This window comes from Pseudomonas sp. DTU12.3, from assembly GCF_004124275.1.
Classification (GTDB): Bacteria; Pseudomonadota; Gammaproteobacteria; order Pseudomonadales; family Pseudomonadaceae; genus Aquipseudomonas; species Aquipseudomonas helmanticensis.
Genome location: NZ_CP027218.1, coordinates 1,288,187 through 1,515,090 on the forward strand (window position 1 = coordinate 1,288,187; position 226,904 = coordinate 1,515,090).

Below are 226,904 nucleotides of genomic sequence, written 5' to 3' on the forward strand. Positions count from 1 at the left end.
GCCGGCGCCTACTGGGCCAGCGGTGAACCCGGTGACAAGGCCGGCGGTTATGGCATTCAAGGGCTCGGCGCAGTGTTCGTCGCCGGCCTCAATGGCAGTTACTCGGCGGTGGTCGGGCTACCTGTTTGCGAAACCGCAGAACTGTTGGGCCATTTCGGCATACCCTGTTGGCAAAACCTGAACGCGCAATAAGCGTCGTACCCATCCAGATGCGGCCATTATCGTGAACATGCCTGAACGAGATCCTGCCATGAGTGAAGAGATTCTGATCAACATCACGCCGATGGAATCGCGCGTGGCGGTGGTCGAAAACGGTGTGCTGCAAGAAGTCCACGTCGAGCGCACGCAAAAACGCGGGATCGTCGGCAACATCTATAAAGGCAAGATCGTCCGCGTGTTGCCGGGTATGCAGGCCGCATTCGTCGACATCGGCCTCGATCGCGCCGCGTTCATTCATGCCGCTGAAATCTCGCAACGCGAAGGCCCGGCGGTGGAAAGCATCAGTGCGCTGGTGCACGAAGGCCAGAGCCTGGTGGTGCAAGTCACCAAGGATCCGATCGGCTCCAAAGGCGCGCGGCTGACCACGCAACTGTCGATTCCGTCGCGCTATCTGGTGTACATGCCGCGCACTGCCCACGTTGGCATTTCGCTGAAAATCGAAGACGAAGCCGAGCGCGAGCGCCTCAAGCAGGTGGTCAGCGATTGCGTGGCCAAGGAAGGTATCAAAGAGGCGGGCGGTTTCATCCTGCGCACCGCCGCTGAAGGTGCCGGTGCTGACGAGATCCTCATGGACATCCGCTATCTGCGCCGTCTGTGGGATCAGATCAACGACCAGATCAAGACCATTTCCGCGCCGAGCGTGATCTACGAAGACCTCGGCCTGGCATTGCGCACCCTGCGCGATCTGGTCAATCCGAAGATCGAGAAGATCCGCATCGATTCCCGGGAAACCTTCCAGAAAACCACGCAGTTTGTCGCCGAACTGATGCCGGAGATTGCCGATCGTCTGGAACACTACCCGGGCGAGCGACCGATCTTTGACCTCTATGGGGTCGAAGACGAAATTCAGAAAGCCCTCGAACGCAAAGTCCCGTTGAAATCCGGTGGTTATCTGGTGGTCGATCCGGCGGAAGCCATGACCACCATCGACGTCAATACCGGCGCGTTCGTCGGTCATCGCAACCTCGAAGAAACCATCTTCAAGACCAACCTCGAAGCGGCCACGGCGATTGCCCGGCAGCTGCGCCTGCGCAATCTCGGCGGGATCATCATCATCGACTTCATCGACATGGAAGATGAAGAGCACCAGCGTCAGGTCCTGCGGACCCTGGAAAAACAACTGGAACGCGATCACGCCAAGACCAACATCATCGGTATCACCGAGTTGGGCCTGGTGCAGATGACCCGCAAGCGCACCCGCGAAAGCCTTGAACAAGTGCTGTGCGAGCCGTGCAGCAGTTGCCAGGGGCGCGGCAAGCTGAAAACTCCGGAAACCATCTGTTACGAGATTTTCCGCGAGATTCTCCGCGAGGCCCGCGCCTATCAGGCCGAGGGTTATCGCGTACTGGCCAACCAGAAAGTGGTCGACCGTTTGCTAGATGAAGAATCCGGTAACGTCGCCGAGCTTGAAGGGTTTATCGGCCGCACCATACGCTTCCAGGTGGAAACCATGTATTCCCAGGAACAATATGACGTGGTGCTGCTCTGAACCCCTGCGTCACACCTTTTTCACCGCGGCTGGCCTCAGCTTTTCGCAGTATTTTTGCCATGGGAGCCAACTGACATGGAACGTCTGACACGCATTTTGGCCGCAATTACCCGCTGGGGGCTGGGCCTGTGCGCGTTGGTTCTGGTATTGATGGCGTTGTACGTCAGTCTCGGCCGCGAACTGACCCCGCTGGTGGCCGAGTATCGTGCGGATATCGAAGCCAAGGCGAGTGCCGCACTCGGCATGCCGTTGCAGATCGGTGAGCTGGAAGGCAACTGGAGCGGTTTTGCACCGATCCTGCTGGCCCACGACGTGATGGTCGGCGAGGGTGCCAATGCCTTGCGCCTGGACCGGGTGCGCGCAGTGCCGGATCTGTGGGCCAGTCTGCTGGCGCGCGAGGTGCGCATTGCGCATCTGGAACTCAATGGCCTGAAAATCAGCCTCAAGGAAGCGGAGGACGGCAGTTGGGCGCTGGAAGGCTTGCCGGTACAGAACGATCAGCCGCTCGATGCGCAGCAGTTGTTCAATCGTTCGCAAATGATTCAGCAACTGTCGGTACTCGACAGCCAAGTGACTCTGCAGCCGCAGGATCACGCGCCGCTGACCCTTACCTATGTCGGCCTTAACCTGAAAACCGGTGCCAGCCGGCAACGCCTCGATGCACGCCTGACATTACCTGATGGTCAACCCGTCGCCTTGAGCCTGCGCACGCGCATTCGCCCCGACCAATGGCAGAACAGCAGCGTCGACGGTTACGCCAGTTTGCCGCAAAGCGATTGGGCGAAATGGCTGCCCGAGCGTCTCACCCAGCAATGGAATTTTTCCCAGATCAAGGCCGGCGGCGAGCTTTGGGTGAACTGGGCCGAGGGCATTTTGCAAAGCGCTGCGCTGCGCTTGAATGCGCCACAACTGACTGGCGCTTATGCCGAGCGCAAGCCGATCCAGATCAACAATCTGGCACTTAACGCTTACTACCAGAACAGTGCCGAAGGTGCGACTCTCACCCTCGATTCGCTGGCGATGAATTTTGGCGAAACCCGCTGGGAGTCTCACGTCCAGTTGCAGCAGACCCGTGCCACCGACAAGGTTGAAGAGCTCTGGCATCTTCAGGCCGATCGTCTGGACCTGACCCCGATCACGCCGTTGCTCAATGCGCTTGGGCCGTTGCCGAAAGGTTTCGCCGAGGTGGTCGATCATTTGAAAGTCACCGGTGGCCTGCGCAATGTGCTGCTGGATTTCCGGCCTGCTGCCACCGATGGCTCGAAGTTCAGCTTCGCGGCCAATCTCGACCAGGTCGGCTTCGACGCCTACCACGGCGCTCCTGCGGCGCGAAACGTCAGCGGCAGCCTCACCGGTGATCTCGACGGTGGCGAGTTGCGTATGGACAGCAAGGATTTCGTCCTGCACCTCGATCCGATTTTCGCCAAGCCATGGCAATACCTGCAGGCCAATGCGCGGTTGACCTGGAAGCTCGATAAAAACGGTTTCACCCTGATCGCGCCGTACCTGAAGGTTCTGGGCGAAGAGGGCAAGATTGCCGGCGACTTCCTGATTCGCCTGCATTTCGACCATAGCCAGGAAGACTACATGGACCTGCGGGTCGGGCTGGTCGATGGCGACGGTCGCTACACCGCCAAGTATCTGCCTGAAGTCTTGAGCCCGGCACTCGATGAGTGGTTGCGCACGGCGATCCTCAAGGGCGCGGTCGATCAGGGTTTTTTCCAGTATCAGGGTTCGCTGAGCAAGAATGCCGGCGAGGCCGATCGCAGCATCAGCCTGTTCTTCAAAGTGCATGATGCCGAACTGGCTTTTCAGCCGGGCTGGCCGCACGTGAGCAAAGTCAGCGGCGATGTGTTTATCGAAGACAGCGGCGTGCGTATCTGGGCGAACAAGGGCCAGTTGCTCGATACCCAGGTCAAGGACGTTTTCGTCAATATTCCTCATGTGCCGACCGGGCAGGACAGCCACATGTTCCTCGACGGTGCCTTTGCCGGTGGCTTGGGCGACGGCTTGAAGATCCTCCAGGAGGCACCGATCGGTACAGCGGAAACCTTTGCCGGCTGGGAAGGCGCGGGAGATCTGCAAGGCAAACTGAAACTGGACGTGCCGCTGGCCAAGGGCGATCTGCCGAAGATCCTCGTCGATTTCAAGACCGCCAATGCGCGCTTGAAACTGGCCGAGCCGAAGCTCGAACTGACTCAGTTGAAGGGCGATTTCCGCTTCGACAGCGCCAAGGGCCTCAGCGGGCAGAACATCGCGGCACGGGCATTCGACAAACCGGTCACCGCGCAGATTTTTGCCGACGGCAGCCCGGGCAAGCTCAGGACCCGTGTTGCGGCATCGGGCCAGGTCGAGGTGAAGAAACTCACCGACTGGCTGGGTGTGACGCAGCCGCTGCCGGTCTCCGGGACGATTCCGTATCAGTTGCAGTTGAATCTCGACGGCGCGGACAGCCAATTGATGGTCAGCTCCAGCATGAAAGGCGTGGCGGTGGATCTGCCGGCGCCCTTCGGCATGACGGCGGAAACCGGCCGCGACACGGTGTTTCGCATGACCCTGCAAGGGCCGGAGCGGCGTTACTGGGTCAATTACGATCAACTGGCGAATTTCACCTTCGCCGCACCGCCGAGCAATTTTGCCGAGGGCCGGGGCGAATTGTTCCTCGGTGCCGGCGAGGCTGTGTTGCCGGGGGCCAAGGGCTTGCGGATTCGCGGCGTGCTGTCGGAGCTGGACGTGGCGCCGTGGCAGGATCTGGTCAGCAAGTACGCCGGACAGGATCCGGGCGGCAGCGCCAACAAGTTGCTCAGTAGCGCGGACTTCAAGGTCGGCAAACTGACGGCCTTCGGTACCACGCTGGATCAGGCTTCGGTGCAGCTGAATCGCAAACCGGGCGCGTGGAATCTGGCGCTCGACAGTCAGCAGGCCAAAGGCACGGCGAGTCTGCCGGATGCCAAAGGCACGCCGATTGTGGTGAATCTGCAATACGTGAAGCTGCCTGCGCCAGACCCGACGGTGCAGGCTGACGAAAACGCGCCCGATCCACTGGTGTCGGTCGACCCGACGAAAATCCCGGCGCTGGATATCACCATCAATCAGTTGTTCCAGGGCCAGGATCTGGTCGGTGGCTGGTCGCTCAAGGTGCGTCCGACAGCCAAGGGTATCGCGCTGAACAACCTTGATATGGGCCTCAAAGGCATCCTGCTACAAGGCAACGGTGGCTGGGAAGGTGCGCCGGGCTCGACCAATAGCTGGTTCAAGGGGCGGATCGGCGGCAAGAACCTCGCCGATGTCCTCAAGGGCTGGGGGTTTGCGCCGAGCGTGACCAGCGAAGAATTCCACATGGATGTCGACGGCCGCTGGCCGGGCTCGCCGGCATGGCTGGCGACCAAACGTTTCTCCGGCACCCTCGACGCGTCGCTGAACAAGGGCCAGTTTGTTGAAGTGGAGGGCGGCGCGCAGGCATTGCGCGTGTTCGGTCTGCTCAACTTCAACTCGATCGGTCGCCGCCTGCGCCTCGACTTTTCCGATCTGTTCGGCAAAGGCTTGAGCTACGACCGGGTCAAGGGCCTGCTGGTGGCGACCAACGGAGTTTACGATACGAAAGAGCCGATCCGCCTGACCGGGCCATCAAGCAACATCGAGCTCAACGGCAAACTGGATCTGGTCGCTGAACAGGTCGACGCCAAGTTGCTGGTGACGCTGCCGGTAACCAATAACCTGCCGATCGCTGCGCTACTGGTTGGCGCGCCGGCGGTTGGCGGGGCTCTGTTTCTGATCGACAAGCTGATCGGTGACCGCGTGGCACGCTTCGCCAGTGTGAAATACACCGTCAAAGGCCCGTGGAAAGAGCCGAAAATCACCTTCGACAAGCCTTTTTGAGTAGCATGACCCTATCCCCCGCGTAGGAGCTGCCGCAGGCTGCGATCTTTGGATTTTTTTAAAAACCAGATCAAAAGATCGCAGCCTGCGGCAGCTCCTACAAGGTTATGTGCAGATTCCGAGGAGTGGCCATGTCTTTAGCGGTGATTCAAATGGTCAGCCAGAGCGACGTGCTGGCCAATCTGGCCCAGGCCCGACGCCTGCTCGAACAGGCAGCGGCCGGCGGTGCGAAGCTTGCGGTTCTGCCGGAAAATTTCGCCGCCATGGGCCGTCGCGACGTTGCTGACATCGGCCGTGCTGAAGCGCAGGGCGAGGGGCCGATCCTGCCATGGTTGAAACAGACCGCCCGCGACCTCAAGTTATGGATAGTGGCCGGCACTTTGCCCTTGCCACCGGTGGATCAACCGACGGCGAAGGCCAATGCCTGCTCGTTGTTGGTCGATGAACACGGCGAAATCGTCGCGCGCTACGACAAATTGCATCTGTTCGATGTCGATGTGGCGGACAATCGTGGCCGTTACCGCGAATCCGATGACTATGCTTATGGCAATGGCGTGGTGGTGGCGGACACCCCGGTCGGTCGGCTCGGGCTGAGCGTGTGTTATGACCTGCGCTTTCCCGAGTTGTACAGCGAGTTGCGCGCCGCCGGTGCCGAATTGATTAGTGCACCGTCGGCGTTTACTGCAGTGACGGGCGCAGCGCACTGGGATGTATTGATCCGTGCGCGGGCCATCGAGACGCAGTGTTATGTGCTGGCCGCAGCGCAGGGCGGGACCCATCCAGGACCGCGGGAAACCTTCGGGCATGCGGCGATTGTCGACCCGTGGGGGGGCGTGCTGGCGCAGCAGGATCAAGGCGAAGCGGTGTTGTTGGCCGAACGCGATAGCGATGAACAAGCGTCCATCAGGGCGCGAATGCCGGTGACGCGTCATCGGCGGTTTTTCTCGCAGGGCGCACAGCGACCTGCTTCAGAACACGAATTTAAGGCGTAAACCTATGAGCGAGTTGTTGTCCTCAGTCAGTGATCATCTATTGGCGCCCGGTGGCGTGACGATCGAGAGCCTGCAAGGCGTGCTCGGCGATCTGGCCGGCCCCGGCATCGATGCCGCCGACCTGTATTTCCAGGGGCAGATTTCCGAGTCCTGGGCACTGGAAGACGGCATCGTCAAGGAAGGCAGCTTCAACCTCGACCAGGGTGTGGGTGTGCGTGCGCAATCCGGTGAGAAAACCGGTTTTGCCTACAGCAACGCAATCACCCTCGAAGCCCTCGGTGCCGCGGCGCGTGCCGCACGTTCGATCTCCCGCGCCGGACAAAACGGCACGGTGCAGGCGTTCACCACCCAGGACGTCGCGCAACTGTATGCGCCGGATAACCCGCTGGAAGTGCTGAGCCGCGCCGAGAAAGTCGAGTTGCTCAAGCGCATCGACGTCGCGACCCGCGCGCTCGACCCGCGTATCCAGCAAGTCAGCGTCAGTATGGCCGGGGTCTGGGAACGGATTCTGGTGGCCTCCACCGACGGCGGTCTGGCGGCGGATGTACGGCCGCTGGTGCGTTTCAACGTCAGTGTGATCGTCGAGCAGAATGGCCGCCGCGAGCGCGGTGGGCATGGCGGCGGCGGGCGTACCGACTACCGTTATTTCCTCGCCGAAGACCGTGCCATGGGCTATGCCCGTGAAGCGTTGCGTCAGGCGCTGGTCAATCTCGAAGCGATTCCGGCGCCGGCCGGTACTTTCCCGGTGGTGCTGGGGTCGGGCTGGTCGGGCGTGCTGCTGCACGAAGCGGTCGGCCACGGTCTCGAAGGCGATTTCAACCGCAAGGGCAGTTCGGCCTACAGCGAGCGCATGGGCGAAATGGTTGCATCGAAGCTCTGCACTATCGTCGATGACGGTACCTTGAGCGGCCGTCGCGGTTCGCTGAGTGTCGACGATGAAGGCACCCCGACCGAGTGCACCACGCTGATCGAAAACGGCGTACTCAAGGGCTATATGCAGGACAAGCTCAACGCGCGCCTGATGGGCGTGGCCCGCACCGGCAACGGCCGTCGAGAATCCTACGCGCATCTGCCGATGCCACGCATGACCAACACTTACATGCTCGGCGGCGAAAGCGATCCGGCGGAAATCATTGCTTCGGTGAAGAAGGGTATCTACTGCGCCAACCTTGGCGGCGGTCAGGTCGACATCACCAGTGGCAAGTTCGTGTTCTCGACCAGCGAGGCGTACTTGATCGAAGACGGCAAGATCACTGCACCGGTGAAAGGCGCGACGTTGATCGGCAACGGCCCCGAGGCGATGAGCCGGGTGTCGATGGTTGGTAACGATCTAGCGCTGGACAGTGGCGTGGGGACGTGTGGCAAGGACGGGCAATCGGTGCCGGTAGGCGTGGGTCAGCCGACATTGAAAATCGATGCGATCACCGTGGGTGGCACGGGCGCATAAGGATGGAAACATCCTGTGCAGGAGCTGCCGCAGGCTGCGATCTTTTGATCTTTAAAAGCAAAGATCGCAGCCTGCGGCAGCTCCTACAAGGGATGAGATCAACGCAGGCCGCGTTGGGTCTCGTCCAGCTCACGGATGTATTTGAAGATCTTGCGGCTGGAAGCAGGAGGTTTGTTTTGCGCAACCTCGTGCTGAGCCTGACGGATCAGGGAGCGCAATTGCTGGCGATCGGCGTCCGGGTACTCGACGACGAATTTCTCCAGCACGGCGTCATCGCCAGCGATCAGGCGATCGCGCCAGCGTTCGAGATTGTGGAAACGCTCGTTGTACTGGCGAGTCGAGGCATCAAGTTGATCGAGCAGCGTGAGAATCGCGTCAGTGTCCTGATCGCGCATCAGTTTGCCGATGAACTGCAAGTGCCGTTTACGCGCGATATTCGCGGTGTGCTTGGGCGCATCGGCCAGAGCCCGGCGCATGGCGTCGGTCAGCGGCAGTTTTGCGATCAAGTCAGGCTTGAGTGTTGTCAGGCGCTCGCCGAGGTCAACCAGAGCATGCAGCTCGCGTTTGACCTGAGATTTGCTTTTTTCTCCCGTATCGAGGGAGTCGTCGTAAGAATCAACCATGGTGGCAGTCCGCAAAGAAACGCCGCCATGATAACCAGTCGGGGGCCGCTTGTCCGGCCCGGTCGCTCGATGGCCCCAGCCGAAAGCAGAATTTGAGTGGAGATGAGCATGAGTGCAGTTGAAAGCGTCGGCCCGCAGGCTTTGCCGGCACTGCAGGAACAGGTCGAGCAGATCATCGCCGAAGCCAAGCGTCAGGGCGCCAGTGCCTGCGAAGTGGCGGTGTCGCTGGAGCAGGGCTTGTCCACTTCGGTGCGTCAGCGCGAGGTCGAAACAGTCGAGTTCAACCGCGATCAGGGGTTTGGCATCACGCTGTACGTCGGCCAGCGCAAAGGCTCGGCCAGCACGTCCGCCACCGGGCCGGAGGCGATTCGCGAAACCGTCGCGGCCGCATTGGCGATTGCCAAGCACACCTCTGAAGACGAAGCCTCGGGCCTGGCAGATGCCGCGCTGATGGCTCGCGAGCAGCAGGATTTCGACCTGTTCCACGAATGGGACATCACCCCGGAACAAGCCATCGAGAAGGCGCTGATTTGCGAAGCGGCGGCGTTTGATGCCGACGCGCGGATCAAGAACGCCGATGGCACCACGCTGAGCACGCATCAAGGCTGCCGCGTTTACGGCAACAGCCACGGTTTTATCGGTGGCTACGCCTCGACCCGGCACAGCCTCAGCTGCGTGATGATTGCCGAAGCCGATGGCCAGATGCAGCGCGATTATTGGTATGACGTCAGCCGTCAGGGCACCTTGCTGGCCGACCCGGTGAGCATCGGTCAGCGTGCGGCGCAGCGGGCGGCGAGCCGTCTGGGCGCACGTCCGGTACCGACCTGTGAAGTGCCGGTGCTGTTTTCGGCGGAACTGGCCGGTGGCTTGTTCGGCAGTTTTCTCTCGGCGGTGTCTGGCGGCAGCTTGTATCGCAAGTCGTCGTTCCTCGAAGGCACGCTGGGGCAGAAGCTGTTCCCGGAATGGCTGACCATTGATGAGCGTCCGCACCTGATGCGCGCGATGGGCAGCGCTTCGTACGATGGCGATGGTCTGGCGACATACGCCAAACCGTTCGTCGAAAAGGGCGAGTTGGTCTCATACATCCTCGGCACCTACTCCGGGCGCAAACTCGGCATGCCGAGTACGGCGAACGCCGGCGGCGTGCACAACCTGTTCGTCACCCACGGCGACGAAGATCAGGCTGCGCTGCTCAAGCGTATGGGCCGTGGCTTGTTGGTCACCGAATTGATGGGCCATGGCCTGAACATGGTCACCGGTGACTACTCGCGCGGGGCAGCAGGTTTTTGGGTCGAGAACGGCGAAATCCAGTTCGCGGTGCAGGAAGTCACCATCGCCGGCAACATGCGCGACATGTTCAAGCAGATTGTCGCGGTGGGTAATGACCTGGAATTGCGCAGCAACATTCGCACCGGTTCGGTGTTGATCGAACGGATGACCGTCGCGGGCAGCTAACACCCCAGCCGTCACACAAAAAGGCGCGCCATCCTCCCGGATGGCGCGCCTTTTTCATGCCTGCCGTGTAGGAGCTGCCGCAGGCTGCGATCTGTTGATCTTGTCTTTCAAAACAAAATCAAAAGATCGCAGCCTGGGGCAGCTCCTACACAGGTGCTCTTGTTTTGGTTCTCATTATCATCTAATAATAAATCTCATTATCGGATGAGCCCCGAATCATGAGTTCTGCCTTGCACGAGCAGCCGTACCTCGAAAGCTGGCGCTGGATGAGTCGTCAGATCCGTTGCGCGATGGATCCTGACGAACCGCGCCTGATCGAACATTACCTGGCCGAAGGCCGGTACCTGTCTTGTTGCACCGCGACCTCAGCCTGGACGATCGCCGAAACCTCTTTCCGTCTGCTGCTCGACACCGCCACCGACATTGCCTTGCCGTGGCACTGGCGCAGTCTCTGCCTCGATCAAGCCTGGCGCCCATTGCGTGAAATGGAGCGCCTGTCCCTGTGCAACTGCCGGCTCAAACGCTGGCAACGCTACACCTGGCAGCTCGCCACTTGTGAACTGCTTCCCTCGATTTCTCTCATTGAATTAGTCCAAGGATTTACCGATGACCAAGACACGTATTGAGCGCGACAGCATGGGCGAACTGCAGGTGCCGGTGGACGCTCTCTACGGCGCGCAGACCCAGCGCGCAGTGGATAACTTCCCGATCAGCGGCAAACCGATGCCGACGCAATTCATCCGCGCGCTGATCCTCGCCAAAGCCGCCGCCGCTCGGGCCAACGTCGAGCTCAACCAGATCACTGCCGCGCAGGGCAAAGCCATCAGCGACGCCGCGCAAGGTCTGCTCGAAGGCGATTTCATGCAGCATTTCCCGGTGGATATCTTCCAGACCGGCTCCGGCACCAGCTCCAACATGAACGCCAACGAAGTGATCGCCACCCTGGCCAGCCGCCTGCTCGACGAGCCGGTCAACGCCAACGATCACGTCAACTGCGGCCAGAGCAGTAACGACATCATCCCGACCACCATTCACGTCAGCGCGGCATTGGCCCTGCACGAGCAATTGCTGCCGGCGCTGCTGCACCTGGTGCAAGTGATCGAGCACAAGGCCGGGCAAGTGCATCACCACGTCAAAACCGGTCGCACGCATTTGATGGACGCCATGCCGGTGCGCATGAGCCAGGTGCTCAACGGCTGGGCGCAGCAGCTCAAGGCCAACATCGGACATCTGCAGGATTTGCTGCCGAGCCTGCAATCGCTGGCGCAGGGCGGCACGGCGGTCGGCACCGGGATCAATGCGCACCCTGAATTCGCCGCGCGCTTCAGCCGGCAACTCAGTCAACTGACCGACGTGCAGTTCACTCAAGGCAAGGATCTGTTTGCGCTGATTGGCTCGCAAGACACCGCCGTCGCTGTCTCCGGCCAGCTCAAGGCCACTGCCGTGTCGCTGATGAAAATCGCCAACGACCTGCGCTGGATGAACTCCGGCCCGCTCGCCGGCCTCGGCGAAATCGAACTCGAAGCCCTGCAGCCGGGTTCGTCGATCATGCCGGGCAAGGTCAATCCGGTGATCCCGGAAGCCACCGCCATGGTCGCCGCGCAGGTGATCGGCAACGATTCGGTGATCACCATTGCCGGGCAGTCGGGCAATTTCGAACTGAATGTGATGCTGCCGATCATCGCGCAGAACCTGTTGAGCAGCATCGAACTGCTGGCCAACTCCAGCCGTCTGCTCGCTGACAAGGCCATCGCCAGCTTCAAGGTCAACGAATCGCGCTTGAAAGAAGCGTTGTCGCGCAATCCGATTCTGGTCACCGCGCTCAACCCGATCATCGGTTACCAGAAGGCCGCCGAAATCGCCAAGCAGGCCTACAAGGAAGGCCGCGCGGTGATCGACGTCGCCCTGGAACACACCGACCTGTCGCGCAGCCAACTGGAAGAGTTACTCAATCCCGAGAAACTCACCGCCGGCGGCGTGTAAACCCCGCAACCGCTTTGGAGGCTCACCATGGAGCACTGGAAACGCACGATCGAACGGGCCAATCGCTGCTTCATGCTGGGCGAACTGATCGACGCCCGTGAGGCTTACCTGCAAGCCCTGGCCTTGGCGCAAGTGTTGTTCGAACGCTGGGCGGATGCCGACGAAGCGGTGGCGGCCTGCGTCATCTCCCATCACAACCTGGCTGACTTGCATTTGCGCTTGAATCAGCCGGAGGAGAGCGCCGAATACCTCTGCGCCATCCACCAACGGCTGTTGCAGACCATGCAGGACGAACGCCTGCGCCCGGCGCTGCGTGAAGCGGCGCTGCGCCAGAGCAGCAAGACCTACGTCGAACTGCTGAATTTCATCAGCGAACACGGCGAATACCCACGCACCCAGCGTCTGCTGCATCCGGATACCGGCAATGCGCGACGCGCGCCTGCCCCCCATCACCATGGAGTCCATTGAAATGGCTTTTACCTTGCCTGCCTTGCCTTACGCCTACGACGCCCTGGAACCGCACATTGATGCGCAGACCATGGAGATTCACTACACCAAGCATCACCAGACCTACATCAATAACCTCAACGCGGCGGTAGAGGGCACGGAATACGCCGAATGGCCGGTGGAAAAACTCGTCGCCGGCGTTAAGCAGCTACCGGAAAAACTTCGTGCGGCGGTGATCAATCAGGGCGGCGGTCACGCCAACCATTCGCTGTTCTGGGAAGTGATGGTGCCTGGCGGTGGCGGCAAGCCGGACGGCGCACTGGCCAAGGCCATTGATGAGCAATTGGGCGGTCTCGACAGCTTCAAGGACGCGTTCACCAAAGCCGCGCTGACCCGTTTCGGCAGCGGTTGGGCCTGGCTCAGCGTGACCCCGGAGAAAAAACTGATCGTGGAAAGCAGCGGCAACCAGGACAGCCCGTTGATGAACGGCAACACGCCGATTCTCGGTCTCGACGTCTGGGAACACGCCTATTACCTGCGCTACCAGAACCGTCGCCCGGAATACATCAACGCCTTTTACAACGTGATCAATTGGCCTGAAGTCGCTGCGCGCTATCAGGCGGCACTGGTTTAAGTCTTCTATAAAAACAATCCAAGGCTGACTATGGGCACTGAAACACTGGCGATCGGAAGTGGGCGTATGTTTCGTTACGCAGTGGGATCGCTATTGCTGTTGGCGGGCGTGACCTTGCTGGTCGCCCACGGACTGGCATGGCTGAATCTGGAACCGCGGCTGTCGCGGGCGTTGCAGGGTGGCGCGATCTGCGCCCTCGGCACGGCGCTTGGCGCTGTGCCGGTGCTGGTGATTCGGCGGATGCCGCAGGCGCTCAGCGATACGTTGCTGGGGTTTGGCGCCGGGGTGATGCTGGCGGCGACCGCATTTTCGCTGATCGTGCCGGGCATCGCCGCCGCCGAAAGCCTGGGTATGACGCCGTGGGGTGCCAGTGGCCTGATCTGCTTCGGCATCATGCTCGGTGCCTTCGGCCTGTATCTGGTTGATCGCAAGGTGTCCGGCGCTTCCCCGGAAATGCTCGTCGGCACCGTCGAGCACCCGGTGATTGCGCCGCGCATCTGGTTGTTCGTGTTCGCCATCATTGCCCATAACATCCCCGAAGGCATGGCTGTCGGCGTTTCTGCCGGCGGCGGTATGCCGGATGCCGACAGCCTGGCGATGGGCATCGCCTTGCAGGATGTGCCGGAAGGTCTGGTGATTGCGTTGGTATTGGCCGGAGCAGGGATGTCGCGGGTCAAGGCGTTCCTGATCGGCGCGGCATCAGGTCTGGTCGAACCGGTATTTGCGCTGTTATGCGCGTGGCTGGTCAGTCTGGCGCAGGTGTTGTTGCCGTTAGGGCTGGCATTGGCTGCCGGGGCGATGTTGCTGGTGGTGACTCACGAGGTGATCCCCGAGTCGCGACGCAATGGTCATGACAAACTGGCCAGTCTTGGCTTGTTGAGCGGGTTTTGTTTGATGATGGTGATGGATACGGCATTGGGTTGAAGCAGATCAAAAGATCGCAGCCTGCGGCAGCTGCGGGTTAACACCACACGCGCCCTTCCAATGTAGGAGCTGCCGAAGGCTGCGATCTTTTGACTTTGGTTATCAGCCACCCTCATCGAAGTAGTTGTTGATCAGCGCGACCAACGCATCGAGCGCTTCCTGATCCTTTTCACCTTCGGTGCTCAGATAAATCCTGGTGCCCTTGCCAGCCGCCAGCATCATCATCGCCATAATGCTTTTGCCATCGACCGTGGTCTCCGGCGTGCGCCCCACTCTGATCGTGCAATCCGGATACTGCCCGGCCACGCCAACGAACTTGGCCGACGCGCGGGCATGCAGGCCCAGTTTGTTGATGATTTCAATTTCCAGAGCAGGCATCGCGGTGTGAATCCTTTAAGTGAGGTCGCGGTGGCGAACCTGGACGTTCTTCAGGGTTTTCTGCAGGGCCTGACCCAGGCGTTCGGTCAGGTAGACGGAGCGGTGATGCCCGCCGGTGCAGCCTATGGCAATGGTGACGTAGGCACGGTTGCTCGCGGCAAATCGCGGGAGCCACTTGTGCAGGTATGCGAAGATGTCCTGAAACATCTCTTCGACCTCCGGCTGCGCTGCCAGGTAGTCTGCCACCGGTGCATCAAGACCGGATTGCTCGCGCAGTTCCGGCTTCCAGTAGGGGTTAGGCAGGCAGCGTACGTCAAACACCAGATCGGCATCGACCGGCATGCCGCGCTTGAAACCGAATGACTCGACCAGAAATGCGGTACCCGGCTCCGGCTGGTTCAGCAGGCGCAGCTTGAGGGTGTCGCGCAACTGGTACAGGTTCAGATTGGTGGTATTGATTTTCAGGTCGGCAAGATCGGCAATCGGGCCGAGCAGGGCGGTTTCGTCATGGATCGCTTCGGCCAGCGAGCGATTGGCATTGCTCAAGGGATGGCGGCGGCGAGTCTCGGAAAAACGCTTGAGCAGGGTTTCCTCGTCGGCATCCAGATACAGGACGTCGCACTGGATATGCTTGCTGCGGGCATCTTCAAGCAGTTCGGGAAAGCGCGACAGATGGCTTGGCAGGTTACGCGCATCGATCGACACGGCCACCAGCGGCTGCGCCAGTTCGGTGTGGATCAGGGCGCGTTCGGCCAGTTCCGGCAGCAATCCCGCCGGCAGGTTGTCGATGCAGTAGTAACCGTTGTCCTCGAGGACATCCAGTGCGGTGCTTTTACCCGAGCCGGAACGGCCACTGACGATGATCAAACGCATGATTACTGCCCGCTTTGCTCGTCCAGGACAACCTGATACAAGGCTTGGTTAGTCTGGGCGCTGCGCAGTCTGTCGCGCACTTCCTTGCGATCCAGCATGCTGGCGATCTGACGAAGCAACTCCAGATGCGCATCGGTCGCAGCTTCGGGGACCAGCAGCACAAACAGCAGGTCGACCGGAGCGCCATCGATGGCGTCGAAATCGATAGGGGCTTCAAGGTGCATCAGGGCGCTGACCGGCGCTTCGCAGCCCTTGAGGCGGCAGTGCGGAATGGCGATGCCGTTACCAAAACCGGTAGAGCCGAGTTTTTCACGGGCAATCAGTGCCTCGAAGACATCTTGCATCTCCAGATCCGGCACTTCGCGGGCGATCAGGTTGGCAATTTGTTCGAGGGCTTTCTTTTTACTGCCGCCCGGCACGTTCACGAGAGAACGGCCGGGGGTCAGGATACTTTCAAGTCGGATCATGGGTTAGGGGGGTTATCGACCGGTAGCGCCCTGGAGGAGGCTCTGGGTCTTTTCCTTATGCTTTTTGAGTTGGCGATCCAGCTTGTCGGTGAGTGAGTCGATCGCAGCGTACATGTCTGTATCTTCTGCGTTTGCGACCACTTCGCTGCCGGGAATATGCAAGGTGGCTTCGATTTTCTGCTTCAGCTTTTCGACACACATCGTGACTTGCACGTTGGTGATCTTGTCGAAATGTCGCTCCAGTCGTTGGAGTTTTTCCTCGATATAGGAACGCAGAGGTTGGGTCACTTCCAGTTGGTGTCCACTGATGTTGACTTGCATACAGCTTCTCCTTCGTTGCCAGTGCATAAAGCGGCAGGCCGAAAAGCCTGCCACTGGAACGCTGTAACGTGGCTTACATCAACCGCTTGCGTTCGCTCGAAGGCGCGATCCCGAGGGATTCGCGGTACTTGGCGACGGTGCGGCGAGCCACCTGAATGCCTTGTGCCTCCAGTAAACCAGCGATCTTGCTGTCACTCAACGGCTTTTTCTGATTTTCCGCAGCAACCAGTTTCTTGATGATCGCGCGGATCGCTGTGGACGAGCATTCGCCGCCTTCGGAGGTGCTGACGTGGCTGGAGAAAAAGTATTTCAGTTCATAAATACCGCGCGGGGTATGCATGAATTTCTGCGTGGTGACCCGCGAAATCGTCGATTCATGCATGCCGACTGCTTCGGCGATGTCATGCAGGACCAGCGGTTTCATCGCTTCGTCGCCGTATTCGAGGAAACCGCGCTGATGCTCGACGATCTGCGTGGCAACTTTCATCAGGGTTTCGTTGCGGCTTTGCAGGCTCTTGATGAACCAGCGGGCCTCCTGCAACTGATTGCGCATGAAGGTGTTGTCGGCGCTGGTGTCGGCGCGACGGACGAAACCGGCGTACTGCGCGTTGACGCGCAGGCGTGGCACCGACTCCTGATTCAGCTCGACCAGCCAGCGCTCGTTGTCCTTGCGCACGATGACGTCGGGGACGACGTATTCGGCTTCACTGGACTCGATCTGCGAGCCTGGACGCGGGTTGAGGCTCTGCACCAGTTCGATGACCTGGCGCAGCTCATCTTCCTTGAGCTTCATGCGGCGCATCAACTGGCTGTAGTCGCGGCTGCCGAGCAGGTCGATGTAGTCACTGACCAGACGTTTGGCTTCTGCCAGCCATGGGGTCTTGGCGGGCAATTGGCGCAATTGCAGCAACAGGCATTCGCCGAGGTTGCGTGCGCCGATACCGGCCGGTTCGAATTGCTGGATGCGGTGCAGGACGGCTTCGATTTCGTCCAGTTCGATGTCCAGTTCAGGATCGAATGCCTCGAGAATCTCTTCGAGGGTTTCGTCCAGGTAGCCCTGATTGTTGATGCAATCGATCAGAGTCACGGCGATCAGGCGATCGGTGTCGGACATCGGTGCGAGGTTCAATTGCCACAGCAGATGGCTTTGCAGGCTTTCGCCAGCGGAGGTGCGGGTGGTGAAGTCCCACTCGTCATCATCGCTGCTGGGCAGGCTGCTGGCGCTGGTCTGGTAGACGTCTTCCCAGGCGGTATCGACCGGGAGTTCGTTGGGGATGCGTTCGTTCCATTCGCCGTCTTCGAGGTTGTCGACCGTCGGCGCGGTTTCCTGGTAGGAAGGTTCCTGGATCTCGGTGTTGGGCTTCTGTTCGGCGTTGTCGGCCAGCGGATCGGAATTGTCGAAGTCTTCGCCTTCTTCCTGGCGTTCGAGCATCGGATTGGATTCCAGAGCCTCCTGGATTTCCTGTTGCAGATCCAGGGTCGACAATTGGAGCAGGCGGATGGCCTGTTGCAGCTGCGGTGTCATCGTCAGCTGCTGGCCCATTCTCAAGACTAGCGATGGTTTCATGGCAGGGGCTTAACACCTTATTCGCCGGCGCTATGCGCCATCCACTACAGGGCGCCGAAGCGCCAAACTTAAGCAAATTATATGCCTGAAACTGAAGTGTTTGCCTAGAGCGCTGTAACAATAAAAAGATAGAAAACTTTATTGACGCGTTGCTCAGGCGAGCGGTGAACACCTTTGAAGCGACGTGTTTGCCTGGAGCGCTGTAACAATCAAGCGTATTAAATCGCGCTTGAATCGATACTGCGCTCCGGCGGCACCGGGCACTGTCACGCTTACAGGCGGAATTCGTGGCCCAGATACACTTCCTTGACCAGATCGTTGGCCAGGATGGTTTCTGCGTCACCTTCGGCGATCAGTTGACCGTCGTTGACGATGTAGGCCGTTTCGCAGATATCCAGCGTCTCACGCACGTTGTGGTCGGTGATCAGTACGCCGATACCCTTGGCCTTGAGGTGGTGGATGATCTGCTTGATGTCGCCGACCGAGATCGGGTCGACACCGGCGAACGGTTCGTCGAGCAGGATGAATTTCGGCGCAGTCGCCAAGGCGCGGGCGATTTCCACCCGGCGGCGTTCACCACCCGACAGGCTCATGCCGAGGTTGTCGCGGATGTGGCTGATGTGGAATTCCTGCAGCAGGCTTTCCAGCTCTTTGCGACGTCCGGCCTTGTCGAGTTCCTGACGGGTCTCGAGGATCGCCATGATGTTGTCGGCGACCGACAGTTTGCGGAAGATCGACGCTTCTTGCGGCAGATAGCCGATACCGGCCTTTGCACGACCGTGCATTGGCTGGTGGCTGACGTCCAGGTCATCGATCAGCACGCGGCCCTGATCTGCCTGCACCAGGCCGACGATCATGTAGAAGCATGTGGTCTTGCCGGCGCCGTTGGGGCCGAGCAGGCCGACGATCTGACCGCTGTCGATCGACAGGCTGACGTCACGCACGACCTGGCGGCTTTTATAGGCCTTGGCCAGGTGCTGAGCTTTCAGAGTTGCCATTACTGGGTTTTCTCGTCGGTTTTCTTCTTCGGCTGGATCACCATGTCGATGCGCGGACGCGCCTCGGTGACCTTGCTGCCGGTAGCGCGGCCGGCGCTGGCCAGTTTCTTCACGGTGTCATAGACGATTTTCTCGCCCTGAGTCGTGTTGTTGTCCTTGTCGACAACCTTGGCCTTGTCGATCAGCACGACGCGATTTTGCGCAGCGTGGTACTGGATCGTCACGCCCCAGCCCTGCACGGGCTTGGTGTCACCTTGAGTCTGCAATTGCTCGAAGTAGGCAAGGTTGCCCACCGACGTCACCACGTCGATATCGCCGGCCGGGGTACGGGTGATGGTCACCGTGTTGCCCTTAACGATCATCGAACCCTGGGTGATGATCACATCACCTTTATAGGTAGCGATGCCGTTCTTGTCGTCCAGTTGGGCGTCGTCGGCTTGAATGCGGATAGGTTGCTGCTGATCGTTCGGCAGAGCCCAGGCGCTCACGCTTCCCAGTGCTGCGCCCAGACTGAGCAAAATAGGGAGGGTTTTAACGAGCCTCATACTGTCCTCTTACGTTCGATAGCAGGTGTATCCTGCTTTCCTTCAGGTACGCTTTCATTCCAACGCCAGTTGATACACCGCCAGCGCCGTCGATTCTAACGGGTTGCTCGGTCTGCGCATATTGCTGCTGCGGGAACACTGTCATGCGGGTGGAAGTGATCAGCGTGTCGCGGTTCTTTTCATCGGTGCGTTTGACGCGTACCGAGTCAATCAATTCGACTTCGGTACCGCCCGAGTTCACTTCGCCACGCTCACTGGTCACGTGCCACGGAAAATCAGTGCCGCGGTACATGTTCAGGTCGGGTTTGGTGACCAGGGTGATGTCGGTCGCCTTGACGTGCTCGGCCTTGTCGGACGTCATTTCGTATTGCACTTTGCCGTCCGGCAGGTATTGCAGGGTATGCGTGTTGGTCGCGTACCAGTCAATCGGGGTGTCCACGGACGAGACCGGAGGCTTGTCGAGGAAGCGTTCCGGGCTGATGTTCCAGTAGCCGACCGCGGCGAACAACGCAGCGATGCAGCCGAACAGCAGGAAGTTGCGAAATTTTTTGCTAAACATGATTTGGCTCACAGGTACGCGGCGTTGGCCGCATCGAGGCGGCCCTGGGCGCGCAGGATCAATTCGCAGAATTCGCGTGCAGCACCTTCGCCACCACGGGCGCGAGTAACGCCGTGAGCGTGTTCGCGGACGAAATCGGCAGCGTTGGCAACAGCCATGCCCAGGCCTACCCGGCGGATCACCGGCAGGTCGGGCAGGTCGTCACCGAGGTAGGCGACCTGTTCATAGCTTAGGCCCAGTTGCTCGAGAAGACCGTCGAGAACGACCAATTTGTCTTCGCGTCCCTGAAACAGGTGCGGGATGCCGAGGTTTTTCGCCCGACGTTCGACCACCGGGGTCTTGCGACCGCTGATGATGGCGGTTTGCACGCCGGCATTCATCAACATTTTGATGCCTTGGCCGTCGAGGGTGTTGAAGGTCTTGAATTCGCTGCCGTCTTCAAGGAAATACAGGCGCCCGTCGGTGAGGACGCCGTCGACGTCGAAAACCGCCAGTTTGATCGCTTTGCCGCGTTGCAGCAGATCGGTGCTCATTTACATGACTCCTGCGCGCAGCAGGTCGGAGAGGTTGAACGCGCCAATCGGGCGATCTTCCTCGTCGACGACTACCAGTGCGTTGATTCGATGGTCTTCCATGATTTTCAGGGCTTCGGCGGCGAGCATCTCGGGCCGGGCAGTCTTGCCGTGTGCGGTCATCACCTGGTCGATGGTGGCGCTGCGGATGTCGATGCTGCGATCCAGCGTGCGGCGCAAATCGCCGTCGGTGAAGATCCCGGCGAGTTTGCCATCGGCTTCGAGGATGGCGGTCATGCCCAGACCCTTGCGGGTCATTTCCATCAACGCGTCCTTGAGCAGTGTGCCGCGCTGCACCTGCGGCAGTTCCTGGCCGGCGTGCATGACGTTCTCGACTTTCAGCAACAAACGACGGCCCAGCGCGCCACCCGGATGGGAGAAGGCGAAATCTTCAGCGGTAAAACCGCGTGCTTCGAGCAGGGCGACAGCCAGGGCATCGCCCATGACCAATGCCGCAGTGGTCGAAGAGGTCGGCGCCAGGTTGAGCGGGCAGGCTTCGTGCTCGACGTGAACGTTGAGGTTGACTTCGGCAGCCTTGGCCAGCGGCGATTGCGGGTTGCCGGTAACGCTGATCAGCTGGATGCCCAGGCGTTTGATCAGCGGCAGCAGGGTGACGATTTCGTTGGTCGAGCCGGAGTTCGACAGGGCCAGAATCACATCGTCGCGGGTAATCATGCCCATGTCGCCATGGCTGGCTTCAGCCGGGTGCACGAAAAAAGCCGGAGTGCCGGTGCTGGCCAGCGTCGCGGCAATCTTGTTGCCGACGTGCCCGGATTTACCCATGCCGACCACGACTACACGGCCCTTGCTGGCCAGAATCATCTCGCAAGCGCGTACGAAATCGGCGTCGATATGGGGCAACAAGCCTTGTACGGCTTCCACTTCGAGGCGGATGGTGCGTTGTGCCGATTGAATCAGGTCGCTGGATTGGCTCATGTCAGAAATCGTATAGCCCGATGAAAAGGCGGCGATTATAGCGGTTAAGTTGAAAAGCCTCACGCAAGTTCGTCGTGCTTTGTCATTCCTCGTTACCAAAACCCCGAAAAAGCCACTCCAACCCTGTCAGATTGCCGAACACAGGCCGGCACAGACCTTGGGCGCTTGGCCTTTGCAGTGATATAGTTCGCCGCCAGTTCGGCCTGCCCGGAGGGTATGTGCTTTCCCAGGAAAGCCAGGCGTCCGAGTGAGAGGCTGCATCGCAAGGAGTTTAGATGAGTGCCGATAACGCCTACGCGGTCGAGCTGAAGGGAGTCTCCTTCAAGCGCGGTGCGCGCAGCATTTTCAATAACGTCGATATCCGCATCCCGCGCGGCAAGGTCACCGGCATCATGGGGCCTTCCGGGTGTGGCAAGACCACGCTGCTGCGGTTGATGGGCGCACAATTGCGCCCAACCAGCGGCGAAGTCTGGGTCAACGGCCAGAACCTGCCGAAGTTGTCGCGCAGCGATCTGTTCGATGCGCGCAAGCACATGGGCGTGCTGTTTCAGAGCGGCGCACTGTTCACCGACCTCGATGTTTTCGAGAACGTCGCGTTTCCCCTGCGCGTTCATACCGAGTTGCCGGAAGAAATGATCCGCGACATCGTCCTGCTCAAATTGCAGGCGGTCGGTCTGCGCGGTGCCATCGAGTTGATGCCCGATGAGCTGTCCGGTGGCATGAAACGTCGCGTTGCGCTGGCCCGGGCGATTGCGCTCGACCCGCAGATCCTCATGTACGACGAGCCGTTCGTCGGCCAGGACCCGATCGCCATGGGCGTGCTGGTACGCCTGATCCGTCTGCTCAACGATGCGCTGGGGATCACCAGTATCGTGGTTTCCCACGATCTGGCCGAAACCGCGAGCATTGCCGACTACATCTATGTAGTGGGCGATGGCCAGGTGCTGGGGCAGGGCACGCCGGACGAATTGATGAATTCGGACGAGCCGCGTATCCGTCAGTTCATGACCGGCGATCCCGATGGCCCGGTGCCGTACCATTTTCCAGCGACGGATTACCGCGCAGATCTTCTGGGGAAGCGCTGATGCGCAGATTTTCATTAATAGAACGCGTACGCCGGTTCGGCGAGTCGGCGATCGACGCCGTCGCGGTATTCGGCCGCGCGACACTGTTCCTGTTCCATGCCTTGCTCGGCCGTGGTGGAATCAGCGGCGGCTTCGGTCTGCTGGTCAAGCAGCTGCATTCGGTCGGCGTGATGTCGCTGGTGATCATCGTCGTTTCCGGCATTTTCATCGGCATGGTTCTGGCTCTGCAGGGTTTCAGCATTCTCTCCAGCTACGGTTCGGAGCAGGCAGTGGGGCAGATGGTGGCCTTGACCCTGCTGCGTGAACTCGGCCCGGTAGTGACGGCGCTGTTGTTCGCCGGACGTGCCGGCTCGGCATTGACCGCAGAAATCGGCAACATGAAATCCACCGAACAGCTTTCCAGCCTGGAAATGATCGGTGTCGACCCGCTCAAGTACATCATTGCTCCGCGGCTGTGGGCAGGCTTCATTTCCCTGCCGGTGCTGGCGATGATTTTCAGCGTGGTAGGCATCTGGGGCGGTTCGTGGGTAGCTGTCGACTGGCTGGGCGTGTATGAAGGTTCCTACTGGGCGAACATGCAGAACAGCGTCAACTTCACCAGTGACGTGCTTAACGGCGTCATCAAAAGTATCGTTTTCGCCTTTGTCGTGACCTGGATCGCCGTATTCCAAGGCTATGACTGTGAGCCCACTTCCGAGGGGATCAGTCGTGCCACTACCAAGACCGTGGTATTTGCCTCGCTGGCAGTGCTCGGCCTGGACTTTATTCTGACCGCTTTGATGTTTGGAGATTTCTGATGCAAAACCGCACCCTGGAAATCGGTGTCGGCCTGTTCCTGCTGGCAGGGATCCTGGCTTTGCTGCTGCTTGCTTTGCGGGTCAGTGGCCTGTCTCCGACGTCGACCACCGACTCCTATAAGCTGTATGCGTACTTCGACAATATCGCCGGTTTGACGGTCAGATCGAAAGTGACCATGGCCGGTGTGACCATCGGCAAGGTCACGGCAATCGATCTGGACCGCGACAGCTTCACCGGTCGGGTGACCCTGCAAGTGGATAAAAAGGTCGACAATCTGCCGACTGACTCCACAGCGTCTATCCTGACCGCTGGTCTGCTGGGCGAGAAGTACATCGGTATCAGCGTCGGCGGGGAAGACAAACCGCTGAAGGATGGCGGAACCATCCATGACACGCAGTCGTCTCTGGTACTGGAAGACCTGATCGGTAAATTCCTGCTCAATACCGTTAGCAAAGACGCCAAATGAGGAGCTTTTGAATGATCTCTACCTTGCGACGTGGCCTGTTGGTGTTGCTCGCGACATTGCCACTGATGGGTAACGCTGTGGCGGCACAATCGGCGCATGATCTGGTTCAGGACACCACGAACCGGATGCTTGCCAATCTGTCCGCCAATAAAGAGAAGTACAAGCAGGATCCAACTGATTTCTACGCGGCGCTCAACAGCATCGTCGGGCCAGTAGTGGATGCCGAAGGCATTTCCAAGAGCATCATGACGGTCAAGTATTCGCGCAAGGCCACGCCTGCGCAGATGCAGACCTTCCAGGAAAACTTCAAGCGCGGCCTGTTCCAGTTCTACGGTAACGCCTTGCTCGAGTACAACAACCAGGGCATTACCGTCGATCCTGCCAAGGATGAGTCGGGCGATCGCACCAGCGTCGGCATGACCGTCAAAGGCTCCAGCGGTGCGATCTATCCTGTGCAGTACACGCTGGAGAAGATCGACGGCGAGTGGAAACTGCGCAACGTGATCATCAACGGTATCAACATCGGCAAGCTGTTCCGTGATCAGTTCGCTGACGCGATGCAGCGCAATGGCAATGACCTGGACAAGACCATCAACAATTGGGCAGGTGAAGTGGCCAAAGCCAAAGAGTCCACCGAAAAGAACCAAGCGCAATGAATGAGGCCGCAGTTCGTATGAGTGATGTCGACGAGCTATTGCTCAGCGGAGTGCTGGATTACCGCACCGGGCCTGACCTGCGCAAGGAAGGTCAGGCACTGATCAAGTCCAGCAAAGCGGCGTCGCTGGTGATCGATTGTTCGGCGGTGAAGAAATCCAGCAGCGTCGGTTTGTCGTTGCTGCTGTGCTTCATGCGCGATGCCCACGCGGTCGGCAAGGCTGTGAGCATCCGCGCGATGCCCGAAGACATGCGCGAAATCGCCCAGGTCAGTGAGCTGACCGAGCTGTTGGCGCACCCCTGAACCCGCATCTGTAAAGAAGCCCCCCGTCAGAGTCCTGCCATGCGGGGTTCGCAGGCGCGGGGCTTTTTTGTATGATGTCCGACCCGTGCGCACAGGGCGCCGATTGAGGTTGAGCATGCAGGCCGTAGAAGTGAAGAGCTTCCTTGAAGGAAAGCTGCCCGGAACGTTGGTAGAAGTTGAGGGCGAAGGCTGCAATTTCCAGCTGAACGTGATTAGCGATGAACTGGCGGCGTTGAGCCCGGTGAAGCGTCAGCAGCAGATCTATGCCCATTTGAACCCATGGATCACCGATGGCAGCATCCATGCGGTCACTATGAAATTTTTCAGCAGCGCGGCCTGGGCCGAGCGCACCTGAGCCTAAGGGCGTCGAGATTCTTATGGATAAATTGATTATTACCGGTGGCGCTCGTCTTGATGGCGAGATCCGCATCTCCGGGGCAAAGAACTCTGCCCTGCCGATCCTGGCTGCCACGCTGCTGTGCGATGGCCCGGTGACCGTTGGCAACCTGCCGCACCTGCACGACATCACCACCATGATCGAGCTGTTCGGTCGCATGGGCATTGAGCCGGTGATCGACGAGAAACTCAGCGTCGAAATCGATCCGCGCACCATCAAGACCCTGATTGCGCCGTACGAACTGGTGAAAACCATGCGTGCCTCGATCCTGGTACTGGGCCCGATGGTTGCCCGTTTCGGTGAAGCCGAAGTCGCCCTGCCTGGCGGTTGCGCCATCGGTTCGCGTCCGGTCGACCTGCACATCCGTGGCCTTGAAGCCATGGGCGCGGTCATCGACGTCGAAGGCGGCTACATCAAGGCCAAGGCGCCTGAAGGTGGCCTGCGCGGTGCAAGCTTCTTCTTCGATACCGTCAGCGTGACCGGTACCGAGAACATCATGATGGCTGCTGCTCTGGCCAAGGGCCGTAGCGTGCTGCAGAACGCCGCCCGCGAGCCTGAAGTGGTTGACCTGGCGAACTTCCTCAACGCCATGGGCGCCAAAGTGTCCGGCGCCGGTACCGACACCATCACCATCGATGGCGTCGAGCGTCTGGGTTCGTGCTTCTACAAGGTCATGCCTGACCGTATCGAAACCGGCACCTACCTGGTCGCTGCTGCCGTCACCGGTGGTCGCGTCAAGGTCAAGGACACCGATCCGACCATCCTTGAAGCGGTCCTGGATAAACTCCGTGAAGCCGGCGCAGAAATCACCTGCGGTGAAGACTGGATCGAGCTGAACATGCACGGCAAGCGTCCGAAAGCAGTGAACGTGCGCACCGCACCGTACCCGGCTTTCCCGACTGACATGCAGGCACAGTTCATCTCGCTCAACGCCATTGCCGAAGGCACCGGTGCGGTGATCGAGACGATCTTCGAAAACCGTTTCATGCACGTGTACGAGCTGCACCGCATGGGCGCCAAGATCCAGGTCGAAGGCAACACTGCCATCGTTACCGGTACTGAAGTCCTGAAAGGCGCGCCAGTGATGGCCACCGACCTGCGTGCTTCGGCCAGCCTGGTGATCTCGGCACTGGTTGCCGAAGGCGACACGCTGATCGACCGCATCTACCACATCGACCGTGGTTACGAGTGCATCGAAGAAAAACTGCAGATGCTGGGCGCCAAGATCCGTCGCGTTCCGGGCTGATTGCTGGATTGGGACACAGGGACGTGTCCACTGAGTTTAAGAGTCGAGCCGGTTTCCGGCTCGACGTGTGTCCGGCGCCGATTGCGACCGGACATGAGTACCTTGATAAGGACTGACGTTTCCCATGTTGACCATCGCACTGTCCAAGGGCCGCATCCTTGACGACACCCTGCCGCTTCTCGCCGAAGCGGGCATCGTGCCGACCGAGAATCCGGACAAGAGCCGCAAGCTGATCATCCCCACGACGCAGGACGACGTTCGTCTGCTGATCGTGCGCGCCACCGATGTGCCGACCTATGTCGAGCATGGCGCGGCTGACCTCGGCGTGGCCGGTAAAGACGTGTTGATGGAATACACCGGTCAGGGCCTCTACGAGCCACTGGACCTGCAAATCGCCCAGTGCAAACTGATGACCGCCGGCAAGATCGGCGCGCCAGAGCCCAAGGGCCGTCTGCGTGTGGCGACCAAATTCGTCAACGTCGCCAAGCGTTACTACGCCGAGCAGGGCCGTCAGGTCGACATCATCAAGCTCTACGGCTCGATGGAACTGGCACCGCTGATCGGTCTCGCCGACAAGATCATCGACGTGGTCGACACCGGCAACACCCTGCGCGCCAACGGCCTGGAACCTCAGGAACTGATCGCCACGATCAGCTCGCGCCTGGTGGTCAACAAGGCTTCGATGAAAATGCAACACGCCCGAATCCAGGCGTTGATCGACACTCTGCGCAATGCAGTGGAGTCTCGACACCGCGGCTGATTTACCTGCGCGACCCCAGGTCGCGCCGTCTATCCGCCTCATAGCCAGAGTTCTCAGGTGCCTAAGCGGATCGAATGATAGTTTCGGGCGCCTGAGTTTTTGCCATTCCTATGAGGCTCTCGCTATGACCGCAACGACTGCAATTCGCCGACTCAACGCTGCTGCCCCGGATTTCGCGCATCATCTGGATCATCTGCTGAGCTGGGAAAGTGTGTCTGACGACTCGGTCAATCAGCGGGTGCTGGACATCATCAAGGCTGTGCGCGAACGCGGTGACGCGGCGCTGGTCGAGTTCACCGAGAAGTTCGACGGCCTCGAAGTCGCTTCGATGGCTGACCTGATCCTGCCGCGCGAGCGCCTGGAACTGGCGCTGACGCGGATTACCGTGGCACAGCGCGAAGCCCTGGAAAAAGCTGCGGCCCGCGTGCGCAGCTACCACGAGAAACAGAAACAGGACTCGTGGAGCTACACCGAAGCCGACGGCACTGTGCTCGGCCAGAAGGTCACGCCGCTGGATCGCGCCGGTCTGTACGTGCCGGGCGGCAAGGCGTCGTACCCGTCGTCGGTGTTGATGAACGCGATTCCGGCCAAGGTCGCCGGCGTGACCGAAGTGGTCATGGTCGTGCCGACCCCGCGCGGTGAAATCAACGAACTGGTGTTGGCGGCTGCGTGCATCGCCGGCGTTGACCGCGTGTTCACCATCGGTGGCGCACAAGCGGTTGCGGCTCTGGCCTACGGCACCGAAAGCGTTCCGAAAGTCGATAAGGTGGTGGGTCCGGGCAACATTTATGTCGCCACGGCCAAGCGCCACGTGTTCGGTCAGGTCGGCATCGACATGATCGCCGGCCCTTCGGAAATTCTCGTGGTGTGCGACGGCCAGACCGATCCGGACTGGATCGCCATGGACCTGTTCTCGCAAGCCGAGCACGACGAAGACGCCCAGGCGATTCTGGTCAGCCCGGACGCCGAGTTCCTCGACAAGGTTGCGGCGAGCATCGACAAACTGCTGCCGACCATGGACCGCGCGACCATCATCGAAACCTCGATCAATGGTCGCGGTGCGCTGATTCACGTGAAGGACATGGCGCAAGCCATCGAAGTCGCCAACCGCATCGCCCCGGAACACTTGGAGCTGTCGGTCGCTGACCCGCAAGCCTGGCTGCCGCAGATCCGCCACGCCGGCGCGATCTTCATGGGCCGTCACACCTCCGAAGCGCTGGGCGACTACTGCGCAGGCCCGAACCACGTGCTGCCGACTTCCGGCACCGCGCGATTCTCCTCGCCGCTGGGCGTGTACGACTTCCAGAAGCGTTCGTCGATCATCTTCTGCTCCGAGGCCGGTGCTTGCGAATTGGGTAAGACGGCATCGGTACTGGCCCGTGGCGAATCGCTGAGTGCGCACGCGCGCAGCGCTGAATACCGCATCAAAGACGCAGACTTTCTAAAAGGGCAGGGGAACTGAGCGATGAGTAAATTCTGGAGCCCGTTCGTCAAGGATCTGGTGCCGTACGTGCCGGGCGAACAGCCGAAGCTGACCAAACTGGTCAAGCTCAACACTAATGAAAACCCCTACGGCCCATCGCCAAAAGCCCTGGCGGCGATGCAGGTTGAGTTGAATGACAACCTGCGTCTGTACCCGGACCCGAACAGCGATCTGCTGAAAACTGCCGTCGCCCAGTATTACGGCGTACAGAGCAATCAGGTGTTCCTCGGTAACGGTTCGGACGAAGTGCTCGCGCACATTTTTCACGGTCTATTGCAACACGATCAGCCGCTGCTGTTCCCGGACATCAGCTACAGCTTCTATCCGGTTTATTGCGGTCTGTATGGCATCAAGTTCGACGCAGTGCCGCTGGACGCGCAGTTCCAGATCGACCCGGCCGACTACGCCAAGCCGAATGGCGGGATCATCTTCCCTAACCCGAACGCACCGACCGGTTGCCTGCTGGCGCTGGATGCAGTCGAGCAAATCCTCAAGGCCAACCCGGATTCAGTTGTGGTTGTTGATGAGGCGTACATCGACTTCGGCGGCGATACGGCGATCAGTCTGGTCGATCGTTATCCGAACCTGCTGGTGACGCAGACTTTGTCCAAGTCGCGCTCGTTGGCGGGCTTGCGGGTGGGACTGGCAGTCGGGCATCGGGACCTGATCGAGGCGCTGGAGCGGATCAAGAACAGCTTCAACTCGTATCCGCTGGATCGACTGGCGGTTGTTGGTGCAGCGGCGGCGTTCGAAGATCGCGAGTATTTCGACAAGACCTGCCGTCTGGTGATCGAGAGCCGCGAGTGGGTGATCGCGCAGTTGCAGGCCAAGGGTTTTGAGGTGTTGCCGTCGGCGGCGAACTTCATTTTTGCGCGGCACCCGCAGCATGATGCGGCGGGACTTGCGGCTAAATTGCGTGAGCAGGGCGTGATCGTGCGGCACTTCAAGCAGGAGCGGATCGCGCAGTTCCTGCGGATTTCGATTGGCACGCCGGAGCAGAATCAGGCGCTGATCGACGGCCTCGGCGAGCTTTAAAGGCAAGAGCCCCTCACCCTAACCCTCTCCCAAAGGGAGAGGGGACTGATTGGGGGATGCTGTTGAATTGCACCGACCTGATGCTGCTGTACCGAATCCATAATCGACTCGGTCTTTCAGGTCGATGTACCTCACAAGACAACTCGGTCGGCCCCCTCTCCCTCCGGGAGAGGGCTGGGCGGGCGGCGTTTCCGATGAGGGGCTGCTCTTATTCGTGATGCGGCTCGCCGAGGAATGTCAGTGAGCTGAACAAGCCGCGACTATTAACATCCGCACTGTCCCTCACCGGCACTTCAACCTGCGCCGCAATCACATTCAACCCTTCATTCCTGACCAACACCTGCGCCCGGCCATCCTTGTCAGTCTCGGTGCTCAGCGTGTTCGGCGCGCTGCGATAGTCGCCGATCAACTTCACCCCCGCCGCCGGTTTGCCGTCGAGCAACACCCGCACCGGCAATGACTTGCCAAGCCCCACGGTCAACGGATCAACCTCCGGCAGAATCAGCAATTTGAGTTGATCGAGCTTGGGCAACTTCGCTCCCGGCTGGTAAATCGCCAGGCTGTATTTGAACGTTTCGGTCGCCTCGACAGCGCCCGGCACTTTGCTGCGGCCCTGGTTGATCCACTTCTTGTCGGCGGTTTGCGACCACATGCCATTGTTCAGTGCCACGGCCATCACTGCGGGCGACTTCAGCGGCTTCAAACGGGCGTGATCCGCCAGACGCTCGACGCTGACCGGAATCATCTTGCCGCCCACATCGTAGGCCCAGGCACCGCTGATTTTCTGTGCCTTGAAGGCATTGTCTTCAGCGCCATGGCCGTAGATCACTTCGATATTGCCACGGCGTTGTTCGGTCCAGAGGCCATGGGCCGAGACCTGGCCGGCGAACAGCGCAGCGATGAGCACAAGGGTTTTGCCGTATTGCATGGGGGACTTCCTTTTACAGGTTGAGAGTCAGGCTGACGGTGAAATTGCGCGGCTCGCCGGGGTTGACCCAGTAGTTGCTGTAGGAGCGCTCGTAGTATTTTTCGTCGAAGAGATTGTTCAGATTCAGGCCGACGGTGACGTTGTCGCTGGCTTTGTAATGGGCCAGCAGGTCGACGGTGTGATAGGCCGGTAACTCGAAATCGCTGCCGGATTCACCTGAGCGATCCCCAACATAGGTGAACGCCGCGCCGACGTCCGAGCCGCGCAAACGGCCATCCTGAAATTCATAAACCCCGAGCAGACTGCCGCTGTGTTTGGCCACGCCGAGGATGCGGCTGCCGGTGGGAATCACCGCGTCACCCTGGGTGACTTCGGCGTCGATGTAGGCAAAGGCGCCGATGACGCGTACGGCATCGGTGACTTGCCCAGTGACCTGCCAATCGAAACCGCGACTGCGCGCCTTGCCCATCGCACGGCTGGTGTCGGTGGCCGGATCGAGGGCGAGGACGTTTTCCTTGTCGATGTGGAAGAAGGCGAGGGTGCTGCTCAGGCGCTCGTCGAACAGCGCGTTCTTGATGCCGATTTCGTAGCCGACACCTTCTTCCGGGTCGAAGGATTTGCCGGACGCGTCGAGGCCATTGTTCGGTTTGAACGAGGTCGAGGCATTGGCGAACAGCCCGGTTTCTGGCGTCAGTTGATAGAGCAGGCCGGCGCGTTGGGTGAGGGCGTCATGACGCTGGTTGCTCGGCGCGTTGCGACTGTGGTCGTCGATGTGTTGATCGAAATGCTCGAAGCGCGCACCGATCATCCCGCGCAGTTTGTCGGTGAAAATGATTTGATCCTGCAGGTTCAGCGCATGACTTTCGACGTGTTCGAACGTGTCAGTGCCCGAGCGTGCGCCGTTGGGTTTCGCCTGACCGTAGATCGGTTTGTAGATGTCGATGGCGTAAGGGCCGCCGGCGATGCTGGTGACACGCTCGTTCTTGCGGAAGTTTTCATACTCGGTGCCGATCAGCAGTTCGTGCTGCCACGTACCGAGGTCGAACAGACCGCGCAGCTCGAACTGGGTGATGCTGTCGTGCCAACGGGTATCGCGTTCGCGATAGCGACGGTTGTCGGTGCGGTCATCAGCGCTCAGCGGGCGGTTTTCCGAGGCGTAACCCCAGAGTTTGCCTTCCTTGTAATGACTGGCCAGGCGCAGTTTCCAGCTGTCGTTGAGGTGATGCTCCAACGTGGCCTGAAGCAGATTGTTGTGGTTGTCGATGTTGCCGTCGTTGGGTTCGCCAAGGAAGGTCGAGCGCGAAACGCCGCTCCACTTGTTGTTTGGCGCGACGATGCCGCGATCGAACGTGGAGCTGTGACGGACGATCTCGCTTTCCACCAGCAGCGAGGTGTCCGGGTTCAGTTGCCAACTGATCGAGGGCGCAACAAACATGCGGTGACTGTCGACGTGATCGCGAAAGCTGTGGTTGTCCTCGATCGCGAGGTTGATTCGCGAGAGCACATCACCTTGGTCATCCAGCGGCGTGTTGACGTCCAGCGCGCTGCGATAGCGATCCCAGCTGCCGGCACTGGTTTGCAAAGTGGTGAAGGCTTCGGGCTGCGGTTTGTTGGTGACGATATTCACCGTGCCGCCAGGATCGCCTCGACCATACAGACTGGCGGCCGGGCCTTTGAGCACCTCGATGCGCTCGATATTGGCCGCATCCGGTGTGCTCGGGTAGCCGCGATTAGCGCTGAAACCGTCCTTGTAGAACTCCGAAGTGGTGAAGCCGCGCACGCTGTATTCGTAAAGCGTCAGGCCGCCGAAGTTGTTTTGCTTCGACACGCCGCCAGCGAAATCCAGCGCGCGCTCGACGCTGCTGCTGCCCAGATCCTTGAGCACGCTGGCCGGCACCACGCTGATCGCCTGCGGAATATCGCGGATCGCGGTGTCGGTTTTGGTCGCGCTGGACGAGCGCGTGGCGCGATAGCCATTGACCGGGCCGGTCGGCGATTCGTAGTCGGAAATGACGCTGATGGCGTCGAGTTCGAGGGGTTCGGGTTCTTCGGCGAAAGCTGGATCGACCAGCAGGCCAAGGCTCAGGCCGAGCAGCGAGGCCTTTGTTCGAGACGACATGTTATGTTGTTCCAATTCTTAGAATTGAAACAATATAACATGCCTGTTGAGAATGTCTTTTATTCGCGCGTTTGGCGCGAAAAAAGTCTTACTCTTCTTTTTCCTGCACTGGCGCCGGTGGCGGACGCAAGCCGATTTCAGCGCTCAGCTTCAACTCTTTGCCGTTGCGCATCACCTGAATCGTCACCTTGTCGGTCGGTTTGATCCGCGCGACCTGGTTCATCGAACGGCGACCATCACCGGCCGGCTCGCCATCGATGCTCAGAATCACGTCACCCAATTGCAGGCCCGCCTTCTGCGCAGGGCCATCGCGGAAGATCCCCGCAACCACAATCCCCGGACGCCCGGACAAACCGAACGACTCGGCCAGTTCCTGTGTCAGCGGTTGTACTTCAATGCCCAGCCAGCCACGAATCACCTGGCCGTGCTCGATGATCGACTTCATGACTTCCATCGCCAGTTTCACCGGGATGGCAAAACCGATGCCCTGCGAGCCGCCGGACTTGGAGAAAATCGCCGTGTTGATGCCGGTCAGGTTGCCGTTGGCATCGACCAGCGCGCCGCCGGAGTTGCCCGGGTTGATCGCCGCGTCGGTCTGGATGAAGTCTTCGTAGTTGTTCAGGCCCAACTGATTGCGCCCGGTGGCGCTGATGATGCCCATGGTCACGGTCTGGCCGACGCCGAACGGGTTGCCGATGGCCAGCGCGACGTCGCCGATACGAATGTTGTCGGAGCGGCCGACGGTAATTGCCGGCAGGCTTTTCAGGTCAATCTTCAAGACCGCGAGATCGGTTTCCGGGTCGCTGCCGATGACGCGGGCGAGGGTTTCGCGACCGTCTTTCAGGGCGACCACAATCTGATCGGCACCGCTGGTCACGTGGTTGTTGGTGAGGATGTAGCCTTCCGGGCTCATGATTACGCCGGAACCAAGGCTCGACTCCATGCGTTTCTGCTTCGGCGAGTTGTCACCGAAGAAACGGCGGAACTGTGGATCTTCGAACAACGGATGCGCCGGTTTGTTGATGACTTTGGTGGTGTACAGGTTGACCACCGATGGCGCCGCGATGGTCACCGCGTCGGCATAGGACACCGGGCCCTGCTGCACGCTGGTGGTTTGCGGCGCCTGTTGCAGGTTGACGTCGAGGCTCGGCAGCCCGACCCACTGCGGGTAACGCTGAATAATCAACAGAGCGATAAGCACGCCGGCCAACAGCGGCCAGCCCATAAAACGCAGCGCCTTGAACATTAATCACGTCCTGGAAGAGTTGCAGGCGGGGTCAGACCGCCCATAATGTCGCGCATTATACGAGGCCGCGCGCGCCTCTGAACGGGATATTTAGGAGTCTTTCATGGCCGTTGCCCTCAGCACCCTCGTCGAAGAAGCCGACCGTTACCTTGGCAGTGCGAAAATTGCCGATTATTGCCCCAACGGCTTGCAGGTCGAAGGCCGTCCGCAGGTGATGCGCATTGTCAGCGGCGTCACCGCCAGTCAGGCTCTGCTGGATGCTGCCGTCGAGGCCGAGGCCGATCTGGTGCTGGTGCATCACGGCTACTTCTGGAAGGGCGAAAACCCGTGCATCACCGGCATGAAGCAGCGTCGACTGAAGACCCTGCTCAAGCACGACATCAGTCTGCTGGCCTATCACCTGCCGCTGGACCTGCACCCGGACGTTGGCAATAACGTCCAGCTGGCTCGCCAACTGGACATCACGGTGGAAGGGCCACTGGATCCGGACAATCTGAAAATCGTCGGTCTGGTCGGCTCGTTGAAAGACCCGATGACCGCGCGCGATTTTGCCCGCAAGGTCCAGGAAGCCATGGGCCGCGAGCCACTTTTGATCGAGGGCAACCCGATGATCCGCCGGGTCGGCTGGTGCACCGGTGGCGGTCAGGGCTATATCGATCAGGCCGTCGCGGCGGGCGTCGATCTGTATCTCAGTGGTGAAGCCTCCGAGCAGACCTTCCACAGCGCCCGCGAAAACGACATCAGCTTCATCGCCGCCGGCCACCACGCCACCGAACGCTACGGCGTTCAGGCGCTCGGTGACTACCTGGCGAAACGCTTCGCCCTCGAACACATCTTCATCGACATCCCCAACCCCATCTGACACCGCCCACATTCCCCCTGTAGGAGCTGCCGAAGGCTGCGATCTGTTGATCTTGTTGTAAAAGGCCAGATCAAAAGATCGCAGCCTGCGGCAGCTCCTACACGGGCGGATCGGCCGAACTGGCGGGCATATTCATATACCCTTTCGATCTAGTTGGCGTCCTGATTAGAAGAGGCCGCTGTGCTAGGATTTCCCGCTCGAACACGGCCCGCTGGCCGTTCATAAGAAAGTTTTCGTGAGTAGCCATGGTCGACAAACTGACGCATCTGAAACAGCTGGAGGCGGAAAGCATCCACATCATCCGCGAGGTCGCCGCCGAGTTCGATAACCCGGTGATGCTGTACTCCATCGGTAAAGACTCCGCCGTGATGCTGCACCTGGCACGCAAGGCGTTCTTCCCGGGCAAACTGCCGTTTCCGGTGATGCACGTCGACACTCGCTGGAAATTCCAGGAGATGTACAAGTTCCGCGACAAGATGGTCGAAGAACTGGGCCTGGACTTGATCACCCACATCAACCCCGATGGCGTGGCGCAGAACATCAACCCGTTCACCCACGGCAGCGCCAAACACACCGACATCATGAAGACCGAAGGCCTGAAACAGGCGCTCGACAAGCATGGTTTCGATGCAGCCTTCGGCGGCGCCCGTCGCGATGAAGAGAAATCCCGCGCCAAAGAGCGCGTGTACTCGTTCCGCGACAGCAAGCACCGCTGGGACCCGAAAAACCAGCGCCCAGAGCTGTGGAACGTCTACAACGGCAAGGTCAACAAGGGCGAATCCATCCGCGTATTCCCTCTGTCGAACTGGACCGAACTGGACATCTGGCAGTACATCTACCTCGAAGGCATCCCGATTGTGCCGCTGTACTTCGCCGCCGAACGCGAAGTGATCGAGAAGAACGGCACGCTGATCATGATCGACGACGAGCGCATCCTCGAGCACCTGTCCGACGAAGACAAAGCGCGCATCGTCAAAAAGAAAGTGCGTTTCCGCACCCTTGGCTGCTACCCGTTGACGGGCGCGGTGGAGTCCGAAGCCGAGACGCTGACGGACATCATCCAGGAAATGCTCCTGACGCGAACTTCCGAGCGCCAGGGCCGGGTCATCGACCACGATGGCGCAGGCTCGATGGAAGACAAAAAACGTCAGGGTTATTTCTAAGGGGTTGTCATGTCGCACGTATCTGATTTGATCAGCGAGGACATCCTCGCCTACCTGGGCCAGCACGAACGTAAAGAGCTGCTGCGCTTTTTGACCTGCGGTAACGTCGATGACGGCAAGAGCACCCTGATCGGGCGCTTGCTGCACGACTCGAAGATGATCTACGAAGATCACCTCGAAGCGATCACCCGCGACTCGAAGAAAGTCGGCACCACCGGTGACGACATCGACCTGGCCTTGCTGGTCGACGGCCTGCAGGCCGAGCGCGAGCAGGGCATCACCATCGATGTTGCTTACCGCTATTTCTCTACTGCCAAACGCAAATTCATCATCGCCGACACTCCCGGCCATGAGCAGTACACCCGCAACATGGCCACCGGTGCCTCCACCTGTGACCTGGCGATCATCCTCGTCGATGCGCGTTATGGCGTGCAGACCCAGACCCGTCGCCACAGCTTCATCGCGTCCCTGTTGGGGATCAAACACATCGTCGTCGCCATCAACAAGATGGACCTGAAAGACTTCGATGAAGGCGTGTTCGAGTCGATCAAGGCTGACTATCTGAAGTTCGCCGAAGGCTTGAAGATGAAGCCGACCAGCATGCACTTCGTGCCGATGTCTGCCCTCAACGGCGACAACGTGGTGAACAAGTCCGAGCGCTCGCCTTGGTACAAAGGCCAGTCGCTGATGGAAATCCTCGAAACCGTGGAAGTCGCCGGCGATCGCAACTTCACCGATCTGCGTTTCCCGGTGCAGTACGTCAACCGTCCGAACCTGAACTTCCGTGGTTTCGCCGGCACGCTGGCCAGCGGCATCGTCAAGAAAGGCGACGAAGTGGTGGTGCTGCCGTCGGGCAAGAGCAGCCGCGTGAAATCCATCGTCACCTTCGAAGGTGAACTGGAACACGCAGGTCCAGGTCAGGCCGTAACGCTGACCATGGAAGACGAAATCGACATCTCCCGTGGCGACCTGTTGGTGCATGCCGACAACGTGCCGCCGGTCACCGACAGCTTCGAAGCGATGCTGGTGTGGATGGCTGAAGAACCGATGCTGCCGGGCAAGAAATACGACATCAAACGCGCCACCAGTTACGTGCCGGGCTCGATTGCCAGCATCGTCAACAAGGTCGACGTCAACACTCTGGAAGAAGGCCCGGCGAGCGCGTTGCAGCTCAACGAAATCGGCAAGGTGAAGATCGCGCTGGACGCGCCGATCGCCCTCGACGGTTACGAGAGCAACCGCACCACCGGCGCGTTCATCATCATCGATCGCTTGACCAACGGCACGGTTGGCGCCGGCATGATCGTCGCACAGCCAGTGACGCACGGCACCGCCACGCACCACGGCAAACTCGCGCACGTTGCCACTGAAGAACGCGCTCAGCGTTTCGGCCAGCAACCGGCTACCGTGCTGTTCAGCGGCCTGTCGGGCGCGGGCAAGAGCACGCTGGCGTATGCGGTTGAACGCAAGTTGTTCGACATGGGCCGTGCGGTGTTTGTGCTGGATGGGCAGAACCTGCGTCACGACCTGAATAAAGGTCTGCCACAGGATCGCATCGGCCGTACCGAAAACTGGCGTCGTGCCGCGCACGTGGCGCGTCAGTTCAACGAAGCCGGCCTGGTGACCCTGGCCGCGTTCGTTGCACCGAGTGCCGAAGGGCGCGAGCAGGCCAAGGATCTGATCGGCAAGGATCGTCTGTTGACGGTCTACGTACAGGCCTCGCCGGCCGTGTGCGCCGAGCGTGATCCGCAAGGTCTGTACGCTGCTGGTGGCGACAACATCCCGGGCGAATCCTTCCCGTACGACGTGCCGCTGAATGCCGATCTGGTGATCGACACGCAGACGCTGAGTCTGGAAGAAAGCGTCAAGCAAGTGCTGGATCTGCTGCGTCAGCGTGGCGCGATCTAAGCAATAAAGCAGCGACAAGCTTCTAGCTTCAATCTGCAAGAAAAAGCCCGCCGATGAGCAATCATCGGCGGGCTTTTTTATTCGGGCACAAGGCGATCAAAACTGTGGGAGCGAGCCTGCTCGCGAAAGCGTTATCTCATTCAACATCTTTGCAAGCTGATCCACCGCTTTCGCGAGCAGGCTCGCTCCCACAGGGGTTAGTGGTGATCGGGATATTCGCGGTGCATCTGTTCGAGCAGCGCATCCTTGTCCAGCCACAGCTGATTGATCCAGCCCTGAAACTGCAAACGATACTCACCGTCCTGATCGTAGTTCTTGCCGATGAATTGCTGCGGGATCTTCAGCTCTGCAAAGTGCACCACCACATCGCGCACATTGCCGCACAGCAGGTCCCAAAACCCCGGACGCCCGGCCGGGTAGTGAATCGTCACATTGACGATCGACTCCAGCTGCTCACCCATCGCATCCAGCACAAAGGCAATCCCGCCAGCCTTCGGCTTGAGCAGATATTTGAACGGCGATTGCTGTTGCGCATGCTTGCTATCGGTAAACCGCGTGCCTTCGACAAAGTTGAAAATCCCCACCGGGTTATGACGAAACTTCGCACACGTCTTGCGCGTGGTTTCGAGGTCTTTGCCTTTCTTCTCCGGGTGCTTGGCCAGGTACGCTTTGGAGTAACGCTTCATGAACGGAAAGCCCAGCGCCCACCAGGCCAGACCAATCACCGGGACCCAGATCAGCTCCTGCTTGAGAAAGAATTTCAGCGGCTGAATCCGACGGTTGAGCACGTATTGCAGCACCAGAATATCGACCCAGCTCTGGTGGTTGCTGGTGATCAGGTACGAGTGCTGATAGTCGAGGCCTTGCAAGCCGCTGATGTGCCAGCGGGTGCGTCGAACCAGATTCATCCAGCCCTTGTTATTGCTGATCCACGCTTCATGGGTGTGGCTCATCAGCCAACCGGCGATGCGTTGGGTCAAGGCAAACGGCAAGGCCTTGACCAGCGCCACGCAGAACAGAAACGAGCAGAGCAGAATTGTGTTGAGTGCCAACAGCAGCGAGGCGATCACGCCGCGCACGGGTGCAGGTAGAAAATCCAGCATTTACACATCCATAGGTCGGTTGGCGGCTTGAATCGCGGTGAGGGCGATGGTGTAGACGATGTCGTCGACTTGCGCGCCGCGCGGCAAATCGTTCACTGGTTTGCGCAGGCCTTGCAGCATCGGCCCGAGGCTGACGCAATCGGCGCTGCGCTGTACGGCTTTGTGCGTGGTGTTGCCAGTGTTCAGATCCGGGAAGACAAACACCGTAGCGCGACCGGCGACCTGACTGTTCGGCGCCAGTTGCCGGGCTACTTCAGCGTTGGCGGCGGCGTCGTATTGCAGCGGGCCGTCGATCAGCAGCGAGTGCTGTTGTTCGTGAGCGAGCAGGGTGGCCTCACGCACTTTTTCGACTTCTTCGCCGGTGGCCGATTCGCCGCTGGAGTAACTGATCATCGCCACACGTGGGGTGATGCCGAACGCCGCTGCCGAATCCGCGCTTTGCAGGGCAATCTCGGCCAGTTCGGTGGCGCTTGGGTGCGGGTTCATCACGCAGTCGCCGTACACCAGCACTTCTTCCGGGAACAGCATGAAGAACACCGACGACACCAGCGTGCAACCCGGTGCGGTCTTGATCAACTGCAAGGCCGGGCGGATGGTGTTGGCGGTGGTGTTGATCACACCGGAAACCAATCCGTCGACTTCGTCCAGCGCCAGCATCATGGTGCCGATCACCACAGTGTCTTCCAGTTGCTGCTCGGCCATCGGCGCGTTGAGACTTTTGGTTTTGCGCAGGGCTACCATCGGTTCTACATAGCGCTCGCGGATCAGATCCGGATCAAGAATCTCCAGGCCCGGCGGCAACGTAATGCCTTGGGCGCGGGCGACGGCTTCGACGTCTTCCGGTTTGGCCAGCAACACGCAACGGGCAATCCCGCGCTCCTGACAGATCGCCGCCGCTTGCACGGTGAATGGCTCGCTGCCTTCAGGCAGAACGATACGTTTGTTCGCCGCCTGTGCACGTTGAATCAACTGATAGCGGAACACCGCCGGCGACAGGCGCATTTCCCGTGGCGTACCGCAGCGCTGGTGCAGCCATTTGGCGTCGAGATGGCTGGCGACGAAGTCAGTGATGATCTCCGCACGCTCGCGGTCATCGATCGGGATTTCCTTGTTCAAACCGTTGAGCAGGTTGGCGGTGTCATACGAGCCGGTGCTCACCGATAACACTGGCAAGCCGGCCTGCAACGCGCCTCGGCACAGATCCATGATGCGCGGATCGGGCAGGGTGTCGCTGGTCAGCAACAGGCCGGCCAGCGGCACGCCGTTAATCGCCGCGAGGCTGACGGCGAGGATGATGTCGTCGCGGTCCCCCGGCGTCACCACGAGCACACCGGGCTTGAGCAGCTCGACGGTGTTGCGCATGGTCCGCGCACAAATGATGATTTTGGTCATCCGCCGGGTTTCGTAGTCGCCGGCGTTGAGCACTTGTGCGCCCATCAAATCGGCGACGTCGCGGGTGCGTGGCGCGTTGAGTTCGGGCTGGAACGGAATGCAGCCGAGCAAGCGGAAATCGCCGCTGCGCAGCAACGGCGAATGCTCCTTCAGGCGCGTGGCAAAGGCTTCCATGCTCTCGTCGGTCTTGACCTTGTTGAGGATCACCCCGAGGACTTTCGGGTCCTTCGGGCCACCGAACAATTGCGCCTGCAGTTCAACCCGACCGGAGAGTTCGGCGAGCACTTCGTTTTCCGGCGCCGAGACCAGAATCACCTCGGCATCGAGGCTTTTGGCCAGGTGCAGGTTGACCCGCGCGGCGTAGCTGGCGCTGCGGGTCGGCACCATGCCTTCGACGACCAGCACGTCTTTGCCGATGGCGGCTTGCTGATACAGGGTGATGATTTCTTCGAGCAGCTCATCGAGTTGACCGTCGCCGAGCATTCTCTCTACGTGCGCGAGGCCCAATGGTTGCGGCGGTTTCAGGCCGTGGGTGCGTGCCACCAGTTCGGTGGAGCGCTCAGGGCCGGTGTCGCCCGGATGCGGCTGGGCGATCGGTTTGAAGAAGCCGACTTTCAAGCCGGCGCGCTCCAATGTACGCACCAGCCCGAGGCTGATGGAGGTCAAACCCACGCCAAAATCGGTGGGCGCGATAAAAAAAGTTTGCATGCGAATTCTCTAAGGGTGCATGGCAATGGTGTCAGCTTATATCTGGCTGACTACCGAAATTCAGTCGCCAAGGTTATCGCTAACCGGGGCTTGAGCGCACCAACCGCAGGCAAAGGGTTGGCCTATTTTTTCAATACGTTGCGCCGGGTCGAGCACCCACGCCCGCGATTGCCAGGGCGGCTGGTGACGCAAGTGTTGGGTGTGGCCACAGGAAAGCTCGGCCACCCAATGACCTTCTTCGTCCTGATGGAAGCCTGCGATCGTCGAAACCCGTTTGTCCGGGTTGTGTTCGCTTTCGCGCGATTGCTTCGCTAAACTTGGCCTTTCTATATTCTTCTGCAAAAGGTCTCGCCCCATGCTGATCGCCGCCAATAAGGCTGTCTCCATCGACTATACCCTGACCAACGACGCTGGTGAGGTCATCGACAGCTCCGCCGGCGGCGCTCCGCTGGTCTACCTGCAAGGCGCAGGCAACATCATCCCGGGCCTGGAAAAAGCTCTGGATGGCAAAGCTGTCGGCGACGAACTGGAAGTTTCCGTTGAGCCGGAAGATGCTTACGGCGAATACGCCGCTGAACTGGTCAGCACCCTGAGCCGCAGCATGTTCGAAGGCGTTGACGAGCTGGAAGTCGGCATGCAGTTCCACGCTTCGGCGCCGGACGGCCAGATGCAGATCGTCACCATCCGTGACCTCGACGGCGACGACGTGACTGTTGACGGCAACCACCCGTTGGCCGGTCAGCGCCTGAACTTCAAAGTGAAGATCGTTGACATCCGTGATGCCAGCCAGGAAGAAATCGCTCATGGCCACGTCCATGGCGAAGGTGGCCATCACCACTGATTTTCTGCGCTAAGCTTCGAGTACTGGAGAGGCGCCTGCGGGCGCCTTTTTAGTCCGCGGCTGTCCTTGGTGGCCTCGCCAAGTGGCTGTTTCGAGTAGAACATCGGAATCCTGGAGTTCGTCATGAGTGCTTTTCACGACCTTAAGTTGACAGCCCTGGATGGTCAGGAGCTACCGCTGGCGCCGTTCAAGGGCCAAGTCGTGCTGGTGGTCAACGTCGCCTCCAAGTGCGGCTTGACGCCTCAGTACGCGGCGCTGGAAAACCTCTATCAGCAATTCAAAGGCAAAGGCTTCAGTGTGCTGGGCCTGCCGTGCAACCAGTTTGCCGGCCAGGAACCCGGTTCTGAAAAGGACATTCAGGATTTTTGCAGCCTCAACTATGGCGTGACGTTCCCGTTGTCGAGCAAGCTCGAAGTCAACGGTCATGACCGTCATCAGTTGTACCGCTTGCTGGCGGGCGAGGGCGCGGAGTTTCCCGGTGACATCACCTGGAACTTCGAGAAATTCCTGCTCGGCAAGGACGGCCGGGTGCTGGCGCGGTTCTCGCCGCGCACGGCCCCGGATGATCCGACCATTGTGCATGCGATTGAAAAAGCGCTGGGCTGATAACGCTAGATCAAAAGATCGCAGCCTTCGGCAGCTCCTACAGGGAAACCTTATCCCCGTGTAGGAGCTGCCGAAGGCTGCGATCTTTTGCTTTTCGTCTTTTAATCCTTAATCACCAAAATCAATAATGCTGTTCAAAGGCCTCGGCTCTCCATATTATCGCCGTCATAAAGCCATCTCTGTGGAGCTTATCGATGCCCGTTCAAGCCTTGTTCAAACCGTTCCACCTCGGTGCCCTCGAACTGCCGACCCGCGTGGTCATGGCGCCGATGACCCGTTCTTTCTCCCCGGGTGGCGTGCCGAATTCGAAAGTCATCGAGTACTACCGCCGTCGCGCCGCCGCAGGGGTTGGCCTGATCATCACCGAAGGCACCACCGTCGGTCACGTGGCCTCCAACGGTTACCCGAACGTGCCGCAATTCTTTGGTGAAGCGCCGTTGGCCGGCTGGAAGAAAGTCGTCGACGCGGTGCACGCCGAAGGCGGCAAGATCGTTCCGCAACTGTGGCATGTCGGCAGCGTGCGTCGCATCGGCACCGAGCCGGACGCCAGCGTGCCGGGTTACGGCCCGTCGGAAAAGCTCAAGGACGGTCAGGTCGTGGTACACGGCATGAGCAAACAAGACATCCAGGACGTGATCGCAGCCTTCGCCCAAGCGGCTAAAGATGCGCAAAGCATCGGCATGGACGGCGTCGAGATCCACGGCGCGCACGGTTACCTGATCGACCAGTTTTTCTGGGAAGGCAGCAACCAGCGCAGCGACGAATACGGCGGCAGCCTTGCCAACCGCTCGCGTTTCGCCATCGAACTGATTCAAGCGGTGCGTGCTGCGGTCGGCGAAGGTTTCCCGATCATCTTCCGTTTCTCGCAGTGGAAGCAGCAGGATTACACCGCGCGTCTGGTGCAAACCCCGGAAGCCCTGGGCGAGTTCCTCAAGCCGTTGTCCGACGCTGGCGTGGATATTTTTCACTGCTCGACGCGGCGTTTCTGGGAGCCGGAGTTCGATGGCTCTGACCTGAACCTGGCGGGCTGGACCCGCAAGCTGACCGGTAAACCGACCATCACCGTTGGCAGCGTTGGCCTGGATGGCGAGTTCCTGCAGTTCATGGTCAATACCGACAAGGTCGCGCAACCGGCCAGTCTGGAGAACCTGCTGGAGCGTTTGAACAAAGAGGAATTTGATCTGGTGGCAGTGGGCCGCGCGCTGCTGGTCGATCCGGACTGGGCGCAGAAAGTCCGCGAAGGGCGTGAGCAGGACATTCTGCCATTCAGCCGTGAGGCGTTGATGACGCTGGTTTAACCAGCGCCTTCATTGGCCCCTTCGCGAGCAAGCCCGCTCCCACAGGTTCCTCTGGTGTTCACAAAATTTTATGTTCACTAAAGATCCCCTGTGGGAGCGAGCCTGCTCGCGATAGCGGTTGTCAGGTCAGCAAAGATTCAGGGCAGTGTTTGAGCCTCAGGCACCACCAACTCCCCCAAACAAGCCCCGCGCAAGTGTCTCTCAAACTGCTCGATAATCGCCGCCCACCCCTGGCGACTCGCATGCTGTCGCGCATTCAGGCGCACGCAACGCAACCGCTCATCCTCTTCCAATAACCACACAGCCGCCTCGCAAAACGCCTCTTCGTCCCCGGGCATCGCCAGCACGCCGCTGTAGCCATGACGAATATGCTGCGCCGCCGCAGCCTGATCGTAAGCCACCACCCCCAACCCTGATGCCAACGCCTCCAGCACCACATTGCCAAAGGTTTCGGTCAGGCTCGGAAACAAAAATACGTCGCCCGACGCGTAGTGCGCCGCCAACGCCTCACCGCGCTGTGCACCGCAAAAAATCGCCTCAGACAGTTCTTTTTCCAGCGCCAGCCGTTGCGGCCCGTCACCGACCACGATCAGTTTCAGATTGCGTTGTGGATAAGTGCTGCGCAGCGTTTCGAAACTGCGTTTGAGCAGACCGAGGTTTTTCTCCGGCGCGAGGCGTCCGACATGAATCACCGCAACATCGCGCTCGCCCAATCCCCATTGCTCACGCAACGCATTCAGGCGTTTGCTCGGATGAAACAACTGGCTGTCCACACCGCGCGACAACAACGCCAAACGCTCGAAATGCCGACGCTCCAGTTCCAGACGCTGACTGGGACTGGGCACCAAAGTCATGGCCGAGCGATTGTGAAACCAGCGCAGGTAATGCGTGAGCATCCGCGTCAGCAGACCGAGCCCGTATTGACTGGTGTATTGCTGAAAGTTGGTGTGAAACCCGCTGACCACCGATATCCCCAAACGCCGCGCCGCGCGCAGCGCCGACAATCCGAGCGGGCCTTCCGTGGCGATGTACAGCACATCCGGCCGCTGGCGCTTCCAGCGTCGCAGCAGTTTGTGCATCGACGACTGACCCCATTGCAGCCCCGGATACCCCGGCAGCGGCCAGCCTCGACACAACAACAGCGCACTATCTTCACTACGCTGCGGATCGCCGGCCTGACGCGGCCGCACCAGATCAACCTGATGCCCGCGCGCGCGCAGTCCCTCGCACAAGCGGCCAAGGGTATTGGCCACGCCGTTGATTTCCGGTGGGAAGGTTTCGCTGATCAGGGTGATGTGTAGAGCTGTCGTCATGACCTCAGTGTCGGCTGAGGCCATGTCGTGCCTGTGACGTTCGGATGATGGATTTGTGACGCGCCTAGCGCTGGCTCACAAGGTTTTCGGCGCCACGCTCACGCACCCAGAACAGTGTCGCCCCGGCGACAGCGGCCGGCATCATCAGGATGTTGACCACCGGAATCAGCAGCACCAGATAGACAATCCCGCCAAAACTCATGCTCTGCCAGCGCTTTTCGCGCAGCCAGGCGAGCATTTCGTTCCAGCCGAGTTTGTGGTTGTCCGCCGGGTAGTCGATGTACTGGATCGCCATCATCCACACGCCGAACAGCAGCCACAGCGGCGCGGCAACGATGTTGACCACCGGAATGAAGGAGAGGATGAACAGGCCAATAGCCCTGGGCAGGAAGTAACCGAGTTTGCGCATTTCCCGGGCGAGGGTGCGCGGGACCATGGCGATCAGTTCGCCCCAGCTGAACGCCGGGAAATCATCAGTGCCGCGCACCACCACTTCGACTTTCTCGGCAAGGAAGCCGTTGAACGGCGCGGCGATCACGTTGGCCAGCATGGTGAAGGTAAAGAACACCATCAACGCCACCAGCACCACGAACAAGGGCCAGAGGATGTAGCTGAGAAAACTCAGCCACTCGGGCAGCGACGGCATCAGCGTATCGACCCACAGGCTGAACTGGTGGCCGGCCAGATAGATCAATCCGACGAACAGCACCAGATTGATCGCCAGCGGCAGCAACACGAACAGGCGCAGGCCAGGACTCAAGACCAGTTTGAGGCCTTCGCGCAGGTATTGCGGGCCGGACAGAACAGGGGCGGGCATAAGGTGCTCCGAGCAAGGGAAAACGCGCCGACCTTACCGACTTTGCAACCGCTGCGAAAGCGCGGTAGAGCGATCGACATTCACTGTAACAAAGACGTCCATCTCGTCAGTGTGTCGGCATAGAGACCACCTATGAGCTGGATTGTTAAACCGTATTTCCTTAATCTTGCCCCCCTCGATACGCTGCACCCAACTTTTTACAGGACTGTCGAGCTCACGCCTTCCCCAAGGTTATCCACAGTCCTTTTTTATTCCCGCCGGCAGTCCGGCGATCCGTGCCCGTTTTTCGGCCCGGTCAACAGGAGCAGGTCATGTCTGAAGTCCGTCATTCGCGAGTGATTATTCTCGGTTCCGGCCCTGCCGGTTACAGCGCTGCGGTATACGCGGCCCGCGCCAACCTCAAGCCACTGCTGATCACCGGCATGCAGGCTGGCGGTCAACTGACCACCACTACCGAAGTCGACAACTGGCCGGGCGACGTCCACGGCTTGACCGGTCCAGTCCTGATGGAGCGCATGCGCGAGCACGCCGAGCGTTTTGAAACCGAGATCGTTTTCGATCACATCAACGCGGTCGACTTCGCTGCCAAGCCTTACACCCTGACCGGTGACAGCGCGACCTACACCTGCGACGCCCTGATCATCGCCACTGGCGCCAGCGCGCGTTACCTCGGCCTGCCATCGGAAGAAGCGTTCATGGGCAAAGGCGTTTCCGCCTGCGCGACCTGCGACGGTTTCTTCTACCGCAACAAGCCTGTTGCAGTGGTCGGCGGCGGCAACACTGCTGTTGAAGAAGCACTGTACCTGGCCAACATCGCCAGCACCGTGACCCTGATCCACCGTCGTGAAACCTTCCGCGCCGAGAAGATCCTGATTGACAAGCTCAACGCTCGCGTCGCTGAAGGCAAGATCATCCTCAAGTTGAACGCCACTCTCGACGAAGTCCTGGGCGACAACATGGGCGTGACCGGTGCGCGTCTGAAGAACAACGACGGCAGCTTCGACGAAATCACCGTCGACGGCGTGTTCATCGCCATCGGCCACACCCCGAACACCTCGCTGTTCGAAGGCCAGCTGACCTTGAAAGACGGTTATCTGGTGGTGCAGGGCGGCCGTGACGGCAACGCTACCGCGACCAGCGTCGAAGGCATCTTCGCTGCCGGTGACGTGGCTGACCACGTTTACCGCCAGGCCATCACCTCGGCCGGCGCCGGTTGCATGGCGGCACTGGACACCGAGCGTTACCTCGATGGACTGCAGAACGCTTCGTTCTAAATCGCAGACACAAAAAAACCGGCCAGATTGGCCGGTTTTTTTGTGCCCGTTATTCACAGCCATCACAAAGCAAAAGTGGGAGCGAGCCTGCTCGCGAAAGCGGTGCTTCAGTCGACATCAATGTTGAATGTCAGTCCGTATTCGCGAGCAGGCTCGCTCCCACAGGGATTTTGTGTGGATAGAGGAATCAGCGGCGAGTCAGGGGCTGGGCGGTGAATGTCACGCCGGCCAGACCGTGCTTGATCAACGCACGAATATTGCCGTGATCACTGCCCTCAGGCGTCGCCACCACCGAGCGATAATGCTCGCCAAACGCCAGCAGCGCTTCTTCATCGCTCAGCCCTTCCAGCAGCGCCAGACCCAAAGTCTTGCACGAACCTTCGTTCTGCCCGGCAGCGTTTTCCACGCCACCGTTGTTGAAGGCTTGCGGCTGGTAGTCGTAACCGGCGGCAACAAAAGCCAGGGTGTCGGCGAACGCGTGTTCGCCGCTGTTGAGGCTGACGCGCAAGGTGTTGAGGTCACTCATGGGTTTTTCCTTTGGCGAACGCCGCTTGCTGATCGGCGCTGGCTTCTTGCTGATATTGGGCTTTCCACTCGGCGTACGGCATGCCGTAAACCACTTCGCGGGCGTCATCGAGGCTGACGTCGATCTGGCGCTCGTCGGCTTCGGCCTTGTACCACTTCGACAGGCAGTTGCGGCAGAACCCGGCGAGGTTCATCAGGTCGATGTTCTGCACGTCCTTGCGGCTGTCCAGGTGAGCGACCAGCCGGCGGAAGGCGGCGGCTTCGAGTTCGAGGCGTTGTTGATCAGTCATGGGGGTCTCTGCGAGACAGCTTTAAGCGGCAAGCTTCAAGCTGCAAGATTGGATCGGGGTCGGCCGTTAGCTTACCGCTTGAAGCTTGAAGCTTGAAGCTTGAAGCTTGAAGCTCAGCGGCTTGCCGCGAGCGTTATCGATACCGACTCGGCAAAACGCAGCGCATGCGGCTTGTCGACTTCGACTTCGGCGTACAGAACCGAGCCATTACTCATCACCAGATCGAGCAACTCCTGAGTCAGGCGTTCGAGCAGCGCAAAACGGTTGCCCTCGACGTGGGCGATGATCGCCTTGGTGATCGTGCGGTAGTTCAATGCGTGATCGATGTCGTTGTCCCGCACCGCTTCTTGCGCGGCATACAGGATTGTCACGTTGATCAGTACATCCTGCTTGTTGAGGATTTCGTCCTCGTTGATCCCGATAAAGGTGCGCAAGCGCAGATCCTTGACCCGGATGCGCGCCATTCCCGGCTGAAGTTGTGGCATTTACTTGCTCCGTCCAATCAATTGCAGGAACTCCTGGCGGGTATTGCTCGACTCGCGGAAGGCGCCGAGCATGACCGAGGTGTTCATGGTCGAATTCTGTTTTTCAACACCGCGCATCATCATGCACATGTGTCTGGCCTCGATGACCACGGCAACGCCGGCAGCATCGGTGACCTGTTGCACCGCGTCGGCGATTTGCCGGGTGAGGTTTTCCTGAATCTGCAGACGCCGGGCGAACATGTCTACCAGTCGCGCGATCTTCGACAGACCCAGTACCTTGCCCGTCGGAATATAAGCCACATGGGCCTTGCCGATGAAGGGCAGCAGGTGATGTTCGCACAACGAGTACAGCTCGATGTCAGCGACGATGATCATCTCGTCGCTGTCCGAGGCAAACAGTGCGCCATTGACGATCTCGTCGACGCTCTGTTCATAACCGTGACACAGGTATTGCATGGCTTTGGCCGCGCGCGTCGGGGTGTCGAGCAGTCCTTCTCTATCGGGATCTTCACCGAGGCCGATGAGGATGTCGCGGTAATTCTCGGGCAGTGAGCGGGTCATGGAACATCCTCGCGAGGCGGCTTATTTGACGTGCCGTCCGCCGTTGACGGTCAGGGTCGTCCCGGTGACATAAGGGTTGTCGAGCAGATAGCGCAGGCTTTGGTAGATCACTTCGCTGCCGGGTTCGATGCCCAGCGCGGATTTCGCCAGGGCCTTGGCGCGGTAGGCCGCGTCGTCCTCGGGGTTGAACAATAGCAGGGCCGGGGCAATGCCGTTGACCTTGATGGCTGGCGCATAACGCGCGGCAAAAGACAGGGTCAGGCTGTCGAGCCCGGCCTTGGTGGCGCAATAACCGATGTGTTTGCTGCTGCCCTTGCGGGTGACGTCGTCGCTGATGTGAATGATGTCGGCAGGCGTCGAGCGTTGCAGCAGCTCGCCGCAGTGCAGGTTGAGCAGATAAGGCGCGAGCATGTGGATATTGAACATGCGCGTGAAGGCATCAGCTTCGTTGTCCGGCGATTCTGCCATCCATTCGGACGCATTGTGGACGATCGCCCGCAGGCTGTCGGTGTGGGTTTTCAGCTCGGTGATAAACGCGAGAATGGCCGCTTCGCTGGAAAAATCCGCGTACAAGCCGAGCGCGCCGTGGTCTCGTAGCGCCTGTACGCCGGGACGTTCAGTGCGGTAGGTGAAGATGACGCGATGACCATCCTCGAGCAAACGTTGCGCACAATGCAGACCGACTCGCTGGCCGGCGCCGGTGATGAGGATCGGGGCTGCGGAATCAGGCATGAACGGCTCGCATCGCGGTGGGAGCAAAAACTATAACAGCGACGCGCCTGAAAAGATCGCAGCCTGCGGCAGCTCCCGCACCGGCCAGCTCACATCCCTGTAGGAGCTGTCGAGTGCAACGAGGCTGCGATCTTCAATGTTTCTGAGGTACTGCCGACACCGGCAGTCGTACCGGCGTGCTGTTCAGCCAGTTCGCCAGCAAGCGCGTCGACAGTGGAATAAAGAAGTAGACCATCAGCGGTGTCAGGCACGCCGTGCTGATCAACACACGCGGCAACAAACTCATTTCAGCGAGCAACGGGCCGAGAGCGAAATTGAACAGCAGCGACACCGGAAAGAACGCCAGCCAGATCGCGACCGCCTGTTTCCAGCGTGGAGGACGCTGACCGGCCGCACCGAACCAGCCTTCGATGCCGCTGACTCGATGCTCCTTCGGATGTGCAAACAGATCGCTGCCACGATCCAGCCACGCAGTGCGCGACGCGGAGTACTCCCAGGCGTGCAGGGTCTGTTCATCGACAAAGCGGAAAATAATCTGGAATTCGTTATCGCCGGGCGGCGGAGCGAGCACGCCAGAACCGAGATAACCGGGAAAGTCGGTGGCCAGTTGTTCGCCTTCGCGAAGCCAGGCAATCAGATCCTGATAGCGGCCATCGGCGACGCGACGCGCGACCATCAGCGTGACGGGGGAAGTAGACATTGTGTATCTCCGTATTTCGGTTGCGTCGTTCCGGGTAGGAAGTTCGCTTGACGCAGGCCGGGGTAGAGGCCTGCGCTTTTCAACAAGCAAGGATTATTCCTGATTTTCGCGATTAAACCAGCGACTTTCGTCGTAGATAGCTACTTGAACGATGAAGGGGCATCAGGGGTAGAATGGGATCCAATTAACCAGCATGGAAGTTGACCGCACAATGCCTGTCATGTCGGACGTAAACCCTGTTGCGCAGGCATCTGTGGCCATCGAGCGTGAAGATCTGTTCCCTATCCGTGAAGTCTCGCGGCTGACTGGCGTCAACCCGGTCACCTTGCGCGCATGGGAGCGACGTTACGGATTGATCGAACCGACACGCACCGAAAGTGGGCATCGGCTGTATTCGATGACCGATATCGAGCGCGTTCGCAGCATTGTCGAATGGATCGACCGTGGTGTGGCGGTGAGCAAGATCGGCAGGATTCTCGCCAAGACCGAGCCCTTGAAAGCGCTGGCGCACATCATTTCCGACGATCTGGTGCAGGCTGACTATTTGCAATGGCAGCATCAGGTGCAGCGCGCGATCAGTTCGTTCGATGATCAGGAAATGGATCGGGTGTATGCGCAGATATTTTCTTCGTATTCATTGGCCGTGGTTTTTCAGGACATTCTGATGCCGCTCTGGCGGGCATTGCTGCAGCGTCAGGAGGCGTTCGGGCAGACCAGCGAATGGCTGTTTTTCGATGGTTTTCTGCGCGCGCGGGTGTTGCAGCGGATTGTCACGTTGCGTGCTGCTCAGCCGCGCAGGATTGTTGTCAGCGCTTTGGCCGGTCAGTGCCGCGAACTGGAATTGCTGGTGGCGGCGTTATTTCTCAGTACCAGCGAATCGGGTGTGCGGGTGCTGACCACTGGGCAGCCGTTCGACGAGCTGACGCTGATTTGCGAGAAGATCAAACCGGAAGCGCTGGTGCTGTTTTCCAATCATGCGCCCAGCGCGGAATTACCGCGGCGCTTGCAACGGCTGGCGTTGAGTCTCGACTGTCAGGTGTTGCTGGCGGGGGACGCAGCCGATCTGGCGCAAGACAGTCTGGCGGCAAGTTCGATCGGTTGCATTGGTAACGAAGGCGCAACCATGCGTCAGCGCCTGACGCAATTTCTCGCCGGTAAACTGGATACCTGAGAATCAGGTGTGCAGGGCAGGATGGGTCAAGCGATGCTGTTGCAGGATGAACTGACGCAGACGTTCGGTTTCATCGGCATCGGTCTGGCTCAGCTCGTAGGCGTAGAAACCCTGTTCGGTTTCGCGTTCGAAATTGCCGCGCAATGAAATCCGCTCATACCCCGAAGGGCTGAACCACAAGGCGAAATGCTTGGGTGGTTTGGTCTTGTTGCGCATTTCCAGCAACACGCCTTTATGCGAAACCTCGTGCACCCACATCATGCCTGGCTGGCCTTTGGCATTTTCCAGCGCGACCGGCTCTTCGAGCACCAGTCGCCATGGGCGCACCATCGGGCCGTCTTCGTAAATGCTCGGGACACCGAGGCGCAGGTGCAGCGCATGAAACTCGTCTTCCACCAGGTGCAGCGGAAAGGTCATTTGCTGGTTTTCGAAGTTGGCCTGAATGGTCACTTGCTCATGCGCCGCGAGGCGCGTGAGCAAGTCACGGATCTGCGAACCGCCATTAACCAGCAGACTCGACGTCGCATCCCGCACGTTCAGCTGCGGGTTGTGCTGCATGGTCTGGATGAAATCCAGCTCATCCTGAGTGAGAAGGGCGTCGCGTTGCATGGCTAGCTCGAAAGAAATAGTTACAAAGTCATTGGTGATTGTAGTTAATGACAATTAGTTCGCTGTTTTGTTTTAACCGTTTGTCGCTTTCAATGCTTCCAGCTCTGCTTGCAGCCCCGCAACCTGTGCTTCGAGCTGCACGACACGCTGTTGCGCCTTGACCTGGACAGTCACGTCTTTCTGCACGCCGACGAAATAAGTCTGCCCGTCCGCGGCGTTTTTCACCGTCGAAAGCGACAGCTCATTCCAGAACGGCGTACCGTCCTTGCGATAGTTGCGCAGGATTTCCCGGCACGATCCGTTGTCGCGCAGCACCTCGCGAATCAGCTGCAGGTTCTCTTGATCGCGGTCTCCCGCCTGCAGAAAGCGGCAGTCTTGATAGAGAATCTCTTCACTGGTGTAACCGGTCAGGCGTTCGAAAGCCGGGTTGACGTAGATCAGGATGTTGTCCTGCTCGCCTTCCTTTTCCGCTACCACGATTCCATCGTTCGATGCGTTGATCACCATTTGCAGCAGGTTGGCATTGATCATCTGTGAGTCCGTTCAGAGTGGTCGAAGGCTCGCATTCTAGAAGAACCGTCGTCGCTGTCTACTGGCCATTATCGCCAGTTGAGATCCAATCGCAGCTTTGCGTTGCGGGCTGTTACTATCGCCGCTCTTTTTTTCAGTTTCAGGATCAGATTGATGAAAGTCGCCATCCTCTCCGGTTCGGTCTACGGCACCGCCGAAGAAGTCGCTCGCCACGCCCAGAACCTGCTGAAAGCCGCTGGTTTTGAAACTTTCTATAACTCGCGCGCCAGCTTGGCGGACATTCAAGCGTTCGGCCCTGACGCGTTCCTCGCGGTGACTTCGACCACCGGCATGGGTGAGTTGCCGGACAACCTGCAACCGCTGTATTCGGCTATTCGCGATCAATTGCCAGCGGCCTGGCGCGGTTTGCCAGGCGCGGTGATTGCCCTGGGTGATGCCAGTTATGGCGACACGTTCTGCGGTGGCGGCGAGCAGATGCGCGAGCTGTTCGGCGAACTGGGCGTGCGGGAAGTGCAGGACATGCTGCGCATCGACGCCAGCGAAAGCGTGACGCCGGAAACCGACGCCGAGCCTTGGCTGGCGCAGTTGATCGACGCGCTCAAGGCTTGATCGCCCGTTCGCGCAGCAGGGCCAGCCACGCCTGGGCGGCTTTCGACAGATAGGCGCCCTGACGCCAGATGAAGGCGATGTCCCAGCGCAGATAGTCCGGCGCGCGCAAGGCCAGGCGCACCACGCCTGGCCGCACCAGTCCGCGCGCGACCACACTCGGCAACAACACCACGCCTTGCCCGGCGGCCACCAGCGCCGCGAGAAAGTCCGCCTGCCCGCTACGTCCGCCTTCTTTCGGCGTAAAGCCCATTTGCTGGCAAGCCTGCAGCAAGCGGTCGTTGAGCACGAAGCTGCGCTGATACAGCAGGAATGGCGTATCGGCCAACTCTTCCAGGCCAATTTCTCCGCGCGCCGCCAACGGATGATCGACCGGTAGCAGAGCATCAAGTTTCTCGTCGCAAAACGGCTGGAAGTCGAACTGCGGATCCTTCGGCAACAAGCTGCCACCCAACTCCAGTTCACCACTCAATACGGCCTGCTCGATATGGCGACTGCCGCCTTCGAGCAACTGCACGCTGATGTTCGGATAGCGCTGCCGGTATTCGGCAAACAGTCCGGCGAACAGGGCATCACTGCCCAATAGCGGCAGGCCCAGGCGCAGTTCGCCGCGCGCCAGATGGCTGAGGTCATCCAGTTCGACCAGCAACTCATTGCGCAGACGTAACATGCCTTCGGCGCGTTGCAACACCACACTGCCGGCGGCGGTCAGGCGCAGCTGTGAGCCCAATCGCTCGAGCAGTGGCGTGCCCAGACTCTGTTCCAGTTGCGCGACTTGCTTGCTGACCGCCGACTGGCTGATGTGCAAGGTTTTCGCCGCTTGGGTAAAACCGCCCTGATGCATGACTTCGACAAAACTGCGCAGCTGTTTGAATTCCATCGCTTGATTCCAGTTTGGAATGGCTTTGAGTCTAACAATTCGCTTCAGGGATGATAGTCCGCTTCGTAAAATAAGCCTCTGTCAGGAGCACCCTCATGAACATCGCCACCCTCAAGCACCTTTCTCGTTTAACTGTCGAACTCGCCGTACTGCTGGGTTTGTACCTGCTCGGCTGCCAACTCGCCGCCTGGCTGGCATGGCCGATTCCTGGCGGCGTGATCGGCATGGCGTTGCTGTTGCTGGCATTCGCGTTCGGCTGGGTCAAACCGGCAGCGCTGCAATTGGGCGCCGGTCTGCTGATGGCGGAGATGCTGCTGTTCTTTATTCCGGCACTGATGAGCCTGCTCGACTACGGCACGCTGCTGCGCAATGACGGCTGGCGAATTCTGCTGGTGATCGCCGCGAGCACGTTGATGGTGATGCTGGTCACAGCGTTCACCGTGGAGTTCGCTGTGCGCGTGAGGCGATCCCATGAAGCTTGAATGGATGCCGATGTTCTGGCTCGCCTTCACGTTGCTGGCGTACGTGTTCAGTCGCTGGATTTACCGCCGCACCGGGCGTTACCTGTTGTCGCCGTTGATTCTGGTGCCGGTGTTGTTGCTGGCGCTCGCCGTGCCGTTGCATACGGCTTACGCGGAATATTCGAGCAACACCCATTGGCTGATGCTGGTGCTCGGCCCGGTCACCGTGGCGTTTGCCGTGCCGATCTGGCAGCAGCGGCGCTTGTTGGTGCGGCACTGGTCAGCGTTGCTGCTGGGTATGGTTGCCGGCAGTGCCGCGTCGATCGCCACCTCGTTCGGCCTGGCCAAAGCCCTGGCGCTGGACAGTTCGGTAACGCTGTCGCTGGTGCCGCGTTCGATCACTACGCCATTCGCCATGCCGCTCGCGCAAAACCTCGGCGGCGTGCCGGAATTGACCGCCGTGTTCGTGATGTTCACCGGCGTGTTCGGCGCGATGCTCGGCGGGGTTCTGCTCAAGTGGCTGCCGCTGCGCAGTGCCTTGGCGCGTGGTGCGTTGTTTGGTGTAGGCGCGCACGGTGCCGGGGTCAGTCGCGCGCATGAAGTCGGCGGTGAGGAAGGCTCGGTGGCGGGTTTGGTGATGGTCCTCACCGGGCTGCTCAATCTGTTCGCCGCGCCTTTGTTGGCGTCGTTGCTTTGACATGGATCCAAGCCGTTTGCATTGCTGACTCGGTCAGTCATCAAGCTGGCTGCCAATGCAACTACGCGATCGCCTGCGCCTGACTAGACTGCTGACACGAGCAAAACAATAAGAACGCAGAGGTGCATACAGTGAGCGTAGCCCCCGTCCAATCGTCCCTTAATGTCAAAGATCAGGTCAGCGCCGCGGAGTGGCAGACCCGCGTCGATCTCGCCGCTTGTTATCGTCTGGTTGCGCTGCATGGCTGGGACGATCTGATCTTCACGCACATTTCTGCCAAGGTGCCTGGCACTGAAGATTTCCTCATCAACCCGTTCGGCCTGATGTTCCATGAGATCACCGCGTCGAGCCTGGTGAAAGTCGATCAGGCCGGCAACAAACTCATGGACAGCCCTTACGAGATCAACCCCGCCGGCTACACCATCCACAGCGCCGTGCACGAAGTGCGGCATGACGTGGTTTGCGTGCTGCATACGCACACCGCCTCCGGTGTCGCGGTGTCGGCGCAAAAGCAGGGCGTGTTGCCGATCAGTCAGCAGTCGCTGTTCGTCCTGTCGAGCCTGGCCTATCACGCCTACGAAGGTGTGGCGCTGAACCATGAAGAGAAGGCGCGCTTGCAGGCCGACCTCGGCGAAAACAATTTCCTGATGCTGCACAACCACGGTCTGCTGACCTGTGGCGGCACCATCGCCGACACCTTTCTGATGATGTTCACCTTCCAGCGTGCCTGCGACATCCAGGTAATGGCGCAAACCGGTGGTGCTGAACTCATCGCCATCGAACCGCAGATTCTCGCAGGCGCCAAAGCGATGATCGCCGGCGTCACCAAAAGTGCTCAAGGCATGGGTGGTGCGTTGGCCTGGCCAGCGTTGCTGCGCAAACTCGATAAACAAGACCCCGGGTATAAACTCTAATGCCTCTCGCCGAGATTCCTCTGTGTGTCTGGCGCAAACGCAGCCAGACGTTTGTCTTTCGTGGCCAGCCGATCCGTTACTGGACAACCGGACAGGGCGAGCCACTGTTGCTGATCCATGGCTTCCCGACGGCCAGTTGGGATTGGCACTACCTGTGGCAGCCACTGGCGCAGCGTTATCGGGTGATCGCCTGTGACATGCTCGGTTTTGGCGACTCGGCGAAACCGCTCAATCACACCTACAGCCTGCTGGAGCAGGCCGATCTGCAGCAGGCGTTGCTCGCGCATTTGCAGGTCGAGCAACCGGTGCATCTGTTGGCACACGATTACGGCGACAGCGTCGCGCAGGAATTGCTCGCCCGGCATTACGAAGACCGCATCGAAGTGGCCAGTTGCGTATTCCTCAATGGCGGCCTGTTCCCGGAAACCCATCGCCCGGTGCTGATGCAAAAACTGTTGTTGAGCCCGTTGGGCTGGATGATCGGCCGTGCGTTTACCCGTGATGCTCTGGTGAAAAGCTTCCGCCAGATCTTCGGCCCGCACACCCGGCCGAGCGAAAGCGAACTGGATGATTTCTGGAGTCTGGTCGACAGCAATCACGGCCCGCGCGTGATGCACAAACTGATCAGCTACATCCCTGAACGCCGGGTCCAGCGTGACCGTTGGGTAGCCGCGATGCAGCGCGGCGAAATTCCTCTGCGGGTGATCGATGGCGAAGTCGATCCGATCTCTGGTGCGCACATGGTGCAGCGTTATTGCGAGTTGATTCCTGATGCCGACGCTGTGCTGCTGCCGGGCATTGGTCACTACCCACAAACCGAGGCGCCGGTGCAGGTGCTTAAGCACTACCTGGAGTTTCGTGAACGCTTTGTCTTGCCGCCGCGCAGAGTGGCCTGCTCCTGAAGATCAAAAGATCGCAGCCTGCGGCAGCTCCTACATAAATCCAGAGAACGCTTTATCTTGCCGCCGCGCAGAGTGGCCTGCTCCTGAGGATCAAAAGATCGCAGCCTGCGGCAGCTCCTACATAAATCCAGGTAGGAGCTGCCGCAGGCTGCGATCTTTTGATCTTTTGATCTTTTGATCTTCACTATCCCCCAACCTTATCGCGCACCATTCAGCCTCTGCCGTATTCGTTGTGACCGAAAGCCGCGTGCCTGACACTCGGGGTCAATACTGGCCTGCTGGAGTTGCCGCGATGAATGAGTCTGTGCGTTTCGAAGATAAAGTCGTAATCGTCACCGGAGCCGGTGGTGGCCTCGGTCGCGCCCATGCGCTGCTGTTCGCCAAGCAGGGCGCCAAAGTGCTGGTCAACGACCTCGGCGGCTCGACGCAGGGCGAGGGCGCGAATGCTTCCGCTGCCGATCGCGTGGTCGCGGAAATCCGTCAGGCCGGCGGTATCGCCGAAGCCAACCACGACTCGGTCACCGACGGCGACAAACTCGTACAGAACGCTCTCGATGCCTTCGGCCGCGTCGACGTGGTGGTCAACAACGCCGGTATCCTGCGCGACAAGACCTTCCACAAAATGGACGACGCCGACTGGGATCTGGTGTATCGCGTCCACGTCGAAGGCGCCTACAAAGTCACCCGCGCCGCATGGCCGCATCTGCGCGAGCAAAACTACGGCCGCGTGATCTTCACGGCTTCGACCTCGGGTATCTACGGTAACTTCGGCCAGTCCAACTACGGCATGGCCAAACTCGGCCTCTATGGTCTGACCCGCACCCTGGCCATCGAAGGTCGCAAGAACAACATTCTGGTCAACGCCATCGCGCCAACCGGCGGCACGCGCATGACCGAAGGCCTGATCCCGCCACAAGTGTTCGAGCAACTCAAACCGGAGCTGGTCAGCCCGTTGGTGGTGTACCTGGCGAGCGAACAGTGCCAGGAGACTTCCGGATTGTTCGAAGTCGGTGGCGGCTGGATGGGCAAAGTGCGCTGGGAACGCAGCCTGGGCGCCGGGTTCGATCCGCGTGCGGGTTTCTCGCCTGAGGACGTTGCCGCGCATTGGCAGCAGATTTGCGATTTCGAAGGGGCGGCGCATCCGAAGGACAATATCGAGGCGCTGAAGGAAATGATGGCGAATTTGCAGAAGTACTCGTTGTAATCGAAGCGAAAGCGAGCAGGCGTTGAAGCCTGCTCGCTTTTTTTTCATTCCTCGGTTTTGAATCCGGGTTTTCCGTTGGCTGCGCGCCAGGCTTTAATGGCTCCTAATACGCCTTCTGGGCTGTCCTCTACACCCTCTTCCGGGTAGTAAAGAATGTTTGTGTTATTTGGATGTTCAGAGGTGTCAACGATGTTGTCGACGATTGCGTCGTGCTCTCTTTCTGACGAGTAATTGCCTTCAAATAGTCGGTTGATTAGCTCGATATATTCCGACTCTGTGTACTCTGATAACGCATTTTTAAACTTCAATTCGCAATGTGCCTTTTTTGTTGTTGTTTTGAATCCAGGTTTTCCGTAGGCCAGTCGCCAATCTTTAATGGCAGATAGAACTCCGGCAGGACTATCTTCAATACCTTCTTCGGGGTAGTAGAGCACTCCGGTTCCATTCGGGTGTTCGGAGGTTTTTTACGATGTGATCGACAAGCTCGTCATGCTGTTCTTCCGAAGGTAATTTCCCTTTAAATAAGCGCTGTATGATTTCTAGATATTCGACCTCTGTATAGTCTGTTAGCGCATTTTTTAGCTTCAATTAAAAATCTGCCTTTTTATTACTGTTGTGTTTTGAATCCAGGTTTTCCATTGACAGTGCGCCAGGATTTTATAGTTTCTAATACCCCAGCTGGACTGTCGTCCGTACCGTCCTCGGGATAGTAAAGAACGTCTGTTCCATTGGGGTGCTCAGACGATAGAATAATCTCGTTGACAATAGCGTCGTGTTCTTTCTCTGATGAGTAATCGCCCTCAACCAAACGATTGATGAGAGATATGTACTCTGCTTCTGTATATTCCTCAAATTTCTTATTAGGCTTCATTTTTTAATTTTCTCATTCTTGAATGGGTTTCAATGTGCTGCTTGGGTGTGAGTATGCGAAGATTGTCTACGTCATACACCGAGCCACCATCGAAAATAGGCTCAATATGATGAATATCTAGTTTGATTTTTCCTCCAATTCGTTCTGATCCAGAGGCAGTCGGTGAAAGCCCTCGTTTTATGTCGAATTTGTTAAATCGAGAAAACTGTTCAATCAGAAAAGCATCATTTGCAACCGCTTTCCAAAACGCCCTGCGAAACGCCCTGAAACTCGAAAACTCCCGCCCTCGAAACTTATGCGCAATCTGCGCCGGGATCGGGGCGCCTTCCGGGTTTTTTGCCGCTGCCAACCAATTGCTCGAAACCGCCTGTCCCATTCCGCTGACCACCCCGGAATCCTGCCTTCGATCTCGGAACATCGTGAAGATGGGCGGTAGCCCGGAGTCGATCGGGAAGACGGTGATCCAGCCACCGAATCCGTATTGATCCCATACCGGGTTGAGATCGATCCGACCGCTGTCGGCGGTTACCTCGGCGCCTTCGTAGATCGGCAAATCCATTTCGACCTGAGGGGATTCGGTCGAAGGATTCAGCGGCGCGACCAATGGCGTCCAAGTGACCGTGGGGCCCTTCGCTCCAACGTCAGCGGCGCTCGAAACGTAAAGGTTTTTCTGCGCATCAAAGCGCGCCAGTCTCACTGGCACTGTGTGCGGGACAACCACGCCATCAGTGCTGACGACGACAATGTCGACACGGTTGCCCAGCGACCTTGAGCCAAGCCGCACCGGCAGATCGACGGCACCGCCGGAGGCTGCCAATTGATACAGGTCGACTGCCAGGTCAGGCGCAAGCTCTGCAAGAGGAACGCTCGCGGAATAGAGATCGCCGTTGCCCAGATCGGAGGGGAGCAATAACGCGGCGAAACCCACCACAAACGGCGCGGCGAAGGTGGAAGCGGCTGCTACCGCAAGGGCTACACCCGTGCGCAGCGAGGTCTGCAGTGCCGCCGTCGTGGTTGCAGGGTTGGCAATAATGCCAAGTGTTCCGGCGAAGGTCGGGCCAAAAGCTGCGGCTGCGCCGGCATTGGCGAATGTCGGGCTTGTCCAGCGCGCTTCGGTTTGCTGCTGCCATTCGGCGTGCAGGCGTTTGCGCTCGGCATGCTCTTGAGCCTGCGCCCGGGCTTTGCGGCGTGCCTGTTTCTGGTTTTTTCTTTTCGCTGATCGATCGGCTTTTTGTTGCTGTTCGATACGGGCTTTTTCAGTCTTCTGCCGGGCTTCCTGCGCGGTACGGACTCTGTCGGCTTCAGTCTGGCGTTGCTGTTCGGCCAGCACTTCGAGTCGCCTCTTCTCAGCGACGATTTGTTGTGCGGCGGCTTCGGCAGCAACACGCGCCTGCTCGGCAGCCACACGCTGCGCCTCGGCCAATGCCGCCAGTCGAGCCTGCTCGCGTGCCTGTATTTCTGCCTGTTCCTGCTGGCGACGGACTTGTTCCTGCAGGTCTCGCTGACGCTGTTGCTCGACGGCGATTCGTGCCTGTTCTGCCGCCTGGCGCGTGGCTTCTGCTGCGAGGTTCTGCGTGTGGTCGTTGGCTTGTACCGCTGCGAGCCATTGGTGCACGCTGATCTGTTGCTGGTGCAGAACCGCCAGCGTCTGGGTCAGCAGGCGGGCTTCGAGTGCCGCGCGGTAGGACTGTTTCCACAGATTCATGCCCGGGCCGTCGGGCCGTAAGCGGTTGTCGATGACATTGGCGCGAGCAAGAAACTGATCGGCGCTTTTGTTAGTTGGGTCGCTGCCGTAAAACTGCTGTGACAGGGCTGTCTGGTGTTGCAGTTGCTGATTCTTGCGTTGAATCAGTTTGTTGCGTACGCCCAACTCGCGAATGATTGCGGCCGCCGGTGGCAACGGCTGTGTGGACTCTTCCAGACGCGTGGCGGCCAGTTCCACTTCAATGGTCTGGGGGATCTGTTCGGTTCTGCTTTTGAACTCGCGTTCTTGCGGGATGATAAAACTTTGCAGTATCGGTTGATAACGCGCCGGACTTCGCACAGTACCGAAAGTGCCGCCATGGCGGTAATGATCGACTGTGCCGGAAGTTGGCAGCATCGACGGCGGCAAAGTGCCTATTGTATGAACCGGTTCCGTTAATTCAAACGGTGGAGGCCTTTGCATATTCATATCCTTTTGAATGTGCATTTTTTGGAAGTTGAAACTTCACAGAAACTGGTTGCCTCTGCCATTTGAAGTTACAGCGAAAGTGCTTCGGAAGTGTCCGGGAGGGGTGTGGGTTTTTGCTGTGGATAAAGTATGAAGTTTCAGCGCGGCGGCTTTAAGCCAGGGAAGTTCTTACACGGAGTCGGACATTTCCTGCATGAAATCAGGAAAGGTATTTCATGCGCCCATAAAAAAGGCCGCTGCAAACGCAGCGGCCAAGGTAAGACGTTGGATCAAGGAGCTACAAATCAACGTCAGTGAACAGCGGGACGGTCAACCGAATGCTTCGATTCACCTGATATCTGTTGCCAATCGCTTCGCTGACTGAGCGTAGCTGGCATTGTGCTTTGCGACGTATTCCGTGAAAGCCCGTTCAGAATAAGGGCTTGGGGCTGTAGGAAAAATAGCGATTCCGGACATGCACTGTTGCGGGGCATGCAACAGTCCGGTGGCCGATTGCGCACCATGCATTGCGCTGATGATCGTCCATCCAGCCGGTCCATGGCGCGCGCAACGCCCCGTGCGGTGCGGGCATTCATCCTTTCGAGCGACAACGCGAATACCTCCTTGGTGCGCTTATCGACCTGCTCGCCCGGCAGTAGGGTGGGGCCTTCTGTCACTCACCGGGGAAGACGCATGACAAAAACAACAATGCGCGCCATCTTCACACCGCAGGCGCTGGCAGCCGCGGTGGCTCTGGGTTGCTGCGCTCAGGCGCACGCGGTTTCGTTCAACATCGGGGAAATCGAAGGCACGTTCGACTCGTCGCTGTCGGTGGGCGCGAGTTGGGGCCTGCGCGATGCCGACAAGTCGCTGGTCGGTACGGTCAACGGTGGCACGGGCCAATCTTCAACCGGTGATGACGGGCGCCTGAACTTCAAGAAGGGCGAGACGTTCTCGAAAATCTTCAAAGGCATCCACGACCTCGAACTGAAGTACGGCGACACCGGTGTGTTTGTGCGTGGCAAGTATTGGTACGACTTTGAATTGAAGGACGAAGACCGCGAGTTCAAGCCGATCAGTGACAGTGGCCGCAAGGAGGGCGCGAAGTCGTCCGGTGCGCAGATTCTCGATGCCTTCGTCTATCACAACTACACCATCGCCGACCTGCCAGGTACCGTGCGCGCGGGCAAGCAGGTGGTGAGCTGGGGTGAAAGTACCTTCATCGGCAACTCGATCAACAGCATCAACCCGATCGACGTCTCAGCCTTCCGCCGCCCGGGCGCAGAGATCAAGGAAGGCCTGATTCCGGTGAACATGCTGTTCGGCTCACAGAGCCTCACCGACAAACTTTCGGTCGAAGGCTTCTATCAACTGGAATGGGACCAGACGGTTCTCGACAACTGCGGCACGTTCTTTGGTGTCGACGTCGCGGCGGACGGCTGCAACAACGGCTACACCGTCGGCAGCCCGGCGATTGCGCCGCTGGCACCGCTGGCAGCGGCGTTCGGCCAACCCATCGAAGTGACCCGCGAGGGCGTAGTAGTTCCCCGTGGCGGCGACCGTGACGCGCGCGATTCCGGGCAGTGGGGCACGGCGCTGCGCTGGCTGGGCGACGACACTGAGTACGGCCTCTATTTCATGAATTACCACAGCCGCACACCGACAGTCGGTACCACCACGGCAGGCCTGTCGACGCTGGTGACATTGCCGGCGATGGTCGGCATCGCCAACGGCCTGGCGCCTGGCAGCGGTTCGGGCCTGGCGCAAAGCGTGATGCTCGGACGCGGTCAGTACTACCTCGAATACCCGGAAGACATTCGCCTGTATGGCGCGAGCTTTTCCACCACGCTGCCCACCGGTACTGCCTGGACCGGCGAGATCAGCTATCGGCCGAACGCACCGGTGCAGGTCAACACCAACGACCTGACGCTGGCGCTGCTTAACCCAATTGCCGCTGGCACAGCATCGCCACTGGTGACCACGCCGGGTGCAGACAACAAGGGCTATCGCCGCAAGGAAGTCACGCAGATCCAGAGCACCCTCACGCACTTTTTCGATCAAGTGCTGGGCGCTGAGCGTCTGACCGTGGTCGGTGAAGCGGCGGTCGTGCATGTCGGCGGTCTGGAGTCGCGCAGCCAGCTGCGTTATGGCCGCGACTCGGTCTACGGCCAGTACGGTTTTGGTGGCGACACCGACGGTTTTGTCACCTCGACGTCGTGGGGCTATCGCGCTAGGGCGATCCTCGATTACGCCAACGTGATCGGCGGGATCAACCTCAAACCCAACCTGTCGTGGTCGCATGACGTCGCCGGTTACGGCCCCAACGGCCTGTTCAACGAAGGCGCGAAAGCGATCAGCGTCGGCGTCGATGCCGACTACCGCAACACCTACACCGCGAGCCTCAGTTACACCGATTTTTTTGGTGGCGACTACAACGTCCTCGAAGACCGTGACTTCGTGGCCCTGAGCTTCGGCGTGAACTTCTGATCTGCCCGAGAAGGATGAAAGCAATGCGCAAAATGATTCTGCAATGTGGTGTCCTCGCCCTGAGTCTGCTGGCGGCCAACGTGATGGCGGCGGTGTCGGCGGATGAAGCGAACAAGCTTGGCACCAGCCTGACTCCGCTGGGTGCCGAGAAGGCCGGTAATGCTGACGGCTCGATTCCCGCATGGACCGGCGGCATTCCGAAGAACGCCGGGGCGGTGGACAGCAAAGGCTTCCTCGCCGATCCGTTCGCCAACGAAAAACCGTTGTTCATCATCACCCCGGCCAACGTCGACAAGTACAAGGACAAACTTTCCGAAGGCCAGGTGGCGATGTTCAAGCGCTACCCGGAAACCTACAAGATCCCGGTCTACCCAACGCATCGCACGGTCGCCGTGCCGGCGGACATCTACGAGTCGGCCAAGCGCAGTGCGCTGAACGTGACGACAATCAATGACGGTAACGGCCTGGCCAATTTCACCGGCAATCGCTATTACGCCTTCCCTATTCCGAAGAACGGCGTCGAGGTCTTGTGGAACCACATCACCCGCTATCACGGCGGCAACGTCAAACGCATCATCACTCAGGTGACGCCGCAGACCAACGGCAGCTACACGCCGATCCGCTTCGAAGAAGAAATCGCCGTGCCGCAGTTGATGAAGGATCTCGATCCGGACAAAGCCGCCAACGTGCTGACCTTCTTCAAGCAATCGGTGACGGCGCCGGCGCGTCTGGCCGGTAACGTGCTGCTGGTGCACGAAACCCTCGATCAGGTGAAGGAGCCGCGTCTGGCGTGGATCTACAACGCCGGCCAGCGTCGGGTTCGGCGTGCGCCGCAAGTGGCGTATGACGGCCCGGGCACTGCGGCGGACGGTCTGCGCACCTCGGACAACTTCGACATGTTCTCCGGCGCACCGGATCGCTATGACTGGAAACTGGTCGGCAAGAAGGAAATGTACATTCCGTACAACAGCTACAAGCTCGATTCGCCGACGCTCAAGTACGACGACATCGTCAAGGCCGGGCACATCAACCAGGACTTGACCCGCTATGAATTGCACCGCGTCTGGGAAGTCATCGGCACGGTGAAACCGAGCGAGCGGCACATTTATGCCAAGCGCCACATGTACATCGACGAGGACAGCTGGCAGGTGGCACTGGTCGATCACTACGATGGCCGCGGCCAACTGTGGCGTGTCGCCGAAGGGCATGCGCAGTATTACTACGATCACCAGGCCCAGGCTTACACCCTGGAAGCGCTCTACGACATCATTGCCGGCCGCTACATTGCCCTGGGCATGAAGAACGAAGAGAAACACAGCTTCGAGTTCGGCTTCGAAGCCAAGGCTGCCGACTTCACGCCATCGGCCCTGCGCGCAGAGGGCGTTCGGTAACGTTTCGGATACATCGGCTGTACAAAAGGCGACCGCACGGTCGCCTTTTTTATGGCTGGCAATCAGCGCGCTGAATACTCGTCAACAAGCTCACTGGACAGGGCTAGGGTGACTGCACAACGATAAAAAGGCTCACCTGATGACCGCCATGACGCCGTGCCTGGATCGCCCCGGATTTCTTCCCCGACTGTCCTCTCATCATCAGGCGCGCGCACGCTTGTGCGAACCATTACTGGCGTCAGCGGCACGGGTGCGGCTGATCTGCGCGCCGGCCGGTAGCGGCAAGAGTGCATTGCTCACCGAATGCCTGTTGCAGGCGCCGGCCCAGTGTTCGCTGCACTGGATAGCGTTGGCGGGGGCCACGATCAGTCGCGGCGAATTCTCTCAGCGGCTGACGCAAGCGCTGGGCCTGATCGCAACGGATGAGGCCGGCCTGCTTGCTGCACTGGCGCGCTGGTCGCAACCGACGTGGCTGTTTATCGACGATTATTGTCGTCAGCCGGATCCGGCGCTGGACGCCTGGCTCGATCGACTGTTGGCAATCAGCGGTCCGGCCTTGATCTGGTGGATCGGCACGCGGCGGCGGCCACAGTGCAACTGGCCGCGCTTGCTACTCGACGATGAGCTGTATGAATGTGAAGCCGCAACACTGGCTCTCACGCAAAGTGAAATCGCCCAGGTGCTGCACCATTTACCAGCCGAACAAGCGCTGAGCGTTGCCGGGCGAATTGGGCAACGTACCGGTGGCTGGTGCGCCGGCGTGCGCATGGCGCTGCTGCAAAAGTGCGACTGGGCGCAGAGCAATCAGCCGCAGCAACGGGTGGACACGCTGCTCGATTACTTGCAACACGAACTCTTCAGCAGCCTGTCGCCGGAGCTGGCCGAGGCCTGGCGCGTGTTGGCGCATTTACCGCGCTTCAATAATGAATTGTGTGAGCATCTGTTCGGTGCCGGGGACGGTGCACAGCTCTTGCGCGCGTTGCAGAGCCTCGGCTGTTTTATCGAACCCTGGCAGGACTCGGCCGAATGGCTGCAGGTTTTTCCGCCGCTGACCCGCGTGATCCAAGAGTCGCGCTGGCCACAGGGGCGCTCCTGGCATCGGCGCGCTTGCCAATGGTTTACCGTGCGAGAGGACTGGCGTTCGGCGTTCGAACAAGCCTTGCTGGCGGAAGAATCCGAAGTGGCGGTGAGCTTGTTGCAGCACTTCACTTTCGAGCATCTGTTCGATGATCAAACGGTGGTGCTGCTGTTGCGCTTGCATGAGCAGCAAGGTGAAGAATTGACGTTGGGCTCGCCGCAACTGGTCGGCTTGATCACGGCGGCGCTGCTGTTCGCCGGCCGTTTTGATCAGGCCGCTGCCAGCATCGAACACATGTCGCGATTCGTCCCGCAACCCTCGGCACAAAAACAGCGGCAATGGCTGGCGCGATGGCAGGCGCTGCAAGGCTGGTTGCTGCATTTGCAGGGGCGAATGGCGCCAGCGCGCGAGCATTTCCGCCAAGCGCTGGCCGAGTTGGCAAGCGACGCCTGGCCCGCACGGCTGTTGTGTCTGTCCGGGCAAACCCAGCAAGCCTTGCTCTGTGGCGAACTGGAACTGGCCCATGGCATAAACCGCGAGGCGTTGTGCCTGGCGCGCGCTCAGGGTTCATTGCTGTTCGAAGGTTTGCTCGAACTCGACCACGCGCAATTGCTGGAGCAGCGCGGTGCGCCGGCCCGCGCCGACGATCTGTTGGCCAGCACGCAGGAACTGCTGTGCCAGCGTGAACATCGCCCGGTGCCGTTGCTCGGCCGCATCGCGTTGCGGCGCGGCAGGCTGGCCCTGTGCATGGGCGACGAAGCGCGTGCTGCCGAGTGGTTCCAGCGCGGGCTGGAAGACTGCCTGCGCAGTCACGACAAACGCGTGCTCTATGGTTTTCTCGGTCTGGCGCAACTGGCGGCCAATCAGCAGGATTATGCGCAAGCGTTTGTGCGCCTGCGCGATGCGGAACGGTTGATGCAGCAACGGCAGATTCCGGACACGGTGTATCGCGGCGTGTTGCTGCAGGTCAGCAGTCAATTCTGGTTGCAACAGGGCCGGGCGGAACTGGCGCATGAAGCGCTGAGCCGAGTTTTACGCCACTTTCACGGGCCGCACGCGCGGCAAGCGCCACCGGCAACCCTCGAGCTGATTCCGCGCCTGGAGTATTTGTTGCTCACGGCCAGGGCGCAGATGCAGCCAGCGCTGATTGATCTGGCGGAAATCCAGCAGGCGTTGAGCGGCGCGCAACAAAAAGGCATGTTGAGCCTCGAAGCCGAGTTGCACTTGGTGCTGGCGCAACTTGCCTGGCACAAAGGTGAAGTGTCATTGGCACAACGGGCGCTGCAACAGGGCCAAGCGCTGGTGGTGCGGTGTCAGTTGCAGCAGTCGCTGCTCGAGTGGCGCTTGCGTCATCCCGATACAGCGCTGATCCGCGCCGCCGCCGAGCTCTGCGCTGAAGCGCCGGCGGTCGCTGCCGAAGCGCTGTTGAGCCGGCGTGAAGTTGAGGTGTTGAAGCTGATTGCCCAAGGCGAATCCAATCAGAAGATCGCCGAGCAACTGTACATTTCCCTGCACACGGTCAAGACCCATGCGCGCAGGATCAACGCCAAGTTAAGCGTGGAGCGCAGAACCCAAGCGGTGGCCAAGGCCAAAGTGCTCGGGCTGTGCTGATGAGCTTGGCGTCGAGGTCAATCAGCCTGCGTCATAGCCCATGCGCCAGCTCACCGCGCGCGTTGCCGCGAGCAAACGCTGGGCAGCAGGGCCATTTTCGTCAGCGTGAAACAACGAGGTCGGGCCGACAATTGTCAGTACCGCTGCGATCTGGCCGACGGCATTGAACACCGGCGCCGACAACGCATCGACCCCCGGCATCAGCAGGCCGTGGACATGATGCAGGCCGCGCGCGCGGATCTGTTCGCATTGCGTCGAATAGGCGTTGTCGTCCTTCAGCGGATGATCGGCGACGGCGACTTCGCGCTCGCGCAGTTCATCGGTTTCCCGTGGCGGCAGATACGCGCTGAACACCAGTCCCGTCGATGAACTGAGCAACGGCAGCACCGACCCCAATTGCGTCACCACCGTCACCGCGCGCACCGCCGGTTCGATGTGCACCACGGTTGCGCCCTGATTGCCCCACACCGCCAAAAAGCAGGTCTCGTTCAGTTCGTCGCGCAATTCGGCCAGCGGCAGGGCGGCGACTTTCAGCACGTCCATACTGTTCAGTGCAGCGAGGCCTACGCGCAACGCTTCACGGCCGAGACCGTAATGGTTGGTGGCGGCGTTCTGCTCGGCAAATCCCGAGGCGATCAACGCCTGCAGATAGCGATGGACCTTGCTCGCCGGCATCTGCACATGCTCGGCCAGACGCGACAACGACGTCGATGGCGACAACTCGGCCAGGGCCTTGAGGATGTCGGTGCCGACTTCGGCGGAGCGGACTTTCTGTTTGCCGTTGCTGTCGCTGGTTTTTTCCATGGTGCGGCCGGGTTCCGATACGAATGGGCGTCTTTATAGCTTGACGCTGGATAGCGAGCAAATTACGTTATGCGTAATCGAATTACGATAATAACAACCCCGGCGTGCCGAAACCTCTGAGCCAGAGCGATGGGCCACTGCCGACTCCCTGTTCAGGAGGCTCCATGAACCTTGATTCAACCGCTCAGGCGCTGGCGTATCAGTCCGGTTTCGGCAACGAATTCAGCACTGAAGCGTTGCCCGGCGCGCTGCCCGTCGGCCAGAACTCCCCGCAAAAAGCCCCGTACGGCCTCTACACCGAATTGTTCTCCGGCACTGCGTTCACCATGACCCGCAGCGAAGCGCGCCGCACCTGGATGTACCGCATTCAGCCGTCGGCCAATCACCCGGCCTTCGCCAAACTGGAACGTCAATTGGCGGGCGGTCCGTTGGGTGAAGTGACGCCCAATCGCCTGCGCTGGAATCCGCTGGAAATCCCGGCCGAGCCGACCGATTTTATTGACGGTCTGGTGAGCATGGCGGCTAACTCCGGCGCGGAAAAACCGTCCGGCATCAGCATCTACAACTACGCCGCCAACCGTTCGATGGAGCGCGTGTTTTTCAACGCTGACGGCGAACTGCTGTTGGTGCCGCAACTCGGCCGTCTGCGCATCGCCACCGAATTGGGTGTGCTGGAAGTGGCGCCGCTGGAAATCGTCGTGCTGCCGCGCGGCTTGAAATTCCGCGTTGAATTGCTCGACCCACAAGCGCGCGGTTACGTCGCCGAAAACCATGGCGCGCCGCTGCGTCTGCCGGATCTGGGGCCGATCGGCAGCAACGGCCTGGCCAATCCGCGCGACTTCCTGACCCCGGTCGCCGCTTACGAAAACCTCCAGCAACCGACCACACTGGTGCAGAAGTTTCTCGGCCAGTTGTGGGCCACCGAACTCAATCATTCGCCGCTGAACGTGGTCGCCTGGCACGGCAATAACGTGCCGTACAAATACGATCTGCGCCGTTTCAACACCATCGGTACGGTGAGTTTCGATCATCCGGATCCGTCGATCTTTACTGTATTGACCTCGCCGACCAGCGTGCATGGTCTGGCCAACCTCGACTTCGTGATCTTCCCGCCGCGCTGGATGGTTGCCGAGAATACCTTCCGGCCACCGTGGTTCCACCGCAACCTGATGAACGAATTCATGGGCCTGATCCAGGGCGAATACGACGCCAAGGCCGAAGGCTTCGTGCCCGGTGGCGCCTCGCTGCACAGCTGCATGAGCGCGCACGGCCCGGACGGTGAGACCTGCACCAAAGCGATCAACGCCGAGCTCAAACCGGCAAAGATCGACAACACCATGGCCTTCATGTTCGAGACCAGCCAAGTGCTGCGCCCAAGCCGCTTCGCCCTCGATTGTCCGCAACTGCAATCTACTTACGACGCCTGCTGGGCCACTTTGCCCGCCACGTTCGACCCGACCCGGAGATAACCCATGACGCAAAATTCCATCACCCGCAGCTGGGTCGCTTCAGCCAACGGCCACAGCGATTTCCCGTTGCAGAACCTGCCGTTGGGTGTGTTCAGCACCAACGGTTCGGCGCCGCGTGCAGGCGTGGCGATTGGCGAACACATCTTCGATCTGCAAGTGGCGCTGGAAGCCGGCCTGTTCGACGGTGCTGCGCGCAGTGCAGTGGAAGCCATGCACGGCGGCCAATTGAACGCGTTCTTCGATCTCGGTCGCGAGGCGCGTGTTGCCCTGCGTACGCGCCTGTTGGAACTGTTCAGCGAAGGCAGCACCCTGCGCGGCAACATCGAAGCCCAAGGCGCAAAACTGCTGCCATTGGCGACCGATTGCCAACTGCATATGCCAGCACGCATCAGCGATTACACCGACTTTTATGTCGGTATCGAACACGCGCAAAACGTTGGCAAGCTGTTCCGCCCGGATAACCCGCTGCTGCCGAACTACAAGCACGTGCCGATCGGTTATCACGGTCGCGCCTCTACCGTGCGCGCCTCCGGAACCGATGTGCGCCGTCCGAAAGGCCAGACGCTGCCGGCGGGTGCGAGCGAGCCGACCTTCGGCCCGTGCGCACGCCTGGATTACGAATTGGAACTGGGTATCTGGATCGGCCAAGGCAACGAGATGGGCGACTCGATCGCCATCGGTGATGCGGCGAATCACATCGCCGGTTTCTGTCTGCTCAACGACTGGTCGGCCCGCGATATCCAGGCCTGGGAATACCAGCCACTGGGGCCGTTCCTGTCGAAGAGTTTCATCACCAGCGTCTCGCCATGGGTCGTCACGGCAGAGGCGCTGGAGCCGTTTCGCACCGCGCAACCGGCGCGTCCTGAAGGTGATCCGCAGCCGCTGCCGTATCTGTTCGATAAACGCGATCAGGACGGCGGTGCCTTCGACATCGAACTGGAAGTGCTGCTGCTCACTGAAACCATGCGCGAGCAAAACCTGCCGGCCCATCGCCTGACGCTGAGCAACACCCGCTACATGTACTGGACCGTCGCGCAGATGGTTGCGCATCACAGCGTCAACGGCTGCCAGTTGCAGGCCGGTGACCTGTTTGGTTCGGGCACCTTGTCCGGCCCGGAAAACGGTCAGTTCGGCAGCTTGCTGGAAATCACCGAGGGCGGTAAAAAGCCGATCGAACTGGCGTCTGGCGAAGTGCGTAAATTCCTTGAAGACGGTGACGAAATCATCCTCCGTGCGCGTTGTGCCCGTGACGGTTTTGCCTCGATCGGTTTCGGCGAATGCCGCGGCAAAGTGCTCGCGGCGCGCTGACAGGAGCGGCTCATGGATCTCTATACCTACTACCGTTCGACCTCGTCGTACCGGGTGCGCATCGCGCTGGCGTTGAAGGGCCTCGACTATCAGGCCTTGCCGGTCAACCTGATCGCAGCGGCCGGTGGCGAGCATCGGCAAGCGGCGTATCTGGCGATCAATCCACAGGGACGGGTGCCAGCGCTGCGCACCGATAATGGCGAGTTGCTGATTCAGTCGCCGGCGATCATCGAGTATCTGGAGGAGCGTTATCCACAGGTGCCGTTGTTGCCGGAAGATCTGGTTGCCCGCGCCCATGTGCGCGGCGTCGCGGCGGTGATCGGCTGCGATGTGCATCCACTGCACAACGTCAGTGTGCTCAATCGTCTGCGCCAGTCGGGGCAGGAAGAGCCGCAGGTGGTGGAGTGGATCAGCCACTGGATCCACCAGGGGTTGGCGACGGTGGAGCAGTTGATTGGCGACGAGGGTTTCTGTTTCGGCGAGTGGCCGTGTGTGGCGGATGTGTATCTGATTCCGCAGTTGTATGCGGCTGAGCGGTTCAATGTGTCGTTGGAGGCTTATCCACGAATCTGCCGAGTGGCGGCGCTGGCCGCAGACCATCCGGCATTCATCAAAGCCCATCCCGCGAATCAGCCTGACACCCCGTAATCCCCCTGTGGGAGCGGGCTTGCTCGCGAAAGCGGTGGGTCAGCCAAGCAATTGTTGACTGACCCACCGCTTTCGCGAGCAAGCCCGCTCCCACAAGGGATCTCGGTTGACGCACCGAAAAATCATAAAAACAAAACAGGTACCTTGCGATGCATAACCAGATTGCCAGCTTCCGCGCGGCACTCGACGCCCGTCCTGTGTCCCGCTATCAGTGGTTACTGTTGATTCTGTTGGCCTTGCTGCTGGTCACCGACGGCTACGATGCGCAGGTACTCGGTTACGTGGTGCCCGCACTGGCGCAGGACTGGGGTCTGGAAAAGTCTGCGTTCGGACCTGTTTTCAGCGCCAACCTGTTGGGCCTGACCATTGGTTCGCTGGTGGTAACGCCATTGGCCGACCGTTTCGGCGTACGCCGGATTCTGCTCGCCTGCGTGCTGATCTACGCCACCCTCACAGTGCTGATGGTGTTCGCCGATTCGCTGAACACGTTGATGATTGCGCGCTTCATCTGCGGCATCGGCATGGGCGGTGCGATGCCCAGCGCGATGGCGTTGATGTCGGAATATTCGCCGCCGCGCCTGCGCACCTTGATGGTAACGCTTGCGGCCTGCGGCTTTTCTTTCGGCGGTGCGGCGGGTGGTTTTGTTGCGGCCGGGTTCATCGATCAGTTCGGCTGGCAGGCGGTGTTCCTCGCGGGCGGCGTGACGCCGTTGCTGCTGTTCCCGTTTCTCTGGTGGATGCTGCCGGAATCGCTGCCGCGCTTGCTGCGTGACGCGCCACCGTATGCGCGCCTGCGCAAAGTCACCGCGCGGATGCTGCCGGACTGGCAACCGCCGATTGCCTCCGTCGAGCAGAACGAGCGCGAGCAGGGCAGCAAACTGACCGTGGTCGAGTTGTTCCGCAACGGCTACGCGCGCCCGACCTTGCTGATCTGGGCGACGTTTTTCGTCAGCCTGATCCTGCTGTATTTCATGATCAGCTGGCTGCCGACGCTGCTGCTGGAAAGTGGCTTGAAGCTCAACGAAGCCAATCTGGTGACGTCGATGTTCCTGTTCGCCGGTACTCTGGGGGCGATTTGCATGGCCTGGTTCGCCGACCGTTTGAAGCGCAAGGTTCACCTGTTATCCGGCGTGCTTGCCGGAGCTGCGTTGTGCACGATTCTGCTCGGGCTCAATCACGACAATCCGCGTTATCTGGTGGCCTGCGTGTTTGCCGCCGGCTTCTGCATCATCGGCGGGCAACTGACGCTGAATGCGTTCGCCAGTAATTTCTACCCGGCGCATGTGCGCGCCACCGGTACCGGTTGGGCGCTGGGTGTGGGGCGTTTCGGTTCGATTCTCGGGCCGCTGTTCGGCAGCCTGCTCCTGGCGATGCACATTCCGGTGGCGCAGATTTTCTTCTTCTGTGCGATTCCGGCCGTCATTGCTGCACTGCTGATCATTCAGGTGCGCTCGCCCACCGACACAGCGCAATCTCCTGTGGGAGCTAGCCTGCTAGCGAAGAACGATAACGCGGTTTAACTGAAAGACCGAGCCGCCTGCTTCGCTAGCAGGCTAGCTCCCACAGGGTATTCAGTGGACGACGGAGTTGGGCGGGAGGTGGCCGAGGCGTTCGGTCAGGCGCAGTCGCTGGATCGGGTCGTCGCTCAGCAGCAGGGCATGCTCAAGGTCGAAACGTTCGGCATTCGGGCAATCCAGCCGCTGATACAGACTGGCCCGCGCCAGGTAATCGGCGGCAGCGCCGTTGCCCAGTTCGAGTACGCGTTCGGCGTCGATCAGCGCGGCAATAAAGTCGTCCTGCGTCAGGTGCAACTGGCGCAGGTTGCGCGACAGGCGCTGGAGCATCTGCTGGGGTGAGGCGGTCAGCAAGTGCTCGGCGGTGAGCTTCATGTTCGGCCCGTATTGGCGCTGTAACAGCTCGCGACAATCATTCGGGTACAGGCGTCGACCGCCGCAAGGATCGAGCAAATGATCCGCGCCGGGTACGCGCAATAAAAAGTGCCCGGGAAAATTGACCCCGACCAGCGGAATCTCCAGACCATGCGCCAGTTCCAGAGCAATCAGTGCCAGCGCCAAAGGCTGACCGCGTCGCGTCTGCAAGACTTTATGCAGTAACGCCGCCTGTGGGCGCAATGGCAGGAAGTCGTCCTGAGCGAATCCCACTTCAATCATGCGCCGCAGCAGCGGCTGCGCCAGTTCGCTGACCGGTAGCATGGGCAAGCCGTAACTGACCTTCTGTTGCAGCTCTTTGAAATCCAGCAGGAGTGCGGCGGGATCAACCTCTTTTTCATGCTCGGCCGCGATCCACAGCGCAGCTTCCAGCAGCGCGGGCGGTGAACGGTGCAGACACTCGAAAAAGCGTTGGCGCGGACTCATTGAAATCTCCGGGGAATGCCTCGTTTTAGCCCCGTGCGCAAGATTCGTCCAGTGGCTCGCGGCAAGGGCGGCGAGATATGCCGTAAAGCCACCGTTCGCAGCGCCGCTTATTCCGGCGCGCTCCAGCAATTTTCAGGCGCGAGCCTATACTGGCGTTCTACAAGAAGTGATTCGGGAGCCCAACGATGTTTGCTCTCATGCAAAGCACTCGCCTGGAATCGCTGCACCTTAGCGTTGACCCGGTGTCCGGGTTGAAGGCGGTCATTGCCATCCATAACAGTCGCCTCGGGCCAGCCCTCGGCGGATGTCGTTATCTTGCCTATCCCAACGACGAATCCGCTGTCGAGGATGCCATTCGCCTCGCGCAGGGCATGAGCTACAAAGCCGCTTTGGCGGGTCTGGAGCAGGGCGGCGGAGTTGCGGTGATCGTGCGCCCGGCGCATGTGGAAAACCGTGGCGCGCTGTTTGAAGCGTTCGGTCGCTGCATCGATCAGCTCGACGGCCGCTACATCACCGCCATCGACAGCGGCACTTCCGTGGCGGACATGGATTGCATTGCCCAGCAGACCCAGCATGTCACCAGCACCACTTCGGCGGGCGATCCTGCGCCGCATGCGGCGATGGGCGTGTTCACCGGTATTCGCGCGACGGCCATGGCGCGGCTGGGCAGCGATAACCTCGAAGGTTTGCGCGTGGCGATTCAGGGGTTGGGCAACGTCGGTTTTGCCCTGGCCGAACAACTGCACGCGGCGGGCGCCGATTTATTGGTCAGCGATATCGACCACGGCAAAGTGCAATTGGCAATGGAACAACTCAACGCACATCCGATTGCCAACGACGCGCTACTCAGTACGCCTTGCGACATTCTTGCGCCGTGCGGTCTGGGTGGGGTGTTGAACAGTCATACGGTTACGCAACTGCGCTGTTCAGCGGTGGCGGGATCAGCGAACAATCAACTGACGCACCTGGACGTGGCTGATCAACTGGAACGACGCGGGATTCTCTATGCGCCGGATTATGTGATCAATGCCGGTGGGCTGATTTATGTGTCGTTGAAACATCGTGGCGAGGAATTGACGACGATTACTGCGCATCTGTCGAAGATCAGTTCGCGGTTGACCGAGGTGTTTGCGCATGCGCAGGCGGAGAAGCGTTCGCCGGCGCGGGTGGCGGACGAGTTGGCAGAGCGGGTTTTGTATCGGTGACGGGGAAGATCAAAAGATCGCAGCCTTCGGCAGCTCCTACAGGGGCTGCGATCCTTTGTTGATTACTTCGCCGCTTTTGCTGCTTTGGCTGGCTTCGCCGGCGCTTCAGCAGATTCTGCAGCTTCAACATTCTCGACAGGCTCTGCCGGTGCATTGAGCAGCTCCGACAGCGCGTCAGGCTGGCTCTTGAACGCGCGGGCAAACACATCGCGGTTCTTCGCCATGTAGATCCCGGCTTCTTCCACTTGCTGTTCAGTCAGGGACGGAACGGCTTTTTGCAGGACATCGGCCAGATATTCGGCCAGCTCGAGCATTTTGTCATGACGGTCAGCTTCGGCTTTATCCATGAACAAGCGCTCCAGATCTCGGCTGCTGCGGTATACCACTTCGACGGCCATTCACCACCTCACATGCCTTCACATTAAGTTGTCTTGACGACTACTGTATCCATATACAGCGAAAAGGATAAGCGAATCCCTGCGCCATGGGTAGTGGCTTTTGAATGTAGACCGGATTTCGGGTTTGTCAGGGAGACCGTGGCGCTGCATTCGCGAGCAGGCTCGCTCCCACAAATGCACAGCGGTGCGACCAAACGCCACGGCGCGGGTTTGGCGGCGGCTCGCCATGATGGCGTGGCCTCTTTTCTGCATGACAAGCGTTACGTGCAGAAAACCGTCACGTCCAACACGCATCATCCGCTCGCATCGGGCTAAGGAACATCATCGTGAAAATAAACTGGGCCGAGAAACTGCGGCAAAACGTGCATCAACTGGCCGAGTCCCTGGGCAACCTGTTCGTCGAAACCTTCCACTACCTGGCGCTGTTTGCCATCGGTGCAGTGACGGCATGGGCCGCGGTGATGGAGTTTCTCGGCATGCTCGAGGAAGGCCACATCAAGATTGATGACATTCTGTTGCTGTTCATCTATCTGGAACTGGGGGCGATGGTCGGGATTTATTTCAAGACCAATCACATGCCCGTGCGCTTTCTGATCTACGTGGCGATCACCGCGCTGACACGATTGCTGATCTCCAACGTCTCGCACCACAACCCGCCGGACATGGGCATCATCTACCTGTGCGGCGGGATTCTGCTGCTGGCGTTCTCGATTCTGGTGGTGCGTTACGCCTCGTCACAATTTCCTTCGGTGAAGATCGAGAAACCGCAACGCAAACTCGGCGCCGGTTCCAGCGAGCATCCTGAAGTCGAGAAAGGCGAACTCTAAAGTCCCGCGACTTGCCGGGATTGGCCGTTAACACTTGGCGGCGGCGGAGTCAGCCCGTCGCCACTGGTCATCGCCTCGAGGATCGCCATGGCGCTGTGGCCCTGTTCGATGGCGATGCCGAATTGGATGCTTTGCACCAGACGCTTGAGGCGCGCCGGATCGTTGCGCTGCTCGGCACTGATCATGCGTTTGGCGACGATATGGCCGCTGTTGGACAGGGTCAGCATGATGCTGCCGTCCAGGCCCTGAATGCTGAGGTTGATCTGATAGTCCGGCGCAAAGGCATCGGTAATGATCTGAAAGGGATTGTCCATGATGCGTCACCGCCTGATTGAACGTGCAGTTGTTGACCGGCCATGATCGGGTTGGTTCGCCATACCAGACCATCGGCCATTCCGTGTCCTGTACTGGTTACTCATGTAGGAGCTGCCGCAGGCTGCGATCTTTTGCTCTTCAATGTTTTGATTTCGGTCATTGAGCTCATGAATGTCATGAAGATCAAAAGATCGCAGCCTGCGGCAGCTCCTGCAGGGGTGTAGCAAGGGCTGTGCCGGGAAATTTGTCGAACAATGAACATGGGGATAAAAAAGGCGAGCCACATGGCTCGCCTTTTTTTGTGGCGCGTTTTCAGGGCAGGAATGAATAGATGATCGCTGACAGTGCAATCAGGCCGATCAGCACCACGAACACGTTGGAAACCTGGCCCGAATACTGGCGCAAGGCTGGCACGCGGCGGATGGCGTACATCGGCATCAGGAACAACAGACAGGCAATCACCGGCCCGCCAAACGCTTCGATCATGCCGAGGATGCTCGGGTTGAACGTGGCCACGGCCCAGCACGCGAGAATCATGAACAGTGCAGTCACCCGGTTCAGCCAGCTCGCCGACATGACCCGGCCACGGCCGCGCAGGCTTTTCACGATCAGGCCCTGAAAGCCTTCGCTGGCGCCGATGTAGTGGCCGAGGAAGGATTTGGTGATCGCCACCAACGCAATCAGTGGCGCAGCGTAAGCGATCACCGGGGTCTGGAAGTGGTTGGCCAGGTACGACAGGATCGAAATGTTCTGCGCCTTCGCTGCCGCGAGATCAGCCGGCGACAACGCCAGCACACAGCTGAAGCAGAAGAACATCACCGTCACCACCATCATGCCGTGCGCCATGGCGAGGATGCCGCTGCTCTTGCGTTCGGCTTGGTCGCCGTAGCGCTGTTTCTGATCCACAGCGAACGCGGAGATGATCGGCGAATGGTTGAACGAAAACACCATCACCGGGATCGCCAGCCACAGCGTTTTGAAGAGCACCGACATCGGCATCGATTCTTGAGCGCTGGCGAAGAAGGCGCCGTTCCAGTTCGGGATCAGGCTGACCGCGAGCAACAGCAAGGCGGCGACGAACGGATAGACCAGCACGCTCATGGCTTTGACGATCACGCTCTGGCCGCAACGGACGATGGCCATCAGACCAAGGATCAGCGCCAGCGAGAGGATCGCCCGGGGTGGCGGGGCGATGTGCAATTGATGTTCGAGGAAACTGCTCAGGGTGTTGGTCAGCGCGACGCTGTACACCAGCAGGATCGGGAAGATCGCAAAGAAATACAGCAGCGTGATCAGCTTGCCGGCACCGATGCCGAAGTGTTCTTCAACCACCTCGGTGATGTCACCGGAGCGCCCGGACAAGACGAAACGGGTCAGCCCGCGGTGGGCAAAAAAGGTCATCGGGAAAGCCAGCAGCGCCAAAATCAGCAACGGCCAGAAACCACCGACACCGGCGTTGATCGGCAGGAACAAGGTGCCAGCACCGATCGCCGTGCCGTACAAGCCAAGCATCCAGGTGGTGTCGAATTTGCTCCAGCCCTTGTGGGCAGTTTCTGTATGGCGTGTGAGGTCTACAGCGGGATTTTCGGCAGCAGGTGTACGTACATCGGTCATCGTTATCGCCTCGTTATTATTCTTGCTCGGGCTCACGGTTGGCAGACCGTCGAATGCGGTCTGCCGGGGCGGTCAGGGAATGCGCCTCAGCATTCCACCCAGTTCACAGCCAGGCCGCCCCGTGAAGTCTCTTTGTATTTGTCGTGCATGTCGGCGCCGGTATCGCGCATGGTGCGGATCACCCGGTCGAGGGAAATGAAGTGGTTGCCGTCACCGCGCAAGGCCATTTGCGTGGCGTTGATGGCCTTTACCGCAGCGATGGCATTGCGCTCGATGCACGGCACCTGGACCAGACCGCCGACCGGGTCGCAGGTCAGGCCGAGGTTGTGCTCCAGGCCGATTTCAGCGGCGTTCTCCAATTGCTCCGGGGTGGCGCCGAGCACGTCGGCCAGGCCGGCAGCGGCCATCGCGCACGCGGAACCGACTTCGCCCTGACAGCCGACTTCAGCACCGGAGATCGAGGCATTTTTCTTACAGAGGATGCCGACGGCGGCTGCACCGAGGAAGAACGCGACGACATCATCGTCAGACGCGTCCGGATTGAATTTCATGTAGTAGTGCAGAACCGCCGGAATGATCCCGGCGGCACCGTTGGTCGGCGCGGTGACCATGCGCCCGCCGGCCGCGTTCTCTTCGTTGACGGCGAGAGCGAACAGGTTGACCCATTCCATCGCCGACAGCGTCGAGCTGATGACATTCGGCTTGCCGATTTCCAACAGGCTGCGATGCAACTTCGCCGCGCGACGCGGCACATTCAGACCTCCCGGCAGGATGCCTTCATGGCGCAAGCCCTGTTCGACGCATTCGCGCATCACCGACCAGATATGCAGCAGGCCCTGACGGATTTCCGCGTCGGAGCGCCACGCGCGCTCGTTGGCCATCATCAGCTCGGAGACGCGCAGGTTGTGCTGTTTGCACAGCGCCAGCAGTTGCGCGGCGCTGGAAAAATCGTACGGCAACACCACGTCACCGGCTGGCGCGACACCGGATTCGGCTTCTGCCGCTTCGATGATGAAACCGCCGCCGACTGAATAGTAGGTTTGCTCGAACAGCTCGGCGGTTTCGCCGAAGGCGGTCAGCGACATGGCGTTGGGGTGGTAGGGCAGGCTCTCGTCGAGCAGCAGGAGATCGCGCTGCCAGTCGAAGGCAATTTCTCTTTGCCCGGCGAGGCACAGTTGGCCTGTCTCGCGCAGTTGCTGGATGCGTGGATCGATGGTCGACGGATCGATGCTGTCTGGCCATTCGCCCATCAGGCCCATGACTGTTGCGCGGTCGGTGGCGTGACCGACACCGGTGGCTGACAACGAGCCGTACAAACGGATTTCGACACGACGCACATCGTTCAACAAATGCTGATCGATCAGCGCCTGGGCGAAGGTCGCGGCGGCACGCATCGGCCCGACGGTGTGGGAACTGGACGGACCGATGCCGACTTTGAATAGATCGAAAACACTGATAGCCATGCTAAACCCTTACAAGCAATGGAGTAGGAATCGCTGCCATTTTTTGTAGGACAAGCGCAATGTCGGCGATACTGCCTACCTCGGTCCTACGTGACTAACGAAACTTTCTAAGTAAGCCTTTAGCAGGACTAAACGATGAGTCGTCAATTGCATGCCCAGACTTACGTCTGGCTGCAGGTGTTTTCCTGTGCCGCGCGGCACCTGTCATTCACCCGTTGTGCAGAAGAGCTGCACATCACTCCCGGAGCGGTCAGCCAGCAGATCCGCCAACTGGAAGAGCGCCTCGGTTTTCGCCTGTTTCATCGGCGTGCCCGTGGCGTTGAACTGAGCGCAGAAGGCCAGCGGCTGGCGATCACGGTGAATGAGGCCTACGGCAGCATCGACGCTGAGTTGCGTCGCCTCGATGCGGGAATGATCAGCGGGATTTTGCGCGTGCGCTCGATTCCATCGTTCCTCAGCAAATGGCTGACGCCGCGCTTGCCACGCCTGCAACAGCGTTATCCGGACATTCAGTTGCGCCTGGTCGCCGAGGACAGCAGCGTGCCGTTGCACGAGGGCGACTTTGATCTGGCGATCGATCTGAACGACGGCAGTTACCCGGGATTGTTATCCACAGCCTTGCTCGACGAGCAGATTTTCCCGGTGTGCGCGCCAAGCCTGTTGCGCGGGCGGCCACCGCTGCATGGCCCGGCGGACCTGGTGCATTTTCCGTTGCTGCACGACATCACCGCCTGGCGTGGCAGTTACGAATATGCCGAGTGGGAGTTTTATTTGCATGCGATCGGCTTTGAAGGCGCCGACGTACGGCGCGGGCACACCTTCAACCGCAATCACCTGACCATCGAAGCGGCGATTGCCGGGATGGGCGTGGCGATTGCCCGGCGCACGTTGCTCAACGATGAGCTGGAGCGCGGCACCCTGATCGTGCCGTTCGGCCTGTCGGTGCCCAACCATAAACGTTACGTGTTGCTGTACGCACCAGGGGCGTTGAGCCATCCGGGCGTGCGTGCGGTGCATGATTGGCTGGTCGAAGAGGCGGGGATTTTTCGCGGTTTGCACCCGTTGAATGACGGGCAATTGTGAGCAGATTTTGCCGGGTTGCGAGGCGACCCAACTCCCGACCTTACCAGCGCTTTGCTCGGTTGTCCGACTTTTTTTGCGAATGAATATTTATCTTTTTCCAGGGGTTGAAATGTTCGCCGGTCGGGCCGATTGTTGTAACCAGGAGGTCAGGAAATTCAACTCAAGGCCTCTCACGAGCTAGCTGAAATAAGGGATGGAACTATGCAAATCCAAGTCAACAGCGATAACCATGTTCAAGGCAGTAAACGACTGGAGGAGTGGGTACGTACAACCATTGAGAGCACGCTCGACCGTTATGAAGAAGACCTGACCCGTGTCGAAGTCCACCTGAGCGACGAGAACGGCGAGAAACCAGGTCCCCATGACATGCGCTGCCAGCTGGAAGCGCGGCCAAAAGGCCATCAACCGATTTCCGTCACCCATAAAGCCGATTCGCTGGAACAGGCAATCGATGGCGCAGCCGAAAAACTCGAGCACGCGCTGGAGCATCTGTTCGGCAAACTGCGAGGTAAACCACGCGCCGCTGTGGTGCCATTCACGGGCAAAGCCAACGACAAGCTGCTCGCTGAAGAGTTTGATGAGAATGAGCAGGCAGCTATCAACAGTTGATGCGCTGATTATTTAATTCACCCAATGAGAACGGGCCTGCGAATGCAGGCCCGTTTTTGTTTCTGTGGCGGTTATTGCGCAGAGCATGAATGGGCTGCCCCTCACCCCAGCCCTCTCCCTGCGTGAGAGGGGGCCGACCAAGTCGTATTGCGAGGTACATCGACCTGAAAGACCGGGTCGATTATGGATTCGGTAAGGCATAATCAGGTCGGAAGACCGAGTCGATTATGGATTCGGTAAGGCAGAATCAGGTCGGAAGACCGAGTCGATTATGGATTCGGTAAGGCACTTTCAGGTCGATGTATTTCTCAAGCATCCCGCAATCAGTTCCCTCTCCCTGTGGGAGAGGGTTAGGGTGAGGGCAGCCTTCGAGTTGCCGCAATTTGTATGATCTGCTCCAGTACGTCATCCATCTGCTGAAGTATTTCCAGATTGCTGAAACGGAAGACCTGAATGCCTTGCTGATACAGGTGATTTGTTCGGCGCTGGTCGTATATCAATCCCGACGCTTCATAGTGCTGACCACCATCCAGTTCAATCGCCAATTTCAGCTCGGCACAGTAGAAATCCAGCACGTAGGGCGGACAGGGAAACTGCCGACGAAATTTCAGATTGGCGATCTGGCGGGCGCGAAGCTTTTGCCAGAGCAGGTATTCACAGTCGGTTTGCTGAACGCGTAACTGGCGGGCGAATTGGGCGAGGGTGGGGCGATTTTGCATGCTTCACGATCCTTGTGAAGTTGATTTGAAGTTTTACTGTAGACCATGACCTGCTGACCCTCACCCCAGCCCTCTCCCGTAGGGAGAGGGGGCCGACCGAGGTGTCTTGCGGGGTACATCGACCTGAAAAACCGTATCCATTATGTATTCGGCAAAGCAGCTACACGTCTAGTCGATTATGTATTCGGCAAAGCAGCTTCAGGTTCAAACGATTATGGATTGCGCACTGCACGTTCAGGTCTACGGAGATCATGAGCATCCCCCAATCAGTCCCCTCTCCCTCCGGGAGAGGGTTAGGGTGAGGGGCTTTTTAATCCTCAGAACGCTACCGATGTCTGCACATAAACCGTGCGCGGTTCACCGACATACTTGCCCTTGTTGTTGTCATCAAACGAGCGTGTGAAGTACTGCGTGTTGAAGATGTTCTTCACGCCCACCGCCACATTCAGATCCGACAATTGCGGGCCGAAGTCATAACCGGCGCGGCTGCTGAACAGCATGTAACCGGGGATCTTGCCGGTGCTGCCATCGGCGCTTTCTTTCGTGGTGTTGGCGTTGTCGGCGAACTGCTCGCTCTGGAAGCTGCTGTCCAGATTGAGTTTCCATGGCCCTTCGGTGTAACCCACGCCAACCGTGCCTTTGTGCTTCGACGAGAACGGTACGCGGTTGCCTTTGTTCGGGCCGTCTTCGCGAATGCTCGCATCGACGTACGCGTAAGTGGCGTAGACATCAAAACCGGCCAGCGCCGGGCTCAAGTCATCCAGCGCATAGTTGACGCTGGTCTCGATGCCCTGATGGCGGGTTTCGCCACGGGCGATCACCGAATCGTTGGTCTGATTGCTTTCGTACTGGTTGTCGAAGTTGATCAGGAACGCGCCGATCTCCGCGCGCAACGCGCCGTTGTCATAACGCGTGCCGAGTTCCCAGGTGCGGGCCTTCTCCGGTTTCACTTCGCCGCTGCTCACCCGGTTGGGCATCTGGCTGTACTGCACGCTGCCGAACGAGCCTTCGGTGTTGGCGTACAAATTCCAGCTGTCGGTCAGGTGGTAGAGCACGTTCAACGCCGGCAGCGCGGTGTTGTAGTCACCTTTGTATTTGACGTCGGTGAGGTTGTTGGTCTGCTGCGAGTCGATCATCTCGTAGCGCACGCCCGGGGTGATCGTCCATTTGCCGATGTCGATGCGGTCGTCGACGAAGAACGCATTGGCCTCGGTGCCGCCACGGGTGTCGCGGTCGTTGCGGCTGTTGGTGGTCGGGTATTCGTTGCTGTTGATCGGCGTGCGATAACGCAGTTCGTGGCCGGCCTCGTTGATGTAGCGGTAGCCGACGCCGACTTCATGGCTGGTCGGGCCGAGGTCGAAGCCTTGGGCGAAACGGGTTTCCAGACCGCGCACCCAATACTCGCGCGGCGACAGCGAAAGGAAGGTGCCCTGATCGAGATATCCGCTGCGCAGGGTCTTGGTGAAAAAGGTGTTGGCGGTGAATTCGCGGCGATCTTCCTGATAGCGATAGCCGAAGTTGAACATCGTCCGGCGACCCCAGAACTGATCTTTCGGGCGCGTTGACTGATACGGATCGGCATCGTAATCGGCGACGTTGAGGCCACCGGGCATGTCGGCCTTGCCCTCGTAATACTGGGCCATGGCGTTGAAGCTGTTGGCTTCGTCGAGCTGATATTTGCCCTTGACGATCAGGTCGTCGATCTCGGTGTCGCTGTGTTCACGCCAGTCACCGCCACGCGTGCCGGAGTAAAGCAGGGCGCCGCCGAGACCGTTGGCATTGGTGCCGCCGGCCAACAGGTTGGCGCTGGTCTTGAAGCCGTCATGGCTCGACGATGGGCTGGTTTCGGTCTGGAAGCCGCCCTTGACCGTTGGTTCGTCAGGAATCGCCCGGGTCACGAAGTTGACCACACCGCCGACGTTCTGCGGGCCGTAGCGCACCGCGCCGCCACCGCGTACGACGTCGACGGCGTCCATGTTGCCCATGCTGATCGGCGCGAATGACAACTGCGGCTGACCATACGGTGCGAACGGCACCGGGATGCCGTCCATCAATACCGTCGAGCGTGCAGCCAGACGCGGGTTCAAACCACGAATGCCGAAGTTCAGCGCCATGTCGTGGCTACCGGTGCCGTTGTTTTCCGGCGCGTTGACCCCGGGGATGCGGTTGAGCACATCGCGGGCCTGGGTCGCGCCCTGGCGTTCGAATTCTTCGCGGCGGATCACGTCACGGGCACCGGGATGTTCGAAGACATTGATCTGCGCCGCGTCGCCGAGCCAGTCACCGACGACTTTCGAGGTGTCCAGCTCCAGTGCGGCATCGCCCGCCGATTGCAGGCTGAAAGCGTTATTGCCCTCGGCGCGTGCTTGCAGGCCGGTGCCTTCGAGCAATGCATTCAAGCCCTGCTCGGGCGTGTAGCTGCCTTCCAGGCCACGGCTTTGCACACCGCTGGTGACTTGCGAGCCAAAAGAAATCAGCACGCCCGCTTCCCGGCCAAACTGGTTGAGGGCATTTTCCAGCGACGCTGGCGCGATGTGATAAGCCTTGGCGTCGGCGGCCAGTGCGACGGGCAGGGCGCTGAAACTCAGGCTGGCGCCGAGGACAAGATTGCGCAGGCTGCGGGCCAGCGGCGTGAGGCGGGTGGGGTGCATGTCGGATCCTGAGAAGGTTGAATCAAGGGGGCTTTCCTTCTCTGTCACGCCAGATCTGAAAAACGGCTCATTTATTTTTCAGGACCAAAAGATCGCAGCCTGCGGCAGCTCCGACATTTGGAATGCATATCTCCTGTAGGAGCTGCCGAAGGCTGTGATCCTTTGATCTTGCTCCTTAAACCCGCGCCTCAACGGTCACCCAATAACGGGTAAGCCGCTTCACCTTGACCGGCAAACTGATTTCCAGCAGATCGAGAATCCGCTCGCTGTCGTCCAGCGGATACGTCCCGGAGATCAACAGGTCGGCAACTTTGCTGTCGCACTTGAGCTGCCCGCGACGATAGCGGCCAAGCTCATCAAGGAAGTCGCCCAGACGCATATGCGCCGCCACCAGCATGCCGTCGGCCCAGGAGCCGCTGTTGGCGTCCAGAGGACTGGCTGCGCTGACCGAGGTGGTGCTGAAGCTCAATTGACGAGCGACCGGCAGCAGCATCGGCGTGCGACCGGCAATGCTCAGTTCGACCCGGCCTTCAAACAGCGCAACCTGCGTGCGATCAGCAAACTGACGCACATTGAGACGGGCGCCTTGGGTTTTCAGCAGGCCTTGTGCGGTACGTACTTCGAATGCTTGCGAGGCAGTCAGAAGAATTTCGCCTTCGAGCAAACGGATCAAACCCTGATCGACACGTACATCCGCCGCACTGGCGGTGTTCAGTTGCAACTGATTGCCCGCGCCCAAGGCCACTTTGCGCCGCTGACCGATCGGGCTGCGGTAATCGGCGAGCAACGACGGCAGTGGATTGTGCTCGCGCATGCCCCAGGTCGCCGCGCTGCCGGCCCCGAGAATCAGCAGCAGCTTGAGTGCCTGGCGGCGGCTGGCGGACTTCGGCCCGTTCAGCGCCGCATGCGCCAGCGGCGAAGACACACCGCGCAAACGCTGGTTGACCCGTTGAATGTGTTCCCACGCCCGACGATGTTCGCTGTGCGCATCCAGCCATTGTTGCCAGGCGTGTTGCTGACGCGGATTGAGCGCGCCTTGCTGCATTTCCATCAGCCAATGCACCGCCTGCTCGGCGACTTGTGCGCAGAAATCCGGCGCGCGGTTCATAGCGCGAAATAGCAGCGCATTGCCGCTTTGTTCAGATGACGTTTGACCGTGGCCACGGAGATGCCGATTTCGGCGGCGATCTGTGGATAGGTCAGGCCATCGATCTGTGCCAGCAGAAACGCGCGTTTGACCTGACGCGGCAAGCCGTCGAGCAATTGATCCAGCTCCATCAGGGTTTGCAGGATGATCGCTTTGTCTTCTTCGGACGGCGCGAGCATTTCCGGCATCTGCGCGAGGGTATCGAGGTAAGCGCGTTCGAGGTCCTGGCGGCGGTAATGGTTGAACAACACGCGTTTGGCCAACGTCGTGAGGAACGCCCGCGGCTCGATGATCAACGGCGCTTCGCGGGCCGTCAGCACTTTGATGAAGGTGTCCTGCGCCAGATCCGCCGCGCTGTGCGGGCAGCCGAGTTTGCGCCGCAGCCAGCCGGTGAGCCAGCTGTGGTGGGCTTGATAAAGCGCTTCGACGGGATGGGCGGACGGCAACGGTATTACTCCGGGCGCTTTCTTTAGCGGGTAAAGAGCATGCGTTAGAGAACAAGAACTGTTCGCATTGTAGGCGGCGATGATCCTCGCCGGCAATCAGATGCTTTTGCGTATGAGAATATTTATCATTAATATTGCTCGTCTGTTGGTTCGGCTTGTCGGCCGGACGATTCCGTTTCAGGGTCGAAACATGAAAGGCAAACTCGCGACACTTCCCATGTCCTATCGTCTGGCCGTCACCTCGCGGGTGCTGGCGGCAGTGTTTGGCGGCTATCTGGTCGCGGCGCTGGCCAGCGTCACCCTGACAATGTGGCTGCCACTGAGCCGCGCCGAAGCCGTGGTGACCGGCATGACCATTTCCTTTCTGGTCTATCTGGTGGCGGTGCTGTGGTGCTTCGCCTGCCGCACGGCGTGGTCGGCGTGGGTTGGCTTGCTGGTGCCGAGCGTGATTCTGGCGACCGTTTCCGGCGCTGCACGCGGGTTGGGTTTTGCATGAAAGAGGGTTTTCGCCAGGCGATGGCCTGGCTGCACACGTGGACCGGCCTGGTCTTCGGCTGGCTGCTGTTCGCGATTTTCCTGACCGGGACCCTGGCGTATTTCAAAGATGAAACCAGCCACTGGATGCAGCCGGAGATCCCCGCGCGGCCAATCAATGCACAGGCGAGCCTGACGCTGGCGCAGGATTATCTGCAACAACATGCGGCCGGCGCCTCGCGCTGGCTGATCGACTTGCCCGATGCCCGCGACCCTGCGCTGACGGTGCGCTGGCAGCAGGAACCGGGCAAACCCGGTGAGCGCGGGCGCTTCGAATCGACAACGCTCGACGCCCAAACCGGCGCCGAAGTGCAGGGCCGCGACACCATGGGCGGCGAGTTCTTCTATCGTTTCCACTTCCAGCTGCAAATGCCCTATCCGTGGGGGCGCTGGCTGGCGACCAGTGCGGCGATGCTGATGTTTGTCGCGCTGATCACCGGGATCATCACCCACAAGAAAATCTTCAAGGACTTCTTCACCTTCCGCCCGCGCAAAGGCCAGCGCTCGTGGCTCGACGGGCACAACGCCGTGGGGGTGCTGGTGCTGCCGTTTCACTTGATGATCACCTACAGCAGCCTGGTGATTTTCATGTCGATGGTCATGCCGGCGAGCATCGTGGCGTCGTACGGCAGCAACATCGATGCGTTTTACGATGAGGTTTTTCCAGAAACGGCGATTCCCGAACGCGCCGGACAAGCGCTGACATTACCCCCGCTGACAGCGTTTTTGACACGGGCGAGCGAGCATTGGGCGGGTGGGCATATCAAACGCGTGACGGTGAACAATCCCGGCGACGCCAATGCCTCTGTGCAAATGTCGCGTGCCACTTCCGACAAGATTGCCTACGAATACGGCAGCGATGTGACCTTCAACGCCATCACCGGCGAGCAGCTCGGCGCGACCCCGGACAAACCCGTGCCGATGACCATTGCCGGTGGTTTCTACGGTTTGCACATTGGCCACTTCGCCGGTCCGGTTTTGCGCTGGCTGTATTTCCTCTGCGGTCTGGCCGGTACGGCGATGATCGGCACCGGGCTGGTGATCTGGCTCGGCAAGCGTCAACTCAAACACGCCAAGAGCGGCGTGATGCCGTTCGAATTGCGCCTGGTCGAGGTGCTGAACATTGCCGGCATGGCCGGTCTGGTTTCGGCAGTGGCGGTGTTTTTCCTCGCCAATCGGCTGCTGCCATTGAGCCTGAGCGGGCGAGCGGATTGGGAAGTGAACGGGTTCTTTATCGCTTGGGGCCTGAGCGTGGTGCACGCCTCGTTGCGCAAAGGGCGCGCGGCGTGGATCGAACAGCTTGCGCTGGGGGCGCTGTTGTTTAGCGCGGTGCCGTTGATCAATGCGCTGACAACGCCGTGGAACCTCGTAACTAGTGTGGCGCAGGGTGACTGGGCCTTGGCCGGTTTCGACCTGACGTGTCTGGGCGCGGGCCTGTTCCTCGCCTGGGCTGCCTGGAAAATGCGTCGCGCCGCCAGCACCGTCGGCGCGAAAAAACCACGCCGTGAAGCGGCGCCGCCAATCACGCTTGAGCAAGGAAGCCACTGATGCTGCTGGCGCTGTTGCTGTGCTACGCCGGGTTTACCGCACTGTGTCTGTCGATGCCGCGCCATCACGATGAATTGCTCGGCAGCAAGCCCTCGGCGCGTCGCCGCCAAGGGCTGAATCTGGGTGGATGGCTGTTGCTGGGCTTGTCGTTGTCGGCAGCGGTTGCGGCCAATGGCTGGAGTTTCGGCCTGGTCGATTGGTTTGCCGTGCTGATGTTCAGTGCGCTGGCGCTGGTGTTGTTGCTGCCCTATCGGCCGCGTCTGGCCTTGGCGTTGGCGGGTGTCAGCCTGCTGGCTTGCCCGGTCGCCGCATGGGCGCAGTGCTGAGGTGCTGATCGGTCTGCCGCCGGAATCGCGCGACGACGAGCCGCGTGGCGCACGTGCGCATTTTCTTCAGGTGTTTCTGTCGCAGCGTTCGCAGATGGAAGCGCTGGTGAATCGGCGCGTCGGTTGCCGGGCGACTGCGGCGGATCTGGTGCAGGACCTGTTTCTGCGCTTCTGGCGACGGCCGCTGGTGCAGGTCGAAGAACTCAGCACCTACCTTTTGCGTTGCGCCGGCAACATCGCCATCGATCATTTGCGCAGCGAAGGCACGCGTGTGCGGGTCAACGAAGGTTGGCAGCCGGACGAGCCGGACAGCCACGGCAGTGAACCGCAAGCCGCGCTCGAAGCCGGCAATGATCTGCGCCATGTCGAAGCCGCGTTGCGTGCGTTGCCTGAGCGCACCCGACAGATCTTTTTGCTCAATCGCATCCACGGCCGCAAGTACGCAGAAATCGCCAAAGCCATGGGCCTGTCCCAAAGCGCCGTGGAAAAACATATGATGCGCGCCCTCGAAGCCTGCAAGGCCAGCCTGCGCGACCCCGCGCCACGTCCGCCAGGGAAAGCACCGTGAAGCACACCGATTGCATCCGTCCGACGCCTCTTCAGGAACAGGCCGCATTGGCCTGGCTGAGCCTGCTGCACGATCGGCCGAGTGCTGGCGATCAACTGACATTCAGCCAATGGCTGCGCGCGGATCCGGCGCATGCCGAGGCTTACGCGCAGGCCCAGGTGCTCTGGGAGCTGAGCGAAGGCCCGGCGCGTACCCTGGCCGATGAAGAGGCTGTGGCGCTGCAGGGTTATCTCGATGCAATGGATCGCCCACGACGCCCGCAGGTTTTGCGCTGGTCAGGTGCGCTGGCGATGGCGGCGTGTCTGGTGCTGATGGTCAGCCTCGGTACGGGCTGGCAGCCACAGCGCTGGATCGACGATCTCGGCGCCGATTATGTTTCGGCGCCGGGTGAGATCCGCACGGTGACCCTCGCCGATCAATCGCAGGTAACCCTGGATGCCGACAGCGCGATTGCCGTGGACTTCAGCCATGGCGAGCGACATGTGCAGTTGCGCCGTGGCGCCGGTTTTTTCAGCGTGACGCACACCGGTGATCCGTTTGTGGTGGCGGCGGAACAAGGTGAGGCGCGAGTGCTCGGCACGCAATTTGAAGTGCGTCTGCAGCCGCATGGTGCGCAGGTCACGGTGTTGTCCGGGCGCGTCGGCGTCACGGCGGATCGCCAAGGCGAACAGCAGATTCTCACGGCGGGGCAGCAAGTCGCTTACGGTCAGGGCGCAGCGCAAAAACTCCATGCCGTGGACAGCGAGGCGCAACTGGCCTGGCGGCAGGGCTGGCTGACTTACTACAAGTCGACGCTGGCCGAGGTGGTCGAAGATCTGCGGCGGTATTACCCGGGGCGGATCGTGCTGCTCAGCGATGAGCTGGCGGCGCGCAAGGTCAGTGGCAGTTTCCCGAGCAAGGATCCGCAGGCGGTGTTGAGTTCGCTGCAAGGGGTGTTGGGGTTTGAGCAGCATCAGGTGCTGGGGCATCTGATTATTTTGCGCTGAGGCAAAGTCAAAAGATCGCAGCCTGCGGCAGCTCCTACAGGGTATGCGTTCCCTGTAGGAGCTGCCGCAGGCTGCAATCTTTTGATCTCGAAAAAATATTTTCAAATAGTGATGAGGTAAACCCGAACCCCATCCGTGTAGTGACTGAAACTGCGAGTCATTCGCATCCGCTGCGGTTCTACACAGGTCATTGAGCAATGAAGTCCAGGGCAAAATCGGGTTCGGTCAAACAGTGGTTGAGCGTATCGGCGTTGAGTTTTTCGGCATTGGCGTTGTTGCCGATGAGCGTTGCGCTCGCGACCGAAGCGGTCAGCAGCCCGGCGCAAAAACAGTTCAACTTCGCACTGGCAGCCAAACCACTGCCACAAGCCCTCAATGACTTCAGCCGCGTCACCGGGCAAAGCGTGGTCTACACCGATGAGGCGCCTTACGGCCTCACCGCTCCGGCAGTCAACGGTCAGATGAGCGCCGAACAAGCGCTGCAACGCTTGCTCAGCGGTTCGGGCCTGAGCTTGCGCCGCATCGACAGCCACACCCTGGCGCTGGAGCCGCAACCGACCGAAGGCGCGCTGAACCTCGGCGCCACCACCATCACCTCGACGCGCGACGAGTCGATGAGTTATCAGCCGCCGGAAACCAGCTCGGTGATGCGCTCCTCGGCCTCGTTGCAGGAAGTCCCGCAGACCGTCAACGTCATCCCGGCGCAAGTCATCCGCGATCAGGCGCCGCGTAATCTTGACGACGCGCTGGCCAATGTCAGCGGTATCACCCAGGGCAACACCTTGGGCAGCACCCAGGATTCGGTGATGACCCGCGGTTTCGGCGACAACCGCAACGGCTCGATCATGCGCGACGGCATGCCGATCGTGCAGGGCCGCGGCATGAACGCCACGGTGGATCGCGTCGAAGTGCTCAAAGGTCCGGCGTCGTTGCTGTACGGCATTCAGGATCCGGGCGGCGTGGTCAACATGGTCAGCAAGAAACCTGAGCTGGCGCAGTACAACGCGCTGACCTTGCGCGGCTCGACCTACGGCGACGGCAAGAATGGCAGCGGCGGCACCTTCGACAGCACCGGCGCACTGGGCGATTCCGGGCTGGCTTACCGCATGGTGCTCGATCACGAAGATGAAGATTACTGGCGCAACTTTGGCACCCATCGCGAAACCCTGATCGCGCCGTCGCTCGCCTGGTATGGCGAAAGCACCAAGCTGCTGTTCGCCTACGAACACCGTGAATTTCTTACGCCGTTCGATCGTGGCACGCTGATCGATCCGCGCACCAACCATCCGCTGGACATCTCGCGCAACGAGCGTCTCGACGAGCCGTTCAACAACATGGAAGGGCGTTCCGATCTCTATCATTTCGAAGCCGATCATGAACTCAACGACGACTGGAAAGCCCACTTCGGCTACAGCTGGAACCGCGAGACCTACGACGCCAGCCAGGTGCGCGTCACCGCCATCGACACCAAAAAGGGCACGCTGACCCGGAGCATGGACGGCACCCAAGGCGCGATCAGCACCGACCGCTTCACCACCGTCAGCCTTGAGGGCAAGGTCAACGTACTGGGCATGCAACATGACCTGGTGTTTGGCGTCGACGACGAGTACCGCAAGATCTACCGCGCCGACCTGATCCGCCAGAAAAGCCTGAGCACCTTCAGCTACGTCAACCCGGTGTATGGCCGTGAAGTCGAAGGCACCACGGTCAGTGCCGCCGACAGCGCGCAGACCGATGAACTGCGCAGCGATTCGCTGTTCATGCAGGACTCGATTCACCTCACCGACCAGTGGATTCTGGTCGCCGGCGGACGCTTTCAGGAATACGACCAGTACGCCGGCAAAGGCGTGCCGTTCAAGGCCAACACCGACAGCAACGGGCAGAAGTGGGTGCCGCGCGCCGGTCTGGTGTATCGCTACACCGACGCTCTGTCGTTCTACGGCAGCTACACCGAATCGTTCAAACCCAACTCGACCATCGCGCCGTTGAGCGGCAGCAGCAGCGTGCTCGACGGCAGCATTGCGCCGGAAGAAGCCAAGTCATGGGAGCTGGGCGCGCGCCTCGATATGCCGGGGCAGCTCACCGGTAACATCGCACTGTTCGACATCAAGAAACGCAACGTGCTGGTGGCCAACGCCGAAGGTCCGACGACGATTTACAGCGCCGCCGGCGAAGTGCGTTCGCGCGGTCTGGAAATGGACCTGACCGGTCAACTGAGCGAGCACTGGAGCATGATCGGCAGCTACGCCTACACCGATGCCGAAGTCACCGAGGACCCGGACTACAAAGGCAAGCGTTTGCAGAACGTGGCGAAGAATTCCGGCTCATTGTCGGCGGTGTATGACTTCGGCAGCGTAATCGGTGGCGATCAGTTGCGCGTCGGCGCTGGCGCTCGTTACGTCGGCGAGCGTGCCGGTAACGCAGTGAATGATTTTGACTTGCCGAGCTACACCGTCGCCGATGCGTTTGCCACTTACGACACCAAAGTCGAAGGGCAGAAGGTCAAGTTCCAGCTCAACGTGAAGAACCTGTTTGATCGCACCTACTACACCTCGGCGGCGAGCCGGTTCTTTGTGTCGATGGGCGATTCGCGGCAGATCTCGCTGTCCAGCACCCTGGAATTTTGATTCGAAACCGCGTCATCGTTCTTCGCGAGCAAGCCCGCTCCCACAGGGGATTGCATTCCAAATGTAGGAGCGGGCTCCCACAGGGGATTGCATTCCAAATGTGGGAGCGGGCTTGCTCGCGAAGAGGTCCGAATGAAAGAAACAGGGGTTGGCTCTAACGCAAAAACGCCTGCCGATATTCGCCAGGAGTACCGCCCAGCACCTGCTTGAACCGATTGGTAAAGTGGCTCGCACTGGCAAATCCGCAAGCCAAGGCAATTTCCCCCAATGGCAGTACCGTGCCCGGCAACAACTCACGCGCCCGATCCAAGCGCCGCGCCAGCACGTACTGATGCGGTGGCAGCCCGAAGCTCACACGAAACATCCGCGCAAAGTGATATTCCGACAACGCACACAACCCGGCCAGTTGCCCCAGGCTGATCGGTTCAGCCATCTGGTTGTCGATGAATTCCACCAATTGCCGCCGCTGATGCGCGGCCAGTCCGCCCTTCAGGCGCAAACCCTGACGTGCACCGACCTGGCTGAGCAGGGTGTGGCTGATCAGTTCATGGGCAAGACTGCTGGTCAGCAAACGTTCGGCGGGTTCATCCCAGTTCAGCGTCAGCAGTTGACGAAAGCGCTGCGCCTGCTGCGGGTCCTCAAGAAAGGTCTGTTCACGCAGCTGCATTTCCCGTGGCTCGCGATCGAGCAGCGTGACGCAACCAAGGGCAAATTGTTCGGCGCTGAAATACAGGTGCGCGAGGCGAATATCGCCGTTGATCACCCAGCCGGACTGGTGATCCGCCGGCAGAATGCACAACTTGTCCGGCCCACCCTTGTGCCCCGGTTGCCCACGACGGAAGGTGCCAGTGCCACCGGCGATGTAGCAGGAGAGTGTGTGGTGGCTCGGCGCTTCGTACTCCTGAGCGTCGTGGTGATTGGTCCACAGGGCCGCAGACAAGCCGTCACCGAGCTCGGCGCTGTGCACAAGGCGTGCATTGGGCGAGCGGTTAAGCGCTTGAAAGACTTGCAGGGTATCGATGGCGGACATGATCGGCTCTCTCCAACGCCTTGCATCCTACTCTGTAGATTTCGCGCTGCCAGCCCACCGCCGGACAAAAGCGCAAGAATCTGCAAGCGCCCCGACGCCGCGTGCATCACGCTCAATCCCTATCCAACGCAAACCTGTGGCGAGGGAGCTTGCTCGCGCTTGAGTGCACAGCACTCACTAAACGGCATGGCAGCCCGGCGCGAGCAATCTCCCTCGCCACAGGGAGTGCTCGGTATTATTTCCAGGAGTGGGCGTCATGAATCTTTCGTTGTATCTGCTGACCGTGCTGATCTGGGGCACCACCTGGATTGCTCTGAAATGGCAACTGGGCGTGGTGGCGATTCCGGTGTCGATTGTCTATCGCTTCGGCCTCGCTGCGCTGGTGCTGTTCGTGTTGCTGCTGCTCAGTCGGCGCCTGCAACCGATGAACCGGCGCGGTCATCTGATCTGCATCGCGCAGGGGGTGTGCCTGTTCTGCGTGAATTTCATGTGCTTCCTGACGGCCAGTCAGTGGATTCCCAGTGGCCTGGTGGCGGTGGTGTTTTCTACCGCGACGCTGTGGAATGCGCTGAACGCGCGGGTGTTCTTCGGTCAGCGTATTGCGCGCAATGTGCTGATGGGCGGTACGCTTGGCCTGTTTGGCCTGGGCATGTTGTTCTGGCCAGAACTGGTCGGGCATCAGGCTACCCCGCAAACCTTGCTCGGCCTCGGTCTGGCGTTGTGCGGCACGCTGTGTTTCTCGGCGGGCAACATGCTTTCGAGCTTGCAACAGAAGGCCGGCCTCAAGCCGCTGACTACCAATGCCTGGGGCATGGCTTACGGCGCGGCGATGTTGTCGGTGTGGTGCCTGGTCAAAGGTATTCCGTTCGACATGGACTGGTCACCGCGTTATGTCGGGGCGCTGTTGTATCTGGTGATACCGGGTTCAGTCATCGGCTTCACCGCTTACCTGACGCTGGTCGGGCGCATGGGCCCGGAACGCGCGGCGTATTGCACGGTGCTGTTCCCGGTGGTGGCACTGAACGTTTCTGCGTTTGCCGAAGGTTATCAGTGGACAGCGCCGGCACTGGCCGGTCTGGTACTGGTGATGCTGGGTAACGTATTGGTCTTTCGCAAGCCTCGGCCAGTGCAACTTTCAGGGCAGGGAAAGTTAGCCTGATTGCTGTAAAGATCGAGTGCTGATTGATCACTGCTCGATCTTCAGAATGATGTAAATCATCAGCGGGAAGATAAAGTCGACAATGTGCCTTGCCCAGTCCTTGGCGTTCCATACTTCCGAGTTGTCCATGTCGAACCATTCGACACCAATGACTTGCAGGCAGAAGTAGTAGATGAATATTGCGATCAGCAATCCGATAATTGCGTACTTCTTGGCTTCATGAAAGTCCGCTGCCGATTGTTTGATCTTTCGGTAAAGTTGATAAGTGCCCACCAGGCAGAAGCTGGTATAGAGCGCTTCCAGCGTTATGACCAGCCAGTAGATCCGGTGGTGCAGCATGGGCGAAGTGATTGCCCGATAGCGTATGTTGGGGTTTTTCAGGCTGGTGTCCATGCTCAGGACATGGCCGACATACTCATAATTTGAAGCGTAGTCGGTGAAGTTGCTGAACATTACCAGAATGCCAAATAAACTGATGAGCGCCATCAGAATGACTTTGCTATATCGTACTATTTCGTCGGTGCTAAGGTTGTTCAAGATTAATGCTCTCCATAACTTCATACCGTGAATTCGATAGGTCGGGAGAGTTTATAACGGTTGTTTCGGGTTTTGGCTGGGGTTCAATTACAAGGTATGTGTAGCGTTATGTTTTTATAATGAAACGGGCAAGTACCCTGGAGTACTTGCCCGTTTTGTTATCCGCGCCAGACTTGCGGATTGACCAGATCCTGCGGGCGCTCACCGAGCAGGGCGCTACGCAGATTGGCAAGGGCGCGATTGGCCATCGCTTCACGGGTTTCGTCAGTGGCCGAGCCGATGTGCGGCAGGGTCACGGCGTTTTTCAGCTGGAACAGCGGCGATTCGGCCAGCGGTTCCTTTTCGTAAACGTCCAGACCAGCGCCGCGAATGCGCTTGTTTTGCAGGGCTTCGATCAATGCGGGTTCGTCGACTACCGGGCCGCGGGAGATGTTGACGAGGATTGCATTTGGCTTCATCAGCGCCAGTTCGCGGTGGCTGATCAGGTGGCGGGTCTTGTCGCTGAGTGGCACCACCAGACAGACGAAGTCGGCTTCGGCCAGCAACTGGTCAAGGCTGCGAAATTGCGCGCCGAGTTGCTGTTCGAGTTCGTTTTTGCGGCTGTTGCCGCTGTAGAGGATCGGCATGTTGAAACCGAAGTGACCACGGCGGGCGATGGCGGCGCCGATGTTGCCCATGCCGACGATGCCGAGGGTTTTGCCGTGCACGTCGCAGCCAAACAGCGGAGCGCCGACGCTGGCTTGCCATTGGCCGGCCTTGGTCCAGGCGTCGAGTTCGGCGACGCGGCGGGCGCTGCTCATGATCAGCGCGAAGGCGAGGTCGGCAGTGCTTTCGGTGAGAACGTCGGGGGTGTTGGTGAGCATGATCCCACGTTGGTTGAAGTAGTCGAGGTCGTAGTTGTCGTAGCCGACGGAGACGCTGGAAACGACTTCGAGTTTTGTCGCGGTTTCAAGTTGGGCCTGGCCGAGTTTGCGGCCGACGCCGATGAGACCGTGGGCGTGGGGCAGGGCTTCGTTGAATTGGGCGTTGATGTCGCCGTTCTTTGGGGTAGGGACGATGACGTCGAACTCTTGCTGCAGGCGTTCGATCATGGGCGGGGTGATGCGGCTGAAGGCCAGGACAGTTTTTTTCATCGTTTTTGGCTCTTGTTCGGGCTTGATACCAAGCACGCTAACATTTCTGGCTTGGGGTTGTCTTGGCGGCTTGTACGCCGAACAGCCTCTCGGGCTTTTGGGCCAATCATCAGTTTTTCGGGGGGCGGCTCCGTGTTCATCCAGAGTCTCTCCTAGTGTTGCTGTTCTAAACGTGCGCTGAACTTTTGATGACTTCACTTATAACAAAAAAGATCGTCGATAAAGGATTTTATTGCGAATAGGTTTCTAAGACTGTCAGTTCTGACAGGTGCGGGTAAATAATAATAATGGCAGTCTTTTATTTCGCATTTTCCGCGACAATCAACTTTGATAAAAGGACTTCTCATGAAAAATGAATTTTTTCTGTCTTCAAAACAACAAAAAGATGTGAGCGGTACGGCCAATGTTCTCATTGATAGTCTTGCACCATTCAACGGCGTGGTTGAAACCTTCGTAACGAATGGTGAGGAAGTTTACGTTATTGCACGTCAGCAATTTGATGCCACGCGATCAGGGTCTCTGATGTTCAATTTTAAGACTGATATCACTAATGGAAAGCATGATTATGAGACTGGTTCAGGGCTGTATATTTTTTATAATTTGATCGAAAAGACCGATGACTGGGAAAAACTCACGCCGTATCCGGCTGTTTATGGCAGTGGAACTGTAACTGTGAGTTTCGACTATGCTAAAGGTACATTGGCAGTAGAGTTTGATTTGGAAGTTCAAAACAATTCAACAGAGCCAAAGTTAAAAGCGATTGGTGCATTCAGAGATGTTTCAGGTCTTGAGCATGTTAAGAAATAACGCGGCTCTATTTTTATTCAATCAGTTTTTTGAGTGATCGCCGTCCATCGGGACGTCTACGTTTATCGATAGATGTGGACGTCCCGCGCTGTACTCAGGCTGCTCCTACGGATTAGCGATGCGTGGCGGGCAGTGTCACTTCCACAGAAAGTCCCTCGGTCACAGGCTGCGGCTGATCTGCGCGAATATGACGTTCTGTTTAAAGTCAGCCCCGATGGCCGCAGCCGAACTTACATCCTGCCCGCTGGATGGGAAGACACGCGCTCGGCTTTTGTTTTGCGGTGAATTTACCCTCATCGGAACGCCGCCCGCCCAGCCCTCTCACCTAGGAGAGGGAGCCGATTTATGGGCTTTTCAATATCTGAATTCGACCCGGTATCGCACGTCGGCGTACTTCTCGCAATCACCTCACCCTAACCCTCTCCCTTTGGGAGGGGGTTAGGGTGAGGGGCTTTTACTTTGTGAAGGGGACTGCGGGATTTCGTGGTTATCCAGCAACCGATTCACCGCCAGTTCGGCGAGCATGATGATCTGCTGGATCGCCAGAATCGTCCTCCGCTGCGGAAGGTCGATGTGGGTGGCGATGTCGCTGGTCATGAGGCTGCTTGTGCCAGTGATTCGCAGGCGTGCACCAGCAGCATTTTTTTGTCCTGATCCGGGGCGATCTGGAACATGGTGCTGGGTTTGTGGAAGCGCAGGGTGAGTGCGTTGGGTTTGAGGTAGTGGTCGAGGGCGCGCTCGGCGGCTTCGTGGAATTTCTTTGAACCGGGGAATTCGTAGGGGGGGGGTCTTCGGTTGCAGATGGATCTTGAGCAGGATTGAGCACGGTGAAACTCCTTGAAGTGCTCCATTCATCATTCGGACGACCAAGCCCGGTCGCTGATTCGTCAGCGACACCCAAATCCTAGCCACCACACTTCCGACGGACAACCGTCAAACCCTGTCGGAAAAATCCGCGAAATCCTCAATCTGTAGGAGCTGCCGCAGGCTGCGATCTTTTGATTTTTAAACGGCAAGATCAAAAAATCGCAGCCTGCGGCGGCTCCTACACGGGCGTGGTGTGTTTAATCAGTTGGCGACTCGGGCGCCGGCGAGGCTGCCGCTGAGTTCGTAGGCGGCCAGTTCGGCCTGATGGGCGGCGAGGATTTCCGGCAACGACCCACGCAGATACTCAACCCAGGTCTTGATCTTCGCATCCAGATACTGGCGCGATGGGTAGATCGCATACAGGTTCAGCTCTTGCGAACGGTAGTTCGGCATGACTCGCACCAGCGTGCCGTTGCGCAGTCCTTCAATCGCCGCATACACCGGCAGCACGCCCAGCCCCATGCCGCTGATGATCGCGGTTTTCATCGCGTCAGCGGAGTTCACCAAAAACGGTGAGCTGTTGATGGTGACCATTTCCTGGCCTTCCGGGCCGTCGAAGGCCCATTTCTCCAGCGGGATCACCGGACTGACCAGACGCAGGCAGGCGTGGTTCAGCAGGTCGCTCGGTTTCTGCGCGCAGCCGTTGGCTTTCACGTAGGCGGGGGAGGCGCAGACGATGCTGTAGGTGATGCCCAGGCGTTGCGAGACGAAGCCCGAGTCCGGCAGTTCGCTGGCGAGCACGATGGACACGTCATAGCCTTCGTCGAGCAGGTCCGGCACGCGGTTGGCCATGGTCAGGTCGAAGGTCACGTCGGGGTGGGTCTTGCGGTAGCGGGCAATGGCATCGATGACGAAGTGCTGGCCGATGCCGGTCATGGTGTGCACTTTCAATTGCCCGGCCGGGCGCGCGTGGGCGTCGCTGGCTTCGGCTTCGGCCTCTTCGACGTAGGCGAGGATCTGTTCGCAGCGCAGCAGGTAGCGTTTGCCCGCCTCGGTCAGGGCGATGCGCCGGGTGGTGCGGTTGAGCAGGCGGGTTTGCAGATGGGCTTCCAGATTGGAGACCGCGCGCGAGACGTTGGCCGTGGTGGTGTCGAGTTGCACGGCGGCGGCGGTGAAGCTGCCGGCTTCGGCGACGCAACTGAAGGCGCGCATGTTTTGCAAAGTGTCCATGGGGTGCTCTCAAGGGAGAAGGCAAATTGTGACACGAAGTTTCCGGGGCGAGACCCCCGACCAAGGGATTATCTCGTTAACCGTAACAAAGATTCACAGAAATCCCAGCTTATCGCCATTGAGGGCGCCCCCTAGAATTGCGCCGATCCCTGTAAGAGCTGCCGCAGGCTGCGATCTTTTGATTTTGTTTTTAGGGAATCAAGATCAACAGATTGCAGCCTGCGGCAGCTCCTACATGTCCCCTCTTCTCAGGAATTCGCAGCTGTGCCGCGTCGCATCAACAGAGCGCTTTTGCCGCTCAGTGTTCTGGCTTTTACCCTGGGTCTCGGCGGCTGCATCTCAACCGAAGGCATTGCTCCGCAAGGCAACGCGTTGGACGCCAATTCACTGGCCACCGACGACGCCATCGCCCACGCTGCCCGTGACGCCAATTGGCCCACCGCACAATGGTGGCAAGCCTACGGCGACCCGCAACTCAATCGCTGGATCGACCTCGCCGTGCACGGCAGCCCGAGCATGGCCATGGCCGCTGCGCGAGTGCGTCAGGCCAAAGCCATGGCCGGTGTCGCCGAAGCGGCCGAGTCGTTGCAGATCAATGGCGAGTCGACCCTCAAGCGCCACAACTGGCCGACCGATCAGTTCTACGGCCCGGGCGATCTGGCCAACACCACCACCTGGGACAACAACGCCGCGCTCGGTTTCAGCTACGCCCTCGACCTCTGGGGCCGCGAAAGCAATAGCAGCGAGCGCGCCGTGGATCTGGCGCACATGAGCGCGGCCGAAGCGCGATTGGCGCAGCTGGAATTGCAGAACAACATCGTCCGCGCCTACATCGAACTGTCGCTGCATTACGCTCAGCGCGACATCGTCGCGGCGACGCTCAAGCAGCAACAGCAGATTCTCGATCTGGCGCAGAAACGTTTGAACGGCGGGATCGGCACGCATTTCGAAGTCAGCCAGGCTGAAACGCCGCTGCCGGAAACCCACCGTCAGATCGATGCGCTGGACGAAGAAATCGCGCTCAGTCGCAATCAACTTGCCGCGCTGGCGGGTAAAGGGCCGGGGGAGGGCGCGCAGTTGCAGCGTCCGACCTTGTCCCTCGGTGCGGCGCTGAAACTGCCGTCGGCATTGCCCGCCGAACTGCTCGGCCAGCGTCCCGATGTGGTCGCCAGTCGCTGGCAAGTGGCGGCGCAGGCGCGCGGTATCGACGTCGCGCACGCCGGGTTTTACCCCAACGTCGATCTGGTCGGCAGCCTCGGCTACATGGCCACCGGCGGTGGCGCGCTGGAGTTTTTGACCGGCAAGAAACTCAACTACAACGTCGGCCCGGCGATCTCGCTGCCGATCTTTGACGGAGGGCGTTTGCGCTCCGAATTGGGCGAGGCTTCCGCCGGTTATGACATTGCCGTGGCGCATTACAACGAGACGCTGGTGAATGCGCTGAAGAACATCTCCGACCAGTTGATCCGCCGTGAGTCGATGGACAAGCAGCAAGGTTTTGCCGCCGAGTCGGTGGCCACGGCGCAGAAGACTTACGACATCGCGATGATCGCCTATCAACGCGGCCTCACCGATTACCTCAACGTGCTCAATGCGCAGACGTTGTTGTTCAAGCAGCAGCAAGTGCAGCAGCAGGTGCAGGCGGCGCGGTTGAGTGCGCATGCCGAACTGGTGACTGCGTTGGGTGGTGGTCTCGGTGCTGGCAATGACATACCGACCGCCGAGAAAACCCAGGCGCCGAAAACCCCGGTTCTCCTGCGTTGAACACACAACCCATTGTAGGAGTGAGCCTGCTCGCGAAAGCGGTGTATCAGTCAACATCAACGTTGAATATGAAAACGCATTCGCGAGCAGGCTCGCTCCCACAGGTTCTGCGACCAGACCGAATCTCATTGAGCACATCTGAATGACTCCCTTGCCCGCACCTCTGCGCTGGCTCTACTCCCTGGAATGGCGCCGTGGTTTTTTCGACTGGGCGCGCAGCGATGGCGTGACCTGGGTCTACATCTTCAAGGTGTTGATCGCCGCGTTCCTCACGCTGTGGCTGGCGATGCGCCTGGAATTGCCGCAACCGCGCACGGCGATGATCACCGTGTTCATCGTCATGCAGCCGCAAAGCGGTCAGGTATTTGCCAAGAGTTTCTATCGCTTCCTTGGTACCCTCGCGGGGTCGGCGATGATGGTCACGCTGATCGCATTGTTCGCGCAAAACACCGAACTGTTTCTCGGCTCGCTGGCGATCTGGGTTGGCATCTGCTCGGCCGGCGCCGCGCGTTGCCGCAACTTCCGCGCCTACGGTTTTGTCCTCGCCGGCTACACCGCCGCGATGGTCGGCTTACCGGCACTGGCGCACCCGGACGGCGCGTTCATGGCGGCGGTGTGGCGAGTGCTGGAGATCTCGTTGGGGATCCTTTGCTCGACCGTGATCAGCGCCGCGATCCTGCCGCAAACCGCCAGCGCCGCCATGCGCAACGCCTTGTACCAGCGCTTCGGCGTGTTCGCATTGTTTGTCACCGACGGCCTGCGCGGACGCAGCAAAGCCGAGTCTTTCGAAGCCAGCAACGTGCGCTTCATCGCCGAAGCCGTAGGCCTCGAAGGCCTGCGCAGCGTGACCGTGTTCGAAGACCCGCACATGCGTCGGCGCAACGGCCGGTTAAGCCGTTTGAACAGCGAGTTCATGGGCATCACCACACGCTTCAACGCTTTGCATCAGTTGCTCGAACGCCTGCGCGGCAACGGCGAAGAACATGTAGTCGCGGCGATCAGACCAGGCCTGCAGGATCTCGCCGAAGTGCTCGACGGCTTCAGCGGCCGCGCCCTGACCAGCCCCGATGCCGCCCGTTTGGCGACAGCGCTGGCCACCTACAAGGAAGGTTTGCCGGCACGTGTGCGCAGCTTGCGCGCGATCTTTCAGGAGAGTGATCCGAGCGAAGCCGAACAACTGGATTTCCACACTGCGTACGAACTGCTCTATCGCTTCGTCGACGACCTGCACAGTTATGCACAGACCCACGCCTCTCTGGCCGATCACCGTCACGAACGCGAGCGCTGGGACGAGCCGTTCACCCCGCAAACCAACTGGTGGGCGGCCGCTGCCTCGGGCATTCGCGCCTCGTTTATTCTGGTGGTGCTCGGCAGTTACTGGGTCGCCACCGCGTGGCCAAGCGGCGCGACGATGACGCTGATTGCTGCCGCCACCGTGGGCCTCTCCGCCGCCACGCCAAACCCGAAACGCATGGCTTTTCAGATGGCTTGCGGCACCTTCCTCGGCGCATTGATCGGCTTCGTCGAGATGTTTTTCATCTTCCCGTGGATCGACGGTTTTCCACTGCTGTGCGTGATGCTCGCGCCAGTGATCGTGCTCGGCTCGTTCCTCACCTCGCGGCCGCAATACGCCGGTGTCGGCCTGGGTTTGTTGATCTTCTTCAGCACCGGTTCCGTGCCGGACAACCTCACGATCTACAACCCCTACACCTTCATCAACGACTACATCGCCATGGTCATGGGTATGTTGGTCTGTGCCGCCGCCGGGGCAATTATTCTGCCGCCGAACAGCCGATGGTTATGGAAGCGTCTGGAGCAGGACCTGCGCGGCCAGGTAGTCTACGCGATCAGTGGCAAACTCAAAGGCCTCGCGTCGAGTTTCGAGAGCCGTACCCGTGACTTGCTGCATCAGGCCTACGGTCTTGCGGCTGGGGAGCCGAAGGTGCAAAAGCACCTGCTGCGCTGGATGTTCGTGGTCCTCGAAGTCGGCCACGCGATCATCGAGTTACGCAAGGAACAGGCGATACTGCCGGTGCACCCGGCCTACGCAGAATCGCAGCCGTGGCGGCAGGCGATCCGCGTGATGGGTCGCGCGCTGGTGCGGCTGTTTCTGCAACCGAACGCCAGCAATCTCGAACGCGCACTGGTCGCCGTCGATCACGCCATCAGCCGCGTCGCGGCCACCGACGAACCGTTCGCGCCGCACTTCGATACCTCCGCGTTGCGCCGGGTGAAGAGCTATCTGCATTTCATCCGCACCTCACTGCTTGACCCGCAATCACCGCTCGCTGCCTACGCCATCGCCAAGCCCGAAGGACTTGCCCATGCCTCGTGAAATCGCCTTCCACGGCGTGTACATGCCGACCATGACCCTGATGTTTTTCATCGCTGCAGCGCTGGCCTGGGCGGTGGATCGGTTCCTGTCCGGGTTCGATCTGTACCGCTTTTTCTGGCACCCGGCGCTGCTGCGTCTGAGTCTGTTTACCTGTCTGTTCGGCGCCATGGCGCTGACTGTCTACCGTTGAGAACGTCACGATGAAAAAGTTTTTCAGCCTGCTCGCGACCCTGCTGGTGCTCGCCTTGGCGCTGTGGATCGGCCGCACGTTGTGGGAGCACTACATGAACACGCCGTGGACCCGCGACGGTCGCGTACGTGCCGACATCATCAACGTTGCCGCCGACGTTACCGGCGAGGTGATCGATGTGCCGGTGCGTGACAACCAACTGGTGAAGAAGGGTGATTTGCTCATGCAGATCGACCCCGAGCATTACCGCATTGCAGTTAAACAGGCGCAGTCGCTGGTGGCTTCGCGCAAGTCGACGTGGGAGATGCGCAAGGTCAACGCCCACCGCCGCGCCGATCTCGACAACCTGGTGATCTCCAAGGAAAACCGCGACGACGCCAGCAATATCGCCGACGCCGCGCTCGCCGATTACCAGCACGCGCAAGCGCAACTGGAAGCCGCCGAACTCAACCTCAAACGTACCGAAGTACGCGCGGCGGTCGACGGTTATGTGACCAACCTCAATGTGCATCGCGGTGACTACGCACGCATCGGCGAGGCGAAAATGGCCGTGGTCGACATGAACTCCTTCTGGGTTTATGGCTTTTTCGAAGAAACCAAACTGCCCCACGTGAAAGTCGGCGATAAAGCCGACATGCAGTTGATGAGCGGCGAAGTGCTCAAGGGCCATGTGGAAAGCATTTCGCGCGGTATCTATGACCGCGACAACCCGGAAAGCCGCGAGCTGATCGCCGATGTGAACCCGACGTTCAACTGGGTGCGGCTGGCCCAGCGAGTACCGGTGCGCATTCATATTGATCAAGTGCCGGAAGGTGTTCTGTTGGCGGCGGGGATTACCTGTACGGTGGTGGTCAATCAGGGCCCTGTGGATAACTGACCGACCGCGTCGCGGCCATCGCGGGCAAGCCACGCTCCCACAGGTATCGCGGCGTTCATAGAGTCTGTGTACGCCCCAATACCTGTGGGAGCGGGCTTGCTCGCGAAGAGGGCGACGCGGTTTGTCATGGAAATACCGAACCATCATTCAGTGCAAAACGTCTCCTGCAAATGCCGCCAGACCATCCGCCCGGACGAGTCTTTTTCAAACACCACCGTCGAACGTCGATCCGTACTCAACCCGCTCGCATCCCTCTGCTGCTCGCGATAACTCACCGTCGCACCGCGCTCATGCAATGCAATTCCACGCATTTCACTGAGTTCGATCCTGAACCCGTTCTTCTTGCCGCCCGCCATTCGGAACAACGCTGCCAAGGCCTCGAAATCCAGTACTCGGCCCAGCGGTGAAACCATCGAAAACGCTGGCGCAAAACGCATCAACAGATGCTCCAGCGCAGCCTCATCCTGTTCCACGGAAAACCACTGTTCGATGGCTTCGTGTGCCTGTATCACTTCGGCAAAATATTCGTTGTAGTCAGTCATGTAGATTTTTCCTTGAGGGGATGGGGAGTCAGCAGGGCGAGCACTTTCGCCGAGTCAAACCGTAGAACGCTGACCATTGGCACGACCGTGAGCAGCGCCGCCGCGAGGAAGCAGTAGCGAAAACCATCGCCGCCCAATGCCCCCAGCAATGAGCTGAGCAACGCCGCGCCGAGGCAAAAACCAAGCTGGCGATTGATATTCCACAGCGCACTGGAGTGGCCCATTTTTTCTGCCGCGATGCCGACAAAGGCCAGGGTCTGCGCAGTGACGCTGCACAGACTGCCGCCCAGCCCCATCAGGGCGTAGGCGATGATCAGCGGGGCGCTCGCCGGTTGTTCGATGCGCATCAGCAGAACAATGCCGAGGCATTGCAAAAGCATGCCGGCGCCGAGCAACAGCTTGGGGCCTAGCCGGTTGAAGCTGCGTTTGCCGAGCATGATCGCGATGCCGGAACCCGCCGCCCATGGCAGCATCAGCGCACCGGTTTGCGCAGCGCCGACGCCGAGGTTGTGCAGGTACAACACGGCGATCATGTGAGTACCGGTGAACACGCCGGGGACGCACAGGTAAATCAACATCGCCAGACGTAATGACGGGTTCTTGATCAGTTGCAGATCGAGAATCGCCTCGGGTTTACGCCAGCCGTCGCGCAGATAAATGCACAGCGTCACAACGCTGAGCATCAATACGAAGAGGCCGAGCGTTCGGCTGTCGGTCTCGCTCACCAGACTGACGGCGATCAGCAACAAACTCAGTGCCGTTGCGGCTAGCAGCAAGCCGCGCGCATCCAGCGTCGGGCGTTCACTCGAAGGCTGATCGGGTTTCAACCAAAACAGGCCAAGGCCAAACGCGAGCAGCGCCACCGGCAAGTTCAAATAGAAAATCCATCGCCACGTCAACGCCTGAACAATCAACCCACCCGCCGCCGGCGACAATGCTGGCACCATCAGCGCCACCAACAACACCACGCCGGTGAAATGCGCACGCTGCGACGGCGGAAACTGTCGATACGCCAACGCCTGACCGACTGGCAGCAGCAATCCGCCACCCAGCCCTTGCAACAACCGCCAGCCAATCAAGCTTTCAATTGATCCAGCTTGCGCCACCAGCGCCGAGCCAATCCCGAACAACAGCAGTGAGGCGAGAATCAACCGCCGCTCACCCATCCGCGCCGCCAGCCACACGCTCAGCGGAATGATCAGCGTCAGGCCAAGCATGTAGGCGTTGCTGATCCACGCCAGTTGCGTGACAGACGCGTGCAATTGCTGAGCAATGTCGGGGTAGGCAATGCTGGCGACAAACATGTTCAGCAGGTCGAGGGCGAACCCTAGTAGATACACCAGCGCGACTTTCGAGCGATAAGCCATGGCAACTTCCCTGTGATGAGACGTGCAGGGTAGGGCGCTTTCAGTTATAGGAAAACGCTGGTTTGGCTGCTAGTTTGTCAAAATAATTTTGACAGGGAGTGCGCTGGATATGGTCAGCCTGGATCGTTTTGACACGTTCAAAGCCGTGGTGGAGGCCGGCTCATTGACGGCGGCCGCCGATACTTTGGGCCAGACCCGTGCCGTGGTGAGCTTCAACCTCAAGCGTCTGGAAGAGGAGTTGGGCGTCACGCTGCTCACGCGCAATACCCGGCAACTGGCGCTGACCGACGCTGGCGAACGTTTTTATCGACGCTGTCTACGCACCCTCGACGAAGCACGGCTGGCGATCGAGGAAGCGCGCTCCGAGCATTCACAGCTCAAGGGCACGTTGCGCATCACCACCACGGTGGAATTTGCCTTGGCTCAGGTGGTGCCGGCGCTGGAGGTGTTTCGCCAACAGCAGCCGCAGTTGAATATTCACCTGTCGACGTCTTCGACCCACGCCGATCTGATCTCCGAGCGCTTCGACATGGCGATTCGCCTGGGGCGCATGCACGACTCCAATCTGCGCGCGGTGCAGCTGTCGACGTTCGAAGTGTTTGCGGTGGCGGCGCCTGCGTTGATCGAGCGTTTTGCGCCGGTTGCCACACTGGCGACGCTGGAGTCGATGCCAACCTTGGGCCACGGACGAGTGCCCGAAATGACGGTCACCGACCCGGCAGGCGCGGAGCATGTCTACCAGCCAAAACCGGGGACCACCGCGATCGTTGCCGACAACTCGGCAACGCTCAGGGCGTTTGCATTGACCGGGCAGGGCGTGGCGATTCTGCCGCAATGGCTGATTCAGGATGATCTGGATGCCGGGCGGTTGCAGCGTTTGCTCCCCGACTACCGCTTTGCCCAGCAAGGGGTCTACGCGCTATACCCGGACACCCGACATCTACCGCTGAAAGTGCGAGCGTTCATCGACTTCATGAAAACCTGGAACTAATGACTCCCCTGTAGGAGCTGTCGAGTGAAACGAGGCTGCGATCTTTTGCTCTTCAAATCAACATCAAAATCAAAAGATCGCAGCGTGCCGCGGCTCCTACAGTTGCCCACCCAAACCGAACCGCTTCATCAATGTCGACTCCAGCAATCCCTTGGGCAGCAACAGCGCCAGCAATGGCAGCGCCCGGCAGCCATTGCCGATACGGATCAAGCGCGGTGGCTTGCGCTGCTGCACGGCTTTGAGCAACTCGTCTGCAAACTCATTGGCCGGCGTCGGCTTGTCCTGCGAAGCCCTGGCCCGGGCGCGAATGCCCTCGCGCAGGGGAAACCATGGCGATTGTTCATTGATCAACAATTCGGCTTCATGCCCGGCATTCCTGGCGAAGCTCGATTGAATCGCTCCCGGTTGCACTTCCATCACGCGAATGCCGAAGGGCGCCAGTTCCATGCGCAACGCGTCGGTCAGCGCATGCACCGCCGCTTTCGACGCGCAGTAAGCGCCGGCAAACGGCGTGACCAGCACCCCCGAGACACTGCCGATATTCACCACCAGGCCTTTGGCCCGGCGCAATACCGGGAACAGCGCCCGCGTCACGCCGACAATTGAAAACACGTTGGTTTCGAACTGGCGCTGCATCGCCGTGACACCGCCATCGAGCAGCGGCCCCATGGCGCCATAACCGGCGTTGTTGATCAATACATCGAGGCCGCCGTGTTGCTGGTTGATCCGCTCGCCGAGTTGTTCCAGCGCCCCACTGTCATTGACGTCCAGTTGCACCGCAGTGAATCCGGCACTGCCCAATGCAGCAACATCCTCAGCCTTGCGTGCACTGGCCCAGACTTCATAGCCCGCCGCTTTGAACGCATCGGCAAGGGCGCGGCCAATGCCGCTGGAACAACCGGTAATCAACGCAACGGGCATGGCGCATTCCTTGTGCAAAAAAAGCGAGGAGAGTGATCAGTCGGAGAAACTGCCTTGCAAGCGCTCGGCGCGGAACTCCAGGGTTTGCGGGCGATAACCGGGACGCAGCGGCGGCAGCGGCAAACAGTCTTGCCAATTGCCACCGGCCTGCAATTCACCGGGGCCGCGATAACGTGGGGCAGTGTACTGATTGTCGGCGAGATTGACCGTGTCACCCGGCGCGTAGGCGGCGATGCGCCAGCGCAGTTCGGTCAGCGGCACGCTGTTGCCATTGTTCATATTCAGTTGCAACGGACGATCAGCCGGGCATTGCTCGGGCGCGTAACTGATGCGCAGCTCAAGGCGCGCCAGTTGCTTGATCTCGCGGTTGTCCAGCCAGACGACCCACATCGCCACCAGACCGAGGCCAATCGCGGCGGCCACTGAAACCGGCAAGGCCTTGGCCGGGTAGCGCAGCAACAGGACCAGCCAGGTGATGACCAGCAGGATGCCGATGAACATGTTCGAGTCTCCGCAAGCACGTGAACTTCATCCTACCGAAGGGCAAGGCAAATGGACATGAAGGCGATCGGCTTTTGCCGCCGGTCGGCACTGTCATTTCTGTCAGTAGGCAAAGCCTTGCGTAACTGCTCAGATGCTCAGCAGGACCTGAAATCGCCTTTGCCCTGCGGAGTAGCGCAATGGATGTGCACTACAAAACGCCTCAACTCGTAGTCGTCGACCCCCGCGGGTTAACCGTTTGCAGCCTTGATTACTGGCGCGCAGACGCCAGCCTTGCGGCGCAATTGCGTACCAACCGAACGGCGTATGACGAGGCCGGGCGCACGACCCGGCAGTGGGATCCGCGATTGTCGGCGCAGCAAGTCAGCGACCCGCAAACACCGGCCAACCTGACAACGGTTTACGCCCTCAGCGGTCAGGCACTGCGCACGGACAGCGTCGATGCTGGGACGCAGATCGAATTGCCCGGGCTTGCGGCGCAAGTGCTGATGAGTCGGGACAGCCGCAGTACTGTCCGTGAAATCGAGTATGACGTAATGCTGCGTCCGCTGGCGGTGTTCGAAACAGCGCCTGCGCAGCCGCAGCTATGTGTCGAGCGTTTGGTCTATGGCGCGCCGGGGCAGGGCGAGCAAGCGCGAAACCAGTTCGGTCAGTTGATCCGTCACGACGATCCGGCCGGCAGCCTGCAGTTCAAGAGTTTTGCGCTCAGCGGCCAGAACCTCGAAAACACTCGGCACTTCACGCAGGAACTGGTCAGTACGAACTGGCCCGAACCGATCGACGAGCGTTCACAGTTGCTGGAGCCTGGCGACGGCGCGACCAGTCGTTGGCGTTTCGGTGCACAAGGGCAAGTACTTGAACAAATCGATGCGCGGGGCAATCGGCAACGCTTCGCCCAGACGGTCGATGGCCGGTTGCACGCTATCTGCTTGCAAACCAAGGGGCAGCCCGTCGAGAAACCTCTGGTCAGTGATATCCATTACAACGCCGACGGCCAGGTCGAGCAGGAAACGGCCGGCAACGGTGTGCGAACGAGTTTGAAGTATCGGCCACAGGACGGTCGTCTGATGAGCCGTCACGCGCGTAGCTATGGTGGTGCGTTAATACAGTATCTGATCTATGCCTACGACCGGATGGGCAACGTTGTCAGTATCAAGGATCAGGTAATGCCGATCCGCTATTTCGCCAACCAGCGAATCGAACCGCTTAACGAGTTTTTCTACGACAGCCTCTACCAGTTGATCGTGGCGACCGGCTGGGAGGCCGGTGCGGCAAGCCAGGGCACAGGTTCGCCCGGTCGTGTTGACCCGCGGGCGCTCAGCAACTATCGGCAGACTTATCATTACGATGCCGGCGGCAATCTGACGAAGCTGGATCATGTTGGTGTACAAGTCCACGGACGTGAGCTGCAAGTTGCCCGCTACAGCAATCGTGCCTTGCCTTATATCAACGGCGTGCCGCCCGGCGAAGCGCAGATCGCGGCGGCGTATGACACTCGCGGCAATCTGCTGGCGCTCGATCAAGGGCATGACGTGCAGTGGAATCTGCGCAATCAGCTGCAATCGGTCAGCCCGGTGGAGAGGGCAAGTGGACTCGACGACCGCGAAGTGTATATGTATGGCGCCAGTGGTCAGCGCGTACGCAAGATCCGTTCGCTGCAGACCGGCGCGCGCACCGTCATCAACGAAGTGCGCTATCTGCCGGGGCTGGAGTTGCGCATCGACAGTGCTGGCGAGGTATTGCAGGTCATTTCGGCACAGACCGGGCTCAACAGCGTCAACGTGTTGCACCGGGAAAGTCCGCTACCTGCGGACAGTAATGATCAGTACCGTTACCACTTCTGCGACCACCTCGGATCGGCCAGTCTTGAACTGGGCGAACACGGGCGAATCATCAGTCAGGAAACGTTCTATCCGTTCGGCGAGACGGCCTGGAGCCGGGAGTCCGAAGTCAGTTATCGAACGATTCGCTACTCCGGTAAAGAGCGCGATGCAACGGGACTGTATTACTACGGTTACCGGTATTACATCCCGTGGTTACAGCGCTGGATGAATCCGGATCCCAAAGGCTATATCGATGGCAGCAACTTATACAGAATGGCGTTGAACAACCCGATTACCTATATCGATAACGATGGGGCGGTTACTCGAAAACAGTTGACCAATGGCTTGTGGGAACCGGTCATTGCGTCAGCTTCCGATCGCCAGATTCCCGCCCTCGCATTCAGGGATAAAGGCGAGCCCAATCGGTTTGTACCTGCGATGGGCAACCCGACCAATATCGGCAAGGCATTGCAAGCACCTGAGTTCGGCAAGGTGGTGGTCGACACCAAGTTTTTAGATCCGACGCCCGGGCGTTATTCCAAAGCTGTCGTCAGCGGCCTCAGTAATACCGCCGGCGGCGCCGAATTCATCTTCACCATGGATAAACTGACTTACTCAGGCGCAAGCAGTGGTGCTTTCAACGCATTGAGAATTGTCGACATCGCTGCCGGCGAGATGCCTGATAAAGCCAACGCGGTTGCCGGCTATTGGGCACCTCAGGGGGGCTATGTCGATATCCCCGTCAATCCGTCCGGGGTCCAGCCAGATCATGTCTTCACCCCGGCCTTCAGTGGTTGTTCGTTGACGGTCGAGCAGTTGAACAAAAACGCTCTTCGAGTGCGCCATGTGGAAGGGGGCAAGGAGGATGCCCAGTTCAATAACCTGCCTCGCAGCGAGCGTGGTTTAGGCCTTGGTGCAGCGATGGAGTACCCCGATTACGGGTTTGCCACTAACGACAATGGACAAATGCAGGAGTTTAAAAACGCTTTCGCATTCATGAAGTTTGATCGAAAACAGCAGGCCTGGAATATCCATTATCAGACCGTTGAAGGAACAGCCAGTATCACGCGTTATCAACCGGGCAAGAGGGGCGTGTTTACCAAAACCAATGCCAGTGTATCCGCGCATGCCTTTATTAAAATCCGCCAGTCGATGAGCAAACGCGTGGCGATCGCGCGTTAACCGGCAAGGGCATGAAAAAAGCCCCCGCCCAACCCACTGCGGATAGGGGACGCAGCGGGCTGGACGGGGGCTTCCTGTGTTGCTGAACGTTATTGCGCGATGGTCTTCACCGACACGCCGCGTTCGATCGGGGTGGAGCGGCCATAGATATCTTCGAAGCGTTCGATATCGTCTTCACCCAAGTACGAACCCGACTGAACTTCGATGATTTCCAGCGGGATCTTGCCCGGGTTGCGCAGGCGATGCACCGAGGCGATCGGGATGTAGGTCGACTGGTTTTCGCAGAGCAGGAATACGTTTTCATCGCAGGTCACTTCGGCAGTGCCGCTGACCACGATCCAGTGTTCGGCGCGGTGGTGGTGCATCTGCAGCGACAGGCACGCGCCCGGTTTCACCGAGATGTGCTTGACCTGGAAACGCCCGCCCATGTCCACCGAGTCGTACGAGCCCCACGGACGATAGACTTCGCAATGGTTCTGGGTTTCGCTGCGGCCCTGCTCGTTGAGCGTGTTGACCATCTGTTTGACGCCCTGAACCTTGTCCTTGTGGGCAATCATCATCGCGTCTTTGGTTTCGACCACGACGATGTTTTCCAGACCGATCACCGACACCAGTTTGCCGTTGCCGTGGATCATGCAGTTCTTGCTGTCCTGGATCACCACGTCGCCTTTGGTGACGTTGCCGTTGGCGTCTTTCTCGTTGACTTCCCACAGCGACGACCAGCAGCCGACATCACTCCAGCCAGCGGTCAGCGGCACGACGCAGGCGCGCTGGGTTTTTTCCATGACGGAGTAGTCGATGGAATTGTCCGGGCAGCAGGCGAACGTGGCTTCGTCCAGCGTCACGGTGTCGGCATCCTGTTCGCTGCGCTCAAGGGTCAGCAGGCAGGTGTCGTAGATGTCCGGATCGTGCTTTTTCAGCTCTTCGAGGAAGCGGCTGGCGCGGAACAGGAACATGCCGCTGTTCCAGTAATAACCGCCGGATGCGACGTACTCGGTGGCACGTTTGACGTCAGGTTTTTCGACGAAGTGCGAGACGCGGCTGACGCCTTCGGGCAACAGCGAATCACCGGTGGACTTGATGTAGCCGTAACCGGTTTCCGGTTTGGTCGCCGGCACGCCGAACAACACCATTTCGCCGTTTTCAGCCGCGACGGTGGCGAGGGCGAGGGCGCGTTGCAGGGCTTTCTGGTCTTCCAGCACGTGGTCGGCCGGCAGCACCAGCATCAGTTCGTCGCGACCTTCATTGACCAGCATCATCGCAGTCAGCGCCACGGCTGGCGCGGTGTTGCGGCCAAACGGTTCCATCAGGATGCGCTGCACTTCCAGATTGCGGTTGCTCAGCTGCTCGTTGACGATGAAGCGGTGATCCTTGTTGCAGACCACGATCGGGGTGTCCATGCCTTCGAACACCAGACGTTCGAGGGTCTGCTGGAACAATGTGTGTTCGCCGGTCAGGGCGAGGAATTGCTTGGGAAACTGCTTACGCGAAAGCGGCCAAAGACGTGAACCGCTACCACCTGACAAGATCACCGGAATCATATTGTTTACTCCATAAAATCGATTGGTTAGAGGCACGAACGCTGTGTCGTTTCACTCTTGTTTTTGTCTCGTACCGAGAGGCGGTCTCATGTAGGTGCTGCCGAAGGCTGCGATCTGTTGATCTTGATCCTGAGAAAAATCAAAAGATCGCAGCCTCGTTGCACTCGACAGCTCCTACAGGGGGCAGCGTCTCATCGGGAATTTGTTAGCGAGTCGATACCGGGCGTTTTACCCAGACTGGCGACAGGCTGCTGCCGCTGCCGGTGACGTACAGCACCGCGGCTTCACCGCGTTCCAGGGCGACTGGTTTGACGTCGCCGACTTTCTTGTCACCTTCGTACAGCGCCAGGCTGACTTTCACCGGGTTGATTTCACGCTCGCCACGGCCCTTGGCGGCCACGTTCGGCACTACGTCGGTCTTGCCGTCGGCGGTCTTCAGGGTCAGCGGTTTGTCGCTGAGGTTCTGCACGCGCACCAGGGATTTCTGCTTGTTCTTGAACGGCGGCTCTTCGATCAGTTGCGGCGCGCCGGAAGCGTTGTTGACCAGGGTGTAGTAGTGGTCACCGGCGAGTTTCACCGGCAGGGTCTGGCTGCCGACCTTGGCGCTGTAATCACCGCCCGGCATGAAGCTGAAGTCGCTGCTGGCCAGTGGCGCAACGTCGCTCAGGTTGGTGCTGCCGACAGTCGCGCTGACTTCAGCGTTGCTGGCGTTGTACACACGCACAAAGGTCGAGCCTTTCGGTGCGGTCGGGCCGTACAGCGCGGCATCGCCACCGGCGAAGGCAGGGACGGAAAGCACGCTGAGGCCAGCAACCAATGCGAAGCTTTTAGCGAGACGACGAGGAGTAGTAGTGAAAGTCATGGTGTACCTCTCTTTCAGTTTTGCGCCCGATCGGGCGTCTCGGATTTAGTGTTGATTGCTACGTTTTGTTGGCGCGCGCCGGCTTGTTTAAGCTCTGCGACCCACTGCGGGTCGGCGTCGCCGATTTCGTTGTTCACAGGCAGATATCGTTCAGGAAACTCCCAGATCAGCACCTGTGGCGGGCTGTTCTTGAAGTCATCGCTTTTCAGGTAGCTGAGCATCGGCAGGATCGGGCCGTGGCCGTCTTCGGCGTAGCTCACCACGTCGCTGTGCAGCGCTTGTTTCAGGGCACCGACGAAGTTCCAGTTGGGGTTGGCGCTGTAGCTGGTGCCGACCAGCGCCACCGGCACTTCATTGCTGGCGAACAGCGCGTCGTCACCGGCAGGCTGATCGCCAGCCGCGACGGTGTTGCGCTTTTGCAGCGGCTCTTGCGCCGGCATCAGGTTTTCAAACAGCGGATCGAGCGGCAGGAACAGACGCAGGTCGCCCTTGTGCGTGACCTTCTCCGCTGGCGTGGTGACGAAGCGCTGTGGCTCGCCGCTGAGCGGGAACTTGTCGGCGATGGTTTTCGCCAGGGTGTTCGCCGCGATCTCCGCGCCCTCAGGCGTCCAGTGCGTATCGGTGCGCAGGAACACTTGCTGACCGCTCTGCTTGGCCTGCTGGAACGGCTTGAGCAGGTCAGGGGCGAGGATCTTGTCGGCGGCTACACGAGCATGGAAATCCTGATAGAGATTTTCGTGAATGCTCGCCGGTTTCACTTCACCCAGATGCTCTGGGTACAGACGAACCTTGGCCGGCACGATCGCCATCACCAGTTTCACGCCTTTCGCTTTCAGGGTCTGGCGCACGCCTTCAACCAGCGCGTAGTTGCCTTGCAGGTTCAGCTCTTCGTTGACGATCGGGTTGAATTCTTCATCGCTGTACAACCACTGATCGCGACCGAGCACCACGCCCGGACGACCTTCGTTGAACAGTTTGAAATCCAGCGCGGCCCAGAGATTGGTGCCCAGACGCTTGATCGGGAATTCATCGTCGTAGTGCGTTTCCACAGCCTTGGTCCAGCGACCGTTGAGCACCGTTGCCTCGGCATTGGTGCTGAAGCCGAAGAAGCTGCGAACCGACCACAGACCCAAGACCAACAGGGTCACCAGGAACAGGGCGATGTAGAAGATGCGTAATGAGCGGGTCATGTCAGATCCCTCAGAACTGGAAGTAAAGGAACGGCGAGAAGCTTTGCGCCGAGAGTTTGAGAATCGAGGCGATGAACAGCAGCAGGATCAGACCGCGCATCACGTAGCGCGACCAGTCCGCGCTCCAGTAGGCCGGTTGCACCTGGGCTTCGACGCCGACGGTGTAGCCAGGCTCATGGATGCTCGCCGGGTTTTCGCCAGGGGCTGCCTTGATCATTCCCGGAGTCGCCGTGGCAGGGCCGTTGGCCTCGACGTTGACTTCAGGTTTGGCCTTGGCCGGCGGCTGGTTGGTGTACAGATCACGCAGGCCGAAGAAGGCCAACGTCACGTACGCCACAACCAGAGTTGCCACTTGCAGACCGGTAAGGCTGGCCTGATTGAGTTCCGACAGCGACCAGTCGCCGAAGCTGAACATTGCGCCGTACATGCGGCCGGCAACGTGCAGGTTCTCGGCACGGAAGATCACCCAGCCCATGACCACCAGCAGGAAGGTCAGCGCCCAGCGGATCGGGTTGATGCTGCGCGGCGAGGTGTTCAGGCCCAGCGCTTTTTCAATCGCCAGCCACATGCCGTGCCAGGCGCCCCAGACGATGTACGTGATGTTCGCGCCGTGCCACAGACCACCGAGCAGCATGGTCAGGAACAGGTTGCGATAGGTCATCAGCGTGCCTTTACGATTACCGCCGAGGGTGATGTACAGGTAGTCGCGCAGCCAGGTCGACAGGCTGATGTGCCAGCGACGCCAGAACTCGGTGATCGACTGACTGATGTACGGCTGCTTGAAGTTTTCCATGAAACGGAAACCCATCATCAAGCCCAGACCGATGGCCATGTCGCTGTAACCGGAGAAGTCGAAATACAGCTGCGCGGTGTACGCCAGCGCGCCAAGCCAGGCATCGCCGGTGGTCGGGTTTTGCAGGGCGAAACAATGGTCAGCGACCACCGCGAGGGTGTCGGCGATGAAGACCTTCTTGATGAAACCCTGCATGAACCGCGTGCAGCCCTCGGAGAACTTGTCGAGGGTGTGCGTGCGGTTGTTGAACTGGTCGGCGAGGTCGCGGAAACGCAGGACCGGGCCGGCAATCAAGTGCGGGAAGATCGCCACGAAGGCGGCGAAGTCGATCAGGTTGCGCGTGGCCGGGGTGTCGCCGCGATACACGTCGATGATGTAGCTGATCGACTCGAAGATGTAGAACGAGATACCGATCGGCAGCAGTACGTGGGTGAGGATGAACGGCGACAGACCGACCGACGTCATCATCGCGTTGATGCTGTCGACGCCGAAGTTGGCGTACTTGAAGTAGCCGAGGATGCACAGGTCGACTGCGACACCGAGCAGCAGCCAGCGCTGCGCCGGTTTGGTCCGTACGCCGGCGGCACCGACTTTCAGGCCGATCCAGTAGTTCCACAACGTGACGGCGGCGAACAGCGCGAGGAAGTCCACACGCCACCAGGCGTAGAAGACGTAGCTGGCGATCAGCAGCAGCAAATTGCGATAGCGTTGCCCGCTCAAGTAGTACAAGCCGAGAAAGATCGGCAAGAACAGAAACAGGAACACGTTGGATGAAAATACCATCCCGATCTCTCCATGTTTGAACCAACAGTCAAGGGCCAAAGCCCCCCCAAACCCCCCGTGGTAGTGGAGGGGTGATGCGTGTTTGCTTGAGGTTTCGGGGAGGCCTTCAGACCGCGCCCCTCACCCCCCGCCCTCTCCCGGAGGGAGAGGGAGCCTGATCTCTGGTGATGCCAATATCGAGATCGACTCGGTATTTCATTTCGGCGTAACTCGCACAGCCACCTCGGTCAGCCCCCTCTCCCGGAGGGAGAGGGGGCCTGATCTCCATGGTTTTCAAAAATGGAGATCGCCCCGGTATTTCTGTGCAGCCTGATCTCGATTGTTTTTCAACACCTGAGATCGACTTGATGTATCAGGTCGGCGGATTTCTCAAAAACACCTCGGTCAGTCCCCTCTCCCTCCGGGAGAGGGTTAGGGTGAGGGGCTTTTGCTTCATGAACCTTTGTTGCCCTTTTCATGGGACGGGTCGTAGACCTTGGTCAGGTCGCCTCCGAGGCGGAAGGTTTTGAACGGCTGCATGCCATGCTTCTTCTCGATGACATCCGGCGCACAGGTGTAGAGCGTGCAGAACGGTTCGAGCCAGGCGAATTTCATGTCCTCTTTCAAGTCGGTCATGTCCTGCTCTTTGCCGTTCTTCTTCTCGAATTCATCCGGGTCTTTCACCCCCGACAACACCCGATCACCCAGGCGTTTCAGCGCACCATTGTTCTCCTGACGCAAATCAACACCGTTGACCTGGGCAAAACTGGCGATCATCGCCAGCGGCGGCAGCGCGTAGTTGTGATAGGCGAGGGCGCGTTGCTGGCGCTTGAGTTCGTTCGGCAGGAAACCGTCGGCATCGACTTGATTGGCGCCGACCTTGTATTCCTTCACCGCCCAGTCAAACAGGTCGCGGCGGTTGGTCGCGACCGAGGTCGCCATCACCGACCAGGCGGCCCAGTACGAGTGGTTGTTGGTTTTTTCCAGCGGCAGGTTGTCCCAATCGCTGACCACCTGGTCGGCCATTTTGCTGAACCACGCTTCGATCACCTGCGCTTCCTGCTGATGCTGCGCCAGCGGATGCGAGTCGGAGAACTTCAGGCGAATGTACGAAGAGGCCATGCTACCCAGCGCCCATTTGCGCATCGACTTGCCGGTGTGGTTGAAGTCTTTCGACATCAACGCATCGGCCTTTGCCCACGCGGTCAGCCAGTTCAGCGTGCAATCTAGCTGCTCCGGACGACCGTCGCGCATGAACTGCATCACCCGTTTGGCGGTGCCGCGTTCGAGCGTGGTGATGTCTTTGGTGGTGTCGCGGAAGGCTTTTTCCGACTGCACGTTCAGCGTCGAACGCGCCTTGTCCGATCCTTCGTATTTGCTGCGAAATTGCAGCGGCCCGGTGTACGGCGCCGGCATCGCATCGCAGCCTTCGCTGTTGTCCCCGGTCTTGAATTTATCCACAGGCGCAAAATAGCCCTGTGGTGGACGCAGTGGCGCGGCGGCCTGAGTCGCCCCGGCGAACATCGCCAGGCTCAGCAGCGTCGGTGCCAGAAAAGATTTCAATTTCGGATTTCGCATAGCAGACCTCATTGCCCGACCTGAGCGGTTTGTTGCCCAGCACCCGGGAATACGTTGCGTTTGCAGATTTTCGCTTCGACTTTCTGAGGCGCGGTGCCCGCTTCCGGACCCTGGACTTCGACCGCCAGCAGGTTTTGCGAGGCCCAGTCTTCGTCCGTGCGCAGCTCAAAGGCGAAACGACCGTCGGTGTCGGAGGTTTCCGGTTTCTCTATCTTGATGTCCTCGTGGCGACCGTTCATGTACCAGAGGGTGGCTTGCAGGGTTTTCACCGAAGGGTCGGCGAAGCGGATATCGACCTGATGGCTGCTGTTCTGCAGGTTCAGGTTCTTGCTGTTGACCAGCAGTTCTTGTTTGCCGCCAGGCTTGAGCGTGGTGCTCGCAGTCATCTGTGCGTCTTTGCCTTCGCAGCCGTTGTCGAGAAGAGACATCATCTGGCGATAGATGGTTTCCTGGTCGAGGCGGTACAGCGGCGAGAATTCCCAGATGAGGATTTTCGGCGGAGTCTTCTGGAATTCGTCGCTGCCCAGGTACTGCAACATCGAACCTTCCAGACCGCCGCCGGGGAAGGCGACGTTGAGAATGTCGGCGCCGATGGCTTCTTCGAGGAAGCCGGCGAAGTTGTAGTTCTTGCCGCTGTGCGAGGTGCCGACCAAGGTAATTTGTGGATTGCCGGAATCACCGAACAGATCGCCGTCACCCGCTTCACCCTTAGGCTCGGTGGTGAACTGGTCCATGTACTGAATCGCGTAACTGGTGCCGCACAGTTGCCCGGCCATGTTGTGCAGGGTGCCGGTTTTGCCCATGCGCCCGGAACGCTTGGTTTCGAATTCACGCTTGGGCACGTCGGCGAAGGCCGGGATCTGCTTGACCTTCTCGGCGACGATTTTCGCCGTGCGCTGTGCGCCGTATGGCGTCCAGTGTTGGTCGCCACGGAAGTAGAAATCGTGGGCGGGCAGGGTGTCCGGCAGCGATTCGTTGGTCAGCGGCGACAGGTCTGGCACGACGTAACCCATCTTGGCGAAACGGCCGAGCATGGTCTTGTAGTTGCCCAGCGCTTTCTCGTAATCGAACGCGGCTTTTTCCTGCGGGTTGAGCTTGTTGCGATTCACCAGGCCACGGGTCGGCTGGTAAACGATCACCAGCTCAACGCCTTTGGCCTTGAACGCATCGTGCAGTTGTTGCAGGCGTTTGTAGCCGGCCGGGCTGGTGTTGAACTCGGTGCGCAGATCTTCCTGAGTGCGGAACAACCAGTCGCCTTGCGCCTGCACCAGCGTGGTGAAGTTCTGCTGATAGCGCGTGGTGTAGTTCTTCGCGTCATGCGCAGCCGGGCACAGGTTGCAGCACGGTTCGGCGCTGAACTTCGGCGGTGTCGCAGCGGCGCCTTCATCGGCGCGGGCGACGTTGCTGGCCGCGAGAATGCCCACGGTCAGGGCCGACAGGCTGAGTAATCTGATCAAGTGTGGGTGCATAAAATTATCCTCAGTCCTGCATTTCGGTCTGGCGTTCGACAGGGTCGATCAGCACGGCTTTCTGCTGGCGCACCAGCAGATCGAGAATTTCATCCTGGCGCTCGCCGAGGATGCCGTTGAAGCTGATGCCGCTGGATTTGGTCGGCGCCAGCATCGACACGCGATACAGCTCGACACTCAACGGTGAATCGATCGACAGCGGGCCGCTGCCATTGGCCGCCAGCTCACCGCCAACGACGATCAGCGACACCTGCGCATCGAACGGATCGAGCTTGATGTCACGGTCGGTGTCGCTCAGGTCCTTGATGTGGCCGTAGACGCCGGTCAAGCCGTTGGCCATGGCGACGTTTTCGTAGAGGCGAATGTTCACGCTGTTACGAATGCGGATGCCGTGGCGCTTGTTGCTGATGACCTTGTTGCCCCACAGCAGGTTGTCGGCGGACTCGTAGAGGGTGATGCCGTCAGTGTGGTTCTTGTAGATCTCGTTGTAGGCAATGACGTTGTTGACGCTGTTACGGTCGATCACCAGGCCCGAGAGGTGGTTGTCGAAGCTCTTGTTGTTGAAGATGAAGCTGTCGTTGACCTCACGGGAAATAATGATCCCGTGCTTCTTCTTCGTACCGTGCACGGTGTTCTCGGCAATGATCAGGCCGTGGGAACGGTCGTGCGGGTCGATGCCGTAAACGATGTTGTCTTTGTAGGTGTTGCCCTTGACCACGAAGTCGCGGGTCTCGTAGCAGTAGAAGCCGTACCACATGTCGGAGAACTCGGAGCCGACGATCCAGCCAGTCGGTTCAGGACGCTTGAGCACCTTGGCCATGTTCGGCGTGTACTGGGAAATACTCACGCCGTACGACTTACTGTTGGCGTAGCCGAAGCTGGCCATTTTGCTGTTGACGATGTAGGTCTCGGTGCCGCCCCAGGCGAGCAGGAATGGACGGAATTCCTTCGGCGAACGGAAGGTCGCCGGGCCGTTGTCCTTCTCGCGCCAGCCAGTGATTTTGGTGTCACGCACAAACAGCTGACCGTCGTTGACCAGGAACGAACCGGCCTCTTGCGACAGGCGCAATTCCTGAGTCTGGCCGTCGATTTCGAGGATGCCTTTGCGGCCGACAACGATCGGCAGCTTCGACAAATACACGCCCGGCGAGGTCTCGCTGAAGTACTGCTTGGGCAGTTTCTTCGCCAGATCCTTGAGGTTCAGGTAGCCGTCGTCGACGAAGATCGCCTGCGGGATGCCGTGCTGACGCACCACCCATTCGGCCATCTTGTTGTCGCCGCCGATGAAGTCCTTCAGGGCGTCTTCCTGCATCATCCGGCGCACGCTGATCTTGCCTGGTTTGCTACGGACGATTTTCGCCGCAGCGGCTTCGGCAGTGAAGCCGGAAAGGTCAGGCAGTTTCGGCTTGGCCAGTTGCAGCGCCTCGGTCGGCGCGCTGCTGACGGTGTAGGTCTTGGCTTGCTGCAGCTCTTTGGCCACGGTGGCTTGCTTGGCCGGTTGTGGCGCCGTTGGCTCCACATTGGCGAAGGCGCCGGCGCTGGCCAGCAGCATCGCGCCGGCCAGCAGGCTGAGTGAGCCTGTCCTGGTGCTGATCATGTCGGGCACTCCCTTGGCGGTTTGCATCAGAAGCGCCAGATCACGTCGATGAACGCGCGGTGCATGTACGAATCAACCTGCTTGCCGTAGGCATCGCCCGGTTTGAACACACCGCCACGGAAGCGCACGAGGGCCGAAGGCTCATCGATCGACTGGCTCAACGCCGCCGGCAACAGGCCTTGCTTGAAGTACTTGGTGACGACCAGATCCATTTCCTGACCGAGGTCCTTGTTGCCGTCTTCAAGCGGCAGCGAGGTGCTGGACAGGATTGCGCCGGTGGCGTCGTCGGTGTTGTTTTCCACGGCGTTGATGCCGTTGCTGCCCACCGGTTTGTTGCCGTCGACACGCCAGAACTTGTGATAGATCAGGCTGGCGTCGTACTCGTCGTTGACCATCCACGAACCGAACAGGGTCGCGGTCTGCATGTTGTTCATTTCGCCACGGAAGGCTTCACCGAAACGGTGAACGCGCGAACGGGTACCGGTGTAGTTTGAGCGGTTGCTCTCCAGACCGTTCTGCTCGTAATCGGCGCTGGCGCGGGCATACGCACCGCCGACTTGCCATTGCGGATCAAGGCGCAGGCGCACACCAATGTCAGTGGCCCAACCGTTGACGTCATCGCTGCGCTTGGCTTGCGCCGGGCGCGAACCATCGGCGTTCAGCGCGTTGACCGAGTCGCGGTCGCCGCTCATGCCGGTGATGCTGCCCCAGTAGTTGACGGTGTTGGTGTTGCGCCAGTTGTAGGCGTCGCTGTCAGCGGTGAGGCCGAGCCAGCTGATGTCGCCGTTCTGGGTTTTATCCAGTGAGTCGCGCGGTACACCCGGTTCGGCGTAATCGAGTTTGCCGTCATCGTGGGTGTGGTGACCGCGAATCCCGACCCATTGCCCCGGCGTCCACTGGTAAGCGGCATCGGCGTAGGCGTGCAGGCGATCCTTGTCTTTCGGCGCCAGCTCTTTCAAGTCGGTGCGGTATTCGCTGAAGCGTTCGGCGACACCGGCGTTGGCGCGCAGCAGGGTGGTGTCGAAGGTCCAGTTCAGCGCTTCGATGTTGGTATCGCGCCATTGGCCGTCGTCATTGCGCAGACGTTGACGACCGAGCTTGAGGATCTCGCCGGGGTAGGGCGTGAAGCCGCTGTAGCCGACCCAGAACTCGCGCATTGCCAGGTAGTTTTTCTTGGTTTCACGATCACCGCTATCGGTGGTTTGTGCACCGTCGGATTGTTGCAGGGTGTCGGTTTCAATGATGTCGGTCGAGGTCACGGCCTGGCCCATGGCGTAGGCGCTCCACGCGCCGCTTTCGCCGTAGATCCACGGACGCAGGTCGAGGCCGACGCCGTTGACGTCGCCACCGCTGGCGGTGCCGAGGTCACGGTCGTCTTCGGACTGGCCGGTGACTTTCACTTCGAGGCCGAAGTTCTTGGTTTCAGTCATCGCGGCCAGTGTCGGGCAAGACCAGATCAGCGCGAAGGTGAGGCCAATACCGGCCTTCACGAATGGATTCAACTTCATAATTTTTCCTCGCCGTCTTCTTCTTGCAGGGCGTGCAGTTGCAGCGTGTTCTGGTTCAGAGCGCCACGGCTGGCTTGCTCCTGTTGCAGCAGACGCTGGGCTTCGGCCAGACGCTCGGGCGGCAGTTGCGCGGCGAGGGTGGTCGCCAGCTCATCGGCTTGCGGGGTGTTTTGCGCCTTGGCCAATTGGCTGAACACGTAGGCGTTGAGCGGATCGGGCTTGGTGCCCTTGCCTTGGGAGAACAGTTGGGCGATGGCGAAGTCGGCGCTGTTCTGGCCGTTGCGTGCAGCGGTCAGCAAGTGGTCGAGAGCCTTCTGCGGGTAGACCTTGCCGAGGTAGCCACGGCGATAGATCTGGCCGAGGTAGTAGTCGGCGGCGACTTCGCGGCCAACGGCTTTCTGGAAATGTTCTTCGGCGACTTTGGCGTCGGCCGGAACCATTTTTCCTTCGTAGTAGAGCTTGCCCAGCAACAGCTCGGCGCGCGGTTGATCGGCGGCGCGGCCGTTGTCGAGGTACTTCATCATCTGATCGACGTCGCCCAGTTCGGGATAGTCGTAGAGCAACTGCGCGAGGGTCACCCACGATGCCGGGTAGCCCGGAGCGATCGGCTCAAGCAACGACTGCGCGGTTTTCTCATCGGTCTTGCCCAGGGTCGAGTCGGCCAGTACGCGGGCCACGGAATCGACGCGCTGCGCGGTGACGGTGCCACGGGCGTGACCGGCCTGCAGTTGCTTGATCAGCTCGGCTTGTTGCTCAGGCTGGGCGCGTTTCTGGTAAACGGTGGCCAGTTCGACGTAGCAGATGTCGGTGGTGTTGAGCGCGGCTTTGCAGATTTTTTCCACGTCATCCAGATGCTGGTCGTAGGTGCCTTGGGTGCGATACAGCAGCACCTGGGCCAGACCCGCTTCCGGGTAACCGGATTTGCGCCACTGATCGATCTGCTGCTGCGCGTTGATGTTGGGGAAGCTGTGCGGGTATTGCAGGTAGAGCATCGCCAGCGGGATCAACGTGTTGCCTTCGCCATTGGCGGCGGCTTTTTTCAGCAGGCTTTCGGCTTCGTGGTGCTCGGCTTCGGTGGAACCCGGTTTGGCCACCAGCAAGCGACCGAGACGCGCCTGGGCACGCGGCGAAACACTGGCCGCTGCACGATAAGTCGCTTCGGCCTGTTTCATTTGCTCAGGGTCACGGCTGTCGACCTGGATATCGGCGAGGCCGACTTGCGCCTCGCTGTAACCGAGGTCGGCCAGTTGCTGATAGTTCTGCGCGGCGGTGGCGGTGTCGCCACGTTTCAGCGCTTCGTTGGCCAGACGCTGATCGGGCAGGCCGGCGCAACCGGCGAGACTGACTGCCAAAGCCAGCGAGCACACCACTAGTCCCATGTGGGAGCGAGCCTGCTCGCGAAGCAGTCGACTCGGTACATCAGACAAACCGTGCTGACCCTTTCGCGAGCAGGCTCGCTCCCACAGGGTCGGCGGAGTGTTCAAGATAGGAATAGTCACAGGCATGTCCTCGACTTAAAGACCGGCAGCCATGGCTTTGTCGATCAGCCAGTTCAGGTTCGGGCCACGGTCGCTGTTCACTTCCACCGGGCGGCCGGCGAAGCTGCTGTCGAGCGGCTCGTCTGGCTGGATCTGCACGCGGATGTCGGAGGACAGGTCGGCGCTTTTCAGGCTGGTGCTGCTGACGATCTTGCCGGTGCGGGTCTTGTCTTCGCCGGCGATCTGGAAGCTCACCGGGGTACCCGGACGCACGTCGCCGAACTGGCGATAAGAGAAGCGGGCATCAACGGTGGCCTGGGTGTTGCGCGGTACCAACTGGAAGATCACATCGCCCTTGCTCGCGTACTGACCGTCAGCCACCAGTTGCTGAGCCACGGTGCAATCGCACGGCGAAGTCAGGGTGCCGGTCATTTGCTTGCCAAAGAGTTCTTCAACCTTGGCCGGGGCCAGTTGGTCTTCGTCCAGATGCCCCTTGAGCACGTCGAGCATGCTGGTGCTGAAGGTCGCCAGTGGCGCGCCTTTCGCTGCGACGCCGTCGGACTTGATCAGGCTCTGCACGGTGCCGTCGCGCGGCATGGTGATGTTCATCCCCGGCACGCTGACGAGGCCAGCCTGCGCGTGGCTGACGAAGTACATGCCGTACACCGATTTGAAAATGAAGCCCGCCGCAACCAGACCGACGACAAACACGCCGGCGCTGAAGGTCACTGCCTTCAAACGACCGAACGGGGTCATGCCGGAGCCACCGTCCTTGACCTTGCGCGCCTTGGTGAAATTGTCGCGCTGCAGGGTCGCCAGCACTTCGCCGATGCTGACGATGTCGCCGGCCAGGTGCGAGGTGATCAGGTGGCGCAGGGTGGAAATGTCCTGCTGCTCGAGGTTCTGGAACTGGCAACCAACACGGCCGGTCTGGCGGTCGTAGGAACGCACTTGCAGTTCAACGTCCATGGCCAGGCCGAGGTTGTCGATGACGAATTGCAGACGCGCCTTGTACACCTCGCCAAGGGTCAGCGGCATTTGCCCGGCGTTGAACGCCAGACCACCGGCAGACAGGTCGATGACCCGCGCTTCGACCGGTGTCCGGTCAGGGCCGAAGAAGCGCAGTTTGGCCGGGATTTTCACGCGGGCGTGTTGGCGCTGGGCTTCGGATTCATGCACTACGTTGACGTTCACGGCGGTATTCATAGGGGCGATTTCCTTGTTAATTCAATAGGGGCGGGTCAGACCATCATCAGCAGCACGGCGACAAAAATGCTGCCGGCGGAGAAGGTCATGGTCCGAGACGACCAGGTGTTGAACCAACGTTGAAAGCTGGCGAGATCACGGGTCAGGGAAGTGGGTTGGCGCGTCCAGGATTGTTGGTCGAGGCGGAAGAACACGTAGATCTTCACCATCGCGCCGACGATCTGGTTGTAATAAAGAATCGCTGGATAAGCCGGGCCGATCCGGTGACCGGAGCATGACAACAGCAGGGTCAGAATCAGGCGGGTGATGCCGATCCACAGCAGGTAAACGAGGATGAACGCGGTGCCGTATTTGAAGCTGGCGATGATCGCCACGGTCAGACCGAGCAGCGAGGTCCACATCGAAACGCGCTGATCGAACAGCACCACCGAGGTGAAGGCGCCGAGGCGTTTCACACCCAGGCCCAGCGCTCGCGAGTTCTGGCGCAGGTTGTTGCCGTACCAGCGGAACATCAGTTTGCGGCTGGCCTTGATGAAGCTCTTCTCCGGCGGGTGTTCAACGGTGTTGATCGCCGCGTCAGGCACGTAGAAGGTGTCGTAGCCGAGGCGCATCAGGCTGAACCAGCTCGACTTGTCGTCGCCGGTCAAGAACTTGAAACGGCCCAGACGCCAGTGTTGCAGCGAGTCGCTTTCAACGTCGGCGATGAATTCCGGGTTGGTCACCACTGATGCTTTGAACACCGACATACGGCCGGTCATGGTCAGCACGCGCTTGGACAGGGCCATCGAGCACATGTTGATGTGGCGCTGGGCGAAACGCAGCTTGTGCCATTCGCTCATGATGTAGCCGCCGCGCACTTCGCAGAACTCGTTGGTGGTCAGGCCGCCGACGTTGCCGAACAGCTGGAACCACGGCACGGTTTTACGCACGGTGCCTTCGCCGAGCACGGTGTCGCCATCGATCACGGCCACCACGGCGCGGTCGTCCGGCAGGTGACGAGAGATCGCGCGGAAACCATAGGCGAGGCCATCACGTTTGCCGGTGCCGGGAATCCGCACGAAGTCGAGTTTGACGCGTTCTGGCGGATTCATCCGCGCCCACAGCGCCTTGACCAGCAGCTCATCGGACATTTCCACGATGGAGCAGACCACGGTGGTCGGCAGTTCGCAGTCGATGGCTTCGCGGATCACCGAGCTGTAGACCTGCGCCGTGGTCAGCGCGTCGATACGGAAACTGGTGACCATCAAAAACACATGCGACGGGTCTGCAGCCTTACCCAGCTTGCGCACTTTGCGGCGCAGGTGCGGGTAGACGATGTAGAGGAAAATCATGCCGCGCACAAAGTGCGTTGCACCCATCGAGTAGCGCCAGATACCCACGGCGCCAATCAGGAAAATGAAGTCCTTCGACTCGGAGTCGAATGTGGACGTGGGCAGCATCAAGGCCAGGCCCATCAACAAACTTAGGTAAAACAGCCAACCGGCGGCCTGAAGTAGGCCGTGTTTTAGCCTGTGCATAATCTGCATCCGTCTCTATCTCGGGGCGGGCCCGATGGGGTTAAGGCAGGCTTACAAAAACTTGCAAGGACATGTAGGAGCTGCCGAAGGCTGCGATCTTTTGATCTTTCGCTTGGGATTTTGGTGTTCCCGAAAAGATCGCAGCCTTCGGCAGCTCCTACATTTGGGGTCTGTTGCACGGCGTCGCGAGGGCGGCGCCGTGCAACGTCTGCCTTACCAGCAGATACCTTCGGTACGCGTACCGGTGTCGGTGGCTTTGGCCATGAAGCCGACCAGGTCGATGACCTGTTTGCCGTGCGGCGCTTGTTGGGCCAGCGCGCGGAATTTCTCGTCGCGGTTACCGAGGATGATCACGTCGGAGTTGTCGATCACCGAATCGAAGTCCGCGTTGAGCAGGGACGACACGTGCGGGATTTTCGACTCGATGTAGTCCTTGTTCGCGCCGTGAACACGGGCGTACTCGACGTTGCTGTCGTAGATGCTCAGGTCGTAACCCTTGCCGATCAGCATCTCGGCCAGTTCCACCAGCGGGCTTTCGCGCAGGTCATCGGTGCCGGCTTTGAAGCTCAGGCCGAGCAGAGCGACTTTGCGTTTGTCGTGGCTTTCAACGATGTCGAAGGCGTTTTGCACTTGCGATTCGTTACTGCGCATCAGCGAGTTGAGCAGCGGCGCTTCGACGTCCAGCGAACCGGCGCGGTAGGTCAGGGCGCGCACGTCTTTCGGCAGGCACGAACCGCCGAAGGCGAAGCCCGGGCGCATGTAGTACTGGGACAGGTTGAGGGTCTTGTCCTGGCAGACCACTTCCATCACTTCACGGCCATCGACGCCAACCGCTTTGGCGATGTTGCCGATCTCGTTGGCGAAGGTCACTTTGGTCGCGTGCCAGACGTTGCAGGTGTACTTGATCATCTCGGCAACGGCGATGTCCTTGCGGATGATCGGTGCGTCGAGTTCTTCGTACAGCGATTGCAGAACGTCGCCCGAAGCCTTGTCGAACTCGCCGATGACGGTCATCGGTGGCAGGTCGTAGTCGGCGATGGCGGTGGATTCACGCAGGAATTCGGGGTTGACCGCGACGCCGAAGTCGACACCGGCCTTCTTGCCCGAGCAATCTTCGAGAATCGGGATCACTACGTTGGCGACGGTGCCCGGCAACACAGTGCTGCGCACGACGATGGTGTGGCGGGTGGTTTTTTCACGCAGAACAAAACCGATCTCGCGGCACACGGCTTCGATGTAATTCAGTTCGAGGTCGCCGTTCTTTTTGCTTGGCGTGCCGACGCAGATCATCGACAGGTCAGTGTCACGAATCGCTTCGGCGAAGTTGGTCGTGCCACGCAGACGACCGGTCTGGATACCCTGTTGCAGAAGTTCGCCCAGGCCCGGTTCAACAATGGGGGATTTGCCAGCGTTGATCATGTCGATCTTGTCTTTGGCAACATCGACGCCAACCACGTCATGGCCCCGTGCAGACAGGCAACCGGCACATACTGCGCCAACGTAACCCAAACCAAATATGCTGATGCGCATCGCAATTACCTCTGTATATATCAGGCCTTAGAAGGCCGGAGTTAATGGTGTTCAGCGTTCACTAGTGCACTCGAAAGTGCGGCTTACAGGCGCCACAATGCCGTGTGCAGGCATACAAAGTTTCGAGTGTCTAAATAAGTGCACTCAAGATGTGCGCAACCAGGCCTTATAGTTATGACTTGCCCTGTTATGCAGCAGATCTTCTGTCGGGAAGACTCTCGTGCATTGGTCTTGCGCGCTCGATGTCAGGCGAGAAGCCCGTGGATCAAGCGGTCTGGTGCTCAGGCGAGCACGGTTATAGGGGCGCGGCCATGGCCTTGTAGGGGATATTAATGGTGCCTATCTCCTGTCCTTCGTTGTGTTTTGAGACTAGTTAGTCATCTAGGCAAGTTGCTGTGACAACTTGGTTACATGGCTATCTGCTCTGCGTAAGTTATCTCGTACAAACTCGGCGAGAATCGTTACCGGTGGTATGAGCTACGCATTTGGACATAGTTCCTGTCCACTCATCGTGCAATCTGAAATTTCTTGAAATATTGTTGAAGATGGCACTGGTCTCAATTTGATAGCACTTTCCATTTCGCCCTTTATAGATAGGGAGATAATCGCAGTAGATAGTTTTTTGCCACTACCGTGAAAAAATTTAGGTGCCACTACTGAAAAAAATGATCAGTGTCGAGTGAAACTAAAATTAGAAAGGACAGGGAATATTTTCTGGCGCCATAAAAATGGCGAAATAAGGCGAGGGTTTTTTGACATCGTGCGAGCTGCACGACTCTATATAAAAAGAGTCGTGCATTGAGCATGCTTTATTCGGGGGCGTGGTCACGCAAAAACACCAGATTGTCGGGTTTCGACTGCTCGGCGCTGTAGCGATAACCCTGCACGTCGAACTGCTTGAGCAGGGCTGGATCGTTGATTTTTTCCTGGATCACGAAACGGCTCATCAGGCCGCGAGCCTTTTTCGCGTAGAAGCTGATGATCTTGTACTGGCCGTTCTTCTGATCCTTGAACTCGGTGTTGATGATCCGCGCGTTCAACGCGGTGCGCTTGACCGCCGAGAAGTATTCGTTGGACGCCAGGTTGAGCAACACATCGTCGCCCTGATCGGCCAGCGCTTCGTTCAGCCATTCGCTGATACGCGTGCCCCAGAAGGCATAAAGGTCTTTGCCACGGGCGTTGGCCAGCTTGGTGCCCATTTCCAGGCGATACGGCTGCATCAGGTCGAGCGGGCGCAGCAGGCCGTAGAGGCCGGAGAGCATGCGCAGGTGTTTTTGCGCGTAGTCGAAGTTGGCTTCGCTGAACGATTGCGCGTCGAGACCGGTGTACACGTCGCCCTTGAACGCGAGCAGCGCCTGCTTGGCGTTTTCTGCGGTGAAGGCTGGCGTCCAGCTGCCGAAACGTGCGGCGTTGAGCCCGCCGATCTTGTCCGACACGTGCATCAACTCGCTGATCTGCGCCGGCGTCAGGTCGCGCAATTGCTGGATCAGTTCCTGCGAGTGATCGAGGTATTGCGGCTGGGTGAAGCGCTGGGTCGCCGGCGGTGTTTCGTAATCGAGGGTCTTGGCGGGGGAAATCACCATCAGCATGAAGTCGTCTCCTTTAATCGTGGGGGCGATTCTAGGGGGTTGTCGGTGTTGACTCCAGCTATGAGCGTGATAGGTGATCGGTGGTGTCATGGAACAAGATCGCAGCCTCGCTGGAGCTCGACAGCTCCTACAGGTTGCGGTTGACATGAAATCGCAATGAATTCAATGGAGGCACAGGTAGGAGCTGCCGAAGGCTGCGATCTTTTGATCTTTCTTTTGATCCACCCGCGATATAGTGCCGCGCGGGTTTTGTTATGGAGACGCCCCTTTGCGCATTGTTCTTTTATTCACCGCGTGGCTGTTGAGCTTCGGCGCCGTCGCGGCGCCGGGCGATATTGCGACGCTGGATCGCAGCACCTGGCCGGAACAGCTGACCAGCCCGACCCTGTTCGACGTCGCGTCGCGGGCGGAAATCCTCATGTTCGCCCGGGGCCTGCTTGGCACCGAGTCGATGGACGAAGCGGCATTGGCCCAGCGTCTGGGCCTGCGCACGGTCAATATCGATGCGATCGACAACCTGCGTCAGCGCCTCTGGCAGCGCTTGTTGGCCAACTACAACTACGCCCAGCAAAGCTGCGACCAGGACGCCTCGTTCTGCTTCCTCGTTGAAGACTTGCCGACCCTGCGCGAGCAGGCTGCCAAGTTCGTGGTCAGCGACGACAGCTATTACACCAAGTGGGCCGAACCGAGCCGGATCTTCCATTTGCAGTATCTCGACGAATTGATGCGCAAGGCTGCGCTGTCGCCGCAGACCAGCAACGAATTCGATCGTTTCGGCGACTACGAGCGTAACGGCGACGAGATGCACGACCGGCTGTTTCTGCTGACTTTCGACAGCGCCGCCAACCTGCAACCGGACAACACCGGCTGGTTAAGCGAGTATCTGCGCAAGTCGAATTTGAGCGGCACGTTCTTTGTGCTGGGCAAGGATATTCAGGCGCAGCTGGCCGAACGCTCGGTGAGCAGCCTGCAAACGGGCTTCTCGAAACAGTGCGTCGGCGTGCAGGGCTGGGAGTTCCGCTCCCACAGCCATTGGCAGGACTGGCAGGATTCGGTGCGCCGCAGCGCTGATCTGGTCAGGAACAAATTGCCGGAAAATTACGTGCCGCTGTTCCGCCCACCCGAAGGGCAACGGCGCAATGATGCCCAGGGATTCTTCAACACCCAGGGCCTGCAAGTGGCGCTGTGGGACATCGATGCCCAGGACGGTGCCGGTAAACTCAAGGGCGCGCCGAGTGCACAACGGGTGCTGACACTGATGCTGTTGTGGCGTCACGGGGTGATCAATTTCAACATGAAGCAGGACGCGGTGAAGACGTCGTTACCGTGGCTGATCACGCAAACCGCGCAAAGCGGAATCGGTTGGGAAGACTGTCAGGACGCGTTTCGCTGAGAAACGCTGAAAGCCCGGAAACATTGGGCTTGGGGCGGATTTTTTAAATAATTCGATGCAGGCGGACTTCCGACTTTAGCGGGGTCTGGGCAGTCCGCCAAGGGCTTTTCGTCACTCTGCAAAATAAACTTAAAAAAACCGTCAAAGTACTTTTTTATGTCATCGGTTTTGGAGTATTACGAAGACAGACCGCCGAAACCTGCAACACAGGTGGCGTCTTCCAAGACCCGTTTGTTTGCAGTCACTTGAATCTCCGCAGGTGAGATTTCGGCAGTCACTTCGAGGCGCAGCACCGCCCAGGTATTGCGTCTACTGGCTCTGACAAAGGTGACCGAGTATGGATGATCACGGACGTAGCCCTTCCTCCAACCAGCCAATCCTTTATGTACTCGATACCAACGTATTGATTCACGATCCAAACGCCCTGCTGAATTTCGAAGAACACCACGTCGCGATCCCGATGACCGTGCTTGAAGAGCTGGACAAGCTCAAGAGCGGGCATCACAGCGTGGCCGCAGAATGCCGTCAGGCCATCCGGCTGATCGACAAGACCCTGGGCGACGCTTCCCCGGAAGATGTCGAACTGGGTGTGCCGATCCAGCGCGGCAAGGGCGGTCCGAAGGGCTTGCTGTCAATTCTGATGAGCAAGCAGGCCGAATCGAACCTGATTCTGCCCGAGCACCTGAACGACAACAAAATCATCAACCAGTTGATTGATCTGCACACCCGCGACCCGAAAAAACCGGTAGTGCTGGTGACCAAAGACATCAACATGCGCCTCAAGGCCCGCGCCTGTGGCATCGACGCCGAGGACTACAGCACCGACCAACTGGTCGACGACGTATCGCTGCTGCCCAACGGCTACCACAACATGACCGGCTCCTTCTGGGACCGCGTGAGCAAGGTCGAAACCCGTCAGGACCATGGCCGCACCTGGCACCAGGTGCAACTGATCGACAACCTGCCGGCGGTGCACATCAACGAGTTCATCATTGATGAACAGGGCTTCGTCGGCTGGATCAAAGAGATCGAAGAAAACCGTTTGCTGATTCTCGACCTGCATCAGGAACCGTTGCTGCACCAGGAAGCGTGGGGGCTTAAACCGCGCGATATCTATCAGAGTCTGGCGCTGTATGCGCTGCTGGATCCGGACATCCACCTGGTCAATCTGTCGGGTGCTGCAGGTTCCGGTAAAACCATCCTGGCGCTGGCTGCTGCGATCGAGCAGACCATGGTCAGCAAACGTTATCGGCGCATCATTGCCACGCGTAGCGTGCAGGGCCTGGATCAGGAGATCGGTTTTCTGCCCGGCACCGAAGCGGAAAAAATGGAACCTTGGCTGGGCGCCATCACCGACAACCTCGAAGCCTTGCACATGGATGATGAAAACACCCATGGCAGCGTCGACTACATCCTCAGCAAAGTGCCGTTGCAGTTCAAATCGCTCAACTACATTCGCGGTCGCAGCTTCCAGCAGAGCCTGATCCTCATCGACGAATGCCAGAACCTCACGCCGCACCAGATGAAAACCATCATCACCCGTGCCGGCGCCGGTTCGAAAGTGGTGTGCCTGGGCAACCTCGCACAGATCGACACCCCTTACTTGTCCGCGACCAGCTCCGGGCTGACCTACCTGACCGAACGCTTCAAGGATTTCCCCAACGGTGTGCACATCACCCTGCAAGGGGTGCCTCGCTCGATCCTGGCCGAATACGCCGAAACCCATCTGTAACCCTTCACAACCAAACGGGCGGCCGCAAAGCCGCCCGTTTTTTTCTGGATAAATGCATAACCATTGTGGGAGCGGGCTTGCTCGCGAATGCGCTGTGTCAGCCACCAAATGTGTGCCTGATACACCGCATTCGCGAGCAAGCCCGCTCCCACAGGGATAGTGGTGATTTCATAATCTATGATGCGGAAATTTGACCCGCAGGTTTACAATCCCCGCTCCTGATCAGGAGTAATCCCGTGCTGACTCATCTCGATTCCCAAGGTCGCGCCAACATGGTCGACGTCACCGAAAAAGCCGTGACGTTCCGTGAGGCGACGGCCCAAGCGCTGGTGCGCATGCTCCCCGAAACCCTGCAGATGATCGTCAGCGGCGGCCACCCCAAGGGTGACGTGTTCGCCGTGGCGCGCATTGCCGGCATTCAGGCGGCGAAGAAAACCAGCGATCTGATTCCCCTGTGCCACCCGCTGATGCTCACTGGCGTCAAAGTCGAGCTCAGCGCTGATGGCGACGACACCGTGCGCATCGTTGCCCGCTGCAAACTGTCCGGGCAGACCGGCGTCGAAATGGAAGCGCTGACCGCTGCCAGCGTCGCCGCCCTGACCATCTATGACATGTGCAAAGCCGTCGATCGTGGCATGACCATCGAAAGCGTGCGCCTGCTGGAGAAGGTCGGCGGCAAGAGTGGGCATTTTCAAGCGGAGCAGCCATGAACCTGACCGTGAAGTTTTTTGCCCGTTACCGTGAAGCGCTGGGTATCGATTCGGTAAAGGTTGAAGGCGATTTCGCCACCGTCGACGATGTGCGTGCATTGCTCGCGCAACGTGACGGCGCCGAGGTGCTGAGCGAGCAGAACCTGATGTGTGCGCGCAACGAAGACCTCTGCCAGCTCGACGAGCCAGTGGTCGATGGCGACGAAGTGGCGTTCTTTCCTACCGTGACCGGAGGCTGAGCCATGGCGATTCGTGTGCAGGCCACGCCGTTCGATCCGGGCGCTGAAGTCAACGCGATGCACGCGGCCAATGTCGGCGTCGGTGCGGTGGTGAGTTTTGTCGGTTACGTGCGCGACTTCAACGATGGCCTGGATGTGGCGGGGATGTTCCTCGAACACTATCCGGGCATGACCGAAAGAGCCCTCGGCAAGATCGCCATCGAAGCCGAGCAGCGCTGGCCGCTGTTGAAGCTGGAGGTGTTGCACCGCATCGGCGCGCTCGAGCCGGGCGAGCCGATTGTGTTCGTCGGTGCCGCCAGCGCCCATCGTCAGGCCGCTTTCGATGCCTGCGCATTCGTCATGGATTACCTGAAAACCCGTGCGCCGTTCTGGAAGAAGGAAAACACCAGCGACGGACCGCGTTGGGTTGAGGGGCGGGACAGTGATCATGCAGCTGCGAGTCGCTGGAAGAAGTAAGTCCTGTAGCGCCTTTTAGTCAGCCTTCGCGAGCAAGCCCGCTCCTACATTGGATCTTCATGAACGCAGATATTGTGTTCGCTTCAGATCACCTGTGGGAGCGAGCCTGCTCGCGAAAGCTTCATCTGCAACACCAAAAACCTCTCTCTTTGCCCAATTGACGGGCTATACATATAAGTCCAATATGGATTTATAAGTACAAAAAAGCATCCCCCTCCGTTTCAGCTCTTTCTTGCCAAACCAACAACAACCCGCGAGAGAACGAACATGAAGAAACTCCCCCTCATCACCGGTCTGGCCCTCAGCCTGTTGTCCTGCGCCAGCGTTTTCGCCGCCGAGCAAACCCTGCGCATCGGTATCGAAGCCGCTTATCCACCGTTCGCCTCGAAAACCGACCAAGGTGAAATCGTCGGTTTCGACTACGACATCGGCAATGCCCTGTGCGCGCAGATGAAGGTCAAGTGCGTGTGGGTCGAAGGTGAGTTCGACGGGCTGATTCCTTCGCTGAAAGTGAAGAAGATCGACATGGCGCTTTCATCGATGACCATCAACGAAGACCGTAAGAAGTCGGTGGATTTCACCCACAAGTATTACTTCACTTCGTCGCGCCTGGTGATGAAGGATGGCGCCACGGTCGACGATCAATACGCCAGCCTCAAGGGCAAGAACGTCGGCGTGCAGCGCGCGACCACCACCGATCGTTACGCCACCGAGGTGTTTGAACCGAAGGGCATCAACGTCAAGCGCTACAGCAACAACGAAGAGATCTACATGGATCTGGCGGCGGGTCGGCTCGATGCGATTTTCGCCGACACCATTCCGCTGAATGACTTTCTGTCGATGCCACGCGGCAAGGGTTATGCGTTTGTCGGGCCTGAGTTGAAGGATCCGAAGTACGTGGGCGAGGGCGCGGGGATTGCGGTGCGCAAAGGCAATGGCGAATTGGTCAGCCAGTTGAACGGCGCCATTGATGGCATTCGCGCGAGTGGCGAGTACCAGAAGATTTCCGAGAAGTATTTCAAGTCCGATATCTACGGCGACTGATTGAAAAGATCGCAGCCTGCGGCAGCTCCTACAGGGGAATGCGTTTTCCTGTAGGAGCTGCCGCAGGCTGCGATCTGTTGATCTTCAGCCTTTCAATTCCTTCAGGTGTTTGTATACCGTCGCCCGCCCCATGTTCAGCACATTGGCCACATAGTTCGAAGCACTCTTGCCCTTGAACGCGCCCTCGGCGTGCAGCGCCAGCACCAGCTCACGTTTGTGATCGCGGGTCAGCAGGTTCAGGCTCAACTGACGTTCCCGCAGCCAGGCGTGCAGGAAGGTGTTGATACGTTCCTGCCAGTCATCGCGAAACAGTGAGTCCGGTTGCGGGATCAGTTTGCTCGGCGAGAGGAACAGGTCCAGCGCGGCCTTGGCATTCTCGAACAGCGAAATATTCAGATTGATGCACAGCACCGCCAGCGGCAGACCTTCGGCGTTACGCAGCACGGTGCTCAGGCTGCGAATCTTCTGACCGTCCCAATTGAGCTTTTCGTACGGGCCGATATTACGGTCGCTGACATCCTCGCTGAGCATGTCCTCCAGCGATGAGTCGTCACCGATCTCGCGCTTGGACAGGTTGTTGGCGATGTAGTCGACCTTCTGCGTGCGCAGGTCGTGCAGCACCACTTCGGCGTGCGGAAAGAACAGCGTGGCGATGGCGTCGGCGATGGCGCGGAAGTTATCCAGCGCCGGGTCGAGTTCAGAGGCGGTCATGACAGTGGAGCTCCAGGCAGCGTCAACGCCTCCGTGATCAGGAGGCGTTGCGAGTGTGCCGCAATCCGTTGGGCGCGTCATCCGGATGGACGATCAGGCGAGTCGTGCAGGGGAGAGCATGGCGCTGTCCAGTCCGAACTGCTGCAAGTGCTCGGGCAGTGGTTGACCGCGCACCAGCGCCGCGCTGGCCTGGCCCATCGCCGGCGAGGTCTGAATGCCGTAACCACCTTGCGCGGCGACCCAGAACAGCCCCGGCACCTGCGGATCGAAACCGCTGAGTAAATCACCGTCGGCAACGAAACTACGCAGACCGGCCCAGGTGCGGGTCGGCCGGCGGATGGTCAGCGTGGTCGCTTCTTCGATCTGATAGATGCCCATGGCAATGTCGAGTTCTTCCGGCTGCACGTCGTGGGGTTCGACCGGATCGGCGTTGGCTGGCGAGCCGAGGAACATGCCGGCGTCGGGCTTCATATAGAAGGACTCGTCGAGGCTGACCAGCATCGGCCAGTGATGAATGTCGACGCCCTCGGGGCCGGCGAAAATGAATGCGGCGCGACGTTTCGGTTGCAAGCCCAACGATCTGGCGCCGGCCAGTGCGCCGATCTTGTCGGCCCAGGCGCCGGCAGCGTTGATGATCACGGGGGCGCTGAAGGTCTGGCCGTGGGTTTGTATGTGCCAGAGGCCATCGGCATCACGGCTGAGGCTGAGCACTTCGCAATCGGTGTGGACTTCACCGTTGTTGCGTCGGATGCCGCGCAGGTAGCCCTGATGCAGGGCGTCGGTGTCGATGTCGCTGGCGCTCGGATCGTAGATCGCGCCGTGGACTTTTTCCCGACGCAGGATCGGCAGGCGCGCGCAGGCTTCGTCGGCAGTGAGCAACTGCATCTCAGGGACTGTGGCTTTGGCGCTGAGGTATTGGTTGTTGAGTTCGGCGGGGTCACTGGTGAAATCCACGGTCATTTCACCGCGCGGAGTCAGCAGCGGATGCTCGCAGAAACCGGCCGGTGGATGATCGAAAAACTCACGACTGGCTTGGGTCAGGGCGCGTACTTGCGGTGTGCCGTACGCTGCGGTGAACAACGCGGCGGAGCGTCCGGTGGAGTGATAGGCGGGGTGCGATTCGCGTTCGAGCACGATGACTTTGCCGTGCGGCGACAGCCAGAACCCGGTGGAAGCGCCGGCAATTCCGCCGCCGATGATGATGAAATCTGCCTGGCTCATGAAGATCTCCAAAGCTATCGTGGCTCTCTGGGGATCTGCCATTGGCAACTCCCCAATCAGAATGCGATCCCTGTAGGAGCTGCCGAAGGCTGCGATCTTTTGATCTGGATTTTTAAGATCAAGATCAAAAGATCGCAGCCTTCGGCAGCTCCTACAGGGGATTTGTGGTGTTAGTGGGTTAAGTGGTAAACCGCATTGGCGAGGGCGATGTCTTCCAGGCCCAGGCCGATTGAACGGAAGAACACGTGACGGTCGTAATCCGGGCGCTGGACTTTTTCGCTGAGCAGGTCAGCGAGGTCAGCGACAATCAAATCCTTGCTCCAGCCATGCTGTTCTGTCGCGATCAACATCTCACCCGCCGAACCCGGTGTGGTCAGACGATAGTCGCAGAACACCTGCATGTCGTTGAGGCTCTGCGGCGGTACTTCGTGGGCACGGGGGGCGTTGGTGCTGATCGAGGTGATCAGGGCCGGTTTGTTCAATGCGGCGGGATCGATCACCGGCCCGGCGGACGAGGTGCAGAGCATGATTACGTCGGCCTCGGCGAGGGCGGCTTCGCGGCTGTCGGCGATGTTCAGATCGGCAGCGATGGTTTTCAACCGTGCCTGTGTATCAGCGTCTTCGAGCAGGGACGGCGAATACACACTGATGCTCTGCCAGTCACGCAGCGATTTCACGTAATGAAGATGCGCCTGAGCAACCTTGCCGCTGCCGATGATCGCCAGTCGGCTAGCGTTCGACGGAGCCAAGGCGTCGACCGCCACGGCGGTGGTCGCCGCCGTGCGCGCGATGGTCAGTTCTCCGGCATCACAAAGCAGCAATGGCTGGCCGGTTTTCATCGACATCAACAATGTCCACGCCGTCACCAACGGGCCTTGCTCGCGCACGATGTACGGCGAGGTCTTCACGCCGTAAACGCCGTCTTCAGCCAGCACACCCAGATAATTGATGAAGTCGCCGGCACCCTGTGGAAATTCCACCAGTTGTTGCGCCGGTTGCACGGCTTTCCCGTTGGCGAGGTCGCGAAACAGCTTGCGCAGGATCTGCGGCACGTCGATGCGCGCCAGTAGCTCTCGGGCCTGAAGTGGGTCGATCACGTAGGGTGTACTGGACATGTCAGGCTCCGCAGTCTTGATCTAAACTAATTTGTCCATTATGGACTTTTAGTTATCTCTCGCAAGCGCCTGATGAAATGCCGGACGAAAAAAAAGCGCAGTCCGTTGCCGGCTGCGCTTTTCTTTTAAGCGTCGCTTACTGCGGACGCTTGCGCTCGACTGCGCGCAACAGATGCGTTGGCGGCGTTTCACAGCTGATCTTGCGACCGAGCTTTTCTTCGATGGACGGCAACTGGTAGGAGTCGTCTTCACCGGCGAAGCTGATCGACACGCCGTCAGCACCAGCACGACCGGTACGGCCGATGCGGTGCACGTAGTCGTCCGGCACTTCCGGCAAGGTGAAGTTGATCACGTGGCTGATGCCGTCGATGTGAATGCCGCGACCGGCAACATCGGTGGCGACCAGTACGCGAATCTTGCCTTCGCGGAAGCCTTCGAGGGTCTTGATGCGTTTGTGTTGCGGCACGTCGCCGGACAACTGCGCAGCATTCACGCCATCGCGCACCAGACGCTCTTCGATGCGACGGACTTCGTCCTTGCGGTTGGCGAAGACCATCACCCGCTCCCAGCCATTATCGTTGACCAGGTTGTAGAGCAATTTGTACTTGTCGGCCGCGGCCACGGCGTAGATGTGCTGCTCGACGTTTTCGTTGGCGACGTTGGTGATTTCGATTTCGACGATGGACGGATCGGTCGTCCACTGCTTGGCGAGGTTCATCACGTCTTCGGTGAAGGTCGCGGAGAACAGCAAGGTCTGACGCTCGGACTTCGGCGGGGTCTGGCGAATGATCTGCCGCACTTGCGGGATGAAACCCATGTCGAGCATGCGGTCGGCTTCGTCCAGCACCATCACTTCGACCATGTCCAGGTGCACGTCGCCGCGCTGGTTGAAGTCGAGCAGGCGGCCCGGGGTGGCGACGAGAATGTCGCAATGGCGCGCTTCGAGGTGCTTGAGCTGTTTGTCGAAGTCCATGCCGCCGACAAACGTCATGACGTTGAGGCCGGTGTACTTGGTCAGGTCGGCGGCGTCCTTGGCAATCTGCACCACCAGCTCACGGGTCGGCGCGATGATCAGCGCACGGGGTTCGCCCATGTAGCGTTCTTTCGGCGGCGGCGTTTGCAGCAACTGGGTGATGATCGAGATCAGAAACGCGGCGGTTTTGCCTGTGCCGGTCTGTGCGCGACCGATGGCGTCTTTGCCGGCGAGGGTGAAGCCCAGCACCTGCGCCTGGATCGGCGTGCAATAAGGAAAGCCCAGATCCTGAATGGCGTGCATCAGTTCTGGTGAAAGCTTGAAATCGTGGAAGCGGGTTTTGCCTTCCTGTGGCTCGACGACGAAATCTTCGAGTTTCCACGGAATAACCGGTGCCTTGGGCTTCGGTTCGCGACGCGGTCTGGCCGGTTTCGGCTCTTCGCTGCGCGCAGGCTCGGCGGCGATTGGCGCGGCCGGAGCGGGTTGCGGTTCTTGCTTCGGTGCTGCTACGGCAGCGGGGCGGTCGGCCTGGGGTGCATCGTGGCGATGACCGGGGGCGTGCGACGGCGCACTGGGAACTGGCGCGAGCTGCTCAGCCTCGCTTTTACCGAACATCTTCTTGAGTGCTTCGAGCACGGTCATCTCATCAATTGGTTAAGGAATGTACGCCGGCCAGTGTAATGCAAGAAACGGGCGCGGCGTAGTGGGATGATCAAAGGGCGGGAATTGACCGGCAAATCAGCGCAGGCGTTCGCTCAGCCACACGCCGATATCGCGAATTTCTTCGGGTAACACTTCGTGCTCCATTGGGTATTCCTGCCATGTCACGGTGACACCATGCTTCACCAGATGCTCGTAGGCACTGCGGCCCATCGAGTTCTGCACGACGCCATCGAACTGGCCGTGCAGGCATATCGCAGGAATGCGCTGCTGGCTGGCTGAAAGCTCCAGCTCATCACTGAACGTTGGCGCGTACGTCGACAGCGCCAATACGCCACCCAACGGTCCCTGCCATTTCACAAAAGCGGTGTGCAACACCACCGCGCCACCCTGGGAAAACCCGGCGAGGAAAATCCGCGAGGCGTCTATTCCGCTGGCGCGCTCGTTTTCAATCAATTCAATGATGCGATCGGCGGACGCTTCCAGCTGATCGCGGTCGATCGCTCGCGCCGGGCTCATGGCTTTGATGTCGTACCAGCTCGGCATGGCATATCCGCCATTTATCGTCACCGGAAGGGTCGGCGCCTGCGGCAGCACGAAGCGCGTGCTCAGCAGGCTTTCCTGCAAGGCCTCGGCCACCGGCAGGAAGTCATAGCGGTCGGCGCCGAGGCCGTGCAGCCAGATCACGCAGGCGTCTGCGGGCTTAACAGGCTGAAGAATCAAGGGCTCGGTCATGGCTGCTCCAATTGTGTGCGGACGCTCTCATTGAGTGCGTGGTTTGCGTGCGCGTCCGGTTGATCCGTTAAGAAGATGTCGCAAGGTTACAAGTTTTGCTATTGACCTGTCGCCGAATCGTTTCCGCAAGCGGTGTGGTACGGGCTTTGCTATGAGGGAAATGTACGAAAGATCCTACGTCCGGCGGTAACACTATCAGTGTACGGCTGGCAACGGGATTGCAAAGAATCCGGTGATGGATGTTCGCCAATGGCCGTTACGGGCGCAGCGAACGTGAAAGGGCTACAGCCCGTTCGGCCGATTGGTGAGAAGTGAGTGGTCCATGATGTGGATTTTCTCCTACTAGACTCATAGCGAAGGTCTTACGTCGGTTGACCCAATAAAAAGCCAACTAGGGTCAACACCGCCTCAAAAGGGTGCGACTGGACTCAAGCTCCGACACAACAAGAGCAAAACTGGAGGTTTGAATGAAGATGTTGAAATCCACTCTGGCAATCGTGACTGCAGCAACAGTACTCGGTGTCAGCGGGTTCGCTCAGGCGGGTGCAACCCTGGATGCAGTGCAGAAGAAAGGTTTCGTGCAGTGTGGCGTGAGCGACGGTCTGCCGGGCTTCTCGGTTCCGGACGCTACCGGCAAGATCCTCGGGATCGACGCTGACGTCTGCCGCGCTGTGGCCGCCGCTGTTTTCGGCGACGCGACCAAGGTCAAGTTCAGTCAGTTGAACGCCAAGGAGCGCTTCACCGCGCTGCAATCCGGCGAGATCGACATCCTGTCGCGCAACACCACCATGACCAGCTCCCGCGATGCGGGCATGGGCCTGAAATTCCCGGGCTTCATTACCTACTACGACGGCATCGGCTTCCTGGTTAACAACAAGCTGGGCGTGAAGAGTGCCAAAGAGCTGGACGGTGCAACCATCTGCATCCAGGCCGGTACCACCACCGAGCTGAACGTTTCCGACTACTTCCGTGGCAACGGTCTGAAATACACCCCGATCACTTTCGACACCTCCGATGAAAGCGCCAAGTCGCTGGAATCCGGTCGTTGCGACGTGCTGACCTCCGACAAGTCCCAACTGTTCGCCCAGCGCAGCAAGCTGGCCTCGCCGAAGGACTACGTGGTTCTGCCGGAAACCATTTCCAAGGAACCACTGGGCCCGGTCGTACGTAACGGCGATGACGAGTGGCTGGCCATCATTCGCTGGGTTGGCTACGCCATGCTCAACGCTGAAGAAGCCGGCATCACCTCGAAAAACGTTGAAGCCGAAGCCAAGTCCACCAAGAACCCGGACGTTGCGCGTCTGCTGGGCGGCGACGGTGAATACGGCAAGGACTTGAAACTGCCGAAGGACTGGGTCGTACAGATCGTCAAGCAAGTCGGCAACTACGGTGAAATCTTCGAGAAAAACCTCGGCAAGAGCACTCCGCTGGAAATCGACCGTGGCCTGAACGCCCTGTGGAACAACGGCGGCATTCAGTACGCACCACCAGTGCGCTAATGGTTCTATCGCCCGGCGGGCCAACCGCCGGGTGATGTTCTGTTCCATTTCTTGCGGGGCACTTCATGCAAAATTCAATCGGCGCACCAAAGCAGAGGCTCAGCCTCAGCGATCCACGAGTGCGTGCGTGGCTATTCCAGATCATCACCGTTGTCGCGGTGGTCTCGATGGGCTGGTACCTGTTCGACAACACCCAAACCAACCTGCAGCACCGGGGCATCACTTCCGGCTTCAGTTTTCTCGAGCGCAGTGCCGGCTTCGGCATCGCTCAACACCTGATCGACTACACCGAAGCGGACAGTTATGCCCGCGTCTTTGTCATCGGTCTGCTCAACACCTTGCTGGTGACGGTCATCGGCGTGATCCTGGCGACAATCCTCGGCTTCATCATCGGTGTCGCCCGGCTGTCGCAGAACTGGATCATCAGCAAGCTGGCGACGGTGTACGTGGAAGTCTTCCGCAACATTCCGCCGCTGCTGCAAATCCTGTTCTGGTACTTCGCGGTGTTCCTGACCATGCCGGGGCCGCGCAACAGTCACAACTTCGGCGACACCTTCTTCGTCAGCAGCCGTGGCCTGAACATGCCGGCCGCGCTGATGGCTGACGGTTTCTGGGCGTTCGCGATCAGTGTTGTGGTGGCGATCATCGGCATCGTGCTGATGAACCGCTGGGCAACCAAGCGCTTTGAAGAAACCGGTGTGCCGTTCCACAAGTTCTGGGTGGGCCTGGCAATTCTGCTGGTGATTCCAAGCTTGTGCGCGTTGATTTTCGGCGCTCCGCTGCACTGGGAAATGCCCAAGTTGCAGGGCTTCAACTTCGTCGGCGGCTGGGTGCTGATCCCGGAGCTGCTTGCCTTGACCCTGGCCCTGACCGTGTACACCGCAGCGTTTATCGCCGAGATCGTACGTTCGGGGATCAAGTCGGTCAGCCATGGCCAGACCGAAGCGGCGCGTTCGCTCGGCCTGCGCAACGGCCCGACTCTGCGCAAGGTGATCATTCCGCAAGCCCTGCGCGTGATCATTCCGCCGCTGACCAGCCAATACCTCAACCTGGCGAAGAACTCCTCGCTGGCGGCCGGTATCGGTTATCCGGAAATGGTTTCGCTGTTCGCCGGCACCGTGCTCAACCAGACCGGGCAGGCCATCGAAGTCATAGCCATCACCATGAGCGTGTACCTGGCGATCAGTATCAGCATTTCCCTGCTGATGAACTGGTACAACAAGCGCATTGCGCTGATCGAGCGGTAAGGAAAAGCGCATGAGTACTCATACTTTCAAACCCGACATGCCCCCACCGAACAGCAGTATCGGCGTGGTGGCGTGGATGCGCGCGAACATGTTTTCCAGCTGGCTCAACACCTTGCTGACACTGTTTGCGTTCTATCTGATTTATCTCGTTGTGCCACCGATCCTCAGCTGGGCCATTCTCGACGCCAACTGGGTCGGCACCACCCGCGCCGACTGCACCAAGGACGGCGCCTGCTGGGTGTTCATTCAGCAGCGTTTCGGCCAGTTCATGTACGGCTACTACCCGCCGGAACTGCGCTGGCGCGTCGACCTGACCGTGTGGCTGGCGGTCCTCGGTGCGGCGCCATTGTTCATCTCGCGCGTACCGCATAAAGCGATCTACGGGCTGAGCTTTCTGGTGCTGTACCCGATCATCGCCTTCACCCTGTTGCACGGTGGTTTCGGCCTGACCCAAGTGGCGACCAGCCAGTGGGGCGGCCTGATGCTGACCCTGGTAATCGCCACTGTCGGCATCGCCGGTGCGTTGCCGTTGGGGATTGTCCTGGCGCTGGGGCGTCGTTCGAACATGCCGGCGATTCGGGTGGTCTGCGTGACCTTCATCGAGTTCTGGCGCGGCGTGCCGTTGATCACTGTGCTGTTCATGTCTTCGGTGATGCTGCCGCTGTTCCTGCCTGAAGGCATGAACTTCGACAAGCTGCTGCGGGCGTTGATCGGGGTGATCCTGTTCCAGTCGGCGTATGTCGCCGAAGTGGTGCGCGGCGGTCTGCAAGCGATCCCCAAAGGGCAATACGAAGCGGCCGCAGCGATGGGCCTCGGTTACTGGCGTTCGATGGGCCTGGTGATTCTGCCGCAAGCCCTGAAGCTGGTGATCCCCGGCATCGTCAACACCTTCATTGCGCTGTTCAAGGACACCAGCCTTGTGATCATCATCGGCCTCTTTGACCTGCTCAACAGCGTCAAGCAAGCCGCTGCCGATCCGAAATGGCTGGGCATGGCCACCGAAGGCTACGTGTTCGCCGCCCTGGTGTTCTGGATTTTCTGTTTTGGTATGTCGCGCTATTCCATGCATCTGGAACGCAAGCTCGACACTGGCCACAAGCGTTAGGAGTTCTGTAAATGAGTGAAGCAATCAAAAAGCCTGTGGGTCCTGAAGGCATTATTCAGATGCAGGGCGTCAACAAGTGGTACGGCCAGTTCCACGTGCTCAAAGACATCAACCTCAACGTCAAACAGGGCGAGCGTATCGTTCTGTGCGGCCCGTCAGGTTCCGGCAAATCGACGACGATTCGCTGCCTCAATCGTCTGGAAGAACACCAGCAGGGCCGCATCGTTGTCGATGGCGTGGAACTGACCAACGACCTCAAGCAGATCGAAGCGATCCGCCGTGAAGTCGGCATGGTGTTCCAGCACTTCAACCTGTTCCCGCACCTGACCATTCTGCAGAACTGCACCCTGGCGCCGATGTGGGTACGCAAGATGCCCAAGCGCAAGGCCGAGGAAATCGCCATGCATTACCTGGAGCGCGTACGCATTCCGGAGCAGGCGCACAAATTCCCGGGGCAACTGTCCGGCGGTCAGCAGCAGCGTGTGGCGATTGCCCGCGCCCTGTGCATGAAGCCGAAAATCATGCTGTTCGATGAACCGACTTCAGCGCTCGATCCGGAGATGGTGAAAGAGGTTCTGGACACCATGATCGGCTTGGCTGAAGACGGCATGACCATGCTCTGCGTAACCCACGAAATGGGCTTCGCCCGCACCGTGGCCAATCGCGTGATCTTCATGGACAAGGGCGAGATCGTCGAGCAGGCAGCGCCGAATGACTTCTTCGATAACCCGCAGAATGAGCGGACGAAGTTGTTCTTGAGTCAGATTTTGCATTGATCGACTCCAGGCGCTGAAATAAACCCGGATTGAGTTCCGGGTTTATTTTGTCCGGTGTCAGGAGGTCAATACAGGTTCCTGTTCTGGGTAACGCGCAGCCATTAGCTGCTTGAGATCGTTACCTTGATTGACTGTCTGTACGTCGGCCAGCAAATGCGGATGGCGATCCAGTAGTTGCATCAAGGTGAGCAGCGGTTGAGGAGGAGAAAGCTCGCCCCGCTCGTAGCGTGAAAATGCATTGTGTCCTCCACCCGATAACAACTTCACCGCGTTCCTTTGTGTGAGATGAAGCTTAAGTCGGATGCGTTTCATCTCGGCGCCAATAAGTCGAAGGGAGTCTTCGAGCAAACGATCCCCGGCGTCCACGTAGCGTTCAGCGCTGTCGGTGTCCTTGTCAAAAATGATTTCACCGCACACCCTGCACTCCCAACCGGCAAGATTGTGCACGAGCCGCGAAAACTGTTTGTAATTGACGGTGAGACTGCGACTTCGAAAATGACTCATTCCGTCTTCTGTGCCGCAACTGATGCACGGTTTTTTGCTCATGTGTTTTTCTCCTTGAAGGAGATTACCGGGGGCCCACCGCTAGAGCAGTAAGTCACTTTGATGTAAATCTCCAAACCACGAAACGAGGTGTGATAAACGTCATGCCAGTTGCGATGGTTGGAGTAGGACGTCATGGATTTGTAAAGCATGCGCCGCTCAAGCGAGCAGACGATATGCATCATTGATTCATATGACATGCCCATTTCCCTGCCAATCTCCAACGCGCGTCGGGTGAAGGCTTCTTTGCCGCGTCGCACGACATCCACCTTGATCACCGCCAAGTCGTAATGGGGCGTGTTCTTCTCCATAAGAAACCAAAACCCTGTCCTTGAAATTACCCTTAAAGGGTAATTTTGACCAATCGAAAATACTGCTCCATGTGTCGCCTTTTGACCCTAGGTGGTTGCCGTCCTACATGGGTCTGACTAACATGTCGGAAAATTCATCCTATGATTGGATGAAAGGGCGAACTCTATGTCAGACATTTCTCCACTCATCAAACGATCCCTGGTTGATCAGGCCCTGGATCAGCTTCGCCAGCGCATCAACAGCGGCGCCTGGCAGGTTGGCGAGCGATTGCCGACCGAGCCCGAGCTGTGCGCCGAGCTGGGCATCAGCCGCAACACCGTGCGTGAAGCCATGCGCGTATTGGCCTTTTCCGGATTGATCGAAATTCGCCAGGGCGATGGCAGTTACTTGCGCGCGGTGGTCGATCCGCTCGACACGCTGAAAGCGCTGTCGCGTTGCTCGCTCGATCAAGCGCGGGAAACCCGGCACATCCTCGAAGTCGAGGCGATCGGCCTAGCGGCATTACGCCGTACCGACGCAGACCTCGCGGCATTGCGTGAAGCGCTCGGCACCAGCGGCAGCCACTATCACGGCGATCTCGATACCTTCATCGCCTGCGATCTGGTGTTCCATCGCCGCTTGGTCGACGCCGCACACAACCCGACGCTCAGCGAGTTGTATGGCTATTTCTCCAGCGTCGTCGGTGCGCAATTGCGCCAGACCCTGAACATCGTCCCGCGCCGACAGGAAGTGTTCGACCTGCACATCGAGTTGCTCGAAGCGGTCGAACAACGCGACCCGGAACGGGCCAAAGCCTTGTCGAGGCAGTTGATCAATGAACCTTGAAACCGAGAAATCCATGTCCCGCAACGAGATAACCACAGCGCCGACACGCACGGCAGAACTAGAAGAGCTGCTGATCGACGCCGAGGCCGATGACGAGCAAGTCCAGCAAAGCCATCCGCTGGTGCGCCGTCCGTGGCTGCTGCTGTTGGGGCTGATTCTGGTGGCACTGAACCTGCGTCCGGCACTGTCGAGCATGGCGCCGCTGCTTAGTGACGTCTCGAAAAGTCTGGGTCTGTCCGCTGCTCAGGCCGGTTTGCTGACCACGCTGCCGGTACTTTGCCTGGGGCTGTTTGCCCCGCTTGCGCCAATCCTCGCGCGGCGTTTCGGTGCCGAGCGCGTGGTGCTGGGGATTCTGCTGACACTGGCTGGCGGGATCATCCTGCGCAGTAACTTCGGTGAAATCGGCCTGTTCGCTGGCAGCGTGCTGGGCGGCGCCAGTATCGGCATCGTCGGTGTATTGCTGCCGGGCATCGTCAAGCGCGACTTCGCCAAACACGCGGGCACCATGACGGGTGTCTACACCATGGCCTTGTGTCTGGGCGCGGCGATGGCCGCGGGATCAAGTGTGCCATTGAGCGAGCATTTTGGCGGAAGCTGGGCAGTCGGCCTGGGCTTCTGGGTCATCCCGGCGCTGATTGCGGCGCTGTTCTGGTTGCCGCAGGTCGGGCAGAAACATGGCGCACATAACGTTGCCTATCGCGTGCGCGGTCTGTTGCGTGATCCGCTGGCCTGGCAGGTGACGTTGTACATGGGCCTGCAATCGTCGCTGGCGTACATCGTGTTCGGTTGGTTGCCGTCGATCCTCATCGGTCGCGGGCTGACGCCGACTCAAGCGGGTCTGGTGTTGTCCGGTTCGGTGATCATCCAGCTCGCCAGTTCGCTCGCGGCTCCGTGGCTGGCGACTCGCGGCAAAGATCAGCGTCTGGCCATCGTCGTGGTCATGGCATTGACCCTCGCAGGTTTGTTCGGTTGCCTGTACGCGCCAATCGACGGGCTGTGGGGCTGGGCGATTCTGCTGGGTCTGGGGCAGGGCGGTACGTTCAGCCTGGCGTTGACCCTGATCGTGTTGCGTTCGCGGGATTCGCACGTTGCGGCGAACCTGTCGAGCATGTCCCAGGGTTTCGGCTACACGCTGGCGTCGATGGGGCCGTTCGCGGTCGGCATCGTGCACGACTGGACCGGTGGCTGGAATGCGGTGGGCTGGATCTTTGGCATCATCGGCACAGGCGCGATCATCGCCGGCCTCGGCGCCGGCCGTGCACTGTACGTGCAAGTGCAAAGCGAAAAAATCTGACCCTTGTAGGAGCTGCGGCACGCTGCGATCTTTTGATCTTGATCCTTGGTCAATCAACATCAAAAGATCGCAGCGTTCCGCAGCTCCTACAGGGTTTTTTGTGTTGTTGGTATTCGGTGGGCGAATGCCGATAGTGTTTCTGCGGTTTGCAGATTATCGTGCTGGCAATCTGTACCTCTTTTGGAGATAGCCCATGAGTGAAGCCCACGCCGCGTTGATCACCCGGTTCTACGAAGCCTTCAAACGTCTGGATGCCGAGGCCATGGCTGCCTGCTATACCGATGACGTGGTGTTCAGCGATCCGGCCTTCGGCGAACTGCGCGGGCGCGATGCCGGCGACATGTGGCGCATGCTCACCACCCGGGCCAAAGACTTCTCCCTGACCTTCGACAACGTTCGCGCCGATGAGCGCAGCGGCGGCGCCCATTGGGTCGCGACCTACCTGTTCAGCCAGACCGGCAATGTCGTGGTCAACGATATCCAGGCCCGTTTCGTCTTCCGTGACGGCAAGATCTGCGAGCACCACGACCACTTCGATTTGTGGCGCTGGTCGCGTCAGGCCCTGGGTTTCAAAGGCCTGCTGCTCGGTTGGACGCCGCTGGTACGCAATGCCGTGCGGGCGCAGGCATTGAAGGGACTGAAGGCATTTCAGGCCAGTCGCTGATAAGATCGCGGCCTGTTTCCTACACGTCCTGATCCCGAAGTGACCAGCCTGAGCGAAAAATCCATCGATGTTGCCGAGCCGGTGAGCAAATCCTGGTTCGTCTACCTCGTTCGCGCGGCCAATGGCTCTTTGTATTGCGGGATCAGTGACGATCCGGTGCGCCGTTTTGCCAAGCACCAGAGCGGTAAAGGCGCGCGGTTCTTCCTCTCCAGCCCGGCCATGGCGCTGGTCTATACCGAGCTGTGCCGCGACAAGAGCGATGCCTTGCGCCAGGAACGGCTGATCAAAAAGCTGCGCAAGAGCGCCAAGGAATGCCTGGTTGCGTCTTATCAATCTGACTGATGGGTTCCCATCAGGCAGATCTGTAGGCTGCTAAGCAAATGCACGCTAAGCTGCCGGCACACTAACTGAGCGGCGGAGCCGAGCATGTCCGAGTTGATTCTGCATCATTACCCGACCTCCCCATTTGCCGAGAAGGCCCGCCTGCTGCTGGGTTTCAAAGGCTTGTCCTGGCGCTCGGTGCACATCTCGCCAGTGATGCCCAAACCGGATCTGACTGCGCTGACCGGTGGCTACCGCAAAACGCCGGTGCTGCAGATCGGCGCTGATATCTATTGCGACACTTCTTTGATCGCGCGTCGTCTGGAACAAGAAAAAGCGCTGCCGGCGTTCTTCCCCGAAGGCCAGGAATTCACCACCGCCAGTTTTGCCACGTGGGCTGACTCGGTGGTGTTCCAGCATGCGGTGAGCCTGGTTTTCCAGCCGGAGTCGGTCGCCGTGCGTTTCGCCAAGCTGCCGCCGGAAGCGATCAAGGCTTTTATCGCCGACCGTGCCGGGCTGTTCTCGGGTGGCAGCGCCACACGTCTGTCCGCCGAACAGGCCAAGCACCAATGGCCGACGATCATGGCGCGTCTGGAGCAGCAACTGCAGCGTGAGCAGGGCGACTTCCTGTTTGGCGAGCCGTCGATTGCCGACTTCGCGCTGGCGCATCCAATGTGGTTCCTCAAGGCCACGCACGTGACTGCACCGCTGGTGGACGAGTATCCGGCGGTTTCGGCGTGGTTGAGTCGAGTACTGGGCTTCGGTCATGGCGCGGCGAGTGCGATGACTTCGGAAGAGGCGTTGGAAGTGGCGCGTAACGCGACTCCGGCGGCATTGCCGGATGAGCAGTTCATAGACCCGAACGGTTTCAAGGCAGGTCAGCAAGTGGCAATCGCCGCGACGGATTACGGGGTTGATCCGGTGGTCGGTGAGTTGCTGTTTGCCGGTAGTGAAGAGTTGATCGTTCGTCGCGAGGACGAGCGTGGCGGCGTGGTGCATGTGCACTTCCCGCGCTTCGGTTTCCGCATCGAGGCTCGCTAAAAGCAAAAGATCGCAGCCTGCGGCAGCTCCTACACATGTCTCATGTAGGAGCTGCCGCAGGCTGCGATCTTTTGATCTTGCTGTTATTTCAGAGCGGCGAGAATCTCGTCCGGATCAAACCCGCGAATCAACGTGCCGTTGACGTCGATCAACGGAATCCCGCGCCCACCCAATGCCTCATACGCCTTGCGCGCTTGGGCATCCTTCTCGATATCGAATTCCTTGAATGGAATCCCCTTGCTGTCGAGAAAGCGCTTGGTCTGCTTGCAGTAGCCGCACCAGTCGGTGGCGTAGAGCACGACGTTGGCCTGCGCCCGCGTCTGCTCCGCAACCATCTGCGACGGATTGAACACCCGCTCGATCTTGCCCCAGTTCTGATAGACCACAACCACCAGCAGAACCAGAGCAACCTTCTTCAGCACATTGCCGAGCATCAGTTGCGCCGCTTCAGCTGATCGGTCAGCGACGTCGGCAGGCCCTTGATCACCAACGTGCCAGCCTCTTCGTCGTACTCGATCTTCGAGCCGAGCAGGTGCGCTTCAAAGCTGATCGACAGGCCTTCGGCGCGGCCGGTGAAACGGCGGAATTGGTTCAGGGTGCGTTTGTCCGCCGGAATCTCTGGCGACAGGCCGTAGTCCTTGTTGCGGATATGGTCGTAGAAGGCTTTCGGGCGCTCTTCGTCGATCAGCTCGGAGAGTTCTTCCAGGCCCATCGGTTCGCCGAGTTTGGCCTGACTGCTGGCGTAATCGACCAGGGTCTTGGTCTTCTCGCGCGCGGACTCTTCCGGCAGGTCTTCGCTCTCGACGAAATCACTGAACGCCTTGAGCAGCGTGCGCGTCTCGCCCGGGCCGTCGACGCCTTCCTGGCAGCCGATGAAGTCGCGGAAGTACTCCGAAACCTTTTTGCCGTTTTTGCCCTTGATGAACGAGATGTACTGCTTGGACTGCTTGTTGTTCTGCCACTCGGAGACGTTGATCCGCGCCGCCAGGTGCAACTGGCCGAGGTCGAGGTGACGCGACGGGGTCACGTCGAGCTCGTCGGTCACCGCCACGCCTTCGCTGTGGTGCAGCAGGGCGATAGCGAGGTAATCGGTCATGCCTTGCTGATAGTGGGCGAACAGCACGTGGCCGCCGACCGACAGGTTCGACTCCTCCATCAGCTTTTGCAGGTGCTCGACCGCGACTTTACTGAACGCGGTGAAGTCCTTGCCGCCCTCCATGTATTCCTTCAGCCAGCCGCTGAACGGGAACGCACCGGATTCCGGATGAAACAGACCCCAGGCCTTGCCCTGTTTGGCGTTATAGCTCTCGTTGAGATCGGCGAGCATGTTCTCGATGGCCGCAGACTCAGCCAGTTCCGTGTCACGGGCGTGCAGAACAGCGGGCGTGCCGTCGGGTTTTTTGTCGATCAGGTGGACGATGCAATGACGGATCGGCATGGGCTTCTCGGCTGGTGGAAGGGAGGAGGGCAGGCTCCCCCGAAAAAGCGCTAAGTGTACCGCAATCTCCAGCCGAGGCTCCCTGTAGGAGCTGCCGAAGGCTGCGATCTTTTGATCTTGTTTTTTTCAAAAGCCAGATCAAAAGATCGCAGCCTGCGGCAGCTCCTACATAAACGGGAAACTGCGTTGGCGGCAGCGTAAACGGGGGGGTGTAGGGCAAAACCGGGGCGTGTGAGCGGGCTTATGCAGTTTTTTACCGATTTAGAGCAATAAAGCTGACCAAATGGGTAGCTAGAGGCGGATATTTCCTTGTCTCTGTGCTAGTTTTGCCCGGTCTTACGCGAAGTCACTGCGTTAAGCGTGCAATCAGCATTTGTCAGGTCGAACCAAACCCTGATTTCGGTATCTATAACCCGACTCGTCGTGGTTATCGCCGAGGGTGCCAGATCCAGAAGATCGGGCTCGATGGCTGACACTGCACTCTGCAATCCATATGAATTTGATAGGGAAGGAACACTACATGGCTCTTACTAAAGACCAACTGATCGCCGACATCGCTGAAGCTATCGACGCGCCGAAAACCACCGCGCGTAACGCTCTGGACCAACTGGGCCAAATCGTTGCCGATCAGCTGGAAAACGGCGGCGAAATCACCTTGCCAGGTATCGGCAAGCTGAAAGTGACCGAGCGTCCTGCCCGCACTGGCCGTAACCCTTCGACTGGCGTTGCCATCGAAATCCCTGCGAAGAAAGTGATCAAGCTGGTTGTGGCCAAAGGCCTGACCGACGCTGTGAACAAGTAAGACGCAGCAATAAAAAACCGTGCACCGGAGTGATCCGGGCACGGTTTTTTTGTGCCTGCGATTTGAGGCGTTACCCCTGTAGGAGCTGCGGCACGCTGCGATCTTTTGATTTTGTGTTTAAAAATCAATCAAGATCAAAAGATCGCAGCGTGCCGCAGCTCCTACACGGGGCCGAGCAGGGTTAGCGCACCCAGCGCTCGCGGCGCCAGATCTGCTGTTCGGACTTGGTCTGGAAGGTCCAGGCGACGAAACGGCTCTGCTTCTGCCCCTGGGACATCTCCACCACCTGGCTTTCCAGCACGCCGGCCTTTTTCAGTGCGGTTTCGATGGCTGGCAGGTTCGAGGCTTTCGACACCAGCGTGCTGAACCACAGCACTTTGTGCTGGAAGTTTGCGCTCTCGGCGATCAATTGCGTCACGAAACGCGCTTCACCGCCTTCACACCACAGCTCCGCCGACTGGCCGCCGAAGTTCAGCACTGGCAGTTTGCGTTTTGGGTCGGCACGGCCCAGCGCGCGCCATTTGCGCTCGCTGCCCTTGGTCGCTTCGTCCATCGAGGCGTGGAACGGCGGGTTGCACATGGTCAGGTCAAAGCGCTCGCCCGGCTCCAGCAAGCCGATCAGGATGTGCTTGCGGTTTTCCTGCTGGCGCAGCTGGATAACCTTGTTCAGATCGTTGGACTGGACGATGGCGCGGGCGGCGGCTACGGCCGTCGGGTCGATTTCCGAGCCGAGGAAGTGCCAGCGGTATTCGCTGTTGCCGATCAGCGGATACACGCAGTTGGCGCCCATGCCGATATCGAGCACGTTGACGATCGCGCCGCGCGGCACTTTGCCGTCGTTCATGCTCGCGAGCAGGTCAGCGAGGAAATGCACGTAATCGGCACGGCCCGGAACAGGCGGGCAGAGGTAGTCTGCCGGGATGTCCCAGTGCTGGATGCCATAAAACGACTTGAGCAGCGCCCGGTTGAACACGCGCACCGCGTCGGGGCTGGCGAAGTCGATGCTTTCCTTGCCGTACGGGTTGATGATCACGAACTTCGCCAGTTCCGGCGTGGTCTTGATCAGCGCCGGGAAGTCGTAACGACCCTGATGGCGATTGCGCGGGTGCAGGCTGGCCTTTTCACGCGGTTCGACGGTCTTGGCCGGGGTCGCGGAGTCGGGCTTCTTGCGCGCAGGTTTGGGTGTGCGGGGGGCGTTCATGGGCGTGGTCGATTCGGGTATGGCTGAAAGTGGCGGGTATTGTCCCACATTGACGAGCTATGCGCCGAACCCATGTAGGAGCTGCCGCAGGCTGCGATCTTTTGATCTGGCATTTAAAAAAACATCAAAAGATCGCAGCCTTCGGCAGCTCCTACAGGGGGGAGTGTGTGGCGGGAATGAAAAAGGGAGGCCACTTGGGCCTCCCTTTTTCAGTGCGATTTGCCGTTACAGGCTGGCAATCCGCGCGTGCTGCTCGGCCAGTTTGCCCAAGGCCTGTTCCGCCTCGGCCAGTTTGGCGCGTTCTTTGTCGATGACTTCGGCCGGAGCCTTGTCAACGAAACCGGCGTTGGACAGCTTGCCGCCGACACGCTGGACTTCGCCCTGCAGACGCAGGATTTCCTTGTCCAGGCGCGCCAGCTCGGCGTCCTTGTCGATCAGACCGGCCATCGGCACCAGCACTTCCATCTCGCCAACCAGAGCGGTAGCGGACAACGGTGCTTCTTCACCAGCCTTCAGAACAGTGATCGATTCCAGACGCGCCAGTTTCTTCAGCAGCGCTTCGTTCTCGGTCAGACGGCGCTGGTCTTCAGCGCTGACGTTCTTCAGGTAGATCGGCAGTGGCTTGCCCGGGCCGATGTTCATTTCGCCACGGATGTTACGCGTGCCGAGCATCAGTTCCTTCAGCCATTCGATGTCGTTCTCGGCGGCCGGATCGATGCGCTCTTCATTGGCCACTGGCCAAGGCTGCAGCATGATCGTCTTGCCCTGAATGCCGGCCAGCGGCGCGATGCGCTGCCAGATTTCTTCAGTGATGAACGGCATGAACGGATGCGCCAGACGCAATGCCACTTCCAGTACGCGAACCAGCGTACGGCGGGTGCCGCGCTGACGTTCAACCGGCGCGTTCTCGTCCCACAGCACTGGCTTGGACAGTTCCAGGTACCAGTCGCAGTATTGGTTCCAGATGAACTCGTACAGCGCTTGCGCGGCGAGGTCGAAACGGAACTGGTCGAGTTGACGGGTCACTTCGGCTTCGGTGCGTTGCAGCTGCGAGATGATCCAGCGATCCGCCAGCGACAGCTCGTAGGCTTCGCCGTTCTGACCGCAGTCTTCGCCCTTGTCCAGGACGTAGCGTGCGGCGTTCCAGATCTTGTTGCAGAAGTTGCGATAGCCTTCAACGCGGCCCATGTCGAACTTGATGTCGCGACCGGTCGAGGCCAGCGAGCAGAAGGTGAAGCGCAGGGCGTCGGTGCCGTAGCTGGCGATGCCGTCGGCGAACTCGTCGCGGGTCTGCTTCTCGATCTTCTTCGCCAGTTTCGGCTGCATCAGGCCGGAAGTGCGTTTCTGCACCAGGTCTTCCAGCTCGATACCGTCGATGATGTCCAGCGGGTCGAGCACGTTGCCCTTGGACTTGGACATCTTCTGGCCCTGGCCATCACGCACCAGACCGTGCACATAAACGGTCTTGAACGGAACCTGCGGCGTGCCGTCCTCGTTCTTCATCAAGTGCATGGTCATCATGATCATCCGGGCAACCCAGAAGAAAATGATGTCGAAACCCGTCACCAGCACGTCGGTGGAGTGGAATTTCTTCAGGAACTCGGTCTGCTCAGGCCAGCCCAGGGTGGAGAACGTCCACAGACCCGAACTGAACCAGGTGTCGAGAACGTCGTTGTCCTGTTGCAGCGCCACGTCCGGACCGAGGTTGTGCTTGGCACGCACTTCGGCTTCGTCGCGACCGACGTAGACTTTGCCCGACTCGTCGTACCAGGCCGGAATCCGGTGGCCCCACCACAGCTGACGGCTGATGCACCAGTCCTGGATGTCGCGCATCCACGAGAAGTACATGTTTTCGTACTGCTTCGGCACGAACTGGATGCGACCGTCTTCAACGGCAGCAATCGCAGGCTCGGCCAATGGTTTGGTCGACACGTACCACTGGTCGGTCAGCCACGGCTCGATGATGGTGCCGGAGCGATCGCCCTTCGGCACTTTCAGGGCGTGGTCGTTGACGCTGACCAGCAGGCCGGCGGCGTCGAACGCGGCAACGATCTGCTTGCGCGCTTCAAAACGCTCAAGACCGGCGTATTCAGCCGGGATCTTGCCGTCGATGCTGTCGTTCAGCGTACCGTCGAGGTTGAACACCTGCGCTGCCGGCAGCACGTTGGCATTCTTGTCGAAGATGTTCAGCAGCGGCAGGTTGTGGCGCTTGCCGACTTCGTAGTCGTTGAAATCGTGGGCCGGGGTGATTTTCACGCAGCCGGTGCCGAATTCAGGATCGCAATAATCGTCGGCAATGATCGGAATGCGGCGGCCAACCAGCGGCAGCTCGACAAATTTGCCGATCAGGGATTTGTAGCGCTCATCGTTCGGGTTCACCGCGACGGCGGAATCGCCGAGCATGGTTTCCGGACGGGTGGTCGCGACGATCAGGAAGTCGTTGCCTTCAGCGGTTTTCGCGCCGTCGGCCAGCGGGTACTTCAGGTTCCACAGGAAACCCTTGTCGTCGTGGTTTTCCACTTCGAGGTCGGAAATTGCCGTGTGCAGTTTGGTGTCCCAGTTGACCAGACGCTTGCCGCGATAGATCAGACCGTCTTCGTGCAGGCGCACGAACGCTTCTTTAACGGCTTCCGAGAGGCCGTCGTCCATGGTGAAGCGCTCGCGGCTCCAGTCGACGGACGAGCCGAGGCGGCGGATCTGACGGCTGATGTTGCCGCCGGACTGATCCTTCCATTCCCAGACTTTCTCGAGGAATTTTTCACGGCCCAGATCGTGGCGATTCTGGCCCTGGGCTTCGAGTTGACGCTCCACCAGCATCTGCGTGGCGATACCGGCGTGGTCGGTGCCCGGCTGCCACAGGGTGTTGCGACCCTGCATGCGGCGGAAGCGGATCAGGGCGTCCATGATCGCGTTGTTGAAGCCGTGACCCATGTGCAGGCTGCCGGTGACGTTCGGCGGCGGGATCATGATGGTGTAGGAGTCGCCCGCGCCTTGCGGGGCGAAGTAGTTCTCGGACTCCCAGGTGTTGTACCAGGAAGTTTCAATGGCGTGCGGCTGGTAGGTCTTATCCATGCGCGGCGGGACCCTATTGGCATTAATTCAGGAAAAGCCGACGAGTATAGCGGGGCATGGGGCCGAGGGCGAGCGGGGCGGCCCCGGTTGAGGCCGTAAATGTAGGAGCTGCCGAAGGCTGCGATCTTTTGATCTTGTTTTTAAAATCAAAATCAAAAGATCGCAGCCTTCGGCAGCTCCTACAGGAGCGTTTACTCGTATTGGCTGAGGAGGCGTTCCATGCGCGCGTCGAGGCGGCGTTTGATCTCGGTTTCGATGTGCGGGGCGAAGTCGTCGATCACGTCTTGCATGATCAATTGCGCGGCGGCGCGCAGTTCGCTGTCGAGGTGAAGCAAGGCGTCCGGGCCTTTAGCCACGGGCGCGGCAGCTATTGGCGCTGGCGCAGGTGATGGTTCGACGGCCGGCGGCTCGCTGCCGACAGGATCGAACAACATCGGAATCTGTTCCTGTTCACCTTCATCGACCGTGTCGGTCAACAGCGGTGGTTGCAGGTTGTCGTCGCCGAGCAACTGGCGGATCGATTCGAGATCGTCCAGCAGGTGTGTCGGCTTTTGCTGCGGTTTCGGAGTGTCCATTGGAATGCTCAGAGTCGCTGTAAACGGTGATCTTGCAGAGGATAGCCCTGTTCGCGGTAGAAGCGAAAACTGTCCCGCGCAGCGGCTCGAATCGTCGGGTCTTCGACCACCACTTCCGCCACGCGGGCGAATTTGTGAGCGAAGGCCGGGACTTTCAAATCGAGGTTGACCAGCAAATCCTGGTGTTGGCCGCAGTCATCGCCCACGCCCAGTACAATCAAACCATCAGGTTCGCTGTCAGCCGGACCATGCGGTACGAAGGTTTCACCCTTGAACGCCCACAGGCGCGCATCGAGATCGTCACGCTGGGCCGCGTCGCTGCAATGCAGGTAGATACGGTGCCCCATGCGCCAGGCTTTCTCGGTGAGCTTGCAGGCAAAATCCAGGCGAGCCGAAGGATCGGCGCTGGGCAGGATATAGAAGTCGACTTTGGTCATTGCGGTTCCTGAGTTGCCAGCGGCGCCACCGGAGAGTGGCGCCGCCGCAAGTCATCGGTTTCAGGCTTTGGCGCGATCCAGCAGGTATTGGGTCAGCAGAGGCACCGGACGGCCGGTGGCGCCTTTGTCCTTGCCGCCGCTGGTCCATGCGGTGCCCGCGATGTCCAGGTGCGCCCAGTTGAGGTTCTTGGTGAAGCGCGACAGGAAGCAGGCCGCGGTGATGGTGCCGGCTTTCGGCCCGCCAATGTTGGCGATGTCGGCGAACGGGCTGTCGAGCTGTTCTTGATACTCATCGAACAGCGGCAGTTGCCAGGCGCGGTCGTCCGCTGCCTTGCCGGCGCTGAGCAGTTGGCCGATCAGTTCGTCGTTATTGCCCAGCAGGCCCGAGGTGTGCGCGCCCAGAGCAACCACGCAAGCGCCGGTCAGGGTGGCGATGTCGATCACTGCTTGTGGCTTGAAGCGCTCGGAGTAGGTCAGCGCGTCGCACAGCACCAGACGGCCTTCGGCGTCGGTGTTGAGGATTTCCACGGTCTGGCCGCTCATGGTGGTGACGATGTCGCCCGGACGCGCAGCGTTGCCGCTCGGCATGTTTTCCGCGCAAGCGAGGATGCACACCAGGTTGATCGGCAGCTTCAGTTCAAGCACGGCACGCAGGGTGCCGAAGACGGAGGCGGCGCCGCCCATGTCGTACTTCATTTCGTCCATGCCGGCGCCCGGTTTCAGGCTGATGCCGCCAGTGTCGAAGGTGATGCCTTTACCAACCAGTGCGTATGGCTTCTCGGATTTCTTGCCGCCGTTGTATTGCATGACGATCAGGCGCGGTGGTTGGGCGCTGCCCTGGCCGACGGCGTAGAACGAGCCCATGCCGAGGGATTTGATCTTCTTCTCGTCGAGGACTTCGACTTTCAGATCCTTGAACTCTTTGCCCAGATCCTTGGCTTGTTCGCCGAGGAAGGTCGGGTGGCAGATGTTCGGCGGCAGGTTGCCCAGGTTACGGGTGAACGCCATGCCGTTGGCGATCGCGGTGGCGTGATTCACCGCGCGTTGCACTTCGGCTTGCGCCGCCTTGATGGTCAGCAGGGTGATTTTCTTCAGCGCGCGCGGTTCGGCTTTCTGGCTCTTGAACTGGTCGAAGGTGTATTCGCCGTCCACCAGAGTTTCCGCCAGCAGACGGGTTTTGCCGTAGCTGTCGCGGTTTTTAACAATAATTTCATCCAGCGCCAGCACGGCGTCGCTGCCGTTCAGGCCTTTCAGGGTATTGAGGATGCCGGCAACGATTTTGCGGAACGGACGGTCGCCCAGTTCTTCATCCTTGCCCACGCCGATCAGCAGCACGCGCTCGGCTTTGAGGTTGGGCAGGCTGTGCAACAGCAGGCTTTGACCGACCTTGCCAGCCAGATCGCCACGCTTGAGTACGGCGCTGATGGCGCCACCGCTCAGCTCGTCGACCAGTTTGGCCGCGACCCCGAGCTTGCGGCCTTCGCCGACGGCAACCACCAGGGTGGCGGTTTTCAACGTTTCTGGGCTAACGCTTTTTACAACCAGTTCCATGTCCGGATCCCTGAATGAATGGTCAACACGCAGGCGTTCGACGGTGTCCGCAGTCGCCTGCTTATAGATAGAAGAGGCGCAGGCCAAAGCCTGCGACAAGGGCCGCAGTTTGAACCTCGCTCCCCGCGCCTGACAACCCTCGGTTGTACGATCTTCAACGTATTGCATGCACGGATGAGTGTGCGCAGTGACAGGCGACCTCAATCACAGGATAATGCCGCATCTTTTTCCGACGGCTCTGCGTTGCGGGCCGGTCGATGTGTTTGCTTGTTTGGCCGCCTTAGCCTGACAACCCTGGAGTGTCTGGTTTGATCGTCTTCCGTTATCTGTCCCGCGAAGTCCTGCTGACCCTCAGCGCAGTGAGTGCTGTGCTGCTGGTCATCATCATGAGCGGTCGCTTCATCAAATACCTTGCTCAGGCCGCTGCCGGCCAGCTCGATCCGGGCTCGCTGTTCCTGATCATGGGCTATCGCCTGCCGGGTTTCCTGCAACTGATTCTGCCGCTGGGCCTGTTCCTCGGGATCCTGCTGGCATACGGTCGCCTGTACCTGGAAAGCGAAATGACCGTGCTTTCGGCGACCGGCATGAGCCAGCAGAAGCTGTTTCGCATGACGCTGTTTCCGGCAACGCTGGTGGCACTGGTGGTGGCGTGGCTGAGCCTCGGCCTGGCCCCGCAAGGCGCCAATCAGTTTCAGTTGCTGCTGAACAAGCAGGATGCCCTGACCGAATTCGACACCCTCGAGCCGGGCCGCTTCCAGGCACTGCGTGACGGCACCCGGGTGACGTACACCGAAACCCTGAGTGACGATCGCGTCAATCTGGGCAGTGTATTCATCTCGCAGAAAAACCTCGGCGCCAATCAGAAGGACCGCGGGATTTCCGTACTGGTGGCCGAGAAGGGGCGTCAGGAAGTGCGTCCCGACGGCAATCGCTACCTGATTCTCGATAACGGCTATCGCTATGACGGCAGCCCGGGGCAGGCCGATTACCGCGCCATTCACTACGAAACCTATGGCGTGCTGCTGCCCAAGCCGGATGTCAGCGAAGAAGTCACCGACCGTGACGCCATGCCGACGTCAGCGCTGCTGAGCAGCGACGACATCCGCTCCAGAACCGAACTGCAATGGCGTCTGTCCCTGCCGCTGCTGGTGTTTATCGTGACCCTGATGGCGGTGCCGCTGTCGCGCGTGAACCCGCGTCAAGGGCGTTTCCTCAAGCTGCTGCCGGCGATTCTTCTTTATATGGCTTACCTGACCATCCTGATTGCCGCCCGCGGCGCCCTTGAAAAAGGCAAGATCCCGCCGGCCCTCGGCTTGTGGTGGGTGCATGCGATCTTCCTGATCATCGGCATCGGCCTGCTTTATTGGGAACCTCTGCGCCTGAAAATGGCCAGTCGTCGCGCGGCGCTGGAGGTGGCTCGTGGTTAAACTCGACCGCTACATCGGCAGCAGCGTGTTCATGGCGATCATCGCCGTGCTGGCGATCATTCTGGGCCTGGCGACGTTGTTTGCCTTTATCGATGAAATGGGCGATGTCAGCGATACCTACACGCTGCTCGATGTGCTCAGCTTCGTTCTGCTGACCGCGCCACGTCGACTCTATGAAATGCTGCCGATGGCGGCATTGATCGGCTGCCTGATCGGCCTCGGCAGTCTGGCCAGCAGCAGTGAGCTGACGGTCATGCGTGCCGCTGGCGTATCGATTGGCCGCATCGTCTGGGCCGTCATGAAGCCGATGCTGGTACTGATGCTGGCCGGCGTGCTGATCGGCGAATACGTCGCCCCGGCCACCGAGAGCATGGCTCAGGCCAATCGCTCGCTGGCGCAAGGCAGCGGTGATGCGCAAAGTGCCAAGCACGGTATGTGGCACCGTCAGGGTGAGGAGTTCATCCACATCAACGCCGTGCAACCGAACGGTCTGCTGTATGGCGTGACCCGCTACCACTTCGACAAGGAACGGCATCTGCTGAGTTCGAGCTTCTCGAAGAAAGCCGAGTTCGACGGCGATCACTGGCAGCTGACCGACGTGACCACCACGATGTTCCACGAGCGCAGCACCGAAGTGGTGAACACGCCGACCGAGCGTTGGGACGTGTCGCTCAGCCCGCAATTGCTCAGCACTGTGGTCATGGCGCCGGAATCGTTGTCGATCAGCGGCCTGTGGGGCTATATCCACTACCTGGCTGAGCAAGGCCTGAGCAACGGCCGCTACTGGCTGGCATTTTGGGTCAAGGTGTTGCAACCGCTGGTGACGGCCGCGCTGGTGTTGATGGCGATCTCTTTCATCTTCGGCCCGCTGCGCTCGGTAACGCTGGGGCAGCGCGTATTCACTGGCGTGCTGGTGGGCTTCACCTTCCGTATTGTCCAGGATTTGCTCGGCCCTTCCAGCCTGGTGTTCGGTTTCTCGCCGCTGTTTGCGGTGCTGGTGCCGGCCGGTGTCTGTGCGCTGGCAGGTGTCTGGCTGCTGCGAAGAGCCGGTTGATGCGCGCATTTTTACCTGCACTGTAATCTCGAAAACGCCTCGGTCGACAGATCGGGGCGTTTTTGCATGCAATCCGGGTGACAGGTGAACGTGACGCTTGCGCCGTGTATCAGGTACAATTCCCGGCTATTTTTCGGCGGGCTATGCCTGCAGCCTTTTTGAGTGTTGATCCGTGAGTGATTTGAGTCATATCCGCAATTTCTCCATCATCGCCCACATTGACCATGGCAAGTCGACGCTGGCCGATCGCTTCATCCAGATGTGCGGCGGCCTGGCCGAACGTGAAATGGAAGCCCAGGTACTGGATTCCATGGATCTGGAGCGTGAACGCGGGATCACCATCAAGGCCCATAGCGTCACCCTTTATTACACGGCCAAAGATGGCATCAAGTACCAGCTGAACTTCATTGACACCCCGGGCCACGTCGACTTCACCTACGAAGTCAGCCGTTCCCTGGCAGCGTGTGAAGGTGCCTTGCTGGTGGTCGATGCCGGTCAGGGTGTTGAAGCCCAGTCCGTGGCCAACTGCTACACCGCCATCGAGCAGGGCCTCGAGGTCATGCCGGTGCTGAACAAGATCGACCTGCCGCAGGCCGATCCCGATCGCGTCAAGGACGAGATCGAGAAGATCATCGGCATCGACGCCACCGACGCCGTCACCTGCAGCGCCAAGACCGGCCTGGGTGTCGACGAAGTGCTCGAGCGTCTGGTGCAGACCATCCCCGCGCCGACCGGCAACATCGAAGATCCGCTGCAAGCGTTGATCATCGACTCCTGGTTCGACAACTACCTGGGCGTAGTCTCCCTGGTGCGCGTGCGTCATGGCCGCGTGAAGAAGGGCGACAAGATCCTCGTCAAGTCGACCGGCAAGATCCACCTGGTCGACAGCGTTGGCGTATTCAACCCGAAACACACCGCCACCGTTGACCTCAAGGCCGGCGAAGTGGGCTTCATCATCGCCAGCATCAAGGACATTCACGGTGCACCGGTCGGTGACACCCTGACCCTGAGCTCGACCCCGGACGTTGAAGTGCTGCCCGGCTTCAAACGCATCCAGCCACAGGTATACGCCGGTCTGTTCCCTGTCAGCTCCGACGACTTCGAGGATTTCCGCGAAGCGCTGCAGAAGCTGACCCTCAACGACTCGTCGCTGCAATACACCCCGGAGAGCTCCGACGCACTGGGCTTCGGCTTCCGTTGCGGGTTCCTCGGCATGTTGCACATGGAAATCATCCAGGAGCGCCTCGAGCGCGAGTACGACCTGGACCTGATCACCACGGCACCGACGGTAATCTTCGAGCTGGTGCTGAAAACCGGTGAAACGATTTACGTCGACAACCCGTCGAAGCTTCCGGATATCTCGTCTGTCGAAGACATGCGCGAGCCGATCGTGCGGGCCAACATCCTCGTGCCGCAAGAGCACCTGGGCAACGTCATCACCCTGTGCATCGAGAAGCGTGGCGTCCAGGTCGACATGCTGTTCCTCGGCAATCAGGTGCAGGTCACTTACGACTTGCCGATGAACGAAGTGGTCCTCGACTTCTTCGACCGTCTCAAATCCACCAGCCGTGGCTATGCTTCGCTGGACTACCACTTCGATCGCTACCAATCGGCTAATCTGGTGAAACTGGACGTGCTGATCAACGGCGACAAGGTCGATGCGCTCGCATTGATCGTGCACCGTGACAACTCGCACTACAAAGGTCGCCAGTTGACCGAGAAGATGAAAGAACTGATTCCTCGTCAGATGTTCGACGTGGCTATCCAGGCTGCCATTGGTGGTCAGATCGTTGCACGGACAACCGTCAAGGCACTCAGAAAGAACGTATTGGCCAAATGCTACGGTGGTGACGTCAGCCGTAAGAAGAAACTGCTCGAGAAGCAAAAGGCCGGTAAAAAACGCATGAAGCAAGTCGGTAACGTGGAAATTCCACAAGAAGCCTTCCTTGCAGTGCTCAGGTTGGATAGTTAGGTCCTATGTCACTAAATTTCCCGCTGTTGCTGGTCATCGCCGTGTTCGTCTGCGGCCTGTTGGCGTTGCTTGATCTGTTGATCCTGGCACCGCGTCGGCGTGCCGCCATTGCCTCTTATCAGGGCAGTGTCGGTCAGCCTGATGTCGTGGTTGTCGAGAAACTCAACAAAGAGCCGCTGCTGGTTGAGTACGGCAAGTCGTTTTTTCCGGTGTTGTTCATCGTGCTGGTGCTGCGTTCGTTTCTGGTGGAGCCGTTCCAGATCCCGTCCGGCTCGATGAAGCCTACGCTGGATGTTGGCGACTTCATTCTGGTGAACAAGTTTTCCTACGGTATCCGCTTGCCGGTTATCGACAAGAAAATCATCGAAGTCGGTGATCCGCAGCGCGGCGATGTCATGGTGTTCCGCTACCCGAGCGACCCGAACGTCAACTACATCAAGCGTGTAGTCGGCCTGCCGGGCGACACGATTCGCTACACCGCCGACAAGCACCTGTTTGTGAATGGCGAGTCGATCGCCGAGCAGCTGGTCGGCTCCGAGCCGGGCACGCTGGGCAGCGCTGAACTGTACAAAGAAAAACTCGGCGCCGCAGAGCACCTGATCCGCAAGGAAATGAGCCGCTACCGCGCCACCCCGGATCGTTCGTGGACAGTGCCTGCCGGGCACTACTTCATGATGGGCGACAACCGCGACAATTCGAACGACAGTCGCTACTGGGATGATCCGAACATTCCCAAGGATCTGCTGGGCATGGTTCCCGACCAGAATATCGTCGGCAAGGCCTTCGCGGTCTGGATGAGCTGGCCGGAACCGAAACTCAGTCACCTGCCGAATTTCTCGCGGGTTGGCCTGATCAAGTAATCACACACGGCGCTGTTGACCACAGCGCCGAATGCATTTCTGGAGCCACCACAATCGGCTCCGGGGCATGAAGCCACGATATTCAGGATGTAATTTTTGAACACAGCGTTAATTGTCCCAGGCCTGCGCCGTATCCCGGCGATGGCGGTGGAATCCAGCCACGAACTCAGCGTGGGTAAACCGTGAGCGTTTCTCTAAGCCGTCTCGAGCGTCAGCTCGGATACACCTTCAAGGATCAGGAGCTGATGCTGCTGGCCCTGACGCACCGCAGTTTTGCCGGGCGCAACAACGAACGCCTGGAATTCCTCGGTGATGCCATCCTCAACTTCGTCGCTGGCGAGGCGCTCTTCGATCGCTTCCCGCTGGCCCGCGAAGGCCAGTTGTCGCGTTTGCGCGCACGCCTGGTGAAAGGTGAGACGCTGGCCGTCCTGGCACGCGGTTTCGACCTGGGCGATTACCTGCGATTGGGCTCCGGTGAACTGAAGAGCGGCGGTTTCCGTCGCGAATCGATTCTGGCCGATGCCCTCGAAGCGTTGATCGGCGCCATCTATCTCGATGCTGGCATGGACATGGCACGCGAACGCGTCCTGGCCTGGCTGGCTGGCGAGTTCGAAGGCCTGACGCTGGTCGATACCAACAAGGATCCGAAAACCCGTCTGCAGGAACACCTGCAATCGCGCGGTTGCGATCTGCCACGCTACGAAGTGGTGGATATCCAGGGCGAGCCGCACTGCCGAATTTTCTTCGTCGAGTGCGAAGTTGTCTTACTGAATGAAAAAAGCCGAGGTCAGGGTGTGAGCCGTCGTATTGCCGAACAGGTAGCGGCCGCCGCAGCACTGATTGCCCTGGGCGTGGAGAATGGCAATGACTGATACAAACGCAACTCGCTGTGGCTATGTTGCCATCGTCGGCCGTCCCAACGTCGGCAAGTCGACGTTGTTGAACCACATCCTCGGCCAGAAACTCGCGATCACTTCGCGCAAGCCGCAGACCACTCGCCATAACATGCTCGGGATCAAGACCGAGGGTGACGTGCAAGCGATCTACGTCGACACCCCCGGCATGCACAAGGGTGGCGAAAAGGCCCTGAACCGTTACATGAACAAGACCGCTTCGGCGGCGTTGAAAGACGTCGACGTGGTGATCTTCGTGGTCGACCGCACCAAGTGGACCGACGAAGACCAGATGGTGCTGGAGCGCGTGCAGTACGTGACCGGCCCGCTGATCGTCGCGCTGAACAAGACCGATCGCATCGAAGACAAAGCCGAGCTGATGCCGCACCTGAGCTGGCTGCAGGAACAACTGCCGAACGCGCAGATCATTCCTATTTCCGCACAGCATGGGCACAACCTCGACGCGCTGGAAAAAGTCATCGCCGATCACCTGCCGGAGAACGATCACTTCTTCCCGGAAGACCAGATCACCGACCGCAGCAGCCGTTTCCTCGCCGCCGAACTGGTACGCGAGAAGATCATGCGCCAGATGGGCGCCGAGCTGCCGTACCAGATCACCGTCGAAATCGAAGAGTTCAAGCAGCAGGGCAAGACCCTGCATATCCACGCTTTGATCCTCGTTGAACGTGACGGCCAGAAGAAGATCATCATTGGCGACAAGGGCGAGCGTATCAAGCGCATCGGCACCGAAGCGCGCAAGGACATGGAGCTGCTGTTCGACTCCAAGATCATGCTCAACCTGTGGGTGAAGGTGAAGGGCGGCTGGTCCGACGACGAGCGCGCACTGCGATCGCTGGGTTACGGCGACCTGTAACAGTCCCGGTTTTCTGATACACCAGCGAACCCCTGTGGGAGCGGGCTTGCTCGCGAATGCGGTGTAACATTCAGCATTGATGTTGACTGTTACACCGCATTCGCGAGCAAGCCCGCTCCCACATTTGGTTTTGGGTTGTTTACAAAACTGCGTTTCTTCATCGAGAACTCAATGTCGCAAAACCCGCCTCCCGCCCAACCCGCCTATGTCCTGCACAGTCGCGCCTACCGTGAAACCAGCGCGCTGGTCGATTTCCTCACGCCGCAAGGTCGGCTGCGGGCGGTGTTGCGCAGTGCACGGGGCAAGGCCGGGACGTTGGCGCGGCCATTCGTGTCGCTGGAAGTCGAGTTTCGCGGCAAGGGCGAATTGAAGAATGTCGGGCGCATGGAAAGTGCCGGCACTTCGGCGTGGCTCAACGGTGAGGCGCTGTTCAGCGGACTCTATCTCAATGAGCTGCTGATCCGCTTGCTGCCTGCCGAGGATCCGCACCCGGGCGTATTCGATCACTACGCCGCGACCTTGCTGGCATTGGCTGAAGGTCGGCCGCTGGAGCCATTGCTGCGCTCTTTCGAATGGCGACTATTGGACGATCTCGGTTACGGCTTTTCACTGAATACCGATGTTCACGGCGAGCCCATCGCTCCGGATGGGCTCTACCGTTTGCAAGTGGATGCGGGCCTGGAACGGGTTTTCCTGCTGCAGCCCGGCCTGTTCAACGGTGTTGAGTTGCTGGCCATGGCCGAAGCCGACTGGACCGCCCCCGGCGCGCTGTCCGCCGCCAAGCGCTTGATGCGTCAGGCATTGGCCGTTCATCTGGGCGGTCGTCCTCTCGTCAGTCGCGAACTGTTTCGCAAGCCCTGATCACCCCGTATGCTGTGCGCCGAATCTCTCAATTCAGGAGCGCATCCGTGACCACCAGCAATCGCATTCTTCTTGGCGTGAACATCGACCACGTCGCCACCCTGCGTCAGGCCCGTGGCACGCGCTACCCGGATCCGGTCAAGGCTGCACTGGACGCGGAAGAGGCGGGCGCCGATGGCATCACCGTGCACCTGCGCGAAGACCGCCGACACATTCAGGAGCGCGATGTACTGCTGCTCAAGGATGTGCTGCAAACCCGCATGAATTTCGAAATGGGCGTCACCGAAGAAATGATGGCGTTCGCCGAGCGGATTCGCCCGGCGCATATCTGTCTGGTACCGGAAACCCGTCAGGAGCTGACCACTGAAGGCGGCCTTGATGTAGCGGGGCAGGAAGAACGGATCAAGGCTGCGGTTGAGCGTCTGTCGAAGATCGGCAGCGAAGTGTCGCTGTTCATCGATGCCGACGAGCGCCAGATCGCCGCGTCGAAGCGCGTCGGTGCGCCGGCCATCGAGTTGCACACCGGGCGTTACGCCGATGCCGAAACCCCGACTGAAGTGGCTGAAGAATTGAAGCGTGTGGCGGATGGCGTGGCGTTTGGTCTGGCCCAAGGCTTGATCGTTAACGCGGGTCACGGTTTGCATTACCACAACGTTGAAGCGGTGGCGGCGATCAAAGGCATCAATGAACTGAACATCGGCCATGCGCTGGTGGCGCATGCGTTGTTCGTCGGCTTCAAGTCTGCCGTGTCCGAGATGAAAGCGCTGATTCTGGCTGCTGCCAAAGCTTAAGCATCAACCCAACACCAAAAGTGGGAGCGGGCTTGCTCGCGAACGCGGTGTATCAGTCAAAAATAATGTCGACTGACACGACGCATTCGCGAGCAAGCCCGCTCCCACATGGGTTCTACGGTGTTGGTTAGAGGGGGGCAGGTTCTTGCGCCGGTTTTGACTTGTCGATGCCCGGCACATGCAGATTGCCCTCGGCCACTTGATCGCCCTCAAGCTGCGGCTGAGTCACCCAAGTCAAGATGTCGTAATAACGCCGAATGTTCGCCACAAAATGCACCGGCTCACCACCGCGGGCGTAGCCGTAACGCGTTTTGCTGTACCACTGCTTCTGCGACAGACGCGGCAGGATCTTCTTTACATCCAGCCACTTGTCCGGGTTCAAGCCTTCCTTGGCCGTCAGCTTGCGCGCGTCATCCAGATGACCGCTGCCAACGTTGTAGGCCGCCAGGGCAAACCATGTACGGTCTGGTTCCTTGATTGAATCGTCGAGCTGATCCTTCATATACGCCAGGTACTTGGCGCCGCCCATGATGCTCTGCTTCGGGTCGAGGCGGTTGGACACGCCCATGGCCTGTGCGGTGTTCTGCGTGAGCATCATCAGCCCGCGCACGCCGGTCTTCGAGGTGACCGTGGGTTGCCACAGCGATTCCTGATAACCAATGGCCGCGAGCAGGCGCCAGTCGACTTTCTCTTTCTTCGCGTAATTCTTGAAGTGCTGTTCGTATTTCGGCAGGCGCTGCTGCAAGTGCTGGGCGAAGGTGGTGGCGCCCATGTAGCCGAGGACATCGACGTGGCCGTAGTAACGGTCTTTCAGGCGTTGCAGGGTGCCGTTCTTCTGCACTTTGTCCAGATACGCGTTGATCTCGTTGAGCAGGCTGTTGTCTTCGCCCGGGCCAACGGCCCAGCTCTGGCTGCGCGCATCGCCGAGGTCGAAGGCCACGCGGATGTTGGTGAAGTACACCTGGTTCATCGCCACTTCGTTGGAATCGACCAGGGTCAGGTCGATCTGACCTTCATCGACCATGCGCAACAGGTCGACCACTTCAACCGCATCGGACTCTTCGTATTCGATGCCGGGGTATTTCTTTTTCAGCTCGGCCAGTTGCTCGGCGTGGGTGCTGCCCTTGAGCACCATGATCTTCTTGCCGACCAGATCACCGGGATCGGTCGGCCGCGACTGGCCATTGCGGTAAATGATCTGCGGGGTGACTTCGAGGTAGGAGTGCGAGAAGCGCACCTGCTTCTTGCGTTGTTCGCTGCTGACCAGACCGGCGGCGGCCAGCACCGGGCCGTTCGGTTTGCCGATCTGGTCGAAAAGGTCATCGAGGTTGTCGGCAGTCTCGATCTTCAGTTCAACACCCAAATCGTCGGCGAAGCGCTTCACCAGCTCGTATTCGAAGCCGGTTTCACCGCTGCGATCCTGAAAGTAGGTGGCGGGGCTGTTACGGGTAATCACCCGCAGCACACCATCCTCCTTTACGCGCTCGAGTGTGTTGGGTTTATCAACACAGCCACCGAGCATCAGGAAGAGTCCGGTTGCGATCAGCCATTTGGCGTACCGCGGACGCAAAGCCGTTGGGAAAAACATCTGCGCAGTATACGCAAACGGCTGCGAGCGCCATATCTCGACAGCGCAGGGCCAGTCTGCTAGCGATCACAAAACTGCACGAAACCCCGCAGGAGCGGGCCTTTACGGCTTTTTGTTACAGTAAAAATAAGCAGCCTGTAAATAGCCGATTTACCTGACTCTGGAGTCGGAAACACAGATTGATACCCGAGTGCAACCGTGCGTAGCGTTTCGGGTGATGTTGGGGGCGGTTTAGGCTAGAATGCACGGCCTCAAAGCACACCCCTTCCCGAGGCTGTCCCGAAGATGTTGATCCTGCGCGGCGCTCCTGCCCTTTCTGCCTTTCGCCACAGCAAACTCCTTGAGCAACTGAGCCAGAAGGTTCCAGCTGTCAGTGGCCTGTATGCTGAATTCGCTCACTTCGCCGAAGTCACCGGCGTCCTGACCGGCGACGAACAGCAGGTGCTAGCGCGCCTTCTGAAGTACGGCCCAAGCGTTCCGGTACAAGAGCCGACCGGTCGTCTGTTTCTGGTGTTGCCGCGTTTCGGCACCATCTCGCCATGGTCGAGCAAGGCCAGCGACATTGCCCGCAACTGCGGCCTGAGCAAGATCCAGCGTCTGGAGCGCGGTATCGCCTTCTACGTGGCCGGTCAGTTCAGTGAAGCCGAAGCCCAGCAGATCGCCGACGTGCTGCATGACCGCATGACGCAGATCGTGCTGGCCAACCTCGAACAGGCCGCCGGTCTGTTCAGCCACGCCGAGCCGAAGCCGCTGACTGCAATCGACATCCTCGGTGGTGGTCGCGCCGCGCTGGAAAAAGCCAACACCGAGCTGGGCCTGGCTCTGGCCGAAGACGAGATCGACTATCTGGTCGACGCCTTCAACGGTTTGAAGCGCAACCCGCACGACATCGAACTGATGATGTTTGCCCAGGCCAACTCCGAACACTGCCGCCACAAGATCTTCAACGCCAGTTGGGATATTGATGGTGAGAACCAGGAAAAAAGCCTGTTCGGCATGATCAAGAACACTTACGTGATGCACAGCGAAGGCGTTCTGTCGGCTTATAAGGACAACGCCTCGGTGATCGTCGGCAACGTTGCCGGCCGTTTCTTCCCGAACCCTGAGACCCGCCAGTACGGTGCGGTGCAGGAGCCGGTGCACATCCTGATGAAGGTTGAAACCCACAACCACCCGACCGCGATCGCTCCGTTCCCGGGCGCATCGACCGGTTCCGGCGGCGAGATCCGTGACGAAGGTGCAACCGGCCGTGGCGCCAAGCCAAAGGCTGGCCTCACCGGTTTCACCGTGTCGAACCTGCAGATCCCCGGCTTCGAACAGCCGTGGGAAGTGCCGTACGGCAAGCCTGAGCGCATCGTCACCGCGCTGGACATCATGATCGAAGGTCCGCTCGGCGGCGCCGCATTCAACAACGAATTCGGCCGTCCGGCCCTGACTGGCTACTTCCGTACCTTCGAACAGTCGATCACCACCCCGCACGGTGACGAAGTTCGTGGTTACCACAAGCCGATCATGCTCGCTGGCGGCATGGGCAACATCCGCGAAGAACACGTCAAGAAAGGCGAGATCCTGGTTGGCTCCAAGCTGATCGTGCTCGGCGGCCCGGCGATGTTGATCGGTCTGGGTGGCGGTGCCGCTTCCTCGATGGCCACCGGCACCAGCTCGGCGGATCTCGACTTCGCTTCCGTGCAGCGTGAAAACCCTGAAATGGAGCGTCGTTGCCAGGAAGTCATCGATCGTTGCTGGCAACTGGGTGACAAGAACCCGATCAGCTTCATCCACGACGTTGGCGCGGGCGGTCTGTCCAACGCCTTCCCGGAACTGGTCAACGACGGCGACCGCGGTGGCCGTTTCGAACTGCGCAACATTCCAAACGACGAGCCGGGCATGGCCCCGCACGAAATCTGGTCCAACGAATCCCAGGAACGTTACGTTCTGGCCGTCGGCCCTGAAGACTTCGCGCGCTTCCAGGCGATCTGCGAACGTGAGCGCTGCCCGTTTGCCGTTGTCGGTGAAGCCACCGCTGAACCGCAACTGACCGTGACCGACAGCCACTTTGGCAACAACCCGGTGGACATGCCACTGGAAGTGTTGCTGGGCAAAGCCCCGCGCATGCACCGCTCGGTGGTTCGCGAAGCGGAAATGGGCGATGACTTCGATCCGTCGAACCTCGACATCAGCGAGTCCATCGAACGCGTTCTGCATCACCCGGCCGTGGCGAGCAAAAGCTTCCTGATCACCATCGGCGACCGCACCATCACCGGCCTCGTGGCCCGTGACCAAATGGTCGGCCCGTGGCAGGTTCCGGTGGCCGACGTTGCCGTCACCGCGACCAGCTTCGACGTTTACACCGGTGAAGCGATGGCGATGGGCGAGCGTACTCCGCTGGCTCTGCTGGACGCCCCGGCGTCGGGCCGCATGGCCATCGGCGAAACCCTGACCAACATCGCCGCGTCGCGCATCAACAAGATCTCCGACATCAAACTGTCGGCGAACTGGATGTCCGCTGCCGGTCACCCGGGCGAAGACGCGCGTCTGTACGACACCGTGAAAGCGGTCGGTATGGAATTGTGCCCTGAGCTGGGCATCACCATTCCGGTGGGCAAGGACTCGATGTCCATGGCCACTCGCTGGAACGATAACGGCGAAGAAAAAACCGTGACCTCGCCGATGTCGCTGATCGTGACCGGTTTCGCGCCAGTGGCTGACATCCGTCAGACCCTGACCCCGGAACTGCGCATGGACAAGGGCACCACCGACCTGATCCTGATCGACCTCGGTCGCGGGCAGAACCGTATGGGTGCTTCGATCCTTGCTCAGACACACGGCAAGCTCGGCAAACACGCTCCGGACGTCGATGACGCCGAAGACCTGAAAGCCTTCTTCGCGGTGATCCAGGGCTTGAACGCCGACGGTCACCTGCTGGCGTACCACGACCGTTCCGACGGTGGTCTGCTGACCTCCGTGGTGGAAATGGCCTTCGCCGGTCATTGCGGTCTGAGCCTGAACCTTGATGGTCTGGCTGAAACCACCGCCGACATCGCCGCCATCCTGTTCAACGAAGAACTGGGTGCAGTGATCCAGGTTCGCCAGGACGCCACACCAGACATCCTCGCGCAATTCAGCGCGGCCGGTCTGGGCGACTGTGTTTCTGTGATCGGTCAGCCGATCAACAATGGCCAGATCAACATCACCTTCAACGGTGACACCGTGTTCGAAGGCCAGCGTCGTCTGCTGCAACGTACCTGGGCTGAAACCAGCTACCAGATCCAGCGTCTGCGCGACAACGCCGACTGCGCCGAGCAAGAGTTCGACGTGCTGCTGGAAGAAGACAACCCGGGCCTGAGCGTCAAGCTCAGCTACGACGTCAACCAGGACATCGCCGCGCCTTACATCAAGAAGGGCATCCGTCCACAGGTTGCCGTGCTGCGTGAGCAGGGCGTCAACGGTCAGGTGGAAATGGCGGCTGCGTTCGACCGTGCCGGTTTCAACGCAATCGACGTGCACATGAGCGACATTCTCGCTGGCCGCGTCGACCTGAACGAGTTCAAAGGTCTGGTGGCGTGCGGTGGTTTCTCCTACGGCGACGTTCTCGGCGCCGGTGAAGGCTGGGCCAAGTCGGCACTGTTCAACAGCCGTGCCCGCGATGCGTTCCAGGGTTTCTTCGAGCGTAACGACAGCTTTACCCTCGGCGTGTGCAACGGTTGCCAGATGATGTCCAACCTGCACGAGCTGATCCCGGGCAGCGAGTTCTGGCCGCACTTCGTGCGTAACCGCTCCGAGCAGTTCGAAGCGCGCGTGGCGATGGTGCAGATTCAGGAGTCGAACTCGATCTTCCTGCAGGGCATGGCCGGTTCGCGTATGCCGATCGCCATTGCTCACGGTGAAGGTCACGCCGAGTTCTCCAGCGAAGAGGCACTGCTGGAAGCCGATCTGTCCGGTTGCGTGGCGATGCGTTTCGTCGACAACAGCGGCAAGGTCACCGAGCGTTATCCGGCCAACCCGAACGGTTCGCCGCGCGGGATTACCGGTCTCACCAGCCGTGACGGCCGCGTGACGATCATGATGCCGCACCCGGAGCGTGTGTTCCGTGCCGTGCAGAACTCGTGGCGTTCGGAAGACTGGAACGAGGACGCACCTTGGATGCGTATGTTCCGTAACGCGCGCGTTTGGGTGAACTAAGGCCTGTGTACAAGCTCGCCTTTTTTGTTCCTGACAGTCATGTCGAAGTGGTCAAAGGGGCCGTGTTCGCTGCCGGTGGTGGGCGGATCGGTGACTATGACCACTGTGCGTGGCAGGTGCTTGGGTCTGGTCAATTTCGGCCTTTGCACGGCAGTCAGCCGTTTATGGGTGAAGCGGGGCAGGTTGAGCGGGTCGAGGAATGGAAGGTTGAGCTGGTGGTGGCGGATGAGTTGATCGTTGCTGTAGTGGCGGCGCTCAAGTTGAGCCATCCCTATGAGACGCCGGCTTATGAAGTGTGGCGGCTGGAAGATTTCTGATCTTTTTGCTGCTGAAACAGGAAACCCGCAGATGAGTGACTGTCTGCGGGTTTTTTGTTGCCCCCGATTTTGTAGACGATGGGGTTCGCAGGCGAGCTGACACTCGGCCTATTGAGTGGTGAGGAGCGCGGAGCGTTCGGCTTTGGTTTTGAAGTGGATTCGCCCCTCACCCCAGCCCTCTCCCGGGGGAGAGGGAGCCGATTTGTGGGCTTTTCAGGATCTGAGTTCGACTTGGTATTTCACGTCGGCGTAGATCCACCAAACACCTCGGTCAGTCCCCTCTCCCTCTGGGGGAGGGGAGAGTGAGGGGCTTTTGATCTGTTTCAGGATCTGAGTTCGACTTGGTATTTCACGTCGGCGTAGATCCACCAAACACCTCGGTCAGTCCCCTCTCCCTCTGGGGGAGGGGAGAGTGAGGGGCTTTTGATCTGTTTCAGGATCTGAATTCGACTCGGTATTTCACGTCGGCGTAGATCCACCAAACACCTCGGTCAGTCCCCTCTCCCTCTGGGGGAGGGGAGAGTGAGGGGCTTTTGATCTGTTTCAAGATCTGAATTCGACTCGGTATTTCACGTCGGCGTACACCCACCAAACACCTCGGTCAGTCCCCTCTCCCTCTGGGGGAGGGGAGAGTGAGGGGCTTTTGATCTGTTTCAGGATCTGAATTCGACTCGGTATTTCACGTCGGCGTACATCCACCAAACACCTCGGTCAGTCCCCTCTCCCTCTGGGAGAGGGCTAGGGTGAGGGTTTGCTTTGGTCTGTTTAGATATGTGTATAAATAGCAGAACCTTCCCACAAAGTTTTCAGGTTGTCCGTCGGACGTGCGCTCTCTAGTCTTTGCCTGTCGCTGCCAATTCAGCGACCGGGAGGTGAGATACCCGATTTGGATCCCCAGACAAGTGCCCCCATAATTGCGGCCAGCTCACGCTGTCAGCAGTTCCTTATGGCGGCTATGTGCGGGCGGACTTCGGTCCGGCCGGATTTGGGGTCCTTACCGGTAATCTCACTCCGTACATGGCTGCCACCCTTCTTCGAGTGAGATCGAGAGCAAGTGGCTGCAATACTTAAAAGGACTTGTTCGATGGACAAACTAATCCCCGATCCACCCCCCGAAACCATTACCCCACTCGAAGCCGCCATCCACGCCGAAGACCTCGCCAAAAACCGCGAAGCCATCAAGCGCGCCCTCGATTTCTACCTCAGCCCCGAACCCGCCAAACCCCGACAACCGAGCACGATGTTCCTCGTCCACCCCAGCGTCGACACCGAAAGCCTGCTCGCCCACGCCTGTGAATCGTTGGCATCAGCAAACGCCATGGCCAGCAACTTCGCAACCGAACTCGGCGGCTTGCAACGCAGCACGGCACTGGCCATCCAGCAAATCATCATGCTCGCCGAACTCGCAGTAAACCGCGCACTGGATCGAGTCGATCCACAAACCTGACGACCGCGTCATCGTTCATCGCCAGCAGGCCGGCTCCCACAAGGTCGTGCACAATTTTGAGAACAGTGAAGAACCTGTGGGAGCCTGGCTTGCCAGCGATGACGGCCTGATTCTTCGTATAGATAGCTTCCCTGTAGGAGCTGTCGAGTGAAACGAGGCTGCGATCTTTTGCTCTTGCTTATGATTGTAAAAAAGCAAAATCAAAAGATCGCAGCCTGCGGCAGCTCCTACATGGGTGATGTGTGGGGTCAGACTTTGGCGCTGACTTCGCTACGATTCACCAGGCTTTCCAGTGCCACGCTCAAGCTCGCGGCCTTATCCCCCACCAGCAAATGCCAGACCCCGCCATCCAACTGGCTGACACCGTGACACCCCAGATCCTTCAACTGCGCCTCGGACAACGCCTTGCCATCCGCCAATTGCAGGCGGATTCGTGTCATCGCAATGCAATCCAGTTGCAGCACATTGTCGCCACCGCCCAGCGCATTCAGCCATTGCTGCGCCTCGGAACCGGCAACGGCCACAACTTTCGGCTTATCAGCGACAGCAGCGGTTTCAATCAAAACCGCGCGCCCCAACGCCGGCATCGCCAAGCGAATCTCGTCCGCAATGCTGTCCGCCATCGGCCCGACAACCACCTGCAAACTGCCACCTTTACCCGGACGCACCACCGCCATCGCACCCAGCGCTTTCAAATCAGCATCCGAAGCTTTGTTGCGATCAACCATCTCCAGTCGCAACCGCGTAGTGCAGGCGCCAACGGTGACCAAATTATCCGCACCGCCCAATGCCTTGATGTAAGCACTGGCCCGTTCGTTGTCAGTCAGTACGGCTTTTTCACAAACAGCCACATCCTCACGCCCCGGCGTCTTCAGATTGAAGCGACGAATGCAGAAATCAAAAATGAAGTAGTAGAGGACCGCGTAGGCCAGACCGACCGGGACCACCAGCCAGCCATTGGTGGACTTGCCCCAGCCGAGAATCATGTCGATAAAACCGCCCGAGAAGGTGAAGCCCAAATGGATGTTCATCGCATTGGTAATCGCCATCGACAACCCGGTCAGCAGCGCATGCAGCAGAAACAACAACGGCGCCAAAAACATGAAAGCGAATTCGATCGGCTCAGTCACGCCGGTCAAAAACGATGTCAGTGCCATCGACAGGAAAATCCCGCCCATGACTTTGCGGCGTTCCGGCAGTGCATTGCGATACATCGCCAGACACGCCGCCGGCATGCCGAAGATCATCACCGGGAACATGCCGGTCATGAACTGGCCGCCCTTCGGATCGCCGGCGAAGTAGCGCGACAAGTCGCCAGTCACAAGTGCACCAGTGGTTGGATCGGTGAAGTTGCCGAACACGAACCACGCCATGTTGTTGAGGATGTGGTGCAGGCCGGTGACGATCAGCAGGCGGTTGAACACGCCAAACACGAACGCGCCGATGCTGCCGCTTTCCATCATCAAGGCACCGAAGCTGTTGATCCCGTGCTGGATTGGCGGCCAGATGTAGCCGAACACCACGCCCAGACCGACCGCTGCAAACCCGGTAACAATAGGCACAAACCGCCGGCCACCGAAGAACGCCAGATACTCCGGCAGCTTGATGTCCTTGAAGCGGTTGTACAGCGCGCCGGCCATCAGGCCGCTGACGATGCCGGCGAGCATGCCCATGTTGATGCTCGCATCGAGCACCTTCAGTGTGGAGATCATCACCAGATAACCGATCACCCCGGCGAGGCCAGCGGTGCCGTTGTTGTCCTTGGCGAAACCGACGGCGATGCCGATGGCGAAGATCATTGCCAGGTTGGCGAAGATCACCTGGCCGGCATCGTGGATGATCGCGATGTTCAGCAGGTCGGTGTCACCCAGCCGCAGCAGCAGGCCGGCAATCGGCAGGATCGCGATCGGCAGCATCAGCGCGCGGCCGAGGCGTTGCAGACCTTCGATAAAGAGTTGGTACATGGCGTTTGTCCTTGTTGTTTTTGTTAGCGCAGAGGCCAATGTTGATGACAGGCGTGGCGCACGGCGGCGGCGCTGCTCAACTTGAGCAGGTCGCGGCTGAGGCGCTGGCATTCGGCTTCGTGCACCTGGCGCACGCGGTCCTTTATCTCGCCGATCTGCACCGGGCTGACGGAGAGTTCGGTGACGCCCAGACCGATCAACACTGGCGTGGCCAGCGGATCAGAGGCGAGGGCGCCGCAGACGCCGACCCAACGCTTGTGCACCGCCGCGCCTTCGCAGGTCATCGCGATCAGGCGCAGCAACGCCGGGTGCAGGGCGTCGACGCGGGCAGCAAGACCGGCATGATCGCGATCCATGGCCAGGGTGTATTGCGATAAATCGTTGGTGCCGATCGAGAGGAAGTCGGCGTGTTCGGCGAGTTGTTCGGCTTGCAGCGCGGCGGCGGGGACTTCGATCATCACGCCGATTTCCGGGCGCCGAGCAATGTTCATCTCCAGGCATAGCGCATCCACGCGTTGGCGGATGTGCAGCAGTTCGTCGACTTCGGTGACCATCGGCAACAGGATTCGGCAGCGACGCAGCGGGCTGACTTGCAGCAGCGCGCGCAGTTGCTGATCGAGGATCTCCGGGCGGGCCTGAGCCAGACGAATACCGCGTAGGCCGAGCACCGGGTTGGCTTCGATCGGCAGCGGCAGGTAGTCGAGTTGCTTGTCGCCGCCGACGTCGATGGTGCGGATGATGACTGACTTATCGCCCATCGCATCGATCACAGCTTGGTAGGCGCTGCGTTGCTCTTCCACGTCCGGAGCAGTCTGCCGGTCGACGAACAAAAACTCGGTGCGTAGCAGACCGACGCCATCGGCACCGTTGGCAAAGGCGTCCGCCGCTTCGCCGCTGGAGGCGACATTGGCGACGACTTCGATGTGCACGCCATTACGGGTTTCGGCCGGCAGATGAGCTTTGGCCTGTTGAGCATCGCGACGTTGCTGGCGATCGATTTGCGCCTGCTGAACTTCAGCCAAACGTTCAGCATCTGGTGCCAGTTCGAGACGTCCACCGTCAGCATCGAGCACTACTGATTGGCCTTGCGGCTGATCAAGCAGCGCCGAACCCAGCGCCACCATGCACGGCAAGCCTTTGCCGCGAGCGAGAATCGCCACGTGCGAAGTCGCGCCACCCTCGGCCATGCACAACCCGGCAACACCTTGAGCGCTGAGTTGCAGCAGATCCGACGGCGTCAGTTCATGCGCCGCGACAATGGCGCCTGCAGGCACATCGTAATTCCACGCTTCGCCGAGCAACACCCGCAGCACGCGTTGTTTCAGGTCGCGCAGATCATTGGCGCGTTCCGCCAACAGTGCGCTGCCGGTGTGTTGCAGGACTTCGCACTGCACATCAATCGACTGGCTCCAGGCGTGAGTCGCCGCAGTGCCTTGTTCGATGGATTGTTGTGCCGCGTCGAGCAATGCCGGGTCTTCCAGCAACGCCAAGTGTGCGGCGAAGATTGCTTCTTCGTCGGCGTTCTTGTGTTTTTTCGCTTGGGCGAGGGTGCCTTCGATTTCGTCGCGCACTTGCGTCAGCGCGGATTCAAAAATCTGCTGCTGTTGCAGCGGGTCATGATCGCCCGTATCCGCCGGCAAACTGATCGCATTCAAACGGAACAGCGGTCCACCGACCAGTCCCGGCGCGGCGCAGACACCGTGCAACACACCTGCCTCGGCCGGGCGTTTAAGAGGGGCAACACTGACCGGTGCGGCTGCGTGATGATCATCCGGCGGGGCTGTCGCCAGCGCCGTGAGCAACGCTTGCAACGCCGCCTCAGCATCCGGTCCCTGACAGCTGACTTGCACTTCATCCTGCTCGCCAACCGCCAGCCCCATCAAACCGATCAGGCTGTTGCACGGCGCCGATTTACCGGCGAAGTGCAGTTGCGACTGACTCTTGAAACCTTGCGCAGTCTGCCGAATCAGCGCCGCAGGGCGCGCATGCAAACCACCGCGATGAGCCACCAACACATGACCATGAACCTCTGGTCCGCCGACTTCCGCAACATTCGCCGCCACGCTGTTGCGCGCAACAATGTGCAACAACGGCTCGCCGACCTTCACCGCTTTCAGCGTGATCGGGCGTACCTGAAAGTCCTGGCTGTTGGTCAGGATCAACAGGCTGACGAGGCTTTTGCACTGCTGACCGACCTTGTCCAGGTCATAGCGCAACAACGGCTGACCCTTGGTCACGCGGACGCCTTCCTTGACCAGCATCGAGAAGCCTTCGCCATTCAGTTCAACGGTGTCGAGGCCCAGGTGCAGGAGGATTTCCGCGCCGTTGTCGGCGCGTACGGTGAGTGCATGGCCGGTGCGCGCGACGTGGATGATCACCCCGGCGCACGGCGAGTACAGGGTGTCGTTGATCGGGTCGATGGCAATGCCGTCGCCCATGGCGCCGCTGGCGAACACCGCGTCCGGGACTTTGGCGAGCGTGAGCACCGGGCCGCTGAGCGGGGCGCTGAGGGTCAGCTCATTATTGTTGTTGTGCATGGCTCGGTCTCATCAGTAATTTCGCTGATCCCTGTAGGAGCTGCCGCAGGCTGCGATCTTTTGATCCTGTTTTTTGTGAATCAAAATCAAAAGATCGCAGCCTGCGGCAGCTCCTACAGAGTCGTGCATCAATCAGCGGTTTTCGCATCCGCCGACAGGGGTTGTGCATCCATCGGCGGTTTTTGCGTCCGCCGATAGGGTTGTGCATCAATCAGCGGTTTTGTGTTCGCCGATCGGGTCGGGCATCGATCAACTGGTGTTAGTGCGTTCGGGTCACTTTGCTCAGATGGCGCGGCTGATCCGGGTCCATGCCACGGGCCACGGCCAAACCTGCCGCCATCACGTAGAAGCTTTGGATCGCCAGAATCGGATCGAGCGCCGGGTGTTCGGCGCGGGTCAGCGTCAGGTTGCGCTCGGCGATGTCATCCGGCGCGGCCAGTAACACACGAGCACCGCGTTGACGCATTTCTGCCGCCAGACTCAGCAAGCCAGCCTGTTCAGCACCGCGCGGTGCGAAAACCAGCAACGGATAGTGTTCGTCGATCAACGCCATCGGGCCGTGACGCACTTCAGCGCTGCTGAACGCTTCGGCCTGAATCGCCGAGGTTTCCTTGAATTTCAGTGCCGCTTCCTGAGCGATGGCGAAACCGGCACCACGGCCAATAACCATCAAACGCTCGCAATCACGCAGCGCTTCGATGGCCACACTCCAGTCCTGTTTCGCCGCGTCGCGCAAACCTTCAGGCAGGGCGTTACCGGCCTCGAGCAATTCGCTGTCCTCTTTCCAGTGCGCGATCAAACGGGCGCTGGCGCTGAGGGTGGCGATAAAACTTTTGGTCGCGGCGACGCTGCTTTCAGTCCCGGCGAGCAGTGGCACGCTGAACTCACACGCTGCTTCCAGTGGCGAATCGGCGGCGTTGACCATCGACACGCTCAGCGCGCCACGCTTGCGCAACAGACGCAGGCTGTTGACCAGATCCGGGCTCTGCCCCGATTGTGAAAACGCGAACGCCACCTGACCGCTGACCTTCAACGGCGCCTGCTGCATGGTCACCACCGACATCGGCAACGACGCTACCGGCACACCCAGTTGCTGCATGGTCAGGTAAGCGAAGTAGCTCGCCGCGTGGTCGGAGCTGCCACGCGCGACGGTCATCGCCACTTGCGGTGGCTGACGACGCAGGCGTCCGGCGATCTCGATCATTTGCGGGTCGAGCTGTTGCAGTTGGGCTTGCACGGCCTCGAAGGAGGACAGCGCCTCCTCAAGCATTTTTGAAGTCAATGTCTTCTCCTTCGACCATGACGGCGGTCAGTGTGAGTGAGCGATCGAGCCGCACGCAGTCGGCCCAGGCACCTGGTGCAAGGCGCCCGCGTTCGGTGATGCCGAGGTAGTCGGCGGGGAATTGCGACAGACGTTGCGAGGCTTCGGCGATCGGCAAACCGATCTTCACCAGATTGCGCAGGGCCTGATCCATGGTCAGCGTGCTGCCGGCCAAGGTGCCGTCGGGCAGGCGTACGCCACCCAGGCATTTGGTCACGGTGTGGCTGCCGAGCTTGTATTCACCGTCGGGCATGCCGGCGGCGGCGGTCGAATCGGTCACGCAATACAGGCACGGAATCGAGCGCAGAGCCACGCGAATCGCGCCGGGATGCACATGCAGCAAATCGGGGATCAGCTCGGCGAATTTGGCGTGGGCCAATGCCGCGCCAACGATGCCCGGCTCGCGGTGATGCAGCGGGCTCATGGCGTTGTAGAGGTGAGTGAAACTGGTCGCGCCGGCCGCCATTGCGGCAACGCCTTCCTCGTAACTGCCGAGGGTGTGGCCGATCTGCATGCGCACGCCACGGCTGCTCAGTTCACGAATCAACGCGTCGTGACCGGCGATTTCCGGGGCGATGGTGATCACGCGGATCGGTGCCAGCGCCAGATACTCTTCGACTTCGGCCATCAACGCGGTGTGCGCGAAGTTCGGTTGCGCACCGAGTTTGCCGGGATTGATGTACGGGCCTTCGAGGTGGACGCCGAGGACACGCGCGGCACCTTGCGGACGCTGTTCGCAGAATTCTCCGACTTCCTTCAGCACGCTGGAGATCTCGGCACTCGGCGCGGTCATCGTGGTGGCGAGCAACGAGGTGGTACCAAAACGCACGTGGGTTCTGGTAATGGTTTCGAAAGCGCTGGCGCCTTCCATGATGTCTTTGCCGCCACCGCCGTGGACGTGCAGATCGATGAAGCCCGGCAGCAGATACGGCAGCTCATTGCTCGCCGGATCGCAAGGCACGCCTTCGATCGACACGACTTTGCCGTGTTCGTGGATCAGCCGGCCGCGAACCCAGCCGCTGGCGGTGAGGATGTTGTCTTCGGACATTTCGCTTCTCTCGTTTGGGCTTGGCTGCTGATCAGCGGCGAAGCTCTGCAACAAAGTCGTAGTAGTCGTTGCGGCAATAGGTGTCGGTAACTTCGATCGGTGTGTTGTCTTCCAGGTAGCCAACCCGGGTCATCAGCAACATGGCGGTGCCGGGGGCGATGCCGACTAGCGCGGCGAACTCGTCCGAGGCGTTGATCGCCTGAATGTGCTGCAAGGCGCGGACGATCGGTTTGCCGATGCCGTCGAGGTATTCATAGAGCGAATCGCCGACCAGTTGCGGCTTGGGCATGATCGAGGCGGGCAGGGTGCTCATCTCGATCGCCATGACGGTGTCATCGGCTTTGCGCAGACGCTTCATGCGCGCGACCTTGTCATTCGGCGACAGGCTGAGACGGATCAGTTCTTCGTGGGTCGGCAGGGTGATTTCGCGCTCCAGCCATTGCGAGCTGGGGACGAAGCCCTTGAGGCGGAGCATTTCGCTGAAACCGGAGAGACGCGACAGCGGTTGTTCCAGGCGCGGCGTGATGAAGGTGCCGGAACCTTGCAGGCGACGGATCAGGCCTTGATCGAGGAGGACCTCCAGCGCCTTGCGTGCGGTGACCCGGGAGATACCGAGCATTTCACTGAGATTGCGCTCGGACGGCATCGCCTGTTCGGACTTCCACTGCCCGGCATGGATCGCCGCTTCCAGATTGCGCGCCAGTTGCAGGTACAGCGGCGTCGGCTGGGAGTCGTCTGGACGTAGGGCGTGGAGGTCGTTCATGTAGGTCATTTCCGGCGCGAGTATAGGATTGTTGTGGCTCGCTTGTGAGGCGGAAATTAATACCACTTGAATACCATGTCAACGCGGGTAATCGGCCGTTAGCCCAATGAAATGGCGGATTTTAGCGGGTATGGTTTGAAGTGGTATTAAAGGTGGGCTGTAGAAAGCAAAAGATCGCAGCCTGCGGCAGCTCCTACAGTGGGAAGTGGTATCACCTCTGTAGGAGCTGCCGCAGGCTGCGATCTTTTGATTTATTTTTTATCGCCGACCGACGGTAACGGCTGAATGAGCCCCCGCCACAGGTTAAGGGCGGATTTCAACCATCGTGCCGTCCGGCACCAGGCTCCACACTTCGCGCATATCCACGTTGCGCATGGCGACGCAGCCGTCGGTCCAGTCCAGCGTGTGGAACAGGTCCTCCGGTGTTTCTTCGGAATCCGGCGTGCCGTGGATCATGATCATTCCGCCGGGCTCGACGCCTTCACGCCGGGCGCGCGCTGAATCCGCGATGTTCGGATAGGAAATGTGCATCGACAGGTTGAATTTGTCGCTGGTCTTGCGCCAGTCGATCCAATAGAAACCTTCCGGCGTGCGCTTGTCGCCTTCAATCAGTTTCGGACCTTTTTTCGCGCCCTTGCCCAAGGAAATGCGATAGCTCTTCAGCGGCTTGCCATCGGCGATCAACTGCAGTTGATGAGCCGATTTGAGCACCAGGACTTTTTCGATAAGCGGGGTATTCGCAGGCGTCACGGTGGTCACGAATGACGCTTGGGAGACGGAAACGAACGACAGGCAGAACAGGGCAAGCAACCAGCGCATTGAAACGATTCCCCAGGAATGAAGCAGACAAGTTTTGTGTAGGAGCTGCCGCAGGCTGCGATCTTTTGATCTTCTAACCAACAATGACCGGCTGCACCAACGGCGGAATCGATTCCGAACGCACCGGATACACCTCACTCCGCCGATCAGCGAAGAAGCATTCTAAGGTACGCCCCACCGTGCGGAAAGCCAGTTCGTCCCAGGGAATGTCGGCTTCGTCGAATAGTTGCACTTCGAGGCTCTCGGGGCCGGCGGCAAAGTCCAGATCAACCAGCTCCGCGCGGAAAAACACATGCACCTGACTGATGTGCGGCACATCAATCAGCGTATAGATGCTCAGGTTACGCACGCGGGCGCAGGCCTCTTCGGCGGTTTCACGGACGGCGGCCTGCTCGATGGTCTCACCGTTCTCCATGAACCCGGCGGGCAACGTCCAGTAACCGAGGCGTGGCTCGATGGCGCGACGGCAGAGCAAGACTTTCGTGCCCCAGGTCGGCACGCAACCGGCAACGATATTGGGGTTCTGATAGTGAATGGTCTGACAGCTGCCACAGACAAATCGCAGCCGCGAATCGCCTTCGGGAATGCGCTGGGTGACCGGGTTACCGCAGTGGCTGCAAAATTTCATGCTGGGCTTCCTGAATGCTGCGCCTATCTTGGCGTGCAGCGGTGTCGGTCGGCAAGTTGTCGTTTCGCGACATGGCGAGATTCGGGGGCTTGGGCGGCTGCAATGATTGGTGCATGATGCAGGGTAAGGCACAGATCGAGAACACTCATGCTGGACGAGCTACTGCATAGGGTAAGCAACCACACACCGCGCACGCTGGAGACCGACAAACGTTTCCCCGAGGCCGCCGTTCTGGTGCCGATCACCCGCAGTGACGAGCCTGAGCTGGTGCTGACCCTGCGCGCCAGCGGACTCTCGACCCATGGTGGCGAAGTGGCTTTCCCCGGTGGCCGTCGCGACCCGGAAGACCCGGATCTGATCTTCACCGCCCTGCGTGAGGCGGAAGAGGAAATCGGCCTGCCGCCCGGCCTCGTCGAAATCATCGGCCCGCTCAGCCCGCTGATCTCCCTGCATGGCATCAAGGTCACGCCTTATGTCGGCGTTATTCCTGACTTCGTCGAATACCGCGCCAACGATGCGGAAATCGCTGCGGTCTTCACTGTGCCGCTGGAATTCTTCCGCGAGGACCCCCGCGAACACACTCATCGCATCGACTATCAAGGTCGCAGCTGGTACGTGCCGAGCTATCGCTACGGCGATTTCAAGATCTGGGGGCTGACGGCGATCATGATCGTCGAGTTGATCAACCTGCTCTATGACGCGAAAATCAGTCTGCACCAGCCGCCGAAAAGCTTTATCAACACCTGAAGCCGTCGTTCGAACGGCCCATCACCGTGAGCCCCGAGGAAAACAAGATGAAATACCGCTTGGGCGACGCCCGTGTCGAGACCCATCCACAGAGCTGGGTCGCCCCCAATGCCGTGCTGGTGGGCAAGGTCAAACTGGAAGAAGGCGCCAACGTCTGGTTCAACGCCGTGCTGCGCGGCGACAACGAACTGATCCTGATCGGCAAGAACAGCAACGTGCAGGACGGCACCGTGATGCACACCGACATGGGCTACCCGCTAACCATCGGCACCGGCGTGACCATCGGTCACAACGCCATGCTGCATGGCTGCACGGTCGGTGATTACAGCCTGATCGGCATCAACGCGGTAATTCTCAACGGTGCGAAGATCGGCAAAAACTGCATCATCGGCGCCAATTCGCTGATCGGTGAAGGTAAGGAAATTCCCGATGGTTCGCTGGTGATGGGTTCGCCGGGCAAGGTTGTGCGCGAGTTGACCGAGCCGCAAAAGAAGATGCTCGAAGCCAGCGCCGCCCACTATGTGCATAACTCCCAGCGTTATGCGCGCGATCTGGTTGAGCAGGAAGAATGACTACCACCGAAAGACCGGTCGCCTCCCCGTGCGTGAATATTTGTGCGCTGGATGAGGATGATATCTGCACTGGCTGCCAGCGCACGGTTGAAGAGATCACGCGCTGGAGCCGCATGAACAATGACGAGCGCCGGGTGGTGCTGGGGTTGTGTCATGAGCGGGCGAAGGCGAGTGGGTTGGTGTGGATGATTGGGTCGACCCCGAACAAGTAGCAAGATCAAAAGATCGCAGCCTGCGGCAGCTCCTACATTTGAAATGCGTTTTCCCTGTAGGAGCTGCCGCAGGCTGCGATCTTTTGATTCTGCTTTGGCTGAAGTAATCTGTGCGCCAAATTGACAGGTCGCCCCCATGATTTTTCTCATCGCCTATATCAGCAGCGTCGTGCTGATCAACTTCGCCTTCTCCACCGCGCCGCACCTGGACATCATCTGGTCGGCCTGGGGCGGTCTGGTCTTCATACTGCGCGACATGGTGCAGACCCGTTTCGGTCACGGTGCGCTGGTGGCGATGCTGGCGGCGCTGGTGCTGTCTTACGTCACCTCCGATCCCTCCATTGCTTTGGCCAGTGCCACGGCGTTCGCGGTGTCGGAAATCATCGACTGGCTGGTGTTCAGCATCACCAAGCGGCCGTTGCGCGACCGCTTGTGGATCAGTTCGGCACTGAGCATTCCCCTCGATACCTTCATCTTCTTCGGCATGATCGACCTGCTGACGCCACCGGTGATCATCACCGCGCTGCTGTCGAAATTCGCCGGCGTCACCGCCGTCTGGCTGATCATGGCCTGGCGTGATCGCAAACAGGCCGTCGCCGGCTGAAGCCAAAGCCTCGGGTTCATGTAAAATGCCGCGCTTTCTCCCCATGGAAAGCGCGTCTGGCGTTGCTTTCCTCGATGATCCGCTGCTTTGAGGACCTGAGATGACCCGTATCGGAACTCCATTGTCGCCAACCGCGACCCGCGTATTGCTGTGTGGCTGTGGTGAGTTGGGCAAGGAAGTGGTAATCGAGTTGCAACGCCTGGGCGTTGAAGTGATCGCCGTTGACCGCTACGCCAACGCGCCGGCCATGCAAGTCGCGCATCGCAGCCACGTGATCAACATGCTCGACGGCGCCGCCCTGCGTGCGGTGATCGAAGCCGAGAAACCGCACTTCATCGTGCCGGAAATCGAAGCCATCGCCACCGCCACCCTGGTCGAACTGGAAGCCGAGGGCTTCACCGTGATCCCGACCGCGCGCGCTGCGCAACTGACCATGAACCGTGAAGGCATTCGTCGTCTGGCCGCTGAAGAGCTGGACCTGCCGACCTCGCCTTACCACTTTGCCGACACCTTCGAGGACTACAGCAAAGCCGTTGAGGACCTGGGTTTCCCATGCGTGGTCAAACCGGTGATGAGCTCGTCGGGCAAAGGCCAGAGCTTGCTGCGCAGCGTCGATGACGTGCAGAAAGCCTGGGATTACGCGCAAGAGGGCGGTCGCGCCGGCAAAGGTCGGGTGATCATCGAAGGCTTCATCGATTTCGACTACGAAATCACTCTGCTGACCGTACGCCACATCGGTGGCACCACGTTCTGCGCGCCGGTTGGTCACCGTCAGGAGAAGGGCGACTATCAGGAATCGTGGCAGCCACAAGCCATGAGCCCGATTGCCCTGGCTGAATCCGAGCGCGTTGCCAAAGCCGTGACCGAGGCGCTGGGTGGTCGTGGTCTGTTTGGCGTCGAGTTGTTCATCAAAGGTGATCAGGTGTGGTTCAGCGAAGTCTCGCCGCGTCCGCATGACACCGGCCTGGTGACGCTGATTTCGCAGGATCTGTCGCAGTTCGCCTTGCACGCTCGCGCGATTCTGGGCTTGCCGGTGCCGTTGATTCGCCAGTTCGGGCCTTCGGCTTCGGCGGTGATTCTGGTGGAAGGGCAGTCGACCCAGACCGCATTTGCCAATCTGGGTGCTGCGTTGAGCGAGCCGGACACGGCGTTGCGTTTGTTCGGCAAGCCAGAAGTGAATGGTCAGCGCCGCATGGGCGTGGCGCTGGCGCGGGATGAGTCGATCGAGGCTGCGCGTGCCAAGGCGACACGTGCTGCTCAGGCAGTCGTCGTAGAACTCTAAACCGAGTCGCGGCATTCGCGAGCAGGCTCGCTCCCACATTGGTTTTGTGTATGCCACAGACCTAATGTGGGAGCGAGCCTGCTCGCGAAGCTTTTGATCTTCTGTCAGGCAACCCGATTCAGATCGTTATCCCGCGTTTCCTTCAGGCACAGCACCGCAATCAAACTCAGCACCGCCGCCCCCGACACATACCCGCCGACATAACTCAAACCCCCCATCGCCACCAGTTTCTGCGCAAAGAACGGCGCCGCCGAGGCCCCGACAATCCCGCCCAGGTTATACGCCGCCGAAGCACCGGTATAACGCACGTGGGTCGGAAACAGCTCTGGCAGCAGCGCCCCCATCGGCGCGAACGTCACGCCCATCAAAAACAGCTCGATGCACAGAAACAGCGCCACGCCCCAGGTCGAACCTTGCGTCAGCAACGGCTCCATCAGAAATCCGGAAAGAATCGCCAGCACGCAACCGATGATCAGCACCGGTTTGCGCCCGTAACGGTCGCTTGCCCATGCGGACAACGGCGTGGCGGCCGCCATGAACAACACGGCAAAGCACAGCAGGGCGAGGAACGTTTCGCGGCTATAACCGAGCGTGGAAACCCCGTAGCTGAGGGAGAACACCGTCGAGATATAGAACAACGCGTAACACACCACCATCGCCGCCGCGCCCAGCAAGGTCGGCGCCCAGTACTGGCTGAACAGTTCGACCAGCGGCATTTTTACCCGCTCCTGACGGGCGATGGCGTTAGCGAAGACCGGGGTTTCATGCAGTTTCAGTCGCACATACAGGCCAACCATCACCAGCACGGCGCTGAGCAGGAACGGAATGCGCCAGCCCCAGCTGCGGAATTGCTCGTCATCAAGGGTCATGGCCAGGGTCAGAAACAAACCGTTGGCCGCGAGAAAACCAATCGAAGGGCCGAGCTGCGGAAACATGCCAAACCACGCGCGTTTGCCTTTCGGTGCGTTTTCCGTGGCCAGCAGGGCAGCACCGCCCCATTCGCCGCCCAGTCCCAAACCCTGACCGAAGCGCAGCACGCACAACAGAATCGGCGCCCAGGCGCCAATGCTGGCGTAACCCGGCAGCACGCCAATCAGCGTTGTACACACGCCCATCAACAGTAGCGAGGCGACCAGCGTCGACTTGCGCCCGATGCGGTCACCGAAGTGGCCGAACAGTGCCGAGCCCAGCGGCCGGGCCAGAAAAGCGATACCAAAAGTGAGAAACGCCGAGAGCATCTGCGCGGTGCCGGACGTTTGCGGAAAAAACACCGGCCCGATCACCAGTGCCGCAGCAGTGGCGTAGACATAGAAGTCGTAGAACTCGATGGCGGTGCCGATAAAACTCGCCGTCGCCACCCGTGTGGCGGAGTTGGTCGGTTGGGCAGGCGCGGTGTCGCTGTAAGCGGTACTGGTCGTCATGCGGTGATCCCTGACAGTCATGAGCTCCGTTGGAGCGAATTATTATGGTCGAACACCCAGGGATGTGGGATGAGGCGCGGTCGCTGTTTCAGGTAGGAACAGTCGTCGGTTTACTACGGAAATAGCCGAAACCTGTCGGGTGCGGGGTAAGCACGCGGTTTGGCAACGCTTGGGTAAGCGGCTCGATTATAGGAAGGGGGCTAACAGTTGAACAAGAGCAAAAGATCGCAGGGTAGGAGCTGCCGAAGGCTGCGATCTTTTGATCTTTTGATCTTTTACCTGGCAGGCACCAAAGCAGGCACAGAAGAGGTATGCCAGATCAACACCTTGCTCACCCGGTTCTCCTCAGTCTCGAGAATCTCCAGCCGATAACGCCCGATCTTCAAACAAACCGCGCTCGCGGGAATCGTCTCCAGCGCCTCGGTCACCAACCCGTTCAGGGTTTTCGGCCCATCGCTTGGCAGATGCCAGCCCAGGCACTTGTTCAATTCACGAATCGAAGCAGTGCCATCAATCACCATCCGCCCATCCGCCTGCGGATGAATATGCGGGTTGTCGAGGCTGTGCTCGCTTTCGAACTCGCCGACGATTTCTTCGAGAATATCTTCCAGCGTGACGATGCCAAGCACTTCGCCGTACTCGTCGACGACCATGCCCAGCCGCCGCTGTTGCTTGTGGAAGTTCAGCAATTGCAGTTGCAGTGGCGTGCTTTCCGGCACGAAGTACGGTTCGTAACTGGCTGTCAGCAGCGCTTCGCGGGTCAAATCACCGTTGTTGAGCAGATGACGGATCTGCCGGGTGTTGAGCACGGCTTCGACCTGGTTGATGTCGCTGTGAAACACCGGCAGGCGCGTGCGTTTGTTGTGGCGCAGTTGTTCGATGATCTCTTCGATCGAGTCGTCGAGGTTGATGCCGTCGACATCGCTGCGCGGCACCAGAATGTCGTTGACCGTGATGTTGTCCAGCGCGTGGATGCCGGAAACCGGGTGGGCGTGAACCGGGTGTTCGGGATCATCGTGACGATCAGAGGGCGCGTCGTCTTCGCTTTGCTGCACCACTTGCGCTTTGCGTACGAACGGACGCATCAGCAGGCCGCTGATACGGCTGAACAGCCAGGCCAGCGGGTAAACAATCTTCAGTGGCACGGCCAGCAGGGAATTGCCGAAGGCCAGCACGGCATCGGGATAACGCCGGGCGACGGTGCGCGGGAAGTAATCGGCGAACACCAGCAGGATCGCGCCGACACCCAGACATGCCGCCCAAGGGCCGTTTTCTTCGCAGAGGAAGATCGCCAGCAGGGTCGCAATGACCACGGCGAGGGCGCGGCACAAGGTGTTGCAGAGGATCAGGCTGTCGAGCGGGAAGCTCAGCTTCGCCAGCGGTTTGTCGCTGGCGCGCGAGGCGGTGCGTTGTGCGAGCAGGTGCTGCTGCGCGATTTCGACGGCGGTAAACAGCCCTGACCATAAAATCAGCAGGACAAATACCGCGAGCATCGGCCCTATGGGCAAACCGTCCATTTATGCCGCCCGTCAGATGTGCAGGATGTATTCACGAACCAGCTTGCTGCCGAAATACGCCAACATCAGCAGGCAGAAACCGGCGAGGGTCCAGCGAATCGCCTTGTGGCCGCGCCAGCCGAGACGGTTGCGGCCCCACAGCAGCACGCTGAACACGATCCACGCCAGGCAGGCCAGCAAAGTCTTGTGCACCAGGTGCTGAGCGAACAGGTTCTCGACGAACAGCCAGCCGGAAATCAGCGACAGCGACAGCAGCGTCCAGCCGGCCCAGAGGAAACCGAACAACAGGCTTTCCATGGTTTGCAGCGGCGGGAAGTTCTTGATCAGCCCGGACGGATGCTTGTGCTTGAGCTGGTGGTCTTGCACAAGCAGCAACAAGGCCTGAAACACCGCAATGGTGAACATGCCGTAGGCGAGGATCGACAATAGAATGTGCGCGAGGATGCCCGGCTCTTCATCGATGATCTGCACCGTACCGGTCGGCGCGAACTGCGCCAGCAGCACGGTGATCGCGCCCAGCGGGAACAGCAGCACCAGCAGGTTTTCCACCGGAATGCGCGAACAGGCGATCAGCGTCAGCGCGATCACCGCTGCGGCGATCAGGCTCGAGGCGCTGAAGAAGTCCAGGCCCAGACCGATTGGCGTCAGCAGGTGAGTGAGCAGGCTGGCGGCGTGGGCCACGACGGCGAGCGCGCCGAGGCTAACCAGCAGGCGCTTGTTCGCCTTGGCGCCGGTGGCCAGGCGGGTGCTCTGATAAAGGGTCGCAGCGGCATATAGAAGGGCGGCGGCGAGGGTGGTCAGCAAACTGGGTGACAAGGGGAGCATAAATCCTGTTAGGCAAGCCCGAAAGGGGCTGAGTTTGGCATAGAACCGCCATGACACGAAAGACTCAGGAAGCTGACAGCGAGGTGTCCGCCAGCCGCAGTCTTCGCTATAATCCGCGACCTGCCCACGCCGCAGGCTCGCCGAGCACATGTTGATTCCGGTCTGGGCCGCCATTATCCCGGTCTACACAGGGCCTGAAAGGATCGCGCAATGTTTGAAAACTTAACCGACCGTCTCTCGCAGACGCTGCGCCATGTCACCGGCAAGGCGAAGCTGACCGAGGACAACATCAAAGACACCCTGCGTGAAGTGCGCATGGCGTTGCTCGAAGCCGACGTCGCCCTGCCGGTGGTCAAGGACTTCGTCAATTCGGTCAAGGAGCGCGCTGTCGGCACCGAGGTGTCGCGCAGCCTGACGCCGGGCCAGGCATTCGTGAAGATCGTCCAGGCCGAACTCGAAAGCCTGATGGGCGCGGCCAACGAAGATCTGAACCTGAGCGCCGTACCGCCAGCCGTCATTCTGATGGCCGGTCTGCAGGGCGCGGGTAAAACCACCACCGCCGGCAAACTGGCGCGCTTCCTTAAAGAGCGCAAGAAGAAGTCGGTCATGGTCGTATCGGCGGACGTTTACCGTCCTGCGGCGATCAAGCAGCTGGAAATGCTCGCCGGTGAAGTGGGCGTGACCTTCTTCCCGTCCGACCTGAGCCAGAAGCCGGTCGACATCGCGCAAGCCGCTATTAAAGAAGCAAAACTGAAATTCATCGACGTGGTCATCGTCGATACCGCCGGTCGTCTGCACATCGACGAAGAGATGATGGGCGAGATCAAGGCGCTGCACGCCGCGATCAACCCGGTCGAAACCCTGTTCGTGGTCGACGCCATGACCGGTCAGGACGCCGCCAACACGGCCAAGGCCTTCGGTGATGCCCTGCCGCTGACCGGTGTGATCCTGACCAAGGTCGACGGCGACGCCCGTGGCGGTGCCGCACTGTCGGTACGCGCAATCACCGGCAAGCCGATCAAGTTCATCGGTATGGGCGAGAAGAGCGAAGCGCTCGATCCGTTCCACCCTGAGCGTATCGCCTCGCGGATTCTCGGCATGGGCGACGTGCTCAGCCTGATCGAACAGGCTGAAGCGACCCTCGATAAAGACAAGGCCGACAAACTGGCCAAGAAGCTGAAGAAGGGCAAGGGCTTCGACCTTGAAGACTTCCGCGATCAGCTGCAACAGATGAAGAACATGGGCGGCCTCGGCGGCCTCATGGACAAACTGCCGAGCATCGGCGGCGTCAACCTGTCGCAAATGGGCAATGCCCAGAACGCCGCGGAGAAACAATTCAAGCAGATGGAAGCCATCATCAATTCCATGACCCCGGCCGAGCGCCGCGACCCTGAGCTGATCAGCGGTTCGCGCAAACGCCGGATCGCCATGGGTTCCGGCACTCAGGTGCAGGACATCGGTCGCTTGATCAAGCAGCACAAGCAGATGCAGAAGATGATGAAGAAATTCACCGCCAAAGGCGGAATGGCGAAAATGATGCGCGGCATGGGCGGAATGTTGCCCGGCGGCGGCATGCCGAAAATGTAAAGAATCCGCGCCGGTCGTCGCACCGGCGCAGACCCTGCAAGGACGCAGGATCAACAGCAAACCCGCACTTGGCGGGAGCTGACCGGCCGTTTTCATCGACGGCTCTATATGCAGATCTGCACGGCATGCCATAGGCGCCGGAAAAAGTCATTTGCAAAAGTCCGGATATTCCTTAGAATATGCGGCCTTTCGGGCACCCATGCCCGCTGTGCATTTAGATTTGCAGCACCGACTACAGGAACGATGTTCACATGCTAACAATCCGTCTTGCCCTTGGCGGCTCCAAAAAGCGCCCGTTTTACCACCTGACCGTAACCGACTCGCGTAACCCGCGTGACGGCTCCCACAAAGAACAGGTTGGTTTCTTCAACCCTGTTGCACGTGGTCAGGAAGTTCGTCTGTCCGTGAACCAAGAGCGCGTAGCCTACTGGCTGAGCGTTGGTGCACAGCCTTCTGAGCGTGTTGCTCAGTTGCTGAAGGAATCTGCAAAGGCTGCGGCCTGAGCAATATGAACGCGACGCCTGCTGTTGCCGATGATTTGATCGTTATTGGCAAAATTTATTCTGTTCATGGCGTTCGCGGCGAAGTGAAGGTTTATTCCTTTACTGATCCGACTGAAAACCTGTTGCAGTACAAAACCTGGACGCTCAAGCGCGAAGGCAATGTCAAACAGGTCGAGCTGGTCAGTGGACGCGGGAGCGACAAGTTCCTGGTCGCAAAGCTCAAGGGTCTCGATGATCGTGAAGAAGCTCGTCTTCTGGCCGGTTATGAGATCTGCGTGCCGCGCAACCTGTTCCCTGAATTGACCGACGGCGAGTACTACTGGTACCAGCTGGAAGGTCTGAAGGTCATCGATCAACTGGGGCAATTGCTCGGGAAAGTCGATCATCTTCTGGAAACCGGCGCCAATGATGTAATGGTAGTCAAGCCTTGCGCTGGCAGCCTGGATGATCGCGAACGCTTGTTGCCCTATACGGGCCAATGTGTGTTGGCAGTCGATCTGGCCGCGGGCGAGATGAAGGTGGATTGGGACGCGGACTTCTAAGCGTGGCTAACTTGCGCGTAGAAGTGATCAGTTTGTTTCCCGAGATGTTTTCCGCCATCGGCGACTACGGCATCACCAGTCGAGCGGTCAAACAGGGGCTCTTGCAGCTGACCTGTTGGAACCCGCGGGATTACACGACGGATCGGCATCACACTGTGGATGATCGCCCGTTTGGCGGTGGTCCGGGCATGGTGATGAAGATCAAGCCCCTGGAAGATGCACTGGCTCAGGCCAAGGCAGCAGCCGGGGAGGCGGCGAAGGTGATTTACCTGTCCCCCCAAGGCCGTCAACTGAATCAGTCGGCGGTACGCGAGTTGGCACAATCGGATGCATTGATCCTGATTGCCGGCCGCTATGAAGGCATTGACGAGCGTTTTATTGAAGCTCATGTCGATGAAGAGTGGTCGATTGGCGACTATGTACTGTCTGGCGGCGAGCTGCCGGCCATGGTCCTGATCGATGCGGTTACACGACTGCTGCCTGGAGCTTTAGGGCATGCGGACTCCGCCGAGGAAGATTCCTTTACGGATGGTCTGCTGGATTGCCCGCATTACACCCGACCTGAGGTGTATGCGGATCAGCGTGTACCCGACGTGTTGCTGAGTGGCAACCACGCGCATATCCGGCGTTGGCGTTTACAGCAGTCCCTTGGTAGGACCTATGAACGACGCGCCGATCTTCTGGAAAGCCGCTCGCTTTCTGGAGAAGAGAAGAAGCTGCTCGAGGAATACATCCGCGAGCGGGACGATAGTTAACAACGTATCGATGGTAGATCGAACGATTTACCTTAGGAGCACAGCATGACCAACAAAATCATCCTTGCACTCGAAGCAGAGCAGATGACCAAAGAAATCCCTACCTTCGCCCCAGGCGACACTATTGTCGTTCAGGTGAAAGTGAAGGAAGGCGATCGTTCCCGTCTGCAAGCGTTCGAAGGCGTTGTAATCGCCAAGCGTAACCGCGGCGTGAACAGTGCGTTCACCGTTCGTAAAATCTCCAACGGTGTTGGCGTAGAACGTACTTTCCAGACCTACTCCCCGCAGATCGACAGCATGGCTGTCAAACGTCGCGGTGACGTACGTAAAGCCAAGCTGTACTACCTGCGCGACCTGTCGGGTAAAGCAGCTCGCATCAAGGAAAAACTGGCTTAAGTCCAGCTTCCGATGCAGAAAAAAGCAGCCTACGGGCTGCTTTTTTGTTGCCTGCAATAAACTGCCCCCATCCTGTAGGAGCTGCCGAAGGCTGCGATCTTTTGATCCTGTTTTCGATTTGCAGTCTACGTTTTACGAGTCATCTCACATGTCTACCCGCGACCAGGAAATCGAACGCCGCACCGAACTCTCGGTGACCCGCGTCACCAAAGCTGTCTTCCCGCCGACCACCAACCACCACAACACTTTGTTCGGCGGCACTGCGCTGGCATGGATGGACGAAGTGTCGTTCATCACCGCTACGCGATTCTGCCGCTTGCCGCTGGTGACCGTGTCTACTGATCGCATCGACTTCAACCACGCGATCCCGGCCGGTTCCATCGTTGAACTGGTCGGAAAGGTGATCAAGGTCGGCAACACCAGCCTCAAGGTCGAGGTGGAAGTGTTTGTCGAGAGCATGAGCTGTGATGGTCGCGAGAAGGCGATTCATGGGCAGTTCAGCTTCGTGGCCATTGATGATGACAAGCGGCCGGTGCCGGTGCTGCCAGGCTTTGCGGCCTGATCAAATACTGCGTCGCGCCCTTCGCGAGCAGGCTCGCTCCCACAGTGATCGGGGTGAACACACCATTTGTGTCCGGCACAGAACCTGTGGGAGCGAGCCTGCTCGCGAAAGCGTCAGATCAGGCGCCGCTGGCCTCAGGCTGAATCAACGCCAGCAACGTCCACCCCGCACCAGGCTTCAGCGCCGCTTCCGGCGTCACCACATGCACCCAGCCACTGTCATCACGCATGAACAGCAACGTCGCACGATTACCATGCAACGCCCGGTAGTCCTCCCAGCCAAACCCGTCCGTTAACGTTGTGCTGTACAACTCCGCACCCTGGCCCATCTGACTGGCCAGTTTCGCGTAGGTAAACGCCTCGCTGCCCAGCTGATTGCCCCGATGCTCCAGGCTCGCGCGATGCTTGTCGCTGCGGCGGCTCTCATGACCACTGGCCAGGCCAAACAAGCGTTGATGGCCGAAGTCATGGCGAAAACGCATTGCCGCCAAGGTATTCAGTTCGCCTGAAGGCGACAGCGCCAGCAAATGCCCGAGTCCGACCAGATCCAGATGCGCATCGGCATGCTGCGAAGCCGGATTGCCGAAGTAGGTCGGCAAACCCTCCATGCGCGCCGCACGAATGTTTTCCCAGCTCGAATCGGTCAGCAGCACCCGACTGCCCAGTTGTTGCAGCGACTTGGCCAACTCGCGCGCCGGGGCGTTGGCGCCGACCATCAGGAAGCCACTCGGCGCTGGCTCGGCGACCTTCAGCAATCGCGCCAGCGGTCGTGCAGTCGCGCTTTGCAGGACCACGGTGCCGATGATCACCGCAAACGTCAGCGGCACCAGCAGCAGCGCACCTTCATGCCCGGCCTCATGCAAACGAATCGCAAAAATCGCCGACACTGCGGCCGCAACAATCCCTCGCGGCGCGATCCAGCACAGCAGCGCACGCTCGCGCCAGCTCAGGCTGGAACCGGCCGTGCTGAGCAACACGTTCAGCGGCCGGGCGATCAACTGGATCACCAGCAGCAGAATCAGCACCAACGGTCCCAGCCCGATCAGCGCATACAAATCCAGACGCGCCGCCAACAATATGAACAACCCGGAAATCAGCAGCACGCTGAGGTTTTCCTTGAAGTGCAGGATGTGCCGCACATCCACGCCCTTCATGTTCGCCAGCCACATGCCCATCAGCGTTACTGCCAGCAGACCGGACTCGTGCATGACCTCGTTGGAGGCGATGAAAATCCCCAACACCGCCGCCAGCGACGCCAGGTTATGCAGATATTCCGGCAGCCATTGTCGGCGGATCACCGTACCCAGCAGCCAGCCACCGACAACGCCAAACACCGCGCCACAGGCAATCACCCCGCCAAACGTCAACAGACTCTGCTTGAGGCCATGACCTTCAGCGCTGGCAATGATGAAGCTGTAGACCACCACGGCGAGGAGGGCGCCGATCGGATCAATGACGATGCCTTCCCAGCGCAGAATGTTGGCAATCGAGGCTTTCGGTCGTACCACCCGCAGCATCGGCACGATCACTGTTGGCCCGGTGACCAGCGTCAGGCTGCCGAAGAGAATCGCCAGCATCCAGTCGAAACCCAGTAGAAAGTGAGTCGCCACCGCGATGACCACCCAGGTCGAAATCGCACCGATGGTCACCAGTCGATGAACGACGCTACCGATCTCTTTCCATTCAGACAGATGCAGGGTCAGGCTGCCTTCGAACAGAATCAGCGCCACCGCCAGCGACACCAGCGGCATCAGCAGCGGGCCAAACATTTCCTGCGGATCGAGCCAGCCCAGCACCGGGCCGACCAGAATGCCGGTCAACAACAGAAACAGAATCGCTGGCAGCTTCAGGCGCCATGCCAGCCATTGGCAACCCAGCGCCGCGGCGCCAATCCCGCCAAATGCCAATAGAATTTGCTGCTCGTTCATTGATGCTCCCTGTTCCTTGAAATAGCGGGCTATGAAAGACTAGCGCCCATTCCTACAGTTCACTCTACATTTGCGCACAGTCCTTGAGGCTGTGTGTCTTGAGCGCCCATGCCTGCCATCGACCATCCACTGATTGATCAATTCCTCGACGCCTTGTGGCTGGAAAAGGGCCTGTCCGATAACACCCGCGACGCCTATCGCAGCGATCTCGCGCTGTTCAACGGCTGGCTGCAGGAAAAAAACCTGGAGCTGATCAACGCCGGTCGCGAACTGATCCTCGATCATCTGGCCTGGCGTCTGGAGCAAAACTACAAACCACGCTCAACCGCGAGATTTCTCTCCGGTGTGCGTGGCTTTTTTCGTTATCTGCTGCGGGAAAAGCTCATCAGTGTCGATCCGACGTTACGCATCGACATGCCGCAACTGGGCCGACCGCTGCCCAAATCCCTGTCGGAAGCCGACGTCGAGGCGCTGCTGCAGGCGCCGGATCTGAGCGAAGCGATCGGCCAGCGCGATCGCGCCATGCTTGAAGTGCTGTATGCCTGCGGCCTGCGCGTGACCGAACTGATCAGCCTGACACTGGAGCAGGTCAATCTGCGCCAGGGCGTATTACGGGTCATGGGTAAAGGCAGCAAGGAGCGGCTGGTGCCGATGGGCGAGGAAGCGATTGTCTGGATCGAGCGCTACATGCGCGATGGTCGCGGCGAGTTGCTCGGTGGTCGTCCCAGTGATGTGCTGTTCCCCAGCCAGCGCGGTGAGCAGATGACCCGGCAGACGTTCTGGCACCGCATCAAGCATCAGGCCAAGGTCGCCGGGATCGGCAAGTCGCTGTCGCCGCACACCTTGCGTCATGCGTTTGCCACGCACCTGCTCAACCATGGCGCCGACCTGCGCGTGGTGCAGATGCTGCTCGGCCACAGCGACCTCTCGACGACGCAAATCTACACCCACGTCGCCCGAGCCCGCCTGCAAGACCTGCACGCCAAACACCACCCAAGAGGCTAACCACACACCTCCCCCTGTAGGAGCTGCCGAAGGCTGCGATCTTTTGATTCTGTTTTTAAGATCAAGATCAAAAGATCGCAGCCTTCGGCAGCTCCTGCATAAGGTGGGAGTGATGAGTGGCAACAGGCGCATTCGGTCACCGTGGCCTTATGTGTTAGGCTTTGCCGGTTTGCACGATGGACGGTTATGACCCGGTGTTTCGGCACGGGCGTTCTGATCGTTTCATTTGTCCGCCTTCAGGAGTTCTCATGCGTCTGACCCAGATTTTCGCCGCCGCAGCCATTGCGTTGGTCAGCACCTTTGCCGTCGCCGATGACGCGGCCGACAAAGCCATTCGTAAAAGCCTGGAAAACCTCCAGCTCGATGTACCGGTAGAGAGCATTTCCGCCAGCCCGTTGCCGGGCATGTATGAAGTCAAGCTCAAGGGCAGCCGTGTGCTGTACGCCAGTGCCGATGGCCAGTACGTGGTTCAGGGCTACCTGTTCCAGCTCAAGGACGGTAAACCGGTCAACCTGACCGAGAAGACCGAGCGCCTGGGCATCTCCAAACTGATCAACGACATTCCGGTTGCCGAGACCGTGGTTTACCCGGCCGTGGGCGAGACCAAGTCGCACATCACCGTGTTCACCGACACCACCTGCCCTTACTGCCACAAACTGCACGCCGAAGTGCCCGAGCTGAACAAGCGCGGCATCGAAGTGCGCTATGTCGCGTTCCCGCGTCAGGGCCTCGGCTCGCCGGGTGACGAGCAACTGCAGGCCGTGTGGTGCTCGAAAGACAAGAAAGCTGCCATGGACAAAATGGTCGACGGCAAGGAAATCAAGGCCGCCAAGTGCGATAACCCGGTTTCCAAACAGTTCGCCCTCGGTCAGTCGATCGGCGTGAACGGTACACCGGCCATCGTTTTGGCCGACGGACAAGTCATTCCGGGCTACCAGCCTGCGCCACAAGTCGCCAAACTGGCGCTGGGCGCCAAGTAATTCGCATCGTCACGGTCAGCCTTTGACGATCATGGTCCGGCAGCGACATCGCCGGGCCATCAATAGAGAGCCGCGAGCACGCGGTTGTTTTCCGGCCGACCCTGAGTCGGCCGTTTTATGGGGAGTTCACAGTGAATCCGGTCAAAGTAGGCATCTGTGGGTTAGGGACCGTCGGTGGCGGTACCTTCAACGTACTTCAGCGCAACGCCGAGGAAATTGCTCGTCGTGCCGGGCGTGGGATTGAAGTGGCACAAATTGCCATGCGCACGCCAAAGCCTCAGTTCCAGACGACCGGTATTGCGATTACCAACGATGTCTTCGAAGTGGCCACGAACCCTGAGATCGACATCGTCATAGAGCTGATGGGCGGCTACACCGTTGCCCGCGAGCTGGTACTCAAGGCCATCGAGAATGGCAAGCATGTGGTCACCGCGAACAAGGCGTTGATCGCCGTTCACGGTAATGAGATTTTCGCCAAGGCACGCGAGAAAGGCGTGATCGTGGCGTTCGAAGCAGCGGTGGCCGGTGGCATTCCGGTGATCAAGGCGATCCGTGAAGGTCTGTCCGCCAACCGCATCAACTGGGTGGCCGGGATCATCAACGGCACCGGTAACTTCATCCTCACCGAAATGCGCGAGAAGGGCCGTACGTTCGAAGACGTGCTGGTCGAAGCGCAAGCGCTGGGTTACGCCGAAGCCGATCCGACCTTCGACGTCGAAGGCATCGACGCAGCGCACAAGCTGACGATTCTGGCTTCCATCGCGTTCGGCATTCCGCTGCAATTCGACAAGGCTTACACCGAAGGCATCACCAAGCTGACCACCGCCGACGTCAACTACGCCGAAGCGCTGGGCTACCGCATCAAGCACCTCGGCGTGGCGCGCAGCACTGCCGCCGGCATTGAGTTGCGCGTGCACCCGACGCTGATCCCGGCCGATCGCCTGATCGCCAACGTCAACGGCGTGATGAACGCGGTGATGGTCAACGGTGACGCCGCCGGTTCGACGCTGTTCTACGGTGCGGGCGCCGGCATGGAGCCAACCGCTTCGTCGGTGATCGCCGACCTGGTTGACGTGGTTCGTGCGATGACTTCCGATCCGGAAAACCGTGTGCCGCATCTGGCCTTCCAGCCAGACTCGCTGTCGGCTCACCCGATCCTGCCGATCGAAGCCTGCGAAAGCGCTTACTACCTGCGCATTCAGGCCAAGGACCATCCGGGCGTACTCGCTCAGGTGGCAAGCATCCTCTCGGAGCGCGGCATCAACATCGAGTCGATCATGCAGAAGGAAGTCGAGGAACACGACGGTCTGGTGCCGATGATCCTGCTGACCCACCGCGTGGTCGAGCAGCGCATCAACGATGCCATCGCCGCCCTCGAAGCGCTGGCTGGCGTCAACGGTCCGGTCGTACGGATCCGCGTCGAACACTTGAATTAACAGCAGCGGCAAGTTTTCAGCTTCAAGCTGCAAGTAAAAGCAGAGCCGCTTTTCACTTGTAGCTTGCAGCTCACAGCTTGTAGCTCAAACCGAAGGTTTGCCCTTATGCGTTATATCAGTACCCGCGGCCAGGCACCGGCCCTGAATTTCGAAGACGTCCTGCTGGCTGGTCTGGCGACCGACGGCGGTCTGTACGTTCCGGAAAACCTGCCACGTTTCACCCAGGAAGAAATCGCTTCCTGGGCCGGCCTGCCGTATCACGAGCTGGCCTTCCGCGTGATGCGCCCGTTCGTCACCGGCAGCATTCCGGACGCCGATTTCAAAAAGATTCTCGAAGAAACCTACGGCGTGTTCTCGCATAGCGCCGTAGCGCCGCTGCGTCAGTTGAACGGCAACGAATGGGTGCTGGAGCTGTTCCACGGCCCGACCTTGGCGTTCAAAGACTTCGCCCTGCAATTGCTCGGTCGTCTGCTCGACTACGTGCTGGAAAAACGCGGCGAGCGTGTGGTGATCGTCGGTGCCACTTCCGGTGATACCGGTTCGGCCGCCATCGAAGGCTGCAAGCACTGCGAAAACGTCGACATCTTCATTCTGCACCCGCACAACCGTGTGTCCGAAGTGCAGCGTCGCCAGATGACCACGATTTTCGGCGAGAACATTCACAACATCGCCATCGAAGGCAACTTCGATGACTGCCAGGAAATGGTCAAGGCGAGCTTCGCCGACCAGAGCTTCCTCAAAGGCACGCGTCTGGTCGCGGTGAACTCGATCAACTGGGCGCGGATCATGGCCCAGATCGTCTACTACTTCCACGCAGCCCTGCAGTTGGGCGGCCCGGCGCGTTCGGTGTCGTTCTCGGTGCCAACCGGCAACTTTGGCGACATCTTCGCCGGTTACCTGGCACGCAACATGGGCCTGCCGATCAACCAGTTGATCGTCGCCACCAACCGCAACGACATCCTGCACCGCTTCATGAGCGGCAACCAGTACGTCAAGGACACCCTGCACGCAACACTGTCGCCGTCGATGGACATCATGGTCTCGTCGAACTTCGAACGCTTGCTGTTCGACCTGCACGGTCGTAACGGTGCGGCAATCGCCGGGCTGATGGACTCGTTCAAGCAGGGTGGCAGTTTCAGCGTCGAGCAAGAGCGCTGGACCGAAGCACGCAAACTGTTCGATTCGCTGGCTGTGGATGATGCACAGACCTGCGAAACCATCGCCGAAGTCTACGAGCAGACTGGCGAGGTGCTGGACCCGCACACCGCCATCGGCGTCAAGGCTGCGCGCGAGTGCCGCCGCAGCCTGGATATCCCGATGGTGATCCTCGGCACTGCTCATCCGGTTAAATTCCCCGATGCAGTGGAAAAAGCTGGTGTAGGAAAAGCGCTCGAGCTACCTGCACATCTTTCTGATTTGTTTGAGCGAAACGAGCGTTGCACCGTTCTGCCAAACGAGCTGACGGCCGTGCAAGCCTTTGTCAGCCAGCATGGCAACCGCGGCAAGCCGCTTTAAGCCTGCCAAAGCTGTCACATTTTGAAGCCCGTCTCCTGACGGGCTTTTTTGTTTCTGCTGCCACACTGCTCGGGTTTTCGCCCATGTAAGGACGGGTGAGTCGATCACGAAGGAAGTGGCAAATGCTGTTTGAGAGAGGATGGATACACACCCTGAACGGGGTTCTTCTGGTAGGTCTATTGAGTTGCTGGCGCATTGGCGTAGCGGCACACCTGGTGCTGAACGAAGATCCGGCGCCCAGCGTCCGGCCGGTGCAGCTTGATGAACACGAACGTCAATGGATTCGTGACAACCCCGCTGTCATCGTCGCATCGGTGCAATACCCGTTGTACCTGTTCCAGGATGAGCACGGCCACTGGAACGGCTTGAATAGCGATGTGCTCAAGCGCATCAGCGCCATGACCGGTCTGCGCTTTGTTTTTCGAGAATCGTTTTCCACCGACCGGATGCTTGAACACCTTGAAAACGGTAGCGCGGACATGAGCACAACCTTGGCCGTCAACGATGAGCGCAGGCTTACGCTGGATTTCAGCCATGCGTTTGGCGGCGCCGGTTGGGTATTTGTCGGGCGCGCGGGCGAGCCGGCGGTGCAATCGCTTGAGCAACTGGCCAAGCGAGTCTTGGTGTTGCCAGCACGACACGCGTTGGAAAGCACTATTCGCCGCGATTACCCCTCAATCGAAATACGCTCGGTAAAAACCTACGCCGAAGCCCGGGCACTGGTTGAAAGTGGCGAAGCCTACGTCACCATCGAAAACGAAATCGGCGCGCAACTGTTTCCCTCGGGATTGCTGCATGTCGGTGAGTTGCTGGAGGGCAAGTGGGAGGCTGACCACTTGGCCGTGCGCAAAGGCCAGCCCGAATTGCTCGGTATCCTCAACAAGGCACTGGAAGCTTTTCCGGCCGCCGAGTTACGCAGTATTCGCCAGAAATGGCTGGGTGGCATTGGCGCGGAGCGGACGTCAAAGCGACAGCAGAGTCGGACTCAACTGATTTTCTGGGGATTGTTTGCCGGCTGCGTTTTCGGTGTGTTATCGCTACTCTGGAATCGCCGGCTGACGGCTGAAATCAAGCGGCGCCGCGACGTCGAAAAACATCTGGGCGATCAATTGGTGTTCCAGCGGGCACTGCTCGATGCGATGCCCGATCCGGTGTTCGTCCGTGATCTGGAAGGGCGCCTGACCCTGTGCAACAAAAGCTATGAAGAGGCGTTGTCGATCCGCTTCGATCAGGTTCAGGGGCAACGTTTGATTGATGTGGATGCGGTGCCGGAAAACACTGCCGGTGTGCTCCATGAAGAATTCATGGAGCAACTGCGAACGCGCAGAACGCGCTTCAGCAAACGCCACCTGCAACTTCGCAGCGGTCATCGGGAGATTTATCAATGGACGGTGCCTTTTTACAGTGCCGATGGCCAATTGCGCGGTTTACTGGGTGGCTGGACCGATATCACGCCCGGCGACGATGCATCGAGAGGCTGATGTCCTGAGTGAAATTGGGAAAATTCCTATGTCACGCGCCGCCTTTTCCGATGGGAGGCCGCAAGAGGCTGCCCTAGAGTGAACGACTACTGCGGGAGAGTCCGCGATTGCCGTCACAGAGGTCGCCATGCGCTCGCTCAAAGTCCTGATTCTCGAACCCGACCCTTATCAACTGATGGCCCTGCATCAGATGCTCAATGCGGTCGGTATCTACGATGTCCTGACCGCTTCGTCGCTAGCGTCGGCACGCCGCTCGCTGGCGCGCCGCGCGATGATCGATATCGCCATCTGCGATCCACAGCTCAGCGGCGGTGAAGGGATCGCGCTCATTCGTCAACTGGCAGAGCGGCAGGAGGCTCACGCTGTCATTCTGCTGGGCCGGGCACCGCCGGGGTTGCTCAGCGATCTCGAGGCCATGCTGCAAGCGCATGACCTGCAACTGCTGGGGCGACTGCACACACCGGTTTCAGCGGTGCTGATGAGAGCAATGCTCGACGGTTACCTCAATACGGCCAGGCTTGCGTCGCGCGTGTGAAGCGGGCGGTTATGTTTCTGTCATCTTCGCCATGCATGCTTCAACAGACCGGTGACAACTCAGGGATGAGTCCAGTATTCAGAACTTTCTTCTCGGGCCGGTGGTCATTTACTGTGGACATGCCCCAGACACAATGTTTTCGGACTATTGAGTGGAGATCGAGATGGAAAGTATCAGTCTATTGCTCGGTGAGGCTCTGAGCCCGTATCAGGTTTCCCTGTCTCCAAGCGGTGCCCACGGCGAATGCCTGGTGAGCTTGAAGAACAGCAGCGGCGCCATCGTCGTGGAGCGCCAATTCAATCAGGCACAGTTGACCGACAAACGTCAGCTGACCGACGTGGTCGATGGTTTGCACCGTGACATCCTGATCGCCGAAGGGCGGCTGGAACCCTGTGTCATCGCGGCCTTGCGCAATGCGGCCCTGGATAAACGTCCGGCGCTGTGAAGATGAAATATTTTTTGTGGGAACCTTCCGGCATCCCTGTCAGTCAGACCCCATAACAGCAGGATCAAGCATTGTGCTCCGGTGCTTGTCGCTTGCTGCTACGGGTCTTGATATAGGCCACGTTTAACCCCGAGTCGTCTCCCCACTTCTCGGGGTTTCTTTTGCCTGGAATTTGCCTAGTGCGCAGCCTGGTGTTCGAAAAAGGCGCGCGCCTCCTGCAGATAATCCTCACGTCTGTCGGGATCCAGCCATGCGGCGTAGAGCTGATTCAAGTGTTCATGGGGCAGGGTGCGCAGCAACTGGTTGATCTCGCTGATGGCCTGACGTCCCTGTGTGGTGTCGGAACATCCCACGTAGCCTGACAAATATCTGCCGTTGCCCTGAATCGGATAGAACTCCAGTTCATCTTCATTGATCTGCGCCTGTTTCGCCTGATAGCGAATCTCAGGCCAATAGCCCAACACCACCTGCAGTCGACCCAGTCGTTGCATCGACAACAGGTTGGTCAACGCATCGTTGCCGTAATGCGCGGTCAGCGCACCGCTCGGCGCCTCATGCAAAAGCGTGTCGATGAATTCACCATAGCTGCGTTCCGCCACCACACCGATTTTGCGTTCGGTAGCGCCCAGCAGCGCCGACAGATCCACTTCACCGTCGACCAGATACGGTGCGAGTACCGCGCGATCTTGCTGGCGCACCACCAGACCGTTGCTCACCGCGCGAATCGCCGGAATCGAATAAGCCACCCATTGCGCACGTTCTTTGTTCCACAGCAGTGCGGGGTCACAGGCGAAGGGATTTTCGTGAAGCATTTGCAAACCGCGTGCGCGGTTGACCCGCATCAGCTTGTGCTCGTATTGCGGCATGCCGGCGATCAGCTGCGGCATCAATTGGTCGATCACGCCCTGGCCCTTTTTCGGGCCTTCGAAAATCGTCAGCGGCGGCAGGTCGCGCAGCAACCAGATCAACGTCGGTTTCGCTTGCGCGCCGGTCGACAAGGCCAGCAGAAATAACAGGCCGAACAGCCGCCACGTCCACCAGTGGTGGGCGCGGTTGGCGTGCGATGTCTGCCGGCGCTTCAGCTTAAATGGCTCCGTCTTCACGCAGCCGTGCGATCTGCTTCTCGTCGTAGCCAAGATCGTGAAGTACCTGCGCATTATGTTCACCCAGCTGCGGTCCGACCCATTCGGAGGAGCCGGGTGTCTCAGAGAGTTTCGGCACGATACCGGGCATCTTGAAGGGTTTGCCATCCGGCAGCTTGGCCTGCAGGAACATTTCCCGGGCCAGGTACTGCGGATCGTTGAACATGTCCTCGGCACTGAAAATCCGGCTGGCCGGCACTTCGGCCTGATTGAGCAGGTCGAGTACGGTTTGCAGCGGTAGTGAATTGACCCAGCGATCGATCACGCCGTACAACTCGTCGCGGCGACTGTCGCGGCCATCGTTGCTGGCCAGCGCCGGATCGCTGGCCAGGTCTTCGCGGCCGATGATCAGCATGAAACGCTTGAAGATCGCATCGCCATTGGCGCCGATCTGCACGTGCTTGCCGTCGGCGCTGGTGTGAATCGAAGAAGGCGTGATGCCGGGCATGATATTGCCAGTGCGCTCGCGGATGAAACCGAACACATCGAACTCCGGCACCATGCTTTCCATCATCGCGAAGATCGCTTCATACAAGGCAACATCGACCACTTGGCCGAGTCCACCGTTGACCTCGCGATGACGCAACGCCATCAACGCGCCTATCACGCCCCACAGCGCGGCAATCGAATCACCGATGGAAATCCCGGTGCGCACCGGCGGACGGTCTTCGAAACCGGTGATGTAGCGTAAACCGCCCATGGACTCGCCCACCGCGCCGAAGCCCGGTTGATCTTTCATCGGTCCGGTCTGGCCGAAGCCGGACAGACGCACCATCACCAGTTTCGGGTTCAGCGCGTACAGGGTTTCCCAACCGAGGCCGAGCTTTTCCAGCACGCCGGGGCGGAAATTCTCGATGAGGATGTCGGCGTCACTGAGCAGTTTTTTCAGGATCGCCAAGCCATCAGGATGCTTGAGATTCAGCGTCAGCGACTTCTTGTTGCGCGCCTGGACGAACCACCACAGGGATGTGCCTTCGTACATTTTGCGCCACTTGCGCAATGGATCACCGCCGTCCGGCGATTCGATCTTGATGACTTCGGCGCCAAACTCGCCGCAAATGCGCGAGGCAAACGGCCCGGCGATCAACGTACCCAATTCAATGACTTTCACGCCGCTGAGCGGCTTGTTGGCGAACGGCATACTGAATCCTGTAGGACAAGGCTGTGCGGATACAGCGTTTTAACATAGCCGGCTGTCAGACGCCGCAGGTTGATCGCCATCAATTCGATGATTGCCTACCGCATCGGTTAGACTTGCCGACTTTCCTCGTATCAAGAAGCCCCTTCATGGCCCAGCCGTCCACTACCTACAAATTTGAACTGAACCTCACCGACCTCGACCGCAGTGTCTACGAGAGCGTCAAGCAGACCATCGCCCGTCACCCTTCGGAAACCGAAGAACGCATGACCGTGCGGCTGCTGGCCTACGCCCTCTGGTACAACGAGCAATTGTCGTTCGGTCGCGGTCTGTCAGACGTGGATGAACCTGCGCTGTGGGAAAAGAGCCTGGATGACCGTGTTCTGCACTGGATTGAAGTCGGCCAGCCAGACGCCGATCGCCTGACCTGGTGCTCGCGTCGCACCGAGCGCACCAGCCTGCTGGCCTACGGCAGCCTGCGCGTCTGGGAAACCAAAGTGATCCCGGCGATCAAGAACCTGAAAAACGTCAACATCGCCGCGGTCCCGCAGGAAGTGCTGGAGACGCTGGCCAAGGACATGCCTCGCGTTATCAAGTGGGACGTGATGATCAGCGAAGGGACGATCTTCGTCACCGACGACCGTGGTCAGCACGAAGTCCAGTTGCAATGGCTGCAAGGTGAACGCGGCTGATCCCGCGTCTTCAACTGATTAATCCCACGTATTAAAGAGAAGTCTCCGTCACCCCATGCGCATCGAACCTCGTCAACTGCCTGCCACGCTGCCCTTTCTGGGTGATATTCCGCCGCTGCTGACCCGCCTGTATGCGGCGCGGGGCGTGCAGTCCGAGGCAGAACTGGACAAGAGCCTGGCGCGGTTGATTCCGTTTCAGCAGCTCAAGGGCATCGACGCGGCGGTGGACTTGCTGGTGACGGCGCTGGAGCAACGCCAGCGCATCCTCATCGTCGGCGACTTCGATGCGGACGGTGCGACGGCCAGTACGGTTGGCATGCTCGGTTTGCGTTTGCTCGGTGCGGCGCATGTCGATTACCTGGTGCCGAACCGCTTTGAATTCGGCTACGGCCTGACCCCGGAAATCGTCGAAGTCGCTCTCACCCGTGAACCGCATTTGCTGGTAACCGTCGACAACGGCATCTCCAGTGTCGAAGGCGTGGCGGCGGCGAAGAAGGCCGGGCTCAAGGTTCTGATCACCGACCACCACTTGCCCGGCGATGAACTGCCGCAGGCCGATGCGCTGGTCAACCCGAACCAGCCCGGTTGCGAATTCCCGAGCAAGGCGCTGGCCGGCGTCGGGGTGATTTTCTACGTATTGATGGCGTTGCGTGCGCGTTTGCGCAGCCTCGGCTGGTACGAAAACAAGCCGCAGCCGAACATCGGCGAACTGCTTGATCTGGTCGCGCTGGGCAGCGTCGCCGACGTGGTGCCGCTGGACGCCAACAACCGGATTCTGGTGCATCAAGGTCTCGAACGAATTCGCGCCGGTCGCGCACGGCCGGGGATCAAAGCGATTCTTGAAGTGGCCAAGCGTGACGCCACTCGCATTACGTCCACCGATCTTGGCTTTATCGTCGGCCCGCGCCTGAACGCTGCCGGGCGTCTGGATGACATGAGCCTGGGCATCGAATGCCTGCTCACCGCCGACGCCAACAAGGCCCGGGAAATGGCCGCGCAACTGGACGGCATGAACCAGGATCGCAAATCCATCGAGCAGGGCATGCAGCGTGAAGCGCTGGCGCAGCTCAAGGACTTGCCGGTGGAGTCAATGCCGTTTGGCCTGTGCCTGTTCGATCCGGAATGGCACCAAGGTGTGATCGGTATTCTCGCTTCACGCATGAAAGAGCGTTATTTCCGCCCGACCATCGCCTTCGCCGATGCCGGTGATGGCCTGCTCAAAGGCTCGGGGCGTTCGGTGCAGGGCTTCCATATTCGTGACGCGCTGAGCGTCGTGGCGGCGCAGCATCCGACCCTGATCGCCAAGTACGGTGGCCACGCGATGGCCGCCGGTCTGACTTTGCCGCAGGAGAATTTTCCGCTGTTCGCCGAGGCATTCGACGCGGAAGTGCGTAGGCAACTTCGCGAGGAAGACCTGACCGGGCGCATGCTGTCGGACGGCACGCTGGCGGTGGAAGAATTCCACCTCGAACTGGCCCGCGCCCTGCGCCATGCCGGGCCTTGGGGGCAGCACTTTCCTGAGCCGCTGTTTCACGGTGTGTTTCAGTTGGTTGAGCAGCGGGTTGTTGGCGAGCGGCATCTGAAAGTGGTGCTGAAGAGCGAGTGTGGCTCGGTGAAGCTGGATGGCATCGCGTTTGGTATTGACCGGGATATCTGGCCGAATCCGACGATCAAGTGGGTTGAACTGGCCTATAAGCTCGACGTTAACGAGTTTCGGGGGAATGAGACCGTGCAACTGATGATTGCCCACATCGAACCGCGCTAAGCCCTTCGCGAGCAGGCTCGCTCCCACTATGGAATGCATGCACCTGTGGGAGCGGGCTTGCTCGCGAAAGCGTCCTTTCACACGCTGAATCACTCTGAACCCTCCTTTCCCTCCCGTTGTCGACTAGGCTCTAAGCACTGCTTGATTGGCCTTGTGACGTCTTGTCGAATTTTTTGCCCGCGGGGGCGGGTGCTGCACCTTTTTCCTGTCACTCGTCGACTATTCAAACAGAACCCTGGAGCCTGCCCACTGATTTGAGAGGTGCCCCATGAGTCTGCTGCTTGAACCCTTCACCCTACGCCAACTGACCCTCCCGAACCGCATCGCCGTCTCGCCGATGTGCCAGTACTCCAGCGTCGACGGCCTGGCCAACGACTGGCACCTGGTGCACCTCGGCAGCCGCGCGGTGGGCGGCGCCGGTCTGGTATTTACCGAAGCCACGGCGGTCACTGCCGACGGGCGGATCACCGCCGAAGACCTTGGCCTGTGGAACGACGAACAGATTGAGCCGCTGCAACGCATCACCCGTTTCATTACCTCCCAAGGCGCGGTCGCCGGCATTCAACTGGCCCACGCCGGGCGCAAGGCCAGCACCCATCGGCCTTGGCTCGGCAAGCATGGCAGCGTCAAACCCGATGATGGCGGCTGGACCCCGGTCGGGCCTTCGCCGATTGCTTTTGACCCGCAACACACGCAACCGAAACAGCTCGATGAAGGGCAGATAGCCGACGTCATCCAGGCCTTTGTCGATGCCGCGAAACGCGCGCTCAAGGCCGGTTTCAGTGTGGCTGAGGTGCACGCGGCGCATGGTTATCTGCTGCATCAGTTTCTTTCTCCGCTGAGCAATCAACGGCGGGATCAGTACGGTGGTTCGTTTGAAAATCGTATTCGTCTGGTGCTGCAAGTGACGGAAGCGGTGCGGGCGGTTTGGCCGGAGGAGTTGCCGTTATTTGTTCGCGTGTCTGCCACCGACTGGGTGGAGGACGGCTGGAACCCTGATGAAACCGTGGAGCTGGCGCGACGCCTGCACACCCTTGGCGCGGATCTTATCGACGTGTCGTCTGGCGGGACGGCGGCCAACGCCGAGATTCCGGTGGGGCCGGGTTATCAGACGCGCTTCGCCGAACGCGTACGCAAAGAGTCAGGCATCGCCACCGGCACCGTGGGAATGATTACCGAGCCGGCGCAGGCCGAGCACATTCTGCGCACCTGTCAGGCCGACATCATCTTCCTCGCCCGCGAGCTGCTGCGTGATCCGTATTGGCCGCTGCATGCGGATGATGATCTCGGTGGACGCAAAGCGGTGTGGCCGGCGCAGTATCAGCGTGCGACGCATCGGGATCAGCCGATTCATGAGTCTGATTTGCGCGATTGATTGACGCTCCGTCACCAGCCAATAAAAAACCCGCCATTGAACCGGCGGGTTTTTTTTCTGATTTCCTTGCGCTAATCCGCTGACATGCCCCCTGTAGGAGCTGCCGAAGGCTGCGATCTTTTGATTTTGCTTGTTAAAAACAAGATCAAAAGATCGCAGCCTTCGGCAGCTCCTACAGGGGATGAGACCCCGTGTAGGCGCTACATCATCAAGGATATTTACGCTTATCCGGCGCCGGCGGGAAGTACTGGTACAACCAGGTCTCGCTCAACGTGCGGTCATTGGTGCGAATAAACAACCGCAGCTCCACCGGCTCAACACTGTCACTGGTCGGGTACCAGTCGAACAGAATCCGGTAACCCTTGATGTCATCCAGCACCAGTACGCTGAAATCCTGCACCTTGCCGTTCGAGCACGTCACCACCGGCTCGATGCCGGTGCCCTGCGGCAGTCGATCCAGACCACCACCGGTAAAGTCCACAGCAAAACGACGCGCCCATACCGGCGGGTAATGCTCGCCCGGTGCCCAGCCTTCGACGAAACCGCCCATGCCGGAACGAGTCGCCTGCACTCGTGCCAACGGCGTGCTCACTGGCGGCAGTGCGCTCCAGTAGAGTTTGTAGCCATAGTTCAGCGAATCCCCGGCAGCCACCGGTTTTTTCGGTGTCCAGAACGCAACGATGTTGTCGAGCGTCTCGCCGGTCGTAGGAATTTCCAGCAGATCGATAGAGCCCTCGCCCCACGCGGTGGTCGGTTCTACCCACAGGCTCGGACGCTTGCTGTACCAATCGACGGTGTCCTGATAGTTGGCGAACTCATGGTCGGTCTGCACCAGACCGAAACCTTTCGGATCGGTATCGGCAAACGCGTTGAATTGCAGGGTCGCCGGGTTGTTCAACGGTCGGCAGATCCACTCGCCGTTGCCGCGCCACATGGCCAGGCGATCCGAGTCGTGGATTTGCGGGTGAATGGTGTCGCACATGCGGCGTTCGTGATTGCCGCAGCTGAACATGCTGGTCATCGGCGAGATGCCCAGTTGCTCGATGGCGGTGCGTGCATTGATGTGCGCGTCGATCTCCATCACCACGCGCTCGGCCTGGCAATCGATGTCGAAGCGGTAAGCGCCGGTCGCACTCGGCGAATCGAGCAGGGCGTAGACCACAAAGCGTGTAGCGTTCTTGTCCGGGGTCTCGAACCAGAATTTGGTGAAGTCAGGGAATTCTTCGCGTTTCTTGGCGTAAGTGTCGATCGCCAGGCCACGCGCGGAGAGGCCATATTGGCCAGTCGCATCCACTGCACGGAAATAACTGGCGCCGAGGAACGACACCACGTCGTGGCGATCGAGTTCCGGCGCCTTGAACAGCTTGAAGCCGGCAAAACCCAGATCGCCTTTCAACTGTTGAGTGTCGACCGAAGTGTTTTCATAGTTGAACAGCGCCGGACGGAAATGCACCTCTCGCGCGGTACGAGTCTTCGGGTCGACGCTGTACATGCGCACCGGCTGGCGGAAACCCATGCCGACGTGAAAGAACTGCACGTCCAGTTGGCCCTTGTTTTCCTTCCATAACGAATGCTCGCCGTCATAGCGGATCGCGTTGAAGTTTTGCGGGGTCATGGTCGCCAGCGTCGGCGGCAGCACCTGTTTTGTGTCCTGATAGGCACTGCCAGCGAGCTGCTTGGCCTGGCGCTTCAGGGCCTCGAAATCGAAGGCCTGCGCCTCGCCATCGGCGGCGCCACCATTGGCAGCCCAAGCACGCGTGGCCAACAGGCCGGTAGCCGAAAGACCGGTGTAAGCCGCAATGGCCATGGACGCTTTGAGCAAATTCCTGCGGTGCATAAATACAACCTGTCGTGTGCAATCCCGCGCCTTTCCTGGCACGTGCTGGATCAGAAATAACGGTTCGGACAAGCCTTCGGCCAAACGCAACGGACTATAAACAGATGCCCGCTAGCTTAAACGGTTCGCTCGAATTGCAAAATTCGTTGATTCACTGCCCGAGGGTGTCAATGAAACAAGACATGTCGGTTAAAAATCTGACAGGAACTTCTGATTTACACGGCATATCTGCTTTTCTCGACTAATTACTCTAAAAACCGCTTTTCAGCGCCGAATTAATTTCTATTCTATGGGCATGACCGGCGCGATCCATTTGGCCGGCAGGGCACACGGCGCTGCTGTAAGGGGCAGGGCGATGTGATGGTTAAGCAGTTCTTTGACGTATTCGAGAAGGACATCGTCCATGGCAAAAATACAAGGCATCACCGACATGCTGGGCATCTTTCCCTGCCTGGGCAGCGGCCGCAAAAGACGTCGACTCAGCTCTGACGAACTGAAACTGGTGGAGCGTTATCGAGAGCTTTCGGAGAGTGACCGGATTGCGATGCGGTATCTGGTGGATGCGATGCGGAGTGTTTCGCGGTTTTGAGTGAGGTGTGAAGTAACCAGCCGTCCTTTACGGCTGGTTCACCAATCCCGCGATCGTTCTGCCCGCTGGTGCAGAACACGAAGTATTTGAATGCGACCGTGCATCAACCGGTAGGGGGCAATGAATGGATAGCGAGTCATCACCAACTCTCGAATATCGGGGGCGACCGACGGCCTCCCTGATCCAGGAAATTGTTCAAGTTGACGAAACGTTTTAAGAATCGAATTGATGATTTCTAAGGAGCCCTCTGAACCTAAAAGGCCTTGGTAGTACTCATGGATAACATCGAGATCATTTTCAGCCCTTTTTGTCAGTACTACGTTCGGCACGTTTTGCCCACTTAGCCTTCACGGCATCCAGATCGGTGAGATTTCCAGCATCGGCATCTGCAATACCTTCGCTGATAGCTTGTAGATGCCATGACTCGGCTTCTACGTATCGAACCAGTGCACGCTTGAGATGGTATTGACGGTCTCTGTCCGTTGCCGCAGCCAGTTCATCCAGCTGCTGTGCCAACAATTCTTCGACGCGGAAAGATAGAACTGGCGAGGCCATGTCAGAATTCCTATGTATACGTTGTAAACGACGTAAACACCCTAGGCTGCTGCCAGAGCTTCGTCAACCAGTGAGCGTGCGACAGTCCAAGAAAACTGTAGCGGGCCAGAGCGGAACGAAGCGTCGAGATGTGTTGCGAAATGCTTGGCGCAACACTCTGACGTCAGAATCGACGCCAGAGATAGACCAGTTTTGACGAGGAATTAGTTACAAGTCCCCTGAACTGGGAATGGCCGCTGTCCGTTTATCAACTCTGGAACATCCCGCCATTTGACCCACGCCTGCTGTTGCCAGTGCAGCAGGGGCACGGTGACACCTGCCCAATGCATCGAACTCAGGCTCGGGTGGTTTTCCTCTGGACTTGAATGGTTTTCGCGCATCATCGGGATGACTTCATGGCTCAGCCACTGGCGCAGGTAGCGGTTTTCCGGGACGACGTGATGGACGAGCAGGGCGAACAGGCCAGACTCGCTGACCATCGCGCAATCGATGATTTCGCCGTCCTTGCGCAGGAAGACATTGCGACGCTGGTCGGGATCGAGTTTCAGGGTGAGGCGTTCGTTCAGCGGATAGCCCATCAAGCGACCGAGATCCTGAACGCAGAACCAGGCTTCGTGGTCTTGCATGAAGGCGTGGAGGAAGCGGTTATGGCGGGTGAAGACTGTGGGGGTGAAGTGCGAGTGTGTTTCAGCTGAATTTGACGTGTGCATTTCTGACTCCATGTTGAAATGAGAGTCGCCACGAATCCTTCGAAAGATTTGGGTGGCGAACCGTGCGGCGTTCGAAGTCGGAACATTCTCGATCAACATGTAAGCCGAGAGGCCCGCGCCACACGGCCCGCCATAAAGCGAAACTGACAGACAGAAATGCCTGGGTTTCTATGGTGGGCGCAGAGCGTCATGTTGATGATGTCCCGGCTTCGACCCCGGATCGCTGAATTAACAGCGACGGGATAAAGCCTATCGGTCAGACGCTTGCGGCGACAAGTCTACCCTTTCGCCGCACAGCGTAGGAAATGGGGCTTTTTCAGGAAGGCTGCGTCTGTAGGAAATGCCTGTTTTTGCATTGGCGTCAGCGAGACCGCCCCTAACCAGTGTGTTTTCCGTTATTTGTTTGAATCTTGCGCATCGCTGCCGATGCTCGGCCCTTGGTTTCAGGGTTCAAAGGATTGTTACGAATAAAGGAGAATTCAATGAAGGTGTCTCTCAAGCAGATCAACGGCCCATGGGATCAGGGCTGGGTGCTGGACAAACACATGGTAAGTAGTACCTTTCTTGGCAACGATGATCGCGGACATCCCTGCTTCGATAATCAGCGTACTGAGATTGGTGAGGCGACCTACCAGCTCAAATACCAGAAGGATTGGACTCAGGTTAGTCCACTTGCCCAGGCGGTAGCGACAAATGTGTTCCCAAAACTGAATCAGGTAGGGTTTGTAGTGCCTATGCCCGCTTCAAATATTCGTCAGCGACAACCGGTAACTGAAGTTGCTCTGGCGTTAGGACGAATTATCGGTCGGCCGGTTTTCACGGATTTGCTTCGAAAAGCGACCACGGGAAAGTCGCTCAAGGATTTACATTCCAAAGCCGATAAGGTTGCCGCGATTGGAGACAGTTTCAGCGTCAATGATGAAATCACCACCGATGGAAGCTGGAATGTTTTGGTTGTAGATGATTTGTTTGATAGCGGGGCGTCGATGGACGCGGCCTGCGCTGTTCTGCGTAAATACCCGAAGGTAGGGAAAATTTACGTCGCAGCGCTAACTTGGAAGTGAACTCAATGACGACTGTATTTATTGCTGGCTCTATCAACATCAAGAACCTTGATCCGAAGGTAAAAGAGCGTATCAATAATATTGTGGCGTCTGAGTTTGAAGTGGTGGTTGGGGATGCAGGTGGCGCCGATACCTCCATTCAGCAGTACCTGCTGAGTCTCGAACGATCCAGAACCACGGTGTTCTGCAGCGGTTCGGCACCGAGGAATAACCTTGGGAAATGGCCCGCCAGAACAGTCGACTCCAAACATTCGAAAGGGTCGAGAGCTTTCTTCACCGAGAAAGACGTCGTCATGGCCGAAGCAGCCGACTACGGCTTGATGATCTGGGACGCGAAGAGCACCGGCACGCTCAGCAACGTCATTGAATTGTTGTCGAGAAAGAAGAAGTCGCTTGTTTTCGTCAACAAGGAAAAGGAATTCAAAGTGGTCGGAGACGTGAGTCAGCTCGAAGAGTTGATTACTTTCATGTCCGATCACGCCAAGCAAAAAGCCAATGAAAAAATCAAATTGTTCGACCGTATTTCCCTGTTGAAGCACGATCAGGCAGAGCTTTCTTTTTGATGGTTTTTCTCGGTTTTCCTGAACCCCGGCACCTTGTCGGTGCCGGGATCAAAAGCTCTTAGCGACTCACTTTCCAAGCATCCCCAGCCGGCGCCTTGCCGTGGTCATACGGCTTGCCAATCCACATATAAACCAGCCCCAAGCCAATCACGATCGCAGTACTCAACACCATCGCATAGTTCACATACCAAGCCGCATCCGGCGTACGTGGCCAGGCCATGTTGATGATTGCGCCAACGCCGTACACCAGCGCGCCGATGTTCACCGGCCAGCCCCATGCGCCGAGGGTGAATTTGCCGCTCGGTTTCCAGCCTTTGCTGCGGGCGTACAGCGCGGCCAGCACGATCATCTGGAAGGCGAGATAGATGCCGATGGCGGCGAAGCTGACGATGGTGGCCACGGCGTCTTGCAGGAAGAAACCGAGGGCGATGATCAGCGCCGGCAGGACGCCGGACACGAACAGTGCGGCAACCGGTACTTGGGTTGTAGGAGAAATCTTTTTCAGCAGTCGGCTGCCGATGACCATTTCGTCGCGAGCGTAGGAGTACAGCAGACGGCTCGCCGCTGCTTGCAGGCTGATGACGCAGGAGATGAAGGAAATCATCACCACGCCCATCACCACTTTCGAACCGACCGGGCCGAAGGCGTTGTTGAGGATGGTGGTGACCGGGTCTTTGTCGGTGCCGTTGATCACCGCTTGCATGTCCGGCACGGCGAGGATCAGCGCCAGGCAGGCGAACATCGCCGCGATGCCGCCGATGTAGATGGTCATGCGCATGGCCACCGGGATTTTTGCGCTCGGGTTCGGGGTTTCTTCGGCGACGTCGCCGCAGGCCTCGAAGCCGTAGTAGAGGAACATCCCCGCCAACGACGCGGTGAGGAACGCCGGCAGGTACGAGCCGTCGACGCTGATGTCGAAGGTGTTGAACAGCACGCTCAGCGGCTGATGGCGTTCGAACACCAGCAGGTAGACGCCGACGATCACCGCGCCAACCAGTTCGCAGAGGAAGCCGAACATGGCGATGCGCGCCAGCACTTTGGTGCCGCTGAGGTTGACCAGTGTGGCGAACAGGGTCAGCACCAGGGCGATGACGATGTTGGTGTTGTTGCTTGGCTCGAAACCGAGCATGGCGGCCAGGTACGGGCCAGCGCCGACAGCAACGGCAGCGATGGTCACGCAGAGGGCGATGGAGTAGATCCAGCCGACCATCCATGCCCATTTTTTACCGACCAAGCGGCGTGCCCAGGGGTAGACGCCGCCGGAAATCGGGAACTGCGAAACCACTTCGCCGAAGATCAGGCACACCAGCAACTGGCCGCAACCGACCAGCAAGTAGGCCCAGAACATCGGTGGGCCGCCAGCGGCGAGGCACAGGCCGAAGAGGGTATAAACCCCTACGACCGGTGACAGATAGGTGAATCCCAAAGCGAAGTTTTCCCACAGGCTCATGCTGCGGTTGAAGTTCGAGGTGTAGCCCAGTTTGCGCAGTTGTTCGGCATCGCTGTCGGCAACGGCTGCGGCGAGATCGGGTGAGGAACTCATGTGTGTTTGCTCCGTGAAATCGGCAGATTTCGGATGGCCGAGGCCGTGGCGGGGCCATGCAGGCGCCGCCCGGTCGGTAGTTGTTGTTTTGGTTTCCTGGTGGTGCGTAATGCCGGTTTCCGTCCTGGAACCGGGGTGACGCCTTCGCGAGCAAGCCCGCTCCCACAGGGGGACCGCATTTCAACTGTGGGAGCGGGCTTGCTCGCGAAGCTTTTGACCTTTAGTGCTTGAACATCACATGGCGAACCGTGGTGTAGTCCTCCAGCCCATACATGGACATGTCTTTCCCGTAACCGGACAATTTCTGACCGCCATGGGGCATTTCGCTGACGAGCATGAAGTGCGTGTTCACCCACGTGCAGCCGTACTGCAAACGCGCCGACATGCGATGCGCGCGGCCTACATCCGCTGTCCACACAGAGGAGGCGAGGCCGTAGTCCGAATCGTTGGCCCATTCCAGCGCCTGCGCTTCATCGGTGAACTTGGTCACCGAAACCACCGGCCCAAACACTTCACGGCGGACGATTTCGTCGTCCTGCTGGGCATCGGCCAGCACGGTCGGCTCGAAGAAGAAACCATTACCATCGACAGCCTTGCCGCCAGTGATCAAACGAATGTGCGGCTGCGCCACAGCACGCTCGACAAACCCGGCCACGCGGTCGCGATGTTGCGCAGTGATCAGCGGCCCCAGCTCAGTCGACGGATCATCCTGCAAGCCATACTTGATGCTGCTGACCGCCGCGCCGAGCTTCTCGACAAACTTGTCGTAAATGCCTTGCTGCGCATAGATCCGACACGCGGCGGTGCAATCTTGCCCAGCGTTGTAGAAGCCGAAGGTGCGAATACCTTCCACCGCCGCATCAATATCAGCGTCATCGAAGATGATCACCGGCGCCTTGCCGCCCAGTTCCATGTGCATGCGTTTGACGCTGTCGGCAGTGCTGGAAATGATGTTGGCGCCGGTGGCGATGGAACCGGTCAGCGAAACCATGCGCACTTTCGGATGGGAGACCAACGGACTACCAACGGTAGGACCGCGACCAAACACCAGATTGAGTACACCGGCCGGGAAGATTTCCGACGCCAGTTCGGCCAGACGCAACGCGGTCAGCGGGGTTTGTTCCGACGGCTTGAGCACCACGGTATTACCGGCGGCCAGCGCCGGGGCGATTTTCCAGGCGACCATCATCAGCGGGTAGTTCCACGGCGCGATGGAGGCGATCACGCCGACCGGATCGCGGCGGATCATCGAGGTGTGGCCGGGCAGGTATTCGCCGCCGGCCGAACCGCTCATGCAACGGCTGGCGCCGGCGAAGAAACGGAACACGTCGGCAATCGCCGGAATCTCGTCGTTGAGCGCGGCGCTGTAGGGTTTGCCGCAGTTGTCGGATTCGAGTTTGGCCAGTTCTTCACCGTGGGCTTCGATGGCGTCGGCGAGTTTGAGCAGCAGCAGCGAGCGGTCTTTCGGTGCGGTTTGCGACCAGTCGGCGAAGGCGTTGTCGGCGGCGCGCACGGCGGCATCGACCTGGGCTTCGCTGGCTTCGTTGATCTCTACCAGGACTTCGCCACGCGAAGGGTTGAGCACCGGTTGCGCCGGGCCTTCGCCGATGACCAGTTGGCCGTTGATCAAGAGTTTGGTTTGCATGTCTGTTGTCCTCACTAACACTTTATTGTTCTGCCGAAACCGAACCCCTGTAGGAGCTGCCGAAGGCTGCGATCTTTTGATGTTGCTGTTGAAGATCAAGATCAAGATCAAAAAATCGCAGCCTTCGGCAGCTCCTACACGGGGTTCGGTTTGTGGTTATTCGGTTATTTGCCGCCGCTGCCGGCGACGCTCTCGCCGCCGCGCGTCAGGTAATACGCGCCGAGGATCGGCAACATGGTCACCATCATCACCAGCATCGCGACGACGTTGGTCACCGGCACATCTCGAGGGCGACTCAACTGATTGAGCAGCCACAACGGCAACGTGCGCTCATGCCCGGCGGTGAACGTGGTGACGATGATTTCGTCGAACGACAGCGCAAACGCCAACATGCCGCCCGCCAGCAACGCCGAGCCGAGATTCGGCAGGATGATGTAGCGAAAGGTCTGCCAGCCATCGGCGCCGAGGTCCATCGAGGCCTCGATCAAACTGTGCGAAGTACGACGCAGGCGGGCGATAACATTGTTGTAGACGATCACCACGCAGAAGGTCGCGTGGCCGACGATGATGGTGAACATCCCCGGCTCGATCCCCAGGGTTTTAAACGTCGCCAGCAGCGCGATCCCGGTGATGATCCCCGGCAGCGCAATCGGCAAGATCAGCATCAGCGAGATGCCCTGTTTGCCGAAGAAGTCGCGGCGATACAGCGCTGCGGAAGCCAGCGTGCCAAGCAACATCGCAATCAACGTGGCGATCGCTGCGATCTGCAATGAAAGCTTGATCGACTCCAGAACATCCGGCCGCGAAAACGCCACGCTGAACCAGTGCAGCGTGAAGCCCTTCGGCGGAAAACTGAACGCGGCTTCCTCGGTGTTGAAGGCGTACAGGAAGATGATCAGGATCGGAAAGTGAAGAAACACCAACCCGCCCCAGGCTGCGATCTTTAAGCCTAATGATGCTTTCTCAGAGCGCATCGAAAGCCCCCAGTCGTTTGACGATGGACAGGTAAACCGCGATCAGCACAATCGGCACCAGCGTGAACGCTGCCGCCATCGGCATGTTGCCGATCGCACCTTGCTGCGCGTAGACCATGCTGCCGACGAAGTAGCCCGGCGGCCCGACCAGTTGCGGCACGATGAAGTCGCCCAGGGTCAGCGAAAAAGTGAAGATCGAACCCGCGGCAATACCCGGAATCGACAGCGGTAAAATCACCTGCATAAAGGTCTGACGCGGCTTGGCGCCAAGGTCAGCGGAGGCCTGTAGCAGCGACGGCGGCAGACGTTCCAGCGACGCCTGAATCGGCAGAATCATGAACGGCAGCCAGATGTACACAAACACCATGAACCGCCCCAGATGCGAGGTCGACAAGGTGCTGCCACCGACGCCGGGAATCCCCAGAATGAACTGCAACACCGGCTCCAATCCCAAGTGCTGCACGAACCATTGCGCCACGCCGCCCTTGGCCAGCAGCAACGTCCACGCATACGCCTTGACGATGTAACTGGCCCACATCGGCATCATCACTGCGATGTAGAAAAACGCCTTGGTTTTGCCGGTGGTGTAGCGCGCCATGTAATAAGCAATCGGGAAGGCGACGATGGCGCTGGCGATCGACACAACGATGGCCATGCTCAGCGTGCGCAGGATGATGTCGAAGTTCGATGGCTGAAACAGCGCGGCAAAATTCGCCAGGGTCAGGTCGGGGGTGACCGCCATGGTGAAGTCGTCGAAGGTGTAGAAACCTTGCCACAGCAGCACCAGCAACGAGCCGAGATAAATCGCGCCGAACCACAGCAGCGGCGGCACCAACAGCATCGAAAGATATAGATTCGGCTTGCGGTAGAGCAGGTTGGAAAACCTGCGCAACGGCGGCGATGCAGTCATCGCGAGCGTGCTCATGTCACACCCCGCTCGCTACGGTGTCGTGCAGCGGAATCATCGCTTCCCGCGCCCAACGTGCGCTCAGGCGCTGGCCGGTCTGGTGTTGTGCGCTGCTGTCGATCCACTGATTGTTGGCGTGGCTGATGCTCAGGGTCTGGCCGTTTTCCAGCTTCAATTCATAGCGCGTGGCGCTGCCTTGATACTGGATGTCGTGGAGCAGGCCGCTGACTTCGATTTCGTGGCTGGCCAACGGGCCTTCGGCGAAGCGCACGTGTTCCGGGCGAATCGAAAACGGCTGCGGATGGCCACTGATTTCACGGGCCAGATCGCCGCGAATCACGTTCGAAGTGCCGACGAATTCAGCCACGAATGTAGTGGTCGGTTTCATGTACAAATTGCGCGGCGTGTCGACTTGTTCGATGCGGCCCTTGTTGAACACGGCGACGCGATCGGACATCGACAGCGCTTCCGTTTGATCGTGGGTGACGAAGATGAAAGTGATGCCGAGTTGGCGTTGCAGCTTCTTCAATTCGCTCTGCATTTGCTCGCGCAGTTTCAGATCGAGCGCGCCCAAAGGCTCATCAAGCAACAGCACGCGCGGACGATTTACCAGAGCGCGGGCGAGGGCGACGCGCTGACGCTGACCGCCGGACAATTGCACCGGTTTGCGTGCGCCGTAACCACCGAGGGCGACCATGTCCAAGGCTTCTTCTGCGCGTTTGTGCCGTTCGGTTTTGCCTACACCTTTGACCTTCAATCCGTAAGCGACGTTGTCGAGAACATTCATGTGCGGGAACAGCGCGTAATCCTGAAACACCGTGTTGACGTCGCGTTGATACGGCGGCAAACCGGCCGCTTCAGCGCCGTGAATGCGGATCGAGCCGGCGCTCGGTTGTTCGAACCCGGCGATCAGGCGCAGGCAGGTGGTTTTGCCCGAGCCGGAAGGGCCGAGCATGGAAAAGAACTCGCCGTCCTGGATATCGATGGAAACCCGGTCAACGGCCTTCACTTCGCCGAACTGCCGGGAAACGTTGGTGAACTGGACTGCAAGCGTCATGGTGCGGTGCTCCGGTAAAGCGGGCGTTCAAAAAAAGTCGTGTGTGCGTCGAAAAGATCGCAGCCTGCGGCAGCTCCTACAGTAGGTGTGCAGGGCGCTGAGATTGCTTTTAGCTCCCTCTCCCTCCGGGAGAGGGCGGGGGGTGAGGGTGGCGGTTTCGGCCATTGCTCTGAGATCAAGAGCAAAGTCAAAAACTACCCCCTCACCCCAGCCCTCTCCCCCAGGGGGAGAGGGGGAAAGGGAGCAGACCGCGTCGTTATTGAGAGCTAGCGGCCGCCCATGATCGCGATGTAATCCTGGGTCCAGCGGCTATACGGCACGAACTTGCCACCTTCAGCCTGCGGGGTTTTCCAGAAGGCGATCTTGTCGAACTGGTCGAAACCGTTGGTTTTGCAGCCTTCAGCACCCAGCAGTTCGCTTTCCTTGCACGCCGCAGGAACGGCCGGCAACGAGCCAAACCACGCCGCCACATCGCCCTGGACTTTCGGTTTCAGCGACCAGTCCATCCACTTGTAGGCGCAGTTCGGGTGCTTGGCCTCGGCGTGCAACATGGTGGTATCAGCCCAGCCAGTAGCACCTTCTTTCGGAATGGTCGACGCGATCGGCTGCTTCTCGTTCATCAAACCGTTGACCTGATACGGCCAGGCGCTCGACGCCACCACGCCTTCGTTTTTGAAGTCGCTCATCTGCACCGTGGTGTCATGCCAGTAGCGGTGGATCAGCGGCTGTTGCGCGCGCAATAGATCGAGCACGGCTTTGTATTGATCTTCGGTGAGTTGGTACGGATCCTTGATGCCCAGTTCAGGCTTGGTCGACTTCAAATACAGCGCCGCGTCGGCGATGTAGATCGGGCCATCATAGGCCTGCACGCGACCCTTGTTCGGCTTGCCGTCGGGCAGATCCTGCACGGCGAACACCACGTTCCAACTGGTCGGCGCGGTCTTGAACACGTTGGTGTTGTACATCAGCACGTTCGGCCCCCACTGGTACGGGGTGCCGTAAGTCTGTTTGTTGACCACGTACCACGGCGCATCTTTCAGGCGTGGGTCGAGGGTGTTCCAGTTCGGGATCAACCCAGTGTTGATCGGTTGCACACGCTTGCCGACGATCAACCGCAGCGACGCATCGCCCGACGCGGTGACCAGGTCGTAACCACCCTTGGCCATCAGGCTGACCATTTCGTCAGAGGTAGCGGCGGTCTTCACATTGACCTTGCAGCCGGTTTCCTGCTCGAAACCGGTCACCCAGTCGTAGGCTTTATCGCTCTCGCCACGTTCGATGTAACCCGGCCACGCAACGATATCCAACTGACCTTCGCCAGCACCGACAGCCTTCAGCGGCTCGGCAGCTGAAAGGCTTGCGCTGGCCAGCAGGGCCGTGGTGATTGCACTGAGCAGTGCGGTCTTGTGCACGAACATGGTTGAACCCTCTTCTTTAAATTATGGTCGGGGCAGTTGTGAACGCGGTGAAGCATGCCGTTGGCGGCTTGTTATTAGCGTAGTCAGAGATGCTGGCCGTGGCGGGCCATGATGTGCCGCACCACGCTGTAGTCCTGAAGCGAATCACTGGATAGGTCTTTGCCGTAACCCGAACGTTTCAGCCCGCCGTGGGGCATTTCGCTGACCAGCATGAAATGGCTGTTGATCCACGTGCAGCCGTACTGCAAGCGCGCGGCAACCTGCATCGCCTTGTCCAGATTCTGCGTCCAAACCGACGAGGCGAGGCCGTATTCGGAGTCGTTGGCCCAGTCGACGGCCTGCGCGAGCTCATCGAAACGGGTCACGGTGACCACCGGGCCGAACACTTCGCGCTGAACGATTTCGTCGCTCTGTTTGCAACCGGCCAGCAGCGTCGGTTGATAGTAGAAACCGGCGCCGGAGTGCACCGCCGCACCCGTCACCCGCTCAATGTGCGGCTGACCGAGGGCGCGTTCGACGAAACTGGCGACGCGGTCACGCTGGCGGGTACTGATCAGCGGGCCGATCTCGTTGTCGGCATCACGT

At 59.5% G+C, this 226,904-nt stretch carries 212 protein-coding genes and 2 pseudogenes (2 of these 214 running past the window's edge); 111 read left to right on the forward strand and 103 right to left on the reverse strand.

Annotated features, from left to right (window positions below; translation table 11 throughout):
• From C2E19_RS05675 to tldD, 5 genes are all read left to right on the forward strand, one after another.
• A protein-coding gene (locus C2E19_RS05675) for a nucleoside triphosphate pyrophosphatase (protein ID WP_129389139.1) crosses the window boundary here: on the forward strand, positions 1 to 192 show its 3' portion. It extends 405 nt beyond the left edge of the window; 192 of the gene's 597 nt are visible here — the last part of the coding sequence; the start codon falls outside the window, past its left edge; the stop codon is at positions 190 to 192.
• Between the two features lie 58 nt (positions 193 to 250).
• Entirely contained in the window at positions 251 to 1,708 is a 1,458-nt protein-coding gene (rng, locus tag C2E19_RS05680) for a ribonuclease G (protein WP_129389142.1), read from the forward strand.
• Positions 1,709 to 1,783: 75 nt separating this feature from the next.
• On the forward strand, positions 1,784 to 5,587 hold the full coding sequence (locus C2E19_RS05685) for a YhdP family protein (protein ID WP_129389145.1): 3,804 nt from the start codon (positions 1,784 to 1,786) through the stop codon (positions 5,585 to 5,587).
• Positions 5,588 to 5,718: 131 nt separating this feature from the next.
• Positions 5,719 to 6,579, forward strand: coding sequence for a carbon-nitrogen hydrolase family protein (locus C2E19_RS05690; RefSeq protein ID WP_129389148.1), 861 nt, complete (start codon positions 5,719 to 5,721; stop codon positions 6,577 to 6,579).
• Positions 6,580 to 6,583: 4 nt separating this feature from the next.
• Positions 6,584 to 8,026, forward strand: coding sequence for a metalloprotease TldD (tldD, locus tag C2E19_RS05695; RefSeq protein ID WP_129389151.1), 1,443 nt, complete (start codon positions 6,584 to 6,586; stop codon positions 8,024 to 8,026).
• A 98-nt stretch (positions 8,027 to 8,124) separates the two neighbouring features.
• Here tldD and yjgA read toward each other — a convergent pair whose 3' ends face one another.
• The gene (gene yjgA / locus C2E19_RS05700) at positions 8,125 to 8,649 is read right to left on the reverse strand and encodes a ribosome biogenesis factor YjgA (protein ID WP_007915377.1); all 525 of its coding nucleotides are present in this window, start codon (positions 8,647 to 8,649) and stop codon (positions 8,125 to 8,127) included.
• Between the two features lie 108 nt (positions 8,650 to 8,757).
• Here yjgA and pmbA point away from each other — a divergent pair, with 108 nt between their 5' ends.
• The 6 genes from pmbA to C2E19_RS05730 all read left to right on the forward strand — a co-directional run bounded on the left by pmbA (position 8,758) and on the right by C2E19_RS05730 (position 14,092).
• Positions 8,758 to 10,104, forward strand: coding sequence for a metalloprotease PmbA (gene pmbA, locus C2E19_RS05705; RefSeq protein ID WP_008085089.1), 1,347 nt, complete (start codon positions 8,758 to 8,760; stop codon positions 10,102 to 10,104).
• Between the two features lie 218 nt (positions 10,105 to 10,322).
• Positions 10,323 to 10,730, forward strand: coding sequence for a FagA protein (locus C2E19_RS05710; protein ID WP_129389154.1), 408 nt, complete (start codon positions 10,323 to 10,325; stop codon positions 10,728 to 10,730).
• Positions 10,711 to 12,087 carry a lyase family protein gene (locus C2E19_RS05715; protein WP_129389157.1) on the forward strand — a complete coding sequence of 459 codons (1,377 nt, stop codon included), beginning with the start codon at positions 10,711 to 10,713 and terminating at the stop codon, positions 12,085 to 12,087. Before C2E19_RS05710 ends, C2E19_RS05715 begins: the two co-directional genes overlap by 20 nt.
• A 27-nt stretch (positions 12,088 to 12,114) precedes the next feature.
• On the forward strand, positions 12,115 to 12,555 hold the full coding sequence (locus C2E19_RS05720) for a hypothetical protein (RefSeq protein WP_007953590.1): 441 nt from the start codon (positions 12,115 to 12,117) through the stop codon (positions 12,553 to 12,555).
• A gap of 1 nt (position 12,556) precedes the next feature.
• Positions 12,557 to 13,168, forward strand: coding sequence for a superoxide dismutase (locus C2E19_RS05725; protein ID WP_129389160.1), 612 nt, complete (start codon positions 12,557 to 12,559; stop codon positions 13,166 to 13,168).
• Between the two features lie 30 nt (positions 13,169 to 13,198).
• The gene (locus C2E19_RS05730; RefSeq protein ID WP_129389163.1) at positions 13,199 to 14,092 is read left to right on the forward strand and encodes a ZIP family metal transporter; all 894 of its coding nucleotides are present in this window, start codon (positions 13,199 to 13,201) and stop codon (positions 14,090 to 14,092) included.
• Between the two features lie 102 nt (positions 14,093 to 14,194).
• On the opposite strand, the gene C2E19_RS05735 is transcribed toward C2E19_RS05730, so the two are convergent.
• From C2E19_RS05735 to C2E19_RS05780, 10 genes are all read right to left on the reverse strand, one after another.
• Positions 14,195 to 14,470, reverse strand: a complete 276-nt coding sequence (locus C2E19_RS05735) for an HPr family phosphocarrier protein (protein WP_129389165.1) — start codon at positions 14,468 to 14,470, stop codon at positions 14,195 to 14,197.
• Positions 14,471 to 14,485: 15 nt separating this feature from the next.
• Positions 14,486 to 15,343, reverse strand: coding sequence for an RNase adapter RapZ (gene rapZ / locus C2E19_RS05740; RefSeq protein WP_129389168.1), 858 nt, complete (start codon positions 15,341 to 15,343; stop codon positions 14,486 to 14,488).
• Positions 15,344 to 15,345: 2 nt separating this feature from the next.
• Positions 15,346 to 15,810 carry a PTS IIA-like nitrogen regulatory protein PtsN gene (gene ptsN, locus C2E19_RS05745; RefSeq protein ID WP_129389171.1) on the reverse strand — a complete coding sequence of 155 codons (465 nt, stop codon included), beginning with the start codon at positions 15,808 to 15,810 and terminating at the stop codon, positions 15,346 to 15,348.
• A gap of 12 nt (positions 15,811 to 15,822) precedes the next feature.
• Positions 15,823 to 16,131 carry a ribosome hibernation-promoting factor, HPF/YfiA family gene (hpf, locus tag C2E19_RS05750; RefSeq protein WP_007912419.1) on the reverse strand — a complete coding sequence of 103 codons (309 nt, stop codon included), beginning with the start codon at positions 16,129 to 16,131 and terminating at the stop codon, positions 15,823 to 15,825.
• 73 nt (positions 16,132 to 16,204) lie between these two features.
• The gene (locus C2E19_RS05755) at positions 16,205 to 17,698 is read right to left on the reverse strand and encodes an RNA polymerase factor sigma-54 (protein ID WP_129389174.1); all 1,494 of its coding nucleotides are present in this window, start codon (positions 17,696 to 17,698) and stop codon (positions 16,205 to 16,207) included.
• A gap of 272 nt (positions 17,699 to 17,970) precedes the next feature.
• Positions 17,971 to 18,696: an LPS export ABC transporter ATP-binding protein gene (gene lptB, locus C2E19_RS05760; protein ID WP_008085069.1), complete on the reverse strand. Its 726-nt coding sequence runs from the start codon at positions 18,694 to 18,696 to the stop codon at positions 17,971 to 17,973.
• The gene (lptA, locus tag C2E19_RS05765) at positions 18,696 to 19,241 is read right to left on the reverse strand and encodes a lipopolysaccharide transport periplasmic protein LptA (RefSeq protein ID WP_129389177.1); all 546 of its coding nucleotides are present in this window, start codon (positions 19,239 to 19,241) and stop codon (positions 18,696 to 18,698) included. Before lptA ends, lptB begins: the two co-directional genes overlap by 1 nt.
• A complete protein-coding gene (lptC, locus tag C2E19_RS05770) occupies positions 19,228 to 19,800 on the reverse strand; it encodes an LPS export ABC transporter periplasmic protein LptC (protein ID WP_129389180.1) in 573 nt (190 codons plus the stop codon). The genes lptA and lptC overlap by 14 nt, the downstream gene beginning before the upstream one ends.
• Before the next feature lie 8 nt (positions 19,801 to 19,808).
• The gene (locus C2E19_RS05775; protein ID WP_042557670.1) at positions 19,809 to 20,333 is read right to left on the reverse strand and encodes an HAD family hydrolase; all 525 of its coding nucleotides are present in this window, start codon (positions 20,331 to 20,333) and stop codon (positions 19,809 to 19,811) included.
• Positions 20,334 to 21,308: a KpsF/GutQ family sugar-phosphate isomerase gene (locus C2E19_RS05780; RefSeq protein WP_064388002.1), complete on the reverse strand. Its 975-nt coding sequence runs from the start codon at positions 21,306 to 21,308 to the stop codon at positions 20,334 to 20,336.
• Between the two features lie 275 nt (positions 21,309 to 21,583).
• On the opposite strand from C2E19_RS05780, the gene C2E19_RS05785 reads away from it, so the two are divergent.
• From C2E19_RS05785 to hisC, 10 genes are all read left to right on the forward strand, one after another.
• Positions 21,584 to 22,393 (forward strand): ATP-binding cassette domain-containing protein, encoded by an 810-nt coding sequence (locus C2E19_RS05785; protein ID WP_129389183.1) that lies wholly within the window; start codon positions 21,584 to 21,586, stop codon positions 22,391 to 22,393.
• The gene (gene mlaE / locus C2E19_RS05790) at positions 22,393 to 23,190 is read left to right on the forward strand and encodes a lipid asymmetry maintenance ABC transporter permease subunit MlaE (RefSeq protein WP_129389185.1); all 798 of its coding nucleotides are present in this window, start codon (positions 22,393 to 22,395) and stop codon (positions 23,188 to 23,190) included. Before C2E19_RS05785 ends, mlaE begins: the two co-directional genes overlap by 1 nt.
• On the forward strand, positions 23,190 to 23,657 hold the full coding sequence (gene mlaD, locus C2E19_RS05795) for an outer membrane lipid asymmetry maintenance protein MlaD (RefSeq protein WP_129389188.1): 468 nt from the start codon (positions 23,190 to 23,192) through the stop codon (positions 23,655 to 23,657). Before mlaE ends, mlaD begins: the two co-directional genes overlap by 1 nt.
• Positions 23,658 to 23,668: 11 nt before the next feature.
• Positions 23,669 to 24,313: a phospholipid-binding protein MlaC gene (locus tag C2E19_RS05800; protein ID WP_129389191.1), complete on the forward strand. Its 645-nt coding sequence runs from the start codon at positions 23,669 to 23,671 to the stop codon at positions 24,311 to 24,313.
• Positions 24,310 to 24,615 carry a lipid asymmetry maintenance protein MlaB gene (locus C2E19_RS05805; protein ID WP_129389194.1) on the forward strand — a complete coding sequence of 102 codons (306 nt, stop codon included), beginning with the start codon at positions 24,310 to 24,312 and terminating at the stop codon, positions 24,613 to 24,615. The genes C2E19_RS05800 and C2E19_RS05805 overlap by 4 nt, the downstream gene beginning before the upstream one ends.
• A 115-nt stretch (positions 24,616 to 24,730) precedes the next feature.
• Positions 24,731 to 24,970: a BolA family protein gene (locus tag C2E19_RS05810; protein WP_007912386.1), complete on the forward strand. Its 240-nt coding sequence runs from the start codon at positions 24,731 to 24,733 to the stop codon at positions 24,968 to 24,970.
• A gap of 22 nt (positions 24,971 to 24,992) precedes the next feature.
• Positions 24,993 to 26,258: a UDP-N-acetylglucosamine 1-carboxyvinyltransferase gene (gene murA, locus C2E19_RS05815; protein WP_053117117.1), complete on the forward strand. Its 1,266-nt coding sequence runs from the start codon at positions 24,993 to 24,995 to the stop codon at positions 26,256 to 26,258.
• A gap of 124 nt (positions 26,259 to 26,382) precedes the next feature.
• Positions 26,383 to 27,018: an ATP phosphoribosyltransferase gene (gene hisG, locus C2E19_RS05820; protein ID WP_007912384.1), complete on the forward strand. Its 636-nt coding sequence runs from the start codon at positions 26,383 to 26,385 to the stop codon at positions 27,016 to 27,018.
• Positions 27,019 to 27,142: 124 nt separating this feature from the next.
• Entirely contained in the window at positions 27,143 to 28,480 is a 1,338-nt protein-coding gene (gene hisD / locus C2E19_RS05825; RefSeq protein ID WP_129389197.1) for a histidinol dehydrogenase, read from the forward strand.
• 3 nt (positions 28,481 to 28,483) lie between these two features.
• A complete protein-coding gene (hisC, locus tag C2E19_RS05830) occupies positions 28,484 to 29,536 on the forward strand; it encodes a histidinol-phosphate transaminase (protein ID WP_129389200.1) in 1,053 nt (350 codons plus the stop codon).
• 208 nt (positions 29,537 to 29,744) lie between these two features.
• Here hisC and C2E19_RS05835 read toward each other — a convergent pair whose 3' ends face one another.
• The 3 genes from C2E19_RS05835 to algW all read right to left on the reverse strand — a co-directional run bounded on the left by C2E19_RS05835 (position 29,745) and on the right by algW (position 33,829).
• Positions 29,745 to 30,464: a DUF4198 domain-containing protein gene (locus C2E19_RS05835; RefSeq protein WP_129389203.1), complete on the reverse strand. Its 720-nt coding sequence runs from the start codon at positions 30,462 to 30,464 to the stop codon at positions 29,745 to 29,747.
• 13 nt (positions 30,465 to 30,477) lie between these two features.
• Entirely contained in the window at positions 30,478 to 32,583 is a 2,106-nt protein-coding gene (locus C2E19_RS05840) for a TonB-dependent siderophore receptor (protein WP_129389206.1), read from the reverse strand.
• Between the two features lie 88 nt (positions 32,584 to 32,671).
• The gene (algW, locus tag C2E19_RS05845) at positions 32,672 to 33,829 is read right to left on the reverse strand and encodes a Do family serine endopeptidase AlgW (RefSeq protein WP_129389209.1); all 1,158 of its coding nucleotides are present in this window, start codon (positions 33,827 to 33,829) and stop codon (positions 32,672 to 32,674) included.
• Between the two features lie 103 nt (positions 33,830 to 33,932).
• On the opposite strand from algW, the gene C2E19_RS05850 reads away from it, so the two are divergent.
• From C2E19_RS05850 to cysN, 3 genes are all read left to right on the forward strand, one after another.
• Positions 33,933 to 34,691, forward strand: a complete 759-nt coding sequence (locus tag C2E19_RS05850) for a Nif3-like dinuclear metal center hexameric protein (RefSeq protein ID WP_129389212.1) — start codon at positions 33,933 to 33,935, stop codon at positions 34,689 to 34,691.
• 245 nt (positions 34,692 to 34,936) lie between these two features.
• Positions 34,937 to 35,854 carry a sulfate adenylyltransferase subunit CysD gene (gene cysD / locus C2E19_RS05855; protein ID WP_008085033.1) on the forward strand — a complete coding sequence of 306 codons (918 nt, stop codon included), beginning with the start codon at positions 34,937 to 34,939 and terminating at the stop codon, positions 35,852 to 35,854.
• 9 nt (positions 35,855 to 35,863) lie between these two features.
• Positions 35,864 to 37,762: a sulfate adenylyltransferase subunit CysN gene (cysN, locus tag C2E19_RS05860; protein ID WP_129389215.1), complete on the forward strand. Its 1,899-nt coding sequence runs from the start codon at positions 35,864 to 35,866 to the stop codon at positions 37,760 to 37,762.
• A gap of 197 nt (positions 37,763 to 37,959) precedes the next feature.
• Here the strand turns inward: cysN and C2E19_RS05865 are convergent, their stop codons facing one another.
• Genes C2E19_RS05865 through C2E19_RS05875 form a run of 3 tightly spaced genes read right to left on the reverse strand, consistent with a single transcriptional unit; the run spans position 37,960 to position 41,352 of the window.
• On the reverse strand, positions 37,960 to 38,865 hold the full coding sequence (locus tag C2E19_RS05865) for an acyltransferase (RefSeq protein ID WP_129389218.1): 906 nt from the start codon (positions 38,863 to 38,865) through the stop codon (positions 37,960 to 37,962).
• On the reverse strand, positions 38,866 to 40,965 hold the full coding sequence (gene pta / locus C2E19_RS05870) for a phosphate acetyltransferase (RefSeq protein ID WP_129389221.1): 2,100 nt from the start codon (positions 40,963 to 40,965) through the stop codon (positions 38,866 to 38,868).
• 60 nt (positions 40,966 to 41,025) lie between these two features.
• The gene (locus C2E19_RS05875; protein WP_129389225.1) at positions 41,026 to 41,352 is read right to left on the reverse strand and encodes a DUF3565 domain-containing protein; all 327 of its coding nucleotides are present in this window, start codon (positions 41,350 to 41,352) and stop codon (positions 41,026 to 41,028) included.
• Between C2E19_RS05875 and C2E19_RS05880 the strand changes: the two genes are divergently transcribed.
• The 3 genes from C2E19_RS05880 (at position 41,321) to C2E19_RS05890 (ending at position 43,710) form a co-directional block, all read left to right on the forward strand.
• Positions 41,321 to 41,806: a peptidylprolyl isomerase gene (locus tag C2E19_RS05880; protein WP_008085027.1), complete on the forward strand. Its 486-nt coding sequence runs from the start codon at positions 41,321 to 41,323 to the stop codon at positions 41,804 to 41,806. The two genes, C2E19_RS05875 and C2E19_RS05880, sit on opposite strands and share 32 nt — an antisense overlap.
• A gap of 123 nt (positions 41,807 to 41,929) precedes the next feature.
• Positions 41,930 to 42,412: a glutathione peroxidase gene (locus tag C2E19_RS05885; protein ID WP_077571144.1), complete on the forward strand. Its 483-nt coding sequence runs from the start codon at positions 41,930 to 41,932 to the stop codon at positions 42,410 to 42,412.
• A 194-nt stretch (positions 42,413 to 42,606) separates the two neighbouring features.
• Positions 42,607 to 43,710, forward strand: a complete 1,104-nt coding sequence (locus C2E19_RS05890) for an NADH:flavin oxidoreductase (RefSeq protein WP_129389228.1) — start codon at positions 42,607 to 42,609, stop codon at positions 43,708 to 43,710.
• Positions 43,711 to 43,847: 137 nt separating this feature from the next.
• On the opposite strand, the gene C2E19_RS05895 is transcribed toward C2E19_RS05890, so the two are convergent.
• A complete protein-coding gene (locus C2E19_RS05895; protein WP_129389231.1) occupies positions 43,848 to 45,047 on the reverse strand; it encodes a glycosyltransferase family 1 protein in 1,200 nt (399 codons plus the stop codon).
• Positions 45,048 to 45,087: 40 nt separating this feature from the next.
• Complete coding sequence (cysZ, locus tag C2E19_RS05900) at positions 45,088 to 45,840, reverse strand: sulfate transporter CysZ (RefSeq protein ID WP_129389234.1); 753 nt, start codon at positions 45,838 to 45,840, stop codon at positions 45,088 to 45,090.
• A gap of 311 nt (positions 45,841 to 46,151) precedes the next feature.
• On the opposite strand from cysZ, the gene trxB reads away from it, so the two are divergent.
• The gene (gene trxB, locus C2E19_RS05910; RefSeq protein WP_129389238.1) at positions 46,152 to 47,114 is read left to right on the forward strand and encodes a thioredoxin-disulfide reductase; all 963 of its coding nucleotides are present in this window, start codon (positions 46,152 to 46,154) and stop codon (positions 47,112 to 47,114) included.
• 187 nt (positions 47,115 to 47,301) lie between these two features.
• Here the strand turns inward: trxB and C2E19_RS05915 are convergent, their stop codons facing one another.
• The 6 genes from C2E19_RS05915 to C2E19_RS05940 form a co-directional block, all read right to left on the reverse strand.
• The gene (locus C2E19_RS05915; RefSeq protein ID WP_129389241.1) at positions 47,302 to 47,640 is read right to left on the reverse strand and encodes a HopJ type III effector protein; all 339 of its coding nucleotides are present in this window, start codon (positions 47,638 to 47,640) and stop codon (positions 47,302 to 47,304) included.
• A complete protein-coding gene (locus C2E19_RS05920; protein WP_129389244.1) occupies positions 47,633 to 47,929 on the reverse strand; it encodes a DUF1244 domain-containing protein in 297 nt (98 codons plus the stop codon). Before C2E19_RS05920 ends, C2E19_RS05915 begins: the two co-directional genes overlap by 8 nt.
• Before the next feature lie 113 nt (positions 47,930 to 48,042).
• On the reverse strand, positions 48,043 to 48,414 hold the full coding sequence (folX, locus tag C2E19_RS05925; protein ID WP_053117178.1) for a dihydroneopterin triphosphate 2'-epimerase: 372 nt from the start codon (positions 48,412 to 48,414) through the stop codon (positions 48,043 to 48,045).
• On the reverse strand, positions 48,415 to 48,975 hold the full coding sequence (folE, locus tag C2E19_RS05930) for a GTP cyclohydrolase I FolE (protein ID WP_129389247.1): 561 nt from the start codon (positions 48,973 to 48,975) through the stop codon (positions 48,415 to 48,417). It abuts the gene before it with no gap.
• Positions 48,976 to 48,996: 21 nt separating this feature from the next.
• Positions 48,997 to 49,707: a dihydromonapterin reductase gene (gene folM / locus C2E19_RS05935; protein WP_129389250.1), complete on the reverse strand. Its 711-nt coding sequence runs from the start codon at positions 49,705 to 49,707 to the stop codon at positions 48,997 to 48,999.
• Positions 49,708 to 49,840: 133 nt separating this feature from the next.
• Complete coding sequence (locus C2E19_RS05940) at positions 49,841 to 50,407, reverse strand: antibiotic biosynthesis monooxygenase (protein ID WP_129389253.1); 567 nt, start codon at positions 50,405 to 50,407, stop codon at positions 49,841 to 49,843.
• Between the two features lie 211 nt (positions 50,408 to 50,618).
• Here C2E19_RS05940 and C2E19_RS05945 point away from each other — a divergent pair, with 211 nt between their 5' ends.
• Positions 50,619 to 51,578 (forward strand): MerR family transcriptional regulator, encoded by a 960-nt coding sequence (locus C2E19_RS05945; RefSeq protein WP_129389256.1) that lies wholly within the window; start codon positions 50,619 to 50,621, stop codon positions 51,576 to 51,578.
• Positions 51,579 to 51,581: 3 nt separating this feature from the next.
• Here the strand turns inward: C2E19_RS05945 and C2E19_RS05950 are convergent, their stop codons facing one another.
• Positions 51,582 to 52,187 carry a hypothetical protein gene (locus C2E19_RS05950; RefSeq protein WP_129389259.1) on the reverse strand — a complete coding sequence of 202 codons (606 nt, stop codon included), beginning with the start codon at positions 52,185 to 52,187 and terminating at the stop codon, positions 51,582 to 51,584.
• A gap of 72 nt (positions 52,188 to 52,259) precedes the next feature.
• Positions 52,260 to 52,718 carry a PAS domain-containing protein gene (locus C2E19_RS05955; protein ID WP_129389262.1) on the reverse strand — a complete coding sequence of 153 codons (459 nt, stop codon included), beginning with the start codon at positions 52,716 to 52,718 and terminating at the stop codon, positions 52,260 to 52,262.
• 153 nt (positions 52,719 to 52,871) lie between these two features.
• Between C2E19_RS05955 and C2E19_RS05960 the strand changes: the two genes are divergently transcribed.
• The gene (locus C2E19_RS05960) at positions 52,872 to 53,327 is read left to right on the forward strand and encodes a flavodoxin (RefSeq protein ID WP_129389265.1); all 456 of its coding nucleotides are present in this window, start codon (positions 52,872 to 52,874) and stop codon (positions 53,325 to 53,327) included.
• Here the strand turns inward: C2E19_RS05960 and C2E19_RS05965 are convergent.
• On the reverse strand, positions 53,317 to 54,204 hold the full coding sequence (locus C2E19_RS05965; protein ID WP_129389268.1) for a LysR family transcriptional regulator: 888 nt from the start codon (positions 54,202 to 54,204) through the stop codon (positions 53,317 to 53,319). The genes C2E19_RS05960 and C2E19_RS05965 overlap by 11 nt on opposite strands.
• A gap of 95 nt (positions 54,205 to 54,299) precedes the next feature.
• Here C2E19_RS05965 and C2E19_RS05970 point away from each other — a divergent pair, with 95 nt between their 5' ends.
• From C2E19_RS05970 to C2E19_RS05990, 5 genes are all read left to right on the forward strand, one after another.
• Entirely contained in the window at positions 54,300 to 54,686 is a 387-nt protein-coding gene (locus tag C2E19_RS05970) for a CidA/LrgA family protein (RefSeq protein WP_129389271.1), read from the forward strand.
• Complete coding sequence (locus C2E19_RS05975) at positions 54,676 to 55,362, forward strand: LrgB family protein (protein ID WP_129389274.1); 687 nt, start codon at positions 54,676 to 54,678, stop codon at positions 55,360 to 55,362. The genes C2E19_RS05970 and C2E19_RS05975 overlap by 11 nt, the downstream gene beginning before the upstream one ends.
• 131 nt (positions 55,363 to 55,493) lie before the next feature.
• Entirely contained in the window at positions 55,494 to 56,276 is a 783-nt protein-coding gene (locus C2E19_RS05980) for a class II aldolase/adducin family protein (RefSeq protein ID WP_077571168.1), read from the forward strand.
• Positions 56,276 to 57,178 (forward strand): alpha/beta fold hydrolase, encoded by a 903-nt coding sequence (locus C2E19_RS05985; RefSeq protein ID WP_129389277.1) that lies wholly within the window; start codon positions 56,276 to 56,278, stop codon positions 57,176 to 57,178. Before C2E19_RS05980 ends, C2E19_RS05985 begins: the two co-directional genes overlap by 1 nt.
• A gap of 292 nt (positions 57,179 to 57,470) precedes the next feature.
• On the forward strand, positions 57,471 to 58,382 hold the full coding sequence (locus C2E19_RS05990) for an SDR family oxidoreductase (RefSeq protein WP_129389280.1): 912 nt from the start codon (positions 57,471 to 57,473) through the stop codon (positions 58,380 to 58,382).
• Between the two features lie 44 nt (positions 58,383 to 58,426).
• Here the strand turns inward: C2E19_RS05990 and C2E19_RS05995 are convergent, their stop codons facing one another.
• Genes C2E19_RS05995 through C2E19_RS06010 form a run of 4 tightly spaced genes read right to left on the reverse strand, consistent with a single transcriptional unit; the run spans position 58,427 to position 61,444 of the window.
• On the reverse strand, positions 58,427 to 58,816 hold the full coding sequence (locus C2E19_RS05995; protein WP_372238461.1) for a bacteriocin immunity protein: 390 nt from the start codon (positions 58,814 to 58,816) through the stop codon (positions 58,427 to 58,429).
• Complete coding sequence (locus C2E19_RS06000; RefSeq protein WP_372238462.1) at positions 58,788 to 58,970, reverse strand: bacteriocin immunity protein; 183 nt, start codon at positions 58,968 to 58,970, stop codon at positions 58,788 to 58,790. The genes C2E19_RS05995 and C2E19_RS06000 overlap by 29 nt, the downstream gene beginning before the upstream one ends.
• 19 nt (positions 58,971 to 58,989) lie before the next feature.
• Complete coding sequence (locus C2E19_RS06005) at positions 58,990 to 59,253, reverse strand: bacteriocin immunity protein (RefSeq protein WP_129389283.1); 264 nt, start codon at positions 59,251 to 59,253, stop codon at positions 58,990 to 58,992.
• Entirely contained in the window at positions 59,243 to 61,444 is a 2,202-nt protein-coding gene (locus tag C2E19_RS06010; RefSeq protein WP_256661284.1) for an S-type pyocin domain-containing protein, read from the reverse strand. The genes C2E19_RS06005 and C2E19_RS06010 overlap by 11 nt, the downstream gene beginning before the upstream one ends.
• Positions 61,445 to 62,098: 654 nt before the next feature.
• Between C2E19_RS06010 and C2E19_RS06020 the strand changes: the two genes are divergently transcribed.
• From C2E19_RS06020 to C2E19_RS06030, 3 genes are all read left to right on the forward strand, one after another.
• The gene (locus C2E19_RS06020) at positions 62,099 to 63,892 is read left to right on the forward strand and encodes a DUF1302 domain-containing protein (RefSeq protein ID WP_129389289.1); all 1,794 of its coding nucleotides are present in this window, start codon (positions 62,099 to 62,101) and stop codon (positions 63,890 to 63,892) included.
• 23 nt (positions 63,893 to 63,915) lie between these two features.
• Positions 63,916 to 65,283 (forward strand): DUF1329 domain-containing protein, encoded by a 1,368-nt coding sequence (locus C2E19_RS06025; protein ID WP_129389292.1) that lies wholly within the window; start codon positions 63,916 to 63,918, stop codon positions 65,281 to 65,283.
• A 139-nt stretch (positions 65,284 to 65,422) separates the two neighbouring features.
• Positions 65,423 to 67,972 carry a LuxR C-terminal-related transcriptional regulator gene (locus C2E19_RS06030; RefSeq protein WP_129389295.1) on the forward strand — a complete coding sequence of 850 codons (2,550 nt, stop codon included), beginning with the start codon at positions 65,423 to 65,425 and terminating at the stop codon, positions 67,970 to 67,972.
• A gap of 21 nt (positions 67,973 to 67,993) precedes the next feature.
• On the opposite strand, the gene C2E19_RS06035 is transcribed toward C2E19_RS06030, so the two are convergent.
• Positions 67,994 to 68,776, reverse strand: coding sequence for an IclR family transcriptional regulator (locus C2E19_RS06035; RefSeq protein WP_129389298.1), 783 nt, complete (start codon positions 68,774 to 68,776; stop codon positions 67,994 to 67,996).
• Positions 68,777 to 68,940: 164 nt separating this feature from the next.
• Between C2E19_RS06035 and hmgA the strand changes: the two genes are divergently transcribed.
• The 4 genes from hmgA to C2E19_RS06055 all read left to right on the forward strand — a co-directional run bounded on the left by hmgA (position 68,941) and on the right by C2E19_RS06055 (position 73,721).
• Entirely contained in the window at positions 68,941 to 70,245 is a 1,305-nt protein-coding gene (hmgA, locus tag C2E19_RS06040; protein ID WP_129389301.1) for a homogentisate 1,2-dioxygenase, read from the forward strand.
• Positions 70,246 to 70,248: 3 nt separating this feature from the next.
• Complete coding sequence (gene fahA, locus C2E19_RS06045; RefSeq protein ID WP_129389304.1) at positions 70,249 to 71,553, forward strand: fumarylacetoacetase; 1,305 nt, start codon at positions 70,249 to 70,251, stop codon at positions 71,551 to 71,553.
• Positions 71,554 to 71,565: 12 nt separating this feature from the next.
• Entirely contained in the window at positions 71,566 to 72,201 is a 636-nt protein-coding gene (gene maiA, locus C2E19_RS06050; RefSeq protein WP_129389307.1) for a maleylacetoacetate isomerase, read from the forward strand.
• A 149-nt stretch (positions 72,202 to 72,350) separates the two neighbouring features.
• The gene (locus C2E19_RS06055) at positions 72,351 to 73,721 is read left to right on the forward strand and encodes an aromatic acid/H+ symport family MFS transporter (protein ID WP_129389310.1); all 1,371 of its coding nucleotides are present in this window, start codon (positions 72,351 to 72,353) and stop codon (positions 73,719 to 73,721) included.
• 51 nt (positions 73,722 to 73,772) lie between these two features.
• Here the strand turns inward: C2E19_RS06055 and C2E19_RS06060 are convergent, their stop codons facing one another.
• Entirely contained in the window at positions 73,773 to 74,576 is an 804-nt protein-coding gene (locus tag C2E19_RS06060; RefSeq protein ID WP_129389313.1) for a SirB1 family protein, read from the reverse strand.
• 185 nt (positions 74,577 to 74,761) lie between these two features.
• Here C2E19_RS06060 and C2E19_RS06065 point away from each other — a divergent pair, with 185 nt between their 5' ends.
• A complete protein-coding gene (locus C2E19_RS06065) occupies positions 74,762 to 75,781 on the forward strand; it encodes a Glu/Leu/Phe/Val dehydrogenase dimerization domain-containing protein (protein ID WP_129389316.1) in 1,020 nt (339 codons plus the stop codon).
• A gap of 143 nt (positions 75,782 to 75,924) precedes the next feature.
• Here C2E19_RS06065 and C2E19_RS06070 read toward each other — a convergent pair.
• Positions 75,925 to 76,179: pseudogene (locus C2E19_RS06070) on the reverse strand (YebG family protein); the annotation flags it as partial.
• A gap of 326 nt (positions 76,180 to 76,505) precedes the next feature.
• Here C2E19_RS06070 and C2E19_RS06075 point away from each other — a divergent pair.
• Entirely contained in the window at positions 76,506 to 77,006 is a 501-nt protein-coding gene (locus C2E19_RS06075; RefSeq protein ID WP_026000737.1) for a phosphate-starvation-inducible protein PsiE, read from the forward strand.
• On the opposite strand, the gene C2E19_RS06080 is transcribed toward C2E19_RS06075, so the two are convergent.
• The 3 genes from C2E19_RS06080 to C2E19_RS06090 all read right to left on the reverse strand — a co-directional run bounded on the left by C2E19_RS06080 (position 77,003) and on the right by C2E19_RS06090 (position 80,398).
• Entirely contained in the window at positions 77,003 to 77,320 is a 318-nt protein-coding gene (locus C2E19_RS06080; RefSeq protein WP_129389322.1) for a DUF3509 domain-containing protein, read from the reverse strand. The two genes, C2E19_RS06075 and C2E19_RS06080, sit on opposite strands and share 4 nt — an antisense overlap.
• A gap of 313 nt (positions 77,321 to 77,633) precedes the next feature.
• On the reverse strand, positions 77,634 to 78,935 hold the full coding sequence (locus C2E19_RS06085; RefSeq protein WP_129389324.1) for a serine/threonine transporter: 1,302 nt from the start codon (positions 78,933 to 78,935) through the stop codon (positions 77,634 to 77,636).
• Between the two features lie 86 nt (positions 78,936 to 79,021).
• The gene (locus C2E19_RS06090) at positions 79,022 to 80,398 is read right to left on the reverse strand and encodes an L-serine ammonia-lyase (RefSeq protein WP_129389327.1); all 1,377 of its coding nucleotides are present in this window, start codon (positions 80,396 to 80,398) and stop codon (positions 79,022 to 79,024) included.
• Between the two features lie 135 nt (positions 80,399 to 80,533).
• On the opposite strand from C2E19_RS06090, the gene C2E19_RS06095 reads away from it, so the two are divergent.
• Together C2E19_RS06095 and C2E19_RS06100 are read left to right on the forward strand one after the other, a co-directional pair.
• On the forward strand, positions 80,534 to 81,481 hold the full coding sequence (locus C2E19_RS06095; RefSeq protein WP_129389330.1) for a LysR substrate-binding domain-containing protein: 948 nt from the start codon (positions 80,534 to 80,536) through the stop codon (positions 81,479 to 81,481).
• Between the two features lie 201 nt (positions 81,482 to 81,682).
• Entirely contained in the window at positions 81,683 to 82,090 is a 408-nt protein-coding gene (locus tag C2E19_RS06100) for an HPF/RaiA family ribosome-associated protein (protein WP_129389333.1), read from the forward strand.
• Positions 82,091 to 82,440: 350 nt separating this feature from the next.
• On the opposite strand, the gene C2E19_RS06105 is transcribed toward C2E19_RS06100, so the two are convergent.
• From C2E19_RS06105 to C2E19_RS06120, 4 genes are all read right to left on the reverse strand, one after another.
• Entirely contained in the window at positions 82,441 to 82,809 is a 369-nt protein-coding gene (locus C2E19_RS06105) for an endonuclease domain-containing protein (protein ID WP_129389335.1), read from the reverse strand.
• Positions 82,810 to 83,126: 317 nt separating this feature from the next.
• The gene (gene fecA, locus C2E19_RS06110) at positions 83,127 to 85,460 is read right to left on the reverse strand and encodes a TonB-dependent Fe(3+) dicitrate receptor FecA (RefSeq protein ID WP_129389338.1); all 2,334 of its coding nucleotides are present in this window, start codon (positions 85,458 to 85,460) and stop codon (positions 83,127 to 83,129) included.
• A 175-nt stretch (positions 85,461 to 85,635) separates the two neighbouring features.
• On the reverse strand, positions 85,636 to 86,568 hold the full coding sequence (locus C2E19_RS06115) for a DUF4880 domain-containing protein (RefSeq protein WP_129389341.1): 933 nt from the start codon (positions 86,566 to 86,568) through the stop codon (positions 85,636 to 85,638).
• Positions 86,565 to 87,053, reverse strand: a complete 489-nt coding sequence (locus C2E19_RS06120; RefSeq protein ID WP_129389343.1) for a sigma-70 family RNA polymerase sigma factor — start codon at positions 87,051 to 87,053, stop codon at positions 86,565 to 86,567. The genes C2E19_RS06115 and C2E19_RS06120 overlap by 4 nt, the downstream gene beginning before the upstream one ends.
• A gap of 190 nt (positions 87,054 to 87,243) precedes the next feature.
• Here C2E19_RS06120 and C2E19_RS06125 point away from each other — a divergent pair, with 190 nt between their 5' ends.
• From C2E19_RS06125 to C2E19_RS06150, 6 genes are all read left to right on the forward strand, one after another.
• A complete protein-coding gene (locus C2E19_RS06125) occupies positions 87,244 to 87,549 on the forward strand; it encodes a DUF3649 domain-containing protein (protein ID WP_129389346.1) in 306 nt (101 codons plus the stop codon).
• A complete protein-coding gene (locus tag C2E19_RS06130) occupies positions 87,546 to 89,135 on the forward strand; it encodes a PepSY domain-containing protein (protein WP_129389350.1) in 1,590 nt (529 codons plus the stop codon). Before C2E19_RS06125 ends, C2E19_RS06130 begins: the two co-directional genes overlap by 4 nt.
• Complete coding sequence (locus C2E19_RS06135) at positions 89,135 to 89,461, forward strand: DUF3325 domain-containing protein (protein ID WP_129389353.1); 327 nt, start codon at positions 89,135 to 89,137, stop codon at positions 89,459 to 89,461. The genes C2E19_RS06130 and C2E19_RS06135 overlap by 1 nt, the downstream gene beginning before the upstream one ends.
• Before the next feature lies 1 nt (position 89,462).
• A complete protein-coding gene (locus C2E19_RS06140) occupies positions 89,463 to 90,029 on the forward strand; it encodes an RNA polymerase sigma factor (protein WP_129389356.1) in 567 nt (188 codons plus the stop codon).
• On the forward strand, positions 90,026 to 91,015 hold the full coding sequence (locus C2E19_RS06145; protein WP_129389359.1) for a FecR family protein: 990 nt from the start codon (positions 90,026 to 90,028) through the stop codon (positions 91,013 to 91,015). Before C2E19_RS06140 ends, C2E19_RS06145 begins: the two co-directional genes overlap by 4 nt.
• A gap of 197 nt (positions 91,016 to 91,212) precedes the next feature.
• Positions 91,213 to 93,642, forward strand: a complete 2,430-nt coding sequence (locus tag C2E19_RS06150) for a TonB-dependent receptor (RefSeq protein ID WP_129389362.1) — start codon at positions 91,213 to 91,215, stop codon at positions 93,640 to 93,642.
• Positions 93,643 to 93,796: 154 nt separating this feature from the next.
• On the opposite strand, the gene C2E19_RS06155 is transcribed toward C2E19_RS06150, so the two are convergent.
• The gene (locus C2E19_RS06155) at positions 93,797 to 94,672 is read right to left on the reverse strand and encodes an AraC family transcriptional regulator (protein ID WP_129389365.1); all 876 of its coding nucleotides are present in this window, start codon (positions 94,670 to 94,672) and stop codon (positions 93,797 to 93,799) included.
• Positions 94,673 to 94,928: 256 nt separating this feature from the next.
• On the opposite strand from C2E19_RS06155, the gene C2E19_RS06160 reads away from it, so the two are divergent.
• A complete protein-coding gene (locus C2E19_RS06160; protein WP_129389368.1) occupies positions 94,929 to 95,831 on the forward strand; it encodes a DMT family transporter in 903 nt (300 codons plus the stop codon).
• Between the two features lie 27 nt (positions 95,832 to 95,858).
• On the opposite strand, the gene C2E19_RS06165 is transcribed toward C2E19_RS06160, so the two are convergent.
• Positions 95,859 to 96,368, reverse strand: coding sequence for a DUF2165 family protein (locus tag C2E19_RS06165; protein WP_129389371.1), 510 nt, complete (start codon positions 96,366 to 96,368; stop codon positions 95,859 to 95,861).
• 158 nt (positions 96,369 to 96,526) lie between these two features.
• Complete coding sequence (locus tag C2E19_RS06170; protein WP_129389373.1) at positions 96,527 to 97,501, reverse strand: D-glycerate dehydrogenase; 975 nt, start codon at positions 97,499 to 97,501, stop codon at positions 96,527 to 96,529.
• A 345-nt stretch (positions 97,502 to 97,846) separates the two neighbouring features.
• Between C2E19_RS06170 and C2E19_RS06175 the strand changes: the two genes are divergently transcribed.
• Positions 97,847 to 98,308, forward strand: coding sequence for a hypothetical protein (locus C2E19_RS06175; protein ID WP_129389376.1), 462 nt, complete (start codon positions 97,847 to 97,849; stop codon positions 98,306 to 98,308).
• A 438-nt stretch (positions 98,309 to 98,746) separates the two neighbouring features.
• On the opposite strand, the pseudogene C2E19_RS06180 reads toward C2E19_RS06175, so the two are convergent.
• Positions 98,747 to 99,134 (reverse strand): annotated as a pseudogene (locus C2E19_RS06180) (DUF6124 family protein).
• Positions 99,135 to 99,376: 242 nt separating this feature from the next.
• The gene (locus C2E19_RS06185; RefSeq protein WP_129389380.1) at positions 99,377 to 100,345 is read right to left on the reverse strand and encodes a LysR family transcriptional regulator; all 969 of its coding nucleotides are present in this window, start codon (positions 100,343 to 100,345) and stop codon (positions 99,377 to 99,379) included.
• Between the two features lie 264 nt (positions 100,346 to 100,609).
• Between C2E19_RS06185 and C2E19_RS06190 the strand changes: the two genes are divergently transcribed.
• The 4 genes from C2E19_RS06190 (at position 100,610) to C2E19_RS06205 (ending at position 105,511) form a co-directional block, all read left to right on the forward strand.
• Positions 100,610 to 102,109, forward strand: coding sequence for an efflux transporter outer membrane subunit (locus tag C2E19_RS06190; protein ID WP_129389383.1), 1,500 nt, complete (start codon positions 100,610 to 100,612; stop codon positions 102,107 to 102,109).
• A 142-nt stretch (positions 102,110 to 102,251) separates the two neighbouring features.
• Positions 102,252 to 104,444: an FUSC family protein gene (locus tag C2E19_RS06195; protein WP_129389386.1), complete on the forward strand. Its 2,193-nt coding sequence runs from the start codon at positions 102,252 to 102,254 to the stop codon at positions 104,442 to 104,444.
• On the forward strand, positions 104,434 to 104,634 hold the full coding sequence (locus C2E19_RS06200) for a DUF1656 domain-containing protein (protein ID WP_007914106.1): 201 nt from the start codon (positions 104,434 to 104,436) through the stop codon (positions 104,632 to 104,634). Before C2E19_RS06195 ends, C2E19_RS06200 begins: the two co-directional genes overlap by 11 nt.
• A gap of 10 nt (positions 104,635 to 104,644) precedes the next feature.
• A complete protein-coding gene (locus tag C2E19_RS06205) occupies positions 104,645 to 105,511 on the forward strand; it encodes an HlyD family secretion protein (protein ID WP_129389389.1) in 867 nt (288 codons plus the stop codon).
• Positions 105,512 to 105,654: 143 nt separating this feature from the next.
• Here the strand turns inward: C2E19_RS06205 and C2E19_RS06210 are convergent, their stop codons facing one another.
• Positions 105,655 to 106,053, reverse strand: a complete 399-nt coding sequence (locus C2E19_RS06210) for a DUF4440 domain-containing protein (RefSeq protein ID WP_129389392.1) — start codon at positions 106,051 to 106,053, stop codon at positions 105,655 to 105,657.
• Entirely contained in the window at positions 106,050 to 107,420 is a 1,371-nt protein-coding gene (locus C2E19_RS06215; protein ID WP_129389395.1) for an MFS transporter, read from the reverse strand. Before C2E19_RS06215 ends, C2E19_RS06210 begins: the two co-directional genes overlap by 4 nt.
• Positions 107,421 to 107,529: 109 nt before the next feature.
• Here C2E19_RS06215 and C2E19_RS06220 point away from each other — a divergent pair, with 109 nt between their 5' ends.
• Positions 107,530 to 108,411: a LysR family transcriptional regulator gene (locus C2E19_RS06220; RefSeq protein WP_129389398.1), complete on the forward strand. Its 882-nt coding sequence runs from the start codon at positions 107,530 to 107,532 to the stop codon at positions 108,409 to 108,411.
• A gap of 96 nt (positions 108,412 to 108,507) precedes the next feature.
• Here C2E19_RS06220 and C2E19_RS06225 read toward each other — a convergent pair whose 3' ends face one another.
• Complete coding sequence (locus C2E19_RS06225) at positions 108,508 to 109,332, reverse strand: SDR family oxidoreductase (protein ID WP_129389401.1); 825 nt, start codon at positions 109,330 to 109,332, stop codon at positions 108,508 to 108,510.
• A gap of 36 nt (positions 109,333 to 109,368) precedes the next feature.
• Positions 109,369 to 109,833: a multidrug transporter gene (locus C2E19_RS06230; RefSeq protein ID WP_129389404.1), complete on the reverse strand. Its 465-nt coding sequence runs from the start codon at positions 109,831 to 109,833 to the stop codon at positions 109,369 to 109,371.
• A 179-nt stretch (positions 109,834 to 110,012) separates the two neighbouring features.
• On the opposite strand from C2E19_RS06230, the gene C2E19_RS06235 reads away from it, so the two are divergent.
• On the forward strand, positions 110,013 to 112,838 hold the full coding sequence (locus C2E19_RS06235) for an RHS repeat domain-containing protein (RefSeq protein WP_129389407.1): 2,826 nt from the start codon (positions 110,013 to 110,015) through the stop codon (positions 112,836 to 112,838).
• Between the two features lie 89 nt (positions 112,839 to 112,927).
• Here C2E19_RS06235 and C2E19_RS06240 read toward each other — a convergent pair whose 3' ends face one another.
• The 13 genes from C2E19_RS06240 to yaaA all read right to left on the reverse strand — a co-directional run bounded on the left by C2E19_RS06240 (position 112,928) and on the right by yaaA (position 131,458).
• Positions 112,928 to 114,379, reverse strand: a complete 1,452-nt coding sequence (locus C2E19_RS06240) for a mannose-1-phosphate guanylyltransferase/mannose-6-phosphate isomerase (RefSeq protein WP_129389410.1) — start codon at positions 114,377 to 114,379, stop codon at positions 112,928 to 112,930.
• 205 nt (positions 114,380 to 114,584) lie between these two features.
• Complete coding sequence (locus C2E19_RS06245) at positions 114,585 to 115,241, reverse strand: alginate O-acetyltransferase AlgF (protein WP_007914291.1); 657 nt, start codon at positions 115,239 to 115,241, stop codon at positions 114,585 to 114,587.
• A gap of 14 nt (positions 115,242 to 115,255) precedes the next feature.
• Positions 115,256 to 116,431, reverse strand: coding sequence for an alginate O-acetyltransferase (locus C2E19_RS06250; RefSeq protein WP_008077260.1), 1,176 nt, complete (start codon positions 116,429 to 116,431; stop codon positions 115,256 to 115,258).
• Between the two features lie 10 nt (positions 116,432 to 116,441).
• Positions 116,442 to 118,007, reverse strand: a complete 1,566-nt coding sequence (locus tag C2E19_RS06255; RefSeq protein WP_129389413.1) for an MBOAT family protein — start codon at positions 118,005 to 118,007, stop codon at positions 116,442 to 116,444.
• A 432-nt stretch (positions 118,008 to 118,439) separates the two neighbouring features.
• Entirely contained in the window at positions 118,440 to 119,564 is a 1,125-nt protein-coding gene (locus C2E19_RS06260; RefSeq protein ID WP_129389416.1) for a mannuronate-specific alginate lyase, read from the reverse strand.
• An 8-nt stretch (positions 119,565 to 119,572) separates the two neighbouring features.
• Positions 119,573 to 121,033 (reverse strand): alginate O-acetyltransferase, encoded by a 1,461-nt coding sequence (locus C2E19_RS06265; RefSeq protein WP_129389419.1) that lies wholly within the window; start codon positions 121,031 to 121,033, stop codon positions 119,573 to 119,575.
• A gap of 10 nt (positions 121,034 to 121,043) precedes the next feature.
• Positions 121,044 to 122,630 (reverse strand): mannuronan 5-epimerase AlgG, encoded by a 1,587-nt coding sequence (gene algG, locus C2E19_RS06270; protein WP_129389422.1) that lies wholly within the window; start codon positions 122,628 to 122,630, stop codon positions 121,044 to 121,046.
• A gap of 26 nt (positions 122,631 to 122,656) precedes the next feature.
• The gene (locus C2E19_RS06275; protein WP_129389425.1) at positions 122,657 to 124,138 is read right to left on the reverse strand and encodes an alginate export family protein; all 1,482 of its coding nucleotides are present in this window, start codon (positions 124,136 to 124,138) and stop codon (positions 122,657 to 122,659) included.
• Entirely contained in the window at positions 124,135 to 125,637 is a 1,503-nt protein-coding gene (gene algK / locus C2E19_RS06280) for an alginate biosynthesis TPR repeat lipoprotein AlgK (RefSeq protein ID WP_174823928.1), read from the reverse strand. Before algK ends, C2E19_RS06275 begins: the two co-directional genes overlap by 4 nt.
• A gap of 15 nt (positions 125,638 to 125,652) precedes the next feature.
• The gene (locus C2E19_RS06285) at positions 125,653 to 126,822 is read right to left on the reverse strand and encodes an alginate biosynthesis protein Alg44 (protein ID WP_129389431.1); all 1,170 of its coding nucleotides are present in this window, start codon (positions 126,820 to 126,822) and stop codon (positions 125,653 to 125,655) included.
• 35 nt (positions 126,823 to 126,857) lie between these two features.
• The gene (gene alg8, locus C2E19_RS06290) at positions 126,858 to 128,339 is read right to left on the reverse strand and encodes a mannuronan synthase (protein WP_372238463.1); all 1,482 of its coding nucleotides are present in this window, start codon (positions 128,337 to 128,339) and stop codon (positions 126,858 to 126,860) included.
• A 213-nt stretch (positions 128,340 to 128,552) separates the two neighbouring features.
• Complete coding sequence (locus C2E19_RS06295; RefSeq protein WP_129389437.1) at positions 128,553 to 129,869, reverse strand: nucleotide sugar dehydrogenase; 1,317 nt, start codon at positions 129,867 to 129,869, stop codon at positions 128,553 to 128,555.
• Positions 129,870 to 130,678: 809 nt separating this feature from the next.
• Positions 130,679 to 131,458, reverse strand: coding sequence for a peroxide stress protein YaaA (gene yaaA / locus C2E19_RS06300; RefSeq protein ID WP_129389439.1), 780 nt, complete (start codon positions 131,456 to 131,458; stop codon positions 130,679 to 130,681).
• 268 nt (positions 131,459 to 131,726) lie between these two features.
• Between yaaA and C2E19_RS06305 the strand changes: the two genes are divergently transcribed.
• From C2E19_RS06305 to C2E19_RS06335, 6 genes are all read left to right on the forward strand, one after another.
• Positions 131,727 to 132,851, forward strand: a complete 1,125-nt coding sequence (locus C2E19_RS06305) for a polysaccharide deacetylase family protein (RefSeq protein WP_129389442.1) — start codon at positions 131,727 to 131,729, stop codon at positions 132,849 to 132,851.
• Between the two features lie 337 nt (positions 132,852 to 133,188).
• A complete protein-coding gene (locus C2E19_RS06315; RefSeq protein WP_129389445.1) occupies positions 133,189 to 134,583 on the forward strand; it encodes a PhoH family protein in 1,395 nt (464 codons plus the stop codon).
• Between the two features lie 236 nt (positions 134,584 to 134,819).
• Complete coding sequence (moaC, locus tag C2E19_RS06320; protein ID WP_093437022.1) at positions 134,820 to 135,293, forward strand: cyclic pyranopterin monophosphate synthase MoaC; 474 nt, start codon at positions 134,820 to 134,822, stop codon at positions 135,291 to 135,293.
• A complete protein-coding gene (locus tag C2E19_RS06325) occupies positions 135,290 to 135,532 on the forward strand; it encodes a MoaD/ThiS family protein (protein WP_129389448.1) in 243 nt (80 codons plus the stop codon). Before moaC ends, C2E19_RS06325 begins: the two co-directional genes overlap by 4 nt.
• Before the next feature lie 3 nt (positions 135,533 to 135,535).
• The gene (moaE, locus tag C2E19_RS06330) at positions 135,536 to 135,988 is read left to right on the forward strand and encodes a molybdopterin synthase catalytic subunit MoaE (RefSeq protein ID WP_129389451.1); all 453 of its coding nucleotides are present in this window, start codon (positions 135,536 to 135,538) and stop codon (positions 135,986 to 135,988) included.
• Between the two features lie 267 nt (positions 135,989 to 136,255).
• Entirely contained in the window at positions 136,256 to 137,032 is a 777-nt protein-coding gene (locus tag C2E19_RS06335) for an ABC transporter substrate-binding protein (RefSeq protein ID WP_129389454.1), read from the forward strand.
• Between the two features lie 84 nt (positions 137,033 to 137,116).
• On the opposite strand, the gene C2E19_RS06340 is transcribed toward C2E19_RS06335, so the two are convergent.
• The 5 genes from C2E19_RS06340 to C2E19_RS06360 form a co-directional block, all read right to left on the reverse strand.
• The gene (locus tag C2E19_RS06340; protein WP_129389456.1) at positions 137,117 to 137,743 is read right to left on the reverse strand and encodes a transcriptional regulator; all 627 of its coding nucleotides are present in this window, start codon (positions 137,741 to 137,743) and stop codon (positions 137,117 to 137,119) included.
• A 93-nt stretch (positions 137,744 to 137,836) separates the two neighbouring features.
• On the reverse strand, positions 137,837 to 138,964 hold the full coding sequence (locus C2E19_RS06345) for an FAD-binding oxidoreductase (RefSeq protein WP_129389459.1): 1,128 nt from the start codon (positions 138,962 to 138,964) through the stop codon (positions 137,837 to 137,839).
• A gap of 170 nt (positions 138,965 to 139,134) precedes the next feature.
• Positions 139,135 to 140,079, reverse strand: coding sequence for an ornithine cyclodeaminase family protein (locus tag C2E19_RS06350; protein ID WP_129389462.1), 945 nt, complete (start codon positions 140,077 to 140,079; stop codon positions 139,135 to 139,137).
• 136 nt (positions 140,080 to 140,215) lie between these two features.
• Complete coding sequence (gene rhlB / locus C2E19_RS06355) at positions 140,216 to 141,694, reverse strand: ATP-dependent RNA helicase RhlB (RefSeq protein ID WP_129389465.1); 1,479 nt, start codon at positions 141,692 to 141,694, stop codon at positions 140,216 to 140,218.
• Between the two features lie 96 nt (positions 141,695 to 141,790).
• The gene (locus C2E19_RS06360) at positions 141,791 to 142,447 is read right to left on the reverse strand and encodes an alpha/beta hydrolase (RefSeq protein ID WP_129389468.1); all 657 of its coding nucleotides are present in this window, start codon (positions 142,445 to 142,447) and stop codon (positions 141,791 to 141,793) included.
• Positions 142,448 to 142,914: 467 nt separating this feature from the next.
• Here C2E19_RS06360 and C2E19_RS06365 point away from each other — a divergent pair, with 467 nt between their 5' ends.
• The 4 genes from C2E19_RS06365 to C2E19_RS06380 all read left to right on the forward strand — a co-directional run bounded on the left by C2E19_RS06365 (position 142,915) and on the right by C2E19_RS06380 (position 147,074).
• The gene (locus C2E19_RS06365; RefSeq protein WP_129389481.1) at positions 142,915 to 143,946 is read left to right on the forward strand and encodes an amino acid ABC transporter substrate-binding protein; all 1,032 of its coding nucleotides are present in this window, start codon (positions 142,915 to 142,917) and stop codon (positions 143,944 to 143,946) included.
• A gap of 65 nt (positions 143,947 to 144,011) precedes the next feature.
• A complete protein-coding gene (locus C2E19_RS06370) occupies positions 144,012 to 145,193 on the forward strand; it encodes an amino acid ABC transporter permease (protein ID WP_129389484.1) in 1,182 nt (393 codons plus the stop codon).
• Between the two features lie 10 nt (positions 145,194 to 145,203).
• The gene (locus C2E19_RS06375) at positions 145,204 to 146,298 is read left to right on the forward strand and encodes an amino acid ABC transporter permease (RefSeq protein WP_129389487.1); all 1,095 of its coding nucleotides are present in this window, start codon (positions 145,204 to 145,206) and stop codon (positions 146,296 to 146,298) included.
• Between the two features lie 11 nt (positions 146,299 to 146,309).
• Positions 146,310 to 147,074, forward strand: coding sequence for an amino acid ABC transporter ATP-binding protein (locus C2E19_RS06380; protein ID WP_008080191.1), 765 nt, complete (start codon positions 146,310 to 146,312; stop codon positions 147,072 to 147,074).
• Between the two features lie 57 nt (positions 147,075 to 147,131).
• On the opposite strand, the gene C2E19_RS06385 is transcribed toward C2E19_RS06380, so the two are convergent.
• Together C2E19_RS06385 and C2E19_RS06390 are read right to left on the reverse strand one after the other, a co-directional pair.
• Positions 147,132 to 147,620 carry a type II toxin-antitoxin system MqsA family antitoxin gene (locus tag C2E19_RS06385; protein WP_129389490.1) on the reverse strand — a complete coding sequence of 163 codons (489 nt, stop codon included), beginning with the start codon at positions 147,618 to 147,620 and terminating at the stop codon, positions 147,132 to 147,134.
• Positions 147,617 to 147,928 (reverse strand): type II toxin-antitoxin system MqsR family toxin, encoded by a 312-nt coding sequence (locus C2E19_RS06390; RefSeq protein ID WP_129389493.1) that lies wholly within the window; start codon positions 147,926 to 147,928, stop codon positions 147,617 to 147,619. The genes C2E19_RS06385 and C2E19_RS06390 overlap by 4 nt, the downstream gene beginning before the upstream one ends.
• A 166-nt stretch (positions 147,929 to 148,094) precedes the next feature.
• Here C2E19_RS06390 and C2E19_RS06395 point away from each other — a divergent pair, with 166 nt between their 5' ends.
• The 5 genes from C2E19_RS06395 (at position 148,095) to C2E19_RS06415 (ending at position 152,074) form a co-directional block, all read left to right on the forward strand.
• Positions 148,095 to 148,754, forward strand: coding sequence for a FadR/GntR family transcriptional regulator (locus C2E19_RS06395; RefSeq protein ID WP_129389496.1), 660 nt, complete (start codon positions 148,095 to 148,097; stop codon positions 148,752 to 148,754).
• Positions 148,744 to 150,048 carry a CynX/NimT family MFS transporter gene (locus C2E19_RS06400; RefSeq protein ID WP_129389499.1) on the forward strand — a complete coding sequence of 435 codons (1,305 nt, stop codon included), beginning with the start codon at positions 148,744 to 148,746 and terminating at the stop codon, positions 150,046 to 150,048. Before C2E19_RS06395 ends, C2E19_RS06400 begins: the two co-directional genes overlap by 11 nt.
• Before the next feature lie 193 nt (positions 150,049 to 150,241).
• Positions 150,242 to 150,712, forward strand: a complete 471-nt coding sequence (locus tag C2E19_RS06405; RefSeq protein WP_129389503.1) for a nuclear transport factor 2 family protein — start codon at positions 150,242 to 150,244, stop codon at positions 150,710 to 150,712.
• 39 nt (positions 150,713 to 150,751) lie between these two features.
• Positions 150,752 to 151,054, forward strand: coding sequence for a GIY-YIG nuclease family protein (locus tag C2E19_RS06410; RefSeq protein WP_129389506.1), 303 nt, complete (start codon positions 150,752 to 150,754; stop codon positions 151,052 to 151,054).
• An 84-nt stretch (positions 151,055 to 151,138) separates the two neighbouring features.
• A complete protein-coding gene (locus C2E19_RS06415; protein WP_129389509.1) occupies positions 151,139 to 152,074 on the forward strand; it encodes a glutathione S-transferase family protein in 936 nt (311 codons plus the stop codon).
• Between the two features lie 83 nt (positions 152,075 to 152,157).
• Here C2E19_RS06415 and C2E19_RS06420 read toward each other — a convergent pair whose 3' ends face one another.
• Together C2E19_RS06420 and yejK are read right to left on the reverse strand one after the other, a co-directional pair.
• The gene (locus tag C2E19_RS06420) at positions 152,158 to 152,508 is read right to left on the reverse strand and encodes a glutaredoxin family protein (RefSeq protein ID WP_129389513.1); all 351 of its coding nucleotides are present in this window, start codon (positions 152,506 to 152,508) and stop codon (positions 152,158 to 152,160) included.
• On the reverse strand, positions 152,508 to 153,512 hold the full coding sequence (gene yejK / locus C2E19_RS06425) for a nucleoid-associated protein YejK (protein ID WP_007909053.1): 1,005 nt from the start codon (positions 153,510 to 153,512) through the stop codon (positions 152,508 to 152,510). Before yejK ends, C2E19_RS06420 begins: the two co-directional genes overlap by 1 nt.
• Positions 153,513 to 154,032: 520 nt before the next feature.
• On the opposite strand from yejK, the gene C2E19_RS06430 reads away from it, so the two are divergent.
• Entirely contained in the window at positions 154,033 to 154,314 is a 282-nt protein-coding gene (locus C2E19_RS06430; protein ID WP_129389516.1) for an HU family DNA-binding protein, read from the forward strand.
• Between the two features lie 181 nt (positions 154,315 to 154,495).
• On the opposite strand, the gene rlmF is transcribed toward C2E19_RS06430, so the two are convergent.
• The 5 genes from rlmF to C2E19_RS06455 form a co-directional block, all read right to left on the reverse strand.
• On the reverse strand, positions 154,496 to 155,515 hold the full coding sequence (gene rlmF / locus C2E19_RS06435) for a 23S rRNA (adenine(1618)-N(6))-methyltransferase RlmF (RefSeq protein WP_129389519.1): 1,020 nt from the start codon (positions 155,513 to 155,515) through the stop codon (positions 154,496 to 154,498).
• 225 nt (positions 155,516 to 155,740) lie between these two features.
• Positions 155,741 to 158,587 carry a valine--tRNA ligase gene (locus C2E19_RS06440; protein ID WP_129389522.1) on the reverse strand — a complete coding sequence of 949 codons (2,847 nt, stop codon included), beginning with the start codon at positions 158,585 to 158,587 and terminating at the stop codon, positions 155,741 to 155,743.
• A 191-nt stretch (positions 158,588 to 158,778) separates the two neighbouring features.
• Complete coding sequence (locus C2E19_RS06445) at positions 158,779 to 159,162, reverse strand: DNA polymerase III subunit chi (RefSeq protein ID WP_129389525.1); 384 nt, start codon at positions 159,160 to 159,162, stop codon at positions 158,779 to 158,781.
• 8 nt (positions 159,163 to 159,170) lie between these two features.
• Positions 159,171 to 159,599, reverse strand: a complete 429-nt coding sequence (locus C2E19_RS06450) for a DNA polymerase III subunit chi (RefSeq protein ID WP_129389528.1) — start codon at positions 159,597 to 159,599, stop codon at positions 159,171 to 159,173.
• A gap of 60 nt (positions 159,600 to 159,659) precedes the next feature.
• Positions 159,660 to 161,150 (reverse strand): leucyl aminopeptidase, encoded by a 1,491-nt coding sequence (locus C2E19_RS06455; protein ID WP_129389531.1) that lies wholly within the window; start codon positions 161,148 to 161,150, stop codon positions 159,660 to 159,662.
• Positions 161,151 to 161,458: 308 nt separating this feature from the next.
• Between C2E19_RS06455 and lptF the strand changes: the two genes are divergently transcribed.
• The 8 genes from lptF to pdxJ all read left to right on the forward strand — a co-directional run bounded on the left by lptF (position 161,459) and on the right by pdxJ (position 169,882).
• Positions 161,459 to 162,577, forward strand: coding sequence for an LPS export ABC transporter permease LptF (gene lptF / locus C2E19_RS06460; protein ID WP_129389535.1), 1,119 nt, complete (start codon positions 161,459 to 161,461; stop codon positions 162,575 to 162,577).
• The gene (gene lptG, locus C2E19_RS06465) at positions 162,570 to 163,631 is read left to right on the forward strand and encodes an LPS export ABC transporter permease LptG (protein WP_129389537.1); all 1,062 of its coding nucleotides are present in this window, start codon (positions 162,570 to 162,572) and stop codon (positions 163,629 to 163,631) included. The genes lptF and lptG overlap by 8 nt, the downstream gene beginning before the upstream one ends.
• 172 nt (positions 163,632 to 163,803) lie before the next feature.
• Positions 163,804 to 165,603, forward strand: a complete 1,800-nt coding sequence (gene lepA / locus C2E19_RS06470; RefSeq protein ID WP_129389540.1) for a translation elongation factor 4 — start codon at positions 163,804 to 163,806, stop codon at positions 165,601 to 165,603.
• 5 nt (positions 165,604 to 165,608) lie between these two features.
• Complete coding sequence (gene lepB, locus C2E19_RS06475) at positions 165,609 to 166,463, forward strand: signal peptidase I (protein WP_129389542.1); 855 nt, start codon at positions 165,609 to 165,611, stop codon at positions 166,461 to 166,463.
• A 182-nt stretch (positions 166,464 to 166,645) separates the two neighbouring features.
• The gene (gene rnc, locus C2E19_RS06480; RefSeq protein ID WP_129389545.1) at positions 166,646 to 167,335 is read left to right on the forward strand and encodes a ribonuclease III; all 690 of its coding nucleotides are present in this window, start codon (positions 166,646 to 166,648) and stop codon (positions 167,333 to 167,335) included.
• A complete protein-coding gene (gene era / locus C2E19_RS06485) occupies positions 167,328 to 168,230 on the forward strand; it encodes a GTPase Era (RefSeq protein WP_007909024.1) in 903 nt (300 codons plus the stop codon). Before rnc ends, era begins: the two co-directional genes overlap by 8 nt.
• Before the next feature lie 171 nt (positions 168,231 to 168,401).
• Positions 168,402 to 169,091 carry a DNA repair protein RecO gene (gene recO / locus C2E19_RS06490; protein WP_129389549.1) on the forward strand — a complete coding sequence of 230 codons (690 nt, stop codon included), beginning with the start codon at positions 168,402 to 168,404 and terminating at the stop codon, positions 169,089 to 169,091.
• Between the two features lie 47 nt (positions 169,092 to 169,138).
• The gene (pdxJ, locus tag C2E19_RS06495; RefSeq protein WP_129389552.1) at positions 169,139 to 169,882 is read left to right on the forward strand and encodes a pyridoxine 5'-phosphate synthase; all 744 of its coding nucleotides are present in this window, start codon (positions 169,139 to 169,141) and stop codon (positions 169,880 to 169,882) included.
• A 127-nt stretch (positions 169,883 to 170,009) separates the two neighbouring features.
• On the opposite strand, the gene mltF is transcribed toward pdxJ, so the two are convergent.
• Positions 170,010 to 171,470, reverse strand: a complete 1,461-nt coding sequence (mltF, locus tag C2E19_RS06505; protein WP_129389554.1) for a membrane-bound lytic murein transglycosylase MltF — start codon at positions 171,468 to 171,470, stop codon at positions 170,010 to 170,012.
• Positions 171,471 to 171,755: 285 nt separating this feature from the next.
• Between mltF and purL the strand changes: the two genes are divergently transcribed.
• The 3 genes from purL to C2E19_RS06520 all read left to right on the forward strand — a co-directional run bounded on the left by purL (position 171,756) and on the right by C2E19_RS06520 (position 177,416).
• Positions 171,756 to 175,652, forward strand: a complete 3,897-nt coding sequence (gene purL / locus C2E19_RS06510) for a phosphoribosylformylglycinamidine synthase (protein WP_129389557.1) — start codon at positions 171,756 to 171,758, stop codon at positions 175,650 to 175,652.
• Between the two features lie 5 nt (positions 175,653 to 175,657).
• Positions 175,658 to 175,969, forward strand: coding sequence for a YqfO family protein (locus tag C2E19_RS06515; protein WP_129389559.1), 312 nt, complete (start codon positions 175,658 to 175,660; stop codon positions 175,967 to 175,969).
• Positions 175,970 to 177,053: 1,084 nt separating this feature from the next.
• Positions 177,054 to 177,416, forward strand: a complete 363-nt coding sequence (locus C2E19_RS06520; protein ID WP_129389562.1) for a DUF6124 family protein — start codon at positions 177,054 to 177,056, stop codon at positions 177,414 to 177,416.
• 248 nt (positions 177,417 to 177,664) lie between these two features.
• Here the strand turns inward: C2E19_RS06520 and nagE are convergent, their stop codons facing one another.
• From nagE to C2E19_RS06555, 7 genes are all read right to left on the reverse strand, one after another.
• Entirely contained in the window at positions 177,665 to 179,380 is a 1,716-nt protein-coding gene (nagE, locus tag C2E19_RS06525; protein WP_129389565.1) for an N-acetylglucosamine-specific PTS transporter subunit IIBC, read from the reverse strand.
• A 23-nt stretch (positions 179,381 to 179,403) separates the two neighbouring features.
• On the reverse strand, positions 179,404 to 181,917 hold the full coding sequence (ptsP, locus tag C2E19_RS06530) for a phosphoenolpyruvate--protein phosphotransferase (protein WP_129389568.1): 2,514 nt from the start codon (positions 181,915 to 181,917) through the stop codon (positions 179,404 to 179,406).
• A 259-nt stretch (positions 181,918 to 182,176) separates the two neighbouring features.
• Positions 182,177 to 183,199, reverse strand: coding sequence for an SIS domain-containing protein (locus C2E19_RS06535; RefSeq protein ID WP_129389572.1), 1,023 nt, complete (start codon positions 183,197 to 183,199; stop codon positions 182,177 to 182,179).
• Positions 183,180 to 184,286, reverse strand: a complete 1,107-nt coding sequence (gene nagA, locus C2E19_RS06540; protein WP_129389575.1) for an N-acetylglucosamine-6-phosphate deacetylase — start codon at positions 184,284 to 184,286, stop codon at positions 183,180 to 183,182. The genes C2E19_RS06535 and nagA overlap by 20 nt, the downstream gene beginning before the upstream one ends.
• Positions 184,287 to 184,317: 31 nt before the next feature.
• Complete coding sequence (locus tag C2E19_RS06545; protein ID WP_129389579.1) at positions 184,318 to 185,049, reverse strand: GntR family transcriptional regulator; 732 nt, start codon at positions 185,047 to 185,049, stop codon at positions 184,318 to 184,320.
• Positions 185,050 to 185,352: 303 nt separating this feature from the next.
• Positions 185,353 to 185,868 carry a murein L,D-transpeptidase family protein gene (locus tag C2E19_RS06550; protein WP_129389582.1) on the reverse strand — a complete coding sequence of 172 codons (516 nt, stop codon included), beginning with the start codon at positions 185,866 to 185,868 and terminating at the stop codon, positions 185,353 to 185,355.
• 73 nt (positions 185,869 to 185,941) lie between these two features.
• On the reverse strand, positions 185,942 to 186,496 hold the full coding sequence (locus C2E19_RS06555) for an NUDIX hydrolase (protein ID WP_129389585.1): 555 nt from the start codon (positions 186,494 to 186,496) through the stop codon (positions 185,942 to 185,944).
• Between the two features lie 147 nt (positions 186,497 to 186,643).
• On the opposite strand from C2E19_RS06555, the gene C2E19_RS06560 reads away from it, so the two are divergent.
• The 5 genes from C2E19_RS06560 to purT all read left to right on the forward strand — a co-directional run bounded on the left by C2E19_RS06560 (position 186,644) and on the right by purT (position 189,913).
• Complete coding sequence (locus tag C2E19_RS06560; protein WP_129389588.1) at positions 186,644 to 187,243, forward strand: CoA pyrophosphatase; 600 nt, start codon at positions 186,644 to 186,646, stop codon at positions 187,241 to 187,243.
• 47 nt (positions 187,244 to 187,290) lie between these two features.
• Entirely contained in the window at positions 187,291 to 187,815 is a 525-nt protein-coding gene (locus C2E19_RS06565; protein WP_007954617.1) for a gamma carbonic anhydrase family protein, read from the forward strand.
• A complete protein-coding gene (locus C2E19_RS06570) occupies positions 187,812 to 188,027 on the forward strand; it encodes a DUF1289 domain-containing protein (RefSeq protein ID WP_129389591.1) in 216 nt (71 codons plus the stop codon). Before C2E19_RS06565 ends, C2E19_RS06570 begins: the two co-directional genes overlap by 4 nt.
• Positions 188,028 to 188,163: 136 nt before the next feature.
• Positions 188,164 to 188,631 carry a VUT family protein gene (locus C2E19_RS06575; protein ID WP_105705643.1) on the forward strand — a complete coding sequence of 156 codons (468 nt, stop codon included), beginning with the start codon at positions 188,164 to 188,166 and terminating at the stop codon, positions 188,629 to 188,631.
• 100 nt (positions 188,632 to 188,731) lie between these two features.
• Positions 188,732 to 189,913 carry a formate-dependent phosphoribosylglycinamide formyltransferase gene (gene purT, locus C2E19_RS06580; protein ID WP_016986367.1) on the forward strand — a complete coding sequence of 394 codons (1,182 nt, stop codon included), beginning with the start codon at positions 188,732 to 188,734 and terminating at the stop codon, positions 189,911 to 189,913.
• A 104-nt stretch (positions 189,914 to 190,017) separates the two neighbouring features.
• Here purT and C2E19_RS06585 read toward each other — a convergent pair whose 3' ends face one another.
• The 3 genes from C2E19_RS06585 to C2E19_RS06595 all read right to left on the reverse strand — a co-directional run bounded on the left by C2E19_RS06585 (position 190,018) and on the right by C2E19_RS06595 (position 193,676).
• Positions 190,018 to 191,334, reverse strand: a complete 1,317-nt coding sequence (locus C2E19_RS06585) for an MFS transporter (RefSeq protein ID WP_129389594.1) — start codon at positions 191,332 to 191,334, stop codon at positions 190,018 to 190,020.
• Positions 191,335 to 191,609: 275 nt separating this feature from the next.
• On the reverse strand, positions 191,610 to 192,851 hold the full coding sequence (locus C2E19_RS06590; protein ID WP_129389597.1) for a transporter associated domain-containing protein: 1,242 nt from the start codon (positions 192,849 to 192,851) through the stop codon (positions 191,610 to 191,612).
• Positions 192,852 to 192,863: 12 nt separating this feature from the next.
• Complete coding sequence (locus C2E19_RS06595; protein WP_034154823.1) at positions 192,864 to 193,676, reverse strand: inner membrane protein YpjD; 813 nt, start codon at positions 193,674 to 193,676, stop codon at positions 192,864 to 192,866.
• Positions 193,677 to 193,886: 210 nt separating this feature from the next.
• Between C2E19_RS06595 and ffh the strand changes: the two genes are divergently transcribed.
• The 6 genes from ffh to C2E19_RS06625 all read left to right on the forward strand — a co-directional run bounded on the left by ffh (position 193,887) and on the right by C2E19_RS06625 (position 198,021).
• Positions 193,887 to 195,263, forward strand: coding sequence for a signal recognition particle protein (gene ffh, locus C2E19_RS06600; protein ID WP_053117442.1), 1,377 nt, complete (start codon positions 193,887 to 193,889; stop codon positions 195,261 to 195,263).
• Positions 195,264 to 195,514: 251 nt separating this feature from the next.
• The gene (rpsP, locus tag C2E19_RS06605; RefSeq protein WP_003198088.1) at positions 195,515 to 195,766 is read left to right on the forward strand and encodes a 30S ribosomal protein S16; all 252 of its coding nucleotides are present in this window, start codon (positions 195,515 to 195,517) and stop codon (positions 195,764 to 195,766) included.
• A gap of 5 nt (positions 195,767 to 195,771) precedes the next feature.
• Positions 195,772 to 196,308, forward strand: a complete 537-nt coding sequence (gene rimM / locus C2E19_RS06610) for a ribosome maturation factor RimM (RefSeq protein WP_129389600.1) — start codon at positions 195,772 to 195,774, stop codon at positions 196,306 to 196,308.
• Between the two features lie 2 nt (positions 196,309 to 196,310).
• On the forward strand, positions 196,311 to 197,063 hold the full coding sequence (trmD, locus tag C2E19_RS06615) for a tRNA (guanosine(37)-N1)-methyltransferase TrmD (protein ID WP_129389602.1): 753 nt from the start codon (positions 196,311 to 196,313) through the stop codon (positions 197,061 to 197,063).
• A 45-nt stretch (positions 197,064 to 197,108) separates the two neighbouring features.
• On the forward strand, positions 197,109 to 197,459 hold the full coding sequence (gene rplS / locus C2E19_RS06620) for a 50S ribosomal protein L19 (RefSeq protein WP_003175895.1): 351 nt from the start codon (positions 197,109 to 197,111) through the stop codon (positions 197,457 to 197,459).
• A 148-nt stretch (positions 197,460 to 197,607) separates the two neighbouring features.
• Positions 197,608 to 198,021, forward strand: coding sequence for an acyl-CoA thioesterase (locus C2E19_RS06625; RefSeq protein WP_122598059.1), 414 nt, complete (start codon positions 197,608 to 197,610; stop codon positions 198,019 to 198,021).
• A gap of 118 nt (positions 198,022 to 198,139) precedes the next feature.
• Here C2E19_RS06625 and C2E19_RS06630 read toward each other — a convergent pair whose 3' ends face one another.
• Positions 198,140 to 199,948: a sodium:proton antiporter gene (locus C2E19_RS06630; RefSeq protein ID WP_129389605.1), complete on the reverse strand. Its 1,809-nt coding sequence runs from the start codon at positions 199,946 to 199,948 to the stop codon at positions 198,140 to 198,142.
• 108 nt (positions 199,949 to 200,056) lie between these two features.
• On the opposite strand from C2E19_RS06630, the gene xerD reads away from it, so the two are divergent.
• From xerD to C2E19_RS06665, 7 genes are all read left to right on the forward strand, one after another.
• On the forward strand, positions 200,057 to 200,953 hold the full coding sequence (gene xerD, locus C2E19_RS06635) for a site-specific tyrosine recombinase XerD (RefSeq protein ID WP_129389608.1): 897 nt from the start codon (positions 200,057 to 200,059) through the stop codon (positions 200,951 to 200,953).
• A gap of 248 nt (positions 200,954 to 201,201) precedes the next feature.
• Entirely contained in the window at positions 201,202 to 201,933 is a 732-nt protein-coding gene (dsbC, locus tag C2E19_RS06640; protein ID WP_129389611.1) for a bifunctional protein-disulfide isomerase/oxidoreductase DsbC, read from the forward strand.
• Positions 201,934 to 202,064: 131 nt separating this feature from the next.
• Positions 202,065 to 203,369 carry a homoserine dehydrogenase gene (locus tag C2E19_RS06645; protein ID WP_129389614.1) on the forward strand — a complete coding sequence of 435 codons (1,305 nt, stop codon included), beginning with the start codon at positions 202,065 to 202,067 and terminating at the stop codon, positions 203,367 to 203,369.
• Positions 203,370 to 203,474: 105 nt separating this feature from the next.
• The gene (thrC, locus tag C2E19_RS06650; protein ID WP_129389617.1) at positions 203,475 to 204,884 is read left to right on the forward strand and encodes a threonine synthase; all 1,410 of its coding nucleotides are present in this window, start codon (positions 203,475 to 203,477) and stop codon (positions 204,882 to 204,884) included.
• Positions 204,885 to 205,006: 122 nt separating this feature from the next.
• On the forward strand, positions 205,007 to 206,365 hold the full coding sequence (locus tag C2E19_RS06655) for a transporter substrate-binding domain-containing protein (RefSeq protein WP_129389620.1): 1,359 nt from the start codon (positions 205,007 to 205,009) through the stop codon (positions 206,363 to 206,365).
• 127 nt (positions 206,366 to 206,492) lie between these two features.
• Positions 206,493 to 206,900, forward strand: a complete 408-nt coding sequence (locus tag C2E19_RS06660; protein ID WP_129389623.1) for a response regulator — start codon at positions 206,493 to 206,495, stop codon at positions 206,898 to 206,900.
• 163 nt (positions 206,901 to 207,063) lie between these two features.
• The gene (locus C2E19_RS06665; RefSeq protein WP_129389626.1) at positions 207,064 to 207,345 is read left to right on the forward strand and encodes a DUF3509 domain-containing protein; all 282 of its coding nucleotides are present in this window, start codon (positions 207,064 to 207,066) and stop codon (positions 207,343 to 207,345) included.
• A gap of 176 nt (positions 207,346 to 207,521) precedes the next feature.
• On the opposite strand, the gene C2E19_RS06670 is transcribed toward C2E19_RS06665, so the two are convergent.
• Both C2E19_RS06670 and C2E19_RS06675 read right to left on the reverse strand, forming a co-directional pair.
• On the reverse strand, positions 207,522 to 208,448 hold the full coding sequence (locus C2E19_RS06670; protein WP_164979409.1) for a TIGR02285 family protein: 927 nt from the start codon (positions 208,446 to 208,448) through the stop codon (positions 207,522 to 207,524).
• Positions 208,429 to 209,628: a CaiB/BaiF CoA-transferase family protein gene (locus C2E19_RS06675; protein WP_129389629.1), complete on the reverse strand. Its 1,200-nt coding sequence runs from the start codon at positions 209,626 to 209,628 to the stop codon at positions 208,429 to 208,431. Before C2E19_RS06675 ends, C2E19_RS06670 begins: the two co-directional genes overlap by 20 nt.
• A 146-nt stretch (positions 209,629 to 209,774) precedes the next feature.
• On the opposite strand from C2E19_RS06675, the gene C2E19_RS06680 reads away from it, so the two are divergent.
• The 3 genes from C2E19_RS06680 to C2E19_RS06690 all read left to right on the forward strand — a co-directional run bounded on the left by C2E19_RS06680 (position 209,775) and on the right by C2E19_RS06690 (position 213,457).
• A complete protein-coding gene (locus tag C2E19_RS06680) occupies positions 209,775 to 210,317 on the forward strand; it encodes a YaeQ family protein (protein WP_007908961.1) in 543 nt (180 codons plus the stop codon).
• A gap of 55 nt (positions 210,318 to 210,372) precedes the next feature.
• A complete protein-coding gene (gene recJ / locus C2E19_RS06685; RefSeq protein ID WP_129389632.1) occupies positions 210,373 to 212,082 on the forward strand; it encodes a single-stranded-DNA-specific exonuclease RecJ in 1,710 nt (569 codons plus the stop codon).
• Between the two features lie 268 nt (positions 212,083 to 212,350).
• Positions 212,351 to 213,457 carry an NADH:flavin oxidoreductase/NADH oxidase gene (locus tag C2E19_RS06690; protein ID WP_129389637.1) on the forward strand — a complete coding sequence of 369 codons (1,107 nt, stop codon included), beginning with the start codon at positions 212,351 to 212,353 and terminating at the stop codon, positions 213,455 to 213,457.
• 208 nt (positions 213,458 to 213,665) lie between these two features.
• Here the strand turns inward: C2E19_RS06690 and C2E19_RS06700 are convergent, their stop codons facing one another.
• Entirely contained in the window at positions 213,666 to 215,294 is a 1,629-nt protein-coding gene (locus C2E19_RS06700) for a glucan biosynthesis protein D (RefSeq protein WP_064120576.1), read from the reverse strand.
• Between the two features lie 403 nt (positions 215,295 to 215,697).
• Here C2E19_RS06700 and C2E19_RS06705 point away from each other — a divergent pair, with 403 nt between their 5' ends.
• Complete coding sequence (locus C2E19_RS06705; RefSeq protein ID WP_103306409.1) at positions 215,698 to 215,883, forward strand: hypothetical protein; 186 nt, start codon at positions 215,698 to 215,700, stop codon at positions 215,881 to 215,883.
• 38 nt (positions 215,884 to 215,921) lie between these two features.
• Here C2E19_RS06705 and C2E19_RS06710 read toward each other — a convergent pair whose 3' ends face one another.
• The 3 genes from C2E19_RS06710 to C2E19_RS06720 all read right to left on the reverse strand — a co-directional run bounded on the left by C2E19_RS06710 (position 215,922) and on the right by C2E19_RS06720 (position 217,148).
• The gene (locus tag C2E19_RS06710) at positions 215,922 to 216,212 is read right to left on the reverse strand and encodes a type II toxin-antitoxin system RelE/ParE family toxin (protein ID WP_129389640.1); all 291 of its coding nucleotides are present in this window, start codon (positions 216,210 to 216,212) and stop codon (positions 215,922 to 215,924) included.
• Positions 216,181 to 216,438 (reverse strand): CopG family ribbon-helix-helix protein, encoded by a 258-nt coding sequence (locus C2E19_RS06715; RefSeq protein ID WP_129389643.1) that lies wholly within the window; start codon positions 216,436 to 216,438, stop codon positions 216,181 to 216,183. The genes C2E19_RS06710 and C2E19_RS06715 overlap by 32 nt, the downstream gene beginning before the upstream one ends.
• Positions 216,439 to 216,641: 203 nt before the next feature.
• Complete coding sequence (locus C2E19_RS06720) at positions 216,642 to 217,148, reverse strand: Bro-N domain-containing protein (RefSeq protein WP_129389646.1); 507 nt, start codon at positions 217,146 to 217,148, stop codon at positions 216,642 to 216,644.
• A 482-nt stretch (positions 217,149 to 217,630) separates the two neighbouring features.
• Here C2E19_RS06720 and C2E19_RS06725 point away from each other — a divergent pair, with 482 nt between their 5' ends.
• Positions 217,631 to 218,212 carry a ComF family protein gene (locus tag C2E19_RS06725; protein ID WP_116254591.1) on the forward strand — a complete coding sequence of 194 codons (582 nt, stop codon included), beginning with the start codon at positions 217,631 to 217,633 and terminating at the stop codon, positions 218,210 to 218,212.
• Positions 218,213 to 218,217: 5 nt separating this feature from the next.
• Positions 218,218 to 218,775, forward strand: coding sequence for a hypothetical protein (locus C2E19_RS06730; RefSeq protein WP_129389649.1), 558 nt, complete (start codon positions 218,218 to 218,220; stop codon positions 218,773 to 218,775).
• Positions 218,776 to 218,833: 58 nt separating this feature from the next.
• Here C2E19_RS06730 and C2E19_RS06735 read toward each other — a convergent pair whose 3' ends face one another.
• The 7 genes from C2E19_RS06735 to C2E19_RS06765 form a co-directional block, all read right to left on the reverse strand.
• Entirely contained in the window at positions 218,834 to 220,318 is a 1,485-nt protein-coding gene (locus tag C2E19_RS06735) for an APC family permease (protein WP_077571272.1), read from the reverse strand.
• 220 nt (positions 220,319 to 220,538) lie between these two features.
• Complete coding sequence (locus C2E19_RS06740) at positions 220,539 to 221,963, reverse strand: gamma-aminobutyraldehyde dehydrogenase (protein WP_129389652.1); 1,425 nt, start codon at positions 221,961 to 221,963, stop codon at positions 220,539 to 220,541.
• A gap of 164 nt (positions 221,964 to 222,127) precedes the next feature.
• On the reverse strand, positions 222,128 to 222,937 hold the full coding sequence (locus C2E19_RS06745; RefSeq protein ID WP_129389655.1) for an ABC transporter permease: 810 nt from the start codon (positions 222,935 to 222,937) through the stop codon (positions 222,128 to 222,130).
• Positions 222,927 to 223,847, reverse strand: coding sequence for an ABC transporter permease (locus C2E19_RS06750; protein ID WP_007908947.1), 921 nt, complete (start codon positions 223,845 to 223,847; stop codon positions 222,927 to 222,929). Before C2E19_RS06750 ends, C2E19_RS06745 begins: the two co-directional genes overlap by 11 nt.
• 16 nt (positions 223,848 to 223,863) lie before the next feature.
• Entirely contained in the window at positions 223,864 to 224,901 is a 1,038-nt protein-coding gene (locus C2E19_RS06755) for an ABC transporter ATP-binding protein (protein ID WP_129389658.1), read from the reverse strand.
• Between the two features lie 266 nt (positions 224,902 to 225,167).
• Positions 225,168 to 226,319: a putative ABC transporter substrate-binding protein YdcS gene (gene ydcS, locus C2E19_RS06760; RefSeq protein WP_129389661.1), complete on the reverse strand. Its 1,152-nt coding sequence runs from the start codon at positions 226,317 to 226,319 to the stop codon at positions 225,168 to 225,170.
• 83 nt (positions 226,320 to 226,402) lie between these two features.
• On the reverse strand, positions 226,403 to 226,904 hold the 3' portion of the coding sequence (locus tag C2E19_RS06765) for a gamma-aminobutyraldehyde dehydrogenase (RefSeq protein WP_129396096.1). It continues 956 nt past the right edge of the window; only the last 502 of its 1,458 coding nucleotides appear in the window; its start codon lies off the right edge, out of view; the stop codon is at positions 226,403 to 226,405.

Excerpts from the sequence above, each read along its gene's own strand:
- rng (WP_129389142.1), top strand. The coding sequence starts at position 251 with ATGAGTGAAGAGATTCTGATCAACATCACGCCGATGGAATCGCGCGTG.
- C2E19_RS05685 (WP_129389145.1), top strand. The coding sequence starts at position 1,784 with ATGGAACGTCTGACACGCATTTTGGCCGCAATTACCCGCTGGGGGCTG.
- C2E19_RS05690 (WP_129389148.1), top strand. The coding sequence starts at position 5,719 with ATGTCTTTAGCGGTGATTCAAATGGTCAGCCAGAGCGACGTGCTGGCC.
- tldD (WP_129389151.1), top strand. The coding sequence starts at position 6,584 with ATGAGCGAGTTGTTGTCCTCAGTCAGTGATCATCTATTGGCGCCCGGT.
- yjgA (WP_007915377.1), bottom strand. The coding sequence starts at position 8,649 with ATGGTTGATTCTTACGACGACTCCCTCGATACGGGAGAAAAAAGCAAA.
- pmbA (WP_008085089.1), top strand. The coding sequence starts at position 8,758 with ATGAGTGCAGTTGAAAGCGTCGGCCCGCAGGCTTTGCCGGCACTGCAG.
- C2E19_RS05710 (WP_129389154.1), top strand. The coding sequence starts at position 10,323 with ATGAGTTCTGCCTTGCACGAGCAGCCGTACCTCGAAAGCTGGCGCTGG.
- C2E19_RS05715 (WP_129389157.1), top strand. The coding sequence starts at position 10,711 with ATGACCAAGACACGTATTGAGCGCGACAGCATGGGCGAACTGCAGGTG.
- C2E19_RS05720 (WP_007953590.1), top strand. The coding sequence starts at position 12,115 with ATGGAGCACTGGAAACGCACGATCGAACGGGCCAATCGCTGCTTCATG.
- C2E19_RS05725 (WP_129389160.1), top strand. The coding sequence starts at position 12,557 with ATGGCTTTTACCTTGCCTGCCTTGCCTTACGCCTACGACGCCCTGGAA.
- C2E19_RS05730 (WP_129389163.1), top strand. The coding sequence starts at position 13,199 with ATGGGCACTGAAACACTGGCGATCGGAAGTGGGCGTATGTTTCGTTAC.
- C2E19_RS05735 (WP_129389165.1), bottom strand. The coding sequence starts at position 14,470 with ATGCCTGCTCTGGAAATTGAAATCATCAACAAACTGGGCCTGCATGCC.
- rapZ (WP_129389168.1), bottom strand. The coding sequence starts at position 15,343 with ATGCGTTTGATCATCGTCAGTGGCCGTTCCGGCTCGGGTAAAAGCACC.
- ptsN (WP_129389171.1), bottom strand. The coding sequence starts at position 15,810 with ATGATCCGACTTGAAAGTATCCTGACCCCCGGCCGTTCTCTCGTGAAC.
- hpf (WP_007912419.1), bottom strand. The coding sequence starts at position 16,131 with ATGCAAGTCAACATCAGTGGACACCAACTGGAAGTGACCCAACCTCTG.
- C2E19_RS05755 (WP_129389174.1), bottom strand. The coding sequence starts at position 17,698 with ATGAAACCATCGCTAGTCTTGAGAATGGGCCAGCAGCTGACGATGACA.
- lptB (WP_008085069.1), bottom strand. The coding sequence starts at position 18,696 with ATGGCAACTCTGAAAGCTCAGCACCTGGCCAAGGCCTATAAAAGCCGC.
- lptA (WP_129389177.1), bottom strand. The coding sequence starts at position 19,241 with ATGAGGCTCGTTAAAACCCTCCCTATTTTGCTCAGTCTGGGCGCAGCA.
- lptC (WP_129389180.1), bottom strand. The coding sequence starts at position 19,800 with ATGTTTAGCAAAAAATTTCGCAACTTCCTGCTGTTCGGCTGCATCGCT.
- C2E19_RS05775 (WP_042557670.1), bottom strand. The coding sequence starts at position 20,333 with ATGAGCACCGATCTGCTGCAACGCGGCAAAGCGATCAAACTGGCGGTT.
- C2E19_RS05780 (WP_064388002.1), bottom strand. The coding sequence starts at position 21,308 with ATGAGCCAATCCAGCGACCTGATTCAATCGGCACAACGCACCATCCGC.
- C2E19_RS05785 (WP_129389183.1), top strand. The coding sequence starts at position 21,584 with ATGAGTGCCGATAACGCCTACGCGGTCGAGCTGAAGGGAGTCTCCTTC.
- mlaE (WP_129389185.1), top strand. The coding sequence starts at position 22,393 with ATGCGCAGATTTTCATTAATAGAACGCGTACGCCGGTTCGGCGAGTCG.
- mlaD (WP_129389188.1), top strand. The coding sequence starts at position 23,190 with ATGCAAAACCGCACCCTGGAAATCGGTGTCGGCCTGTTCCTGCTGGCA.
- C2E19_RS05800 (WP_129389191.1), top strand. The coding sequence starts at position 23,669 with ATGATCTCTACCTTGCGACGTGGCCTGTTGGTGTTGCTCGCGACATTG.
- C2E19_RS05805 (WP_129389194.1), top strand. The coding sequence starts at position 24,310 with ATGAATGAGGCCGCAGTTCGTATGAGTGATGTCGACGAGCTATTGCTC.
- C2E19_RS05810 (WP_007912386.1), top strand. The coding sequence starts at position 24,731 with ATGCAGGCCGTAGAAGTGAAGAGCTTCCTTGAAGGAAAGCTGCCCGGA.
- murA (WP_053117117.1), top strand. The coding sequence starts at position 24,993 with ATGGATAAATTGATTATTACCGGTGGCGCTCGTCTTGATGGCGAGATC.
- hisG (WP_007912384.1), top strand. The coding sequence starts at position 26,383 with ATGTTGACCATCGCACTGTCCAAGGGCCGCATCCTTGACGACACCCTG.
- hisD (WP_129389197.1), top strand. The coding sequence starts at position 27,143 with ATGACCGCAACGACTGCAATTCGCCGACTCAACGCTGCTGCCCCGGAT.
- hisC (WP_129389200.1), top strand. The coding sequence starts at position 28,484 with ATGAGTAAATTCTGGAGCCCGTTCGTCAAGGATCTGGTGCCGTACGTG.
- C2E19_RS05835 (WP_129389203.1), bottom strand. The coding sequence starts at position 30,464 with ATGCAATACGGCAAAACCCTTGTGCTCATCGCTGCGCTGTTCGCCGGC.
- C2E19_RS05840 (WP_129389206.1), bottom strand. The coding sequence starts at position 32,583 with ATGTCGTCTCGAACAAAGGCCTCGCTGCTCGGCCTGAGCCTTGGCCTG.
- algW (WP_129389209.1), bottom strand. The coding sequence starts at position 33,829 with ATGTTCAAGGCGCTGCGTTTTATGGGCTGGCCGCTGTTGGCCGGCGTG.
- C2E19_RS05850 (WP_129389212.1), top strand. The coding sequence starts at position 33,933 with ATGGCCGTTGCCCTCAGCACCCTCGTCGAAGAAGCCGACCGTTACCTT.
- cysD (WP_008085033.1), top strand. The coding sequence starts at position 34,937 with ATGGTCGACAAACTGACGCATCTGAAACAGCTGGAGGCGGAAAGCATC.
- cysN (WP_129389215.1), top strand. The coding sequence starts at position 35,864 with ATGTCGCACGTATCTGATTTGATCAGCGAGGACATCCTCGCCTACCTG.
- C2E19_RS05865 (WP_129389218.1), bottom strand. The coding sequence starts at position 38,865 with ATGCTGGATTTTCTACCTGCACCCGTGCGCGGCGTGATCGCCTCGCTG.
- pta (WP_129389221.1), bottom strand. The coding sequence starts at position 40,965 with ATGCAAACTTTTTTTATCGCGCCCACCGATTTTGGCGTGGGTTTGACC.
- C2E19_RS05880 (WP_008085027.1), top strand. The coding sequence starts at position 41,321 with ATGCTGATCGCCGCCAATAAGGCTGTCTCCATCGACTATACCCTGACC.
- C2E19_RS05875 (WP_129389225.1), bottom strand. The coding sequence starts at position 41,352 with ATGGAGACAGCCTTATTGGCGGCGATCAGCATGGGGCGAGACCTTTTG.
- C2E19_RS05885 (WP_077571144.1), top strand. The coding sequence starts at position 41,930 with ATGAGTGCTTTTCACGACCTTAAGTTGACAGCCCTGGATGGTCAGGAG.
- C2E19_RS05890 (WP_129389228.1), top strand. The coding sequence starts at position 42,607 with ATGCCCGTTCAAGCCTTGTTCAAACCGTTCCACCTCGGTGCCCTCGAA.
- C2E19_RS05895 (WP_129389231.1), bottom strand. The coding sequence starts at position 45,047 with ATGGCCTCAGCCGACACTGAGGTCATGACGACAGCTCTACACATCACC.
- cysZ (WP_129389234.1), bottom strand. The coding sequence starts at position 45,840 with ATGCCCGCCCCTGTTCTGTCCGGCCCGCAATACCTGCGCGAAGGCCTC.
- trxB (WP_129389238.1), top strand. The coding sequence starts at position 46,152 with ATGTCTGAAGTCCGTCATTCGCGAGTGATTATTCTCGGTTCCGGCCCT.
- C2E19_RS05915 (WP_129389241.1), bottom strand. The coding sequence starts at position 47,640 with ATGAGTGACCTCAACACCTTGCGCGTCAGCCTCAACAGCGGCGAACAC.
- C2E19_RS05920 (WP_129389244.1), bottom strand. The coding sequence starts at position 47,929 with ATGACTGATCAACAACGCCTCGAACTCGAAGCCGCCGCCTTCCGCCGG.
- folX (WP_053117178.1), bottom strand. The coding sequence starts at position 48,414 with ATGCCACAACTTCAGCCGGGAATGGCGCGCATCCGGGTCAAGGATCTG.
- folE (WP_129389247.1), bottom strand. The coding sequence starts at position 48,975 with ATGACCCGCTCACTGCCCGAGAATTACCGCGACATCCTCATCGGCCTC.
- folM (WP_129389250.1), bottom strand. The coding sequence starts at position 49,707 with ATGCCTGATTCCGCAGCCCCGATCCTCATCACCGGCGCCGGCCAGCGA.
- C2E19_RS05940 (WP_129389253.1), bottom strand. The coding sequence starts at position 50,407 with ATGTCTACTTCCCCCGTCACGCTGATGGTCGCGCGTCGCGTCGCCGAT.
- C2E19_RS05945 (WP_129389256.1), top strand. The coding sequence starts at position 50,619 with ATGCCTGTCATGTCGGACGTAAACCCTGTTGCGCAGGCATCTGTGGCC.
- C2E19_RS05950 (WP_129389259.1), bottom strand. The coding sequence starts at position 52,187 with ATGCAACGCGACGCCCTTCTCACTCAGGATGAGCTGGATTTCATCCAG.
- C2E19_RS05955 (WP_129389262.1), bottom strand. The coding sequence starts at position 52,718 with ATGATCAATGCCAACCTGCTGCAAATGGTGATCAACGCATCGAACGAT.
- C2E19_RS05960 (WP_129389265.1), top strand. The coding sequence starts at position 52,872 with ATGAAAGTCGCCATCCTCTCCGGTTCGGTCTACGGCACCGCCGAAGAA.
- C2E19_RS05965 (WP_129389268.1), bottom strand. The coding sequence starts at position 54,204 with ATGGAATTCAAACAGCTGCGCAGTTTTGTCGAAGTCATGCATCAGGGC.
- C2E19_RS05970 (WP_129389271.1), top strand. The coding sequence starts at position 54,300 with ATGAACATCGCCACCCTCAAGCACCTTTCTCGTTTAACTGTCGAACTC.
- C2E19_RS05975 (WP_129389274.1), top strand. The coding sequence starts at position 54,676 with ATGAAGCTTGAATGGATGCCGATGTTCTGGCTCGCCTTCACGTTGCTG.
- C2E19_RS05985 (WP_129389277.1), top strand. The coding sequence starts at position 56,276 with ATGCCTCTCGCCGAGATTCCTCTGTGTGTCTGGCGCAAACGCAGCCAG.
- C2E19_RS05990 (WP_129389280.1), top strand. The coding sequence starts at position 57,471 with ATGAATGAGTCTGTGCGTTTCGAAGATAAAGTCGTAATCGTCACCGGA.
- C2E19_RS06005 (WP_129389283.1), bottom strand. The coding sequence starts at position 59,253 with ATGAAGCCTAATAAGAAATTTGAGGAATATACAGAAGCAGAGTACATA.
- C2E19_RS06010 (WP_256661284.1), bottom strand. The coding sequence starts at position 61,444 with ATGCACATTCAAAAGGATATGAATATGCAAAGGCCTCCACCGTTTGAA.
- C2E19_RS06020 (WP_129389289.1), top strand. The coding sequence starts at position 62,099 with ATGACAAAAACAACAATGCGCGCCATCTTCACACCGCAGGCGCTGGCA.
- C2E19_RS06025 (WP_129389292.1), top strand. The coding sequence starts at position 63,916 with ATGCGCAAAATGATTCTGCAATGTGGTGTCCTCGCCCTGAGTCTGCTG.
- C2E19_RS06030 (WP_129389295.1), top strand. The coding sequence starts at position 65,423 with ATGACCGCCATGACGCCGTGCCTGGATCGCCCCGGATTTCTTCCCCGA.
- C2E19_RS06035 (WP_129389298.1), bottom strand. The coding sequence starts at position 68,776 with ATGGAAAAAACCAGCGACAGCAACGGCAAACAGAAAGTCCGCTCCGCC.
- hmgA (WP_129389301.1), top strand. The coding sequence starts at position 68,941 with ATGAACCTTGATTCAACCGCTCAGGCGCTGGCGTATCAGTCCGGTTTC.
- fahA (WP_129389304.1), top strand. The coding sequence starts at position 70,249 with ATGACGCAAAATTCCATCACCCGCAGCTGGGTCGCTTCAGCCAACGGC.
- maiA (WP_129389307.1), top strand. The coding sequence starts at position 71,566 with ATGGATCTCTATACCTACTACCGTTCGACCTCGTCGTACCGGGTGCGC.
- C2E19_RS06055 (WP_129389310.1), top strand. The coding sequence starts at position 72,351 with ATGCATAACCAGATTGCCAGCTTCCGCGCGGCACTCGACGCCCGTCCT.
- C2E19_RS06060 (WP_129389313.1), bottom strand. The coding sequence starts at position 74,576 with ATGAGTCCGCGCCAACGCTTTTTCGAGTGTCTGCACCGTTCACCGCCC.
- C2E19_RS06065 (WP_129389316.1), top strand. The coding sequence starts at position 74,762 with ATGTTTGCTCTCATGCAAAGCACTCGCCTGGAATCGCTGCACCTTAGC.
- C2E19_RS06080 (WP_129389322.1), bottom strand. The coding sequence starts at position 77,320 with ATGGACAATCCCTTTCAGATCATTACCGATGCCTTTGCGCCGGACTAT.
- C2E19_RS06085 (WP_129389324.1), bottom strand. The coding sequence starts at position 78,935 with ATGACCGATGTACGTACACCTGCTGCCGAAAATCCCGCTGTAGACCTC.
- C2E19_RS06090 (WP_129389327.1), bottom strand. The coding sequence starts at position 80,398 with ATGGCTATCAGTGTTTTCGATCTATTCAAAGTCGGCATCGGTCCGTCC.
- C2E19_RS06095 (WP_129389330.1), top strand. The coding sequence starts at position 80,534 with ATGAGTCGTCAATTGCATGCCCAGACTTACGTCTGGCTGCAGGTGTTT.
- C2E19_RS06100 (WP_129389333.1), top strand. The coding sequence starts at position 81,683 with ATGCAAATCCAAGTCAACAGCGATAACCATGTTCAAGGCAGTAAACGA.
- C2E19_RS06105 (WP_129389335.1), bottom strand. The coding sequence starts at position 82,809 with ATGCAAAATCGCCCCACCCTCGCCCAATTCGCCCGCCAGTTACGCGTT.
- fecA (WP_129389338.1), bottom strand. The coding sequence starts at position 85,460 with ATGCACCCCACCCGCCTCACGCCGCTGGCCCGCAGCCTGCGCAATCTT.
- C2E19_RS06115 (WP_129389341.1), bottom strand. The coding sequence starts at position 86,568 with ATGAACCGCGCGCCGGATTTCTGCGCACAAGTCGCCGAGCAGGCGGTG.
- C2E19_RS06125 (WP_129389346.1), top strand. The coding sequence starts at position 87,244 with ATGAAAGGCAAACTCGCGACACTTCCCATGTCCTATCGTCTGGCCGTC.
- C2E19_RS06130 (WP_129389350.1), top strand. The coding sequence starts at position 87,546 with ATGAAAGAGGGTTTTCGCCAGGCGATGGCCTGGCTGCACACGTGGACC.
- C2E19_RS06135 (WP_129389353.1), top strand. The coding sequence starts at position 89,135 with ATGCTGCTGGCGCTGTTGCTGTGCTACGCCGGGTTTACCGCACTGTGT.
- C2E19_RS06150 (WP_129389362.1), top strand. The coding sequence starts at position 91,213 with ATGAAGTCCAGGGCAAAATCGGGTTCGGTCAAACAGTGGTTGAGCGTA.
- C2E19_RS06155 (WP_129389365.1), bottom strand. The coding sequence starts at position 94,672 with ATGTCCGCCATCGATACCCTGCAAGTCTTTCAAGCGCTTAACCGCTCG.
- C2E19_RS06160 (WP_129389368.1), top strand. The coding sequence starts at position 94,929 with ATGAATCTTTCGTTGTATCTGCTGACCGTGCTGATCTGGGGCACCACC.
- C2E19_RS06170 (WP_129389373.1), bottom strand. The coding sequence starts at position 97,501 with ATGAAAAAAACTGTCCTGGCCTTCAGCCGCATCACCCCGCCCATGATC.
- C2E19_RS06175 (WP_129389376.1), top strand. The coding sequence starts at position 97,847 with ATGAAAAATGAATTTTTTCTGTCTTCAAAACAACAAAAAGATGTGAGC.
- C2E19_RS06185 (WP_129389380.1), bottom strand. The coding sequence starts at position 100,345 with ATGGACACTTTGCAAAACATGCGCGCCTTCAGTTGCGTCGCCGAAGCC.
- C2E19_RS06195 (WP_129389386.1), top strand. The coding sequence starts at position 102,252 with ATGACTCCCTTGCCCGCACCTCTGCGCTGGCTCTACTCCCTGGAATGG.
- C2E19_RS06200 (WP_007914106.1), top strand. The coding sequence starts at position 104,434 with ATGCCTCGTGAAATCGCCTTCCACGGCGTGTACATGCCGACCATGACC.
- C2E19_RS06205 (WP_129389389.1), top strand. The coding sequence starts at position 104,645 with ATGAAAAAGTTTTTCAGCCTGCTCGCGACCCTGCTGGTGCTCGCCTTG.
- C2E19_RS06210 (WP_129389392.1), bottom strand. The coding sequence starts at position 106,053 with ATGACTGACTACAACGAATATTTTGCCGAAGTGATACAGGCACACGAA.
- C2E19_RS06215 (WP_129389395.1), bottom strand. The coding sequence starts at position 107,420 with ATGGCTTATCGCTCGAAAGTCGCGCTGGTGTATCTACTAGGGTTCGCC.
- C2E19_RS06220 (WP_129389398.1), top strand. The coding sequence starts at position 107,530 with ATGGTCAGCCTGGATCGTTTTGACACGTTCAAAGCCGTGGTGGAGGCC.
- C2E19_RS06225 (WP_129389401.1), bottom strand. The coding sequence starts at position 109,332 with ATGCCCGTTGCGTTGATTACCGGTTGTTCCAGCGGCATTGGCCGCGCC.
- C2E19_RS06230 (WP_129389404.1), bottom strand. The coding sequence starts at position 109,833 with ATGTTCATCGGCATCCTGCTGGTCATCACCTGGCTGGTCCTGTTGCTG.
- C2E19_RS06235 (WP_129389407.1), top strand. The coding sequence starts at position 110,013 with ATGGATGTGCACTACAAAACGCCTCAACTCGTAGTCGTCGACCCCCGC.
- C2E19_RS06240 (WP_129389410.1), bottom strand. The coding sequence starts at position 114,379 with ATGATTCCGGTGATCTTGTCAGGTGGTAGCGGTTCACGTCTTTGGCCG.
- C2E19_RS06245 (WP_007914291.1), bottom strand. The coding sequence starts at position 115,241 with ATGACTTTCACTACTACTCCTCGTCGTCTCGCTAAAAGCTTCGCATTG.
- C2E19_RS06250 (WP_008077260.1), bottom strand. The coding sequence starts at position 116,431 with ATGACCCGCTCATTACGCATCTTCTACATCGCCCTGTTCCTGGTGACC.
- C2E19_RS06255 (WP_129389413.1), bottom strand. The coding sequence starts at position 118,007 with ATGGTATTTTCATCCAACGTGTTCCTGTTTCTGTTCTTGCCGATCTTT.
- C2E19_RS06260 (WP_129389416.1), bottom strand. The coding sequence starts at position 119,564 with ATGCGAAATCCGAAATTGAAATCTTTTCTGGCACCGACGCTGCTGAGC.
- C2E19_RS06265 (WP_129389419.1), bottom strand. The coding sequence starts at position 121,033 with ATGCACCCACACTTGATCAGATTACTCAGCCTGTCGGCCCTGACCGTG.
- algG (WP_129389422.1), bottom strand. The coding sequence starts at position 122,630 with ATGATCAGCACCAGGACAGGCTCACTCAGCCTGCTGGCCGGCGCGATG.
- C2E19_RS06275 (WP_129389425.1), bottom strand. The coding sequence starts at position 124,138 with ATGAAGTTGAATCCATTCGTGAAGGCCGGTATTGGCCTCACCTTCGCG.
- C2E19_RS06285 (WP_129389431.1), bottom strand. The coding sequence starts at position 126,822 with ATGAATACCGCCGTGAACGTCAACGTAGTGCATGAATCCGAAGCCCAG.
- alg8 (WP_372238463.1), bottom strand. The coding sequence starts at position 128,339 with ATGCACAGGCTAAAACACGGCCTACTTCAGGCCGCCGGTTGGCTGTTT.
- C2E19_RS06295 (WP_129389437.1), bottom strand. The coding sequence starts at position 129,869 with ATGCGCATCAGCATATTTGGTTTGGGTTACGTTGGCGCAGTATGTGCC.
- yaaA (WP_129389439.1), bottom strand. The coding sequence starts at position 131,458 with ATGCTGATGGTGATTTCCCCCGCCAAGACCCTCGATTACGAAACACCG.
- C2E19_RS06315 (WP_129389445.1), top strand. The coding sequence starts at position 133,189 with ATGGATGATCACGGACGTAGCCCTTCCTCCAACCAGCCAATCCTTTAT.
- C2E19_RS06325 (WP_129389448.1), top strand. The coding sequence starts at position 135,290 with ATGAACCTGACCGTGAAGTTTTTTGCCCGTTACCGTGAAGCGCTGGGT.
- moaE (WP_129389451.1), top strand. The coding sequence starts at position 135,536 with ATGGCGATTCGTGTGCAGGCCACGCCGTTCGATCCGGGCGCTGAAGTC.
- C2E19_RS06335 (WP_129389454.1), top strand. The coding sequence starts at position 136,256 with ATGAAGAAACTCCCCCTCATCACCGGTCTGGCCCTCAGCCTGTTGTCC.
- C2E19_RS06340 (WP_129389456.1), bottom strand. The coding sequence starts at position 137,743 with ATGACCGCCTCTGAACTCGACCCGGCGCTGGATAACTTCCGCGCCATC.
- C2E19_RS06345 (WP_129389459.1), bottom strand. The coding sequence starts at position 138,964 with ATGAGCCAGGCAGATTTCATCATCATCGGCGGCGGAATTGCCGGCGCT.
- C2E19_RS06350 (WP_129389462.1), bottom strand. The coding sequence starts at position 140,079 with ATGTCCAGTACACCCTACGTGATCGACCCACTTCAGGCCCGAGAGCTA.
- rhlB (WP_129389465.1), bottom strand. The coding sequence starts at position 141,694 with ATGACCGTGCTCGAAGCACTCAAGAAGATGTTCGGTAAAAGCGAGGCT.
- C2E19_RS06360 (WP_129389468.1), bottom strand. The coding sequence starts at position 142,447 with ATGACCGAGCCCTTGATTCTTCAGCCTGTTAAGCCCGCAGACGCCTGC.
- C2E19_RS06365 (WP_129389481.1), top strand. The coding sequence starts at position 142,915 with ATGAAGATGTTGAAATCCACTCTGGCAATCGTGACTGCAGCAACAGTA.
- C2E19_RS06370 (WP_129389484.1), top strand. The coding sequence starts at position 144,012 with ATGCAAAATTCAATCGGCGCACCAAAGCAGAGGCTCAGCCTCAGCGAT.
- C2E19_RS06375 (WP_129389487.1), top strand. The coding sequence starts at position 145,204 with ATGAGTACTCATACTTTCAAACCCGACATGCCCCCACCGAACAGCAGT.
- C2E19_RS06380 (WP_008080191.1), top strand. The coding sequence starts at position 146,310 with ATGAGTGAAGCAATCAAAAAGCCTGTGGGTCCTGAAGGCATTATTCAG.
- C2E19_RS06385 (WP_129389490.1), bottom strand. The coding sequence starts at position 147,620 with ATGAGCAAAAAACCGTGCATCAGTTGCGGCACAGAAGACGGAATGAGT.
- C2E19_RS06390 (WP_129389493.1), bottom strand. The coding sequence starts at position 147,928 with ATGGAGAAGAACACGCCCCATTACGACTTGGCGGTGATCAAGGTGGAT.
- C2E19_RS06395 (WP_129389496.1), top strand. The coding sequence starts at position 148,095 with ATGTCAGACATTTCTCCACTCATCAAACGATCCCTGGTTGATCAGGCC.
- C2E19_RS06400 (WP_129389499.1), top strand. The coding sequence starts at position 148,744 with ATGAACCTTGAAACCGAGAAATCCATGTCCCGCAACGAGATAACCACA.
- C2E19_RS06405 (WP_129389503.1), top strand. The coding sequence starts at position 150,242 with ATGAGTGAAGCCCACGCCGCGTTGATCACCCGGTTCTACGAAGCCTTC.
- C2E19_RS06415 (WP_129389509.1), top strand. The coding sequence starts at position 151,139 with ATGTCCGAGTTGATTCTGCATCATTACCCGACCTCCCCATTTGCCGAG.
- C2E19_RS06420 (WP_129389513.1), bottom strand. The coding sequence starts at position 152,508 with ATGCTCGGCAATGTGCTGAAGAAGGTTGCTCTGGTTCTGCTGGTGGTT.
- yejK (WP_007909053.1), bottom strand. The coding sequence starts at position 153,512 with ATGCCGATCCGTCATTGCATCGTCCACCTGATCGACAAAAAACCCGAC.
- C2E19_RS06430 (WP_129389516.1), top strand. The coding sequence starts at position 154,033 with ATGGCTCTTACTAAAGACCAACTGATCGCCGACATCGCTGAAGCTATC.
- rlmF (WP_129389519.1), bottom strand. The coding sequence starts at position 155,515 with ATGAACGCCCCCCGCACACCCAAACCTGCGCGCAAGAAGCCCGACTCC.
- C2E19_RS06440 (WP_129389522.1), bottom strand. The coding sequence starts at position 158,587 with ATGGATAAGACCTACCAGCCGCACGCCATTGAAACTTCCTGGTACAAC.
- C2E19_RS06445 (WP_129389525.1), bottom strand. The coding sequence starts at position 159,162 with ATGGACACTCCGAAACCGCAGCAAAAGCCGACACACCTGCTGGACGAT.
- C2E19_RS06450 (WP_129389528.1), bottom strand. The coding sequence starts at position 159,599 with ATGACCAAAGTCGACTTCTATATCCTGCCCAGCGCCGATCCTTCGGCT.
- C2E19_RS06455 (WP_129389531.1), bottom strand. The coding sequence starts at position 161,150 with ATGGAACTGGTTGTAAAAAGCGTTAGCCCAGAAACGTTGAAAACCGCC.
- lepB (WP_129389542.1), top strand. The coding sequence starts at position 165,609 with ATGTCACTAAATTTCCCGCTGTTGCTGGTCATCGCCGTGTTCGTCTGC.
- era (WP_007909024.1), top strand. The coding sequence starts at position 167,328 with ATGACTGATACAAACGCAACTCGCTGTGGCTATGTTGCCATCGTCGGC.
- recO (WP_129389549.1), top strand. The coding sequence starts at position 168,402 with ATGTCGCAAAACCCGCCTCCCGCCCAACCCGCCTATGTCCTGCACAGT.
- mltF (WP_129389554.1), bottom strand. The coding sequence starts at position 171,470 with ATGTTTTTCCCAACGGCTTTGCGTCCGCGGTACGCCAAATGGCTGATC.
- purL (WP_129389557.1), top strand. The coding sequence starts at position 171,756 with ATGTTGATCCTGCGCGGCGCTCCTGCCCTTTCTGCCTTTCGCCACAGC.
- C2E19_RS06520 (WP_129389562.1), top strand. The coding sequence starts at position 177,054 with ATGGACAAACTAATCCCCGATCCACCCCCCGAAACCATTACCCCACTC.
- nagE (WP_129389565.1), bottom strand. The coding sequence starts at position 179,380 with ATGTACCAACTCTTTATCGAAGGTCTGCAACGCCTCGGCCGCGCGCTG.
- ptsP (WP_129389568.1), bottom strand. The coding sequence starts at position 181,917 with ATGCACAACAACAATAATGAGCTGACCCTCAGCGCCCCGCTCAGCGGC.
- nagA (WP_129389575.1), bottom strand. The coding sequence starts at position 184,286 with ATGTCCGAAGACAACATCCTCACCGCCAGCGGCTGGGTTCGCGGCCGG.
- C2E19_RS06545 (WP_129389579.1), bottom strand. The coding sequence starts at position 185,049 with ATGAACGACCTCCACGCCCTACGTCCAGACGACTCCCAGCCGACGCCG.
- C2E19_RS06550 (WP_129389582.1), bottom strand. The coding sequence starts at position 185,868 with ATGCGCTGGTTGCTTGCCCTGTTCTGCCTGTCGTTCGTTTCCGTCTCC.
- C2E19_RS06555 (WP_129389585.1), bottom strand. The coding sequence starts at position 186,496 with ATGAAATTTTGCAGCCACTGCGGTAACCCGGTCACCCAGCGCATTCCC.
- C2E19_RS06560 (WP_129389588.1), top strand. The coding sequence starts at position 186,644 with ATGCTGGACGAGCTACTGCATAGGGTAAGCAACCACACACCGCGCACG.
- C2E19_RS06565 (WP_007954617.1), top strand. The coding sequence starts at position 187,291 with ATGAAATACCGCTTGGGCGACGCCCGTGTCGAGACCCATCCACAGAGC.
- C2E19_RS06570 (WP_129389591.1), top strand. The coding sequence starts at position 187,812 with ATGACTACCACCGAAAGACCGGTCGCCTCCCCGTGCGTGAATATTTGT.
- C2E19_RS06575 (WP_105705643.1), top strand. The coding sequence starts at position 188,164 with ATGATTTTTCTCATCGCCTATATCAGCAGCGTCGTGCTGATCAACTTC.
- purT (WP_016986367.1), top strand. The coding sequence starts at position 188,732 with ATGACCCGTATCGGAACTCCATTGTCGCCAACCGCGACCCGCGTATTG.
- C2E19_RS06585 (WP_129389594.1), bottom strand. The coding sequence starts at position 191,334 with ATGACGACCAGTACCGCTTACAGCGACACCGCGCCTGCCCAACCGACC.
- C2E19_RS06590 (WP_129389597.1), bottom strand. The coding sequence starts at position 192,851 with ATGGACGGTTTGCCCATAGGGCCGATGCTCGCGGTATTTGTCCTGCTG.
- C2E19_RS06595 (WP_034154823.1), bottom strand. The coding sequence starts at position 193,676 with ATGCTCCCCTTGTCACCCAGTTTGCTGACCACCCTCGCCGCCGCCCTT.
- ffh (WP_053117442.1), top strand. The coding sequence starts at position 193,887 with ATGTTTGAAAACTTAACCGACCGTCTCTCGCAGACGCTGCGCCATGTC.
- rpsP (WP_003198088.1), top strand. The coding sequence starts at position 195,515 with ATGCTAACAATCCGTCTTGCCCTTGGCGGCTCCAAAAAGCGCCCGTTT.
- rimM (WP_129389600.1), top strand. The coding sequence starts at position 195,772 with ATGAACGCGACGCCTGCTGTTGCCGATGATTTGATCGTTATTGGCAAA.
- rplS (WP_003175895.1), top strand. The coding sequence starts at position 197,109 with ATGACCAACAAAATCATCCTTGCACTCGAAGCAGAGCAGATGACCAAA.
- C2E19_RS06625 (WP_122598059.1), top strand. The coding sequence starts at position 197,608 with ATGTCTACCCGCGACCAGGAAATCGAACGCCGCACCGAACTCTCGGTG.
- C2E19_RS06630 (WP_129389605.1), bottom strand. The coding sequence starts at position 199,948 with ATGAACGAGCAGCAAATTCTATTGGCATTTGGCGGGATTGGCGCCGCG.
- xerD (WP_129389608.1), top strand. The coding sequence starts at position 200,057 with ATGCCTGCCATCGACCATCCACTGATTGATCAATTCCTCGACGCCTTG.
- dsbC (WP_129389611.1), top strand. The coding sequence starts at position 201,202 with ATGCGTCTGACCCAGATTTTCGCCGCCGCAGCCATTGCGTTGGTCAGC.
- thrC (WP_129389617.1), top strand. The coding sequence starts at position 203,475 with ATGCGTTATATCAGTACCCGCGGCCAGGCACCGGCCCTGAATTTCGAA.
- C2E19_RS06655 (WP_129389620.1), top strand. The coding sequence starts at position 205,007 with ATGCTGTTTGAGAGAGGATGGATACACACCCTGAACGGGGTTCTTCTG.
- C2E19_RS06660 (WP_129389623.1), top strand. The coding sequence starts at position 206,493 with ATGCGCTCGCTCAAAGTCCTGATTCTCGAACCCGACCCTTATCAACTG.
- C2E19_RS06665 (WP_129389626.1), top strand. The coding sequence starts at position 207,064 with ATGGAAAGTATCAGTCTATTGCTCGGTGAGGCTCTGAGCCCGTATCAG.
- C2E19_RS06675 (WP_129389629.1), bottom strand. The coding sequence starts at position 209,628 with ATGCCGTTCGCCAACAAGCCGCTCAGCGGCGTGAAAGTCATTGAATTG.
- C2E19_RS06680 (WP_007908961.1), top strand. The coding sequence starts at position 209,775 with ATGGCCCAGCCGTCCACTACCTACAAATTTGAACTGAACCTCACCGAC.
- recJ (WP_129389632.1), top strand. The coding sequence starts at position 210,373 with ATGCGCATCGAACCTCGTCAACTGCCTGCCACGCTGCCCTTTCTGGGT.
- C2E19_RS06690 (WP_129389637.1), top strand. The coding sequence starts at position 212,351 with ATGAGTCTGCTGCTTGAACCCTTCACCCTACGCCAACTGACCCTCCCG.
- C2E19_RS06700 (WP_064120576.1), bottom strand. The coding sequence starts at position 215,294 with ATGCACCGCAGGAATTTGCTCAAAGCGTCCATGGCCATTGCGGCTTAC.
- C2E19_RS06705 (WP_103306409.1), top strand. The coding sequence starts at position 215,698 with ATGGCAAAAATACAAGGCATCACCGACATGCTGGGCATCTTTCCCTGC.
- C2E19_RS06715 (WP_129389643.1), bottom strand. The coding sequence starts at position 216,438 with ATGGCCTCGCCAGTTCTATCTTTCCGCGTCGAAGAATTGTTGGCACAG.
- C2E19_RS06720 (WP_129389646.1), bottom strand. The coding sequence starts at position 217,148 with ATGCACACGTCAAATTCAGCTGAAACACACTCGCACTTCACCCCCACA.
- C2E19_RS06725 (WP_116254591.1), top strand. The coding sequence starts at position 217,631 with ATGAAGGTGTCTCTCAAGCAGATCAACGGCCCATGGGATCAGGGCTGG.
- C2E19_RS06730 (WP_129389649.1), top strand. The coding sequence starts at position 218,218 with ATGACGACTGTATTTATTGCTGGCTCTATCAACATCAAGAACCTTGAT.
- C2E19_RS06735 (WP_077571272.1), bottom strand. The coding sequence starts at position 220,318 with ATGAGTTCCTCACCCGATCTCGCCGCAGCCGTTGCCGACAGCGATGCC.
- C2E19_RS06740 (WP_129389652.1), bottom strand. The coding sequence starts at position 221,963 with ATGCAAACCAAACTCTTGATCAACGGCCAACTGGTCATCGGCGAAGGC.
- C2E19_RS06745 (WP_129389655.1), bottom strand. The coding sequence starts at position 222,937 with ATGCGCTCTGAGAAAGCATCATTAGGCTTAAAGATCGCAGCCTGGGGC.
- C2E19_RS06750 (WP_007908947.1), bottom strand. The coding sequence starts at position 223,847 with ATGACTGCATCGCCGCCGTTGCGCAGGTTTTCCAACCTGCTCTACCGC.
- C2E19_RS06755 (WP_129389658.1), bottom strand. The coding sequence starts at position 224,901 with ATGACGCTTGCAGTCCAGTTCACCAACGTTTCCCGGCAGTTCGGCGAA.
- ydcS (WP_129389661.1), bottom strand. The coding sequence starts at position 226,319 with ATGTTCGTGCACAAGACCGCACTGCTCAGTGCAATCACCACGGCCCTG.